Below are 228,820 nucleotides of genomic sequence, written 5' to 3'. Positions count from 1 at the left end.
AGGCGAAGACATGCGCGTTCTCCTGCTCTTCCTCACACTCCTACTGGCCGGCCCGTTGCAAGCCAACCCGTTCGATGTGAAACCAGACTTCCTGCCGGTTGACCAAGCCTTCGTGCTCACCCACGACCGCCAGGCCGACGGCCAGATGCGCCTGTACTTCCAGATCAAGCCGGGCTACTACCTGTACCAGAAGCGCCTGAAGTTCGATGGCCTGCCCACCGAGCAACACCCGCAACTGCCACCGGCACTCAACCATCACGACGAGTTCTTCGGCGACAGCGCGGTATACCGCGACCAGCTTGAACTGCTATTGCCTGCCAACGCCCAGGGTCAGTTGCGCCTGGGCTGGCAGGGCTGCGCCGACGCCGGCCTGTGCTACCCGCCGCAAACCACCTCGATCGACTTGGGCGGCACCGTAACGCCGGCCGCCGAGCAAGCCAGCGACCAGGCGCTGGCCAGCGGCCTTCAGCAAGGCCACCTGGCCTGGAGCCTGTTGGCGTTCTTCGGCCTTGGCCTGCTGCTGGCCTTCACCCCCTGCTCGTTGCCGATGCTGCCGATCCTTGCCGGGCTGGTGCTGGGCAATGGCGCCAGTGCCCGGCGCGGCTGGCTGCTGGCCGGGGTCTATGTGCTGAGCATGGCCCTGGTGTACGCCGGGCTGGGGGTGGTTGCTGCCCTGCTGGGTGCCAGCCTGCAGGCCTGGCTGCAGCAACCCTGGCTGCTGGGCAGCCTGGCGGGGCTGTTCGTGCTGCTGGCCCTGCCGATGTTCGGCGTCTTCGAACTGCAACTGCCTGCCGCCCTGCGCGACCGCCTGGACCGCGCCGGGCAAGGTACCCGTGGCGGCAACCTGTATGGTGCGGCATTGCTCGGGGCGTTGTCCGGCCTGTTACTCGGCCCGTGCATGACTGCGCCGTTGGCCGGTGCGCTGCTGTACATCGCGCAGAGCGGCGACGTGCTGCAAGGCGCGCTGGTGCTGTTCAGCCTCGGCCTGGGCATGGGCGTGCCGCTGCTGTTGCTCGTAACCCTGGGCAACCGTTATCTGCCGCGCCCGGGTGCGTGGATGAACCGGGTCAAGGGTGTGTTCGGTTTCGTGTTCCTGGCCATGGCGCTGTACACCGTGCGCAGCCTGCTGCCTGCGACCTTGCTGCTGGCACTGAGCGGCGCCTGGCTGATCGCCCTGGCCTGGGCCGCCTGGCCGGCCCTGCAACGGCTGCCGGCATTGCGTGCAGTGCCGTTGCTCGGCGCGCTGTGGGGTGGCTTGTTGCTGGTCGGTGCGGCAGCAGGCGGCGACGACCTCTGGCAGCCACTACGCCCGTTCGCCGGTGGCGTCGCCGCGACAGCCCCAAGCCAACACGCCGAAGACCGCTTCGTCACCGTCAGCCGCCCCGAAGACCTGCAACGTGAGCTGGATGCGGCCAAAGCCCGCGGCCAGTGGGTGATGCTCGACTACTATGCCGACTGGTGCGTGTCGTGCAAAGTCATGGAAAAACAGGTATTCGCACGCAGCGACGTACAGGCCGGCCTGGCCGGCGTACACCTGCTGCGCCTGGACGTGACGGCCGACAGCCCGGCCAGCAAAGCCCTGCTGCAGCGCTACCAGGTACCCGGCCCGCCCAGCATCATCTGGATCGGCCCGGAAGGTGAAGAACGCCGCGCGCGGCGCATCACCGGTGAGGTGGACGCAGCAGCGTTCCAGCAACACTGGGGCCAGACCAGGAGCCAAGGCTGATGCTGACCGTAACACTCGGGCCACTGACCATGGCCCTCAACCATCTGCTGATGCTCACCGCCCTGGTGATCGCCAGCGTGGTCGGCTGGTGGGTCGCCCGACGTGGCGGCGAGAGCCCGGAATCGGCGCTGTTCAACCTGTTCCTGATCGGCCTGCTGTGTGCCCGCGCCGGCTTCGTGCTGGCCTACTGGCCGATGTATCAGGACGACCCGCTGCAAATCATCGACATCCGTGACGGCGGCTTCCTGTTCTGGTCGGGCCTTGCCGGCATCGTGCTCGGAGCCCTCTGGCAGGGCTGGCGCCACCCCGGCCTGCGCCGCCCGCTAGGCTGGGCGCTGTTCAGCGGGGCACTGTTCTGGGGCCTGGCCAGCCTCGGCGGCCACCTGTACAGCAAAGGCACCGAGCTGCCCGAACTGAGCCTGAACAACGCCGGCGGCCAGGCCGTGGCATTGCACAGCTACCGCGGCAAGCCGCTGGTCATCAACATCTGGGCCACCTGGTGCCCACCGTGTCGGCGTGAGATGCCAGTGCTGCAACAGGCACAAAGCGATTACCCGCACGTGACCTTCCTGTTCGTGAACCAGGGCGAGACCCCGGAAAACGTCAGCACCTTCCTCGCCACCACCGGCCTGAGCCTGACCCACGTGCTGTTCGACGGCACCGGCCTGCTGGCCCAGCGCGTCGGCTCCATGGCCTTGCCCACCACCCTGTTCTACGACGCCAACGGGCGGCTGGTTGGCAGCCACCTGGGCGAACTGTCCCGGGCCAGCCTGCGCCACGCCCTGGAACCTTTCGACCGGGCCATTGCGCCCGCCCCTGCCGCACAAGGAAACTGACATGCGATTGACTGCACTGCTGCCCCTGTCCCTGACCCTGCTGGCCACCCCTGCCCTGCAAGCCGAAGAACTGCCCAAGGCGGTTCAGCAGCTGCAAGCCAAGGGCGCCGTGATCAAGGGCAGCTTCGATGCGCCCAACGGCCTGCGCGGTTATGCCGCCGAGTACCAGAACAACGCCCTGGCCCTGTACCTGACCCCCGACGGCAAGCACGTGCTGGTCGGCAGCCTGTTCGACGAACAGGGCAAGGACCTGAGCGCCGAGCCGCTGCAAAAGCTGGTATACGCGCCGATGAGCAAGGAAATCTGGGCGAAAATGGAAAAAACCGCGTGGATCGCCGACGGCAAGGCCGATGCGCCGCGCAAGGTGTACCTGTTCAGCGACCCGAACTGCCCGTACTGCAACATGTTCTGGGAACAGGCGCGGCCCTGGGTGGAGTCGGGCAAGGTGCAGTTGCGCCATATCATGGTCGGCATCATCCGCGAGGACAGCCCGGGCAAGTCGGCGGCGCTGCTGGCGGCGAAAGACCCGGTCAAGGCCCTGCAGCAGCATGAAAAGGCCGGCAAGGCCAGCACGCTGAAGGCACTCGAGCAGGTGCCAGAGGCTGTGCAACAGAAGCTGGCGGCGAACATGGCGTTGATGGAAGAGATGGGGTTGCAGGCGACTCCGGCCATTTTCTATCAGGATGAGCAAGGCAACCTGCAAAGCCAGCAAGGGGCACCACGGCCGGAGATGCTTGGGAAGATTCTGGGCAAGCGCTAGTGCATGTGGTGGGGCACAGATCGAGCGCCGTGAAGCAGGCGACGTGGGGCATGGCACCGGCTACGCCGGTGTTCGCGGGTGAACCCGCTCCTACGGGGCTCGCGCTAACGGCTGGGTTTTGCGCCAGGCCCGTGATCGCAAGGCCTGCGCGGTCGGCCGTAGGAGCGGGTTTACCCGCGAAAGGGCCGGACCTGCTGGCCAATTTCCACCAGCCGTTCACCGTTGCCGCCGCCACTGTATTCGCGGGTAAACCCGCTCCTACGCTGATCGGGGGTGGAGACACATTGGTGATTGGACGCAGGCCGTTCTTTCGCAAGCAGTAAATCTCCCGAAATCAATCTCACGACCCGGCAAATCTATCCCCACGCAGGTCTAACCCTGCAACTCAAAATATCTAGAAACAATTCTTCGGAGCATGCTGATGTCAAACATCAGCATGCTCGCGCCCCTTATTAAAACTTCACACCGCGCATAACAAAGAACACTCACACGCTCACCACAGAGCTTTCGCACGCCAGAATCAGAAGCTTCTTACATAAATATAAGAAGCACTGAAAACTAAAAACCATTATCAGATCAAAGTAAGACCCTTCTGAAGAACTTTCCCACGAAAACGGCTTTAAACCAAAAACTCCAATACCATTCCAAGCCACTTACCCTCCACCGAAAGATTGACGTTGAAGAATCTAACGCCTAAACCTCCTGATGCCCGCACATGTCGGGCCACAACAAAAACAAGGAGACACCTATGGAAAATCAATATGGTATTAGCGTCATGGAATTGGCTTCCGATACACATTGCGATATGGAAGCGGAGTTCTTCGGAGGGTCTGGCAGCGCCGGTGGTTGTGGTGGTAGTGGTGGTTGCGGAGGCGGAGGTGGCTGCAAGGGAGGCAGCGGCGGCTCTGGCGGCAGTGGTGGAAATAACGGCATTAACAACGACCCGGTAACCCTGTAACAAAAAGCGGGCGCACACGAGTTCTTGCGCGGGCGCCCGCACCTTTTCGAGGTGCCAAATGAAAACACTCAGAGTTTACAACTACGAAATACTGAATTTCGACAGTGATCCTATGGTTTTTTCATCCAGCGGCTTCACCAGGATCACCGAACCTAAAATAATAAGGGCATTACAACTTATTGAGGAGAGTCAATCCAAATATATTCAGCACCACGCGCTTGAAAAAATTCTACGAAAAGTTCATCTTCAGCCTTCCAGCGCTATGAACTTCTTAAAAAGTCTATCCATTATAGGAGAACCCACTGACCCACCGTTCTTCCAGCACACCCTCATCTACCACGACTTAGAAATTTCAGACGAAACAAAGAATCTTCTAGAAAGCAAACACAGCGGATCTTTAGAAATAAGGCAATATTCAGAATATACACCCCATACGACCCGTAAGCCAACGCTATTCGTATTCGCCTGCACTAAACTTAGCCCGCACTCACTAAAAGCCAATTATTTAAATCTATTGGTATCGAACCCTCACTGCGGAGCCACCGTTGGCTTTATCAGTGGCAATCACTTCCACTTAACGGAAATGCATATCCCCGCGATTGGAAACCCGTGTGCATTTTGCACACTTGACCGCATTACTCACTACGAAAAGCTGAGAGCAAGCCAGCACCACTGGTGCAAAATCTGGTCTTTTTGCTGCAGCAGCAAACTGGATTTACCCAAGATACACGTTGATGAGCTCCAAAAATCCTTGATTATAGGCACCATTGTTTCATTTATAAGCAAACTCACTAAAGCCCCAAAATCGAAAACCACTCAAGATCAAGTTCTATTATCCAGAACAATCAACCTGGAGACTGGAGTCACCACCGAGGACCCCAGCGTCCACTGGCCATTGTGTCAATGCAGAGGAGTTAAATAATGAACATAAGCCATGATGAGTACTTAAAATTTCTATCGCCTGAGGTCATGGATGAGACATTGGCTTTCCATGCCAAAGGCAACTATACGATACACAAAGCAACTCAACACTTGAGCGCCCTGCACCAAATACCACCAAAAGACCTCGAAAAACTTACCGGAAACGAACTAAAACTCAATACCATTGTAGCCCCAAGCAAAAACAAAGAACCGACTCTTACACCTCTGGCGAGCCCACACCCGCTACGAAGAAATAGTTCATGCGAACGATTTGAAGCACGCCCTCTTCACTTTGATATAGTCCAAGCATTGCTTGCACCGCTCTTAACTAAAAGCCCTACCACCTACAAAAGAGGCTACCCAAGCGGCGGAGCACTTTATCCAATAGAAGTATTTTGCATCAATCTCAACAACAAGATTGAGCAATGGCCAACTGAAAGTGACGCACTGCACTTACTTCCATCATCGAGATCACTGGAGGCTCACACCCCATCAATTGACATCCACCAGCTGACCGAGGCAATCATTCCAGAAAGTATTGATATAGGCTCACCGTCCCTGGCCCTTATATATTCAATATACTTACCCAAAGCACTGTTCAAATATCGATATCGAGGCTACCGCTTGAGCCTGATGGAGGCCGGCTCGATGTACATGATTACCGATTTACGATGCAAAGAACTCCAACTAAACAGCAGACCCTGGTCAGGCTATACCGACCACCAAGTAACAAAAAACTTGAACCTTAACCCGTCTCTATTCTTACCCGTGTGCATCCAGTTAATAGGTTGAGCTCATGAATTTTTATAACGAGATACATCACCCGACATTTACGGACTTTTTGCTACTTAGACCCAGCGCAGTAAATCATTTACCACACAGCGTTGAGTGCGGCAGCCGCTGGCGCACCTATGGTTCGAGTAGCGGCTGGTCGTCAGACATAACTGACAGCGCCCTAGGCGAACATTTTGAACGCAAGCATTTCTACTTGGACATCCCTGTGCATGACACGTGCAGACTAGGTGACGGGCTGACCACTGAAGAGTGCCAAGCATTCACCAAGGCATTTTCTCAAACTTTAATTTCAAGCGAGAAATCATCATTGCAATCACACTGCTTTGACCGAACCACTGTATACAGAGTCACAGATTTCACATCTTGCAAGGTACCCACCGCCTGCCTTTCCATTTCAGAGTGTAAAAACTCAACCGACAACGGTTTTTATCCTATTAGAGACACATGCGGTTGCAGCGCACACATTACGATCAACAATGCAGTACTAGGCGCAATCAGAGAAAATTTGGAACGACAGTTCCTACTTCGATTCTGGCTTACAAAAACCTGTACTGCAGAAATTGAATTCGATGATGCCTGCCTTACACTGACAGCGAGCGCAAGCCTAGCACTTTTCCAAGAACTGAAAAAATCTGGCGAACTTTGCATCCTTAATCTCACCGATCAACGTTTCCCAGGAAGTTGCATCCTTTTATGCTACGGCAGTCAAGACATTAACGCCAAAGTCAAATATTGTGCAGGAATGGCTTATGCCGCCACTTCAAGAATTGCATTAGAAAAGTCGATAGTTGAATTATGGCAAACATTGAGATTCATGCAATCAGTCGACAGCGAACACGAACTAAAAAACCCCCTCCAAGACCCCTACCTCAAGCACTTCCTGAGTTGCAACAGCTATGAAACTTTCAAAGAAATATCCAGCGAAGTCAAATTCACCCAACACAACCATGAGCTTACATTATCGAAAAAGCTAACAATTCAAAATTTATTAAAGACTCTAAGAGCGCTACAACTTAATGGGTACTTATACCTCTCCTCCACCCCTTACAAACAGTCAAATCTTTACCTCTGCAAATATTTCTCTCCCAATCTTTTTCTCCACATGAACAACGCAAGACACTTCAACCTCGAAAACACTTATTCCGCACCTTTCTACAACGAAATCATCAGCAGCCAGAATTCCAAAATGGTCCCATTCCCATGAATTTAACTTCAAACCACTTTATACGCAGCGCAAAAAAAATCACGACAATCACAAAAATCTTGACCACTGAGCACTTGAGGGAGCCCACATCGCTTCTTTGGTCAGCGCTGGCCCCTTGCATACTCTTCATCATCACCCAGCCAACGCATGCAGCCTCGACCTATACCGCTTCAGCCGCCTGGTTCTACTCATACATCTCTGCCACCCTCGCGTTCTTTGGATTCAGCTTCTACCTCATCGGCAGGAGGGAAAGTGGCTTCACGCGGTCCTTCATCTACCAACACAGCGCAATCAAGCTATTCCTGACTGCCCACACACTCAGTTATTTTTTATTGAGCTCGCTTTACGCCACACTATTCTACCTCTTGACCAAACCCTTACGAGGTCACTACTCACTTCCTGAATATCTCTATCTGATGGCATGCTTTTACACCAGCTACCTCATGTTCACCTGTATCGGCCTGGGAATCGCCGCGCTGCCGATAAAATTCAGCACAGCCAGCACACTTTTCTCACTCATGTCATTTCTCATGCTGGTCTCCGGATACACCGGCGCCACGCTGGGGCACGATGCTTCGCATGCGCTAACGCTGATCAACCCGCTCTTTCTAAGCGCGCAGATCTTCCATGGCGAAATGCCCCTTCTCAACAGTTTCCTGATTGCACTTTCGGCCTCTGCAGCCTCGACATACCTGACCGGAAGGTATTTCAGAATCCAACCCATATGGAGCCGATACTGATGGACATTTTAACTATAAACAACCTTCACTTCGGATACAGCGGAAACCCGCTGCTGAACGACATTGAACTCACTATAAAAGCGGGGGAACTGGTCGGCATTCTGGGCAACAACGGGGCCGGAAAGACAACCCTTTTCGACCTCATCTGCAAAATAAAAAAACCGGCAAAAGGTGCCATTTCCAATTTATCCAGGCGTCAGGCCTATTTGACCCAAATCCTTACACCGCCCCCGTTACTGCGTATGAACGAAGCGGGCAAGCTTATCACCAGCCTAACCCCCAACGCTTCCCCAGATCACACAGAGATTCTCTCGAAACTAGCCAAATGGTCCCCGTCACTGTCCAGGCGATATGCAGAAATCGCCAAGAAAAAAGCCGCCAATTGCAGCTACGGTGAAATTCGCAGCTACTTCACGCTGACCTTGTTGCTTTTAAACAGTGACTTGATCATTCTTGATGAGCCAACGGCTGGCGTAGACCCTGAATTTCGACATTATATATGGCTCGGTATAAAAAGCGCGTGCGCGGAAGGTGCGAGCGTGCTGATAGCTTCTCATTACACAGAGGAAATCACGAAAAACTGCCAGCGATTTTATATGCTCGCAAACAAGCGACTGGAAGCGTTTGACAGTGGTGGACAGTTCATGGAACGCCACCACGCCAAATCGCTGGATGAAGCCTTTATTAATGCATCGACCTAGGGGAAATCCTAAAAATTAAATCCTGGATTCAGCAAAGCACCCAGATTAAAACCGCGACGGAAGTGAAGTCAGCCAGAAACACAGGGCCGCTTCAGCCCCCTTCCACACAACCTGTTATTTTTATCAGTAGCGCATTTTAACGAACACTGTCAAAGTCGACCGCAAAGCCACGCCGAGAAAAACATCATGGTGCCTACTTACATGAATCCTATTGATGAGGCGAGCGAAATGTCGGCCGCTAACACATCCATTTACTCACCTTATGGGTATCACCCGAACTCATCGGGCCTGCTGGGTTTTAACGGTGAGCGACCGGACCCGATGACTGGTAATTTTTTGCTGGGTAACGGTTTACGGGCATTTAGCCCTGGGCTCATGCGTTTCAACTCGCCTGACAGTTTCAGCCCGTTCAAGCGCGGTGGTCTGAATGCATATGGTTATTGCCAGGGAGACCCAATAAACTGGCAGGATCCAAGTGGGCATTTCCGTTTTTGGCGAAGGTTATCTTCGGCATTCTCAGGTCGCGCCCCCATACCAGATTGGCATGGGGCGCTCTTAAAAGGGGAAGGTAAGTATCACCGTCTCGAGGTGCGGATGACAATGTTAGAACCGGTCCACGCGCCTGCACATACCTCAAACAATCTTCCGCCAGATTATGTATTTGCAGGATATCATGGTGGCATCAGGAGCTCTACGTGGTCTTTAGAGTCTGGCGTTCAGCCCCAGCGACATCAAATTGTTGATCATGGGCAGGGGTTTTATTTTACACGCAACTATGGCGTGGCCGAGCGCTATGCGAATGCAGCCGCCAAGCTTCACAAAGGTGAAGCTCGTGTATTTGGTGTGTACATCAAGGATTTCGATGTGCTTGTGGCTGCGGGCAAGATCAAAAAAATATGGGATGGGAAAAATGAGGCAACCAGGGAAAGTTATTTAATTGAAGAACATGCATTTACTAATATTCGAGTACGACGGCCAATTGTTGACCAGTGGGTTCTAAGGGAACCGTTTGGCGATTATTAGCCCTAGCTTTGAGGGCCTCTTCACGAAAATAGCCAGCAACGAGCGACTGCCTGATTGATCTGCAAATCCGGATGAACGACTCAGCCGCAGTGTGCGCAACCCGACCAATGAAAGGGGCGCCAAGCGCCCCTGCCCATCACAGCCCCTCCAGTTCCGCCATCAGGTCACTGAGCCGGTCGACCTTGTCATCATCCAGCGCACTGCCCTGCAGCCCCTGTACATACTCGGCCAACGCCTCCACCGTGCTGCACTCGAACATCGCCCGCAGCGGCACGTTCAGCTGTAGCTGCTTCTGCACCCGCGAAGCGATCTGCGTGGCCAGCAATGAATGCCCGCCCAGCTCGAAGAAGTTGTCGTGCACTCCCACCCGCTCGGCTTTGAGCACATCGGCCCAAATACCCGCCAACACGTCCTCCAATTCGTTGCGTGGCGCCAGATAGGCCTGACTGTACTGACCGCCGATGTCGATGGCTGGCAGGGCCTTGCGGTCGAGCTTGCCGTTGGCGTTGTGCGGCAAGCTGTCGAACCAGCCCCAGTGCAAGGGCACCATGTACTCCGGCAACTCGGCACGCAGTCGTTGCTTGACCTGCTCCAGCAACGCGGCATCGGCACTGACGCCCTGGTGCGCCACCAGGTAGCCAACCAGATGCTTGCCGTTCACTCCCTCCTGCACCGCCACAGCAGCATCGCGAATTTCCGCCTGCTCATGCAGCCGGGCCTCGATTTCGCCCAGCTCGATGCGATAGCCGCGAATCTTCACCTGATGGTCGATGCGCCCGACGTACTCCAGCACACCGTCCAGGCGCTGCCGTGCGAGGTCACCGGTACGGTACAGGCGCTCTCCCGGTGCCCCGTAAGGGTGAGGAATGAACGCCAGTGCCGTGCGCACCGGGTCACCGACGTAGCCACGGCCTACACCCGCACCCGCCACGCACAACTCGCCCACCGCCCCCAGCGGCACCAGCGCCTGGTCCTCGCCGAACAGGTACAGGCGGTTGTTATCGGTTGGCGTGCCGATTGGCAGGTAGCTGCCTTGGGTCGAGGCGGCATCGACGCGGAAGAACGCCACGTCATCCGAGCACTCCGCCGGGCCATAGGCATTGACCAGGCCGATCTGCGGGTAGCGCTGCAGCCACTGCGCCGCCAGCTCCGGTGGCATGACCTCGCCGGTCGGCAGCATCCAGCGCAGGCCGTCGAGGGCCTGGTGGTCGCTGGCCAGCATGCCCTGGATCAGGGACGGCACGCTCTCCAGCACGGTGATGCCGGTGGCCTGCACGTGCGCCAGCAGGCCCTGCGGGTCATGGGCGATGACATTAGGCACGATCTCTACCTTGGCGCCGAACAGCGGCGCAGCCAGGAACTGCCAGACCGAGATGTCGAAGCTTTGCGAGGCGGTCTGGGCAATCACGTCCTGCTCGCTGAGCGCCAGGTAAGGCACCTTGCTCAGCTGGTTGTTGAGCATGCCGCGCTGCTCGACCATCACCCCTTTCGGCAGGCCGGTCGAGCCTGAGGTGTAGATCACGTAGGCGAGGTTGTCCGGGCCACTGTGGATGCCCGGGTTGTGGCTTGCGATCGGGTTGGCCTGGACGTCTTCCCAGACCAGCAGTTGCGGCCGCAGCGAAGCCTCCAGCTCACCGAGCAACTGCCGCCCCTGCTCGGCGCAGGCCGCGCTGCACACCAGCACTGGCGTGCGGCTGAGCTGGATGATGCTTTGCAGGCGCGCCGCCGGCAGGCCCGGGTCCAGCGGCAGGTAGCCGGCGCCGGCCTTGAAGCTGCCGACGATCATGCCCAGCAGCGGCAACCCACGCTCGGCAAGCAGTGCCACTGGCTGGTCCACGCAGACGCCGGCAGCCACCAGCGCATGGCCCAGGCGGTTGGCCGCCAGGTTCAGCCCGGCGTAATCATAGGATGCCTCCAGGCAGCGGGCCACGGTACGCTGTGGATGCGCCACAACCTGCGCTTCGAACTGCGCGATGTAGCTCTGCTCCAGCGGATAAACCCGCTCGGTCCGGTTGCAGTCCTCCAGCAGGAAGCCTTGCTCCTGGGCGCTCAGCAGCGGTAGCTCGCTCACCTCCCCTTCAAAACCTTGTACCAGCGCCAGCAGCAGGCGCTTGAATTCGGCCAGCAGGCGCTCGACGGTCGGGTAGTCGAAGTAGCGCTGGTCGAACGACAGGTGCAGGCCCAGGTCATCACCCGGGTAACACACCGCCGTCAGCGGGAAGTTGGTGTGGGTACGGCCCGAGTCGGAGCTGGCGTTCAGGTGCTGGGCGTGATTGAGCACGGCGGTTTCAACCGGCGCATTCTCGAACACGAACAGGCTGTCGAACAGCGGCTGGCCCTTGGGCAGCTCGCTGCACGCCTGGATCGCCACCAGCGGCAGGTATTCGTACTCGCGCAGCTCCATGTTGCTTTGCAGCAGGCCTTGCAGCCACTGGCGCACACTGCAGCGCTCACTCGCCGCAGGCAACTGCACACGCAGGGCCACGCTGTTGATGAACAGGCCGACGGTGCGCTGCATCTGCGGCATGCTCACCGGGCGCCCGGCCACGGTTACGCCAAAGGCCACGTCGCGGTCGCCGCTGTAGCGCGACAGCACCAGGGCCCAGGCCGCCTGGGCGAAAGTGTTGACGGTGAGCTGATGGGCCTGGGCCAGTTCGCGCAGACGCACGCCATCATTCATCTCAAGGCGGGTATAACAATCGCCGACGACCATGCCGCTACCGGCGTGGTCATGGCGCAGCGGGCGGTCGCTCGGGATGGCTGTGGCACGTTCGAAGCCGGCCAGGTTGGCCTGCCACCAGGCACGTGCGTCGTCCAGGCCCTGGCGTTGCAGCCAACCGATGTAATCGCGGTAACGCGGTGGCACCGGCAGTTGGGCCTGACGGCCTTCGCCAAGGGCCTGGTAGACCTCGAAGAAATCGTTCATCAACAGCGAGCGGCACCAGGCATCGATAAGGATGTGGTGGTTGCTCATCATGAACCAGTAGCGTTCCTCGGCCACGCGCACCAGGCGCAGGTGGAACGGTGCCTCGCTGAGCAAGGCAAAGCCGGCCTCGCGCTCCTGCTTGTGCAGGGCCTGCAGGCGCTGCTCCTGGGCATCGTCGGCCAGGCCGCGCCAGTCCTGGTAGTCCACCGCCAGGTTGCCCGGCTTGTGGATGATCTGCAGCATCGCCTCGCCGCTGTTCCAGCTGAACGAGGCGCGCAACGCTTCGTGGCGCGCCACCACGGCCTGCCAGGCCTGGGCGAAACGCTCGGGGTCGAGCGCGCTGTTGATGCGGTAGCGGTCCTGCATGTAGTACAGGCCAGTGCCCGGCTCCAGCAGGGTGTGCAGCAGCATGCCTTCCTGCATCGGCGTCAGCGGGTAAACGTCCTCGATCTGCGCGGCCGGGACCGGCAATGCGTCGATCTGCTCCTGAGTCAGGTGCGCCAGCGGGAAGTCCGATGGGGTGAAGCTGCCATTGCCATCGGCCAGGCAATGCGCGACCAGCGCCAGCAGCTCCTGACGATAGCCCTCAGCCAGACGCGCGATGGTCTGCTGGTCGTAGCGCTCGGCGCTGAAGGTCCAGCGCAGTTGCAGAGCACCGCCATACACCTGGCCATCGACGCTCAACCAGTTGGGCAACGGCGCATCGAGGTCATGCGCCAACCCGGCCGAGGCCTCCAGGGGCTGGAACAAGGCCGCACTGTCGAACTGCTGGTCGAACTGGCCCAGGTAGTTGAAGGTGATGCGCGCCTGCGGCAAGGCCGCCATCTGCTCGCGCCCGGCGGCATCCGCCAGGTAGCGCAGTACGCCGTAGCCCAGGCCCTTGTGCGGTACATGGCGCAGTTGTTCCTTGATGCGCTTGATCGAACCGGCCCGCGCCGCGTCGTCTTCACCTGGCAGCGGACGCAGGCTCAGTGGGTAGGCATTGGTGAACCAGCCGACGCTGCGGGTCAGGTCCATGTCTTCGAACAGCCCGTCACGGCCATGGCCTTCGAGCTGCACCAGCACTTCTTCATCGCCGCTCCAGCGGCACAAGGCCCGCGCCAGAGCAGTCAACAGCAGGTCGTTGACCTGGGTGTGGTAAGCCGCCGGGGCCAGTTGCAACAGCTGCCGGGTTTGCTCCACGTCCAGGCCGATGGCCAGGGTTTGAGCGTGGCGATGCAAATTGCTGCCCTGCGGATGGTCGCACGGCAATTCGCGACGCACACCGCCCAGCTGGCCTTGCCACCAGGCCAGTTCGTCACGCAGCGAATCGCTGTCGGCGTAGCTGGCCAGGCGCGCAGCCCAGTCGCCGACGGCGTGGGTCTTGGCCGGCAGAGGCTGGCCACGGTACAGCGCCTGCAGGTCTTCCAGCAGCACCCGCCAGGACACGCCATCAACAACCAGGTGATGAATCGCCAGCAGCAACCGCTGGGTGCCCTGCCCGTCACGCACCAGCAAGGCGCGCAGCAGCGGCCCCTGTTGCAGGTCCAGGCTGCGCTGCACGTCGGTGTAGAGTGCCTGACAATCATTGAAATCGGCGACAGTGGCGCTCCACAGCAGTTGCTCGGCGCCAGGCTGCACGTACTGGGCCTGCCAGCGGCCCTGGGCGTCGCTGAAGCGCAGGCGCAGGCTGTCATGGTGTTGCACCAGCGCAGCCAATGCCTGTTCAAGGGTGGCCTCAACCAAGGGTTGGCGCACCTCCAGCAGCACGGTCTGGTTCCAGTGTTGCGGCTGTGGCACGTCACTGTCGAAGAACCAGTGCTGGATCGGCGTCAACCCGGCCTGGCCCTGGCGCAGACCCTGCTCCACCGTGCTCGCGGCTTCGCTGAGCTGAACCACAGTTGCCAGGGTCTGGATGGTCTGATGCTGGAACAGGTCGCGCGGGGTGAATTGCAAGCCGGCCTGGCGGGCGCGGCTGACCACCTGAATCGACAGGATCGAGTCGCCCCCCAGCTCGAAGAAGTTGTCCTGCACGCCGACCCGGGCAACGTTGAGCACATCGCGCCAGATCTGCGCCAGCTGTGCTTCCACCTCATTGCCAGGGGCCTGGTATTGCTGCCGCGCCTGCTCAAGGTCCGGCAGCGGCAGCGCATGGCGGTCGAGCTTGCCGTTGCCCATCAGCGGCAGGCTGTCGAGCAGCACCAGATGCGCAGGCACCATGTAGTCGGGCAGGTGCTGGCGGGCATCGGCTTTCACCGCTTCGCGCAGCAGTTGTTGCACGTCGTTACCGGCGGTGGCCTGCCTGCACACCAGATAGCCCACCAGCTGCTTGCCGCCCGGCAAGTCCAGCGCCAGCACGACGGCCTCGTCGACATCCTCGTGCGCTAGCAGGCGGCTCTCGATTTCGCCCAGTTCGATGCGGAAGCCGCGGATCTTCACCTGCTGGTCGGCACGGCCGACATACTCCACCAGGCCATCGGTACCCAGGCGTACCAGGTCGCCGGTACGGTACAGGCGCCCGCCTTCGGCACTGAACGGGTCGGCGACAAAGCGCTCGGCAGTGAGGCCTGGCCGGTCGTGGTAACCCTGGGCCAGGCCGGCACCGCCGACGTACAGTTCGCCAATACCGCCTTGCGGCAACAAGGCCAGATCCTCGTCGAGGATGTAGGCCGTACGGCTACCGATGACGCGGCCGATCGGTACGCTGCCAAGGTCTGCTGGCAAGGCCTCTGGGGCCAGGCACGCCAGCGGCATGACCACGGTTTCGGTCGGGCCGTAGGCATTGAAGCACTGCTGCGGCGCAAAGGCCTGGCGGATGCGCTGCAAGTGCTCGCCGGTCAGCGCCTCGCCACCGGTAATCACCAGGCGTACCGGCAATTGTTCGCCCCGCCCGCCCAGATACTGCGCCAGCTGGCTGCCGTAGCTGGGGGTGAAGCCCAGAATGCTCACCTGCTGCTCGCGCACCAACTGGCAGATGTCCTCGGCGCCCCACTGACCCTGGGCGCGCAGTACCACGCGCGCACCACACAACAGCGGCACCCACAGGCGCTCGCTGGCAGCGTCGAAATTGATCGAATAGAAATGCAGCTCGCAATCATCGCTGCGCATGCCGAATGCGGCGATCACCGCCTGGCAGTGCATGGCGAACTCGCCATGGCTGACCACCACGCCCTTGGGTTTGCCGGTGGAGCCTGAGGTGTAGATCAGGTAAGCCTGGTGCTGCGGCAGGCTGAGGTTGTCCAGCGGTGCATCGCTGTAGGCCGCCAGGCTGGCGGCATCGTCTTCCAGGCTCCAGCTGGCCACGCCTTCAGGCAGCTCGCCCAGGGTGTGCAGCAGCGCACGCTGGCTGAGCAGCAAGCCGATGCGGCTGTCTTCGATCATGTAGCGCAGGCGGTCGAGCGGGTACTCGGGGTCGAGCGGTACATAGGCGCCGCCGGCCTTGAGGATGGCCAGCAGGCCGACGACCATTTCCAGCGAGCGCTCCAGCGCCAGGCCCACGCGCACCTGCGGGCCGACACCCCGTTCGCGCAGGGCACGCGCCAGGCGGTTGGCCTGCTGGTCGAGCTCGGCGTAGGTCAAGTGCTGGCCGGCGAAGGTCAGCGCGCCAGCCTGTGGCGTGCGCGCGGCCTGGGCGGCGAACAGACCATGGAGGGTCTGGCCAAGGTCGAAATCGTGTTCGCCCTGCAACTGGCCTGTAAGCACTTGTTGCTCGGCACTGCTCAGCATTGGCAGTTCGCACAGGCGGTGTTGCGGGTTGTCGAGCAAACCGACCAGCAGTTGTTGCCAGTGCTCGGCCATGCGCGCGATGCGCGGCGCGTCGAACAGGTCGCGACTGTAGGTCAGGCAGCAGCCCAGCCGGCCGTCCAGGTCGGTCACCTCCAGGTACAGGTCGAACTTGGTGGCGCTGGCATCGTTGACCAGGTAGTCCACCTGCATGCCGGCCAGCGTGCGGCTTTGCTGGAAGGCCCAGCGCTGCACGTTGCACATCACCTGGAACAGCGGGTTGTAGGCACTGCTGCGTGGGGGCTGCAGGGCCTCTACCAGTTGGTCGAACGGCAGGTCCTGGTGCGACTGGCCTTCGATGGCAGCCTGGCGAACCTGCTCCAGCAGCGCGCTGGCGGTCATCTGGCCGTCCAGCTCGCAGCGCAGCACCTGGGTGTTGAGGAAAGCGCCGATCAGGCCTTCGCTTTCCGGGCGGATGCGGTTGGCCACCGGCGCGCCGATACGCAGGTCGCGCTGGCCACTGTAACGGTGCAGCAAGGCGGCCAGGGTGGCGGTCATGGTCATGAACAGGGTCAGGCCGCGCTGGCTATTGAAAGCATGCACACGGGCCACCAGTGCCGGATCGAGTTCGAAGCGGTACAGCTCGCCACGGTGGCTCTGGACTGCCGGACGCGGGCGGTCGGCAGGCAACGCCAGCACCGGGTGCTCGTCGCCCAGGCGGTGCTTCCAGTAGGCCAGTTGTCGAGCGCCCTCGCCGCTTTCCAGCCATTGCCGTTGCCACACGCTGTAGTCCAGGTACTGCACCGGCAGCGGCGCCAGTGGCGACTCGCGGTCATCGACAAAGGCTTCGTACAGCTCGCCCAGTTCGCGGGCGAAGATGTCCATGGCCCAGCCTTCGGTGACGATGTGATGCAGCGTCAGCACGAAGAAGTGCTCGCGCTCGTTGGCCTTGACCAGGCAGGCGCGCAGCAGCGGCCCCCGCTCCAGGTCGAAGGGCTGGTGCGCCTGGTCGTCGGCCAGTTGTTGCAAACGTTGCTGGCAGGCATCGTCTGACAAAGCGCTGAAGTCTTGCCAGTCCAGATGCAGGCCGCTGTCTTCGGCCACGCACTGGTACGGCACGCCGTCGATGCTGGGGAACGTGGTGCGCAAGGTTTCGTGGCGCACGATCAGCGCCTGCAGCGCACGCTCGAAGGCGTCCACGTGCAGGGTGCCGCGCAGGCGTGCCATGCCGCCGACGTTGTACGCCGGGCTGTCCGGCTCCATCTGCCAGAGGAACCACATTCGCTGCTGCGAGTACGACAGCGGCACTGCCTGACGGCGGTCGACACGGGTGATTGCACCTTGCAGGTTGCGCTCGCCGGCCGCGCGCAGGCGGGCGATCTCGGCACAGAAGGCGCCCAGCTCGCTGGCTTCGAACAGGGCCTTGAGCGGCAGCTCGACATCGCAGGCCTGGCGGGTGCGCGAAACGATCTGGGTAGCCAGCAACGAGTGACCACCGAGGGCGAAGAAGTCGTCCTGCAGGCCAATGCGCGGCAGATTCAACACGTCGCGCCAGATGGCCGCGACCTGTTGTTGCAGCTCGGTTCGTGGCTCGACATGCTCACGCTGCTGCCACACTGGGGCAGGCAGTGCCTTGCGGTCGACCTTGCCGCTGGGGCCCAATGGCATCTGTGCCAAAGGGATGAGTTGCGCCGGCACCATGTAGGCTGGCAATTGCTCAGCCAGTACGGCCAGCACCTCGGCAGGCTGGGCGCTGCCACTGTAATAGCCGACCAGTTGCGCGCCAATGGCGTCCTTGTGTATCAGCACCAGCGCCTGTTCCACACCCGCCTGTGCCAGCAGGCAGGCCTGCACTTCCTCGGGCTCGACGCGGAAACCGCGCACCTTGACCTGCTGGTCGAGGCGGCCAAGGTATTCCAGGGCCTCCAGCTGAACCTGCCAGCGGGCGCGATCGCCACTGCGGTACAGACGCTGACCATTGCCGTCGGCCTGGGGTACGAAGCGCTCGGCAGTGAGGCCGGGGCGGCCCAAGTAACCACGGGCCAGGCCCGCGCCACCGAGGTACAGTTCGCCCGGCACACCGGGGGCGCTCAGTTCCAGCTCATCGTCCAGCACGCGACACAGCACATTGCCCAGCGGGCGGCCGATGGGCGAGCGCTCGCCGTCCACCACCTGACAGTGCCAGTGGGTGACGTTGATGGCGGTTTCAGTCGGGCCATACCGGTTGTGCAGTTGCACCTGCGGCAGCACCTGCAGCACGCGGTCACGCAGCGTGGCGGACAACGCTTCGCCACCCGAGAACACCCAGCGCAAGCTACTGCAGGCACTTGCCTGCGGCTCCTGGACGAACACCTGCAACAGCGGCGGTACAAAGTGCAGCGTAGTCACCCCATAAGCCTGCACCAGGGCAGCGATACGCTGCGGGTCGCGATGTTCACCAGGGCCGGCGAGCACCAGCTTGCAGCCGGTGACCAGCGGCCAGAAGCATTCCCACACCGAGACGTCGAAACTGATCGGCGCTTTCTGCATCAGCACGTCGCTGTCATTCAGCGCATAGGTCGTCTGCATCCACTGCAGGCGCTCGGCCAACGCCGCATGGGTATTGCCTACGCCCTTGGGCTGCCCGGTGGAGCCGGAGGTATAGATAACGTAGGCCAGGTTATCGCCGTGCAGGTGCAGGCCGGGGGCATGGCTGGGCCAGCTGTCCAGGTGCAACTGGTCGAGGGCAATGGCGCTGACACCGTCGACCTGCGGCAGCTTGCCCAGCAGGCTGCTGTGGCTCAGTAGCAAACGGGCGTCGCAGTCGGCCAGCATGTAGGCCAGGCGTTCGGCAGGGTAATCGACATCCAGCGGCACGTAGGCACCGCCGGCCTTGAGAATGGCTAGCAGGCCGACCAGCAATTGCGGTGAGCGCTCGATGGCAATGGCCACACAGGTATCGGGGCCGACGCCTTTGTCACGCAGGTAGTGGGCCAGGCGGTTGGCTTGCTGGTGCAGCCCGGCGTAATCCAGGCTGCCCCCGTCCCAAACCAGGGCGGTGCGCTGCGGCGTCAGGCGTACCTGCTCATTGAGTTGTTCGACCAACAGGTGCTGCGCTGCGGCGGCCGGTGCCTGGCCCCAACCCAGCAGCTGCGCACGGCCGGGCTCATCCAGCAATTGCACGTCGCCCAGCGCCTGCTGCGGCGCGGCACACACCTGTTCCAGCAGCGCCAGCAGGTGATGGGCCAGACGTTCGACGGTGCTGGCTTCGAACAGCTCCGCGGCATAGTCGAAGGCCAGGCTCAGGCGGCCCAGATGGTCCTCCTCACTGTGCAACTGCAAGTCGAACTTGGCTTCGCGGCTGTGCCACGCCAGCTCTTCGGCCAACAGCCCTGGCAGGCGCCGCAGGGCTGACAGGTCGCGTTGCTGGTGGTTGAACATGACCTGGAACAGGCCCTGTTCGCGCGCATCGGGCAGGGCTTCGACAAGCTGTTCGAAGGGCAAGTCCTGATTAGCCTGGGCTTGCAAGGTGGCCTGACGTACCTGGGTCAGCAACTGGGTAAACGAGTGACGGCCATCGAATCGCGCGCGCAGCACCTGCGTATTGATGAAGAAACCGACCATGCCTTGGGTTTCCAGGCGCGGGCGGTTGGCGTTGGGCACGCCGACGCGGATATCGGCCTGGCCACTGTAGCGCTGCAGCAGCGCCTGCCAACCGGCCAGCAGGACCATGAACAGGCTGGCCTGCTGCTGGTGGGCAAGGCCCTTGAGCGCTTCGCCAAGCCTGACTGGCACCTTGAGGCTGAAGCGCGCGGCGCTGTGTTCGCGCTGGCTGGCGCGCGGGTGGTCAGTGCACAGGTCGAGCGCCGGCAGCTCACCACCAAGGTGTGCCTTCCAGTACTGCAACTGGCGCTCGGCTTCACCGTCAGCCAGCCATTGCCGCTGCCAGCTGCCGTAGTCGGCGTAACCCAGCGGCAGCGGCGCCAGGTTGGCCTCCAGGCCTTGGCAGCGAGCGGCATACAGCTTGGCGAATTCTTCGAGCAGGATGTTCAGCGACCAGCCGTCGGCAACGATGTGGTGCAGGGTCACCCACAGCTGATGCTCTTCGTCCCCCAGGCGCACCAGGGTTACCCGCAACAGCGGCCCCTGGGTGAGGTCGAACGGCTGGCGGGCCTCGGTTTCACGCTGCGCGGCAACCTGCTCGGGCGAGTGCCCTTCAAGGTCCAGGCGGTGCAGGCTGAGCGGCTGCTGCGGCAGGATACGCTGCAGCGCCTGGCCATTCTCTTCGCTGAACACGGTACGCAGCGATTCATGGCGCGCCACCAGTGCCTGGAAGGCCACGTGCAGAGCGTTGACATCCAGCTCGCCACGCAGGTGCAAGCCGGCAGGAATGTTGTAGGCCGCTGATTGCGGTTCCAGCTGCCACAGCAGCCACAAGCGGTTTTGCGCCAGCGACTGGGGCAACGCCTGGGCGCGCTCCAGCGTGGTGATGGCCGTGGTGGCTGCAGCGCCATCGGCGATGATCTGTGCCACAGCCTTGCTGTAGTCGGCCAGTACCGGCGCCTCGAACAGGGTACGCAGGCTCAGGTCGATACCCAACTCATCGGCCAGGCGCGCTGTGGCCTGGGTGGCGGCGATGGAGTTACCGCCCAGCAGCAGGAAGTGGTCGTCCGCGGCCACCGCCTCTACCTTGAGGATGTCGCGCCACACAGCGGCGATGCGTGCTTGCAGCTCGTCGCCAGCGGTTGCACGGATACCGGCTGCGCTCACCTCAGGGAAACGGGCATAGCAGTCCAGGCTGCCATCGTCCATGCGCAGCCGGCAGGCAGAGCGCTGCAACTTGCCGCTGGAGGTCTTTGGCAGCGCGCCGGGGTTCAGCAGCAGGACCACGGCCGGGGCCTGTCGGCAGGCGTCGGCGACGACCTGGCGCAGGGTCTTGATCAGGTCCTGGGGCTTGAGTGCCTTTTGCACGTTGCGGCTGATCTCCACCGCGACACCGATGCCCTCCTCGCCCTGGTGCTCGACGGCGAACACCGCCACACGGCCTTTGCGCAGCACCTGGACTTCACGCTCGAGGGCTTTTTCCAAGTCCTGCGGGTACAGGTTCTGTCCGCGCACGATCAGCATGTCTTTCAGGCGCCCGGTAACGAACACCTCGCCCTCACGAATGAAACCCAGGTCGCCGGTACGCAGCCAGGTCTGGCCGTCCATTTCGACGAAGGTTCGAGCGCTGGCTTCTGGGTTGCGCCAGTAGCCCCGGGCGATGCTCGGGCCGCCTGCCCAGATTTCCCCCACCTGGTTGTCGCCCAGCACTTGCAACTGTTGCGGCTCGACGATGCGTACCGCGTGCCCCGGCTGCGGGAAGCCGCAACTCATCAGCACGCTGCCAGTGCCGGGTTCGGCGCGGTTGGCGGCGAAGGCTTTGGCATCCAGCTCAAGCGCGGCGATACCCTGGCCACGACGGCTGCCGCTAACGAACAGGGTGGCTTCGGCCAGGCCATAACTGGCGAAGAAGCTCTGCGGGTCGAAGCCACAGGCCTGGAACTTGTCGGCAAAGGTGGCCAGGCTGTCCTGGCGGATAGGCTCGGAGCCGGAATAGGCCACGCGCCAGCGGCTCAGGTCGAGCCCGGCCAGCGAAGCCTCGCTGACCCGCTCGCTGCACAGGCGATAAGCGAAGTCGGGGCCACCGCTGATGGTGCCACCGTATTCGCTGATGGCCTGCAACCAGCGCAACGGCCGGGCCAGGAAGTACCTCGGCGACATCAGCACGCAAGGCACGCCACTGAAGATCGGCTGCAGCAGGCCGCCGATCAGGCCCATGTCATGGTACAGCGGTAGCCAGCTGACGATCACATCGTCGGGGTTGAGGTCGATGCCAAAGCCTTGGCGGATCAGTTGCTCGTTGGCCACCAGGTTGCCATGGCTGACCTGCACGCCCTTGGGCAGCGCGGTGGAACCGGAGGTGTACTGCAGGAAGGCGATGTCATCGCCCTTGAGCACGGGTTCACGCCAGTTCGCAGCCAGGGCCGGGTCCAAGCCATCCACTGCCAGCAGTTGGGGGGCGTTGTCCGCCGCCAGGGCTTCCAGGCCCTGCAGGCTGTCGCGCAGCGCCGCCACGGTCAGCAGCAGTCGCGGCTCGGCGTCATCGATGATCGACAGCAAACGCTCCTGGTGCTGCTGGCGCGCGGACTCCGGCGGGTAGGCCGGCACCGCGATCACGCCCGCATACAGGCAGCCGAAGAACGCCGCCACGTAATCTGGCCCGCTGGGGAACAACAGCACGGCACGGTCACCGAAGCTGGCGCGCCCCTGCAAGGCGGCGGCGATGGTGCGTGCACGCTGGTCGAGGTCCCGGTAGCTGAGCACGGCCTGCTCACCGGGTGTGTCGGCGAGAAAGCGCAGGGCAATCCTTTCCGGGGTCTGCGCGGCGCGTTGCGCCAGGGCCTGGACCAGCGAGAGCGGGAGTTCGAAGGCGTCCGTCATTGGGTGTTCCTGCCAGTGTCTGGTTAGGTCTGACAGCTGCTCCGCTAACGTGGGCGGGCAACGTAGGCGACCGGGGATGTACACAGGGGAACGGATGGGCAGGGGAAGAAATTAGCAGGCAGGTCAGGCTTTAAGGGTTGATAAGGCATACCCCCAAAGCCAGCCGCGCTTTAGAACTGAAACCCACAGATACTAATTACATTTCGCATTTGACAATTATTATCATCTTGCATAGTTTGTCGCACGTCGTAGGAAGCTTCCCAACCTTGGGCGCCTCCTCTCCCCTCTGTGACAAGGTGATTTCCATGGCGGAACAACTATCCACAAGTAAGTGCGATTCACCATTACTGCAGGCCTTCGTCGACAACCGCAGCATCCTGGTCAAGATCGCCGCCCGTATCACAGGCTGCCGTTCACGCGCTGAGGACGTGGTACAGGATGCCTTTTTCCGGCTCAGCACCGCCCCGCAGATCACCTCATCGTTCAAGGCCCAGCTGAGCTACCTGTTCCAGATCGTGCGCAACCTGGCGATCGACCACTATCGCAAGCAGGCGATGGAGCTGAAGTACTCCGGTAGTGAAGAGGAAGGCATGAACGTGGTGGTGCAGAACGCCTCGCCCGAAGCCACCCACATAAACCGCGCCGCGCTGAATGACATCGCGGAGGCCTTGAACGAACTGCCGCCGCGCACCCGCTATGCTTTCGAGATGTACCGCCTTAATGGCGTGCCGCAGAAGGACATTGCCAAGGAACTGGGCGTATCGCCGACCTTGGTCAACTTCATGATCCGCGATGCGCTGGTGCATTGCCGCAAGACGGCCAGTCGCCAGGCCTGAAGATGACTGCAAGCAAACGCCAGAGCGAACCTGGATCGCTCTCGCTTTTGCTTGCAGCGCTAGTATGGTGTTTTGCAAATACGGCCAATAACTCGCAGCGCAAAAAACGCCGCAAGTTATGGTCGTTATTTGTGAAACACCACACTAGCCCCTACGTCAGCTTGCAACGATCGAAAAACCGCTCCCGCCCCAGAATCATCAACGCCGCCCGCTTGTGTGGAAAGTCGAACTCCTTGTCGCAATGGAAACATTGGTCGTGCATGTAGCCAATCATCTTGCCATTGTCGGCGCGCGGCTCGGCCACCACCCGCTGGGTGCGCGGGTCATCCAGGAAAAGGTAGTGCACCAACGCCGATAGCCAGCTGGCCACCTTGTGCGGCCCTCGGTGGCTCTCCTCTCCCACCAGCATATGGATACCACGGTCGTAGTCATCGGCCGGGTAGAAGGGGGCAATGCGGTCCTCCTTGGCCCAGTACGCCTCGAAGTAGGCAAACGGCTCGTCATCGAAACAACCGATCAACGTCAACGTATGCGGGTCGGCTTCGAGCTTGGCCAAGTATTCGCGGTGCTGCGCCAGCGTGCCACCCTCCTGCCAGAACGCCTCCACGCGAGGGTTGTTCTGCCAGCGGTTGAAACGCTCCAGGTCATGCTCGATCTCCAGGGTACGCAGCGATACCCAACTGCCCAAGCGCGCATCGAAGCGCCGGTACACTTCGCCCCGCGGCTTGGGCGCCCGGCGCGGGTGGCGCTTGCCGTTGCTGATCTGCATCTGCTGCGGATATACCCCGGCAACCGACTCGCCCAGCCACGGCTGCGGCAGTTGCCAGAACAGTGCGCGCTCGCACAGGTACTGGCCAGGCTGTTCACCGGCCAGCAGCAGGCCACTGGCCAACGCCTGCGGCAACACTTCGGGCAGGTGCCAGGTCAGGCGCTGGCAGGCCGTATCGCGCGACAGCAACCAATAGCAGGCGGCCCACAAGGCTTGGTAGGGGCGCTCGGGGCAAAAGCGCTCAAGGTGAACGTGCAGAGAAGCGCCAGCCTCCAGTCGCAACTGGATCAGGGGGCGGCCTTCAAGGGCCAGGCTTAGCCAGCTGTCGCCCTCCTCGGCACTGAGGCTGCGCCAGCGTGGCGGTGACTGTGGCTGCGAAGCGGCATCGAACGGCATGGGCTTGACTCACGAAAATGAAGAAAAGGCACACTGCAGGGAACGTTGCCGCAACGCGGGAATTTAGTCTTGCGGTGCAGCCACTTTGATTCGGTACGGCTCGAAGATGCGCGCCAGTTCACCGCTGTCACGCAAGCCACGCAGCAGGGCAGCGAACGACTGCTCGCCGATAGGCGCCCCCGGGCGCAGCAAGGCGTAGTGGTGATAGACCTGGTCAATGCGTTGTGAAGGCACCAGCTGCGCCCTGCTCGCCGGGTTGCGTGCCAGGAAATCGCTGAGGTAGGAACGCGTGACCAGGGCAATATCGGCGCGGCCGGCCTGCACCATCAGCAGGTTGCTGTCGTGGGAGTAGGTCAGGGTTGCGTTGTATGTCTTGCGCAGGTAGTCCGGGTCAGCGTTGAAGCTGGCAAACGCGTAGTGGTAGCCGTTGAACAAGGCCAGGCGTTTGCCGCGCAGGTCATCGAAATAATGCGGATCATTGCCGTTTGCCTTGCGGGCGACGAACACTTCGGCATCTTCCAGGCCCATGTCCACGGCCTGATGGGCAATCTGCTCCCAGCCCCATTGTGGGTTCTCGAAAATCGCCATGTCGGTGCGGCCCTGCTGGAAATCACCGAAGCGCCGCTGGATAGACGTAGGCACCAGAACGAAGTGATAGTGCTGCTGCGCCCGGTTGAGTGCATCGACCAACTGCGGCAGCAAACCGGTATCGGCACCTTGCTCGGGGCGCACTGTGTAAGGCGGGAAATGGGCTGCGCCAATCTTCACTTCAACCGCCTCGCCAGCCCATACCGGTGCCGCCAACCAGAACACGGCCAGCAGCATCAGGGTGGACAAGGCCTTGAGGCCGGGCGCTGGAGTCAAGACGGACACTCATCACGGTTTATGCCTGTATGCGCTTAAGCTAGGCGTTTTCCAGGGGCGACACAACTACTGACGCCTGCTCTTTGTGCCAAAGCAGGCGGCAAAATGCCATAGGATGCCGTATGCCCGGACATTGGCTACGCTCTAGCAGGATCTGCAGGGGAGCCTGGTATGGGCCATTGGTTGGTGATCGACCTGGAAGCCACCACCGACGATGGTGGGTGGCCGGTTACAGAGATGGAAGTCATTGAAATCGGCGCAAGCCTGGTTACCCGCGAAGGCCGCGAGGTCGACCATTTCCAGCGTTTTGTAAAGCCACGGCGGCGGCCGCAGCTGACCCCGTTCTGCCGTGAGCTGACCCACATCAGCCAGGCCGACGTGGACAGCGCCGCGCCGTTTCGCGAGGTGTGGGCAAGCTTCGAGCGCTGGCTGGGGCACCACCGCGGGCAGCTTCAGGCCTGGGTCAGCTGGGGCGACTACGACCGCCAGCAACTGCACCAGGAGTGGCAGCAGTACAGCCTCGACAGCCTGCTGCGCACATTGCCGCACATCAACCTCAAGCAACGCTTTGCCAAGGCCCGCCACCTGCAGCGCCCCACCGGCCTGAACGGCGCCCTGCAACTGGCCGGCATGCACTTTTGCGGGCAACAGCACAGGGCCCTGGAAGATGCGCGCAACACGGCGCGACTATTACCGTTGACCCTGCCCGCCAACGGCCCCTGAAAGCAGATGACGACGCCTGTGGGCTTGGGCATACTGGCCAGCCCTTTTTCAGCACCTCTTTTCAGGAGTCGCCCATGTTCCAGGTCAACGAGTACTTCAACGGCACCGTCAAGTCGATCGCATTCTCGGGCGAAGAAGGCCCGGCCACTGTCGGCGTCATGGCTCCGGGCGAATACGAATTCGGCACTGCCAAGCGCGAGATCATGCATGTGGTATCGGGCGCGCTGACCGTGAAACTGCCAGGTAGCGACAACTGGGAAACCTTCAACGCCGGTGACAAGTTCAACGTGCCGGCTGACAGCAAGTTCCAGCTGCAGGTGAAGGTGGATACCGCTTACCTGTGCGAATACCGCGACTAAGCGCCGGCCTGTTCCGGCCTCTTCGCGGGTAAACCCGCTCCTACAGGGTGCTGAGCCGACCTTCGATGTTGTGCGGTCCTTGTAGGTGCGGGTTTACCCGCGAAGAATCCAGCACTAATCCTTCAGAAAATCAGCAACGCGTTCAGCCGCCGCCTGCAAATGCTGCTCATGGCTGAACCCCGAAGCCTTCAACGGCTTCAGGTCATGGTCCCCCGCCACTAGCCAGCTCACCTCGATCGCCGGCGACAACGCATACCCCGCCACCGCCTCGCGGTTACCCAGCGCATCCCGCTCGCCCTGCACGATCAACGTCGGTGTCTTCAACTCGGCCAGGTGCTCTACCCGTGGCTTCTCGGGCTTACCCACCGCGTAGAACGGATAGCCCAGGCACACCAGCGCATCCGCGCCCAGTTCGTCGGCCAGCAGGCTCGCCATGCGCCCGCCCATGGACTTGCCCCCCACGGCCAGCTTGCCCGCGACCAAAGGTCGCACTTGCCGGTACACCTCACGCCAGCATTCAAGCAACACCTTCTGCGGGTTCGGCGGCCGCTTGCCACCGGTAACCCTGCGCTCGGCCATGTACGGGAACTCGAAGCGCACTACCGCTACCCCAAGAGCCGCAAGCCTTTGCGCCATTTCGTCCATGAACCCGCTGTCCATCGGCGCGCCCGCGCCATGGGCCAGAATCAGGCACCCCTTGTAGTCATCCTGACCTGCAACCCGCGGAGGATCGCAGCGCAAGCCTGGGACATTTGCGACCTTCGCCCATTGATCCCCGTCAATACCGGCACTTTGCCCATTAATCATGCTTGCCTCGCTGTAAAGCCTGCCAAATAACCGTGGATGGGAACCCATACATGAACACAACCAGCAGTACCGCCTATAACTACAAGGTGGTCCGCCAATTCGCCATCATGACGGTGGTGTGGGGAATCGTCGGGATGGGGCTCGGCGTCTTCATCGCCGCCCAGCTCGCCTGGCCGTCCCTAAACTTCGACCTCCCCTGGACCAGCTTCGGCCGCCTGCGCCCCCTGCATACCAATGCGGTGATCTTCGCGTTCGGCGGCTGCGCACTGTTCGCCACCTCCTATTATTCGGTGCAACGCACCTGCCAGACCACCCTGTTTGCACCGGGCCTGGCCGCGTTCACGTTCTGGGGCTGGCAACTGGTTATCCTGCTGGCGGCCATCAGCCTGCCGCTGGGCTACACCAGCTCCAAGGAATACGCCGAACTGGAATGGCCGATCGACATTCTGATCACCATCGTCTGGGTGGGCTACGCCATCGTGTTCTTTGGCACGCTGATGAAGCGCAACACCAAACACATCTACGTCGGCAACTGGTTCTTCGGCGCCTTCATCCTGACCGTGGCACTGCTGCACATCGTCAACAACCTGGAGCTGCCGGTCAGCCTGACCAAATCCTATTCGGTCTACGCTGGCGCCACCGATGCCATGGTGCAATGGTGGTACGGCCATAACGCGGTGGGCTTCTTCCTGACCGCAGGCTTCCTGGGGATGATGTACTACTACGTGCCCAAGCAGGCCGAACGGCCGGTGTATTCGTATCGCTTGTCGATCGTGCACTTCTGGGCGCTGATCACCCTGTACATCTGGGCCGGCCCGCACCACTTGCACTACACCGCCCTGCCCGATTGGGCGCAGTCGCTGGGCATGGTGATGTCGCTGATCCTGCTGGCGCCAAGCTGGGGCGGCATGATCAACGGCATGATGACCCTGTCGGGCGCCTGGCACAAACTGCGCAGCGACCCGATCCTTCGCTTCCTGGTGGTGTCACTGGCGTTCTACGGCATGTCCACCTTCGAAGGCCCGATGATGGCCATCAAGACGGTCAACGCCCTGTCCCACTACACCGACTGGACCATCGGCCACGTCCACGCCGGCGCCCTCGGCTGGGTAGCGATGATCTCGATCGGCGCGCTGTACCACACCATCCCCAAAGTGTTCGGCAAAGAACGCATGTACAGCCTCGGCCTGATCAATGCGCACTTCTGGCTGGCCACCATCGGTACCGTGCTGTACATCGCCTCGATGTGGGTCAACGGCATCGCCCAGGGCCTGATGTGGCGCGCGGTCAACAGCGACGGCACGCTCACCTACTCGTTCGTGGAAACCTTGGTGGCCAGCCACCCAGGCTTCGTCGTGCGCTTCGTCGGCGGCGCGATCTTCCTCAGCGGCATGTTCCTGATGGCCTGGAACACCTGGCGCACCGTGCGTTCGCCAGCGCTTGACGTCGCCCCTGCGAACGCCCAGTTGGCTTGAGGAGAAACGCCTGATGAAACATGAAGTCATCGAGAAAAACGTCGGCCTGATGGCCCTGCTGATGGTATTTGCCGTCAGCATCGGCGGCCTGACCCAGATCGTCCCGCTGTTCTTCCAGGACGTCACCAACAAACCGGTCGAAGGCATGAAGCCCTACACCGCGCTGCAACTGGAAGGCCGCGATGTCTACATCCGCGAAGGTTGCGTGGGCTGTCACTCGCAGATGATCCGCCCGTTCCGCGCCGAAACCGAGCGTTACGGCCACTACTCGGTGGCCGGTGAAAGCGTGTGGGACCACCCGTTCCTGTGGGGCTCCAAGCGCACTGGGCCGGACCTGGCCCGAGTCGGTGGCCGCTACTCGGACGACTGGCACCGTGCGCACCTGTACAACCCGCGCAACGTGGTGCCGGAGTCGAAGATGCCGTCCTACCCGTGGCTGGTTGCCCAGCCGGTCGACAACAGCCACACCGACGTCAAGATGCGCACCCTGCGCACCCTGGGCGTGCCGTACACCGACGACGACATTGCCGGCGCCCGTGAAGCGGTCAAAGGCAAGACCGAGATGGATGCACTGGTCGCCTACCTGCAGGTGCTCGGCACCGCGATCAAGAACAAGAGGTGAGTGCGATGGAAATGGACATCGGCATGATCCGCGGGCTGGGCACCCTGGTGGTGATGATTGCCTTCATCGGCCTCACCCTGTGGGTCTTCAACCGCCGCCGCGACCGTGATTTCGCCGAAGCGCGCCTGCTGCCCTTCGTCGACGACCGCCTGCCCACTGCCGGGCAGGAGCCTGCTGCAAAAAGGAGTAACGGGCAATGACCACCTTCTGGAGTACGTACATCAGCGTACTGACCATCGGTAGCCTGATTGGCCTGACCTGGCTGCTGCTCGCCACGCGCAAGGGCCAGAGCAACAACACCACCGACGAGACCATGGGCCACAGCTTCGACGGCATAGAGGAGTACGACAACCCGCTGCCCAAGTGGTGGTTCTGGCTGTTCGTTGGCACCTTGGCGTTCTCGGTCGGCTACCTGATCCTCTACCCAGGCCTGGGCAACTGGAAAGGCATCCTGCCGGGCTATGAAAATGGCTGGACTGGCGCCAATGAATGGCAGAAGGAAATGGACAAGGCCGATGCCAGGTTCGGTCCGATCTTCGCCAAATACGCCGCCATGCCCGTAGAAGAAGTGGCGAAGGACCCGCAGGCGCTGAAAATGGGCAGCCGCCTGTTTGCCTCCAACTGCTCGGTGTGCCACGGTTCCGACGCCAAGGGCGCCTTCGGCTTCCCCAACCTCACCGACAATGACTGGCGCTGGGGCGGCGATCCGGAAACCATCAAGACCAGCATCATGAGCGGTCGCCATGGCGTGATGCCGGCCTGGGCCGAAGTGATCGGTGACCAGGGCGTGGCCGATGTGGCTGCGTTCGTGGTCAGCAAACTCGATGGCCGCACACTGCCTGAGGGCGCGAAGGCCGATGTGGAGAACGGGCAGAAGATCTTCGCAGCCAACTGCGTGGCCTGCCACGGGCCGGAAGGCAAAGGTACGCCCGCCATGGGCGCTCCGAACCTGACCCATCCGCAGGCGTTTATCTACGGTTCGAGCTTTGCCCAGCTGCAGCAGACCATTCGTTATGGTCGCCAGGGGCAAATGCCGGCGCAGGCCGAGATCCAGGGGAATGACAAGGTGCACCTGCTGGCGGCTTACGTGTATAGCCTGTCGCAGGATGGTTCGGCTGAGGCTGTGACGGCCAAGTGAGTTCGCCGAAAGGCATTTGCCGCCTGTGAGATCGAGCGCCGCCCGCGCGGCGCTCGATATCCGCCCCACCATAACCATCAAACCTTACACCCCCGCCCCACCATCCCCCTCAAACCATACCCCCACCGCCGCCCCCTTCCCTTGCACCCCCACCGAACACAACTAAGCTTGTTGCCTCAGTGGGCTTCGCTCCGAAAGGACCGATGCAGACGCGGCGCATGGCCTGTCGCCGCCCCAGAAAAAGCTTGACCGATCGATCAGAAAAAGATGAAAAACGGTACACATTACAAATATTTATTTGTGTACAATCGCCCAGACCCGATCCCTGCGGGACATCAGTGAACGGGTCTGGACACGGGTCGGCGTACCAAAGTTGCGTTGCGGTAACCTTGCTGGTTATCAATACTGGCGCCGATTTTTCGACCAACAAGAACATCAAAACCGTGGAACCTTAGAATGAGCACAGCAATCAGTCCGACTGCTTATAACTATAAGGTCGTCCGCCAGTTCGCCATCATGACGGTGGTCTGGGGGATCCTTGGCATGGGCCTCGGCGTCTTCATCGCCTCGCAGCTGGTGTGGCCGCAGCTGAACCTGGACCTTCCCTGGACCAGCTTCGGCCGCCTGCGCCCGCTGCACACCAACCTGGTGATCTTCGCCTTCGGGGGCTGTGCGCTGTTCGGCACCAGCTACTACGTGGTGCAGCGCACCTGCCAGACCCGGCTGATCTCCGACAGCATGGCCGCCTTCACCTTCTGGGGTTGGCAAGCCGTGATCGTCGGCGCGCTGATCACCCTGCCGATGGGCTACACCACCACCAAGGAATACGCCGAGCTGGAGTGGCCGCTGGCGATCCTGCTGGCCATCGTCTGGGTTACCTACGGGCTGGTGTTCTTCGGCACTATCGTCAAACGCAAGACCAAGCACATCTATGTCGGCAACTGGTTCTACGGTGCGTTCATCGTGGTCACCGCGATGCTGCACATCGTCAACCACATCTCGCTGCCGGTGAGCCTGTTCAAGTCGTACTCGGCCTACTCCGGCGCCACCGACGCGATGATCCAGTGGTGGTACGGCCACAACGCCGTGGGCTTCTTCCTCACCACCGGCTTCCTGGGGATGATGTACTACTTCGTGCCCAAGCAGGCCGAGCGGCCGATCTACTCGTATCGCTTGTCGATCGTGCACTTCTGGGCGCTGATCACCCTGTACATCTGGGCCGGCCCGCATCACCTGCACTACACCGCCCTGCCTGACTGGGCGCAGTCGCTGGGCATGGTAATGTCGATCATCCTGCTGGCGCCAAGCTGGGGCGGCATGATCAACGGCATGATGACCCTGTCGGGCGCCTGGCACAAACTGCGCACCGACCCGATCCTGCGCTTCCTGGTGGTGTCGCTGGCGTTCTACGGCATGTCCACCTTCGAAGGCCCGATGATGGCCATCAAGACCGTGAACTCACTGTCGCACTACACCGACTGGACCATCGGCCACGTCCACGCCGGCGCCCTCGGCTGGGTGGCAATGATTTCGATCGGCGCCGTGTACCACATGATCCCGAAACTCTACGGCCGCGAGCAGATGCACAGCATCGGCCTGATCAACGCGCACTTCTGGCTGGCCACCATCGGTACCGTACTGTACATCGCCTCGATGTGGGTCAACGGCATCACCCAGGGCCTGATGTGGCGCGCCATCAACGATGACGGCACCCTCACCTACTCCTTCGTCGAAGCCCTGCAGGCCAGCCACCCCGGCTACATCGTCCGCGCCCTGGGCGGAGCGTTCTTCGCCAGCGGCATGCTGCTGATGGCCTACAACGTGTTCCGTACCGTACGTGCCGCCAACCCGGCACAGGCTGAAGAGGCCGCCAAGATCGTCGTTGTGGGAGCGCACTGATGAAGCATGAAGCCGTCGAGAAGAACATAGGCCTGCTGGCCTTCTTCATGGTCATCGCCGTGAGCGTCGGTGGCCTGACCCAGATCGTCCCGCTGTTTTTCCAGGACGTCACCAACAAGCCGGTCGAGGGCATGAAGCCGCGCACCGCGCTGGAGGTGGAAGGCCGCGATATCTACATCCGCGAAGGCTGCGTGGGCTGCCACTCGCAGATGATCCGCCCGTTCCGTGCCGAAACCGAGCGTTACGGCCACTACTCGGTAGCCGGTGAAAGCGTGTGGGATCACCCGTTCCTGTGGGGCTCCAAGCGTACCGGCCCGGACCTGGCCCGCGTCGGCGGCCGCTACTCCGATGACTGGCACCGAGCGCACCTGTACAACCCGCGCAACGTGGTACCGGAATCGAAGATGCCTTCCTACCCGTGGCTGGTCGAGAACAAGCTCGACGGCAAGGACACCGCGAAGAAGATGGAAGTGCTGCGCACACTCGGCACCCCGTACACCGACGCCGACATTGCCGGCGCACGTGACGCGGTCAAGGGCAAGACCGAAATGGACGCCATCGTCGCGTACCTGCAAGGTCTTGGCACCATCATCAAGAGCAAACGGTGACGCTGATGGATATCGGGATGATTCGCGGCCTGGGCACCGTCGTGGTGATGGTGGCGTTCGTGGGCCTGGCGCTATGGGTGTTCAACCCACGGCGTAAAAAGGACTTCGACGAAGCGACCCAACTGCCCTTCGCGGATGACCCCGAGGCCACCCGGCACGTCGAGCAAGCAAAAGCTTCTGGGAGCAAACAACAATGACAACCTTCTGGAGTCTGTACGTTACCGTCCTGACCCTGGGCACCATCTTCTCGTTGACCTGGCTGCTGCTGTCGACCCGCAAGGGCCAGCGCGAAGAGGTTACCGACGAAACCGTCGGGCATGCCTTCGATGGCATCGAGGAATACGACAACCCGCTGCCGCAATGGTGGTTCTGGCTGTTCGTCGGCACCATCGTCTTCGCCCTCGGTTACCTGGTGCTGTACCCGGGCCTGGGCAACTGGAAAGGCGTCCTGCCGGGCTATTCGTACCTGGATAACGACAAGCAGACCGAGTTTTCCAACGGCCAGCCGGGCTGGACCGGCGTGCATGAATGGGAAAAGGAAATGGCCAAGGCCGACGCCCGCTTCGGGCCGATCTTCGCCAAGTTCGCGGCCATGCCGATCGAAGAAGTGGCCAAGGACCCGCAGGCATTGAAAATGGGTGCGCGGCTGTTCGCCTCCAACTGCTCGGTGTGCCACGGTTCCGACGCCAAGGGCGCCTTCGGCTTCCCCAACCTCACCGACAATGACTGGCGCTGGGGCGGCGAGCCGGAAACCATCAAGACCACCATCATGGCCGGTCGCCATGGCGTGATGCCGGCCTGGGCCGAAGTGATCGGTGACCAGGGCGTGGCCGATGTGGCTGCGTTCGTGGTCAGCAAACTCGATGGCCGCACACTGCCTGAGGGTGCGAAGGCCGATGTGGAGAACGGGCAGAAGATCTTCGCAGCCAACTGCGTGGCCTGCCACGGGCCGGAAGGCAAAGGTACGCCCGCCATGGGCGCTCCGAACCTGACCCACCCGCAGGCGTTCATCTACGGCTCGAGCTTTGCCCAGTTGCAGCAGACCATTCGTTATGGCCGCCAGGGGCAGATGCCGGCCCAGGAACAACTGCAGGGCAACGACAAGGTGCACTTGCTGGCGGCTTACGTCTACAGCCTGTCGCACCAGGCTGAGCCGGCCAAGGCTGAGTAAGGCAGGCCTGGCCTCTTCGCGGGTAAACCCGCTCCTACACAGGATCCTTGTAGGAGCGGGTTTACCCGCGAAGAGGCCGGTACTGGCACAGCATTTCTCGCAGGCAAGTGACCTGGATCAATTGACACCCGCCATAACACGTTTCATACCACGAACCCAACGCGACTAAAGGTCGCAGTGCGAACCCATACTGCCATCAGCGGCGTATCATGGGCCGCAGAGCGCTAGCAGATTGCGCGAGACTGCGGCCCGCACGCACAGGCCGCGGCGTTTCTCCACTGCCGTGGGACTTGATGATGAGCAAGCAAATTCCGGTACATGATGTGACCCCGCCTGCCAACAAAGGGAAGGATTCCGTCGACCTCTACGCTTCCCGGGAAAAGATCTACACCCGCGCCTTCACCGGCCTGTTCCGTCGCCTGCGCATGGTCGGCGGTGCAGTGCTGTTCCTGCTGTACTTCGGCACCGTGTGGCTGAACTGGGAGGGGCACCAGGCCGTGTGGTGGAACCTGCCCGAGCGCAAGTTCTACATCTTCGGCGCCACCATCTGGCCGCAGGACTTCATCCTGCTCTCGGGCATTCTCATCGTCGCCGCCTTCGGCCTGTTCTTCATCACGGTGTTCGCTGGCCGGGTGTGGTGCGGCTACACCTGCCCGCAAAGCGTGTGGACCTGGATTTTCATGTGGTGCGAAAAGATCACCGAGGGTGACCGCAACCAGCGCATGAAGCTCGACAAAGCCCCCATGAGCGGCAACAAGTTCCTGCGCAAATTCGCCAAGCACAGCCTGTGGCTGCTGATCGGCTTTGTCACCGGCATGACCTTTGTCGGCTACTTCTCGCCGATCCGTGAACTGGCGATCGAATTCTTCACGGGCCAGGCCGATGGCTGGGCCTACTTCTGGGTCGGCTTCTTCACCCTCGCCACTTACGGCAACGCCGGCTGGCTACGCGAACAGGTGTGCGTGTACATGTGCCCCTATGCCCGCTTCCAGAGCGTGATGTTCGACAAGGACACGCTGATCGTGTCCTACGACCCACGCCGTGGCGAAACCCGCGGCCCGCGCAAGAAAGATACCGACTACAAGGCCCAGGGCCTGGGTGACTGCATCGACTGCACCATGTGCGTGCAGGTCTGCCCGACCGGCATCGACATCCGTGACGGCCTGCAGATCGAGTGCATCGGCTGCGCCGCCTGCATCGATGCCTGCGACAGCATCATGGACAAGATGAACTACCCCAAAGGGCTGATCAGCTACACCACCGAGCACAACCTGTCCGGGCAGAAGACCCACATGCTGCGCCCCCGTCTGATCGGCTATGCCGTGGTACTGCTGGTGATGATGATCGGGTTGGCGACGGCCTTCGCCACCCGTTCGCTGGTCGGTTTCGACGTCAGCAAAGACCGCGTGTTGTACCGCGAAAACGCCCAGGGCCGGATCGAGAACGTGTACAGCCTGAAGGTAATGAACAAGGATCAGCGCGATCACCTCTACGTGCTGGACGCCGCCGGCCTGCCGGACCTCAAGCTCGAAGGCCAGCGCGAGATCCGCGTGGCCGCTGGTGACATCGTCAGCCTTCCCGTGCAGCTGTCGGTTGCCCCCGAGAAGCTGCCATCGACCACCAACGAAATCACCTTCATCCTCAAGAGCGCCGACGACAGCGACGCCCAGGTTGAAGCCAAGAGCCGTTTCATCGGCCCACAGATCCGCTAAGAGAGATAACGCACAATGCCTGCCGCCACCGCCGCCAGCCCCTGGTACAAGCACCTCTGGCCCTGGATCATCATCGGCATCCTCACCACCTCGGTGTGCCTGAGCCTGACCATGGTCAGCATCGCTGTGCACAACCCGGACAACCTGGTGAACGACAACTACTACGAGGCCGGCAAGGGCATCAACCGCTCGCTGGACCGCGAGCTGCTGGCGCAGCAGTTGGGCCTGAAAGCCAGCGTGCATCTGGACGAACTGACCGGCGAAGTGGACCTGCGCCTGACCGGTAGCAGTGGCCCGCAAAACCTGGAACTGAACCTGATTTCGCCGACCCAGCCAGAGAAGGACCGCAAGGTGCTGCTGAGCCGGGTCGAAGCAGGGCGCTATGTGGGGCAGCTGGAAGACAAGGTTGACGGGCGCCGTTTTGTCGAACTGCTGGGTAGCGAAGGGGGCCAGGTATGGCGCCTGTTCGAAGAGGAAAAAGTGGCGCATGGTGTGACCTTGCAGTTGGGTGACGAAGCCCTGCAAGGCGCCGAACACCAACAGTAGCAACACCGCAAATCCCTGTGGGAGCGGGCACGCCCGCGAATGCGATAGCTCAGGCAAAGGTATTTCCAGGTCTGACGCATTCGCGGGCGCGCCCGCTCCCACAGGGTTTCCTATCTGCCTGAGCAGTGTCTGCCCTATGACCCAACCGACCCCCTGCTACCACTGCGCCCTGCCCGTCCCCACCGGCAGCCGCTTCACCGCCGTGGTCCTCGGCCAGCCCCGGCAGTTCTGCTGCCCCGGCTGTCAGGCGGTGGCCGAGTCGATCGTCGCTGGAGGCCTGGAACATTACTACCAACACCGCAGCGACAACAGCGCCAACCCCGAAGCCCTGCCCAAACAACTACAGGACGAACTGGCCCTGTACGACCGCAGCGACGTGCAGCAAACCTTCGTCCGCCACCAGGGTGAGCTGGCCGAAACCACCTTGCTTGTCGAGGGCATCAGCTGCGCCGCCTGCGGCTGGCTGATCGAAAAGCACCTGCGCAACCTGCCCGGTGTCGCCGAAGCGCGCCTGAACCTGTCCAATCACCGCCTGCTGCTGAACTGGGATGACAAGCAGCTACCGCTGTCGCGCCTCCTCGCCGAACTTCGCCAGATCGGCTACGCCGCCCACCCCTACCAGCCTGACCAGGCCGCCGAGCAATTGGCCCGGGAAAACCGCAGCGCCCTACGCCGCCTGGGCGTGGCCGGGCTGCTGTGGTTCCAGGCGATGATGGCGACCATGGCCACTTGGCCGGAATTCAACATCGACCTGACACCCGAGTTGCATGCCATCCTGCGCTGGGTGGCGCTGTTCCTGACAATTCCCATCGTGTTCTACAGCTGCGCGCCCTTCTTCAAGGGCGCGGCGCGCGACTTGCGAACGCGCCACCTGACCATGGACGTTTCGGTGTCGCTGGCCATTGGCCTGGCGTTCGGTGCCGGCATCTGGACAGCCATCACTGGCAGCGGCGAGCTTTATTTCGACACGGTGGGCATGTTCGCCCTGTTCCTGCTGACCGGCCGCTACCTGGAGCGCCGCGCCCGCGAGCGCACAGCGGCGGCCACTGCACAGCTGGTCAACCTGCTGCCAGCCTCATGCCTGCGCCTGGACGCCATCGGGCGCAGCGAACGCATCCTGCTCAGCGAGTTACAGTGCGGCGACACCGTGCAGGTGCTGCCCGGCGCGGTCATCCCTGCCGACGGGCGCATCGTCGAGGGCCGCTCCAGCGTCGACGAATCGCTGCTGACCGGCGAGTATCTGCCGCAACCACGCCGGGTGGGTGAGCGGGTCACTGGCGGTACGCTGAACGTTGAAAGCGCGCTGAATGTGGAAGTGGAAGCCCTCGGCCATGACTCACGCTTGTCGGCCATCGTCCGCCTGCTGGAACGCGCCCAGACCGAAAAACCGCGCCTGGCGGAAATCGCCGACCGCGCCTCGCAGTGGTTCCTGCTGTTCTCGCTGCTGGCCGCCGTTGCCATCGGCCTGTGGTGGTGGCACCTGGACCCGACACGGGCGTTCTGGATCGTACTGGCCATGCTCGTGGCCACCTGCCCTTGTGCCCTGTCTTTGGCTACGCCAACCGCACTGACCGCCGCCACCGGAACCCTGCACAAGCTTGGCCTGCTGGTGACCCGCGGCCACGTGCTGGAAGGCCTGAACCAGATCGACACGGTGATCTTCGACAAGACCGGCACACTGACCGAGGGCCGCCTGACCTTGCGCAGCATCCGCCCGCTCGGCAGCCAGGCCGCCGACCGCTGCCTGGCCCTGGCCGCGGCGCTGGAAAACCGCTCTGAACACCCCATCGCTCGCGCCTTTGGTCGTACCGCCACACCTGCCGATGACGTACAGAGCGTACCCGGCCTGGGCCTGGAGGGGGTGGTCGACGGCCAGCGCCTGCGCATTGGTCAGGCTACCTTCGTCTGCGCCTTGAGTGGTGCGGAAATCCCCGCTGTACCCGAGCCGCGCGGCCAGTGGCTGCTGCTGGGCGACCGCCAGGGGCCACTGGCCTGGTTCGGCCTGGATGACCGCCTGCGCGACGATGCCCCGGCCCTGCTCGCTGCCTGCAAGGCGCGGGGCTGGCACACCCTGCTGCTGTCGGGCGACAGCTCGCCGATGGTTGCCGAAGTGGCCGCGCAGCTGGGTATCGACCAGGCCATTGGCGGCCTGCGCCCGGATGACAAACTGGACCGCCTGAAAGCCCTGCAGGCTGACGGGCGCAAGGTGCTGATGCTCGGCGACGGGGTCAACGATGTACCGGTACTGGCCGCCGCCGATATCAGCATCGCCATGGGCAGCGCCACCGACCTGGCCAAGACCAGTGCCGACGCCGTCTTGCTGTCCAACCGCCTGCAAGCGCTGGTGCAGGCGTTCGAGCTGGCCCGCCGCACCCGCCGCAACATCCTCGAGAACCTGCTGTGGGCGACCCTGTATAATGGCCTGATGTTGCCGTTCGCCGCGCTCGGCTGGATCACGCCGGTGTGGGCCGCCATCGGCATGTCGGTCAGCTCGCTGATCGTGGTGCTCAACGCCCTGCGCCTGACCCGAATGCCCGTGGCCTCGGGCCCGCTGCCCCACGAAGCCCCTTTACCCGGGAGGAAGTCGCCATGCCCGCCCTCTATGTCATGATCCCGGCAGCCCTGCTGCTGGTCGGCGTGGCCGTGTACATCTTCTTCTGGGCGGTAGACAGCGGTCAGTACGACGACCTTGAAGGCCCCGCCCACAGCATCCTGTTCGACGATCAGGACCCGCGCCACCAGGCGGCAGTGAAGCCTGACGATGCCGCAGCCGACACCGACAAGGAACCACCACCCCGTGCCTGACCTGCTTGCGCTGCTGGGCTCGGCACTGGTCCTTGGCCTGCTAGGGGGCGGTCACTGCCTGGGCATGTGCGGTGGCCTGATGGGCGCACTAACCTTGGCCATCCCCCCCGAACAACGCGGCAAGCGCCTGCGCCTGTTGCTGGCGTACAACCTGGGGCGCATTTTCAGCTATGCCTGCGCCGGCCTGTTGCTGGGCCTGGCCGGCTGGGCCGTGGCCAGCAGCCCGGCAGCGCTGGCGCTGCGGGTGGTCGCGGCACTGCTGCTGATTGCCATGGGCCTGTACCTGGCCGGCTGGTGGAGCGGGCTGACCCGTATCGAGGCACTGGGCCGCGGGCTGTGGCGGCATATCCAGCCGGTGGCGTCGCGATTGCTGCCAGTGTCCAGCCTCCCTCGGGCATTGCTGCTGGGCGCCCTCTGGGGCTGGCTGCCGTGCGGGCTGGTGTACAGCACCCTGCTGTGGGCGGCCAGCCAGGGCAATGCCGGCTACAGCGCCGGGTTGATGCTGGCGTTCGGGGTGGGCACCTGGCCGGTGTTGCTGGCAACCGGGCTGGCTGCCGAACGGATGAACGCCCTGTTGCGGCGACGCAGCGTGCGAGTGGCAGGCGGTGTGCTGGTGATGCTATTCGGTATCTGGACCCTGCCGGGCCCACACCAGCACTGGCTGATGGGCCATTGACGGGGGCTGCAAAGCAGCCCCAATGCCCTTGATACAAATCAACACAGTTTCCTACAGACGGCCATAGACTCCGGTGCACTGCTGCTCTTTCCGGGGACTACCCTCATGCTCGACGACCTCCGTTGGGATACCGACCTGATCCGCCGCTACGATCTCGCCGGGCCACGCTACACCTCTTACCCAACCGCCGTGCAACTGCACAGCGAGGTGGGTTCGTTCGACCTGCTCAACGCCCTGCGCGAGAGCCGACGGGCCGTGCGCCCGCTGTCGCTGTACGTGCATGTGCCGTTCTGCGCCAACATCTGCTACTACTGCGCCTGCAACAAGGTCATCACCAAAGACCGCGCCCGCGCTGCGCCCTACCTGCAGCGCCTGGAGCAGGAAATCCAGCTGGTCGCCTGCCACCTGGACCCTAAACAACGTGTTGAACAGTTGCATTTTGGCGGCGGCACACCGACCTTCCTCAGCCATGTGGAACTGCGCCAGCTGATGGCCACCCTGCGCCAGCACTTCCACCTGCTGGACGACGATTCCGGCGACTACGGCATCGAGATCGATCCTCGCGAAGCCGACTGGTCGACCATGGGCCTGCTTCGCGAACTGGGCTTCAACCGCGTCAGCCTGGGTGTACAGGACCTCGACCCGGCCGTGCAGCGCGCGATCAACCGCCTGCAGAGCCTGGAACAGACCCGTACCCTGATCGAGGCTGCGCGCACGCTGCAGTTTCGCTCGGTCAACCTCGACCTGATCTACGGCCTGCCCAAGCAAACCCCGGAAGGCTTTGCCCGCACCGTGGAAGAAGTGATCCGCCTGCAGCCCGACCGCCTGTCGGTGTTCAACTATGCCCACCTGCCCGAGCGCTTCATGCCGCAACGGCGCATCGACAGCAACGACCTGCCCAGCGCCGCCGCCAAGTTGGAGATGCTGCACGCCACCATCGACCAACTGACCGCCGCCGGTTACCGCTACATCGGCATGGACCACTTCGCCCTGCCCGACGACGAACTGGCCATTGCCCAGGAAGAAGGCACCTTGCAGCGCAACTTCCAGGGCTACACCACCCACGGGCACTGCGACCTGATTGGCCTGGGCGTGTCGGCGATCAGCCAGATCGGCGACCTGTACTGCCAGAACAGCAGTGACCTCAACACCTACCAGGACAGCCTGTCCAACGCCCAGCTGGCCACCCAGCGCGGCTTGCTGTGCAACCACGACGACCGCATACGCCGGGCAGTGATCCAGCAACTGATCTGCCATTTCGAGCTGGATTTCGAACCCATCGAACAGGCTTTCACCCTGGATTTTCGCGGTTACTTCAACGACCTCTGGCCCGAGCTGCTGACCTTGCAGCGCGACGGCCTGATCAGCCTGGACGACAAGGGCATTCGCATCCTGCCCGCCGGCCGGCTGCTGGCGCGCTCGGTATGCATGGTGTTCGACGCGTATCTGGCGATGCACAACCGCCAGCGTTTCTCGCGAGTGATCTGAAAAACAAGGCGTTCAACCGCATGGACAAGCTTCCTTGTCAGGCACACTATGAGCACACAAGGACTCCCGGCAGGCCACCTGCCGGGGTTTCGCCAGCGCGCACCATCATCGCGCACACTGGCCTACACCCTGTGTCGTGAGTTACCCTTACGACTTATGTGTGCTTTCCCACAAGGATCGATTCAAATGTCCGAGCCAGTCAAACTGCGCCCACACAACCAGGCCCATTGCAAGGACTGCAGCCTGGCCCCCCTGTGCCTGCCTCTTTCGCTGAACCTGGAAGACATGGACGCGCTGGATGAAATCGTCAAACGCGGGCGGCCGCTCAAGAAAGGCGAGTTCCTGTTCCGCCAGGGTGACAGTTTTGGCTCGGTCTACGCAGTACGGTCCGGGGCCCTGAAAACCTTCAGCCTCAGCGACAGCGGCGAAGAGCAGATCACGGGCTTCCACCTGCCCAGCGAACTGGTCGGCCTGTCGGGCATGGATACCGAGGCCTACCCGGTATCGGCCCAGGCTCAGGAAACCACTTCGGTGTGTGAAATCCCCTTCGAGCGGCTGGACGAGCTGTCGGTGCAACTGCCACAGCTACGCCGCCAGCTGATGCGGGTAATGAGCCGTGAAATCCGCGACGACCAGCAAATGATGCTGCTGCTGTCGAAAAAGACCGCCGACGAGCGCATTGCCACCTTCCTGGTCAACCTGTCGGCGCGCTTCCGCGCCCGCGGCTATTCGGCCAATCAGTTCCGCCTGAGCATGTCGCGCAACGAAATCGGCAATTACCTTGGCCTGGCGGTAGAAACCGTGTCGCGGGTGTTCACCCGCTTCCAGCAGAACGGCCTGCTGCGCGCCGAGGGCAAGGAAGTGCACATCCTCGACCCGATCCAGCTGTGCGCGCTGGCAGGTGGTGCAATCGAGGCCTGACGCTGGTCTTTAGCGGGTATACTTGGGCATTCGTTTTCCCAGGATACCCGCAACAATGCACAGCGACGCCTTCGACCTCAAAGCCCTGATCCGCCCGGTAGTGGACTTCCCCAAACCGGGCGTGATCTTCCGCGACATTACCCCGTTATTCCAGTCGCCACGCGGGCTGCGCTATGTGGCCGACCAGTTCATCGAGCGCTATGTCGAGGCGGAATTCAGCCACATCGGCGCCATGGACGCGCGGGGCTTCCTGATCGGCTCGATCATCGCCCACCAGCTGAACAAGCCGCTGATCCTGTTCCGCAAGCAGGGCAAGCTGCCAGCCGACGTGTTGAGCGAGGGTTACCAGACCGAGTACGGCGAGGCCTTCCTGGAAGTGCATGCCGACAGCCTGTGTGAAGGCGACTCGGTGCTGATCTTCGATGACCTGATTGCTACTGGCGGTACGCTTCTGGCGGCGGCCAACCTGGTGCGTCGTACCGGGGCGCAGGTGTTCGAGGCGGCGGCGATCATCGACCTGCCGGAACTGGACGGGTCGCGTCGGTTGCAAGCGGCCGGGGTGCCTACCTTCTGCCTGACCGAGTTTTCCCTCAGCGAGTATTGAGTGGGCTTTTGGGGCTGCTTTGCAGCCCATTCGCGGGTAAACCCGCTCCTACGAAAGCCGCGTATGTTTTGTAGGCGCGGGTTTACCCGCGAATGGGCCGCCAAGCGGCCCCAATGAATCAGAGCGAAATGGGCCGGCGCCCTGCAAAGGCATGGGCCAGGGTACCGCCGTCCACCATCTCCAGCTCGCCGCCCAGTGGCACACCATGGGCAATGCGAGACGCCACCAAGCCCTTCTCGCTCAGCAACTGGGCAATGTAATGCGCCGTCGCCTCCCCCTCCACTGTCGGGTTGGTCGCCAGGATCACCTCGGTAAAGGTGCCCTGCTCTTCGATCCGCGCCATCAGCTGCGGAATACCGATTGCCTCAGGCCCCAGGCCATCCAGCGGCGACAGGTGCCCCTTGAGCACGAAGTAACGGCCACGGTAGCCAGTCTGCTCCACCGCATACACATCGGTCGGCCCCTCGACCACGCACAGCTGTGTGTCGTCACGGCGCGGGTCGGCGCACTGCGGGCACAGCTCCTGCTCGGTGAGGGTGCGACACTGGCGGCAATGCCCTACCCCTTCCATGGCCTGGGTCAAGGCCTGAGCCAGGCGCAGCCCGCCACTGCGGTCGCGCTCGAGCAGTTGCAGGGCCATGCGCTGGGCGGTTTTCTGACCGACACCTGGCAAGATGCGCAGGCCGTCGATCAGTTGGCGGATGAGAGGGCTGAAGCTCATGGGAAAGGCCTGACAATTCAATAAGAGGCGGTTTATACCCAGCGGGGGCGGTGGCGTCAAATCACCTCGCCCAAAGCCTGCAAGGTCTGCTTTTTTGTGGGAGCGGCCTTGTGTCGCGAAAGGGCTGCGAAGCAGCCCCGGCACTCTGTGCTGCGAAGCTGAAATCCCGGGGCCGCTTCGCGCCCCTTTCGCGACACAAGGCCGCTCCCACAAAAAAGCAGACCGCAACTGGGTTGAAATCTCCGCAAAAAAAACCGCCACTGTTGTCAGCGGCGGTTTTGAGTATCGCAATGCCCTTAGAACGGCATCTTGAAGCCCGGCGGCAGCTGCATGCCGGCGGTCATGCCGCCCATCTTTTCCTGACTGCTCTGCTCGACCTTGCGCACTGCGTCGTTCAGCGCAGCGGCAATGAGGTCCTCCAGTACTTCCTTGTCGTCTTCATCAGTCGACATCAGGCTCTGGTCGATGCTGACGCGCTTGACGTCGTGACGACCGGTCATCACCACGCTCACCAGACCGCCACCCGACTGACCGGTGACTTCGGCGTTGGCCAGTTCTTCCTGCATCTTCTGCATTTTTTCCTGCATCTGCTGGGCCTGCTTCATCAGGCCGGCCATGCCACCTTTCATCATGGGGTATACCTCGATTGGGTCATGTGATGCGGCCCGGCACCGGGCCGGCCGCATGGTTATCCATTACTGGCCCTGACTAGCCAGGGCTTCTACAGGCTCAATAGTATCCTGCCGCACCTTGGCGCCGAACAACTTGATCATCTGCTGGATCAACGGATCCTGCTCGATCGACGCGACGGCGTCCTGCTGGCGCTCGGCTCGCTTGCGTGCCGCCGCCTGAGCCGGGGTTTCCTGCTCTGGCAGGATCAGCTCGATGCGCAGGTTCAGCGTGCGCCCCAGGTGCTGGTTGAGCGCTTCGTTCAGGCGCCGCTGCTGGGTGGCGTTGAACAGCGCCCCCTGGCCAGGGTCCAGGTGCAGCAACCAGTCGTCGCCATCGGCGGCAATCAGCGTACAGTTTGCCGCGATGTTGCCTGTCATCCCGGACACAGGCAACTGTGGGAATAATTCCAGCCATTGCAAGGCCAGGCCGGTGGCCGGTTTGGCTGCCGGCAACGGTTCGGCAGCCGGTTTGGACACGTCTTCCTGAACATGTTCGGCCAATTCGTCCAGGTAGCTGAAACCTGCCGGATCGCTTTCGCCACCGTAATAGTCTTCGTCAAGCGGCGGCTCATCGTCGCGCTCCATCCCCACGGCAGCGTAGGCAGACGGGTCGAAAGGCGGCTCGTCGTGTGCCGGGGCGGCCTGTGTGGGCGCCACCGGGGCAACAGGCTCGGGCGCAGGTGCCGGTTCAGGCGCAGGTTCAGCCGCTAACGGCGCGGGGGCAACGGCAGGCTCTTCCCACGGCAGGTCGACCACTTCGGCGACCGGCTCAGGTACGGAGATGGCCTCGGCTTCGGCCTTCAGCTCAACATCTGCCTCGGCCTCCGGCTCATGATCAGCCGTCGCGGGTGCTGGCACCTCCAGCTGCGGGGCTTGCGCAACAGGCTCCGCCGGCACAGCCGCGACAGGCGGTGAAAGCGCGACCGGCGCCGCAGCTGCCACCTGCCCTGCAGGATCAGCTGTGGCCTGGCTGATCCCCGTTGGCTTTAGCACCGGCTTCGGTGCGTCGTCCGTGTCTGCCGGGCGGAACGCCAGCATACGCAGCAGCACCATCTCGAAGCCACCGCGCGGGTCCGGCGCAAGGGGCAGATCACGGCGGCCAATCAGGCCCATCTGATAATAGAACTGCACATCCTCGGCCGGCAGCGCCGAAGCCAGCGCCAATACCCGCTCGCGATCACCCTGGCCGTTGTCTACCGCTTCGGGCAGCGCCTGGGCAATGGCTACACGGTGCAGCACATTGAGCATTTCGGCCAGAACGCCCGACCAGTCCGGCCCTTGCTCGGCCAGATTACGCACGGCCTCCAGCAAAGCCCTGGCATCGCCTTCGAGCAGTGCCTGCAAGACCCCATACACCTGGCCATGGTCGAGGCTACCCAACATGGCACGTACATCGGCGGCCAGTACCTTGCCTTCACCGAAGGCGATGGCCTGGTCGGTCAGGCTCATGGCATCACGCATGGAGCCGTCGGCCGCCCGCCCCAGCAGCCACAGGGCATCTTCCTCGAACGGCACGTTCTCGGCGGCAAGTACGTGGCTGAGGTGCTCCACCACCCGCTCCGGGCTCATGTTCTTCAACGAGAACTGCAGGCAGCGCGACAGGATGGTGGCCGGCAGCTTCTGCGGGTCGGTGGTGGCGAGGATGAACTTGACGTAGGGCGGCGGCTCTTCCAGCGTCTTGAGCAAGGCGTTGAATGAGTGGGTCGAGAGCATGTGCACTTCGTCGATCAGGTAGACCTTGAAGCGCCCACGGCTAGGGGCGTACTGCACGTTATCGAGCAGTTCGCGAGTGTCCTCTACCTTGGTACGGCTGGCGGCGTCGATCTCGATCAGGTCGACGAAACGGCCTTCGTCGATTTCCCGGCACACCGAACAGGTGCCACAGGGCGTGGAGGTGATGCCGGTTTCACAGTTCAGGCACTTGGCGATAATACGGGCGATGGTCGTCTTGCCCACCCCGCGGGTACCGGTGAACAGGTAGGCATGGTGCAGGCGCTGGTTGTCCAAGGCATTGATCAAGGCCTTGAGCACATGGGTCTGGCCGACCATTTCGCGGAACGAGCGCGGACGCCATTTTCGTGCAAGAACCTGATAACTCATCGAAAAACCATCGTAGCCTGATCGAGCGGAAGATCGCTAATGCTAGCGGAGCGGGGGCAAAATTGCACCCTGCGCAACTCGTCTAAGCTTGGAATGGCGCATTGTCCAGGGAGGATTGCCTTTGCGAAGACTGCTGGCCCTGTTACTGCTGTGGTCTACAAACAGCCTGGCTGACCAGCCGGTGCTGCGCTTCTCCGTAGCCGAGAGCTGGAGCATGCCCCTGGTACGCATCGAAGGCGATCAGCCAGTGGAGGGATTGCTTTACGACCTGATGCAAGCCGTTGCCAGGCAAGTGGGCGCTCGCCCCGAGTTCCACGTCATGGCCCGCCTGCGCCTGGAGGAGGCCATGAGCAGCGGCGATATTGATGTGCGTTGCTACGTCAGTACCCAGTGGCTCAACGACCGTCCAAGGGATTTTGTGTGGAGTATCCCGCTGATTCATCAGCGCGACGTACTGGTTGGCCGCCCCGGCGACAGCACCCCGATGCCCCCGGAGCAACTGCCACCCCAGGCGATCGGCACGGTGCTGGGCTACACCTATTCAACCCTGCAACCACTGCTGGACCACGGCCAGTTGCACCGTGAGGACAGCCGCAACCAGTTGCTGGTACTGCAAAAGCTGCAGGCCGGCCGGTATCGCCATGCGGTGAGCAACCAGTTGTCGTTGCAGTGGTTCAACCAAGGGTTGCCAGCGGAGCAGCAATTGCAAGCGCTGGCGGTGCTGGACGAACAGGATTTGGGGTGCATGGTGCGCAACGATCCGGCGATACCGACACAAGGGCTGTTGCGGGCGTTGGTAAGGATGAAGCAGTCGGGGGAGATAGAGCGGATTTTGCAGCGGTATGAAGCGACGGGCGACCCGGACAGTATGTCTGTGGCCCGGCCCGAAATACCCAGCAAAATGCCGGCACACAGCCAGCGCAACTAACGGCCCTGCTCATTTCGCGACCGCTTGCGCAACTGTCTTGCTCAATTTCTAAAAGCTGGCGCGATCCCTGTGGGAGCGGGCTTGCCCGCGAACACGGGCGAAGCCCGTGCCATCCACCGCGCTATATTCTTCGCGGGCATGCCCGCTCCCACAGCATTGTGCGGCACATTCACAATCTCTATCACAAACTCAACGTCACCGGCCTTTACGTTCAAACGCCACGCTGACAGCATCCGCCTGCCCCCAGGCAATCTGCATGGCCCGCAACCCATGCTCCAATAACTGCCTGGTTTCTTCGTCCTGAATACGCTCAAGCGCCCGCCGGCTATCGCTGTAGGCGAACATCAGGTAGTGGGAAACATTCATCAACGCGAACTCCATCGGGACGATGCCTTCGCTGATCGCGCGGGAAAGGGATTTGCCTTGGGGAAGATCGAAGACGTGGGGCGGATCGGGGACCAGTTTTTTCATGAGTTCACCATACCGGGCTGATAGCACCCTTTCGCTTCCACACTTAGGGTGACAGTTGTACGCGGGGTGGAAGACCAGGGGTATGGCAAACCCGGCAGGCCCGAAGGCCTCCCACGCACAACCGTCATATCGACAGCCGCCAAACCACCCAGGCTTCCACACCCGATCGCTGAACTGACAGCGACCGAAAAAGCCTAGTGGGCGAGGTTGACCGGGACAATCAGGCGGGAGTCGACGGAGATCGTAGGATAATTCGCTATACCTACCTGACATGTAGGAGCTTTCTTCGATTGATATCAGATCCGTCTAAAATTACTCCGACGTGACATACATGACGATCTTGATCGCAATTGGACTACAACACTCACTGGAAGACGGCGGTTTCGCGACCGAACCAAACCGCACACAATCAAGCCCGCCCCCCAGCACCTTCGCCGCAACAGAATAGACAGCCCGATGCATCAGGATGATCGTGAACATCTCGAACTTGAGAAGTTACAAAATGAAGGCCGCAAGTTAAGGGCCGAGGCACAGAAATTTGTAGCGGAAGCGCGTAAGCTCCGGCAGGAGGCGTTCTGGTACCCAATCGCAACGGGTTCAGCAGTTGTCACGACCATAGTTGGCGTAATGGCACTGGCCAGCAAGCTCTGAGCTTCGATTAATCCAGCCACAAGGAGTAACAAATGCACCGCGCCGCCCAGGATCACACCAGAACAGCACTGAATGAAGCAGAAGCGTTCGCCGAAGAAATGCGCAACCTTCGAGCGTCTTCGCCATGGACGGGTGTGCTCCTTTTTTACATCGGCGCAATCTCTACAGGGGTACTGCTGTTAGCAGGCATGCTGATTTTGCGCTCGCTCTGACCCAACTCCCTGCCGTCACACTAAAGCAAGTAAACCCGCACTCAAGAACAACCCCACACCAAACACAAAATGCGTGGCCAGGCTCTTCAGGCAGTTACGCGCAGGCGTCGGCGTCCTGGACGAAAAGAACCCTGCCCCCATCGCTGGCTGCATGAAGCACAGCGGCGCCACGGCTGTACCCACACCCACAACTACTGCAGGTAAAAGAGTAGGCGACCGCAACCAGCCCTCCCCTACGATCACAACCAGCAGCATCGCGAAAAGCACGCCGGTGGCGTAGTGAATCACCCATCCCCACGCCAACTCATTTTGCACCGGTTCCGCTTTGGCAATCGCCTGATGAGAAACACGCCCGCCTAGCAGGTGCCCCGCCCAACGTCCGACCATGGCGAAATTCAGCGTTGCGATACCTAACCGCCTCAGCAGCAACCCCCACAGGTCCATCACTACAGTGGCACCAATGCCAATCGGCAATGCAGCTAGAAACATCGCAGTAAACGTCATTTGAACAAGCCCTCGAAGGTTGACGGTCATTACCATGCCGCGCAGCATAGAAGTTGAAGTCAACTTCAAGTCAAGGGCCCGAAATGGACATTGCCGACGTCGCCAAACGCACTGGCGTACCTGCATCGACACTGCGTTACTACGAGAAGAAAGGCTTGCTCAAGTCCTTGGCCGGGCGCGGCCAGCGTCGACAGTTTGCAGCCGATGTGGCAGACCGGTTGGCGCTGATCGCCCTGGGGCAGGCTGCGGGGTTTTCGCTGGATGAAGTGGGGGCGATGCTGGTGGACCTGCAGGTCGACCGGCAGATGCTGATGGCCAAGGCGGACGAGCTGGATGCGCGGATCAAGCGGTTGCAGGCGATGAGCAAGGGGTTGCGGCATGCCGCGCAATGCCCTGAGAAAGATCATCTGGCATGCCCGAAATTCCAGCAGCTGATGAAGCTGTCGGCGGCGGGAGCATTGGGCGAAAAGCAGGCAAGAACGAAGGCGTTCGTTACAGATTGAGGTTTTCCGACCCCAGAAATGGAGGCGGCCCCACCAGCCACACCCCGGCACTCGATGTTCCCGCTATGGCTGCTCCCTTCCGGGCCTGACCAGGTAGCATGCAAGCATGCTCGATAATCAATGCGGGCCTTATGGGGCAAGGGTTTCAGGCTGATGAGGTAGCATGCCATCTACTCGTGCAGCTAGTCAGCACGGGCACTCAAGACTCGGGGTGTGACCAGAATTGTTCCACTCAATTGGTCCACTTTACTGGTCCACTCTGGTGTTCATTCATGGCCTACATCGTCCGCCGCCAGTCCGTTTACTACCTCAACCTTCGACTACCGAAGCATCTGTTCCCCAACCGCCATACCCTTCGGATTTCCCTGCGAGTACGAGAGCGGCAGGTTGCTCTGTTTCTCGCAACATCGTTAGTGGAGCAAGTGAGCAAGCACCTATGCGAACACCCCCTGACGCCCCCTGAGATGCTCCGTGAGCTCTGCATGCAGTTGCGTGACTCGTCCCCCATGCCAGTCATTCACACTGCTCTACAGCACGCTTCGGGCCCCACAGCGAAGCAAACAAGTAGCAGCCCTGCCCTGGCAACCCTTTCCAAGCTTTATATTGCAGAAGGCAAACGCGGTGGCACATGGCGGCAAGGCAGTATCGACGATGTAGAACGCGCCCTAGCTGACCTTTTCGAGCTGATGGGTGACATGCCAGCGGCAGCCTTTGATGCCCATCAAGCACGCTTATTGAAAGAGCGACTCAGCCGCTGCCCCCAGTACTTTGGCTTACGCCCAGAGTTCAAGGGCAAAACGCTGAGGCAGGTGGTCGAGTCGGGCAGCACCTACAAGACCATCACCGCCGTGACGGTGAACAACCGGCTACGCAAGCTCACTGCCTTCCTGAACTGGTGCAAGGCCAACGGGTATGTCGCTGAGAACCCTTTGGCTGGGATGAAGGTCATGACGGGCTCAGCAAAGGAAGCACGCCTGTCATTTGACCGCCATGATCTGACTGCACTGCTGAGCCATGAGGCGCTATGGAAGGAAGCACGCAAGCACCCGTGGCGTTACTGGTTGCCTCTAATGGGACGAGTTACTGGGGCGCGACTGGAAGAGCTGTGCCAATTGCGGGTTGATGATTTCACTGAGCAACAGGGGATTCAGTGCATCCGCATTGATGACAGCCGTGAAGGGCAGAACCTGAAAAACGCCAGCAGTCGTCGCTTGCTACCTCTGCACTCAGCCCTTTTAGACATGGGATTGCTTCAGTACGTTGAATCAGTCAAAGCTAGCGGCGCTGATCGAGTATTCCCTGAGTTGGAAGCCGTTCGAGGGAAGCTGGGCCATGCCCCATCGAAGTGGTTCGGTCGATATAAGACAAAGCTAGGTATCACCGATCCCCGCAAGACCTTTCACAGCTTCCGCCATACGCTCATTGACGACTTACGTGACGCCGGGGTGCAGGACTCCCTGATCAAGCGTATTGCTGGCCACGAGGATGCAGCCGTTACGTTCAGTGTCTATGGCAGCCGTACGCCTCTGAAGGCGATGCTGGAGGCGCTGCTTACAATACCGATGACAGCAACGGCTTGCAGACCTCGTTGGTAGTCGATACTACGACGTGAGGCCAAGCATCAAGCGATGACTGTTCTGGGCAACCTACAACGCAGGGTGTCCAGATACGTCGTTGGCCATGAGTAGCCCTGAGATTGCAGAGGTAGCTGGCAAGCTCCACACGAACGACATGCGGGACACTCCAAGATTGGTAGGGATATGAACGAAGGAGGCGACCGGCTGTAGTGCTCCACTGCGAGCCAGCGTCACCGACCGATAGCGCGACTGGAAGCGCAAGTCGCCAAACCGTTCAGGGGCGTGAATGACCCCTGCACCGCCTGGGCTTCAGCAACGAAATGATTGGCAGCCACGCAAATAGCATCACAGCCCCATAGCGAACTTACAACCAGGCTTACATAGCTTGCTTAGTTGCAGCATGATCCATGCTGCAATATACATCACGGTAGGCGCCCTAAACTTAGCCACCAACTTATCGCTTGACTTACCAAAACAAATCTGTATCATCCCCACCCTGTCAGAGCCACTGACATCCGCAACACCTCCCCTACTAGATCACTATCTCGCTTGTTCAAGCCAATAGGCCACTGAGCAGAGCGGGTTTCGTGCTGCCTGCTATTAGGCCAATCGTTTCCTATGCCGCCAGGAAGATCGGAGGTTTGCACCTGCACACAATTAAATCAAGGAAGAACCATGAGTACAATTAACACGACTCCAACAACTCCCGCCGAGCACCGAGTTATCGAACTTCGCAATGAAGGAATGGCTTACGACAAGATCAAAGATGAGACAGGCGTACCCGAGCGACGAATCAAGGCATTAACGAAGGGAATTGTGAAGCCTAAGAAGACATTGCAAAGAGCACCAAAGATACTCAAACCGTTTGATAGAACCTTCGAAAGAGTGTATCCGCTGGCTTGCCGCACCAACGGCATTAGGGACTACGAACTACGCGACATCCTACACCAGGAATACCGTAGCACGTGGGACTGCTCAAATGGCTACTACGAGAGCAATTACACTCAAGACACCATCAAACGCATTAAAGCGAAAGCACGAGAGCGGGCACTCGAGGAAGGCAGCAACGTAATCTTCATAGCAGACTGGATTGATGAATGCTCTCCCCGCGCAAGCTTTAACTTTATGGTCAGTGCCGCATCGGACCTTAATAGCCGGATTGAAGAGTATGTAGCCGAATACATGGCAGTTCATGGAAGCAGACAAGGGGATGACAGCGATGACGGAGTGGTAGCTCGCATCAAGCAACGTTACGCAACATTACGATTTCTCTGGAAGCTGGCGGTGCCTGATTACGGCAAGGAGCCCATCCAAAAGCTATTGAATAGATCAACAAAGTTAGTAGGTGAGCTTGAAGGCAACCCTGACGTGGAATTCTCGTGGCACGGTGAGATTGAGAAACCAGACTACTATCCTGAGCCGTCTGGACGTGATCACTTCCTTGACTTCGTTGAGGCCCAGGAATGGATCTAGTTTCTCCAACCCGAAGCTTCTAGAGTCGAGATCCATTCCTATTTGTCTGGAAGTCGTAAACCGCGCCTACCATACTATATGACACGGCAATTCCAGACACGACAGAATTTGACCATTAATAAATTACATCATGGCGTCTACGCCATGGCAGGACAGACCGTGCCTGAAGCACGATTAACACCTCTATGCAGCAGAGAAGGGGGGCAAGCAAGCCCCTTGCTCTTGATCTTGCTCTACTCCTTTAAAAGTTATTACTGCGTGACGGGCCGTCACCGTATATCTGCAAGGTTAAGATCAAAAGCTCCGGGGGCTTTCCGCCCTGCCCCCAGCTACAAACATGCCGTGAGGCGAGATATCAACTCTATCACCAGAAGGAGAGGAAGGGGCTGTGCTGCCCCTCTTCGCTTTAGCTCTTGATCCTAATTATGCCCAGCGGCATAGGTGTATTAGCACGTGACGGTGCGTCACAGGTTAATGAGAGAGCTGAACCAAAGGTATATTGGGCTGTTGCTCCCCTGCCCACTAAAGGAACCAAGCCTACAGGCGCAGGTTAACTCTTCAATCAGGGGTGGAGTGGAGCAGCACCACCCTGCTCTTCTTCTGGCTTTCACTCAAAGTAATCCGCCGTGACGGCTACGTCACTACATATAAAGCAGCAGTAATCCCATATAGCTTTGTGGGGCTTGTGCTCTGCCCCACTCCCTAGCAAACTACAGAGCTGAAGCACTCTCTAAGGCGCCACCTTGAAGGCCAAGATCACCTGCAAGCGAGTGAAGAGCATTAGAAGCCAGGGCTTCAGTAGTATAAGGGCCTACCCGGATATACTTAGAAGTCTCTGATGGCACTTCATAACCACTGCTTCGAACCTTATCAGTTATCTCTCTGCACTCCTTATTAGAAGCGAAGGGCAAGGTTACAAACCATTGCTCTTTACTAACAGTATTTGAATCCCCTTGAGCCAGAGGCTCTACCTCTGAACCACAATGCTTACACTTCTTGGCTTGGGCCTTGATCAGCTCCGCACAATAGGGGCAGTCTCTCTGGCCGCTGATAGTTACAACTGCCTGGCCTGTAGTCTGATCTGCTTCTACGTGTACTTCTTGCCAACCCCTGCGGAGGTAGGAGTTTACAATCATCTTGTTTATGGTTGCTGCATAAGCGATGGTTGCGATAGGTAGAGCAAAGACAATTCCATACCCTCCAGTTGCTAACGAGAAGCCTCCCACCACAAGCAGCCATAGGAAGAAGTGCCCCCAGAGGCCCTTAAATGCAAGGTAGATGGGACCAAGCAGTATTACCAGTCCAGCAGCTTCCCCGCTCACTTCTTCAACGTGTCCATTCGCAGGGTTGCGGAAGGTCCTTGCCATAACAATATCCTTTAGGTTCTGAAAGTGTTCACTGCCCGAGTGGGCATAGATGTATATCTCTGCTACGCATCCGCCCTACCCTTGCTTAAACAGAATTTGGTCTGAAGCTGGGCAGAGGGTACTGACGATAATCAGCCAGGTAACCAGCCGATGGAGTTGGTATGATCTGCCCTGGCTGCCATGCTTCAACATGAAGAACAGCCAAGACAGACCAACATAAGATGACCAGAGTTTACACGTATTACTCAGGCTTCTCTGTCGTTACGAGCTCCGGGCTTACCACACAAGTGAACAAACCACCTCGCTCAGGGCTAAGCTCTACAGAGCTAATCGCTCCTAACGCAGTAAGGTCAGCAATTGCTTTCCCGAGTTCCTTTAACGTGATCTTACAATGGTCTGCCAGTGCTGCCTGTGGGATCTGTACAATGCCATTACTGCCAACAACAGACATCAGAGTCAGCATGACCGACACATTTTGAGGATTTACTAGGCTTAGGTTGCCCAGTTCCGCAAAAGTGGTTTGGTTAACATACAGCTTGTCCTGATCACCATCAGAGGCGGCGCGGGTTGGAACGTGTTGGTCACTCATCAGTATTCTCCAGTGAGAGGTAGGTTTGGTCTGTGGCCTTACGTCTTACGGTCTTACTGGGTTTCTTACTGATTGACTTACCAGGGGACTTACAGCTCACGCCTCACGCGAGCTACAGGGCAAAGCTAACAACCAAGCCAGCTCGTGCCTACCTTGGCAGAGAGACATAGGTCTAGCCTTCACCCTTGACACCAATCCTCAGAGGCTGAGGTCGATCAGCATCTCGATGTCACGATTAGTGTGTGTCCGATTAGATCACATCTCTGGACCATTGGGGAATGCCTGCACCCCCTCCGTCTCCAGCGCTTCAGCACCAGTTCGGCACCCGAGTCAGGGAGCTGCGTGTGTCTATGGGCATGAGTCAGGAAGCATTTGCTGATCGGTGTGGCTTCGCCAGGACGTATATGTCTCGCATCGAGACAGGGGGCGCAAACCCCTCCATTAACGCGATCAAGGTGCTGGCCGATGCCCTGGGCGTCAGCATCTCTGCTCTCTTCGAAGGCATGTGAGCCCCCAAGCCACTACACGCCAACGCTTTATCTAATAGGTTGCTAATCGCCAACTAGCCCTATGCGTGCGTCTCTGACAGCTAGCCTTACCTCTACCCCCTATGAATGCTGGGATTGATACGAGCGGAGTCAAGCAAAAGGGCCTTCTGAAGCATTAACCTTATGATTGGCATGGAATTAGAGGCAGCTCAGCATTCCACTCACCCGGCGAAGAACCCTAGGGGCACTATTTATGCAGCCAGCAGCGCTACTGAGCTGCGGTAGTGATCGGAGAGCAGGGAGGCAAACGTCATGTCGGAACAAGAAGTGTGCATCACCACAGTGGTAACACGCCTCTGGGGTAATCAAATGGCCATGTGCGAGGCCCTTCATGCCCTGGCGCTGCTGCTTACGGAGACCGGGCACCCTGATCAGGCTTTACGGGTAATGCAGCTATCCAAGAGGCTTCTGGACTCCAGCTACGAGATCGAACCAGCAATCGGGGCTCTCACGGAGATCTCAGGTAGGAGGTTCCAGCCAGCCAATGATGGTGACGGGGCGAGCCCGCCAACAGGTCTATAGGCTTCGGGTTCAACTACTCAGCTCTCAGTACCGGAAATCGCTCATTAGGACTACGAGCGTCTGCATTCATCTTGGCACAGGCTTCAACCCCTTCTTGCCTAGTAGGGAACTGGTGCTTGAGCCTCACCTTCTCTTGGTTGTCATAGATATCAAAGCCCGCTGAAACCGTCTCAGCGTAGAACCTCGTACCTACACGGAATGAATTACTTTCGACAGGAACAGCCGGGACAAGAACAAATCTCGGTTGCATCTCTGATGCCTCCCCTGGCAGACACCCAAGTATTAGTCCTGAAGTGACTAACCATCAAGATCACTCATAGCACCTCTAGTCGGAAAGAGTCTCAACCGTCGTACAGGCTCACTCCCGCCATGTATTCATTGGCCTCTACCTAACCGACCACAGCTGGTTGTCGTTTTCAGAAGGCGACTGCACCAGTTCACTGGGCTGGCCGCCGTGTGTGCATAGAACTTCTGACCGGGAACGGTCAGAAGTTCTATGCACGAAGCGCCGCGAGAGATCGGAATTGCTCAGAACTCTTGTGCACGGCGCGACAAAGCCGGAACCGCCGAAAATTCCGGCGATCAACCGGCAAGCTGCTTGATGCGCTCGGCCAGGCGGCCGAAAGCCTCGTTCACGTATTCCAGCACCTTGGGTTCTGCGCCCTGCGTGCGCAGCGAGTCTTTGAAGGCTTCCAGGTCGGACAGCCATTGCCGATGCAGGCGGCCCAGCTCGTCGAGCTGAGGCCGGAAGTCTTGGAGACTGCCGCTCGCACGAAACGCCTGGTAGCCACGCTCAAGCGTGGCCGCCGTGGTCAGCAGTTGCGCGCCCATTTGCTTGTGCTGTTCGGAGAACTCGGCCATGCCGTCATAGGGCCGCGAAGCCTTGCGGCGCTCGGCTTCGGATGCCTCTTCCATGATGCGGGCGTAGCGGTAGAACCCTGGGAACTCGCGGGACAGCGCCATGAGCTGCTGATCGGATGTGCCGACCCAAATCCTGTGCAGGTCAGGCCCGTACCCCATCATGCGATTGATGATGGCATGGGCCTCGCTGACACCCTGGGCGGCAAGCTGCTGCATGTGTTGGTCGATCTTCGCGGCCAGTCGGCGGAATTCGTTCATGCTCATGTCCGTCACAAAAGGCGCGTTGATTGCCCTTGCGCCGTGAGAAGTGCCACCGCCTTCTTATCGAAGGAAACGAAGGTTTCCCCGCCAAGCCAGTTGCCTTCGTAGGCAATGACGCCATCGGCAAAGTCTCCGCCCGCGTCGAGCACCAGCAAGCCAGCCTCCACGGCAGGCCGGTTCACTTCCACATTCGCGGCGGCCAGTAGTGCCCGGATCGCGCTGGCCGCGTCGGCTTGCTGGAAGCCGTAGACACGCAGCAGCACCCAAACAAATTCGCATAGGCACGGCAGCGCGACCGCGATCAACTCGGCGTCGGTCAAGACTGCGGCGGCAACGTCCGCTTGTGCGGGATCGTCACGCACAACCGCACGCACAAGGACGTTGGTATCGACTGCGACCTTCATTGCTTACCTGCCCAGCCTTGCGCCGCCGCCTCGTTGATTTCTTCGATGGTGGCAACCTTCTGCGTCTTGCCCGCGAGCAGGCCGACAAAGCTGGCTATCGTCCCTGCGGGCCGTGCCGCCTTGAGCACGCCCCGACCGTCTGGCAACAAGTCCAGCTCGATCTTGTCGCCTGGCCTGATGCCGAGGTGTTGCAGTACGTCCTTCCGAAACGTCACTTGTCCCCGTGCGGTAACGGTCAATGTGGTCATGGTGGTTTGCCCTCGCAATCAAGGTTGATGCTTCACATAGTAATGCAAAAATGCCTTACCGTCAATGTCCGTCAAACGATCATTAGTCGGCCATGCCGGACACTGTCCAGCAAAGTTATTGCACAACGGGTTGTCGGACATTAAGATAGGCGGACGGAATGACGGACAAGAGAGGCGGCAAATGGCACTGATCGGCTATGCGCGGGTATCGACGGCGGAACAGGACACCGCCTTGCAGACGGATGCGCTACGCAAGGCAGGCTGCGAGCGCGTTTTCGAGGACACGGCTTCCGGGGCCAAGGCCGACCGCCCCGGCTTGGCTGATGCGCTGGCCTACCTGCGCGACGGCGACGTGCTGGCCGTCTGGCGGCTGGATCGGCTCGGGCGCTCTATGCCGCACCTAATCGAAACGATAGGCGCGCTGGAAGCGCGAGGCGTCGGCTTCCGTTCTCTGACGGAAGCCATCGACACCACCACGCCAGGCGGGCGGCTCATCTTCCACGTGTTCGGCGCGCTGGGCCAGTTCGAGCGCGACTTGATCCGCGAGCGCACCAAGGCCGGGTTGACTGCCGCCGCCGCTCGTGGGAGGAAGGGCGGGCGAAAGCCGGTTGTCACCGCCGACAAGTTGCAGCGAGCGCGGGAGCACATCGCCAACGGGCTTAATGTCCGAGAGGCCGCTACACGGCTCAAGGTGAGCAAGACGGCCCTGTACACCGCGCTGCAATCCACCAGTGCAGCCGACTCCTGATATTCCGTGCAGTCGTCTTCTGAAAATGACAGCCCCTCAGTCGCTGGATTTTAAGCACCACTCCCCACGGCCCCGCTGCATATTACGACCCTGGAATAGCGGGCGTCATTTGCAAAGGGCAGAGGTCAATTTTGAAAATCAAGAGAGGGGCGGCCGTGGCGAGAAGCTAGCATTCAGTGAACCGCGCCAGTACTACTGATGAACCAGACTGCGTTAAAGGCACTCAACGAGGAAGTCCGTATCTTTTACGACAGCGAGCCAGCGTGAACGCCTACCATAACGTGATGGCGGCGCTAGAACCGCTGAACTCTACCTCGGAAGCAATAGCTTCAGCAATAGAGCAGCTGCGCCCTAGCTAACGACCGCATCTGCCATATACTGAAACTAGCGACGACAGCGAATAGCCAAGGTTCTTAGCTCCGCCACCAGATGACGCATTACACTATAAAGAAGCCAGATACATCTGACGCTGAAGCTCTTCGATTGTAAGCGCTGGTACTGAGCGATGAAGCATCGCGTGACAATTAGGGCAAACCGGACGCAGATCCTGCTCTGGGTCCAAATTATACTCCCCACCTTGTTCCGATAAAGGCTTAAGGTGATGAACATGTATAAACCCTTTGCCTAGCTCCCCATAAACCTTCTCGAACTCGAAGCTACAAACAAAGCACTTCCGCCCCCAACGCTTTACACATTGCAATCGAGCTCCACGATCCCGCTCATACACCTTAACCAACTTCATTGAAGCAGCACCTTCAACGACGGTGATAGAGGCCGGATTCTCTTCCGTATCCTGCAAATCCCGAGAGCTAAAATCCCACACCACATTTAAAGGACTCTCATCAGTAGCGTCCGTCACTTGAAATGGCGTTGCGACTCCAGCAAACATAAATGGATCTCTATCACCCAGACGATAGAAGACAAAGACAATCCCTTCTTGACTAACCAGCTCGGAAACAAGCGAATGTCTCAACTTAGCGTCAGATCTAGCATACCAAACCAATCGACCGTCAATGAAGTGATTATTATAATCGTGACCAGTTCTACCCGCACCACCTATATTGCAAAACAAGAAGTGGTTGCCGGCATGATCAAAATGCCCGGTGTACCATTTACCACCATTGGGGCGTGGAATGCCGAGCAAAGCAAATACTCCCGCCCTGGTGTATTCTTGCCCAACATTAAATGACAAACTCTTGACACCAGAACCAAGACAGGATTTAGTCGAAACCTCAACATCTAAAGTTTCATCCATTACCCCTGAGAAAGCATCTGCACTCAACTCCGGCCGCACGACCGTGTAGCCAACCTTGATAAGCCGTTCTTCAGCAGATGAGATCAAGTGTTCGTCAAAGTACCTTGCCCATCGACTCTCTAGAATCACTGCCTCAACGGTCAGATCCAGCCTACGCTCCAGATAGAGCCTGGTAAATCCATCGGAGACCTTAGGCTTAGTGAGCAGTGATACGGCTGTCTTATAACCACCGATTGAGCCAAGCATCTTTAAAAACTCATTAGGCTTGTACTTAACAGCCCGCTGAGCTTCTGCTGCCTTCTCTCGCAAGAAGGCAGTAAACACGTCGTCTTCCGCAGGAGTCATTGACACAGGCCATTCCCTGCAATTATCCGCTTTACGAATTTCATCTCCACCCCCGCTCAGAGACCACACCACAGTAGAATTTAGCCGCAATTACAATAAACGATTACAAGCTTAGCGGCACTAACAATAATTCCTCAATAAGGAATCTGCTTAGCATCCTTGAGAACGGCCCTGACCACCAACGCTTTACGCCATCATCCCAACTACTTCACGACTTAGCTAGGATAACCTGGAAGAAACTGGTTATACGCTAACAAGATCAGCGCGCATCCCGTCGCCGCCTATTCCCAATGACATGTGTAACGTAAGGTGTCAGCTCATGCATGAGCAAGTCGGATAGCTTTTGAACATCCCGCTCAGTAAGAATGGCGCCCTCATCCACACCAAGGTTGCTGAATGCATACTGTACGGCCCTATCAATAGCTTGATCTCTTGCCTTAACGGCTGAGCGTTTAACCGCTTGACGCAATATAGAGTCAAACGCACGCTCAATGCTGCCATCTGGAATGCGATCGTAGTTGTATGAAGCCCGGATATCGACTCTATCTAGACCGAGGTCAAACTCTACATTTATTCTTTCGGAGCTTCTTGGATCAATGCAGTAGCTAGCGTGCACAGCCGCACCCGAGTAACTTTCAGCCAAACAGACAACCATGCGCCTGACGCCAAAGAACTCTATATACCCAAGTAACTGACCATCCGTGCCTTGGTTACTCACTGCCACAAAGTGAAGAGGAACTCCTTCCGGTCTATGCAGCATCAGATCACTTTCATACCAATACCCGAAGCATGCCTCTGCTCCGTCCTCCAGCAAGTACTGCCTGGCATTGGTACAATCTTTTGCTACTACGCCGTTAACCACAGCAAAGCAGAGTACAGACTTAACGAGCGAGCGCCCCGAGAGAGCACCACCAAACTCCATTGAGAAGCTCAGTGGACTCCTCGAATACCTTGACTGCACGCCAGCGCTGGCAATTGCCGACTCCAAATCAAAGTTAGAGTACTTGCGCTTAACGCCCTTAAGTATCTTACGCGCCTCTTCAACACTACGAGCAACGAGCTCAATCCTCATCGACCCATAACTTTCAGGAGTTTGACTAAAACTAGCTCTAGCCGGGCTCATGCTACCATCCGCATGCAGCAATAGTTGTTCACCATCGAGATTCTCAACTGCGAGAGAGGGCAATACTCCGCGCTCCCTCTTAACCCCAATCAACAGCCCCAGCGACTGAAGATCCTTGGCCAAAGCACTATCCCAAGTCTGTCCTGCACCATTGTTGCACTGCACACAAAGCACACCGGATACTTTATAACGCCCACCAATAGCGTTAATTACAATGTGCTCTTCGGAGTCATTAGCGTCCGAGAGAGGACTATCACAAAGCACACACTCTTTCACTAATCCCCCTCAATCAACAAATCACAGCAGAGCAGGCAGGACCACTAAGCAAATCCCTACCACTTCAGACACCACCTTAACCGTGTCTAGGCCGCCATAACCATCGACACGGATACGGCAAGCAAACTCACTCATACAAGGAGATAGTACTCTTCAACTGCTCTGCAAAGCCATATATCTCATCCAAGGAGGCGATTGGATGTCGAGTCTCATTCTTATCAGAGTCAAATAGCCCAATGTACTTCTGACTCCGATTAAAGTGCAAGCGGCAAATTGGCTTGCGGTTATTATCATCAAGCAAGACCCCAAAATAACTCTTAGTATCACGATGGACAATTCGTTTCGCATCAACAACCGCCCTAACGATTGCCTTGACGATATGAAACCCTTCCAACTCTTCAAGTGTCGTCTGGATCTGGTCTTCAGCATTATCTTCAGCAGACTCTGAAACCGGGCTACTTTCCACAGCCTCCATAGCATATGAAGGCTCAACTGCACCGCTCATGGCCGACTTCAGTCGGTCATTGATCTGATCCCCCAAGAACTGGATCGCAGCTTTACGGGTCAGGGTCGTGAACTGCTCCCTAACCTTCTGAGTAATGATCCCGTCGTAAACCCGAGTAGCGAAGAACTTCACGAACTCGTCACTAGGCTGACTGAACTGCGAAGCCATCTCTTTCTTGATCTGACCAACGTACTTCAGTTCTCCAGCAGCACTGATGATCGAGTCAACATCGAACGCAGACTTGGTTAGCTTCTGAAGCTCAGGGAGAGCGTGTTCATCTATATCTAGAAGATCCAGCTCCAAGAATGGCTTCTCATCCATCTTGTTAGGCGCATCAAGGTCGGTGAAGAACCGATATACCTGGCCGTTGGTAAGGATCGAGATACGAGCTGTGGTAACGTGAAAGTACCGGAAGAGTTGGCTCGCGTGATTGATATGCAGCGGCTCGCCGATCTTCTTGCACTCGATCAGGATCTGAATCTCGCCGTTCTTCATTATGGCGTAGTCGATCTTCTCGCCCTTCTTCGTCCCCACGTCGCAGACGTACTCTGGGGTCACCTCCGAGGGATCAAAGACGTCGTAGCCCAGAACGGAGTTGATGAAGGGCATGACAAAGGCAATTTTGGTTGCCTCTTCAGTTTGGATAGCAGGACCCTGCTGGCGGATTTTGGCTGATAACGCGTTCAGTCGCTCTACGAATTCCATCTCTAGCTCCTCGCTCAGATGCCACATCCTAGTAGCACAGCCACCGTACTGGCAATTGCAAATCACAGTGAGAGGCAGGGATAAACAGCCGCATGAGCGGATGACAGGATTGCGCCGGGATAGGCGTAACCAGAGAAGGGTATTGGAGAGGCAAGATGACGAAGCTAGAATGTTCAGCACGGTGCACCACTTAGGTGTACTACGGCACTGGTCCACTTCGAGATTTTTAGCGAGCAAAGCCCTTTAAAATTAAGGACTTGCGTAATGGAGGCGGCCCCACCAGCCACACCCCGGCACTCGATGTTCCCGCTATGGCTGCTCCCTTCCGGGCCTGACCAGGTTAACGGGTAATCAATGCGGGGGGACCGATGGGGCCACCACTACATGTCTCGCTGAGCAGCGAGTGGCGCCATTGTACCGGTCTTTGGAGCAGATACAACCACTGCGGCAGAAAAAGTCATCATTTCTCAATGACTTGTCAGGGTCGAGATGGCCTGGACGGGCCTCTTCGCGGGTAAACCCGCTCCTACGGGCGACCGCGCAGGCTTTTCAAGTTTTGAGAAGACAGTTGCCCCCCACAGGGGGGCACGGATGCCTAGACCGCTATGCCCTGTTCGGCCAGGAATGTGACAAAGGCATCTTCGTCCAGCACCTTCACACCCAACTCGGCCGCCTTGGCCAGCTTCGAGCCTGCCCCAGGCCCAGCCACCACGCAATGGGTCTTGCCAGACACCGAACCGGCAACCTTGGCCCCCAGGCTTTCCAGCTTGTCCTTGGCAATGTCGCGGCTCATGCGCTCCAGCGTACCGGTCAGCACCCAGGTCTGGCCGGCCAGCGGCAAGCCTTCGGCCACCTTCTTCTCGCTGCTCCAGTGCATGCCGAACGCCAGCAGCTGGGCTTCGATGTCCCGGGCCAGTTTCTGGTTCGCTTCATCCTTGAAGAACTCACGCACTGCGTCGGCCTGCTTGGCCGCCAGGGCCTGGCGCAGGTCAATGCCGTCGGCGGCGATGATCTTGTCCAGGCTGTCGAGCCTGGCCACCAACTTCTCGGCACCGGTCGGGCCGACGGAGGCAATGTCGAGCTTGGCGATCATCCCGGCCAAGGTGGTGCTGGCGGCAAATTCGGCAGCCAGCTCACCTTCGTCCTGCAACTGCATACCGCTGTCGAGCAGCTGCTGGATAACCTTCTGGTTGTGCTCGTCTTCAAAGAAATTGTGGATCTCGTAGGCCACTTCGAGACCGATGTCCGGCAAATAGGTCAGCACCTGCGGCAATGCCTGCTGCACGCGCGCCAGGCTGCCCAGCGAGCGGGCCAGCACCTTGGCGGTCTCCTCGCCGACATCCGGGATGCCCAGCGCGTAGATGAAGCGCGCCAGGCTCGGGCGCTTGCTGGCTTCAATGGCATCCAGCAGCTTCTGGGTAGACACCTCGGCGAAGCCTTCCAGGCCGACGACCTGCTCGAACTGCAGCTTGTACAAATCAGCCGGCGAGCCGATCAGGCCTTCATCCACCAACTGCTCGACGCTCTTCTCACCCAGACCGTCGATGTCCATGGCACGGCGCGACACATAATGAATGATCGCCTGCTTGAGCTGGGCGCCACAGGCCAGGCGGCCGACACAGCGGTACACCGCACCTTCGCTGGTGGTTTCCTTGCCCTTGCTGCGCTTTACCAGCCGGGTACGCTCGACCTGCGAGCCACAGACCGGGCATGCGCTTGGCACCTCTACCGGGCGGGCGCCTTGCGGACGACGCTCCAGCACCACCTGCATCACCTGCGGGATCACGTCGCCGGCCCTGCGAATGATCACCGTGTCGCCGATACGCAGGCCCAGGCGGGCGATTTCGTCCATGTTGTGCAGGGTGGCGTTGGACACCGTCACACCGGCCACCTTGACCGGCTTCAGCCGCGCCACAGGCGTTACTGCACCCGTACGGCCAACCTGGAACTCGACATCCAGCACCTCGGTCAGCTCTTCCATGGCCGGGAACTTGTGGGCAATCGCCCAGCGCGGCTCACGGGCGCGGAAGCCCAGCTCGCGCTGGGCGGCCAGGCTGTTGACCTTGAACACTACCCCGTCGATCTCATACGGCAGACTGTTACGCCGCTCGCCAATGTCGCGATAGTAGGCCAGGCACTCTTCGATGCCCGCCGCATGTTTGAGCTCGCGGCTGATCGGCAGGCCCCAGGCCTTGAGTTGTTCGAGGATGCCGATGTGGCTGTCGCCGATACTCTCGGACACCTGGCCAACGCCATAGCAGCAGAACTCCAGCGGGCGGCTGGCGGTAATTTTCGAATCCAGCTGGCGCAGGCTGCCAGCGGCAGCGTTGCGCGGGTTGGCGAAGGTCTTGCCACCGGCCTCGGCCTGGGCGGCATTGAGCCGGTCGAAGCCGGCCTTGCTCATGTACACCTCGCCGCGCACCTCCAGCACTGCCGGCCAGCCCTTACCCTGCAACTTGAGCGGGATGTTGCGCACGGTGCGTACGTTGGCGCTGATGTCTTCGCCAGTGGTGCCGTCGCCACGGGTGGCGCCCTGCACCAGCTGGCCGTCGCGGTACAGCAGGCTCACGGCCAGGCCATCGAGCTTGGGTTCGCAGCTGTAGTCGACCGCGCCCGGCTGATCGAGGCCTTCTACCACGCGACGGCCGAACTCACGCAGGTCGGCTTCTTCGAAGGCGTTGCCCAGGCTGAGCATGGGCACTTCGTGGCGTACCTGGCTGAACGCCGCCAAGGCAGCTCCACCCACACGCTGGGTGGGCGAGTCGGGGGTTACCAGGTGCGGGTGTTCAGCTTCCAGCGCCTTGAGCTCGTTGAACAGGCGGTCGTATTCGGCATCAGGCACGCTGGGCTCGTCGAGCACGTAGTAGCGATAATTGTGCTGATCGAGCTCGGCACGCAGTTCGAGGATACGGGTTTCGGCGGTCATGGGATTTGTCTTCTCTTGCAAAGCAAAAGAGCAGCTTGGGGTGGTGCGTGGGGTTCCAGGTGTCTGTTGACTGTGCCAGCCTCTTCGCGGGTAAACCCGCTCCCACAAGGGCGTCACATGCCCTAGGGCGGTGATGTACCTGTAGGAGCGGGTTTACCCGCGAAGAGGCCGGCACAGGCAACGACGATACCCGAACCGGCCAGCACGCCCTCAGGCTGCTCTTTCGTCTGGATCTGTCAGCGCTTCTGGGTTAGCGCACGGCGCTCGAACTCGACGATACGCTGGCGGTAGTGCTCGATGGTCTGGGCGGTCAGCACGCTGCGCTGGTCGTCCTTGAGCTCACCGTTCAGTTCGTGGGCCAGCTTGCGTGCCGCGGCAACCATCACGTCGAAAGCCTGCTTCGGATGACGTGGGCCCGGCAAGCCGAGGAAGAAGCTCACAGCGCGAGTGCTGAAGTGATCGATGTCGTCCAGGTCGAACACGCCAGGCTTGACTGCGTTGGCCATCGAGAACAGCACCTCGCCGTGACCAGCCATGCTCTCGTGGCGGTGGAAGATGTCCATTTCGCCGAAGCGCAAGCCGCTTTCCAGGATGTTCTGCAGCAGCGCCGGGCCCTTGAAGCCACCCTCGTCGCGCGAGATCACGCTGATGACCAGCACCTCTTCGGCAGGCGGCAACTCCTTGACGCTGTTGCTGGCAGGCGCTGCGCCGCTGCTACGGTTGTTGTCGGCGGCAAAGTCGTCATCGCTGTCGGAAAACAGGTCGGGCTCGCGCGGCTCGGCGCTCAGGTTCAGGTCACCCTGGTGCACATCGGCAGCCGCACTGGCACGCTTGCCGCGCTTGCTGGCCTTGACCGGCTTGGGCTCACGCTCGCGATCACGCGCAGACGCGCTGAGCGACGGCAGGTCGCTTTCGTCCAGCTCAGGCTCCTTGTGGGTATCGAGCACTCGCGACGGGCCGAGCACTTCGGCACTGCCACCCTCTTCGTCCGGCAGGTTGGAATAACTGCGATCCAGACGGAATTTCAACTTGCCTTTCCCGCCGCGCATGCGGCGCCAGCCGTCGAAAAGAATCCCGGCGATAACAATGATGCCGATGAGGATCAGCCACTCGCGCAGACCGATTTCCATGTAATCCCGTGCCTCTATAAAAATATGCTTGAAAACAAAGGGTTCAAAGCCCTTTAACACGTGGCGCCAACTCTATGTTCTGACAGGCGTTTTACCCACGCAAAAAACGAGTGACATTAAGCTAGCACGACCAAAGACAACTTTACACCGTCTGTCGCACACGGCGGGGCATTTCGCTGCAGAATGTGCCCCTATCGTCGTGCATCAAGCGTCGACCATGGCCATGGCCGCCTCCACATCAACCGCAACAAGGCGTGAACAACCTGGTTCATGCATGGTCACCCCCATCAATTGGTCCGCCATCTCCATGGCAATCTTGTTATGGGTGATGTAGATGAACTGCACGCTTTCACTCATTTCCTTGACCAGACGCGCGTAGCGCCCGACGTTGGCATCGTCCAGCGGCGCATCGACCTCGTCGAGCATGCAGAACGGTGCGGGGTTCAACTTGAAGATGGCAAACACCAGCGCCAAGGCGGTCAGTGCCTTCTCGCCGCCGGACAGCAAATGGATGGTGCTGTTCTTCTTGCCCGGTGGGCGCGCCATGATCGTCACCCCTGTATCGAGTAAATCTTCGCCCGTCAGTTCCAGATAAGCGCTGCCACCCCCGAAAACTTTTGGGAAAAGTGCCTGTAATCCGGCATTTATCTGATCAAAGGTATCCTTGAAGCGGTTGCGGGTTTCCTTGTCGATCTTGCGGATGACGTTTTCGAGGGTCTCCAGCGCTTCGACCAGGTCGGCGTCCTGGGCGTCCAGGTAACGTTTGCGCTCGGACTGCTGCTCGTATTCTTCGATGGCCGCCAGGTTGATCGCCCCCAGGCGCTGGATGCGCGCTTCAAGCTGTTCCAGCTCCTGCTCGGTGCCCTGCTCGCTGGCCTCGGCTTCCAGGGTGGCGAGCACGCCTTGCAGGTCATAGCCGTCGGCCAGCAACTGTTCCTGCAAGGTCTTGCGCCGCACATCCAGGCCTTGGCACTCCAGGCGCAGCTGCTCCAGTTGACCACGCAGCAGCTGGGCCTGCTGCTCGGCCTGGGTGCGGCGTTTTTCGGCATCGCGCAGTTCGCGGTCAGCTTCGTCCATGTGCAGGCGAGCCAGGCGCATTTCCTCGTCGACGCTCATGCGCCGCTCCAGCAGCTCCTCCAGCTTCAGACGCAGTTCTTCCTGCGGGGCTTCACCCTCCTCCAGGTTCAGGCTCAGTTGTTCCTGGCGTTCGGTCAGGCGCGCAGCTTGCTGCTCCAGACGCTCCAGCGCCTGGCGGGTAGAGTCGTGCTGGGCACGCAGCGACCCCAGACGCACCGCCAGCTGGTGAGCGTGGTCCTTGTGCTGGCGGGCTTCCTGACGCACCCGGTCAAGGCTTTCGCGCAAGGTATCGCGGCGGGCCATCAACTGTTCGCGCTGCTCGGTGTCCTGGGCCATGAGCTCCAAAGCCTCTTGCAGCAGCAGGCGCGCTTCGCCCAGTTGCTCGTGTTCCAGGGCGCGCTGTTCTTCCAGCTCGCTCAGCTCTTCCTGCAGGCGGCGGCGGCGCAGCTCGACCTGCTCGGCGCGCGCGCGGCTGGCCGAAAGACTGGCCTTCAGTTCGCCGTGCAGGCGGTTTTCATCCTGGGTGCGGCGGCGCAACTGTTCGCGCTGCTCCTCCAGGTCCAGTTGCTGCTCGCGCAGGGCCTGCAACTGTTGATCGAGTTGTTCCAGCGCCGCTTCCTGTTCCAGTTGTTCCTGGCCCAGGCGTTCGATTTCCTGGCCGCGCGCCAGCACGCCGCCTTCGGCCTCGCCACCCCGGCGTACCCGCAGGAAGTGCCGGCCGACCCAGTAGCCATCGCGACTGACCAGGCTCTGCCCTTCGCCGAGCGATCCGCGCTGCTCCAGTGCCTGAGCCAGGTCTTCCACAGGCCTGACCTGGCCCAGCCAGGGCGCCAGGTCGATACGGCCCTCGACCTTCTCCAGCAAGCTGCCGGGCAACGTCGCCCCCGCGCCGACGGCCAGCAGCAAGCGCAGCTCACCCTGTTCCAGGCCGGCAAAATCAAGGTCGTTGAAATCGTCCACCAGCACAGCCTGCAGATCGGCGCCAAGCACCGTCTCTACCGCCAGCTCCCAACCCGGCTCCACCCGCAAGCCTTCGGCCAGCCGCGGCTGTTGCTCCAGCCCTTGGCCGTGCAGCCATTGCGCAGCACCTGCGCCCGGCTCCAGGGCGGCCTGCTGCAAGGCTTCCAGCGAGGCCAGGCGCCCACCCAGGCGCTGCAGGTCGCCCTGTGCCTGCTGTTGCGCCTGGGTGGCCTGCTGCAGTTGCTCGCGCGCGCTTTCCAGGCGCTCGATCACCTGCTCTTCGCAGAGCTGCAGTTCTTCCAGCAGCATTTCGCTGCTGGCCAGTTGCTCGGCCAGTTCGAGCATGGCGGCATCCTGCGGGTCGCTGCCCAGTTGCTCGCGCTCCTCGACCAACTTGCGCTGGCGCTCGGCCTGGCGCTCAAGGCTGGTTTCCAGCTGCTGCAGGCGCGCCTGCTGCACTTCGGCCTGGCGGCGCGGTTCGGCGGAGCGGCTGTTGAAGCTGTCCCACTGTTCCTGCCAGCCGTGCATGCCCAGCTCGGCCTCTTCAAGCGCGGCAGCGGCTTCCTCGGCAGCAGCCAGGGTCATTTCCTGCTCGGGTTCGAGCATGGCCAGCTCTTCGCCCAAAGTCGCCAGCAGGGTGCGGTCGTGCCCCAGGTGCGATTCGGTTTCCAGGCGTGTGCGCTCGGCTTCCTTGAAGTCGTCCTGCAACTGCCGCAGGCGCTGCTGGCCGTGCTGAATGCTCTGCTCGACCCGGGCGATGTCACCGGCCACCGAGTAGAAACGGCCCTGCACCTGGTTGAAGCGTTCGGACAGTTCGTGATGACCGTCGCGCAGGCGTTCGATACTGGCATCGGCATTGCGCTGCTCGGCCACCAGTGCCTCGTGAGAAACGCCCTGATCGCCGATCACCGATTCGCGCTGGCGTACTTGTTCGTCCAGGTCTCGCCAGCGCAAGGCAGACAGGCGCGCTTTCAGCTGCCGCTCCTGAGCCTTGTACTCACGGTACTTTTCGGCTGCCTGGGCCTGGCGATGCAGACGCTCCAGCTGGCGCTCGAGCTCTTCGCGCAGGTCGGTCAGGCGCGCCAGGTTTTCCTGGGTGCGGCGGATGCGGTTCTCGGTTTCGCGGCGGCGCTCCTTGTATTTGGAAATGCCAGCCGCTTCCTCGATGAAGTTGCGCAGCTCCTCGGGCTTGGCCTCGATCAGCTTGGAGATCATGCCCTGCTCGATGATCGAGTAGCTGCGCGGCCCCAGACCCGTCCCAAGGAAAATATCCGTGATGTCACGCCGGCGGCACTTGGTGCCGTTGAGGTAATAGCTGTTCTGCCCGTCGCGGGTAACCTTGCGGCGGATCGAAATCTCGGCGTAGGCGGCATACTCGCCGACCAGGGTGGTTTCGCTGTTGTCGAACACCAGCTCGATACTGGCCTGGCTGACCGGCTTGCGGCCACTGGAGCCGTTGAAGATGACGTCGGTCATCGACTCGCCGCGCAGGTTCTTCGCCGAACTCTCGCCCATCACCCAACGCACCGCGTCGATGATATTGGACTTGCCGCAGCCGTTTGGGCCGACCACGGCAGCCATGTTGCTGGGGAAGTTGACCGTGGTCGGGTCGACGAACGACTTGAACCCGGCCAGGCGAATGCACTTCAGGCGCATCGGTCAGCCTCTGGCCAGTGCCGCCAGCACCAGTTCGCAGCTGCGCTGGCCATAGGCGGTGAGCACCTCGCGAATGCGCGGCAGGTCACGCGAGACCACGGCTTCGAGCAAGCGGGCGAACAGGTCGAGATAGTCGATCATGTTGGCCTGGCGCTGGTCCAGCGACAGGTAATAGGCACGGCTCATGGCCGGCTGCAGGTTTTCCACGGTTTCCTGCAGGAACGGGTTGTCGGCGAACGGATAGGCCGCACGCATGACCGCAAAACTGTCGGCGACGAAGGTCTTGATGTCGAGCTGGTCATGGGCACGCTGCAGCCGCTGCTGGATTTCCAGAAACGGGCGCAGGTCGGCTTCGGTGCGCCATTTTTGCGCAACCGCATTGCCCAGCAGGATGTAGAACTCGCCCATCAGCGAGCACAGGCTGCGAACACTGCGCTCGTCCAGCTGGGTCACATGGGCGCCCCGGCGCGGCAGGATCGCCACCAGATGACGGCGTTCGAGGATCAGCAGTGCTTCGCGCACCGAGCCGCGGCTGACGTTGAGCGCCTGGGTAACTTTCTGCTCCTGGATACGTTCGCCTGGCGCCAGCTCGCCGCGGATGATGCGTTCGGCCAGGTAATCGGCAATCTGCTCGGAGAGGCTGTCCGGGGCCTTGAACGTCATGGTTTTCCTTCAAAATCATTGAACTGGGCACAAGGGGCGAATTGTAGCGTACTTGGGCGGTAATCGCGCAGAGGGGCCAGGCGGTTTATTTGACCTTTCAGACAGCCACGCGCTCGGCGCGATCTATGCTTGTAATAGAGGCAGTGTGTGCGGCTGGGCATGGACATGTGCATTTTCTTGACCCTTGAGTCAGAAAAATATTGACCTGCTAGACAGGTCTTGCTTAGAGTCCGCCCAACAACAATAAAACCATTGCGAGGCCTTCCCCGTGATCCAGTTTCTCGTCAACCAGGAGCTGCGTAGTGAGCACGCCCTGGACCCTAACATGACGGTGCTGCAGTACCTGCGCGAGCACCTGGGCAAAACCGGCACCAAGGAGGGCTGCGCCAGTGGAGACTGCGGCGCTTGCACCGTGGTGGTCGGCGAACTGATCCAGGACGACCAGGGTAACGACAGCCTGCGCTACCGCAGCCTCAATTCGTGCCTGACCTTTGTGTCGTCGCTGCACGGCAAGCAACTGATCAGCGTCGAGGGGCTCAAACAACAGGGTCAACTGCACAGCGTTCAGCAAGCGATGGCGGACTGCCACGGATCGCAATGCGGCTTCTGCACGCCCGGCTTCGTCATGTCACTGTTTGCCCTGCAAAAGAACAGCAGCGGCCCCGACCTGCATCAGGCCCAGGAAGCCCTGGCTGGCAACCTGTGCCGCTGCACCGGTTACCGACCGATCCTCGACGCCGCCGAGCAGAGCTGCCGCCAGCCCTGCCGCGACCAGTTCGATACCCAGCAGGCGCAAACCATCAGCCGCCTCAAGGCCATTGCCCCGACCCAGACCGGCGAGCTGAACAGCGGCGACAAGCGCTGCCTGGTGCCGCTGACCGTGGCGGATCTGGCCGACCTGTACAGCTCGCACCCCGAAGCGCGACTGCTGGCCGGTGGTACCGACCTGGCGCTGGAAGTCACCCAGTTCCACAAGACCTTGCCGGTGATGATCTACGTTGGCCATGTGGCAGAACTCAAGCGCATCGAGAAAACCGCCAGCCACCTGGAGATCGGCGCCGCCACGCCACTGACTGACTGCTACGCCGCGCTGAACGAGGAGTACCCTGACTTCGGGGCACTGCTGCACCGCTTCGCCTCGCTGCAGATCCGCAACCAGGGCACCCTCGGCGGCAACATCGGCAACGCCTCGCCAATCGGCGACTCGCCACCCCTGCTGATCGCCCTGGACGCGCAGGTGGTGCTGCGCCAGGGTGAACGCCAACGGGTGATGCCGCTGGAAGACTACTTCATCGACTACCGCATCACGGCTCGCCAGGACAGCGAGTTCATCGAGAAGATCATCGTACCGCGCGCCTCCAATGACTGGGCGTTCCGCGCCTATAAAGTGTCCAAGCGCCTGGACGATGACATCTCCGCCGTGTGCGCAGCCTTCAACCTGAGCATCGAAGACGGTGTGGTCAGCGGTGTGCGTATCGCCTTCGGCGGCATGGCGGCGATTCCCAAGCGCGCCCGCGCCTGTGAGGCGGCGCTGCGCGGCAAGCCGTGGGACCAGGCTGCCATCGAGCGCGCCTGCCAGGCCCTGGCCGAGGACTTCACCCCGCTCAGCGACTTCCGCGCCAGCAAGGAATACCGCCTGCTGACCGCGCAGAACCTGCTGCGCAAGTATTTCATCGAACAGCAAACACCGTACATCGAAACCCGGGTGACCGCTTATGTCTAACCATCACGTAGCCAAGAGCCAGGCCGAGATGGCCGAACTGTTCAGCCAGGACCTGACCACCGGGGTCGGCCGCGGCGTCAAGCACGACAGCGCCGACAAGCATGTATCGGGGGAGGCGCTGTACATTGACGATCGCCTGGAATTCCCTAACCAGTTGCATGTGTATGCACGTACCGCCGACCGCGCCCATGCGCGCATCCTGCGCATCGACACCACGCCGTGCTATGCCTTCGAGGGTGTGCGTATCGCCATCACCCACGAAGACATCCCCGGCCTGAAGGACATCGGCCCGGTGGTGGCCGGCGACCCGCTGCTGGCCATCGACAAGGTCGAGTTCTTCGGCCAGCCGGTGCTCGCTGTCGCTGCCCGCGATCTTGAAACCGCACGCAAAGCGGCCATGGCCGCCATCGTCGAGTACGAAGACCTGGAACCGGTGCTGGACGTGGTCGAGGCGCTGCGCAAGAAGCACTTCGTGCTCGATAGCCACACCCATCAGCGCGGCGATTCGGCTGCCGCCCTGGCCAGCGCCCCGCATCGCATTCAGGGCACCCTGCACATCGGCGGCCAGGAGCACTTCTACCTGGAAACGCAGATTTCCTCGGTCATGCCTACCGAAGACGGCGGCATGATCGTCTACTGCTCCACACAGAACCCCACCGAAGTGCAGAAACTGGTCGCCGAAGTACTCGACGTGCCGATGAACAAGGTGGTGCTGGACATGCGCCGCATGGGCGGCGGTTTTGGCGGCAAGGAAACCCAGGCCGCCAGCCCGGCATGCTTGTGCGCGGTAATTGCGCGCCTGACCGGCCAGCCAACCAAGATGCGCCTGCCGCGGGTCGAAGACATGACCATGACCGGCAAGCGCCACCCGTTCTACGTCGAGTATGACGTGGGCTTCGACGACAACGGCCGGCTGCACGGTATCAATTTCGACCTGGCTGGCAACTGTGGCTATTCGCCCGACCTGTCCGGTTCGATCGTCGACCGTGCCATGTTCCACTCCGACAACGCTTACTACCTGGGCGATGCCACCGTCCACGGCCACCGCTGCAAGACCAACACCGCCTCCAACACTGCCTACCGCGGCTTTGGCGGCCCACAGGGCATGGTCGCCATCGAGCAGGTGATGGACCATATCGCCCGTCATCTGGGCCGCGACCCGCTGGCCGTGCGCAAGGCCAACTATTACGGCAAGACCGAACGCAACGTCACCCACTACTACCAGACCGTCGAGCACAACATGCTCGAAGAGATGACCGCCGAGCTGGAGGCCAGCAGCGACTACGCCGAGCGACGCGAGTCGATCCGCCGCTTCAACGCCAACAGCCCGATCCTGAAGAAAGGCCTGGCACTGACACCGGTCAAGTTCGGCATTTCGTTCACCGCCACCTTCCTCAACCAGGCCGGTGCACTGATCCATATCTACACCGACGGCAGCATTCACCTGAACCACGGCGGCACCGAAATGGGCCAGGGCCTGAACACCAAGGTGGCCCAGGTGGTGGCGCAGATCTTCCAGGTGGATTTCAGCCGCATCCAGATCACCGCTACCAACACCGACAAGGTGCCTAACACCTCGCCTACGGCTGCTTCCAGCGGCGCCGACCTGAACGGCAAGGCGGCGCAGAACGCCGCCGAAATCCTCAAGAAACGCCTGACCGAGTTTGCCGCACGGCACTATCAAGTGACCGAGGAAGACGTCGAATTTCGCAACGGCCATGTGCGGGTGCGCGACCAGATCGTCAGCTTCGAGCAACTGGTGCAGCAGGCCTACTTCGCCCAGGTGTCGCTGTCCAGCACCGGGTTCTACCGCACGCCGAAGATCTTCTACGACCGCAGCCAGGCCCGCGGCCGGCCGTTCTACTACTTCGCCTTTGGCGCTGCCTGCGTGGAAGTGATCGTCGATACGCTGACCGGCGAATACAAGATGTTGCGCGCCGACATCCTGCACGACGTGGGCGATTCGCTGAACCCTGCGATCGACATCGGCCAGGTGGAGGGTGGTTTCATCCAGGGCATGGGCTGGCTGACCACCGAAGAGCTGGTGTGGAACGCCAAAGGCAAGCTGATGACCAACGGCCCGGCCAGCTACAAGATCCCGGCCGTGGCCGACATGCCACTGGACTTGCGGGTGAAGCTGGTGGAGAACCGCAAGAACCCGGAAGACACCGTGTTCCACTCCAAGGCCGTGGGCGAGCCCCCGTTCATGCTCGGCATTGCTGCCTGGTGTGCAATCAAGGATGCCGTGGCCAGCCTGGCTGATTACCGCGTGCAGCCGCAGGTGGATGCGCCGGCAACGCCGGAGCGGGTGCTGTGGGGCTGCGAGCAGATGCGCAAGGCAGTGGCTGAAACACAGTCGCGCGAACGGGAACTGGAAACCATCACCCCCTGACAACGCAAGGCCCTTGTAGGAGCGGGTTTACCCGCGAATGCGATATCAGCTCCAACGCTACATTCGCGGGTAAACCCGCTCCTACCAGGGTCGGCAGCATGGCTTAGAGAGGTTGCATCATGCACCAATGGATCAACGCCCTCGCCGACCACCAGTCCCGTGGCGAAGCCTGCGTGCTGGTGACCATCATCGAAGAGCGCGGCTCTACCCCGCGCAACGCAGGCTCGAAGATGGTGGTCAGCGCCAGCGGCCTGTTCGACACCATCGGCGGCGGCCACCTGGAATACAAGGCGCTGCACATCGCCCGGCAAATGCTCGAAGAGCAGCGCACCACCCCGCACCTGGAGCGCTTCAGCCTCGGTGCCAGCCTGGGCCAGTGTTGCGGCGGCGCCACCGTACTGCTGTTCGAGCCGATGGCCGCGGTGCAGGCGCAGATCGCCGTGTTCGGCGCGGGCCATGTCGGCAGGGCTCTGGTACCCTTGCTCGCCGCGCTCCCCTGCCGGGTGCGCTGGATCGACTCGCGTGAACAGGAATTCCCCGAACTCATCCCCAATGGGGTGACCAAGGTCGTCAGTGAGGAACCGGTCGACGAAGTCGCTGACCTGCCGCCCGGCAGCTACTGCATCGTCATGACCCACAACCACCAGCTCGACCTGGAACTGACTGCCGCCATTCTCAAGCGCAACGATTTCACCTGGTTCGGCCTGATCGGCTCGAAGACCAAACGGGTCAAGTTCGAGCACCGCCTGCGCGAACGAGGCTTTGACGAGGCCGTGATGGCCCGCATGCGCTGCCCGATGGGCCTGGCCGAGGTCAAAGGCAAGCTGCCCATCGAGATCGCCGTGTCCATCGCCGGTGAAATCATTGCCACTTACAACGCCTGCTTCGGCCAGCACGACGCTGCCGCCAATGCCGGCCCCATTGCCCAGTTGCTGCCGCCCTCCCGGCGCAGCCAAGCCATTTGACGAGTGTGTTATGACCGTTACCCGCAAAGCCTACCGTGCCGCCATCCTGCACAGCATTGCCGACCCGGCCGAGGTGGGCCTGGAGGCTTCCCATGAATACTACGAAGACGGACTGCTGGTGGTCGACGATGGCCGCATCAGCGCCGTTGGGCACGCCAGTGAACTGCTGCCGACGCTGGATGCCGGCATCCCGGTCGAGCACTACCAGGACGCGCTGATCACCCCGGGCTTCATCGATACCCACATCCACTTCCCGCAGACCGGCATGATCGGTTCCTACGGCGAGCAGCTGCTGGATTGGCTCAATACCTACACCTTCCCCTGCGAAAAACAGTTCGCCGACAAAGGCCACGCCGACCAGGTGGCGAAGATCTTCCTCAAGGAACTGCTGCGCAACGGCACCACCACTGCGCTGGTATTCGGCAGCGTGCACCCAGAGTCGGTGAATGCCCTGTTCGAAGAGGCTGAACGCCTGGACCTGCGCCTGATCGCCGGCAAGGTAATGATGGATCGCAACGCGCCGGACTACCTGACCGACACCGCCGAATCGGGCTATGCCGAAAGCAAGGCACTGATCGAGCGCTGGCATGGCAAGGGCCGCCTGCACTATGCAGTCACCCCGCGCTTCGCCCCAACCAGCACACCGGAACAATTGACCCTGGCCGGCCAATTGCTCAAGGAACACCCCGGCGTGTACATGCACACGCACCTGTCGGAAAACCTCAAGGAAATCGACTGGGTCAAGTCGCTGTTCCCCGAGCAGAAGGGTTATCTGGACGTCTACGATCACTTCGAGCTGCTGGGCGAGCGCTCGGTGTTTGCCCACGGCGTACACCTGTGCGACGAAGAGTGCCAACGCCTGGCCGAAACCGGCTCGGCCGTGGCCTTCTGCCCCACCTCCAACCTGTTCCTCGGCAGCGGCCTGTTCAACCTGCCCCAGGCCGAGCGGTTCGGGGTCAACGTGGGCCTGGGTACCGACGTTGGCGCCGGCACCAGCTTCTCTCTGCTAAACACCCTGAACGAGGCATACAAGGTGATGCAGCTGCAAGGCGCGCGCCTGCATCCGTACAAATCGCTGTACCTGGCCACCCTCGGCGGCGCCCGCGCGCTACGCCTGGACGACCGTATCGGTAGCCTGCGCCCGGGCAACGATGCCGACTTCGTGGTGCTGGACTACAAGGCCACGCCACTGCTGGACTACCGCATCCAGCAGTCCAACAGCATCGAAGAAACCTTGTTCGTGCTCACCACCCTGGGCGATGACCGTACCGTACGTGAAACCTACGCCGCCGGGCGCTGCGTGCACCAGCGTTAAGGTTCTTTCGCCAGGCCCCGATACAGCGCGCCGCCGATAGCAGCACCGATCAGCGGCGCCACCCAGAACAGCCACAGCTGCTGCAGGGCCCAGCCACCGACGAACAGGGCCGGCCCCGTGCTACGCGCGGGGTTGACAGAGGTATTGGTCACCGGGATCGAGATCAGGTGGATCAGGGTCAGGGCCAGGCCGATGGCGATGGGTGCAAAACCTGCCGGTGCGCGGGCGTCGGTCGCCCCCATGATGACCACCAGGAACATCGCCGTCATCACCACTTCACTGACAAAGCCTGCACCCAGCGTATAGCCACCGGGCGAGTGGTCGGCGTAGCCGTTTGAAGCCAACCCCGCAGACAGCTCGAAACCGGCCTTGCCGCTGGCGATGAGGTAGATCACACCGGCCGCCAGGATGGCACCGATCACCTGGGCGATCACATAAGGCAGCAGCTCTTTTGCCGGGAAGCGCCCGCCCACCACCAGCCCGAACGACACGGCAGGGTTTAGATGGCAACCAGAAATATGGCCGATGGCGAAGGCCATGGTCAGTACGGTGAGGCCGAAGGCGAAGGCGACACCGAGCACACCGATGCCGAGAGGGGAACTGGCTGCGAGTACCGCACTGCCACAGCCACCAAGGACCAGCCAGAAGGTGCCGATCAGTTCGGCCCCCATGCGTTTACCCAGGGACATGCTCATGAATCCATTCCTCAAGAAGTTGAACGCAACGAATGCGCAAGCCCAACTGCTTGATGAAGGTTTGCTCACAAGAATTTAGCAGACCTTTGGGTTATGGCCAGTAGTGGCTGGAAGGGCTGCCTTGCAGCCCCTCGATCACGCAGGCAAACGATCAACCCTTGACGGAAACCTTGGGTTTTTTCAACAGATGCGAGAACACGGCATGCAAATCGTCCGAGGCGCTCTCCTCGTCCAGATTCAGCTTGCTGTCGATGTGGTCCATGTGATGCATCATCAGGCTCACCGCCTGCTCGGCATCGCGTGCCTCGATGGCATCGATGAGCTGCATGTGTTCATCGTAAGAGCAGTGGGAGCGGTTGCCGCTTTCGTACTGGGCAATGATCAGCGAAGTCTGCGAGACCAGGCTGCGCTGGAAACTCACCAGCGGCGCATTGCCCGCCGCTTCGGCCAGCTTGAGGTGGAACTCACCGGAAAGGCGGATACCGGCACCCCGGTCACCGCGCGAGAAGCTGTCGCGCTCTTCGCGCACCATCTGCCGCAGCTCGTTGAGCTGCTCGGGGGTGGCATGCTGCACCGCCAGCTCGGTGATGGCGCGTTCGACCATGCGCCGCGAGAAGAACACCTGGCGCGCCTCTTCGACGGTCGGGCTGGCCACCACCGCACCGCGGTTCGGTCGCAGCAGCACCACGCTTTCGTGGGCCAGGCGCGACAAGGCGCGGCGGATGATGGTGCGGCTGACGCCAAAGATCTCGCCCAGCGCTTCCTCGCTCAACTTGGTGCCCGGAGCCAGACGCTGCTCGAGGATCGCCTCGAAAATATGCGCGTAGACGATGTCGTCCTGGGTACCGCTGCGGCCGGCCTTGCCGACTCGTGCAGGTTTCTTCAGAGGTTGCAGCTGTTCGTTCATGGGCTCTCGAGGCACGAAGAGAAAGTATGGCGCCATTGTACACAGGCTGAGGCGATTCCGCAGGGGGCGTTTTACCTATATAGCCGTTGTATGACACATTGCGCACACAAAACATAAAACATTATTTGCTTTATTTGTACACAAAAGCATAATCCACCGAGCAACTTCTTGACCCATAAGTCAACAAACGGTCAGACGTCTGCCTTCCCGCGGAGCCGCCAAGTGCATCGCTCAGGAAACTGGCTCCATAACAACAAGAACGACTTGAGGAGTACTCGCTGTGGAAAGCCGCAAATCCGAAGCCCCTACGCTGGATCTTGCCCCACCGCTCGAAACGAGCTGGCTGGAGCGGATTTTCAAACTCAAGCAACACGGCAGCACCGTCAGAACCGAAATGATCGCTGGGGTGACCACCTTCATCACCATGGCCTACATCATCTTCGTCAACCCCAACATCATGGCCGACGCCGGCATCGACCATGGTGCCGCTTTTGTCGCCACCTGCATCGCCGCCGCGCTGGGCTGCCTGCTGATGGGCCTGTACGCCAACTGGCCGGTGGGCCTGGCGCCGGGCATGGGGCTCAATGCCTTCTTTACCTACACCGTGGTCGGCACCATGGGCTACAACTGGGAAACGGCGCTGGGGGCGGTATTCGTCTCGGGCGTGTTGTTCATGTTCCTGACCTTGTCGAAAGTGCGCGAATGGCTGCTCAACAGCATTCCGGTCAGCCTGCGCCATGCCATGGGGGCCGGCGTCGGATTGTTTCTCGGGCTGATCGGCCTGAAGACTGCAGGCATCATCGTCGACAGCCCCGCCACCCTGATCAAGCTGGGCTCGCTGCATGAGCCGGGGCCGCTGCTGGCGGCCGTGTGCTTCCTGCTGATCGCCATCCTCAGCTACAAGCGGGTATTCGGCGCGATCCTGATCAGCATCATGGGTGTCACCCTGGCCGGCTGGGGCCTGGGCCTGGTCAAGTTTGGCGGGGTGATGTCGATGCCGCCGAGCCTGGCGCCCACCTGGATGGCCATGGACGTGGCTGGCGTGTTCAACGTCAGCATGATCAGCGTGGTGCTGGCGTTCTTGTTCGTGCACATGTTCGACACTGCCGGCACCCTGATGGGCGTCGCGCAACGGGCCAACCTGGTGGCGCCGGACGGGCGGATCGAGAACCTGTCGAAGGCGTTGAAGGCTGACAGTGCCTCGAGTGTGTTCGGCGCGGTGGTCGGTGTACCGCCGGTGACCAGCTATGTGGAGAGTGCTGCGGGGGTTGCCGCAGGTGGCCGAACTGGCCTGACGGCTGTGGTGGTAGGCCTGCTGTTCATCGCCGCGATGTTCTTCGCGCCGCTGGCCGGGATGATTCCGGCCTATGCGACAGCAGGTGCACTGATCTACGTTGCGATGCTGATGATGGGCAGCATGGCGCACATCCATTGGGATGAGGCCACCGACAGCATTCCGGCGATCGTCACAGTGATCATGATGCCGCTGACGTTCTCGGTCGCCGATGGTATTGCCCTGGGCTTCATCAGCTATGTGGCATTGAAGGCGGGTACCGGCAAGTACAAGGAAATCTCGGCCAGCCTGTGGGTGCTGTGCGCGATCTTCATTGCCAAGTTCGTGTTCCTCTGACCGAGGGCGCTTCTACCCCGGGGGTGGACAGTTGGATACAGCCCGTCGTAGGAGCGGGTTCACCCGCGAAAGGGCCGGCCCTGCTGGCCAATCCCCACCCGCCGTTCACCGTTGCTGCCGCCACCGTATTCGCGGGTAAACCCGCTCCTACAACGGTGGTGGACAGTTGGATACAGCCCGCCGTAGGAGCGGGTTCACCCGCGAAGAGGCCGGCCCTGCTGGCCAATCCCTACCCGCCGTTCACCGTTGCCGCCACCACCGCATTCGCGGGTAAACCCGCTCCTACCACGGGGTGGACAGTTGGACACAGCCCGTCGTAGGAGCGGGTTCACCCGCGAAGAGGCCGGCACAGGCAACGCAAAAAACAGCAGACGAAAAAAAGCCCGCCAGTGTGAGAGCGGGCCAAAGGACCTACGAAGATTCTTCTAGCGACCAACTAGCTTCCACGATAGGTCGAATAGCTGTACGGCGAAATCAGCAGCGGCACGTGGTAGTGCTCCTGCGACTCGTCGATGCCAAAGCGCAGCACGACAACATCCAGAAACGCCTGGGCCGGCAATTGCACGCCACGGGCGCGGTAGTAATCCCCAGCGCTGAACTGCAACTGGTAAACGCCAGTGCGGTAATCGTCCCCCTGCAGCAGCGGCGCGTCGACACGGCCATCGCTGTTGGTCAGGGCGGTGTTCACCAGTTCCAGCTGCTGGCCTTCGACGCGGTACAGCTCGACCTTGATCGAGCTACCCGGGCAGCCATGCGCGGCATCCAGTACGTGTGTGGTCAAACGTCCCATTGCGTGTCGCCTCTTGTTCAATCTGTGGGCAAAAAATACTCAGCCATCGCACCAGCTTAGCGCCTGCGGCAGGCGGGAATGACGTTATTAAGACATTCCATCCAAGGATTGTACACAATTTTTTGATCCCTTCTGTCACACCCTCCATTTGCTGCCCATAAACGACCCATCGGTCGCAAATACACGCACCATAACGATGCCAACCTCATTAGCTGACCAAACAGGCAGGTTTCTTGCACTGTATTTCCAGGTCGCTGCGAGGCGACAAAAGGGAAGAAATGCGGAAAAACAGGCTTACAAAAGATTTCAGAAGTTGTATACAATCAGCCCATCCGGTGGTGCGACATACCGACGCGGCCCGCCCACCCCCCGCACTAACGCACAAGAAGGAAGACTGCAGTGAGCGCTGATTACCCTCGCGACCTGATCGGTTACGGCAACAACCCTCCTCACCCGCAATGGCCGGGCAACGCCCGCATCGCGCTGTCTTTCGTCCTCAATTACGAGGAAGGTGGCGAACGCAACATCCTGCACGGTGACAAGGAATCCGAAGCCTTCCTGTCCGAGATGGTCGCTGCCCAACCCCTGCAGGGCCAGCGCAACATGAGCATGGAGTCGCTGTATGAATACGGCAGCCGTGCCGGTGTATGGCGCCTGCTGAAGCTGTTCAAGGACAGCGGCGTGCCACTCACCATCTTCGCCGTGGCCATGGCCGCCCAGCGCCACCCCGACGTGATCCGCGCCATGGTCGAAGCCGGCCACGAGATCTGCAGCCATGGCTACCGCTGGATCGACTACCAGAACATGGACGAGGCCCAGGAGCGCGAGCACATGCTCGAAGCCATCCGTATCCTCACCGAACTCACCGGCGAGCGCCCGCTGGGCTGGTACACCGGCCGTACCGGCCCGAACACCCGCCGCCTGGTGATGGAGGAAGGTGGTTTCCTCTATGACAGCGACACCTACGACGACGACCTGCCCTACTGGGAGCCGAACAACCCCACCGGCAAGCCGCACCTGGTGATCCCCTACACCCTGGACACCAACGACATGCGCTTCACCCAGGTACAGGGCTTCAACTGCGGCGAGCAGTTCTTCCAGTACCTGAAAGACGCCTTTGATGTGCTGTACGCCGAAGGCGCCGACGCACCGAAAATGCTTTCCATCGGCCTGCACTGCCGCCTGGTCGGCCGCCCGGCACGCCTGGCTGCACTCAAGCGCTTCGTCGATTACGCAAAAAGTCATGACCAGGTCTGGTTCGCCCGTCGCGTGGATATCGCCCGCCACTGGCACGCCACCCACCCGTACAAGAATGAGAACGCCTGATGACCGCCTTCAATACCCTCAAACCATCCACCCTGGACCGTGACGCCTTCGTCAAGGCCTTCGCCGACATCTACGAGCACTCGCCGTGGGTTGCCGAAAAAGCCTACGACCTGGGCCAACTGGGCGAGCTGGACGAGATCGAGGCGCTGCACCAGCGCATGAGCGACATCCTGCTCAGCGCCAACCACGCCGACCAGCTGGCGCTGATCAACGCTCACCCGGACCTGGCCGGCAAGGCAGCCATCCAGGGCGAGCTGACCGAATCGAGCACCAACGAACAGGCCGGCGCCGGCATTCACCAGTGCACCGCCGAGGAGTTCGCCCGTTTCACCGAGCTGAACGATGCCTATAAAGCCAAGTTTCAGTTCCCGTTCATCATGGCGGTGAAGGGCAGCAACCGGCACCAGATTCTCGCCGCCTTTGAAAAGCGCATCCACAACGATGCCGATGCCGAGTTCAAGGAAGCCCTGGCACAGATCAACCTGATCGCCCTGTTCCGCTTGCTGCAGCTGTAAGCAACAGCCGAACCTTATTCAGAAAACGAACAATAGAAGAGATAACCGCATGCGCACCCTTATGATCGAGCCCTTGACCAAAGAAGCCTTCGCCCAGTTCGGAGACGTGATCGAAACCGACGGCAGCGACCACTTCATGATCAACAACGGCTCGACCATGCGCTTTCACAAGCTCGCCACGGTCGAAACCGCCGAGCCTGAAGACAAGGCGATCATCAGCATCTTCCGCGCCGACGCGCAGGACATGCCGCTGACCGTGCGCATGCTGGAACGCCATCCGCTGGGCAGCCAGGCTTTCATCCCGCTGCTCGGCAACCCCTTTCTGATCGTGGTCGCGCCCGTTGGCGATGCACCTGTATCAGGCTTGGTCCGAGCCTTCCGCAGTAATGGCAGGCAGGGCGTTAATTACCATCGCGGCGTCTGGCACCACCCGGTGCTGACGATCGAAAAGCGGGATGATTTCCTGGTGGTTGATCGCAGTGGTTCTGGCAACAACTGCGATGAGCATTACTTCACCGAGGAACAGATGCTGATCCTCAATCCCCACCAATAAGAAAAGGTCAGTCATCTTCTCGGTGACTGGCAGAGGTACATACTGTGGAAGCACACCTTCACGAATGGCTGAACCTGAGCATTCGCTGGGTTCACATGATCACCGGCGTCGCCTGGATCGGTGCATCGTTCTACTTCGTCTGGCTGGAGAACCACCTGAACCGAAGCAACCCGCGCGATGGGTTGTCAGGTGATCTCTGGGCGATTCACGGCGGTGGTATCTACCACCTGGAGAAATACAAGCTCGCCCCCCCGAAAATGCCCGAGAACCTGCACTGGTTCAAATGGGAAGCCTACTTCACCTGGATGTCCGGTATCGCCCTGCTGTGCGTGGTGTTCTACTGGAACCCGACCCTGTACCTGCTGGCACCTGGCAGCACCCTGAGCGGTGCCGAAGGCGTGGCCATCGGTATCGGTTCGCTGATCGCGGGATGGTTCATCTACGACTTCCTGTGCGACTCGCCCCTGGGCAAGAAGCCAGCGCTGCTCGGTGCTGTGCTGTTCGTGCTGATCATCGCTGCCTGCTGGGGCTTCAGCCTGGTGTTCAGCGGCCGTGGCGCCTACCTGCACACCGGCGCGATCATCGGCACCATCATGGTCGGTAACGTGTTCCGCATCATCATGCCGGCCCAACGCCAGCTGGTGGCGGCGATCGAGAACAACCAGACGCCCGACCCGGTCCTGCCGGCCAAGGGCCTGCTGCGCTCGCGTCACAACAACTACTTCACCCTGCCGGTGCTGTTCATCATGATCAGCAACCATTTCCCGAGCACCTACGGTAGCCAGTACAACTGGCTGATCCTGGCCGGTATCGCAGTAGCCGCGGTTCTGATCCGCCACTACTTCAACACCCGCCACGACAGCAACAAGTACGCCTGGACCCTGCCCGTCGGCGCTCTGGCGATGATCTGCCTGGCTTACGTTACCGGCCCGAAACCGATTGCCGTAAGCCCTGAGCAAGCCGCAGCGAAGATCGAGTACCAGCCGCTGCCGGCAACTGCGGTAGGCGGCAAGACGGCTGCCGAGCAGCGTGCCGAGGACGCCGCCAAGGCTGCCGAAGCACCCGCCGCACCTGCGCAAGCACCGGCCCAGGCCGCTGCCCAGGCCGCTGCCCAGGCCGGAGGTGGCGAATTCGACAAGATCCACAATGTCATCCAGGAACGCTGCACTGTGTGCCACTCGTCCAAGCCGACCAGCCCACTGTTCAGCACCGCCCCTGCCGGCGTGATGTTCGACACTCCACAGCAGATCCAGGCCCAGGCCGCGCGCATTCAGGCGCAAGCGGTTGCCAGCCAGATCATGCCGCTGGGCAACATCACCCAGATGACCACCGAAGAGCGCAAGCTCGTCGGCGACTGGATCGCCAAAGGCGCCCAGGTCAACTGACAGCACCTCGCCAGGCAACCCGCCCCCCAAGGGAATCACCTTCCCCTGCAGGAGCGGGCTTGCCCGCGAAGAGGCCGATAGCCCCAGCCTCAAGCTCCATGTGTTACGCAACAAGCAAGCATCGAGCGCGCAGGCATGAAGCCTGCCGCTTGGATCCGAGAATAAAAACAAAACTCGAGGTGCTGCATGTCCGAGTCACGCAAGGCGTATATCCCCATTGCGCCGCCGCGCGAACCCTTGCCCCTGTTCCAACTGATCCTGGTTGGCCTGCAACACGTTCTGCTGATGTACGGTGGCGCGATCGCCGTGCCGTTGATCATTGGCCAGGCCGCCGGGTTGTCCCGTGAAGAAGTCGCTTTCCTGATCAACGCCGACCTGCTTGTCGCTGGCGTCGCTACCATCATCCAGTCGTTCGGTATCGGCCCGGTGGGCATCCGCATGCCGGTGATGATGGGTGCCAGTTTCGCTGCCGTCGGCAGCATGGTGGCCATGGCCGGCATGCCCGGCGTGGGCCTGCAGGGGATCTTCGGCGCGACCATCGCTGCCGGGTTCTTCGGCATGCTGATCGCGCCGTTCATGTCCAAGGTTGTCCGCTTCTTCCCACCGCTGGTCACCGGTACGGTGATCACCTCGATTGGCCTGTCGCTGTTCCCGGTGGCTGTCAACTGGGCCGGTGGCGGCCATGAAGCAGAAACGTTCGGCTCGCCGATCTACCTGCTGGTGGCCGGCCTGGTACTGGCCGTGATCCTGCTGATCAACCGCTTCATGCGCGGTTTCTGGGTAAACGTGTCGGTACTGGTGGGCATGGGCCTTGGCTACATCCTGGCCGGTTCCATCGGTATGGTCGACCTGTCGGGCCTGAATGAAGCACCGTGGTTGCAGGTGGTCACCCCACTGCACTTCGGCATGCCGACCTTCAGCCTGGCGCCGATTCTGTCCATGTGCCTGGTAGTGGTGATCATCTTCGTCGAGTCCACCGGCATGTTCCTGGCCCTGGGCAAGGTGACTGATCGTGAAGTAACCCCTGGCATGCTGCGTCGCGGCCTGCTGTGCGATGCCGGTGCGTCGTTCATTGCGGGCTTCTTCAACACCTTCACCCACTCCTCGTTCGCCCAGAACATCGGCCTGGTGCAGATGACCGGGGTGCGCTGCCGCTATGTCACCATCGTGGCCGGTGCACTGCTGATCCTGCTCAGCCTGCTGCCCAAGGCGGCCTTCCTGATTGCCTCGATCCCGCCCGCAGTACTGGGCGGCGCGTCCATCGCCATGTTCGGCATGGTCACCGCCACCGGGATCAAGATTCTTCAGGAGGCGGACATCGGCGACCGCCGCAACCAGCTGTTGGTTGCCGTGAGCGTCGGCTTCGGGTTGATCCCCGTGGTGCGTCCGGAGTTCTTTGCCCAGATGCCACAGTGGATGGAGCCCATCACCCACAGCGGTATCGCCATGGCCACGGTCTGTGCCCTGGTGTTGAACGTACTGTTCAACATCCTTGGCGGTGCCGACCGCGCAATGCACAACGACGTCTGTCACCAGCATTGAGCCAAGGGGGGCGGTGCATGGCTGCCCCTCGTTCACCTCTGCAGTAACCGCTACGCCGTCGACCCGCCGGAATGGGTCGCCCGGGGCGCCTGCGCGCCAAAAAAACGCCAACAAAAACAATAAGTCCGGGAATCACAACATGAAGCGCATCACCACGTCCCTGTTGTTGGGCAGCAGCCTGCTGGCCACCCTACCCTCGCACGCAGGCGAATGGCTGCAATGGCACGGCGAAAGCCTGACCTACCTGTACGGCAAGGACTTCAAGGTCAACCCTGATATCCAGCAGACCATCACCTTCGAGCACGCCAACAAATGGAAGTACGGCGACACCTTCATGTTCGTCGACAAGATCTTCTACAACGGCAAGGCCGACCCCGGCAAAGGTGTGACCACCTACTACGGCGAGTTCAGCCCACGCCTGTCATTGGGCAAGATCTTCGACCGCAAGCTTGCCTTCGGTCCGATCAAGGACGTGCTGCTGGCCATGACCTACGAGCGCGGTGAAGGCGACAACGAGGCCTACCTGATCGGCCCCGGCTTCGACTTGAACATCCCCGGCTTCAACTATTTCACCCTCAATTTCTACGTGCGTAACACCGAAGGCAGCCGCCCCGGTGACAACGTCTGGCAGATTACCCCCGGCTGGTCGTACACCCTCCCTGTAGGCCGGTCAGACATTCTGATCGACGGTTACATGGACTGGGTTACCGACAACGACCAAACCCGCCGTGGCACCTATCACGCCAACCTGCACTTCAACCCGCAGGTCAAATACGACCTGGGCAAGGCGCTGAACCTGGGCGCCAAGCAGCTCTACGTCGGCTTTGAATACAGCTACTGGAAAGACAAGTACGGCATTGACAGCCGTGGCAACCTGGACAGCAACCAAAGCGTCGCCAGTGCGCTGATCAAGGTGCACTTCTAGGAAGTTGACCAAACGCACAAGTTTGAATCACCCCGCTCCAGGACGGAGCACTTGAGGCGCGGCGCGCAAGCCAGTAATCTGCGCGCCCCCTCGATCAGGGCAGAACGGATTCTGCCTGCGTTTACTGACCGCTCAGTCAATGAATTCGGGCGGTTGGCCAACGTGTTGCCAGCCTGAAATACCCTTTTCATCCGTTCAGAACGAAGTCGAGCAGGAAGGTTTTGCCAACCCGGAAAAGTTGGCCCAACCCTTGCCAAACAGCTGTGGCCTATCGAAAAAAGCTGACTCAAAAGACAAAAAAAGCGCCGACACCGAGCGCTGACAACAGATCAATCAAGGGAGCGACACTCGCAATGCGTACTATCAAGAGCCTGATCCTCGCCGGCGGCCTGCTGGCCTGCGGCACCACCTTCGGCGGCGACCTGCTGCAATGGCAGAACAACAGCCTGACCTACCTGTGGGGCAAGAACTTCAAGGTCAACCCGGCGATTCAGCAAACCGTCACCTTCGAGCACGCCGATGGCTGGAAGTATGGCGACAACTTCATTTTCGTCGACAAGATCTTCTACCAGGGCCAGAAAGACGCCGGCAACGGCCCGAACACCTACTACGGTGAGATCAGCCCACGCCTGTCGTTCGGCAAGATTTTCGACCAGAAGATCGAGTTTGGCCCGGTCAAGGACGTGCTGCTGGCAATGACCTACGAGTTTGGCGAGGGTGACACCGAGTCCTACCTGATCGGCCCGGGCTTCGACCTGGCCATCCCGGGCTTCGACTACTTCCAGCTGAACTTCTACAACCGCACCACCGACGGCAGCCGCGCCGGTGACAACGTGTGGCAGATCACCCCGGTGTGGTCGTACACCATTCCGGTCGGCGATTCCGACGTGCTGATCGACGGTTTCATGGACTGGGTGGTGGACAACGACGAGAACCGCCGCGGCACCTACCAGGCCAACCTGCACTTCAACCCGCAGATCAAGTACGACCTGGGCAAGGCATTGCACCTGGGTGAGAAACAGCTGTACGTGGGTGTGGAGTATGACTACTGGAAGAACAAGTACGGCATCAAGGACAGCGATGCCTTCACTACCGACCAGAACACCATGAGCTTCTTGGTCAAGGTTCACTTCTGACCTGAGTTAGCGGGGCCGCTTTGCGGCCCATTCGCGGGTAAACCCGCTCCTACAGGGGACGCGCCGGGTTCAAGGCAAACGCGGTACCTGGTAGGAGCGGGTTCACCCGCGAACCGGGGCAAAGCGCCTCAATTGGCCGGCCGAACCGCCCGCCACAATTTCCCCGCAACGCTTACCACCGCCAGCACCACAGCACCTGCGAGGACTCCGACCCCGCCGTTGAGCAACGCACTGGTCAGCGCCCCACCACGCCCTTCGCTGAACGCCTCGATGGCATGATGCAGCGGCTCGATGCCATGCACCAGGATCCCACCGCCAACCAGGAACATCGCCGCAGTACCAATCACCGACAGGCTTTTCATCATGTACGGCGCCGCCCGCAGGATGCCGTTACCCACTGCCTGAGTCAGCCTTGAGGTTTTGCGGGCCATCCACAGCCCAAGGTCGTCGAGCTTGACGATCCCGCCTACCAACCCATACACACCAATGGTCATCACCACCGCAATGCCGGAAAGCACGATGATCTGCTGGGTCAGCGGCGAGTCAGCCACGATACCCAAGGTAATGGCGATGATTTCTGCCGACAGGATGAAGTCGGTACGCACCGCCCCCTTGATCTTGGCTTTTTCAAAAGCCACCAGGTCAACACTGGCATCGGCAACGGCCTCCTTGCGCGCCTCGTGCTGTGCCTCATCCTCTTCCTTGCTGTGCAAGAACTTGTGCGCCAGCTTCTCGAAACCCTCGAAGCACAGGAACGCGCCACCCAGCATCAACAACGGCGTAACCGCCCAGGGTATGAACGCACTGATCAGCAGCGCGGCCGGTACCAGGATCGCCTTGTTGACGAACGACCCCTTGGCCACCGCCCAGACGACCGGAAGTTCGCGATCGGCACGCACGCCGGTGACCTGCTGGGCATTCAGCGCCAGGTCGTCACCCAGCACGCCTGCGGTTTTTTTTGCCGCCACCTTGGTCATCAGAGAGACGTCATCCAGCAGCGTGGCGATGTCGTCGATCAGTACCAGTAGACTGCTTCCTGCCATGTTTGCTTGTATCCAAATAAGTCAATGTGCCGGATTCTAGCCCAAAGCCGCTGCCTTGAGCGCCCGTCGAGGCCGGTGCTACCATGCCCGATCCCTCTTAGAGGTGGCCAGACACGAGGAAGATCCCTGACCATGAGCACCATTCGCGAGCGCAACAAGGAATTGATCCTGCGCGCGGCCAGCGAGGAATTCGCCGACAAGGGCTTCGCCGCCACCAAGACCAGCGATATCGCGGCCAAGGCCGGCCTGCCCAAGCCGAACGTGTATTACTACTTCAAGTCCAAGGACAATCTCTACCGCGAGGTCCTTGAAAGCATCATCGCGCCGATCATGCAGGCATCCACGCCGTTCAATGCAGACGGCGACCCGAAGGAAGTGCTGAGTGCGTACATTCGTTCGAAGATTCGCATTTCGCGTGATCTGCCCCATGCGTCCAAGGTGTTCGCCAGCGAGATCATGCATGGCGCGCCGCACCTGTCTCCGAACCAGGTCGAGCAGTTGAACGAACAGGCCCGACACAACATCGAGTGCATCCAGCGCTGGATCGACCGCGGGCAGATCGCCCATGTGGACGCGCATCACCTGATGTTCAGCATCTGGGCAGCGACCCAGACCTATGCCGACTTCGACTGGCAGATTTCTGCGGTGACCGGTAAGGCCAAGCTGGCCGACAGTGATTATGACGCGGCGGCCGAGACCATCATTCGTATGGTCTTGAAAGGTTGTGAGCCTGAGGCAGCCTGAACCATCTCGAAGGGCCATTCGCGGGCAAGCCCGCTCCCACAGGATCACCACATGCCTGAAGGTTGTGGAGTCCCTGTGGGAGCGGGCTTGCCCGCGAATGGGCCAGAACAGGCAATAGAGATTTAGGCCGCTACCCCGGCATCTGCCCGCAGCCCCACCTCCTCGATCGCACTGATCGCACACTGCTCGTCGATATCCGACGTATCGCCGCTGATCCCCACGGCACCCAGCACCTTGCCGTCCTGATCACGAATCAGCACCCCACCCGGCGCCGGCACCACCGGCCGCTCACCCATCCCGTTCAACGCGGCAAAAAAAGCCGGCCGCTGCTGCGCATCCAGCGCCAGCAAGCGCGAGCCCTTGCCCAGGGCAATCGCACCCCAGGCTTTGCCAGTGGCCACTTCAGGCCGAATCAGGCTAGCGCCATCCTCGCGCTGCAGCGCCAGCAGGTGCCCGCCGGCATCCAGCACCGCCACGGTCAGCGGCGCGGCATTGATCTTGCGGCCCGCCACCAGTGCGGCATTCACCAGGCTGACGGCGACTTTCAGGTTAAGAACGTTCATGGAAAGGTCCTCTTCTTGTTGTGAGAAGCCCTAAGGGCAGTTGAAAACCGATCGAACAAATAGAACACAACGAGCGATATTTTTGTATACAATATTTTGAAACGATCGTATGCGATGGCGCAAACCTCCGTTTTCACGGGCGCTCTGACGAAAGCCAGCTTAGCCGATGAAAACCCATTGACCTAAGCCGTCAGGCGTGAATACACTCTGTCGCAAAGCAAGTTGTATACAATTACAAAATCGATGAGGCACAAACCATGAGCAAAATGAGAGCAATCGATGCAGCCGTTCTGGTCATGCGCCGTGAAGGTGTAGATACCGCGTTCGGCATCCCGGGGGCTGCCATCAACCCGTTGTATTCGGCCCTGAAAAAAGTCGGTGGCATCGATCACGTCCTCGCTCGTCACGTCGAAGGTGCCTCGCACATGGCCGAGGGCTACACCCGCGCCAACCCGGGCAACATCGGTGTGTGCATCGGCACTTCCGGCCCTGCCGGCACCGACATGGTCACCGGCCTGTACAGTGCCTCGGCCGACTCCATCCCGATTCTGTGCATCACTGGCCAGGCGCCACGTGCCCGTCTGCACAAGGAAGACTTCCAGGCTGTCGACATCACCAACATCGTCAAGCCAGTGACCAAGTGGGCGACCACCGTTCTGGAGCCAGGCCAGGTGCCTTACGCCTTCCAGAAGGCCTTCTATGAAATGCGTACCGGCCGCCCAGGCCCGGTGCTGATCGACCTGCCGTTCGACGTGCAGATGGCCGAAATCGAATTCGACATCGACGCCTACGAACCGCTGCCCGTGCACAAACCGTCCGCCACACGCGTACAGGCCGAAAAAGCCCTGGCCCTGCTCAATGACGCCGAGCGCCCACTGCTGGTAGCCGGTGGCGGCATCATCAACGCCGACGCCAGTGACAAGCTGGTCGAATTCGCCGAACTGACCGGCGTACCCGTGATCCCGACCCTGATGGGCTGGGGCACCATCCCGGACGACCACGCACAGATGGTCGGCATGGTCGGCCTGCAGACCTCGCACCGCTATGGCAACGCAACCCTGCTGAAATCCGACCTGGTGTTCGGTATCGGTAACCGCTGGGCCAACCGCCACACCGGTTCCGTCGATGTCTACACCGAAGGCCGCAAGTTCGTGCACGTCGACATCGAACCGACCCAGATCGGCCGCGTGTTCACCCCGGACCTGGGCATCGTTTCCGATGCTGGTAAGGCACTGGACGTGTTCCTGGAAGTGGCCCGCGAGTGGAAAGCCGCCGGCAAGCTCAAATGCCGCAAGGCCTGGCTGGAAGAGTGCCAGGAGCGCAAGTCGAGCCTGCAGCGCAAGACCCACTTCGACAACGTGCCGGTCAAGCCGCAGCGCGTCTACGAAGAAATGAACCAAGTGTTCGGCAAGGACACCTGCTACGTCAGCACCATCGGCCTGTCGCAGATTGCCGGCGCGCAGTTCCTGCATGTGTACAAGCCTCGCCACTGGATCAACTGCGGCCAGGCCGGCCCGCTGGGCTGGACCATCCCTGCTGCGCTGGGCGTGGTCAAAGCCGATCCGAAGCGCAAGGTTGTGGCGCTGTCGGGTGACTACGACTTCCAGTTCATGATCGAAGAACTGGCGGTAGGCGCCCAGTTCAACCTGCCGTACGTCCACGTACTGGTGAACAACGCCTACCTGGGCCTGATCCGCCAGGCGCAGCGTGGCTTCGACATGGATTACTGTGTACAACTGGCGTTCGAGAACATCAACTCGACCGACGCTGCCACCTACGGTGTCGACCACGTCGCTGTGGTCGAAGGCCTGGGTTGCAAGGCCATCCGTGTGTTCGAGCCAGCAGAAATCGCCCCTGCCCTGATCAAGGCACAGAAGATGGCCGAAGAGTTCCGCGTGCCGGTGGTGGTTGAAGTGATTCTCGAGCGTGTGACCAACATTTCCATGGGCACCGAGATCAACGCGGTCAACGAATTCGAAGACCTGGCCCTGGTCGGCAACGACGCGCCAACCGCCATCTCGCTGCTGGACTGATCGCCTGACGCCCCCAGGCACGCCCTGGGGGCCTTCATCGCAAGGAGACAACTCATGCCTCGCTTCGCTGCCAACCTGTCCATGCTGTTCACCGAACAGGACTTCCTGGCCCGCTTCAAGGCTGCCGCCGATGCTGGTTTCAGCGGCGTCGAATACCTGTTCCCGTACGACTTCAGCGCTGCCGACATCAAGCAGCAGCTGGAGGCCAACGGCCTGACCCAGGTGCTGTTCAACCTGCCGGCCGGCGACTGGGCCAAAGGTGAGCGCGGTATCACCTGCCACCCCGACCGCATCGAAGAGTTCCGTGCCGGTGTCGACAAGGCCATCGAGTACGCCAAGGTGCTGGGCAATACTCAGGTCAACGCCCTGGCCGGCATCCGCCCACAAGGCCCGGACTGCGCCACCGTGCGTAAGACCTTCGTCGAGAACCTGCGCTACGCCGCTGACAAGCTCAAGGGCGCCGGGATCCGCCTGGTCATGGAAATGATCAACACCCGCGACATCCCCGGCTTCTACCTGAACACCACCCAGCAGGCCCTGGAAATCCAGGCCGAAGTGGGCAGCGACAACCTGTTCCTGCAATACGACATCTACCACATGCAGATCATGGAAGGTGACCTGGCTCGCACCATGGAAGCCAACCTGAAGCTGATCAACCACATCCAGCTGGCCGACAACCCAGGCCGCAATGAACCAGGCACCGGCGAGATCAACTACCGCTTCCTGTTCGAACACCTGGACCGCATTGGCTACCAGGGCTGGGTGGGCGCGGAGTACAAGCCGCTGACCACCACCGAAGCGGGCCTGGGCTGGCTGAAAACCCACAACGCAATCTGAGGAACAACTCGGGACCCTGTGGGAGCGGGCTCGCCCGCGAACACCGGCAAAGCCGGTGCCATCCACCGAGTTGTCTGCTTCGCGGGCGAGCCCGCTCCCACAGGGGGCCAAAGCTTGCTTGAGATATCACAATTACAAAGAGGTAATTTCTCATGGCTAAAATCGGTTTCATCGGCACCGGCATCATGGGCAAGCCCATGGCTCAGAACCTGCAAAAGGCAGGTCACAGCCTGTTCATTTCCACCCACCACGACGCCGCGCCAGCCGACCTGATCGCTGCCGGTGCCGTGGCCCTGGCCAACCCGAAAGAGGTTGCCCAGGAAGCCGAATTCATCATCGTCATGGTCCCCGACACCCCGCAGGTCGAAAGCGTCCTGTTCGGTGAAAACGGCGTGGCCGAGGGCGTTGGCCCGAACAAGGTGGTGATCGACATGAGCTCGATCTCGCCAACCGCCACCAAAGCCTTCGCCGAGAAGATCAAGGCTACCGGTGCCGCCTACCTGGACGCCCCGGTGTCCGGTGGTGAAGTCGGCGCCAAGGCGGCGACCCTGAGCATCATGGTTGGTGGCTGCCCGAACGCCTTCGAGCGCACCCTGCCGCTGTTCGAAGCCATGGGCAAGAACATCACCCGCGTCGGTGGCAACGGTGACGGCCAGACCGCCAAGGTCGCCAACCAGATCATTGTCGCCCTGAACATCCAGGCCGTGGCCGAAGCCCTGCTGTTCGCCGCCAAGAACGGCGCCGACCCTGCCAAGGTGCGCGAAGCACTGATGGGCGGCTTTGCTTCGTCGAAAATCCTCGAAGTGCACGCCGAGCGCATGATCAAGGGCACCTTCGACCCAGGCTTCCGCATCAACCTGCACCAGAAGGACCTGAACCTGGCCCTGCAAGGCGCCAAGGAACTGGGCATCAACCTGCCCAACACCTCCAATGCCCAGCAAGTGTTCAACACCTGCCAGGCCCTGGGCGGCGGCAACTGGGACCACTCGGCGCTGATCAAAGGCCTGGAGCACATGGCCAACTTCTCGATCCGCGACGACAAATAAATCGTTTTTAGCCTCACTGGCCTCTTCGCGGGTAAACCCGCTCCTACCAAAGACCGCACAATCGCTCAGAGCTGTGCATGTAGGAGCGGGCTTGCCCGCGAAGAAGCCAACGCCGTTGAACCTGCGACCACAGGCCCAATGGTGGCATCGAGCAACACCCGCCCCTGGTTCGGCCTGCACGGAGGCAGTTCCAGGGGCGTTTTTGATTCTGCAGAACAACAATAATTGGGAGCCTGCCATGTCGGTCGATCCGCAAAAACTTCTCCGCGAACTGTTCGACACAGCCATCGCCGCCGCCCACCCCCGTCAAGTCCTCGAACCCTACCTGCCCGCCGATCGCAGCGGCCGGGTTATCGTCATCGGCGCCGGCAAGGCCGCAGCTGCCATGGCCGAAGTGGTCGAGAAAAGCTGGCAGGGTGAAGTCTCCGGCCTGGTCGTGACCCGTTACGGCCACGGCGCCAACTGCCAGAAGATCGAGGTGGTCGAAGCCGCCCACCCGGTCCCGGACGCTGCCGGCCTGGCTGTGGCCAAGCGCGTGCTGGAACTGGTCAGCAACCTCAACGAAGAAGACCGCGTCATCTTCCTGCTGTCTGGCGGTGGCTCGGCGTTGCTGGCCCTGCCTGCCGAAGGCCTGACCCTGGCCGACAAGCAGCAGATCAACAAGGCGCTGCTGAAATCCGGCGCCACCATCGGCGAGATGAACTGCGTGCGCAAGCACCTCTCGGCGATCAAGGGCGGGCGCCTGGCCAAGGCCTGCTGGCCGGCCACGGTCTACACCTATGCCATTTCCGATGTACCGGGCGACCTCGCCACGGTAATCGCCTCCGGCCCCACCGTGGCCGACCCGAGCACCTCGGCCGACGCCCTGGCCATCCTCAAACGCTACAACATCGAAGCGCCCAAAGCGGTCATCGACTGGCTGAACAACCCGGCCTCGGAAACCGTCAAGGCCGATGACCCGGCCCTGGCCCGCAGCCACTTCCAGTTGATCGCCAAACCCCAGCAGTCGCTGGAGGCTGCCGCGGTCAAAGCCCGTCAGGCCGGTTTCAGCCCGCTGATTCTCGGCGACCTGGAAGGTGAATCGCGCGAAGTGGCCAAGGTGCATGCCGGTATCGCCCGGCAAATCGTTCAACACGGCCAGCCGCTCAAAGCGCCCTGCGTGATCCTGTCGGGTGGCGAAACCACCGTGACCGTGCGCGGCAATGGCCGTGGCGGGCGTAACGCCGAGTTCCTGCTCAGCCTCACCGAAAGCCTGAAAGGCCTGCCGGGCGTGTACGCCCTGGCCGGTGACACCGACGGCATCGATGGCTCGGAAGAAAACGCCGGTGCCTTCATGACCCCGGCCAGCTACGCCAGCGCCGAAGCCTTGGGCCTGTCGGCCAGCGACGAGCTGGACAACAACAACGGCTACGGCTACTTCGCCGCGCTGGATGCGCTGATCGTCACCGAACCGACCCGCACCAACGTCAACGACTTCCGCGCCATCCTGATCCTTGAGACTGCCCAATCATGACGCCTGATAAAAAAGTTAAGATCCTTGCCACCCTTGGCCCTGCGATCAACGGCATCGACGATATCCGCCAGCTGGTCGAAGCCGGGGTGAACATCTTCCGCCTCAACTTCAGCCACGGCGAACATGCCGACCACGCCCTGCGCTACCAGTGGATCCGCGAAGTCGAGCAACAGCTGAACTACCCGCTGGGCATCCTCATGGACCTGCAAGGGCCGAAGCTGCGCGTTGGCCGCTTCGCCGAAGGCAAGGTGCAGTTGCAACGCGGGCAGGCCCTGCGCCTGGATCTGGACAAGACCCCGGGCGACAGCCGCCGGGTCAACCTGCCGCACCCCGAAATCATCGCCGCCCTCGAACCCGGCATGGACCTGCTGCTGGACGACGGCAAGCTGCGCCTGCGCGTGACCGCCAAGCACAGCGACGCCATCGACACCGAGGTGCTGAATGGTGGCGAGCTTTCCGACCGCAAGGGCGTCAACGTACCGCAAGCGGTGCTCGACCTCTCCCCGCTCACCGAAAAAGACCGCCGCGACCTGGCCTTTGGCCTGGAGCTGGGTGTGGACTGGGTCGCCCTGTCGTTCGTGCAGCGCCCTGAGGACATCGTCGAAGCGCGCCAGCTGATTGGCGACCGCGCCTACCTGATGGCCAAAATCGAGAAACCATCGGCAGTCGAGCAACTGCAAGCCATCGCCGAGCTGGCAGACGCGATCATGGTGGCCCGTGGTGACCTGGGCGTGGAAGTACCGGCCGAGAGCGTGCCGCAGATCCAGAAGCGCATCATCGGCACCTGCCGCCAGCTAGGCAAACCCGTGGTGGTGGCCACGCAGATGCTCGAGTCGATGCGTTTCTCGCCAGCGCCAACCCGCGCCGAAGTCACGGACGTGGCCAACGCGGTGGCCGAAGGTGCCGATGCAGTGATGCTGTCGGCCGAAACCGCCTCGGGTGATTACCCGCTGGAAGCCGTGCAGATGATGAGCAAGATCATCCGCCAGGTTGAGAACGGCCCGGACTACCAGGCCCAGCTCGACGTCGGCCGGCCAAAGGCCGAAGCCACCGTGTCGGATGCCATCAGCTGCGCCATCCGCCGCATCAGCGGCATCCTGCCAGTGGCGGTGCTGGTCAACTACAGCGAGTCGGGTGCCTCGACCCTGCGCGCGGCACGTGAACGGCCACGGGCACCGATCCTCAACCTGACGCCGAACCTGAACACCGCGCGCCGCCTGAGCGTGGCTTGGGGTGTGCATTCGGTGGTCAACGACCGCCTGCGTCAGGTCGACGAGGTGGTTTCCACCGCCCTGGAGATTGCCCAGGCGCAAGGCATGGCCAGCCGTGGCGACACGCTGCTGATCACCGCTGGCGTGCCTTTCGGCAAGCCGGGTACGACTAACACGCTGCGGATCGAGACTTTGATCTGAGATTGCCGGGGGCGCGTTGCGCCCCTTTCGCGACACAAGGCCGCTCCCACAGGGCCACGCTGGCACAAGGGAATGCAGTCCCTGTGGGAGCGGCCTTGTGTCGCGATTGGAGGGCAAAGCCCTCCCTGAATACCGCTCTACCCGACCGCGGAAAACCGAGGCCCAAAGAGGCCCACCGCTCCCCCATCAACCTCCACTGACTGCCCCATGTACACCAAAAATTTCGTCAACCCGTGCCCCGACTGGGCCACGGCGTTACTCAACGGCTTCAGCCAGGTGCTGCTGCTGCGCAACCCCCTGTGCGGCCTGTGCTGCCTGCTGGCCATCCTGCTGACCGCACCCAACCTGGTCGGCGGCGCGCTGCTTGGCGCCCTGGCCGGCCTGCTCACCGCCCAGGCACGCGGCTATGACCGTGCCGACCGCCAGGCCGGGCTTTACTGCTACAACGGCGTACTGATCGGCATCCTGATCAGCGCCGTGCTGCCCTGGTCGGCCATATTGCCCCCCCTGATCATCGCCGCCGGCGGCTTGTCCAGCATCATCACGCACCAGTGGCGCAAGCGTGGCGGCAAGTTGCTGATTGCCTACACCTCCCCTTTCGTATTGCTGGGCTGGGCCACACTGCTGGTCGCCAGCCCCTCGCCCAGCGGGTTCGTCGAAGCCGACCCGCTGTATGCGTTGGCCCGCGGCGTGGGCCAGATTTTCCTGCTCGACCAGCCCTTGGCCGGGTTGCTGATCATCGTCGGCATGTTCATCGCCAATCCCTATGCGGCGATGTGGGCGGTGATCGGCTCGGCCATTGGTGGCGGCGTGGCGTTGCTCACCGATCAGGCGCAAGCCGCCTGGTTAGGCCTGTACGGCTTCAATGGCGCACTGGCGGCACTGGCCTTTAGCCGGCAAGGTGAAAAGCCCTGGGTGACGGTGCTGGCCATTGCCCTGGCGCTGTTGCTACAACCGCTGCTCAACTTGATGCCCATTGCAGGGCTGACAGCGCCGTTCGTACTGGCCTGCTGGCTGATGCATTCGGGCAACCACTTCTGGCAGCTTCTGCTGCGTCGGAATATATGGCGCCTACATAACTGAAGGCCAGAACACATCGGATGTGCAGGACTCTGTCAGCCACGCTGTGCCACTTACCCATGACCAAAGGATGCCAGCGCCTGGATATCCAATACCTGGCGTGCGCCCTGCTCCCTGATAAACGCCATGGAGTGCTCGATATCGGCAATCTGAGTGTTCTGGGCCCGCTGATGATTGGGAATCATCTGGTCCAGACTCATTGGCTGAGTGCCCGGCCTGTGTTCCCAGTGCCAATGGTTATGCCAAGACGCTCCAAGCTCATCGATAGTTGGCCCTTGTGACGGAACGCCTGCTACTGTCGCTACGGGACGTATCTTCACAGGCGCGCCACTGAAATCTTCGGTAGTGCCAGAGCCGCTAAAGTCAACGACTTCACTCGAAACAGTGCGCGCAAGCTGATACTTGCCGGGACCATTTTTGAAAACCGGTGAAACTCGATCATCTGTCGCTTTTACAGGACTGACCACGGCCACTCGCCTTGCCCGCCCCGGCAAACGTTTCAAAATGCCTGTTCCACCAGTCGGGTCCAAGCGATTGACCGGATCACCTTGGCAATAGGAATACGTGTTGACCCCACCCTTACCGAACGGACTCAACATGTCAGGGCTGAAAAAGCGCATAAGTGCAGGGCAATAGAATCGATACCCGTTGCCCAGAGCATAGCCTTGAAGCACCTCTTCCTTCCTCTCGCCATTGAACCCCAACGCAGCGCCCGGCCCCTTCTGCAAAAAGCCGTAAGCGTTATATGACAGTGTTCGCCGAGCCAAGCCCCGTCGTTCAGTTACCCTTTTCATGACTGTCTCACACACTTGCCCGTGCCTGACGCTATTCTGCGCCCACCACTCAGATACCTAAAACTGGCATTTTTGCCAGTTCAGCCTGTTGCAGGTCCGGACACTGACCTTTTAGGCTTGTTGCTTACGCACCCGGATCACAAGCCATGCAAACCCCGCAATCAATACGCGAGCGGCTCTTCGTCATCGTCTTCCAGACCGACACCGTAGCCGGTCGCCGCTTCGACAAGATCCTGTTGCTGATCATCCTGGCCAGCCTGGTCACGGTGATCCTCGACAGCATCGATGAGGTGCACCAGGGCTACGCCGGCCTGCTGGCCGGTATCGAGTGGGGCTTTACCGCGATCTTCCTGGCCGAATACATCACCCGCCTGTACTGTTCGCCCAAGCCGCTGCGCTATGCCTTCAGTTTCTACGGCCTGGTCGATTTACTGGCGATCGTGCCGGGGATCCTCGCGCTGTACTACAGCGACGCCCAGTACCTGCTCATCATCCGGGTCATCCGGATGCTGCGGATCTTCCGTGTACTCAAGCTCAGCCCGTACCTCAAGCAGGCCCATTACCTGATGGAGGCGCTGCGCGGCAGCAAGCAGAAGATCATCGTGTTCCTGGTGACGGTATCGACGCTGGTAACGGTGTTCGGCACGCTGATGTACGTGATCGAAGGGCCTGAGCATGGCTTTACCAGCATCCCCAAAGGCATCTACTGGGCCATCGTTACCCTGACCACCGTGGGCTTTGGCGACATCGTGCCCAAGACCCCGCTGGGGCAGGTGCTGTCGTCGCTGGTGATGATTACCGGTTACTCGATCATTGCCGTGCCGACCGGCATCTTTACCGCCGAGCTGGCCAATGCCATGCGTGGGGAGCAGCTGCAGCATGATTGCCCGACCTGCCACAAGAAGACCCACGAGCAGGGGGCGGCGTTCTGTTCTCGCTGTGGGAATGGGTTGTTTCCCAAAGCGTGATAGCGCCTGCGCCGGCCTCTTCGCGGGTAAATCCGCTCCTACAGGCGCGGACCGTGCGCGGTCCCCCGTAGGAGCGGGTTTACCCGCGAAGAGGCCGGCACAGGCAGAAGCATAACCAAAGCATTTTTTGTTCTTTAACCCGTATAAACCCACCCGTTATAGTCGCTGGCAATCTGCCCCAACACCCTTCAAGAACAAGGACGCAACGTGAAAAAACTCTTCACCGCCTCGCTGCTCGCCGCAGGCCTGGCCCTGGGCAACCTCGCCCAGGCCGCCCCTACCCTGCTCAACGTTTCCTACGACGTGATGCGCGACTTCTACAAGGACTACAACCCGGCCTTCCAGAAGCACTGGGAAGCCGAGCACAACGAGAAGGTCAACGTGCAGATGTCCTTCGGCGGCTCGAGCAAGCAGGCCCGTGCGGTGATCGATGGCCTGCCGGCCGATGTCATCACCATGAACATGGCCACCGACATCAACGCCCTGGCCGACAACGGCAAGCTGGTGCCCGACGACTGGGTAACCCGCCTGCCGAACAACAGCGCGCCGTTCACCTCGGCCACTGTGTTCATTGTGCGCAAGGGCAACCCGAAAGCCCTCAAAGACTGGCCCGACCTGCTCAAGGACGGTGTGCAGGTGATCGTGCCCAACCCGAAAACCTCGGGTAATGGCCGCTATACCTACCTGTCGGCCTGGGGCTACGTACTCAAGCAAGGCGGCGATGAAAGCAAAGCCCGCGACTTCGTCGGCAAGCTGTTCAAGCAGGCACCCGTACTGGACACCGGTGGCCGTGCCGCCACCACCACGTTCATGACCAACCAGATCGGTGACGTGCTGGTCACCTTCGAGAACGAAGCCGAGATGATCGCCCGCGAGTTTGGCCGCGACCAGTTCGAAGTCGTTTACCCAAGCGTATCGGCCGAAGCCGAGCCACCGGTGACGGTGGTCGACAAGGTAATGGCCCGGAAAGGCACCCAGGCCGTGGCCGAGGAATACCTGAAGTACCTGTGGTCACCCGCAGCCCAGGAGATCGCCGCCAACAACTACCTGCGCCCGCGTGATGCAACGGTACTGGCCAAGTACACCGACCGCTTCCCGAAAGTGGACTTCCTGTCGGTGGAGAAAACCTTCGGTGACTGGCGTACCGTGCAGAAGACCCACTTCAATGATGGTGGGGTGTTTGACCAGATCTATACCGGTCAGTAACGCACAAGCAACATCAACCCCGGCGGAACACCAAGGCCTTCAGCCCCCCCGCCGGGTCAACGTCCGGAAACTCTGGCGGGTTTTCCAGGCGCTCGACATAAGCCAACGAAGGCGCCTGCTCTGCCATGCCTTCGATCAGAAACTCAGGCCCGATCCCCGGGTCGTTGACACACGCCAGCACCGTCCCGCCTTCGCTCAACAACTCCGGCAAACGCCGCAGGATCTTTGCGTAATCCTGGGTCAGCACAAAGCTGCCACGCTGGAAGGTCGGCGGGTCGATGATGATCAGGTCATACGGCCCGTACTTGCGCACCTTGCCCCACGACTTGAACAGTTCATGCCCCAGGTACGCCACCCGTGATGCATCGTGGCCATTGAGGCGATGGTTGTCCCGGCCCCGCGACAGCGCCGACTTGGCCATGTCCAGGTTCACCACCTGCTCAGCGCCACCGGCAATCGCTGCCACAGAAAAGCCGCAGGTATAGGCGAACAGGTTCAGCACGCGCTTGCCCGCCGCCTGCTCGCGCACCCAGCGGCGGCCATAGCGCATGTCGAGGAACAGGCCATTGTTTTGCCGCACGCCCAAGTCCAGCAGGTAGGTCAGGCCGTCCTCGATCACTTCGCGTTGCTGGCAGGGCTCACCCAGCAGCCACTGGCCCGGGCTGTCGGGCAGGTAGCGGTGCTGGATGATGACTGCCTGACCCGTCCACTGCGGGCGCTCGGCCAAGCTGCGCAGCATGGCTTCCAGTTCGGCGAGCTGGCCTTCGGGCGGCTCACGGAACAAGGCGACCGACAGCACGCCCTGCAGCCAGTCGACGGTGACCTGCTCCAGGCCCTGCCAGCAGCGGCCGCGACCGTGGAACAGGCGGCGGGTTTCCTGTGGGGCAGGGTCGAGGGCGGCAAGCAGGTGTTGCTCAAGGGTGTCGATGGGCGAGGTCATGGCGGATCGCAGGCTGGCAAAAAGCGGCATTCTACCTTGCGGGCCTCTTCGCGGGTAAACCCGCGCCTACAGGATGCCGCGCCGAGCGGAACCACCACCCCTGCTGCATGCCCGCTGCCGCCAGCAGGATCAACCCCACCCCCAGCCACTGTAGCGGCGCCAGGCGGTGCCCGAACGCCACCCAGTCCACCAGAATTGCCGCAATCGGGTAAATGAACGACAGCGCACCGGTCAAGGCCGTGGGCAAACGCTGGATGGCGCTGTACAACAGTACATACATCAGGCCGGTGTGCACCATACCCAGTGTCAACAAGCTGGCCAACGCGGGCACTTCAACCGGCAACCCGCCAAGCGTGACCCATGGCGCCAGCAGCAACACACCCGTGGTTACCTGAATCAACGCAATCAGGTGCGGGGGCGTGCCACTCAGGCGCTTGATGATCAAGGCCGCGATCGCATACAGAAACGCCGCCCCCAGCGCCAGGGCAATCCCCAGCAGATAGTCCTCGCCATTACTTTGCCCAGCGCCATGGGCACTGACGATGGCCAGCATGCCGAGGAACGCCACACTCAGCCAGGTCACCTTGGCCAAGGTGATCTTTTCGCCCAGAAACAGCGCCGCCAGCCCCACCAGCATGAACGGCTGCACGTTGTACACCGCCGTGCCGATGGCAATCGACGCCCGGGCGTATGAAGCGAACAACAGCAGCCAGTTGCCGACAATGGCCACCCCGCTGGCTATCGCCAGCAAAAATGCCGTGCGGCTGATCACCCCCGGGCGCAGAAAGCCAAACGCGGCGCAAATCGCCAGCAAGGTCACGGCACCGAATACGCAGCGCCAGAACACCACATCCAGCACCGGCTGGCCGGACACCAGCACGAACCAGCCAATGGTCCCGGAAATCAGCATGGCAGCGACCATTTCCAGCGAGCCACGGCGCAATGAACTGTCCATCTCAAACCTCCCTTTGATAATGGCAACAGTATGCAAAGGCTGCAGGCTGGCCATCCAGCGGATAACCAAGGCATTTTCGCCAACCTACCTTTACTATCAAGGTAAATAACACGAATTACCTGATGAGGTGGGTATGACCGATGCCATCGACCAATTATTGATCAACGCACTGATGGAGGACTCGCGCCGCTCGCTCAAGGCGCTGGCGCAGGTCAGCGGGCTGTCCGCACCCAGCGTCAGCGAGCGCCTGCGCCGACTGGAAGAGCGTGGCGTGCTGCGCGGCTATACCGTGGAGGTCGACCCGCGCGCCTTTGGCTACCAGTTGCAGGCGATCGTGCGCATCCGTCCGCTACCGGGGAAGCTGCAGGAGGTGGAGCGCCAGATCATTGCCATCCCTGAGTTCACCGAATGCGACAAGGTCATTGGCGAAGACTGCTTCGTCGCCCGACTGCATGTGCGCTCGATGGAGCAGCTGGACACCCTGCTCGACCTCATGAATGTGCTGGCCGAGACCAATACCGCGATCATCAAGAAGACCCCGGTCAAGCGGCGGTTGCCGCCAATGGATTGATTGGCTCCTGTGCTGGCCTCTTCGCAGGCGTGCCCGCGAAGAGGCCAGTACAGGAAAAGCTGAGTATTTTTTGTACACAAAAACGTAACCATAGGTGCCATTTTTGTGTGCACTTTCTTCAGTGGCGCCCCAATTCGTTACACACTTTCCACCCTCTATTTTGACCAAATGATCAACTAATCAATCTTTCAAAAATTTAAACTTGTTCATACGGTCAACTTATATTCTCTATATTTCATTAACTTAGCTTTTAACAAGATAAGTTCGAAATCATCGCCTGTTGAAACCTGCTCTTCCCTTGGCATGGAACTCGCTTTTGTGTGTTCGTGTTTTGTATACAACTTAAACAAAACATAGATACACAAGAATCCGCGACGCCGACCCCAATGTCAGCCGCCGCGCCCACAACCCTGTGATGCCAACGCTGCACCGACGAGATGGCGAGCCCGTGCGCATGCCCGCTCATCGCAGTCCAAGTGCATCAGGAGCCCGCCGGAATGAGTAGCAGCCTCGACCTTGCCCCTGAACTATCCGTCGCCAGCACACACCCCGCGTCCACGCTTGCCGGCCACCAGCCGGACCTTGTTCTCAGCCCGCGCCTGCATAACCGCGACCTCGCGCCAACGCGTATGGAAGGCCGTCGCTGGGGCGGCTACAGCATCTTCGCGCTGTGGACAAACGATGTGCACAATATCGCCAACTATTCGTTCGCCATGGGCTTGTTCGCCCTCGGCCTGGGTGGCTGGCAAATTCTGCTGTCGCTGGCCATCGGCGCGGCACTGGTGTACTTCTTCATGAACCTGTCGGGTTACATGGGGCAGAAAACCGGGGTACCGTTCCCGGTCATCAGCCGCATTGCCTTCGGCATCCACGGCGCGCAGATCCCGGCGCTGATCCGTGCCGTCATCGCCATCGCCTGGTTCGGCATCCAGACCTACCTGGCATCGGTGGTGCTGCGGGTGCTGCTCACCGCCGTTTGGCCGCAAATAGCAGCCTACGACCACGACAGCATCCTCGGCCTGTCGAGCCTGGGCTGGGTGTGTTTCGTGTCGATCTGGCTGGTGCAGCTGGTGATCCTGGCCTACGGCATGGAGATGGTGCGCCGTTACGAGGCCTTTGCCGGGCCTGTGATCCTGCTGACCGTCGCCGCACTGGCGGTGTTCATGTACTTCAAGGCCGACGCGCGCATTGCCTGGTCGGTGGCTACGCCGCTGACCGGCTACGAGATGTGGCGCAACATCTTTGCCGGCGGCGCACTGTGGCTGGCGATCTACGGCACCCTGGTGCTGAACTTCTGTGACTTCGCCCGCTCCTCGCCTTGCCGCAAGACCATCCGCGTGGGCAACTTCTGGGGCCTGCCGGTAAACATCCTGGTATTCGCCGTGATCACCGTGGTGCTGTGCGGCGCGCAATTCCAGATCAACGGCCAGATCATCGACAGCCCGACGCAGATCGTTGCCGCCATACCCAGCACGCCATTCCTGGTGCTCGGCTGCCTGGCCTTCCTGATCGTCACCGTAGCGGTGAACATCATGGCCAACTTCGTCGCCCCGGCTTTCGTACTCAGCAACCTGGCGCCGCGCCACCTGAACTTCCGCCGTGCCGGGCTGATCAGCGCCACCCTGGCGGTGCTGATCCTGCCCTGGAACCTGTACAACAGCCCGCTGGTGATCGTGTACTTCCTGTCGGGCCTGGGCGCCCTGCTAGGCCCGCTGTACGGCGTGATCATGTCCGACTACTGGTTGCTGCGCAAAGGCTGCATCAACGTGCCGGAGCTGTATACCGAGCACCCGGCCGGCGCCTATCACTACAGCAAGGGCATCAACCTGCGCGCCGTGGCCGCCTTCGTGCCGGCCGCACTGCTGGCCATCGTGCTGGCCCTGGTGCCCAACTTCCAGGGCATCGCGCCGTTCTCCTGGCTGATTGGTGCCGGCATCGCCGCCGCCCTATACCTGCTTATCGCGCCACGTAACCGCCATTACCACGACGTCAGCGGCGAGTGCATCGCCGTCGACCACAGCGGCCATTGATCAAGGAGGACTGCCCATGCGTATTCTGATCGCCAACGTCAACACTACCGAAGCCATCACCCACGCCATTGCCGAACAGGCCCGTGCGGTGGCCGCACCCGGTACCGAAATCGTCGGCCTGACACCCTGGTTTGGCGCCGAATCGGTGGAGGGCAATTTCGAGAGCTACCTGGCGGCCATCGCGGTGATGGACCGGGTACTGGCCTTTGAAGGGCCTTACGATGCCGTGATCCAGGCCGGTTATGGCGAACATGGCCGCGAAGGCCTGCAGGAACTGCTCAACGTGCCTGTGGTGGACATTACCGACGCCGCCGCCAGCACGGCAATGTACCTAGGCCACGCCTATTCCGTAGTAACCACGCTTGACCGCACCGTGCCATTGATCGAGGACCGCCTGAAGCTCTCGGGCCTGTATGACCGCTGCGCCTCGGTGCGAGCCAGCGGGCTGGCGGTGCTGGAACTGGAAGCCGACCCGCTGCGGGCCGTGGAGGCGATTGTCGAGCAGGCCGAACGCGCCGTGCGCGACGACAAGGCCGAGGTGATCTGCCTGGGTTGTGGCGGCATGGCCGGGCTGGACGAGCAGATTCGCCAACGCACCGGCGTGCCGGTGGTGGATGGTGTGAGTGCAGCGGTGACCATTGCCGAATCGCTGGTGCGCATGGGTTTGAGCACGTCCAAAGTGCGCACCTATGCGACGCCACGGGCGAAGAAAGTGGTGGGCTGGCCGATGCGCTTCGGCCGCTAGAGATCCTTCGCCTGTACCGGCCTCTTCGCGGCTGATGCCGCTCCTACCGGACCAGCACAAGCCTGAATACCGTGGGGTCCTCGTAGGAGCGGCTTTAGCCGCGAAGAGGCCGGCCCGCTTAACGCATCATCCTGGCCAAACGCTGCGCACTGCCACAGGCCAAGGTGAACCCTAACGCCCCATGCCCCAGGTTCAGCCACAGGTTGCGGTACACTGTCCCACCTATGATCGGCACCCCGGTCGGTGTCGCTGGTCGCATCCCCGCCCATTCCACCGCCTGGCCATAATCCGCCGCCCTTGGCAGCGTCTCCAGCGCCAGCCGCCGCATGCTCTGCAAACGGCGCATGTCCACCGACTCGTCGAAGCCGACAATGTCCACCATCGCCGCTACCCGCAGCTGCTGCCCCAGGCGTGCATAGACGATTTTGCGCTCATAGTCAGTAAGGCTCACCTCCGGGGGCAGGTGCCCGGCGCTGATCGGTGCGGTCAGGCTGTAGCCCTTCAGCGGGTAAACCGGTATCTGCACCCCCGGTAATGCCAAGCCTGGGCCGCGATGCCCGGCACACAGCACCAACTGCTCCACGTCCAGCTGCTGATCGCCCAGTTGCAGTGCCACGACCTGGCCCTGGCGCTGAACCAATTGCGTCACCGGCCGGCCAAGCAGGAAACGGCACTGGCCCGACGCGCGCAACAGCGCCTCCAGCCGCAAGCAAAACACGTGGCAATCGCCAACCTCTTCGCCCGCCGTGAACACGCCCCCCACAAACGGTGCGCCATCCAGGGCAGGCTCCAGCCCGCGCAGCTCGGCAGCCGCCAGCACCTGCTGACTGGCCGGGTCCGTCAACTGTTCCCGGCCTTGGGCAAAGGCCCGTTCACTGCGAAAAGCCACCAGCTTGCCATTGCGCCGCCAGCCGAAATCTCCCAGGTTATGGTCTTCGCGCCATTGCGCCAGAACGGCCTGGCTGCACAGCGCCAGCTCAAGCAATTGCCCGGCATTACGGCGATTGACGCTACGCCTACAAGCCAGGGTGAATGCCAGCAGCCAGCGCCACTGGGCCGGGTCCATGCGCAAGCGCAAGCGCAATGGCGACTCGCCCCGCAACAGCCAGCCCAGCGCCTGCCACGGCACCCCGGCATCAGCCAGCGGCGCCACATAGCGATAGGACAATTGCCCGCCATTGGCGAAGCTGGTGGCCGACGCCAGGCTGTCGCGGGCCTCGATCAGGTCAACCGACCACCCTTCCCGAACCAGCGCGTAAGCCGTCGCCAGGCCCACCACTCCACCACCGATCACCGTTACCCGCTGCTTCATCGCTCATCCCTGTTCCGGCTTCCTTGCCAAACAGTACCAGCGGATCAGGTCGGGCAGCTATGCGCACCGTCATTCAGGCCCTGGCGCACATTGCGGCTCAGCAGGCTGGCTTTGCCATCGCGCCAGGTCAGGGTCAATACGTAGAGGGTGTCGAAGTCTTCGCCGCTCCAGTCCTCGGTGATCACCCGCTCCTCCCCCAGGGCCTTGCCGGCCACGGTGTTGATCAGTTCCGGCAGGTAGCCGTGGGACCAGGCCGTGTAGATGGTCGCATTGCGGTATTTGTCGCTCAGCAACTCATCGGCCAGTTCAGCGGTGTCGTTGGCGCCGTAGTCGATATTCACCGGCAAGCCGAGGCGGATGGCACTGGGGGTGATGGTCATCAATGGGCGGATGTAGCTGTAGCTTTCGTCCCGGCTGCCTTCCTCGACATGCCGCGTGGGGTTGGCGGCAAACACGTAGTCGGCCTTGCCAAAGCGCTCGGGCAGTACACTGGCCAGGTCCAGCGCACGGTTGAGACCTTGGCAGTTCAACTGCCCGAGCCCTTCGCCCGGCTTCTCGCCATGACGCAGAAACACCAGGGTCTGGGTGCCATCCACCGGTTGTGCCCGGCTTTCGACAGCCTCCAGCGCCAACGGCGCGGCGATGGCAGTGAGCACCAGGCTCAGCAGCAAGTGACGACGACGGCGAAAGAATGTTGGCAACTTCATCAAGGCAGGCTCGTGTGGCAGAGAATATCGGGTTTACCCGCCACATCGCCCGGCTAGTTGCAGGGCGCCCGTGCAGTGAATGCCATCCTTGGCAACGCGTGAGGGTCAGAGTGCCCCGAACCCGTTTGGTTCCTCCCTGGAGGTGAATGCCGTTCCCTAGGCAAGGCCTAGGTTAGGGGCTGGGTGTTGCGCAATTGTGTAAGGTGCAAGAACCTCGGGTTGCAACGTGAACACTCAATCATCCCGCGTGAGCACTTCCAGCAGTTCGATCTCGAAGGTCAGGTCCGAATTCGGCGGGATCGCCCCTACGCTGCGTTCGCCATACCCCAGGTGTGCCGGTACCTGCAGCTTGCGCTTGCCGCCAACGCGCATGCCCATCAGGCCTAGGTCCCAGCCTTTGATTACCCTGCCGGTACCGATCACGCACTGGAACGGCTTACCGCGCGACCAGGACGAGTCGAACTCGCTGCCATCGGCCAGCCAGCCGGTGTACTGGGTGGTGATCAGGGCACCTTTGACGGCAGCTTTGCCGTCTCCCTCGACCAGGTCGATGATCTGCAGTTCTTGGCTCACGGGTACACTCCAAACGCTGAAAAACAAAACCGCCCTTTTCTCAGGAATGCACCGGTTTGGCAAGTTCACGCAGAATTGTACGGAGGCATTCGCCGACGGAATGCCTCCGTACAGACATGACGTTGAATCAGCTGTTCTGCTCGAACACCTCTTGGCCGGACAGCTCCTTGGTCTGATTGGCGAAGCAGTACCACGCGGGTTTCTCTTCGACGAAGATCTGCAGGTCGAAATCCCAGGCTTGGTCGCCATCAAGCAGGCCGACCGGCACGGCATGGAAGTCGTTGGCCTTGAGCCGGTAGTACAGGTGCGTACCACAGCGGCCACAGAAAGCACGCTGGGCCCAGTCGGACGAATCATAGACGCTGGGCGCACGCCCTTCGATCAGCGGAGGCTTGCTGCAGTGCACCACCAGCAGCGGGCCGCCGGTCCACTTGCGGCACATGCTGCAATGACAAGCGCTGATATGGGTATTGTCGACGGTGACCGTCAGCCGCGTGTCGCCGCACAGGCAGGTGCCGTGTTTTTCCAGGGCCATGGGTGGCTCCTTGAACGGAAAGATGGGCCTGCAATTATAGAAGCCACCCAGGGCATCGCACGCCGTACTAGATGTACACATTGCCCCGCAGGTACAACGCCGCCCGCCCACTGATGATCACGCGGCCATTGCCCGGCACTTCGCACTGCAACTGCCCTTTGCGTGCCCCGCCCTGCTCGCAGCTCAGCACGTTCTTGCCCAGCCTTTGGGCCCATAACGGCGCCAGCGAGGTGTGTGCCGAACCGGTTACCGGGTCTTCATTCACACCAACCCGCGGGCCGAACCAGCGGGTGACGAAGTCAAAGCCACGCCCTGCCGCGGTCACGGCAATGCCACGGACGTCGAAGGCCGACAGCGCAACAAAGTCTGGTTTCAACGTTTCGAGCAGCATGGCGTCATCGATCACCACGACATAATCGTCGCTAAGGTACACCGCCTTCGCCTGGCTCAAGCCCAGCGCCTGCAAAAGGCCCGCTGGCATGTCGACCGCTACGGGTTGTTTGGCGGGGAAGTCCATGGCCAGCAGGCCATCAGCGCCACGGCTGACGCGCAACTCGCCACTGCGGGTATTGAAGCGAAGCACTTGCGCCTGCTCACCCAGTTGCTCGAACAGCACGTAAGCCGAGGCCAAGGTAGCATGGCCGCACAGGTCGACTTCCACGGTGGGGGTGAACCAACGCAGGTCGAACGTTTCGCCTTTGCGCACGAAGTAGGCTGTTTCTGACAGGTTGTTTTCTTCAGCGATGCGCTGCAGCACATCGTCCGGCAGCCAGCTGTCCAGCGGGATCACTGCGGCCGGGTTGCCACCGAACGGTTCAGTGGAAAAGGCATCGACCTGGAAGATTTCAAGTTGCATGCACACACTCCTTGTTGCCCGGGCGCTGCCAGGCAGATATCTGGAAAAAGGGTTAAGGGCGTACCGGGGTCAAAACTGGCTCACCGGCAAAGAACGCCTGCAGGTTGCGCAGCACCAAGTCCACCGTGTCGCGCGCGGCTTCTGGCGACTGGCCAGCCACGTGGGGTGTGAGCACGGTGTTGGGCAAGGCCTTGAGTGCATCGGGCACTGTCGGCTCGTCATCGAATACATCCAGCGCGGCGCCAGCCAGCTGGCCACGCTGCAATGCAGCAATCAGGGCCTGGGTGTCGACCACGCTGGCACGGGCGATGTTCACCAGATAGCCTTCAACCCCCAGGGCCTGAAGGACGTGGGCATCGACCAGATGCCGGGTGTTGGCGCCACCGGGGGTGGCCACCACCAGAATGTCGACGGCTTCAGCCAAGTGTCGGGGGCTGTCGTACCAGGCATAGGGCACATCCTGGCGTGCTGTGCGGCTGTGGTAGCTGACGTGCATGTCGAAGCCCAAGTGGGCCCGCTTGGCGATCGCCAGCCCCACTGCGCCGAGGCCGAGAATGCCCAGGCGCTTGCCACTCACCGAGGGGCTGATAACCCGGTTCCATTCACCGCGCCGCGTGCTGGCATCGGCGCGGGGGATGTCGCGCAGCAGCGCCAGCAGCAGGGCCAGGGTGTGGTCGGCGACGGCCGCGGCATTGGCCCCGGCGCCATTGGTGACGGTTATGCCGCGGGCAGCGGCGGCGGCCAGGTCGACCTGCTCGTAGCCGGCGCCAATCACGCAGATGATCTGCAATCTGGGTAATGCGTCAATTTCGGTGGCGGATAGCCCCAGCGGCCCACGGGTGAGTACCGCATCGATTTCTTCGGCGTGGCGATGAATGGCATCGGCGCGCAGTTGCGGCGAAGGGGCACGGATCAGGTGGTAACCGGCCTGCTCCAGCATGGGCAGGTAATCGTCGACGGTTTCCACCAGTACCAGGACTGTCTTGCTCATGCCACCTCCGGGTGAATTCGAGGCGTCATTATGCGGAGTCACCGGCCAGTACAGTCAATGGAAATAACAAGGCAAAACTGTACTGTGCTGTTGTTGCTGTTGCTGTTGCCGTTGCCGTTGCCGTTGCCGTTGATCTTGATCTTGATCTTGATCTTGATCTTGATCTTGATCTTGATCTTGATCTTCGCGACTTCAGGAGGCCGAACGCAGGCCTTGCGGAGGCAGGTGACGGGCATGGATGCCCGTCAAGCGCTGAGGCCCCAGGATGGGGCCTTCGGCGCGGTCCTGCCGGGAGCGAGGCCGGAGTGAGGGGACCCCGGAGCGCAGCGCAGGGGCCGGATGATGGGAGCGCAGCGTTTTTTGGTTACTTTTTGTCGCGTTTGACAAAAAGTGACTCGCCGTAAGGGCCATCCCTTTCAAGGTCTTCGGTAGAATTCGCTGAAATCCAGTCAGGAAGACCCGAGCGATGTGGGCTGATGTACTAGCGCGATTCGAGAAAAAAGCACCCGCCAGCGTAATGGCCAAACTTGCCTTGGAGCAGGCCATTGCGCCGGAGTGGGTCGATCAGGTTTTCGAGGAGCACCGCCAACGGCAGTATTCTCGCGAGCTGCTGTTCTCGACCATTATCAAGTTGATGTCGCTTGTTTCATTGGGCTTGAAGCCATCGCTGCATGCTGCGGCAAGACAACTGGACGACCTTCCCGTCAGCCTGGCAGCTCTGTACGACAAGATCAGTCGAACCGAACCTGCCCTGTTGCGTGCTCTGGTGACAGGCTGCGCGCAGCGCTTGGCGCCGACAATCCATGAGTTGGGCTGCTCAGCCATGCTTCCTGATTGGCAAGTTCGGGTGGTCGATGGCAGCCACTTGGCCTCTACCGAAAAGCGTCTTGGCGCGTTGCGCCAAGAGCGCGGAGCGGCTCGCCCCGGGTTTTCGGTGGTGGTTTACGACCCCGACCTGGATCAGGTAATTGACCTCCAGCCGTGCGAGGACGCCTACGCAAGCGAACGAGTTTGTGTTTTGCCGTTGCTGGCTGAAGCAAAGACCAATCAGGTTTGGATCGCTGACCGTCTCTACTGCACGCTGCCTGTAATGGAGGCGTGCGAACAGGTGAAGACATCATTTGTCATTCGCCAGCAGGCCAAGCATCCACGCTTGATCCAGGAAGGTGAGTGGCAAGCACCGATGCCCGTCGCCACAGGCACTGTGCGCGAGCAATCCATCGAAGTAAAAGGCGGGCACCGCTGGCGACGTGTCGAGTTAACGCTTCATTCACCAAACGACTCAGGTGATAACAGCTTGATGTTCTGGAGCAACCTGCCCGAGAGCATCAGTGCGCAACAGATCGCAGACTTCTATCGGCGCCGCTGGAGCATTGAAGGGATGTTCCAGCGGTTGGAAGCAATTCTGGAAAGTGAAATTGAAACCCTCGGCAGTCCGCGAGCCGCCTTGCTTGGATTCACCACTGCCGTGCTGGCATACAACGTTCTGGCCTTGCTCAAGCGAAGTGTTGAACAGGCTCACCGCGATGCCTTGCCCGAGAATTGGGAAGCCTCGATCTATCACTTGGCGGTGCAGATCAGAGGGGGTTACGAAGGCATGCAGATTGCCCTGCCATCCGAGTACATGCCCGTTGTTCCGATGGAAAACCTGGCTCAGCGCCTGCTGGAGCTGGCCAGAAACATCCAGCCCAGACAGGTTGCGAAAAGCCCACGAGGCCCCAAGGTGCTCAAAGCGAAGGCCTGGGTGCAAGGGACGGCTGTACATGCTCATGTTTCGACGGATCGGGTCATCAAAGCCGCCAAAACCAAAAGACCTTGAAAGGGATGGCCGTAAGGGCGAAAAGGTGAGTCAGCGTCGCCATCGCAAACGGACGGTTCGCTGAGTCAAAACAGACGAGTTCGCATCTTGCTTCTTGCTTCTTGCTTCTTGGATGTGGGCATTCACATCGCGTAGGTATTCATTCGCGCAGGGGGCGCATAGTCACCTTTCCGCCCTTACGGCGGGTCACTTTTTGTCAAACGCGACAAAAAGTAACCAAAAAACGCTGGCTCCTATCATCCGGCCCCTGCGCTACGCTCCGGGGTTCCCTCGCTACGGTCTTGCTCCCGGGAGTACGCGCTGCAGGCCCCATCCATGGGGCCTCAGCGCTTGACGGGCATCCATGCCCGTCACCTCCCTTCGCAAGCCCTGCGCTCGGCCTTCTGAAGTCGCAATCTGCGTCGCCTGAACTACCGCGCGCTTACAAGCAAAAGCAGAAGCAGAAGCAGAAGCAGCAGAAGCAGATACAGAAACAGTGTTACTGTGCGAACGCCCGCCCTAACCCACCTGGTACACCACTGCTGTCAGTTTCCTGCCAAGGCCCATTCGGGCTCAACGACCAGCTCCAGCCGTTATCAAACCGATAGTAGGTACGCTGCCGGTAGAAGGTATTGGGCTGCTTCTCCAATACATATACACCCAGCTTGGGATCCCAGTGGCTTGCCCCGCCAGGCGGTGGCGCAAAGCTGGCCGAGGTACGCGGCATGGGCTTGGGTATCGCCGCCGGCTTGCTCGGCGAAGTGGCAGGCTGCCTGCCCGGCAAGGGCTTGACCACCGGCCCCGACGGCGGCACACGCTCGATCGGTGGCGCGGGCTGCTCGTACGGCTCATGCACCGTACACGCAGACAAACCCAAGGCCAGGGTAATCAGGGTCAGGCGGACGGTGCTGTGCATGGCATTGCTCTCTTACTGGTCTGGAGTGTCGATGGTCAGGCGCTGGGTAGCCTGGGTGGCGCTAGACAACGGAGCACCCCGGCCAACCCACTCACCCTGGGTAGGCTGACCCGCGCGTGAAACACGTGCAACCAGTTGGACTTCGGCATACTGCGACAGTTTCATCTGCGGCATCATCGCATCAGCATCAGACAACTCCACCTCGATCGGCAACTGCGCCACGGTCACCCGCTTGGCCGCCAGCGGCATCGGCGGGCCATTGCTGGCGCGAGCGAAGATAAACACCGTGTCGTCCGGCTGAACCTTGTCCTTCAAGGCAGCCGCCAGTTCCACCCGCACTTTCAGGCGAGCCGCCACAGGTGCAGGCTCGGTCGCCTCTGCTGGCACCCCACCCAGGCGCTCGGCGGCGCGGTCGATACCACCCTGCAACGCCGCTCGCGATGCATCACCTTCTGGCAACTGCGCCAGCAAACGCTTCCAGTAGTCGATGGCTTCCTGATAACGCTCGCCTTCAAACGCAGTAATACCGCGCAGGCCCAGGCTGGTCACCTCGTTGGGGTCAGCCTTCAACGCTTCGTCAGTCAGCGCCTGCAATTGCGGGCTCCACTGCTTGTTGGCGGCAAAGTACTGGGCCTGGGCCCACTGCCCCAGCAGCTCGGGCTGGCGGCCAGCCAAGGCCACGGCCCGTTCGAACGTACGCGCGGCATCGGCCGGGCGCTGCTCGGCCATGTAGGCCCGGCCAAGGAAATACATGGCCTCGGCCGAATCCGGCTGGGCCTGCACCACGCGCTCAAGGCGCGTAGTCATTTCTTCCATCGACTTGGGTGCCTCGGCAAACTCCTGGGTCAGCGCCACCTGGTCCGCCGCACCAAAATGCAGGTACAGCCCCAGCGCCATCAGCGGCACCAGTACCGCAGCCAGCAGCGGCAGGGCCTTGCCCAAATGCCCCTGGCGCGGGGCCTCGGCGCCTTCGGTATCGGCCAGCAGCTCGCGGGCAGCCTCGTCCCGGCCCCTAGCCATCTGCGCCTCATCGAGCACACCGGCGGCTTGTTGGGCCCCCAGTTCGGCGACACGTTCCTGGTAAAGGGCCACGTTCAAGGCCGTGCGGTCTTCTTCCTGCTGGCGACGGCGGCCACGCAGGATCGGGAGCAGCAAAAAGCTGAGGGCAGCGAGCAGCAGAAGGCCCGCGCTAAGCCAGAATTCAATCATGGGTCTGTTCTTTTTCCAGCAGTTTGGCGAGACGCTCGCGTTCTTCGGCAGACAACTCATCGGCGCCCTGCACGGCCGTAGCACGGCGCCGGCGTACGATCACCGCCAGCACCACGAAGCCACCGGCCAGCAAGATCCCCGGGCCAAACCACAGCAGCCAGGTACGCCCGCTGAGCGCCGGCTTGTAGCGCACGAAGTCGCCATAGCGGTCGACCATGAAGTCGATGATCTGCTGGTTGCTCTGACCTTCGCCAAGCATGCGGAAGATTTCCCGGCGCAGGTCGGCAGCAATCGGCGCGTTGGAGTCGGCAATATCCTGGTTCTGGCACTTGGGGCAGCGCAGTTCCTTGGTCAACTGTTGGTAACGCTCGCGCTCGGCCTCGTCGCGAAACTGATAGGTGTCGATCGCCGCCTTGGCCACACCGGCCAGGCTCATGCCCAGCACTGCAGCTGCCAGCCAGCGCCTCATGGCTTGGCCTCGTCGATCAGGCCCTGATACAACGGCGCCAGCTGTTCACGCCAGACCGTGGCATCGACGATGCCTACGTGCTTGTAGCGGATGATGCCCTTGGCATCGATCAGGAAGGTTTCCGGCGCCCCATACACCCCAAGGTCCAGGCCCAGGCTGCCCTGCTCGTCACGAATATCCAGCTGATAGGGGTTGTGGAACTCGGCCAACCACTTCTGCGCGGCGGTGTTGTCATCCTTGTAGTTGACCCCATGGATCACCACACCCTGCTGTGCCAGCTGGTTCAGGTACGGGTGCTCGACCTTGCACGACGGGCACCAGGTGGCCCACACGTTGACCAGTGCCGGACGCCCCTGCAAGTCGGCCTGAGTCAGGGTGCGGTCCCCCTGTGTCGACGCCAGGGAAAACGCCGGGAACGGTTTGCCGATCATTGCCGAAGGCAGCTCGTCGGGCTTGAGGAAAAGCCCCTTGTAGAGGAACACCGCCACCAGCAGGAACACTGCAAGGGGCACTACCATGATCCAACGCTTCATGCAGCTGCTCCAGACACGCCCAGGACATCACGCACCCGGGTCTTGACCTTGACGCGGTAGCGCCGGTCGAGGGCCGCCAGCAACCCGCCCAGGCCGGTCAGCAGACCGCCCAGCCAGATCCAGCGGACGTAAGGCTTAATATGTACGCGCACAGCCCAGGCGCCATTCTCCAGTGGCTCGCCAAGCGCGACGTACAGGTCGCGGGTAAAGCCGGCGTCGATGCCCGCTTCGGTCATCATCGACTGTTGCACGGTGTACAGGCGCTTCTCTGGGTACAGTGTGGTCACTTCACGGCCCTCGCGGCTGACCACGATGGTGCCCTTGTCAGAGATGAAGTTCGGCCCCTCGAAGTGCTTGGCGCCCTGGAACAGGAAGTGGTAGCCACCCAGCTCCACGCTTTCGCCCGGCGCCATGCGCAGGTCGCGCTCGGCGCTGTTGTTGCTGGACAGCACCACGCCCAGCGCACACACCGCCAGGCCCAGGTGCGCCAGTTGCATGCCCCAGTAGCTGCGGCCCAGGCCCGGCAGGCCTTTGACCAGGCCCTTGTGGCGGGTCTTGTCGAAAATGTCACGCAGCCCGCCAAGCACTACCCAGGCGGCCAGGGCGAAGGCCGTCAGCGTCGGCCAGTCGAAGTCGTCGACGATAAAGCCGGCAACCGGTGCAAGGATGGCACTGCCGATCAATACCGGGGTCATCATGCTGACCAACCATTTGCCCGGGGTGTCCTTCCAGCGCACCACCACGCCCACGCTCAGCACCACCATCAGCAGCGCCATCAGTGGCAGGAACAAGGCGTCGAAATAGGGCGGGCCGACCGACAGCTTGGCCCCGGTCAGGGCATCGAGCACCAATGGGTACAGGGTACCGAGCAGAATCATCGAAGCCGCGACCACCAGCACCAGGTTGTTGGCCAGCAGCAGCGTTTCACGCGACCACAGGGCGAAACCGACCTGGCTCTTGACCACCGGTGCGCGCAGGGCGAACAGGGTGAGCGAGCCGCCGACCACGAACAGCAGGAAAAACAGGATGAAAATACCCCGCGACGGGTCGGCGGCAAACGCGTGCACCGAGGTCAGCACTCCGGAACGCACCAGGAAGGTACCCAGCAGGCTCAGGGAGAATGCGGCAATTGCCAGCAGCACGGTCCAGCTCTTGAACACCCCGCGTTTCTCGGTCACCGCCAGCGAGTGGATCAGTGCGGTGCCCACCAGCCAAGGCATGAACGAGGCGTTTTCCACCGGGTCCCAGAACCACCAGCCACCCCAGCCCAGTTCGTAGTAGGCCCACCACGACCCCAAGGTGATGCCAACACCCAGGAAAGCCCAGGCGACGATGGTCCACGGCCGCGACCAGCGCGCCCAGGCAGCGTCCAGCCGGCCGCCGAGCAAGGCGGCAATGGCGAACGCGAAAGCCACCGAGAAGCCCACATAGCCCATGTAGAGCATGGGTGGGTGAACGATCAGGCCAAAGTCCTGCAACAGCGGGTTGAGGTCACGGCCATCGGTCGGCACCTGCGGCAGCAGGCGCTGGAACGGGTTGGAAGTAATGATCAGGAAGCTCAGGAAGCCCACGCTGATCATGCCCATTACCGCCAGCACGCGGGCCAGCATCACCTGCGGCAACTGCCGGGAGAACACCGACACGGCAAAGGTCCAGCCGCCAAGGATCAGCGCCCAAAGCAGCAACGAACCCTCATGGGCGCCCCACACCGCACTGAACTTGTAGTACCAGGGCAAGGCGCTGTTGGAGTTGCTGGCCACATAGGCGACCGAGAAATTGTCTGTCATGAAGGCATGGGTCAGGCAGGCAAAGGCAAACGCCAGGAAGGCGAACTGCCCCCAGGCTGCCGGCCGCGCCAGGCTCATCCACAGGCTGTCGCCACGCCACGCGCCAAGCAACGGCACACTGGCCTGTACGACGGCAAAGCAGATGGCCAGAATCATCGCCAACTGGCCCAGTTCGGGGACTACCAGTGCTGCGTTCATGGCTTCGTCTCCCCGCCGGCAGCGGCCTGGCCGCTTTCCTTCAGGGCCTTGGTGACTTCGGGCGGCATGTATTTCTCGTCGTGCTTGGCCAGCACTTCATCGGCTACCACCACACCGTCGGCATTGAGCTTGCCAAGGGCGACGATGCCCTGCCCTTCGCGGAACAGGTCGGGGAGGATGCCGCGGTAGGTGATGGGTACCGACTTGTTGAAGTCGGTTACCACGAAACGCACGTCCAGCGAGTCGGCCGAACGCTGCACCGAGCCTTTCTCCACCATGCCGCCGGCGCGGATGCGCGTGTCCAGCGGGGCTTCGCCGTTGGCGATCTGGGTCGGTGTATAGAACAGGTTGATGTTCTGCTGCAATGCGCTCAAGGCAAAGCCGACGGCAACCCCGACGCCGACCAGCAGGCCGACGATGAGCAACAGGCGTTTCTTGCGCTGCGGATTCACTGGTTGTTCTCCCGGCGCAAACGGCGCGCCTCTTCTTGCAAATAGCGACGACGGGCCAGCAGTGGCGCACCGACATTCAGCGCCAGCACCGCCAGGCAGATGCCATAGGCCGACCACACGTACAGGCCATGGTGGCCCATGGCGAGAAAGTCACCGAAGGTGGCAAAGCTCATTGTGCGGCCCTCCGCCCCAGGCTGTTCAATACTTCGTCCCTGACCCAACTGGCGCGTGCTTCGCGCTTGAGCACTTCAAGGCGCATGCGCAGCAGCAGTACGGCGCCGAAGAAACAGTAGAAACCCAGCGCCGTGCACAACAGCGGCAGCCACATTTCGGCCGGCATCGCCGGCTTTTCGGTAAGGGTGAAGGTGGCCCCCTGGTGCAGGGTGTTCCACCACTCCACCGAATACTTGATGATCGGGATATTCACCACACCGACAATCGCAAGCACCGCACAGGCCTTGGCCGCACTATCACGATTACTGATCGCCTGGCCCAGCGCAATAATGCCGAAGTACAGGAACAGCAGGATGAGCATGGACGTAAGGCGGGCATCCCACACCCACCAGCTGCCCCAGGTCGGCTTGCCCCAGATGGCGCCGGTAACCAGCGCCACGGCGGTCATCCAGGCGCCAATGGGCGCGGCACACTGCAGGGCGACGTCGGCCAGTTTCATCTTCCACACCAGCCCCACCACCCCGGCCACCGCCAGCAGCACATAGCAGGACTGCGCCAGCATCGCCGCCGGCACATGGATATAGATGATGCGGAAGCTGTTGCCCTGCTGGTAGTCCTGGGGGGCGAAGGCCAGGCCCCAGGTGATGCCGACCAGCAGCAGGAGCACGGCAGCACCGGCCAGCCACGGCAGCATGCGGCCGCTGATGGCATAGAACCATTTCGGGGAGCCCAGCTTGTGGAACCACGTCCAGCTTATTTTCATCAGGGTACATCCAGGGTATTTGCCGGGCTTGAGAGCCCGGGACTCGTTATTCGCCGACGCTGATCTTCAGGCCGGCCGCTATCGCAAAGGGTGCCAGGGTAACGGCCAGGGCCGTCAGGCTGGCGAGCCAGAGCAGATGGCCGGTTGCCGGCATATTTTGCAACGCCGCTTGCAACGCACCACTGCCCAGGATCAATACAGGGATATACAACGGCAGAATCAGCAACGCCAGTAACAAACCTCCGCGTTTAAGGCCGACTGTCAGTGCCGCACCTACCGCGCCCAGCAAGCTCAATACCGGCGTACCCAGCAGCAGCGAACCGAGCAGCACCGGCAGGCAATGGCTTGGCAGCCCCAGCATCAGTGCCAGCAGTGGCGCCAACAATACCAGCGCCAGCCCGGAAAAGATCCAGTGCGCCAGCACCTTGGCCAGCACCAGCAGCGGCAGTGGGTGCGGCGACAGCACCCATTGCTCCAGCGAGCCGTCCTCGAAATCGCTGCGGAACAGGCCGTCCAGCGACAACAACACGGCCAGCAACGCTGCCACCCAGACCAGGCCCGGCGACAAGGTTTGCAACAATTGGCTTTCCGGGCCGACCGCCAGCGGGAACATGGCCACGACAATGGCGAAGAACACCAACGGGTTGGCCAGTTCGGCCGGGCGACGGAACAGCAGGCGCGCTTCGCGGCGCAGCAGCAAAATGAATACGCTCATGCAGCCCATTGCCCCAGGTTCAGTTCTCGATAACCGGAGGGCTTGCGTTCCAGTGTGTGGTGAGTCGTCAGCACCACCGTGCCGCCCTGCTCGCAGTGGGCTGCCAGGTGCGCTTCAAGCTGCGCCACGCCTTGCTTGTCGAGCGCGGTGAACGGCTCGTCGAGAATCCATAGCGGCGGACAAGCCAGGTGCAGCCGGGCCAGCGCCACACGGCGCTGCTGACCGGCCGACAGGGTATGGCAGGGGACGTCTTCGAAACCGCGCAGGCCGACAGCCTCCAGCGCCGCCCAGATCGCCTCGCGGCTGGCCGGCTGGTGCAGGGCGCACAGCCAGGTGAGATTCTCCTCGGCGGTGAGCAAGTCCTTGATGCCGGCGGCGTGGCCAATCCACAGCAGGGCGCTGGCCAAGGCATGACGCTGTTCTGCCAGGGGCTTGCCACCCAGCAGAATCTGCCCGGCCGTCGGCTGCATCAGCCCGGCCAGCAGGCGCAACAGGCTGGTCTTGCCGCTGCCGTTGGGGCCACTGATCTGCAGCATGTCGCCGGCGCCCAGCTCGAAATCGAGCTGTTCGAACAGCAGGCGCCAGTCGCGCTCGCAGGCCAGGCCCGCGGCTTGGAGGTGAAGGGTCACGGTTTCGCCTTATCTTCAGTAGGGCTTTGAAGCAGCCAACACCGCTCCAGAACCCTTGTGTCTCAAGTCGCCCCGCGCGCTGCCGTTATACTGGCAACCACAGGCGCGCGGCATTATTACACGCGCCGCCGCGCTGCCAAGAGGCCGGGCTCGACAGGTTGTATACAATCATGACTGAAATCAATAGTCTCGGCGCACAAACCGCGATCAACAGCCAAGCCATGAAGGCGGGCATGACCGGCGATCTGCTGCGCCTGATCCAGGCGCAGCCTGGGTTGCTAGCTCCTGGCGAAACCGCGCAAGCCGAGGTTTTATCGTTGCGTCAGACGGGCCAGGACTTTCAGCTGGTGCTACGGCTGATGCAGGCCAACGGCGTGCAGACCCAGCTTCAGGCCAACGCCAGCCAGCCGCTGCCCCAGGGCAGCCAGATCACCGTCAGCCAGACCGAAAGCAATCGCCTGGCGATCATGCTGCAACAGGCCAGCGCCAGCCAGGTCGCCACCCTCACCCAGCTGGACACCAGCAAGGTGCCGGTCGGCACCTTGCTGCAAGGCAAGGTCCTGACCAACCAGCTGCTGGCCCAGGCACCCGGCCAACCGGCCGTGTACCGGGCGCTGGTCAGCCTGCTCAACAGCAACCAGGCCGGTGCCACACTGAGCATCGACAGCCCGCGCCCGCTGGTCATTGGCAGCCTGCTCAGCGCCCTGGTGCAGGGTGATCAGTCATTGCGCTTCGTGCCGCTCAGCGGCAGGCAGGACCAACTCAGCATTGCCCAACAGCTGCTGACCCAGCAAAACCGCCAAGCCTCGCTACCCGGCCTGCTCAACGCCCTGCAACAGCTCACCCGCGACCCAGGCGTCGATGGCGACCTGCGCGCCAGCGCCGAACGCCTGCTGGCAAGCCTGCCGGACGCCCGACAACTGGGCGACGCCAAGGCAGTGGCCCAGGCCCTGAACAACAGCGGCAGCTTTCTCGAAGCGAAGCTGCTGAGTGGGTCCACCGCCAGCGTCGCCACCGACCTCAAGGCGCATTTGCTGCGGCTGATGGCCCAGGCCCCTGCCCTCCCGGCAAGCACTGCCAATCTCAACCCCGCCAGCCTGGCCGTGACTATGCCGGCTTTGGCGCGCAGCGCACTGGGCATGCTCGAGCGGGTCAGCCCCAAGCCGCAGCCGGGCGCGTTCCCATTACCGTCGCGCCTGCTCAAGGCCCTGGAAGAGGAAGGCGACCTGCAACAGCTGCTGCGCCTGGCTGCCGCTGCCGTTTCACGCTTGCAGAGCCACGCCATGAGCAGCCTGCAACAAACCGGCACGCTGGAAAACGGCAACCTGCAGACCACCTGGCAAACTGAAGTGCCGATCCGCCACGGCCAGGACTTCATCCCGCTGCAAGTCAAACTGCAGCGCGAAGAAACCCCACAACAACAGGCCGACCGCCAACATGAAGCCCAAGACCCTCGACAAGCCCTGTGGCGCATCGAGCTGGCCTTCGACCTGTCCCCGCTCGGCCCCCTGCAAGTGCAGGCACAACTGAGCGAGGGCCGCCTGAGCGGGCAGCTATGGGCGGAGCGCGAGCAGACCGCGCGGTTGATCGACACCCAGCTTGGCGCGCTGCGCGCGCGCCTGCTGGCCCGGGGCCTGGAAGTCGGCGACCTGGAGTGCCACCCGGGCATCCCGCCGCAGGGGCCACGCACACGGATGGAACAACGCTGGGTGGACGAAACCGCATGAACGATACGACACCACGCCAAGCCATAGCGCTGAATTACGACGGCCATCAGGCACCGACCCTCACCGCCAAGGGCGACGAGGACCTGGCCGAGGCCATCCTTGCGCTCGCCCGCGAACACGAAGTGCCGATCTACGAAAACGCCGAGCTGGTGCGGCTGCTGGCGCGGCTGGAGCTGGGCGAGCAAATACCCGAGGCGCTGTACCTGACCATTGCCGAGATCATCGCCTTCGCCTGGCACCTGCGCGGCAAGGTACCCGCCGGCTTCGATGATCCGGGCCCGGCAGAGCGCGATATCACCCCACCATTGCCCCCGCTGCCCGGCACTGGCCAGTAACTATCTACCACCCCCTCCGCCTCCATGCGCCCAACCTTGTCGGCCTCCCACGTACAAGGTGTACCGTCATGATCGACAGCAGAATCAACGCCAAAGGCGTGCAGTTCGTAGTAGACCATCTGGCCAACATCCCTCGCCCGGACCGCGAAGCCCATCGCTTGATCCGGCAGTGGCTTGCCGGGCAAGGTGTGCATATCGACCCCGATCGCGTCGATGTGGTCACCCTGCACTACCGGCCGGATGACCAAGGGTATGTGGCAGCGGTCCAGCAGACCCAGAGCATGACCCAGGCGCTGCTGGGCAACTGGCAAGGGGAGTCCGATAACAACCTCATCGGCGCACTGTTCGCCAACCCTTGGGCAGGCACCTTCCCCCAAGGGCCGTTGAAGCTGGTCGATCGCCTGCCAACGCTGGGCTTTGGCCATCAGGGCGCCGCCTTCGAGGTGTATAACGGCCTGTTCCAGCGATCGTCCCCCGCACGTTACGATGCCTCGACCCACATTCAGGTTCCGGCTGAAGCCTTCCAGCGGTTCATCGAAGCGCTGGACTTTCACCAGCCGTTCAAAGCCATGCTCGACGCTTACTGGCAGGAGCATCAGGACACTCACCGCCTGGCCAGCAAGCTCAATTTCATCGCCGCCTGCAACGCCCAGGTCAGCCAGGGGCGCCTGAGCAATGCTGCCAGGGAACTGGCATGGCAAGCCGCCGGCATGATGCCGCAGCGCTTCAAGATACGGGTCAGCACGCTGAGCATCTATGGCTATGCGGCCACCGACCTGCTGTACATCAACGCCCCCCACAGCGATCTGACCCTGCTGTACATGCCAGGTAACAGCTCGCCCTTGCTCGAATTCGCCAGCGAGAACCTGCTCAAGGACTGGGTGGGCGATCAGTGCAAGGACCCCGCCCGACGCGAAGCGCTAAAGCAACACTTCAGGCTCGCCGACCGTCCCCAGGGCCTGGATTTCAGTGGCCTGGACACCGCGCTCGAGGGCCTTGGCGACTATCCGGACCGGCACCGGCTGCCGCCTGAACACGGTTATTTCAACGATGATGGCGTCTGGCCCCCCAGAACCTACGTGAACTACAAACCTGGCAAATACAACCCCAAACTGACCGGGGATATGTTCGCAGCCCTGACCGAGCGCCAGCGCCAGCGCAGCTATGACGATGCCGATTTTGTCATCACCACCGACAGCCAGGTTACCAAAGCCAAATGGCGAGGCTACCTCACCAATACGCTCAACCTGCTAGCGCCACTGTGCCTGGTGGTGCCGGGGCTGGCGCCACTGCTGGCGCTCGGTGGCATTGCCCAGTTGGGCCTGGGCCTGGATCAGGTGATCAACGGCCACAGCCTGAAAGCCAAACAGGAGGGGGTGGGCGACATCGCCTGGGGGCTGTTCAACGCCGTACCGCTGGCAACGGAGGGCACAGCAGGCATCAAGGCCCTGTTCGAGTTCAAAAGCGACGGTTTTGTCATGCCGCGCGAGGTCAACGGGCAGCTCGGCTATCCGCTAAGCCCGACCAGTCCACCACGGCTTCCCGAGCCAGAAGGCGCGGAGTACTTCCACCACCACGAGCCGATTACACCGCTTGACGAAGGCGACCCGGCTGTTGCCGGCGCGGTGATACGCTTGCCACACTACGATGGCGAACTGGACGACCTGGAATGCAGCATCGAAACCTACAATGCACGCGTGGTCTATGACCTGGAGCACGACGCTTTCATCATCAAGGAAACCGTCAACGAGGTCGAGCCGCAAGCCTACATCGCAGTGCCTGGCAGCCGTGACCTTGTGGCGCTCGACAGGCAGCGCCCAGTCACCGACTCCATGCGCACCCGCACCTTGCGCGCGCTGGGTGTCGACCTGCCACTGCCAGTCACCATTCCGACACCGGCCCCGGACAGCGCCCCCATCCCCAAACTTATCTCCAGCCTCTGGGTCGGCGACAAAGTCATTAGCGAGCCATTGCTGGCCAACCTTGCCGCCAACGCCGCGCGCCTGAGCGACAGTGAATACAGCATGCGCCTGTTTCTGTCGAAGGCTTCGCCTACCGCTTACGAACAGAACGCAAGGCTATTGGCAGCCCGGGCCCCAGGGCTGCAGGTATTGCCGCTTGAAGAGCAAGGCTTCTTCCGGGCCTTCTGCCAGAGCCGCTATTACGCGCAGTACGAGGCAGCGCTGGATGGCAACGGTGGCATCGCCACCAATTACGCGTCTGCGACCGATGTGCTGCGCTACCGGATGCTGCACCATGAGGGTGGGCTGTACATGGACGTGGACGACTTCCTGCTGCCGGACGGCAAGGGCGAAACGATCGATCAGGTCGAGCTGCGCACCCCACCCGATGGGCTGCTGCTGCCACCGCCGATGTCCAACGAGAAAATGAGCATGAATTGCCTGTACAACACCAGCCTCATTGGTAGCCACCCAGGCAACCCACTGCTGGATGCGATCTCCGATGAAATGCTCGCACGTTTCCAGACCCATGCAGACTTCTACGAAAGCCGACCGAGCCTGGAACAGGACCCGAGCGGTTTCTACCGCTATGCCAACACGCTCAGCTACCTCACCGGGCCGGCACTGCTCACTGAAGTGGTCGATCGCCATCTACCCGGGTTGCGGACCCTGCGCCAGATCATCAACCTGCACACCATGCCACGCGTCAACACCTATCCATTCATCAACCCTTCGCAAGCCAATACAGCCCTGAAGCAACTGCTGCCCCTGAACCGGTTCGCCGGCGTGGGCGGCAATCACTCCTGGGTTCGCAATTGAAATGAACAGCGGGTACTGAACGAGCCTGGCGACACCTTTCAGATCGAGCGGAGCATGGGGCGCCGCTCGATTTCCCAGGCGACGAACCTGCTGCCGAGGGTACCCCGTCAAGGAGCCCGGTACACCTTGCTCATCAACTCCGCCTCGGCCTGGGTCAGGCCGCAGCTCTGGGTCAACTCATCGATACTCGCCCCCATCCCCACCAGCTTGGCCGCCTGGCTGAAAGTTACGTTGCTGGGGTCGCGCTGCTCGAGGCGTTCCAGCCGGTCCGGCAGGGTGGCCACCGCCGCACGCAGCTCATGGATGGCCTCACCCATGCGCACCGTGCCGTTCTGGTAGTCATCCAGACGCTTGGCCAAGTCCTTGATGCGCTGGTCACGCAGCGCATCGCCCTCGGCCTGCTGCGCAGCCAGCTCGCGCTGGCGCTTGCTGTAGTTGAGGAAAAACCACAGGCTCAGCGCCCAGCCCAGCGCCAGGAAGATGACAGCAACCTCTAGGATCAACTCAGATGTTCTCCAGCTCGGACCACTCTTCCTCGGTCATCATCTTGTCCAGTTCGACCAGGATCAGCAGTTCGCCATTCTTGTTGCACACGCCTTGAATGAACTTGGCCGACTCTTCGTTACCCACGTTCGGCGCGGTTTCGATTTCGGACTGGCGCAGGTAAACCACTTCGGCCACGCTGTCGACCAGAATGCCGACCACTTGCTTGTCGGCTTCGATGATGACGATACGGGTGTTGTCGGTCACTTCGGTCGGCATCAGGCCAAAACGCTGACGCGTGTCGATCACCGTCACCACGTTGCCGCGCAAGTTGATGATGCCCAGCACGTAGCTCGGCGCACCCGGTACCGGGGCAATCTCGGTGTAGCGCAGGACTTCCTGCACCTGCATCACATTGATGCCGTAGGACTCGTTGTCCAGACGGAAGGTAACCCACTGCAGGATCGGATCTTCGGAACCTTGTGCAGACGACTTTTTCATTCCCCTACCCTCAAAATCCGCCGTTGGCGGTATGTTCTGTGTCATTTCTGTTTGGCGTGCATCTGCTTGACCGCACCGCTGGCGATCAGCTCGGCCAGTGCGGCGACGTCGAGCAGTGCGCACATGTGTTCGATTACGGTGCCGGCCAGCCACGGGCGCTGGCCACGCTGGCTGCGCCACTTGATCTCCGACGGGTCCAGGCGCAGCGAGCGGCTGACCTGATGCACCGCCAGCCCCCATTCATAGCCCTGCACCGAAATCACGTATTGCAGGCCCTGGCGAAAATCATCGCGGTAGCGGTCGGGCATTACCCAACGCGCAGTGTCCAGCACCTTCAGGTTGCCGGCCTGGCAGGTCAGGATGCCGAGGAACCAGTCGGGCTGGCCGAACAGTGGCGTCAGCTCCTGGCCAGCCAGGGTGTAGATCGAGCCCAGGCACACCAACGGCACCGCCAGGGTCAGGCCGGCAACGTCGAACAGCAGGCATTCGAACGGCTCGGCCGCCCACACCGGACGACCATCGACAGTGGCCGGGGGTACGGGCAGGTTGGGTGCCGGCAGATGCACATCGACCAGCGGCACAGCCGGTTCCACGGTTTGTTCTTCGACCAGTACCGGGATGCTGGCTTCGGCCACGACCTCCTGCTCGACCACCGTCACCACCGGGGCTTCCACCGGCATCACGCTGGGCAGTACCGCCAGCCGGGGTTCGGCGAACGGCCGCGGGGCAAAGCTGGCGGCGGCGGCTTCGGCGGGCTCAGGCCGGGCTGGCTGTCGGGCATCGCGTGCCTGCTCCTCGCGCACCGCCTCGGCGAACTCGTCCGCCACTGCCGGCTGCTCGCTCAGGTCTTTGGCCTCGGTGGCCTCCTGCAGCAGGCCGTCCAGGTACGATTGCAGGGCCATCTGGGGCCGGGTGCTGGTTTGCCGGGTTTGAGTCATCAGGCTACCTGCACTGCGTTCTTGTAGGTGAGCAGGTGCTTGAGCAGCGCCCTGTAGGCGATCAACCCACGGCTCTTGCTGTCGAACTGCGAAGGCGTGACGCCCTTGCGACTGGCATCGCGCAGGCGCGTATCCACCGGAATGTAGCCCTGCCATACATGCTGCCCGTAGGTGTCACGCAGCAGCTTGAGGGTGCCCAGCGACGCCTGGGTACGACGGTCGAACAGGGTCGGTACGATCTGGTACGGCAGCGCCTGCTTGCGCGAACGGTTGACCATGGCCAAGGTGCCGACCATGCGTTCCAGGCCCTTCACCGCAAGGAATTCGGTTTGCACCGGGATCACCAGCTGCTGGCTGGCGGCCAGGGCATTGACCATCAGCACACCCAGCAAGGGTGGGCTGTCGATCAGGGCATAGTCGAAATCCTGCCACAGCTGCGCCAGACTCTTGGCGATTACCAGGCCCAGGCCATTCTGCCCTGGCGACTGGCGCTCCAGCACCGCCAGGGCGGTACTCGACGGCAACAGCGAAATGCGCTCATCGCTGGTGGGCAGCAGCAGTTGCCCGGGCAAGCCTTCGGGCACCGTGCCCTTGTGCAGGAACAGGTCGTAGCAGCTGTGCTCCAGGGCATCCGGGTTGTGCCCGAAGTAGCTGGTCATCGAGCCGTGCGGGTCGAGGTCGACGACGACCACGCGCTTGCCGGCCTCGGCCAGCAGGCCGGCCAGGGCAATGGTAGTGGTGGTCTTGCCGACACCACCTTTTTGATTGGCTACTGCCCAGACTCTCATCAAGCAAACTCTATCTATTGATTTGGCAGGGACACTGCCTTGCTCAAAATTCGAAAGCTCGCGCAATCAATGTAGGAGCGGGTTTACCCGCGAACACCGGTGCAACCGGTGCCATACACCGCGTCGCCCGGCTCGCGGGTAAACCCGCGCCTGCAGGGGACAGCGGCGACGGGGAATTGACGTATCACGGCCTCGCTACCGTTGCTTGTATTGCCGGTGCACTTTGTGTGCCAGCCCGGCGCAATGCGGCATCCGGTGTGGCATTGGCGCTGCCCGAGCCGGTCAGGCTGCGGCGCACTTCCAGGTTACGGGAAATCACCAGCACCACCCGGCGGTTGCGTGCGCGCCCTTCGGCGGTATCGTTGCTGGCCACCGGCTGGTACTCGCCATAGCCCACCGAAGCCATGCGTGCCGGGTTGACGCCCTCCATGGCCAGCAGCCGCACGATGCTGGCCGCGCGCGCCGAGGACAACTCCCAGTTGGTAGGGTACTGCGCGGTGCGGATTGGCAGGTTGTCAGTGAAGCCTTCGACGTGCACCGGGTTGGCGAACGGCTTGAGGATGCTGGCCACCTTCTCGATGATCGCAAACGCCTTGTCACTGGGCATCGCGTCACCACTGCCAAACAGCAGCGAAGAGTTGAGCTCGATCTCGATCCACAGCTCGTTGCCGCGCACGGTCATCTGGTCGCTGTTGATCAGGTCGCCGAAGGCATCGCGCACGTCATCGCTGATGGTTTTCAACGGGTCGACATTGGTCGCCGCCAGGCCCGCTTCGGTCTGCTCGCTGTCTTTGACCAGCGGTTCGGCCGGGCGCACGCTGAGCGGCTGCTCATCGCCAATCGGGATCGGCTTCATGCTGCGCTCGGGGTCGTTGAATACCCCTAGCAAAGCCTGGGAAATAACCTTGTACTTACCCTCGTTGATCGAGGAAATGGAATACATCACCACGAAGAAGGCGAACAGCAACGTGATGAAGTCGGCGTACGACACCAGCCAGCGCTCGTGGTTTTCGTGTTCCTCGGTATGACGACGGCGACGCATGGGTTACTCCATGAAGCCTTGCAGCTTCAGCTCGATCGAGCGCGGGTTTTCACCTTCGGCAATCGACAGCAGGCCTTCGAGCAGCATTTCGCGGTAGCGCGACTGGCGCATGACGATGGCCTTGAGCTTGCTGGCGACCGGCAATAGCACAAGGTTGGCACTGGCCACACCGTAAATGGTGGCGACAAAGGCCACGGCAATGCCATTGCCCAGTTGCGACGGGTCGGCCAGATTGCCCATCACATGGATAAGGCCCATGACCGCACCGATGATGCCGATGGTCGGCGCATAGCCGCCCATGCTTTCGAATACCTTGGCTGCCTGGATGTCACGGCCCTCCTGGGTAAGGAGGTCGACCTCAAGGATGCTGCGGATGGCTTCCGGCTCGGCGCCATCCACCAGCAGTTGCAGGCCCTTGCGCGCATAGGGGTCGGGCTCGCTGTCCGCTACCCCTTCCAGGCCCAGCAGGCCTTCTTTGCGAGCGGTCAGGCTCCAGTTCACCACGCGGTCGATGCCGCCCGCCAGGTCGACCCGCGGAGGAAACAGGATCCAGCGCAAAATCTGCAAGGCGCGCTTGAACGACGTTAGCGGCGACTGCAACAACGCCGCCGCCAGGGTGCCACCCAGCACGATCAGAGCCGCCGGGCCATTGACCAGAGCACCGACATGACCGCCTTCAAGGAAGTTGCCACCGACAATGGCAACGAAAGCCAGGATCAGACCGATCAGGCTGAGGACGTCCATCAGACGCACGCCTCCACCAGGTGCTTGCCGATTTCGTCGAGGCTGTACACGGCATCCGCCAGGTTCGCCTTGACGATGGCCATGGGCATGCCATAAATCACGCAGCTGGCTTCATCCTGGGCCCACACCGTGCTGCCCCCCTGCTTGAGCAGGCGCGCGCCCTCGCGGCCATCGGCGCCCATGCCGGTGAGCACCACCGACAACACCTTGTCACCGTACGACTTGGCCGCCGAACCGAAGGTGATGTCCACGCACGGCTTGTAGTTCAGGCGCTCGTCGCCGGGCAGGATCTTCACCGTGCCACGGCCATCGATCATCATCTGCTTGCCACCGGGGGCCAGCAGGGCCAGGCCCGGGCGCAGCATGTCGCCGTCTTCGGCTTCCTTGACGCTGATGCGGCACAGCTTGTCCAGGCGTTCGGCAAACGCTTTGGTGAAGGCCGCCGGCATGTGCTGGATCAACACGATCGGCGCCGGGAAATTGGCCGGCAGCTGCGTCAGTACCCGCTGCAGCGCCACCGGCCCCCCCGTGGAGGTACCGATGGCCACCAGTTTGTAGGGTTTGCGCTTGGGTGCCGGCGACTGCGAGGCCGCCGGCGTCGGGGCCGCTGCACGGGCAGGCGCTGCCGGGCGCGTCTGCGCCTGGCTGGTAAAGGTGCTGGCCGGCGCTGGCGCGGCGACCGGCGCCGTTCTGGCATAGCTGCCGATCCGGCGGTTGCTGCGCGAAATGGTGTGCACCTTCTCGCACAGCAACTGCTTGACCTTGTCAGGGTTGCGCGAGATGTCCTCGAAGTTTTTCGGCAGGTAGTCCACTGCGCCGGCATCCAGCGCGTCGAGGGTGACGCGGGCGCCTTCATGGGTCAGCGACGAGAACATCAACACGGGCGTCGGGCAGCGCTGCATGATGTGCCGCACGGCGGTAATGCCATCCATCATGGGCATTTCGTAGTCCATGGTGATCACATCGGGCTTGAGCGCCAGCGCCTGGTCGATTGCTTCCTTGCCGTTGGTCGCGGTACCCACTACCTGGATCGTTGGATCCGCCGAGAGGATTTCCGAGACACGGCGGCGGAAGAAACCAGAATCATCCACCACCAGGACCTTGACTGCCATAAACACTCCATTAGGCGGCGCAACCCGCCAGGGCGCGCCACCGAAATCAAATACGCCGCGCGGCGTAACGCTTGAGCATGCTCGGGACGTCGAGAATCAACGCGATGCGACCGTCGCCGGTAATGGTGGCCCCGGACATGCCCGGGGTGCCTTGCAGCATCTTGCCCAGCGGCTTGATGACCACTTCTTCCTGGCCCACCAGTTGGTCGACGACAAAACCGATGCGCTGGGTGCCGACCGACAGAATCACCACGTGGCCCTCGTGCTGCTCTTCGTGCACCTGGCCCTGGACCAGCCAGCGCTTGAGGTAGAACAGCGGCAGCGCCTTGTCGCGCACGATCACCACTTCCTGGCCGTCGACCACGTTGGTACGCGACAGGTCGAGGTGGAAGATCTCGTTGACGTTGACCAGCGGGAAGGCAAACGCCTGGTTGCCCAGCATCACCATAAGGGTGGGCATGATCGCCAGGGTCAGCGGCACCTTGATGACGATCTTGGAGCCTTGGCCCTTGGCCGAGAAAATGTTGATCGAGCCGTTGAGCTGGGAGATCTTGGTTTTCACCACGTCCATGCCCACGCCACGCCCGGACACATCGGAAATCTCGGTCTTGGTCGAGAAGCCAGGGGCGAAGATCAGGTTGTAGCAGTCCGACTCGCTCAGGCGCTCGGCGGCGTCCTTGTCCATCAGGCCCTTTTCCACGGCCTTGGCGCGCAGGATGTTCGGGTCCATGCCCTTGCCGTCGTCCGAGATCGACAGCAGGATGTGGTCGCCTTCCTGTTCGGCCGACAGCACTACGCGGCCGGTACGCGCCTTGCCAGACGCTTCACGCTCGTCGGGCATCTCGATACCGTGGTCGACCGCATTGCGCACCAAGTGCACCAGCGGGTCGGCCAAGGCTTCTACGAGGTTCTTGTCAAGGTCGGTCTCTTCGCCGACCAGTTCCAGATTGATCTCTTTCTTCAGCTGGCGCGCCAGGTCGCGAACCAGGCGCGGGAAGCGGCCGAAGACCTTCTTGATCGGCTGCATACGGGTTTTCATCACCGCGGTCTGCAGGTCGGCGGTGACCACGTCAAGGTTGGACACGGCCTTGGACATGGCCTCGTCGCCGCTGTTCAGGCCCAGGCGCACCAGGCGGTTACGCACCAGCACCAGTTCGCCGACCATGTTCATGATCTCGTCCAGGCGCGCGGTGTCGACGCGCACGGTGGTTTCCGCTTCGCTGGCGGCGTGCTTCTCGGCGGCCGGGGCCGGCGCGCGAGGCGCCGCGGCAGGTTTGCTGGCCGGCGAAGGCGCTGGCGCGGCAGCGGGCTTGGCCACCGGCTGGCTTTCGGCCTTGGCGGCAGCCGGCGCTTGCGCCTGGACAGCAGCCGGGGCTTCTACAGCGGCAACATCGCCACCGAACTTGCCCTTGCCGTGCAACTGGTCCAGCAGGGCTTCGAACTCGTGCTCGCTGATTTCATCGCTGGCTGCGCTGTTGTCTGGCGCGGCAGGTGCTGGTGCCTGGGCGGCTGGCAAGGCGCCAGCCTGGAAGGTGCCCTTGCCATGCAACTGGTCGAGCAGCGATTCGAATTCGGCGTCGGTGATCTCATCACTGACCACTTCGCTGCTGACGGCAACCGGTGGCGCGGCGACCTCGGCATTGAACTGGCCCTTGCCGTGCAACTGGTCGAGCAGCGATTCGAACTCGGCGTCGGTGATTTCATCACCCGCACCGCTGACAGTCTCGCCCTGCATCTGCTCGTCGGCCGCCGCTTGCGCCTTGATCGCATCGAGCGAATCGAGCAACTGCTCGAACTCACTGTCAGTGATGTCCTGGTGTTGCTCCTCGGCCTCGGCCGGCGCTGCAGCCACCACGTCGGCAACCGGTGCCGGTACGGGCGCTGCAACAGCTTCGGCTGCCCCAGGTTCGGCCAGGCGCGACAGCGCTGCCAGCAGCGCCGGGGTGGCCGGTGTCACTTCGGCACGCTCGCGCACCTGGCCGAACATGCTGTTGACCGTATCCAGTGCCTCGAGCACCACATCCATCAGTTCCGCATCGACCCGGCGCTCACCTTTGCGCAGGACGTCGAACACGTTCTCGGCGATATGGCAGCACTCCACCAGCTCGTTCAGCTGAAGGAAGCCGGCGCCCCCTTTTACAGTGTGGAAACCGCGAAAGATCGCATTGAGCAGGTCGGCATCGTCAGGTCGGCTTTCCAGCTCGACCAGTTGCTCGGACAATTGCTCAAGTATTTCGCCGGCCTCTACCAGGAAATCCTGGAGGATTTCTTCATCGGCGCCGAAGCTCATCAAACGTGCTCCTTAAAAACCAAGGCTGGACAGCAGATCATCGACATCGTCCTGACCGGACACGACGTCTTCACGCTTATCGGCATGAATCTGCGGACCTTCACCCCGAGTCGGATGTTTTTCTCGATCTTTTTCTGCACGCAATTGATCGTGGTCATGTTTTATACCGGCAAAGCGGTCGACCTGGCTGGCCATCAGCACCAGCTTGAGCAGGTTGCTTTCCACCTCGGTCACCAGTGTGGTGACGCGCTTGATCACCTGGCCGGTCAGGTCCTGATAGTCCTGGGCCAGCAAAATGTCGTTGAGGTGCCCGGAAACCTTGCGGTTACCCTCGGCGCTGTGCGTCAGGAAACTGTCGACTCGCTTGACCAGATCACGAAATTCCGGCGCAGCCACTTCGCGGCGCATGAAGCGCTGCCAGTCGGTGCTCAGGGCCTTGGCCTCGTTGGCCAGCTCATTGAGCACCGGTGTGCTTTCCTCGACCAGGTCCATGGTGCGGTTGGCCGCGCCCTCGGTGAGCTTGACCACATACGACAGGCGCTCGGTGGCGTCGGTAATCTGCGACACCTCTTCTGCCTGCGGCATGGTGGGGTCGATCTGGAAACTGACGATGGCACTGTGCAGCTCGCGAGTCAGCTTGCCGACTTCCTGGTACAGGCCGCGGTCGCGGGTCTGGTTCAGTTCGTGAATCAACTGCACCGCCTCGCCGAAACGGCCCCGCTCCAGGCTTTCGACCAACTCCTGGGCATGCTTCTTCAGGGTCGACTCGAACTCGCCCAAAGACGTTTGTGATGAATCCATGACGCGCCCCCCCTGACGTGACTCAGCCGTTGACGCGTTCGAAGATCTTCTCGATCTTCTCTTTGAGCACCTGAGCGGTGAACGGCTTGACCACATAACCATTGACGCCAGCCTGGGCCGCTTCAATGATCTGGTCGCGCTTGGCTTCAGCGGTCACCATCAAGACCGGCATGCTTTTCAGCTTGTCGCTGGCACGCACTTTACGCAGCAGGTCGATGCCGGACATGCCCGGCATGTTCCAGTCGGTCACCAGGAAGTCGTAGTGACCGTTTTCCAGCATCGGCAACGCCGTGGTGCCGTCATCGGCTTCGTCGGTGTTGGTGAAACCCAGGTCACGCAACAGGTTCTTGATGATCCGCCGCATCGTCGAAAAGTCGTCAACGATGAGGATTTTCATGTTCTTGTCCAATTAGACCTCCAAGCAGTCTCAAACGCGCTCGGCCTACCGAGCACGCACTCATTCAATTCGGTACAACGTGGAAAACGACTGCAACGACAGTGGGCTCAACGCGCCCGCCATTCCCCCAGGCGGCTGCGCAGGCGCGCGGCACATTGGCTGTGCAACTGGCTGACCCGCGACTCGCTGACACCCAGCACCTCACCGATTTCCTTGAGGTTCAGCTCTTCGTCGTAGTACAGCGCCAGCACCAGGCGCTCACGCTCCGGCAGGTTGGCGATGGCCTCGGTCAGGGCAGCCTGGAAGCGCTCCTCCTCCAGGCCGCGCGCAGGTTCGACCTGGCCACTGGCGCCATCCTCATGCAGTCCTTCGTGCTCGCCGTCCTGCAACAGGTCGTCAAAGCTGAACAGGCGGCTGCCCAGGGTATCGTTCAAGATCCCGTAGTAATCATCGAGACTCAATTGGAGTTCGGCAGCAACTTCATGATCTTTAGCGTCACGGCCTGTTCTGGCTTCAACCGCACGCATGGCATCACTGACCATACGGGTGTTGCGGTGTACCGAACGCGGCGCCCAGTCGCCTTTGCGCACTTCGTCCAGCATGGCCCCGCGAATGCGGATGCCGGCGTAGGTCTCAAAGCTGGCGCCCTTGCTGGCGTCGTATTTGTTGGCCACTTCCAGCAGGCCGATCATGCCGGCCTGGATCAGGTCCTCGACCTGCACGTTGGCCGGCAAGCGCGCCAACAGGTGGTAGGCGATGCGCTTGACCAGCGGGGCGTAGCGTTCGATCAGCTCGTACTGGGCGTCCTTCGCCGCCCGGCTGTACATCTTGAAGCCGCTGGCGTTCATAGTACGGGTCCCGCGCTGGTGGGTTGCACCAAGCGCTCGACAAAGAACTCCAGATGGCCGCGCGGATTGGCTGGCAGCGGCCAGCTGTCAACCTTCTGGGCAATCGCCTTGAAGGCCAGCGCGCACTTGGAGCGAGGGAAGGCTTCGTAGACGGCACGCTGCTTCTGCACCGCCTTGCGCACGCACTCGTCGTACGGCACGGCACCCACGTACTGCAGGGCAACGTCAAGGAAGCGGTCGGTGACCTTGGTCAGCTTGGCAAACAGGTTGCGCCCTTCCTGCGGGCTCTGCGCCATGTTGGCCAACACACGGAAACGGTTCATGCCATAGTCGCGATTGAGCAGCTTGATCAACGCGTAGGCGTCGGTAATCGAGGTAGGTTCATCACACACCACCAGCAGCACTTCCTGGGCGGCGCGAACGAAGCTGACCACAGAGTCACCGATACCCGCAGCGGTATCGATCACCAACACATCGAGGTTGTCGCCGATCTCGCTGAACGCCTGGATCAACCCGGCATGCTGGGCCGGGGCCAGATGCACCATGCTCTGGGTGCCCGAGGCTGCCGGCACGATACGCACACCGCCGGGGCCCTGCAGCATCACGTCACGCAGCTCGCAACGCCCTTCAATCACATCGGCGAGGGTACGTTTGGGGGTAAGGCCCAGCAACACGTCGACATTGGCCAGGCCCAGGTCGGCGTCCAGCAGCATGACCCTGCGGCCAAGCTCGGCCAGCGCCAGGGACAAGTTCACTGAAACGTTAGTCTTGCCGACGCCACCTTTGCCACCGGTCACGGCGATCACCTGTACGGGATGCATGCTACCCATGTCTGTTCTTTACCTTGTCTCGCTGGGACTCAGGCCACACGTAGGGCAATTCTGCGTGCCCCTTGGCATAGCGACTTTGCACACGCTTCATGGTCAACCCGCTCGCCGTGGGTTGTGATAGAGATCAGCGAACATGTCGGCCATGGCCTCTTCGCTGGGCTCGTCCTGCTGCTGCACATTCACCGCCCGCGTGACCAACTGGTGGCCCCGCGGCAGGTGCAGGTCGTCAGGAATGCGTGGGCCATCGGTAAGATAGGCCACTGGCAGTTCATGACTGATGGCAAGGCTCAACACATCGCCAAGGCTTGCCGTTTCATCGAGTTTGGTCAGGATGCAGCCGGCCAGGCCACAGCGCTTGTAGCTGTGGTAGGCGGCGGTCAGCACCTGCTTCTGGCTGGTGGTGGCCAGCACCAGGTAGTTCTTCGCGGCAATGCCACGCCCGGCCAAGGTTTCCAGTTGCATGCGCAGTGCAGGGTCGCTGGCTTGCAGGCCGGCAGTATCGATCAGCACCACGCGCTTGCGCAGCAGTGGTTCCAGCGCTGCTGCCAGCGACTGGCCCGGGTCGACGTAAGTCACCGGCACGTTGAGGATGCGGCCCAGGGTCTTGAGCTGTTCCTGAGCGCCGATACGGAAGCTGTCCATGCTCACCAGCGCCAGGTTCTGCGCGCCGTACTTGAGCACGTAGCGCGCGGCCAGCTTGGCCAGGGTGGTGGTCTTGCCCATGCCCGCCGGGCCGACCATGGCGATCACCCCACCCTCTTCGATCGGCTCGATTTCAGGCACTTCGATCATCCGTGCCAAGTGAGCCAGCAGCATGCGCCAGGCCTGGCGCGGCTCTTCGATCTCGGCGGTCAGGTCCAGCAGCTCGCGGGCGATCGGCCCGGACAGGCCGATGCGCTGCAGGCGGCGCCAAAGGTTGGCCTGCTGCGGCTTGCTGCCCTGCAGCTGATTCCAGGCCAGCGAACCGAGTTGCACTTCCAGCAGCTCGCGCAGGCCCGACAGCTCGGAGCGCATGGCATCGAACAGGCGTGGGTCAACCGGCGCAGCAGCCGGTACGGCGGCGGCCTCCGGGACCTCGACGTGCGGCTCGATCAACGGTTCGGCAGCGGTCAAAGATTGCCCGGCGAACAATTGGCGGTTGTTGTCACTGCTGTCCTGACGCTGGTCCAGCTCGGCCTGGGCAGTGGCAATGCGCGTGTGGGTCTTGCGCAGCTCTTCTTCCAGCTCGGCGTTGGGCACACGCGGGGCCAGGGCGGACAGCTTGTAGTCCAGCGCGGCCGTCAGCTCGACACCACCGGCAATGCGGCGGTTGCCAATGATTGCGGCATCGGCGCCCAGCTCGTCACGGACCAGTTTCATGGCCTGACGCATATCGGCGGCGAAAAATCGCTTAACTTGCATTATCCCCTACCTCAGCCGTTAGGGCCCACGGTGGCAACGATGGTGACTTGCTTGTTGTCAGGTATTTCCTGATACGCCAGAACATGCAAATTCGGTACAGCCAGGCGACCGAAACGCGACAACATGGCGCGGATCGGGCCGGCGACCAGCAGAATGGCCGGCTGACCCTGCATTTCCTGGCGCTGGGCCGCCTCGATCAGCGAACGTTGCAGCTTCTCGGCCATGCTAGGTTCCAGAAGAACACCGTCTTCCTGACCCTGCCCGGCCCTTTGCAGACTATTCAGCAAAATCTGTTCCAACCTTGGCTCCAGGGTAATCACTGGTAGCTCCGACTCAACGCCGACAATGCTTTGCACGATGGCGCGACACAATCCGACGCGCACCGCCGCCACCAGTGCGGCGGTATCTTGACTCTTGCCCGCGTTGTTCGCGATGGCCTCGGCAATACTGCGAATATCGCGCACTGGCACCTGTTCCGACAACAGGGCTTGCAGCACCTTGAGCAGCCCCGACAAGGAAATGACACCCGGCACCAGCTCTTCTGCAAGTTTAGGCGATGCCTTGGCCAGCACCTGCAGCAACTGCTGAACCTCTTCGTGGCCGATCAGCTCGTGGCAGTGTTTCTGCAGGATCTGGTTGAGGTGGGTGGCCACCACAGTGCTGGCATCGACCACGGTGTAACCCAGCGACTGCGCCTGTGAGCGCTGGCCGACGTCGATCCACACCGCTTCCAGGCCAAACGCCGGGTCGCGCGCGGCAATACCGTTGAGGGTGCCAAACACCTGCCCAGGGTTGATCGCCAGTTCGCGGTCCGGGTAGATCTCCGCCTCGGCCAGAATCACCCCCATCAGGGTCAGGCGGTACGCGCTGGGTTGCAGGTCGAGGTTGTCACGAATGTGCACGGTGGGCATCAGGAAACCCAGGTCCTGCGACAGCTTCTTGCGCACGCCCTTGATCCGCGCCAGCAGCTGGCCGCCCTGGTTGCGATCGACCAGTGGGATCAGCCGATAGCCGACTTCCAGGCCGATCATGTCGATGGGGGTGACGTCGTCCCAACCCAGCTCCTTGGTTTCCAGCGCGCGCTGTGGCGAGGGCAGCAGGTCCTGCTGACGCTGCGCCTCTTGCTGGGCTTTGACCTTGGCCTGCTGCTGCTTCTTCCACACCAGGTAGGCGCCGCCGGCCGCCATCAGGCCGAGGCTGAGGAAGGCAATGTGCGGCATGCCCGGCACCAGCCCCATGACGATCATCAACGCGCCAGACACCGCCAGGGCCTTGGGCGAATCGAACATCTGCCGATTGATCAGCTTGCCCATGTCTTCAGAGCCTGAAGCACGGGTGACCATGATCGCGGCGGCGGTGGACAGCAGCAGTGATGGCAATTGCGCCACCAAACCGTCACCGATGGTCAGCAGGGCATAGACCTTGCCGGCCTCGCTGAACGACATATTGTGCTGCAGCATGCCGATGAGCATGCCACCGATCAGGTTGATGAACAGGATCAGCAAGCCGGCGATGGCGTCGCCGCGCACGAACTTGCTGGCACCGTCCATCGAGCCGTAGAACTCGGCCTCCTGCGCCACCTCGGCACGGCGGTGCTTGGCCTGGGCCTGGTCGATCAGGCCGGCATTGAGGTCGGCGTCGATGGCCATCTGCTTGCCAGGCATGGCGTCGAGGGTGAAACGCGCACTCACTTCCGAGATACGCCCGGCACCCTTGGTCACCACCACGAAGTTGATGATCATGAGGATGGCGAACACCACGGCACCGACCACGTAGTTACCGCCGATCACCACCTCACCGAAGGCCTGGATCACTTTACCGGCAGCGCCATGGCCCTCCTGGCCATGCAGCATGACCACACGGGTGGACGCGACGTTCAGGGCCAGGCGCAACAACGTGGCCACCAGCAGGATGGTGGGGAACGCAGCGAAGTCGAGCGGGCGCAAGGCGTATACACAGACCAGCAGCACCACGATCGACAGGGCGATGTTGAACGTGAAGAACACGTCGAGCAGGAACGGCGGTATCGGCAACATCATCATTGCCAACATCACCAGCAGCAACAGCGGCACCCCCAGGTTGCCCCGGCCGAGCCCGGCCAGGTTGTTGCGGGCGTTGCTGATTAACTGAGTGCGATCCACCGCGAGTCCTCTTGATGCAAAACTTTGACGCCCAGGGGGCGCCTGGGCGTGGCTTTGCAAGAAGCTTTCCAACTTTGGCAGACACCCACACGAAAAGATGAACCGGGCGAGCACCACCGCGTTGACGGGTGGCTCATGAGCAAGCAATCACCAAGAAAAACGAGACCTCCCGCCCAATCGCCTCTACGGCAATGGCCAAAGGCTTAAGCTCTTGGAAAGCCACAGAGAGGGTGGCGCCACGACAAAAAAAATCTGAGCGACTTGATCATGCAAAAGCTCACGGTTTCTATGCGGATGTAGAGAGCCAATGACTACTCAAAGGCATGAACATCATGCCAACTGCTCGATGGTAGCTCTAGTGAGTCTGTGATACCTTCGCCAGCGCTTTTGACTACATCGCTAGACCCGGAGAACATGGTGGCGAACTCTCTCGATAGCTTTATCGTTCCTGACAAACATCGCCATAAAACCGCGATGGATTATGTGGTCGAGTCGCTACGCGAAGGCATACTTTCTGGCGCAATAGCCGAAGGTACGGCTTTGCGCCAAGAAGAGCTAGCCTCGAAATTCGGTTTGAGTCGTATGCCGGTAAGGGACGCCATAAGGCAGTTGGAGGCCGAAGGGCTTGTTACCTACGAAGTCCATAAGGGGGCCTCTGTAGCGATCATGACGATTGAAGACATTGTCGAGATCTATGATATGCGGATCATGGCAGAATGCACCGCCTTGGACTTTGGCTTTGACAACATCGTAGAAAATGATCTGGCGCAGATGTACGAACTCTTATCTACCATGGAGCATGCCACCGACCCGCACCACCTTAGCGAACTCAATGAAAAGTTTCATCACTTTCTTTATTCAAAAGCAAAGCGCCCCAGATTACTTGCATTGATTAAGTCCCTTCATGACTCGGTGGATCGCCATCTTCGTTTTTTGTTGACAAATCTCGACTATCACAAGAAATCGCAACAGGATCATAAAAGCATTTTGAGCGCTTGCGCCAAGGGTGATCGCGAAGCCGCCAAGCAATTTTTAGCCGAGCACCTTGCCGAGGGACGAGATGCAATCGTTACGTTTCTTGAGAAGCGGCGTCGGCAGGACGTGTCATAAACGTTCTTTAGATGCTGATGAGAGCCCATATTCGACTAGCGCTCCTACCAACTTCGGCGGAGGGTAACCGGAGCACTCAAACATCTTCGGGTACATACTGGCACTCGTAAATCCGGGTAAGGTATTGATCTCATTGAGAATAATTTCACCCTCTTCTGTCAAGAAAAAATCCACCCTGGCGTACCCCTTCAGTTCAAGGCATCTAAACGCCTGGACAGATAAAGCCTGGATGCGCGCGACAATGTCAGGTGGCAACAAGCTTGGCACACGAAGACCTGTCACACTGTTGGAATCGTATTTCGCCTGATAATCGTAATAGGCGTGCCCTTCCTTTTTGATTATTTCACCCACCACCGAGGCCATCAAACCCTCCTCAAGTTCGAGCACACCACACTCTATCTCTCTTCCACAGACAGCAGCCTCCACCAGCACCTTTGTGTCCTCTCGTGCTGCAATAGCAAATGCCGCAGCATATTCCAAGGCGTTGGAGACCCTAGACACACCAATCGATGAGCCCGAAGTAGCGGGCTTTACGAAGAGCGTGCTGCTACCCAGGCACTCAACCAGTTCCTCCCAAGGACGCATGGAGTTCATGGCCAGCCAAGGCACCACAACAAGCCCGGCAGACTGGACCATTCTCTTTGTGACATCTTTATCCATGGCCATTGCCGAACCTAGCACCCCGGAGCCCACACACGGCAAACCGCACATCGCTGCCAATCCTTGAATTGTTCCATCCTCCCCCCACCGACCATGCAGTGCCGGGAAAAGCAAATCGATCCCAATCTCCACCGTGCCGCTCTCTTGAGTTGTGTATGAGAGCGAGCGATGGCCTGGACGAATTGAAATCAACGGAGCCGACCGATCAACCGCACCAGGGAACTGGCACGGCTCTCCTTGATACCTCCAGTTGCCCTCACGATCTATCCCTACACAGTGCACCCTGTGACCGAGAGCCATCAGCGCCGCGTGGATTGTAGCGGCGGAGCGTAGCGCCACTGAATGCTCTGAGCTCCGCCCCCCAAAAACCAGTGCGATCACATTTTGTTTCATTTCGACAGGCCTCAGTCAGGAGATTTTGGCTACTGTATCCAATATCCAATAAAAATAACAACGGCATTTGCCGATATTCAGGAATGGAAGAGCATGCCTTTGCAAATCACTAAGGGGGCGACCCTGGGCGAGCGGTCGTCCGCCCCCAAAATCGTCACGCCTCATCTACAGATTCGAGCGATCGCGGTCTCTGCGCCGGAATGCATCAGCGGCCACAAATCAGGCAGGGCTTTGAACAGCACTGACCCTGTCAGCCTCTTTAACGCATGCCGCTATGCGGCAAGCCTCGCTAAACAAAGGAAAGGTGCTTGGGGAAACAGCAACTGGGGGCGACTCGACAAAAAGTTGAGAGAGCATTTTTTGCTCATGTACTCACTGGATGACATGCATCGCTATGAAAATTTAATACAAGCATCTCGACCCAACATTCTATTCATTGGCGCCATGACGCTCTGCATGCCTGGCGCAGTGGAATGTGCAAAAGTCGCTAGAAAAATGTTCGGCGATAGATTATCTCATCGTACTGGGTGGGCGGCACGTTAATGAAACGATATACCTTGCTGACGAAAGAAAGAGGCTACCCTCCCTCGTCAAACACCATAGAGCCTCGCCGGGGCGCCTTATCAGAGAGTGTGAAATCCCTCCACTATTTGACGTCATAATTTCCGGAGAGGCGGAAAAATTGATTGCAGAGATTGGCGAGCTGTTTAGTCGCTGCAATCAAAGCCCAGCGACGTTCATTGCAGAAAACCTGGATATGAAAACTGAAGGGCGATGGATCGCTGACTTCCCACGCATCGATAACACACTTGTAAGTGATGGCGTACCTCTGAAGCGCGACGAATTACCCTCAGTGGTCGGTACATTTGGGGTCACCGCTTCATTTGATGTTTTCGAGGGGCGCATGACCTCACATATATTCAGCGATACTGGGCCTGGGTGTATCTATGATTGTAATTTTTGCAGTGAACGCCGCAGCATTGCCGGAAACATCCAGGACATACAAGGCGCCCCACGACGACTCTACAATCAACTCAACGAGACAGTTAGCGCAGTAATGCAAGATCACCCCAGCAAGGGGGCAAGCGCATTCGTCGAAGATTCGATATTCCTTAGCGGTAGCCCAGTCGCAATCACACAGTTGTGTCAATTACTTGAGAAAGCCCCTTTAGAAGTCATTTTCGGAGGCCAATTCACGATCGATCAGATTCTTAGAAAAAAGGACCTTATTCAAAGGCTAGCCAAATGTGGCCTTAGGTATATATTCATCGGACTCGAAACGCTTGAACCACAAGAAATTGGGGGCATGAGCAAAGACGTTGACGGCAATAAACAAACGTGGAAAGACCGATTCTTACAAGCTCTGGACTTTATGGCTGCAAATCATATCGATTGCGGGTGCGCATTACTTTTTGGCTTGGGTGAAGCACATATCAGTCGCCGAAACTTGCTTAATGGACTCATAAAGCTTAAGCAGGAGACAGGACAGCCTATTACCTTAAGTGCAAACTGGGCGGTCCGGCACCCACTGCGGAGTAGCCGCGAAAGCGAGAATGAAAATTACCTGCGCTGGGGCACTCCCGAAGGTGAACTGCTGGAGTATTTCCATAGATTCGGTGAAGCCTCCCTCGAATATCCCTTACCCAATGTCTGTGCACCTCAGGTTGGCGAAGTTAAAGAAATAATCCTTCTTCTCAATGAGTTCGAGGCAAGCGATGCCTGAGATGACACGTAGTAAACTGGCCCAGGTTGGCCTCTTCCCCACAGGAGGAATCCAATCCACACAAACGCCAGCCATGGAGTGCACCAGCTATTTAGTCGACACCTTTGATCAGCTGCCACCCATCAATGAAGAAAGCCTAGCAGACATAGACAATGATCTTTTCAGTGGTCTGTACTATGGCGGCGTTGACACACCAACGACTCGACAACTTTCTCAGCGGGTAGCCGACCTCGAGAAGGGCAAGTTCGCAGTCTTAACACCTTCCGGGCAGTCCGCCTTCAACCTGTTGCTGACAACATTCGTGAAACCAGGTGATCACGTACTTGCTGGAGATACCATCGTTTACTCCACACGATGGCTGCTGAATCACTTTGAAAATATTGGTGTAAAAATTGAATACTTCACACCTAGCGAAGCCGCGACTCTAAAAAATAAACTAACTCTAAAGACAAAATTAATCATATTTGAAAACCCAGGCGCATTCACGTACGAGGTCATGGATATTAGTGCGATCGTCGAATCAAGACACGACCACCCAGCGCTGATTGTGGCCGACAACACATGGGCAGCATCACTATTTCACCACCCCTTATCACTCGGCGCGGACATCAGCTTGATTTCAATGAGCAAATACCACGGGGCTGTAGAGGGCATCTCTCTCGGAGCACTAATAACCAAGCGAAAAGATCTGTATGTAAACCTTAAAACCACCTCCGCATTAACGGGCAACCATGTGAGCTCACACGCCTGCTCAGCAGCAATTCGATCAATCAGCACGCTCGGCGCTCGCCTATCATTTCAAATGAGTACGACTCGCAAGGTACTTAGAAGCCTCAAGCCACTGCCTCTTTTAAAACAGGCAATACATCCCATTCTCCAAAACACTGAGCTCCACCTACAAAACTCGATGATCTATGGATTCAACAGCCTTTTCACCGCTGAATTTTCATGCTCTCGCAACGAACTGATATCTCGCCTGAACCGACTAAACCTAATAAAGATCGGCTATGGATGGGGCGGCACGACAAGCCTCGTCAATCTTATTGATACTCACGACATGCCCTCAGCAAAAAGACTAGGCATTAACAGTGAGTGCGCAAGGATATACCTCGGACTTGAAGACCCAGACGAATTAACTCGCGATCTTACCAATGCATTTACTCAATAACCCTCACCCCAAAACTACCCACAAGGATAAATTATGAAAAAAATAACAACACATGAAAGCTTTGCATTTACAGAAGCCGAGCTAAAAAGTCGCATTTTCAACTTCATGGATGCCGAACCCTTGAATGCCGCTCACATCATGGCCGGCCACTTCATGCTATTTTATGACAAACAGAGCGATCGACTGGCACCAGGAGTCTTTGAGGACATACAAGACCCTACATTAAAAGCACAAATCAAGGAGCGAGTGGGCATATTTCCCACCTATTCTTGGAAGTTAGCTATAGAATTCGCAGAGCACCATATAGTCAAGAATAACCAAAGCGGAAACCTACTCCTTTTGATCAACGATTGGCAATACGTCCCAAGCGACAAAATCACTCAAGACTATAGGGCCGAATTTTACAACCACTTCGAGCAACTTCCAACAAGCTACCTCACGCACCTTAACTCATCCTCAATCGTCACTACAAAAAATATCACACCCAGTCGCAAACATACACTTTGTTTCCCCGAGACATGGTTGAAAAATCGCTTTCAAAATGAGGCTTCTCGACTGGTGAAGCAAGGAAAACTCGAGAAACGATGTATTCCAGATCAACCAGAAATGTCCGAGATTTCATTCACTGACTCTTCGGGCACACCTTTACCACTGGTCAGTTGCGGCATGACCGGTTGCGCAGGTGAAATAACAGAAATGATTTCCGAAGCCTACAGAGCAGGCGCTCGGCTTTTGATTCTCCTCGCCCCAAATGAATGCCATGCTCCAATTAGAAAGGGAGTTGAGATCGCCCTCTCACTTTACGAGTTCGATCCTGTAAGCATATTGGTGGCAGATCTGGGAGGGAGCGGGGAGCTCACGACCGAAGAAATATACAGCAAAGGCATCCATATCGTCACCTATAGAACTTGAGAGGCCAGCAATGCAACCAGACTCGGTAATCTATCTAGATGCTGCAGCCACTACTCCGTGCGCTGATGACGTCATAAAGGAAATGGCGAAATATGACAACATCAACTACGGAAACCCCTCATCTGCGCACATTCTAGGCCGTCTTGCACGGAGTGCTGTCTTTGAAAGTGCTTCACATATTTCTGAGCTACTAGGCTGCACACCGGCTGAAATAGTTTTCACATCTGGCGCCACGGAAAGCAATAACATTGCGATTCTTGGAAGCGCCACCACCGCAAGAAGCAATATAATTATATGCCCTATCGACCACAAATCCAGTATTTTAGCCGCAGAAGAATTAGAAAAACGCAACATAGAGATTCGACGAATGAAAATCGATTCGGACGGACGAGTCAATCTAACGCATCTAAACAGCCTACTGGATGAAAACACATCACTGCTCTCTATTTCTTATGTGAATTCCGAAATAGGCACATTTCAAAACCTTCTAGAAATCAAAAAGGCATTAGAAAACTCAAATGCACTTTTCCATGTCGATGCCGCTCAAGCGTTGGGCAAGCTACCTATCAACGTCAAAGAACTTGGCGTAGATTGCGCTTCGATTTCAGCCCATAAAATCGAAGGGCCAAAGGGCATCAGCGCCCTCTATGTTTCTTCCTCCAGCTTTTCTCGGTTGCGTCCTCTCACATTTGGCGGCGGTCAATCTTCACTCCGTAGCGGCACACTTCCCACTCAACTGATCGCCGGATTCGGCGCTGCGGCACGTCGACTAAAGAACAAGGATTACCCTGCCTCATGGTCCGCTGCGAAACAACTGAGAAATGCAATCCTTGAAACACTAAACAAGCATGACATCGCGTTCCTAATTAATTCTCCAGACGCTGTTTCGACACCTCACATCTTGAATATTTCCATTCTTGGGATGCGCTCAGAAACCTTGATTAGTAGCTTGAGAAACGTCTGCATCTCTTCCGGATCAGCCTGCAACTCTAACAATCTTTCCCCCTCTTACGTCATCACCGGGATTGGGCACAGCGCAATGAGGGCCAACAGTGCGATCCGCTTATCCTTCACCAGCGACATGGACATTAAAACCGTTCGAGCAGGTGCAGAATCGCTTTCACAAAAGGTGCTTCAGCTTATCCACTTAAATCATAGGGGGCAAATGAAATGATTGAAAATATTGCAATTATAACGGGTGGAAACTCCTCGGAGCGGGAGGTCTCCCTTCAAACTTCCGAAGCTGTCTCACAATCGTTGAAAACCCTCCAAATCAGCCATGAGATTCTCACCATTTCGGACTATAGAGAACTGCTTAGTCTGGACCTCGCTAAATTCACCAGAGTCTTTTTGGCGCTTCATGGCGGTTTCGGTGAAAACGGGATGGCACAAGCATATTTAGAAGGACTAGGGATCCCATATAATGGCCCTTCTCCTCAGGCCAGCGCAATCTGCATGGACAAGCTTCTAACGAAGCATATTGCAAGAGGACTTGGAATAAATGTCGCAAACTATCTTTACTCGAAAAACGGTGATGACGTTTGTTTTGAAGAGATCAGTGAACGTCTAGGAACACCCTGCATCGTCAAACCTAACCGTGAAGGATGTAGCTTCGGTGTGTCCCTGGTCCGCGACCTCAAAGCTGACCTCCAGCCTGCTATAAACGCAGCAGCAAAATTTCACACTGGAATTCTAATAGAAGAATTTATAAGTGGGCCCGAGTTATCCGTATGCTATTTAAACAAATCCACGCTACCCATCTATACAGTTGAATTTGAGAGTGATTTCTTCTCTTATGATGCGAAATTCATATCCACCAAGACGAATGCCACCCTCACCATCCTAGACAGGAGCACCCATCAACTAGTCACCAACTACTGCTCTGCTATCGCTGAGGCACTTGAGCTTGATTACTTTAGAGCAGACTTCATCGTCCACAACACAGAGCCGTACCTTATTGAGCTTAACACCCTTCCCGGGCTTACAAGCCATAGTCTTTTTCCGAAAGCATGCCAGCAACATGGTATCGAATTTGACAAACTGGTACTTATCTTAAACAACTTGGATCCTAGCCAATACTGCTGACCGAACAACAAGTATAATTCGTACCATCAGGCTATTGGATGTCGTTGGTGTTTTTCGGATGGTAATTTATTGATCACCCAATTGAGATTAAGCGCCGCTCAAACGGCGCTCGATCTTGAGCAATCCCAGAAACGGTCAAGAAACTTTCAACTGTCACGCCGCAAATCCGGCGGAATCGGAAAGCAGGATGGTCGGGAACGCGGCAAAGTCGAGCGGGCGCAAGGCGTATACACAGACCAGCAGCACCACGATCGACAGGGCGATGTTGAAGGTGAAGAACACGTCGAGCAGGAACGGCGGTATCGGCAACATCATCATTGCCAACATCACCAGCAGTAACAGCGGCACACCCAGGTTGCCCCGGCCGAGCCCGGCCAGGTTGTTGCGGGCGTTGCTGATTAACTGAGTGCGATCCACCGCGAGTCCTCTTGATGCAAAACTTTGACGCCCAGGGGGCGCCTGCGGCTGGCATTGCTAGAAGCTTTCCAACTTTGTGATCTGCTGTGAATCGGGGTGTTCGCCGTGAGGTTTTTGTCGCCTGTGAGATCGAGCGCCGCCCGCGCGGCGCATCGCGAGCAAGCTCGCTCCTACATTTGTTTCGGGCCAGTTATTCCTGCGGGATTTACGCGCGACCGCCTTCGCGTACACCTCGATATTGCGCCGTACAAACAAGGCGGTCGCGCGCGCCGGGCACAGGAGGGACTGGCCCGAAACAAATGTAGGAGCGAGCTTGCTCGCGATGCGCCGCGCGGGCGGCGCTCGATCTCACAGGCAACGCAAACCTATCGCCGAACAGATCAACTGTCGCGGCGCAGGTCCGGCGGGATCGGCAGGTCGTCCTTCAGTGGCTCTGGGCGCTTGCCCTTGCCGGCGCGGTATTGGCGAATCTGGAACACATACGCCAGCACCTGCGCCACCGCCAGGTACAGCCCCGCCGGGATCTCCTGCTCAAGTTCGGTGGAGTAATAGATCGCCCGCGCCAGCGCCGGCGATTCGAGGATCTGGATGTTGTGCTCCACGCCAATTTCACGAATCTTCAACGCCATGAAATCGCTACCCTTGGCCAGCAGCAACGGCGCCGCACCGCCTTTCTCCGGGTCGTATTGCAAAGCCACCGCATAATGCGTCGGGTTGGTGATGATCACATCTGCATCCGGTACCGCCGCCATCATGCGCCGCTGCGACACCTCGCGCTGCAGTTGGCGAATACGTTGCTTGACTTCGGGCTTGCCCTCGCTGTCCTTGTACTCGTCGCGCACTTCCTGCTTGGTCATCTTCATTTTCTTGTGCGTCTGGTACAGCTGGAACGGCACATCTGCCGCGGCAATCAGCAACAGCCCGGCTGACATCCACAAGGCACTCCAGCCCACCACCTGCAAGCTATGGATGATCGCCTGCTCCAGCGGCTCATTGGCAATCGACAGCAAGGCCTGGCGGTCACCGGAGAGCACCACCACCGCCACCACCAGAATCACGAAGAACTTGGCCAGCGCCTTGAGCAATTCAGTCAGGGCCTGCATCGAGAACATGCGCTTGATCCCCGACAGCGGGTTCATGCGGCTGAATTTTGGCTGCAGCAAGCTGCCCGAGAACAGGAAGCCGCTAAGCGCGATGGGCGCCACGAAGGAAACCACGAACAGCAGGATCAGCACCGGCTGCACCGCCCATATGGCCATCTTGCCCGAGGCCAGCAGGAAGGCACCCATGGCCCGTTCATCGACGATGATGTCGCGGGTCAAACTGAAGTTCATGCGCATCAACGCAAGCAATGTCTCGGCCACGTGGCCGCCGAACGCCAGGAGGCCACCGGCACCCGCCAGGGTCACCGCCACCGTGTTCAGCTCCTTGGAGCGGGCGACCTCGCCCTTCTCGCGGGCGTCGCGCTTGCGCTTTTCGGTGGGGTCTTCTGTCTTGTCCTGACCGCTCTCGCTTTCTGCCATGCTCAGCGTACCCTCGCCAGCTCACGCAGCCATTGCAGCGTTTCGCTGGCCAATGCCTGATAGTGGGACAAGACATCGGCCAGGCCGACCCAGAAGATGAACATGCCCATGACCAAGGTCAGCGGGAAGCCGATGGAGAAAATGTTCAGCTGCGGCGCGGCGCGGGTCATTACGCCAAAGGCAATGTTCACCACCAGCAGCGCAGCGATCACCGGCAGAATCAACAGCAGGCCGGCACCGAACACCCAGCCCATGCGCCCGGCCAGCTCCCAGAAGTGGTTGACCACCAGCGCACTCCCCACCGGCAAGGTGGTAAAACTTTCGGTCAGTACCTCGAACACCACCAGGTGGCCGTTCATCAACAGGAACAACACACTCACCAGCATGGTCATGAACTGGCTGATTACCGTGACGTTGACCCCGTTGGCGGGGTCGACCATCGAGGCGAACGCCATACCCATCTGTACCGCGACGATTTGCCCGGCAACCACGAAAGCCTGAAACAGCAACTGCAAGGCCAGGCCAAACAGCGCACCGACGATGATCTGCTCGGCGCACAGCAGCATACCGCGCAGGCTCAACGGGTCGAACTCGGGCAGCGGCGGCAATGCCGGCACGATCACAACGGTCACCGCCACCGCTACGTACAGGCGAATCCGCGCTGGCAACATGCGGGTACCGAAAATCGGCATGGTCATCAGCACCGCGGTCACCCTGAACAACGGCAGGATGAAGGTGGCGACCCAGGTGCCGATCTGCGTGTCGGTCAGCTCCAGCATCGCCGCATCAACCTATGAGCTGCGGGATGTTGGTGTAGAGCGTGGTGATGTACTCCATGAACTTCTGCACCAGCCACGGCCCGGCGATGATCAGCGTGATCAGCATCACCAGCAGGCGCGGCAAAAAGCTCAGGGTCTGTTCGTTGATCTGCGTGGCCGCCTGGAACATCGCCACCACCAGGCCCACCAACAGGCTCGGCACCACCAGCACGGCGACCATGAGGGTGGTCAGCCACAGGGCATCACGGAACAGGTCGACAGCGACTTCAGGTGTCATCGGCGGCTCTCCTTGACGGCGTCAGACGCCGCCGAAACTGCTGGCCAGGGTGCCCATGATCAGCGCCCAGCCGTCGACCAGCACGAACAGCATGATCTTGAACGGCAGCGAGATGATCAGCGGCGACAGCATCATCATACCCATGGCCATCAGCACACTGGCCACGACCATGTCGATGATCAGGAACGGGATGAAGATCATGAAACCGATCTGGAACGCCGTCTTCAGCTCGGAAGTGACGAACGCCGGCACCAGGATCGTCAGCGGCACCTGGTCGGGGCCGGCGATGTCGGTGCGCTTGGACAGGCGCATGAACAGGTCAAGGTCGCTCTGCCGGGTTTGCGCCAGCATGAAGTCCTTGAGCGGCCCCTGGGCCTTGTCGATCGCCTGCTGGGCAGTCATCTGCTCCTTCAGGTACGGCTGCAGCGCGTCCTGGTTCACCCGATCGAACACCGGCGCCATGATGAACATGGTCAGAAACAGCGCCATGCCGGTCAGCAACTGGTTGGACGGCGTCTGCTGCAGGCCCAGCGCCTGGCGCAGGATCGAGAACACGATGATGATGCGGGTAAAGCTGGTCATCAGGATGACGAACGCCGGGATGAAGCTCAGCGCGGTCATGATCAGCAGGATTTGCAGGCTGACCGAATATTCCTGTTGCCCGTCCGGGGTGTTGGACAGGGTGATGGCCGGGATCGACAGCGGGTCGGCGGCCAGGGCCAGCGGCGCAGCCAGCAGCAGCGCCAGAGTCAACAACGTACGCAGCGCGCCGCTCATCACTTGTTGTCCTTAGGGTCCTTGCCCATCAGCTCCATCAGCCGCTGGGCAAACTCCGGCGTCGCCTGACGGGCGCTTGCCGGCACTTCCACGGGTTCGGCCAGTACGTGCAGGGCCTCGATGGTGCCGGGGGTATGGCCGATCAGGATCTGCTCCTTGCCCACCTGCACCAGCAGCAGGCGGTCACGCGGGCCGATGGCACGGCTGCCGACAATCTCGATCACCTGCCCACCCTTCACTGCGGTGCTCTGCAGGCGCCGCAGCAGCCAGGCCAGAAAGAAGATCAGGCCCACCACCAGCAGCAGGCCCAAGACCATCTGCGCCAGCTGCCCGCCAAGACTGCCAGGTTGAGCCGCCGGGGTGGCTGCTGGCGTGGCCGCAGCCAGGCAGGCGTGGCTGGCGAACAGCACCGCTGCCGCAGCGATGGCGCGCATCGTGCCCTTCACTCAGCGCAGCTTCTTGATACGTTCGCTGGGGCTGATCACGTCGGTCAGGCGGATGCCGAACTTTTCGTTGACCACGACCACTTCGCCATGGGCGATCAGCGTGCCGTTGACCAGCACGTCGAGCGGCTCGCCGGCCAGGCGGTCGAGCTCGATCACCGAGCCCTGGTTGAGCTGCAGCAGGTTGCGGATGTTGATCTCGGTGCTGCCCACTTCCATGGAAATGTTCACCGGGATGTCCAGGATCACGTCCAGGTTCGGGCCTTCGAGGCTGACATTTTCATTCGGCTTCGGCGAGCTGGCGAATTCTTCCATCGGCAGGCGGCCCGGGCCGCTGCTGCTGCCGGTGTCCCCGCCCAGCAGTGCATCGATGTCGGCCTGGCCGGCAGAACCGGTTTCTTCCAACGCTGCGGCCCACTCATCGGCCAGTGCCTGGTCCTCTGGGGAGGTGATCTCGTTTTCGTTAGCCATGATTTCCTCGACAGGCATTCAATTCGTTGTAAGCGACCGGCACACCGTCAGCGGCGTTCGATCGGGTCGATGATCTGCAGGGCCAGGTTGCCCTTGTGCGAGCCCAGCCGCGCCTTGAACGCTGGCACCCCGTTAGCGCGCAGCACCAGGTGCTCGGGCAGCTCCACCGGGATCACGTCACCCGGCTGCATGTGCAGGATGTCGCGCAGCTTCAGCTGGCGTCGGGCGACCGTGGCGGTCATTGGCACGGCCACGTCCAGCACGTCCTCGCGCAGGGCCTTGACCCAGCGCTCGTCCTGGTCGTCCAGGTCCGACTGGAAACCGGCATCGAGCATTTCTCGCACCGGCTCAATCATCGAGTACGGCATGGTCACGTGCAGATCGCCGCCGCCACCGTCCAGTTCGATGTGGAAGGTGGACACCACCACCGCTTCGCTGGGGCCGACAATGTTGGCCATGGCCGGGTTGACCTCGGAGTTCATGTACTCGAAGCTGACCGGCATGATCGCCTGCCAGGCTTCCTTGAGGTCGACGAAACACTGGTCCAGCACCATGCGCACCACACGCAGTTCGGTCGGGGTGAACTCACGCCCTTCGATCTTGGCGTGGCGGCCATCGCCGCCAAAGAAATTGTCCACCAGCTTGAACACCAGCTTGGCGTCGAGGATGAACAGCGAAGTGCCGCGCAGCGGCTTGATCTTGACCAGGTTGAGGCTGGTGGGCACGTACAGCGAGTGCACGTATTCGCCGAACTTCATGACCTGCACGCCACCCACGGCCACGTCAGCGGAGCGGCGCAGCAGGTTGAACATGCTGATACGGGTATAGCGGGCGAAGCGCTCGTTGATCATTTCCAGGGTCGGCATGCGACCCCGCACGATACGGTCCTGACTGGTCAGGTCGTAGCTTTTGATACTGCCAGGCTCGGATGCACTCTCGGTCTGCACCAGCCCGTCGTCGACGCCATGCAACAGGGCATCGATTTCATCCTGGGACAGCAGGTCCTGTACGGCCATTGCGGACTCCTACTGCAATACGAAATTGGTGAACAGCAACTGGTCGATGACCGGCTTGCCGACTTCCTTCTGCGCCACTTCCTGGACCACCGCGGTGGCCTTCTGGCGCAGCATCTCCTGCCCTACCGGGCTGCTGGCGAGGGTGTCGAACCCTTGCCCGGAGAACATCATCACCAGGTTGTTGCGGATCACCGGCATGTGCACCTTGAGGGCATCCAGGTCGGCCTGGTTACGCGCCTGTAGGGTGATACTCAGCTGCATGTAGCGCTGGCGGCCGTTCTGGTTGAAGTTGACCACGAAGGCCGGGGTCAGCGCCTCGTATATCGCCCCTGGCTTGACGTTGCTGGCCGTGGCCTCAGCGGCCGGAGCCGGCTCGCTCTTGTGCATGATGAACCAGGTAGCGCCCACCGAAAGGCCGATCGCCAGCAACAGGCCGACGACAGCCAGCAGGATCAGCTTGAGTTTGCCTTTAGTGGCGGGGTCTTTGACTGCTTCGCTCTTCGCCATGCCAATAATCCGTCGTCCATCGGGGGTTCAAAGGAGAATGGCTTGGCTTGAGCAAGTGTTATGCCAGATTTTGCAGGGGATGGATTCCAGCAGGTTTTGCGGTGCTGGCTTCTTCGCGGGCTCGCCCGCGAAGAAGCCAGCCCAGGCCAACAGTTATCAGGCGTAGTAATCGACCGCACTGTCGCCGACAACCACCTGCTGCTCCAAAGGCCGGGCGCTATCGACCGCTTCGGCCCCACCCTGCTCGGCCCGGCGCGCCGCCACCCCGGAAAGGTTGCTGCCCTGCGCCTGCCCCTGCTGTTGTTGCTGCCCGCGCGACTGGTCAGCCACGTTGACATCCGGCTGCGCCAACCCCTGCTGGGCAAACAGTTCGCGCAGGCGGTGCACCTGGCTGTCGAGGGCGTCACGTACGCCGGCGTGGCCGCTGATGAAGGTGACCTGGGTGGCCTGGTCCGCCGCAACATTGACGCGAATGTCGAGGCGACCGAGTTCTGCTGGCTCCAGTTGGATATCAGCCGACTTGAGGTTCTGGCTGGACAGGTACATGACCCGGTTGACCAGGCCCTCGGCCCAAGCGTTCTGGTTCATCGGCAATGGCTGATGCAGCGGGTTCGCAGTGGCCGGTACGGCGTTGGCGGTCTTGGCCGTGGCCGCCTGGGTCAGGCTGGCCAGGCGGTTGGCAAAATCATCGATGCGGGTGTCGCTGCTGGCGCTCTTGGTGTCTTTCAGGCCGTCTTCAAGCAAGGCACCAAAGGCCTTGCCACCGGATTCAGCGCTTTCGCCATCGGTATCCTCGACCAGATTCGCCAAGGTATTGACGGCCGCCTGCCCTTCCTCGCCCTGAGCCTGGGCAGCATCAAGGGCATGTGCCGAGGTGCCCCCCTTGGCCTGGGCACTGTGCTCCAGCGCCAGGCGCAGGGTCGGCAGGTTGGCCAGGGGGTCAGCATCCGGATCGAAGGCCTCCTCGGCGGACGGCTCTTCAGGCAGTGCTGCGGAAACCTGGGTTTGCGCCGTGGCCGCCTGCAGCACGGGCGCCACCGCCTCGGCCTGCGCCTGAATCAGTTGTGCGCCAGGCTGGGCATCAGTGACCTGACCGGCCACCAGGCTGGCATCACGCACACCCGTATCGGCCTGGGCCGAATCCTCTTCTGGCAACTTGTTGCCGTCATCGGCAACTGCAGCTTTGCCAGCCGGGTCTTTCTTGCCGCCAGCTGCCGCATCAGGTTTGTCCTTGGGCTTGGCCTGAGCGACCTTGTCGTCCTGCCCGGTAACCTTGTCGCGGCCCTGCCTGGCCATCACCTGGCCAAAGGCATCGCCCTTGTCACCCAGCGCCTGCAGCGGTTTGTCCGCCTGCACGGTGGCCGAACGCGAGGTTTTGGCAATGGCATTGGCTTGCAGCAAAGGGTTGGGTGCGACAGGCATCGAGCGGTCTCCGCGCCAGAAACAAAAAATCATTCAGGCAGAGACAGGCAAGACTCGCGCCAACTCGCGTATCAGCCTGCGGAAATACGTTGCTGCTCACCACGGTAAAAGTGCTGCACAACGACGAATTCCATGTCGATGCGGCTGATCAAGTCTTCAATACCGTACAACGGGGGCCGCCGCGCGCGCTCTTCGAGCTGCTGACACAGGCTGGCCAAGGCCACCGCGCCCATGTTGCTGCTGCTGCCCTTGAAACTGTGAGCTGCCGCGCCAAGCTCCTCGGCGCTTTTGGCCGCGTGCAACTGCCCAAGACGCCGCTCCGAGTCGTCCAGAAAAGTCTGCACCAACTGCAGGTAGCCATCTTCCATGACCTCACGCAGGTCACTGAGTACCTTGTGGTCAATATGCATGTCAGTCACTTGTTCACTCCTTGATCAAGCCAGATTATGCCCGAGCCAACCCGTGGCTCACCATACGAACTCCACATGCGCGCAACGCCCGCCCTCACTCCAGCGCGCGTCACTGGCCAACTGCCGCACCAGATTCAGACCGCGGCCGCTCAGCCCCTGGTCCGGCGAAGGCCGCGCAAGCACGCGCTGCACGTCGAAGCCGGCACCGCTGTCGCGCACCTCGATCATCAGACGCCCACCGCCGCCATGCGGTTCAACCTTGAAATCGATGCTTACAAAGCCTTCGGTCAGCGAACCCAGGCGCCGGGCACGCTCCTGGTAATAGTCGGTAAAGCCTTGCACATCGCGCTTGAGCTGCGAGTCCAGGCCCAGCACACCATGCTCCAGCGCATTGGAATACAACTCGCTAAGCACACTGTGCAGGTTGCCGGTACGTGCGCGCAGGCCATGAATTTCCTGCAACAACTGCACCAGGTACGGCACAGGGTTGAAGCGTTTCAGGCTTTCGCCACGCACCTCGAAGCTCAGCGACCAGTCCAGCGGGCTGGAGCGGCCACTATCAGAGTAGATCATCGGGGCCGCCACCCGCTCCTCGGCAGTGAACATGCGAATATCGCACAAGCTGATGTCATCGCGTGGCTGCCCACCAAAACGCTCCAGGGCCAGCATCAGCTCATCGAACAACTTCACCGGGTCGCGGTTGTCGGCCAGCACCGCTCGCAGGCGCTGTACGCCAAACAGGCATTCCTGGTCGTCGGCGGTATCGATCACACCGTCTGACAGCAGCAACAGGCGCTCGCCCGGTGCCAGCGGCAACACCTCCGTGCTGTCATCGAAACGCTCAGCGGCCAGAATGCCCAGCGGCAGGTGCCGCGAACTCAGTGCCGACAGCACTTGGCCATCCACCGACAGGCGATAGCCATCAGGCATACCGCCATTCCACACCTCCACCGAGCCGCGCTGCATGCTGAGATTGAGCAGCAGCGCACAGCAGAACATATCCACCGGCAGGATGCGCTTGAGCTTGGCATTCATCTCGCGCAGGATCTGCGCCATGCCGTAGCCCTTGGCGGTCATGCCGTAGAACACCTCAGCCATCGGCATGGCGCCGACCGCCGCCGGCAGGCCGTGACCGGTGAAATCGCCAAGCAGCACACGCATGTCGCCGGCCGGGGTAAATGCCGCCAGCATCAGGTCGCCATTGAACAGCGCGTAAGGCGATTGCAGGTAGCGAATGTTGGGCGCAGAAAGGCAACCAGAGTGGGCCACCTTGTCGAACACCGCCTTGGCGACCCGCTGCTCGTTAAGCAGGTGATGGTGATGCCGGGTGATCTGGTCACGCTGTTCCAGTACCGTTGCCTGCAAGCGACGCAGGCGGTCCATGGCGCGAATCTTGGCAGCCAGGATCACCGCGCTGTAGGGCTTGGCCATGAAATCATCGCCCCCCGCCTCCAGGCAACGCACCAGCCCCTCTTCTTCATTCAGCGACGTCAGGAAAATGATCGGCACCAGCGCTTCGCCAGCCAATGCCTTGATCTGCCGCGCCGCCTCGAAGCCATCCATGACCGGCATCAGGGCGTCCAGCAGCACCAGTTGCGGGCGCCGCTCGAGGTACAGCGCTACCGCCTGCTCGCCGTTTTCAGCGGTGAATACCTGATGCCCCTGGCGACGCACGATCTGCGCAAGCAGAAGGCGATCGACAGCACTGTCTTCGGCGACCAGCACGGTTAACGCCTGTTCGGCCGGCATGTCGGCGCTCAACTGATATCGAAGAGTTTTTCGAAATTGGAGATGGCGAGAATCTTGCGCACATCGGAGCTGGCATGCACTACCCGCACATCCGACTCGTCGCCGCCCGCGTGGTCGCGCAGCAACAGCAGCATGCCGAGCGCGGAGCTGTCGAGGTAGGTGGTGTCCTTCAGGTCGACGACCACCGAATCCGGCCGCCTGGGCTGGCGTTCGTAGGCGTCGCGAAACTCCTGATGCTTGCCGAAATCGAAGCGCCCCTTGATCTTGATGGTCAGCTTTTTCCCGTCCTGCGAAAAATCAGTCTCGACTGCCATGCTAGCGATTCCTTCGATGATGGCGGATGCAACTGCTTTAAGGTTTAGCAGGCGATGGTGGGGGAGGCAAGCGGATGCAGGCTCATGGCTTTGATGGCCTGTACCGGCCTCTTCGCGGGCAAGACCTCTCATTTGTTTCGGGCCAATTATTCCGCTGCAAGGCCTGCGGCGAACACCTATAGAGGGTTTTGCCGCGGCAGACGCTGCGACAGCTCATCCAGCAAGCGCTGCTCGCGCTTGTCTTCAGCGCGCCGGGCCTCGTCCTGGTAGCGCTGTACCAGCTTGCGCAAACCTTCCACCCGGGCATAGGCCTGCTGCCAGGTACCACGGGCGTTATTGAGGTTGTTCTGGTGCCAGACCAGGCTCTGGCGCTGCTGGGTCATGGCCGTTTCCAGCTGCCCCAGAAAGCGCTGGTAATTGACCAGCCAGCTGCCATTGACCCCTTGCCCGCCGCGGTTGATCCACTGCAACTGGTAATCCTCGCGAAAGCGCTCCAGCTCGGCCAGCTTGGCCTGGGCCGTGGCCACCTGCTGCTGGAAATGGCCAAGGCGCTGAGCCGCCTTGCGCTCGGCCTCTTCGGCCATGTCCACCACCGGCGCCAGGCGCGCGGCACGTCCGGGCAGCGCCATGGCTTATCAACCTGCCGGGGGCGTGAAAATCGCCCCCAGCTGTTCGCGGCTCTGCGCCATGCCCACGTTCTCGCGCAGGCCCTGGCGCAGAAACTCAACCAGCTTCGATTGCAAGGCAATGGCCAGGTCAGTCTCCGGATCACCGCCAGCTACATAGGCACCCACGCTGATCAGGTCGCGGCTTTGCGACAGGCGCGACCACAGTTGCTTGAACTTCTGCGCCTGGCGCAAGTGGTCGGCATCGACCACTTGGGGCATGACCCGGCTGATCGACGCTTCGATGTCGATGGCCGGGTAATGGCCTTCCTCAGCCAGCCGACGCGACAGTACAAAGTGGCCGTCAAGCACGCCCCGCGCCGAGTCGGCGATCGGGTCTTGCTGATCGTCGCCTTCAGACAGCACGGTATAGAACGCAGTGATCGAACCACCGCCAGGTTCGCCATTGCCTGCCCGCTCCACCAGCTTGGGCAGCTTGGCGAACACCGAGGGCGGGTAACCCCGGGTGGCTGGCGGCTCGCCGATGGCCAGGGCAATTTCCCGCTGGGCCTGGGCGAAACGGGTCAACGAGTCCATCAGCAACAGCACATTCTTGCCTTTGTCGCGGAAGTACTCGGCAATGCGTGTGCAATACATGGCGGCGCGCAGGCGCATCAGCGGCGCATCGTCGGCCGGCGAAGCCACCACCACCGAGCGCTTGAGGCCCTCTTCACCAAGGATGTGCTCGATGAATTCCTTCACCTCGCGCCCCCGCTCACCGATCAGGCCGACCACGATGATTTCGGCTTCGGTGAAACGGGTCATCATGCCCAGCAATACCGATTTACCCACACCGGTACCGGCGAACAGGCCTAACCGCTGGCCACGGCCGACGGTAAGCAGGCCGTTGATACTGCGAATGCCCACATCCAACGGCTTGCTGATAGGGTCGCGGTTGAGCGGGTTGATCACCGGGCCGTCCATCGGCACCCAGTCCTCGGCCTTCATCCCGCCCTTGCCATCCAGCGCACGGCCGGCGCCGTCGAGCACCCGGCCCAGCATGCTCATGCCCATGGGCAGACGGCCGCCGTCATCCAGCGGCACGACCCGGGCCCCCGGCGCGATGCCGACGATACTGCCCACCGGCATCAGAAACACCTTGGGCCCGGCAAAGCCCATGACTTCGGCCTCGACCTGCACCGGGTGATAACTGTCATCGTTGATCACCAGGCAGCGGCTGCCCACTGCTGCGCGCAGGCCTTCGGCTTCCAGGGTGAGGCCGACCATACGCAGCAAGCGGCCTTCGACGATGGGCTGGGCCGGCAGCTCGATGGCCTCAGCGTAAGTGCCCAGACGCTTGCCGAAGCTGGTGCGTTCAAGGCGCATCTGGGCTGTCCACGGCACGCTCGGCCGGCGCGTCCAGGTCTATCGACATGTCTGGCGCCGCCGGGTGCAGGGAATGATCGTGCAACTGGTCGAACAGCTGCGTCACCGCTTTTTCGATACGCGTTTCCATGGTGGCATCGATACGGCTGTGGGCCGTCTCGATGCGGCAACCACCCGGTAGCAGCGTGCTGTCTTCCAGCAGCCGCCAGTTCTCCTCATGGCGTTCGCGCAGGGCCTTGGCCAGCTCGAAATCCTGCGGGTTGAGGTGGATGCGGATATTGTCCGCGCCCATGGGCAGCAGCTTGAGCGCTTCGCGCAGCACCTGAGTGATCTGGCTGGAATCGTTGCGTAGCTCGCGGCCGATCACCTGGCGGCTCATGTGCGCGATCAGGTGCACCAGGCTTTTCTCGATCTGCGTGTCCTGCTCGGCAATCGGCTCCATCAGGTTGGCCATCAGCCGCTCGAGGCTGTCGAGTTTGGTTTTCAGGGCCTCTTCGGCCTCCTGGCGAACCTTGAGCTGGGTGCTGTGGAAGCCCTCGCGCTCACCGGTTGCGAAGCCCTCGTTGTAAGCCTCCTGACGGATGGCTTCGAGCTCTTCCAGGGTCAACGGCTGGACTTCTTCCAGCGGCACTTCCTCGACTTCCTCGATGACCTCGGGCTCAGGCTCAGGCTCCGGTTCGGGCTCCGGTTCCGGGTCGAAGCTTGGCAGCGTCCACACATCCACGCCCTCGAGGTCGCGGGCACGGATCAGGTCGCTGGGGTGGTGTTCTTTGGTGGGCATGCTGTCATGTTCTCAAACCATGTTCGGCCGACACGGTCCCTTGTAGGAGCGGGTTCACCCGCGAATGCGTCGGCAGCGACAACCTCGATTGCCAGGACCGACGCCTTCGCGGGTAAACCCGCTCCTACAAAAGGCGGCGTCGGCTATGGGATCGCGAATACCTTAGATCATTTCCTCGGCGCCCTTGCCGCCGAGCACGATCTCGCCGGCCTCGGCCATGCGCCGGGCAATGGTGAGGATTTCTTTCTGCGCGGTTTCCACGTCGCTGACCCGTACCGGCCCTTTGGCCTCCAGATCGTCACGCAGCAGTTCCGAAGCACGTTTGGACATGTTCTTGAAGATCTTGTCCTTGACCCGCTCGTCGGCGCCCTTGAGCGACACCACCAACACGTCGGAGGACACTTCGCGCAACAGCGCCTGGATGCCCCGGTCGTCGACGTCGGCCAGGTTGTTGAAGACAAACATCAGGTCTTCGATCTGCTCCGACAGGTCGCTGTCGATTTCACGGATCGCGTCCATCAGTGCGCCTTCCACCGAGCTGTCGAGGAAGTTCATGATGTCGGCAGCACGTTTGATACCACCCAGGGTGGTGCGCGCGGCGTTGGAGTTGCCCGAGAACTGCTTCTCGAGGATCTGGTTCAGCTCCTTCAGCGCCGCCGGCTGCACGGTGTTCAGCGATGACACGCGCAGGACGATGTCCAGGCGCACCTTGTGGTCGAAGTTGCTCAGCACTTCACCGGCCTGGTCGGGGTCGAGGTAGGCGACCACGATGGCCTGGATCTGCGGGTGCTCATAGCGGATCACGTCGGCCACGGCACGCGGCTCCATCCACTTGAGGCTGTCCAGGCCGCTGGTATTGCCGCCGAGCAGGATGCGGTCGACCAGGCCGTTGGCCTTGTCCTCGCCCAGGGCCTGGTTGAGCATCTTGCGGATGTACGCATCAGAACCGACGCCCAGGCTGGTCTGGTCGCCGACGATGTCGACGAACTCGCTCATCACCTGTTCGACCTGGTCACGGTGCACATTGCCCATCTGCGCCATGGCCACACCCACCCGCTGCACTTCCTTCGGGCCCATGTGCCGCAGCACCTGGGCCGCATCGGTCTCGCCCAGCGAGAGCAGGAGGATCGCCGCCTTGTCGACGCGGCTCAGCTTGGCGGTAACGGCTCGGTTATCACTCATCGGCGTTGATCCAGTCTTTCACGACCTGAGCCACACGGCCCGGGTCTTCGGCCACCAGGCCTTTGATTGCGTTGAGCTGTGCCTCGTAACCCTCGCTCGGGCTAGGCAGCAGAATGCTTGTCGGGCCACCCAGGCTGACGCGGTCGTTGGCCAGTTCGCCATCCAGACCCATCATGCCGCCCAGCTCCATGTCGCTGTCCGGGGCAGCCTGCTTGCCGCCCCCGGTAATGTTGTTCAGCACTGGCCGCAGCACGCCGAACACCAGCACCAGGATGAACACCACGCCCAGCACCTGTTTGACGATATCCCAGAACCACGGCTGCTGGTAGAAGGCGATGTCGGCGATTTCCTCGCCACGGTCGGCGGCGAACGGCACGTTGATCACCGTCACGCTGTCGCCACGGCTGGCATCGAAGCCGACTGCGTCCTGCACCAGGCGGGTAAAGCGCGCCAGGTCCTCGGCACCCCACGGTGCCCGCGTGGTATCGCCTGTGGCCGGGTCGATCTTGACCTGGTCGTCCACCACCACCGCTACCGACAGGCGGGCCATGCGCCCCTGCTGCTGGCGGGTGTGGCTGATGGAACGGTCCAGCTCGAAATTCTTGGTGCTTTGCTGACGTTTGTCTGACGGGTACGGCGCGAGCATCGGCTGACCGGTGGCCGGGTCCATGATCTGCTGGCCGTTGGCATCCACCAGCGGCTGGCCAGGCTGAATGGCAGCAGCCGGGGTAGCCGCGCCACCAGTGGTCTGCGGTGCCGAAGCGGCGCCTGGCGGCTGGTTGCTCAGCGCGCCAGGCACACCTTGCGGGCCTTGGCTGCTGGCACGTTGTTCGTCGACCGACTGCTCGCTGCGCAACGCCGGCTGGTCGGGGTTGAACTGTTCGGAGGTGGACTCGACCGCGCTGAAGTCGAGGTCGGCGGACACTTCGGCCTTGTAGCGGTCGTTGCCCAACACCGGCTGCAGAATGTTGTGCACACGCTGGGTGAGCATGCTTTCCACCCGGCGGCTGTAGTCGAACTGCTTGCCGGCCTGGGTCAGCGCGGAATCCTGAATCTGCTCGGACAGCAGGTTGCCCTTCTGGTCGACGACGGTGACCTGGGATTTGTCCAGTTCCGGCACGCTGGTGGCGACCAGGTTGACGATGGCCATCACCTGCCCGGCTTCCAGTGCACGGCCTGGGTACAGCTCGACCAGTACCGAGGCGCTGGGCTTGCGTTCATCACGCACGAACACCGAACTTTTCGGGATGGCCAGGTGCACGCGCGCGGCCTTGACGTTGTTGAGGCTGGAAACGGTACGTGCCAGTTCGCCTTCCAGGCTGCGGCGGTAGCGGGTGGCTTCCATGAACTGGCTGGTGCCCAGGCCCTGCTCCTTGTCGAGCAGTTCGAAGCCGACATTGCCGTCGCTCGGCGCCACGCCGGCGGCTGCCAGTTTCAGGCGCGCACGGGAGAGGTCGTCGGCCTTGACCAGCAGGGCCCCCGAGTTGGGCTCCACGTTATAGGGGATGTCAGCAGCGGCCAGGGTGTCCATGACCTGCTTGGTGTCCATGCCCGACAGGCTGCCGTACAACGGACGGTAATCGGGTTGTTGCGACCACAGCACCACGGCAAAGCCGATGGCCACGCTGGCCGCCAGGCCGACCAGGAGGCCGATCTGGCGCAGCATGGGCATCTGCGAGATGTTTTCCAGAAACGCCATGCCAAACAGCGGCGGCTTGGCCGCTGGCGAGCCAGCTTTGGCGGGGGCGTTTTCGACGACTGCTTCAGCCATGGGTTACATCCGTCCTCAAACCGGCATCTGCATGATGTCCTGGTACGCCTGGACCAGCTTGTTGCGTACCTGGGTCATGGCTTGCATCGACACGCTGGCCTTTTGCGAAGCGATCATCACGTCAGTCAGGTCGACGCCGCTCTTGCCGATTTCGAACGCGTTGGCCAGTTGGGTCGAGGCTTGCTGCGTCTCATGCACCTTGCCGATGGCCTGGCCGAGCATGTCGGCGAAGGTGCTTTGCCCTGGCGCCAGCTCGGGGGCGGCAGTTACCTTGGGCAGCGACATGGCATCGGCCTGCATGGCCCGCATGTCCAACATCAGACGATTGAATTCAACACCTTGGCTCATGACCCTTCTCTCTCCTGCGGCCGCATTTTTTTGACAGTCATGCGGCGAATGACCTACCTAAAGCAACAAAGGTGCCAGCCTTCGCAACTCATTTCCCAGAGATCACACAATTCCTGCGGGAGCGGCCTTGCGTCGCGATAGGGCCGCAGAGCGGCCCCGGCGATCTTTGCGGCGGAGCTGAAGACCTGGGGCCGCTTCGCGCCCCATTCGCGACACAAGGCCGTTCCCACAGAGGTCCGCGCCAGTTGCAGATGATTTGCCAGTCAGCCGAACAGGCTGGCCTCGACGTCAAACCCGGCATCGCGCATCTGCGCCAGCTTGTAGCGCAACGTCCGCGGACTGATCCCCAGGCGTTCGGCCGCCTCTTTGCGGCGGCCGCGCTCGGCGCGCAGGGTGTCGATGATCATCTGGTACTCGTGACGACGCATGTCATCCCCCAGGCCGCCGGCATCAGCAACCACCTCGAGAGATGGCTCGGTGCCAGCCGACAATGGAATGGCGCCTGCCAGACAAAAATCCGCCGCCTCGATCACGCCACCCTGCTGCAGAATCAACGCCCGCTGCAGGGCGTTGTCCAGTTCGCGCACGTTGCCCGGCCAGGCATATGCCTGCAGGCAGGCCCGAGCCGCTGGCGAGAGGCGCACCGAGGCATGCTTCATCTTGGCCACATGGCGCGCCAGCAGGCGCTCGGCCAACTGCAGGATATCGCCCGGCCGCTCACGCAGCGGGCGCCAGGCCAGCGGGAACACCGACAGGCGGTAGTACAGGTCTTCGCGGAAGCGCCCAGCCGCCACTTCGCCGGCCAGGTCGCGGTTGGTGGTGGCCAGCACCCTAATGTCCAGGCTGATCGGCTTGCGCCCGCCTACCCGCTCCACCTCGCGTTCCTGCAGCACACGCAGCAGCTTGGCCTGCAAGGCCATGGGCATTTCCGAGATTTCGTCGAGCAGCAAGGTGCCGCCTTCGGCCTGCTCGAACTTGCCAGCCTGAGCCGCGATAGCGCCGGTGAAGGCGCCCTTCTCGTGGCCGAACAGGGTGGCCTCGAGCATGTTGTCGGGGATCGCCGCGCAGTTGATCGCCACGAAGGGCTGCGCCGCACGCGGCGACTGCTGGTGAATGTAGCGCGCCAGCACTTCCTTGCCAGTACCGGACTCGCCGGAAATCAGTACGGTCGAGTCACTGCGCGCCACACGGGCCGCCAGCTCCAGCAACTGGCGACTGGCCGGCTCGCAGGCCACCGGCCCTTCTTCGCCGGTCACACGCCCGGCGGCATGCCGCTCCACGAGGTTGAGCAGCGCCTTGGGCTCGAACGGTTTGACCAGGTAGTCGGCGGCGCCTTGGCGCATGGCCTCGACCGCACGCTCGACGGCGGCATGCGCCGTCATCAACAGCACCGGCAACTGTGGCTGCTGGCGGCGCAACTGGCTCAGCAACTGGTGCCCATCCATACCGGGCATGTTGACGTCACTGACCACCAGGCTGAACGCGTCTTCGAGTACGGCCTCCAGCGCTTCTTCGGCACTGCCCACTGCCTGGTAGGCGAAACCGCCGATTTCCAGGGTATCGCCCAGCGCCTGGCGCAATACGCGGTCATCCTCGACCAGCAGCACCTTGATTGCCATTACACCCCCTCCGCCAATTGCCCGTCGATCAACGGCAGCTCTACCCGCACGCAGGTACCACGGCCGACTTTCGAGCGCAGGTTGATCGTGCCCTGATGCGCACGCACCACCGCCTTGACCACGGCCAGGCCCAGGCCGGTACCGGTGGCCTTGGTGGTAAGGAACGGTTCGCCCAAACGACCGAGCAAGCCTGCATCGATGCCACTGCCGGCATCGCTGACGCACAGGTGCAAGCTACGTTCGCGGCGGTACAGGTGCACCTTCAGCCGCGCCGGGCCATCGCTGGCCTGCAGGGCATTTTCAATCAGGTTGAGCAAGGCGCCGACCAGGGTGTCGCGGTTGCACAGCAGCTCACCCAGATGACTGTCGCACTGCCAGCGCACGGCGTGCCCCTGCACATGCGCCTGGGCCGCCTGTTGCAGGGCCTGGAACAGCGCTTTCGGGGTCACCCGGTCCCCCAGTGGCAACTCGCCACGGGCAAACACCAGCATGTCGCGCACCTGGTGTTCCAGTTCGTGCAGGCGCTCCTTCAAGGTCGCGGCGAAGCGCTGACGGGTTTGCGCGCTCAGCGCTTGCTCGTTGTCGGCCAGGTGGCCGGCATACAGCATGGCTGCCGACAGCGGCGTGCGGATCTGGTGGGCCAGCGAGGCAACCATGCGCCCCAACGACGACAGCCGCTCGTGGCGAGCCAGCTGGTCCTGGAGGCGACGGGTTTCAGTCAGGTCGTTGAGCAGCACCAATTGGCCAGGCTCGGCATCCAGTGAGCGGGTGGCGATCGACAGGCGGCGACCGTCGCGCAGCGAGACTTCGTGGCCGTCGTCCTTGCGCGGGGCAAAGCTACGGGCGATCACCTGGCGCCACAATTGGCCGATCAGAGGCTCACCGAGCAACTCGCAGGCGGCCGGGTTGGCTTCGCGCACCAGGCCCTGACCATCGATCACGATCACCCCGCCAGGCAGCAAGTCCAGCAGGTTCTGCAGGCGGTTGGCCAGGCGTTCCTTTTCACTCAGTTCGTCGATGCGCTGGGCGCTGACCACGGCCAGCTCACCTTTGAGCTCACTGACCCGGGCTTCAAGCAGGCTGTAGGACTGGCTCAGCTGGCTGGACACCTGATTGAACAGGGCAAAGGCTTGCGCGATACCCTGGCCGCTGTCCTGCGCGACCGGGGTTTGCCCCTGCTGATCGGGGGCTCGGGATACGTGGGCGGCCTGGGGCATCGTGCTCTCTCGCGTGGCTGACCGTCATAAAACGGTGTGTTGCCAGCGGTGTAGCAATAGCCGTGCCGGAGATGGGGGTTTGGGTTTGACGTAGGATTGCGTTAAGACCGAGAAGGGTTCGCCGTGAGTTTTGTTGTGCCGCGGAGATCGAGCGCCGCCCAAACAAAAACCTCAAGGCGAACACCCCGCCCAAACGCAACCCCCAAGGCGAACACCCAGCCCAAACATCAATCCTCCGCCTGGTCCTCACCGCCCTGGCGGCTCATGCCGTACTTGCGCATTTTCTCGACCAGGGTGGTACGGCGAATACGCAAACGTTCAGCCGCGCGCGCAACGATACCGTTGGCATCGTCCAGCGCCTGCTGGATCAGGCCCTGCTCCAGGCTACCCAGGTAGTCCTTGAGGTCCAGGCCTTCGGGCGGCAGCATGGCGTGGTTGCTGAAGTTTGGTGTGTGGCCATTGATCGCCACGCGCTCTTCCAGGTCGCTGCGCAGGCTGTCGACCATCTGCTCGTCTTCGTCATCGACATAGCGGAATTTCTTCGGCAGTTCCGACACGCCAATGACCCCGTACGGGTGCATGATCGCCATGCGCTCGACCAGGTTGGCCAGCTCGCGTACGTTGCCCGGCCAGCCGTGACGACACAGCGACATGATCGAGGCGGAATTGAAGCGAATGGAACCGCGCTTCTCGTGCTCCATGCGCGAAATCAGCTCGTTCATCAGCAACGGGATGTCTTCCACCCGCTCACGCAGCGGCGCCATTTCGATAGGGAACACGTTCAGGCGGTAGTACAGGTCTTCGCGGAAGGTGCCGTCCTCGATCATGGTTTCGAGGTTCTTGTGCGTCGCAGCGATGATGCGCACGTCGATGCTTTGGGTCTTGTTGCTACCCACGCGCTCGAAGGTACGCTCCTGCAGCACACGCAGCAGCTTGACCTGCATCGGCAACGGCATGTCGCCGATTTCGTCGAGGAACAGGGTACCGCCGTTGGCCAGTTCGAAACGCCCGGCACGGCTGGTGATGGCCCCGGTAAAGGCGCCCTTCTCGTGGCCGAACAGTTCGCTTTCCAGCAGCTCGGCCGGGATCGCGCCACAGTTGACCGGCACGAACGGCGCTTCGCGGCGCTTGGAATGGTAGTGCAGGTTGCGCGCTACCACTTCCTTGCCGGTGCCGGACTCACCCAGGATCAGCACGCTGGCGTCGGTATCCGCCACTTGCTGCATCATCTGCCGCACGTGCTGAATGGCACGACTGGTGCCAACCAGGCTGCGGAACAGATTGGGTTCGCGCTGGCGACCCCGCTCGCGCGCCTGGTCATACATTTCGCGGTAGACCTGGGCACGGTGCAGCGAGTCCAGCAATTGGCTGTAGCTTGGCGGCATTTCCAGGTTGGAAAGCACCCGGCGGCGAAGGTCTTCCGGCAGCTCGGCGGAAGAAATTTCACCTAAAAGCAAAACCGGAAGGAACTCATCCCAGGTAGCCACTGTCTTAAGCAGCCCAAGCAGATTGCCCGGAGCATTCACGGTGCCGATGAGCACGCACAGCACTTCGCGGCTCGAGGACAATGGCTCGACCGCCTGCTGCCAGTCATGGCTGGCACACGCGAGGTTTTCTTCGCCGAGGAAGTTCAGCACCACCGCAAGGTCGCGGCGGCGCGCGCTGTCGTCATCGATCAGCAGAATCTTGGTTTCACGCCACATGCAATAGCAACTTCCCTAGTCATATCGGCGCCCTGCAGGGGCGTGCTCGACATCATTCCGACTGAATGGTCAGTGTTCGGACGTCTGAAATTCGAAAACAGCCACTAGTAAAGTCAAAAACTTAAAGGCAGTCAAATTTATGGCGCCGAAGCGTTGCTCTCTGCCCAGCTTCAGCTGAACAGATGGTATACCTTTGTGGCGTGTTTCGCTTGGTTGATATTCGACATTCGTGCGACCAAGGATTGACGCTCGTCACTTGCAACGTCGATCAGCTGACGATAAACCGCCATCAGCGCTTCCAGATTGGCCCGGATTTCGGCCTCATCATCCTGATTCTCTCGCAGTAATTCATCCATCAGCGCACGACAGGCCAAGTCCAACTCACCAATGGCAGCCCAGTCGCGCACTTGCAGGGCCTCGCTCAGGGCAAGGCGGGTGTCTTCGATTTGCTGCAGCGCGCTCATGGGGGGCTCCTTACGGTATTATTGCTCGGCGGAGGCGATGGCATCCCAGCCGCTTTTGACAGTGATCATCAACTGCGCGACTTCGTCAATCATGGCCGGATCGCTATGCAGATTGGCCTGAGTCAGGCGGCGAGCCATGTAGTCGTACAGGCTGTCGAGGCGATCCAGTTCGTCTGGGTTATCGGTCTTTTCCTTATCCAGCCCCTCACGCAGACCACCTATAATGTCAATGGCCTTGCCCAGCATTACACCCTTCAGCGCCACATCACCGCGCGCAATCGCGCCCTTGGCCTGAGCCATGCGATCGAGCGAGCCCTCCATCAGCAACTGCACCAGGCGGTGCGGAGTGGCTTCAGAAATCTGGGCGTGGGAATTGACCTTCTGGTACTGGCGAAGGGCTCTCATCGGGTGCATGGGGGATCCTCTTTGAACGGGGCTACACAGGGGCTACATACCTAAGTGATCGGCTTAGCCCCAAAGATCTTGAATACGACCATCAGTCGTCGTTATTGGCCTTGTTCATCGCGTTCAGGGTCGTCATCACGCTCGAACTCGTGGCATTGAGCTTGGCGACGAGGGTATCCATCGCGTTGTATTTGGCTGTCAGCGTGGCCGTCAATGTCTCAATACGACGATCAAGCGCCTCTTGCTGCTTGGTGAGCTCAGTTAGGTTGTCGTTGAGGTTCTTTGTCCGCGTTGCCAAGATTCCGGTCGTGCCAGTGTAAGCATCCGTGGCCGCAGTCATGCGCTTGATCAGGCCCTTGTCACCGGTGAACACCGCCGCGATATCGGCTGCACCCTTGGCAACAGCCTTGTCCCACTTGGTATCGTCCAGCACCAACAGGCCCGTCTGCTGATCGGTATTGATCCCCATCTGCGAAAGCATGGAGATGCTCCCCGCCCCGGTGCTCTTCACCAGCTCGTTACGCACTGTCGAGACCAAAGCGCGCATCGTTGCATCCCCGGTCAACGCACCGGCGGTGGTAGTGCTGGCATCGCCAGTGGCCGTGACTTTGGTCTGCGTGTTGATTGCCGTGATCAGGGCGTTGTACGCACTGACAAAAGATTGCACAGAGGTTTTCAGCGTAGTGGTATTGGTCGCAACGCTGAGCCTTGACTTACCCTCAGCTAGTAACTCGAAGTTGACGCCACTGATGGCGCCAGTAACCGTATTACTCTTGGATTCAAGCTCCAGGCCGTCAATCGTGTATTTTGCATTTTGAGCCGGCGCGCCGGGCGTGGCATTCTGGACGAGGGAGGAGTCACCGCTCAAAGTAATATCGGAACCTTCTCCAGTCGTCGAAGAACTCATTACCAGCCGTGAACCCTTGGCATCCGTCAGGATGTTGGCATTGATGCCTTGTGAGCCCAGTTGTTTATTGATCAGGTCGCGAACCTGTTGCAAGGTCGCCCCATCCGGGATCGTGACATTGTAGTCCGCAGAGGACTTGGAAATGGTCAAGGTCTGGGGATCACCGCTATTGTTTACGACGGAAGAAACTCCTCCAGCAAAAACATCCGTGGTGATCTTCGAAGAAGTGGCGAGCTGAGTGACTTCCAACGCGTAGTTACCCGCAGAAGCGGACGCGGTCACGGTTGCCTTGGCGACTTTTTCATCCGAAGACGTACCCGCAAGCCCTGTGAAAGACGTGGATGTATTCAGCTTGGCAATCGCAGAGCGGAAGGTATCCAATGCATTCTTAATCATGCCCACAGCAGACACTTGTGTGGTCGTAGTCTTCTGTTGAGTAGTGATCTGCTGTTGCTTGGGCGCCTTTTCGGCATCGGCCAGAGCCTTGACAATCGACTGGGTATCGACGCCGGAGCCGATACCACTGACTGTTGTACTTGCCATTGCTTTATATCCCTGATCAGCGAATGCCAATTGCTTGACGATGAATGAGCGAGACACAATCCGAGTCAAGACTCATGCCAACATTACACATTGTCATCAAGTAAAAAACCATCACCCTCCGCCAGACTGCGAGCCAGGCTCAGGGCTGCCTCACTTGGAAGCTGTCGAATGACTTCGCCACTACCGGTGGCAATAACCTTGACCACCAGGGTCCCCGTGGAATCGTCCACGGAAAAATCCAACTGCCGCTGCGAAGCTTTTACGTATTCTTGTATGTCGCTGACCGCTTTCTCGAGTTCCGGCCGCTGGACTTCCTTGGTCGGCACGTCTGGTAGCTCAGCATTCGATCTGCTCGATGGCTGTGCACTCCTGGCTTCTTGAGTGGCGGGCGCAGAGAGAACAGAGTTCAGCTTGACACTCATATCCATGATGCTTGCCTCGTAGAATCAGAAAACGAAAGGGTACGTTGCCGCACCCTTTCGCGATTCATCACAGAATCGAATTAGCCGAGCAGCTTCAGTACCGAAGATGGCAGCTGGTTCGCCTGCGACAGGATAGCGGTGGAAGCTTGCTGCAGGGTTTGCTGCTTGCTCAGCTCCGCAGTTTCGGCAGCAAAGTCGGCATCCTGGATACGACTACGGGCTGCGGTGGAGTTTTCCGAGATCGACTGCAGGTTAGCGACAGTGCTATCGAAACGGTTCTGCACTGCACCCAGCTGGGAACGCTGGGAGTCCAGCGACTGCATGGCACCATCCAGAACCTGGATAGCCTGCTGAGCACTTTGCGCGTCCGTGATGTTCAGGTTGGAAACGGTAGATTCCATCTCGACGGCAGAGGTCTTGCCTGCAACAGCAGTCAGACCCAGCGCGGCCAGACCGGTACCATTGCTGCCATCAGCAACGGTGATGTCCTGGTCAGCGAACAGCGACAGAGTGCTGCTGCCGGCATTAACCACAACGCTGGCGTTGACACCGGTGCTGGCGGCGTTGATGGAGGCTGCGATGCTATCCATGTCATCACCTTTCTTGAACTTGACTTCTACGCCGTTCAGAGAGATGGAGGTATCAGCAACCAAACCAGCCTTGGTGGTGCCCGAGTTCAGACCTACGGCAGCCAGTGCCCCTTGCCCAGTCACGCCAGAACCATTGTCCAACTTGATGTCCTGGCCATTGGCCGAAGTCAGCACCAGGCGACCGTTATCATTTTTGGCAGTGACGCCAGTCAGGGCAGTACCCGAACCGACAGCACCTGCACCGTTGTTGTTGATGTTGTCAACGATCGCATCCAGGTCATCCCCTTGAGCGAAGTTGAAGGTAGTGCCATTGATGTCGATCGAAGCAGCCGACGCCAGACCGGTAGTCTGAGGCGCGATGGCAACAGAACCTGCAGTCAGACCCAGGCCAGTCAAGGTACCCGCAGTACCACCTACGTCGAAGCCGGCAGCCGAGTTCAGTTTCAGTTGCCCAGTGGCACTGTCAATGGAAGCCGTTACACCAGTCGTGCCGGTTTGAGCATTAACCTTGCCGACTACCGAAGATAGGGTGTCAGTCGCAACCAATGCAATGTTGGTAGAGCCGAGCGTCAGGTTACCGGCACCACCGGCCCCCAATACACCATCACGCAGGTTGGCAGTACCGGTTTTCGACAGCTGGGCACCACCGGCCTCGGCCAGACCCAAGGCAGTGCTCAAGACGTCATCAGTGCTGGCATCGATGGTGAATGCCTGGGTGCCGTCGAGCTTCAGTGCACCAGTGGCGCTGTCAATGCTAGCGGTAACACCGGTATTGCTAGTTTCCAGGTTGATATTGTCAACCACATCCTGCAGGGTGTCGCCTGCCGCAGCAGCGATGGTGGTGGTGGTGGTACCAACGTTCAGCACCAAGTTACCGGCAGCAGCACCGATGGTCGGCTTATCAAATACGCCCGCGCCTGCAGTACCCACAACCGAAGCAGAAGTGCTGCCAGCATTGTTGGTGCCGAACTTACCGGCTGCACCGGTGACGCTGGCTTGCAGGGTAGCAACACCGCCGGCAACGCTGGCTTCGTTGTAGTTGCCCTTCATCGAGGTAGCGCTGACATCTTTCATGCCAAACGAAATGCTTTCGTTGGAGTTCGCGCCAACCTGGAAGCTGCTGCCGGAGAAGGTGCCATCGAGCAGATTACGGCCACCGAAAGTGGTGGTGTTAGCAATACGGGTGAGCTCGCCCGACAGCGCGGTAAACTCCTGCTGCATGGAGGCGCGGTCGTCATCGCTGTTCGAGCCGTTCGCCGATTGCAGGGCCAGTTCACGCATACGCTGCATGATGTTGCCTGAAGTCGCCATGGCGCCTTCAGCAGTTTGCGCAATAGAGATACCATCGTTGGCGTTCTTGACCGCAACGCTCAGACCTTTGATTTGAGTGGTCAGACGGTTGGAGATCTGCAGGCCTGCGGCGTCGTCTTTGGCACTGTTGATTTTCAGGCCAGAGGACAGACGACCCATGGTGGTGCCCAAGGCGTCGGACGACTTGTTCAGGTTCTTCTGAACACTCATGGAGGTGATGTTGGTGTTAACGGTCAAAGCCATGACGAATTCCTCGTTGTATGGATACTGCGGCTTCCGGCCCTGGCGACAGCCGGGTGTGGCCTAGAGAACCTTCGTAATGGTTATCGTCGGGTGCGCGGGTTGCTTGAGGGTTTTTTCAAAAAAAAAATACTGGCATGGGGCCAGCCCTGAGAAATCAAGGGGTTAAGGGCGGTTTATTGGCGTCAAAAACTGTTTGAACTGGGCTGAATGCCTCATCCCGTCGGTGGAGCGGGTGAGGCTGCGAAGAAGGAGACGCGATGGGTGGCACCGGCTTTGCCGGTGTTCGCGGGTGAACCCGCTCCTACAATGGGCTGCGTTAGGCAGAAGCTTATTTTCGGCAGAAAAAAAAGCGCCGGGCGGTGGCCGCCGGGCGCTTTTAGGGGCTGACTGGGATCAGTCGCGGTACAGGATGGCCGAGCCCCACGACAGGCCCACGCCAAAGCCACTGATCGCCACGCGCTTCCAGCTGCCATCGAGCATGTGCTTCTGCAGCAGCAGCGGAACACTGGAGGACACCGTATTGCCGGTTTCCAGCATGTCCTTGACGAACTTCTCCGGGTGTTGCTCTTCAAAGCGTCGCGCCACGGCGTCGACAATCGCCGCACTGCCCTGGTGGATGCAGAAGGCGTCGATATCCGACGACTTCAGGCCGCTGGCATCCAGCAGCTCGTGCAGGTGCGCTGGCACCTTGATCAGGGCGAAGTTGAATACCTGGCGGCCGTTCATGAAGAACTTGCCGTCACTGACTTTCAGGTGCTCGGCACCGGAACCGTCAGTGCCGAAACGCGCCTGGCCCAGGTTCCAAACCGCGTTTTCACCCATCCAGGTTGCCGTGGCGGCGTCGCCGAACAGCATGGTGGTGTTGCGGTCTTCCGGGTCGACGATCTTCGAATACGGGTCGGCGGTGATCAGCAGGCCGTTCTTCAGGCCTGCCGCCTCCATGAAGCCTTTGATCGCATACAGGCCATACACATAGCCGGAGCAGCCAAGCGACACGTCGAACGCCGCCACGCGGGTAGACAGGCCAAGTTTGCTCTGGACGATGGCTGCGGTGTGCGGCAGACCTTCTTCGTCGCCGTTCTGGGTGACCACGATCAACGCATCGATCGATTGCGGATCAAGGTCGGGGTTGCTGGCGAACAGTGCCTGGGCGGCCTCTACGCACAAGTCGGAGGTTTCTTGCTCTTCGGCCTTGCGCGGCAGGAACGACGCACCGATCTTGCCGAACATGAACTCTTCGTCCTTGCCGAACTTCGCACCCTGAACGTAGTTGTCCAGGCCAGCGGTGGGCACGTAACTCGCAATGCTTTTGATGCCAATCATTCTGGCTTCCCAATGAAAACAGCCAAAGACCACCACTCGATGAATTGAGGGCGCCAAATACCGGAGCGGCCACCGCCAGGGGTTGTAGCCAGGGCTCGCCTGCGCACCGGTAACAAAATGCTGCAACAGCTGCTGCATAGAATACAGGGAAGATGAGCGTTTTGACTCATTGGTCACATTGAAATGCTACGAAAGCCGTGGCGAGGGTGTGGGGACTGGGGAATTTGCGGAATGACCGGGCGGGCACTGGACCCCGAATGATCAGCTTCGCAGCAGATATCGATGGGGCCGCATCGCGGCCCTTTCGCGACGCAAGGCCGCTCCCACGAATACGCCACCTCCAGGAGAGAGGACGACCTGTGGGGGCCTTGTGTCGCGATAGGGCTGCGCAGCAGCCCCAGGATCAGGCAGGCAGATTAGATCTTGTCGAACAGGCTTAGCTGAGAAATGCGCGCAAACGCCAGTTGCGAAGCTTCAAGCATGGCCTGCTGCAGGGTCAGCTGAATGGTGGCCGAGGCCATGTCAGTATCGCCAATGGCACTTTGTGTGCTTTGGTTGGCCAGCCCCAGGCTTTCGTTTTCCTGCGCCTGAATATCCAGCGAGTTGCCCCGCGCACCGATCGAACCACGGGTAATGTCGATACGATCCCGGGCACTGGCCAGGTTGGAAATCGCCGAGTCGGTGGCGGTTTTCAGTGCAGCCTGCGCCTCGGGCGTGTCCAGCGGCTTTTCCAGAGCGCTGCGTAGCTGACCCAAGGTATCCAGTACGTTCTGCGTGCGATGGGTATTGGCATTGACCGAGAACTGGTCGCCTTGCTTCGGCGCGCTGTCGAACTGGTAGGTAACGCCTGCCACCGTCACTGCGTTGCCCGCCCCTACTGTACCCGAGCCAATCGGCTTGCTGTCGGCACTGTACGGCTGCGCATACAGAGAATACTCGGTGTCGCTGGTGAAGCGGATCACCGCGCCGTTGCTTGGGAAGGTGCTACGGTAAGCTTCCGGGTCGGTAACGCTGGTGCCGGTCACCTGCGCCGTCGACGGGTTGCCCGCGCTACGCGTCGCAGTGAGGGTATCGGGCTTGGCTTCGAGGGTGAACACATGGCCGGCAACGACGGCGTCAGCATCGTCACCTTCCGCCAGGTTCAGGTTGATCTCGAAGTCGACACCGCGCAGCGAGATCATCTTGCCGCCTTCGGTATTGACGTCGAACTTGCCCTTGCCGGCGGTTTCATTGGTGATGTCATTGCCGGCGGCATCCCTCACGCTGTACTCGGTGGCACTGGTGAAGGTGACAGAATACGGCTGACCAGCGGCAAACTGATTGCCGTAGGTGGTGGCCGAGGTCAACAGGCCGCCAGACAGCAATACCTTGCCGTCATCCGGCGACGGTGCTACCAGGCTCGACTGGGTGCGGCTGTTGTTGGTGGCCTGGTCGAAAATGCTGTAGCCGGTGTCGTTGGTCGCCAGGCGCAAGGTGTCGGACACCTGCAGGCTCAGCTGGGTCTGGTCGCCCTGGTAGCTGTAGGTGCCGTCGGCGTTGCGCACATAGGGCGGGGTCGACGACTTGGAGCCGCCAAACATGTAGTCGCCGTTGGCATCGCGCGAGTTCAGCAGACCGAACACGTTGGCTTCGATTTCCTTGATCTCGCTGGCGATCGAGGTACGGTCGGCATCGCTCAGGCCCCCGTTACCCGCCTGGATCGCCAGCTCGCTGGCACGCTGCAGGGCATCGTTGATGGTCGATAGCACGCTCTCTTCCTGCAGCAGGGCGTTCTTGACCGTGGTCATGTTTCCGCTGTACTGCTCCAACAAGGCGCTCTGTTGCTGCAGCACCAGCAGGCGCGCAGCGCCGACCGGGTCGTCACCGGCCGATTGGATGCGCGATTTGGAGGTGACCTGTTCGGTAATCTTGGCCAAGTTGGAGTAGTTCTGGGAGTAGCTAGTGGCGCTGGTCTCATAGAACTGAGCAGTTGAAATACGCACGGTCCGCTACTCCTTACAGGGCGTTAATCAGGGTGGAGAAGGTTTCTTGCGCCGCCTTGATGATCTGCGACGACGCTGTGTAGTAGTGCTGGAACTTCACCAGGCTGGCCGCTTCGTCATCGAGGTTGACGCCCGACACTGCGCTGCGGCTTTCGGTCGCAGACTTGAGCACTGCCTGGGTCGCCGTGGTGTCAATGGTGGCCTGGCTGGCCTTGGCCCCTACCCGCTCGACCAGCGAGGCGTAGGCCGAGGTGAAGCTGGTACCGGTGCCGGAATTGGTGCCCACGGTCGACTTGGTCTGCAGGTCCAGCAGCGCGTTGGCATTGCGGTTGTCCGCCTTGCCGTCGGCATTGAACGACAGGGTAAAGCTGTCATTGGCCGCAGGGCTGCCACCGATTGTGGTCTCGACGGCAAAGGTACGCGGGTTACCGCTACCATCCAGAATCGGGTCGCCGGCCGCATCCAGCATCGGCACGGCGATGGACAAATTGTTGTCCTGCCCAGGCACCACGCTGCCGGTACCAATCTGGGTACCCTTGGCGTCGAACAGCTTGTAGCCCTGGGAGCCACCGCTGGCAGCGTCGAACACCACGCGTACCGGCATCGAATCGCGAATCGACTGCTGGATCAGTGCGGTGTCGGCACCGCCATAGATATCCAGCGATTCGCCCAGCGTAGGTTGGGTGATGGTGCCGGTACCGCTGTTGCCACTGCCTGCCGCAGCACTGATCGGCCCGGCGAAGGCCAGTTTGTTGGCATCGGTCAGGGTGGTGGTGATGCTGCCGGCTGCCGCACGGGTAGGGATCACCTTGAAGCTGTCGCCGGCCGCCAGGCCGCCGCCTTTCAACGCCAGGCTGAAACCGTCTATCACCGGTGCCGGGTCGGCATTCAGGTCGAAGCTGCCCATGTCGGTGCCGTCTGAGCGGCGCACACTGTACTGGCTGGCGCTGGTGAACTTCACCTCGTAGTCGTAGGTGGTCAGCGCACCGCTGTTGGCGATGGTGACATCCAGATTGCCGGAGCCTGCACTGTTGTTCGACGAGGCCAGGCTGCGCTGGGCAATGGCGGTGGCGCTGTTGATGCTGGAGAACAGCGAGCTGCCGAACTGGCCGTTGGCATCCAGGCCCTGCCCCAGCTGGCTATTGATGCTGTCGGCGACGACCAGGGCAACGCGACCAAGCTCGTTCATCGACGGCGTCAGCACGTCCTGGCGATAACGCAACAGGCCGCCAATGGCGCCACCGGACACCACCGAGGTCACGTCCGAGCTGAACGAGTCATAGTTGATGCGCAGGGCAACCTGGCTCTTGTCGGCCACACCCGGCTCCACCGACAAGGTGTTGGCCTTGGTTCCGGTGACCAGCGATTGGCCACTGCCCAGATACACGTCGTAGTTGCCATCACGCTCCTGCACCGTCACCCCTACCAGCTCGTTGAGCTGGCGCACGGCTTCGCTGCGCGCATCCAGCAGGCTGTTGGGGGTGTTGCCGGAGGCGCTGGCCGCGGTGATCTGCTTGTTGTACTCGGCAATGTTGGCTGTGAGCTTGTTCACCTGGCCGGCCATGGTGTCGAGCTGGGAGTTGATCGTGGCGTTCTGCTGGGTCAGCTGGGTGCTCACCGCGTTGAAACGGTTGCTCAGGGTTTGCGCCTGGGTCAGCAGCAGCTGGCGCGAGGCAACGTCACCCGGCTTCGCCGCCGCAGTCTGCAGCGCCGAGAAGAAGGCGGTAAGGACCGAGCTGATGCCGGTGTCACGGTCGGCCAGCAGTTTGTCGACGCTGGTGATCTGATCCTGGAACGTCACCGAGTCTGCCTGCAACGAGGTGGCCGTCTGCAGCTGGTTGTCCAGGTAGGAACTGTAGATGCGACGCACATCCGCCAGCGTGGTGCCGGTACCCAGGAAACCTGCGCCGATGTTGTGCGAAGGCCCCGCCGCCTGAACCGTCTGCTGGCGCGAGTAGCCACTGGTCGCGGCGTTGGCGATGTTGTTACTGGTTACCGACAAGGCCGCCTGGCTGGCACTCAGGCCACTCAGGCCGATGGAAATCAGGCTCGACATGATTTAGTCCTTTTATAAGTTCGTGGTTCTGCCAGCCATGGCGTATTGCGGGGTTGACTGCATTTGCTGGGCGATGCTGATGATCTTCTTCGCATAGCCCGGGTCGGTCGCATAACCTGCTTTTTGCAGCTCTCTTGCAAACTGCTCAGGGTTATCGGCCGCATCCAGCGCACCTTGATAGCGAGCATTGCTCTGCAGCAAGGTAACGAGATCGTGGAAGCTGTCCTGGTAGGAGTCGTAGCTGCGGAACGCCGCGGTTTCCTTGACGAACTGGCCATCGCGGAATTCGCTGGTGATCGCCCGCGCCTGCTCGCCTTGCCAGTTGCCGGTGGCTTTGATGCCGAACAGGTTGTGGCTGCTGCTGCCGTCGCTGTTGCGCATCACCGACTTGCCCCAACCGGTTTCCAGCGCGGCCTGGGCCACCAGGTAGCGCGGGTCGACACCAATGCGCCTGGCGGCCTGCTCGGCCATTGGCAGCATGGTGGCGACGAAGGCGTCGCTGTCGGTGAAAGCCTTGTTCGGCGCCAGCGGTGGCTGGGCCACGGCACGGCCGACAATGCGCAGGCCGTTGTCCGGCACGGCGAAGGCCTTGGCTACTGCCTGACCGTCACGGGCAGGCACGGCGGCGTTATTGGCAGTTTCCGCCGACGGCACGATACCGGCCAACAGGCGGTCGGTGAGTTTGCTTGGCAGGGCCAGGCGCCGCGCGTTGAGTGCAGCAACGTCGTTGCGCGTAGCGGACGAGGCCATGGCATGCGCTGGCTCCGCCACCTTGTTGCCCCACAATGCCGGGCCACCGCTATCGACGCGCGGGAACGGGCTGGTATTGATCGACGCACTGCGGCCCTTGGTCAGCTGGCGCACCAGCACGTCCTGCAAGCCGATGCCGCCACCTTCGCGGGACATGCTCACGGCCAACTGCTGGTCGTACATGTCGCGGTACTGCTTGACCGTTTCGGTGTTCATCGGGTTGTCGTCGGCCAGCACGTCACTGGCCTTGCGCGAGGCCTTGAGCATTTCGCTGATGAACAGCGACTCGAATTCCTGGGCCACCTTGCGCACATTGGCTTCGCTGTCGCGATCGCCGTGCTTGAGGGCACTCAGACGGTTGAGGTCGGTGTAGGCGCCGCTGTCGGCACTAACGGATACCTGGCTTTTGATATTCATCCGCGCCGTCCTCAGATCACGATCAGGTCGGCCTGCAAGGCGCCGGCCTGTTTCAAGGCTTCGAGGATCGCCATCAGGTCGCCGGGCGCTGCGCCCACCTGGTTCACCGCGCGGACGATTTCATCCAGCGTGGTGCCTGGGCCGAACTTGAACATCGGCTTGGCTTCCTGCTCGGCATTGACCCGCGAGCGTGGCACCACGGCAGTCTGGCCATTGGAGAAGGCCCCCGGCTGGCTGACGATCGGGTCTTCGGTGATGGTCACGGTCAGGCTGCCGTGGGTAACCGCCGCCGGCGACACCTTGACGTTCTGGCCGATGACGATAGTGCCGGTACGCGAGTTGATGATGACCTTGGCCACCGCCTGGCCCGGGTCGATTTCGAGGTTTTCGAGGATCGACAGATAATCCACGCGCTGGCTTGGGTCCATCGGCGCGCTGACCCTTACCGAACCACCATCAACGGCCTGGGCCACGCCAGGGCCGAGCAGGTCGTTGACCTTGTCCACGATGCGCTTGGCGGTCGTGAAGTCGGGGCGATTGAGGTTCAGGGTCAGGGTATTGCCCTGGTTGAAGCCGCTCGGTACCGCACGCTCGACACTGGCACCACCCGGGATACGGCCAGCCGACGGCACGTTGACAGTGATCTTCGAGCCGTCACGGCCCTCGGCGTCAAAGCCACCCACGACCAGGTTGCCCTGGGCAATGGCGTAAACGTTGCCGTCGATACCCTTGAGCGGGGTCATCAACAGGCTGCCGCCGCGCAGGCTCTTCGAGTTACCGATCGACGACACGGTGATGTCCACCACCTGGCCCGGCTTGGCGAACGGTGGCAGGTCGGCATGCACCGACACTGCGGCAACGTTCTTCAGCTGCACGTTGCCGGAACCGGCCGGCACCTTGATGCCGAATTGCGACAGCATGTTGTTGAAGGTTTGCAGGGTGAACGGCGTCTGGGTGGTCTGGTCACCCGTGCCATTGAGGCCCACCACCAGGCCGTAACCAATCAACTGGTTGGAACGTACGCCAGAGATGCTGGCAATGTCCTTCAGACGCTCGGCCTGGGCAGCGAAGGCGCAGGACAAAAGCAGGGTTGTGGCAATCAGCTGCCTCACGTTGAACATGGTCATCCGTACTCAGAAAGGCCAAAGCGGGCTGATGAAGAAGCGGTCCAGCCACCCGGGCTGGCTGGCATCGGCGAACGAACCGGTACCGGAGTAGGTGATGCGCGCGTCGGCCACACGGGTGGACGGCACGGTGTTGTCGGTGGCGATATCGTCAGCGCGAACCATGCCGGCAATGCGCACCAGCTCTTCGCCGGTGTTCAGGGTCAGCCACTTCTCGCCGCGCACGGCGATGATGCCGTTGGGCAGTACCTCGGCCACGGTGACGGTGATCGAACCGGTCAGCGTGTTGCCCTGGGTGGCCTTGCTGTCGCCCTTGGTCGCGCGATCGCCGCTATAACCGGCCTCCAGCGAAAGGTCACCGCCACCGAACGGATTATTGGTGTTGGGCGTGCTACCAAACAGCGAAGTCAGGCCGATGTCGGTCTTGCTGGTCTTGGCGATCTGCGAGCCCGCGTTCTTGCTGGCGGACGTGCGCTCATTGAGCGTGATGGTGATGATGTCACCCACCCGGAACGCCTTGCGGTCGCTGTACAGGTTCTGCTCGAAACCGGCCTGGTAGATCGAACCGTTGTTGGCCGCTGCCGGCAACGGGGTGCGCGGCAACACCGGCGCATAGTACGGGTCGTTGGGCTTGGGCGTCGGTGCGACGCAACCTGCCAGCAACACCGCCCCCCCCAGGGCGAAAACGGACAACAGACGATTCATGACACTTACCTCACGGGCGCAGCTGAGTGACAGGGCTTAGAGCTGTTGAGTAACGAACGACAGCATCTGGTCGGCCGTGGAAATGACTTTGGAGTTCATCTCGTAGGCACGCTGAGTGGTGATCATGTTCACCAGCTCTTCCACGGTACTGACGTTGGAGTTCTCCAGCGTCTGCTGCAAGGTGGTGCCAAAACCGTTCAGGCCTGGGGTGCCGACCTGAGGCGCGCCACTGGCGGCGGTCTCGAGGAACAGGTTGTCGCCGATCGCCTGCAGGCCGGCCGGGTTGATGAAGTCGGCGGTCTGGATGTTGCCGATCACCTGTGCAGCCGGGTTGCCGGCGGTGGTGATCGACACGGTGCCGTCCTGGCCAACGGTGAAGGTCTGCGCGTCGTTAGGCACGACAATGGCAGGCTCCAGGGCGTAGCCGTTGTCAGTGACGATCTGGCCGTCGGAGTTCAGGTGGAAGGTACCGTCACGGGTATACGACACGGTGCCGTCCGGCTGCAGGATCTGGAAGAAACCGCGGCCGTTGACTGCCATGTCCAGCGGGTTGTCGGTGGTTTGCAGGCTGCCGGCAACGAAGCTTTTCTGGGTGCCCACGATACGCACACCGGTACCGACCTGCAGGCCCGAGGGCAGCTCGCTGTCCTGGGTCGACTGGGCACCAGGCTGGCGCTTGATCTGGTAGAGCAGGTCTGCGAATTCGGCGCGATCACGCTTGAAGCCGGTGGTCGAGACGTTGGCCAGGTTGTTGGAAATGACCGTCAGGTTGGTGTCCTGAGCGGACAGGCCGGTTTTAGCGACCCAAAGAGCCGGAAGCATGTGAGTTCTCCTCGTGCGCCTGTTTTACGGCACCCGTTCAAAAGTGATTAGCCGATTTGCAAAACCCGAGCCATGGCTTCGTCGCCTTCCTTGGCCGTATTCATCATCTTGACGTGCAGTTCGAACTGGCGGGACAGCGCCAGCACCGAGGTCATTTCCTCGACAGCGTTGACATTGCTGCCTTCCAGGAAGCCAGCCACCACCCGCACGTTGACGTCGGCATCGGCCGGCTGGCCGGAAGTGGTATGGATCAGACCGTCCAGGCCCTTCGTCAGGCCTTTGGTGTCCGGGTTGACCAGTTTGATGCGGTCGACCTCGGCCATCACCCGCGGGTCTTCACCCATGGAGCGGATGCTGATGGTGCCGTCGGCACCCACTTCCACTTTCTGCTCCGGCGGGATGGCGATCGGGCCACCGTTGCCGATCACCGGCATGCCATTGCCGGCACGCAGCACACCGAGGGCATCGATGTTCAGGCTACCGGTACGCACATAGGCTTCGCTGCCGTCCGGCGCCTGCACGGCGATAAAGCCTTTGCCGGTCACCGCCACGTCAAGGTCGCGGCCAGTTTCGACCAACGGGCCTTCACTGAAGTCGGTGGCCGGGCGCTCGGTCATGGCGAATGCACGCGCCGGAAAGCTGTCACCGAACACCGGCATCGAGCGGGCCTGCTCCAGGTCGCGCTGAAAACCGTTGGTGGAAATGTTCGCCAGGTTGTTGGCGTGGGCCTTCTGCGCCAGCGCGTTCTGGCTGGCGCCGGTCATGGCCACATAAAGCAACTTGTCCACAGTTTCTCCTCTGCGCGTAGCTGCCGCGCTGTCACTGGGCAGGTTCCAAGCAATAATTGAACCAAGTCTGAAACACCCGGTTTACGGGGCTTTCAGCGCGGCAAGGGGCAATAACCGTCAGTTTGTCGGCGGATGTTTGCCGCCTGCGGCAAGGGCTTGCTCAATGGGCGCGGCAGGCGGCGTTGTTGTAGGGGCCAGAGTGGCGCACCCAGCCTTTGCCCGGGTTGTGGGCCGAACACAGGTAGCGGCCGGTGACCAGGCTTTGCCATTGATAGAACGGGGCGGGGGCAGCGGGGGCAGGCAGAACCAGCACCAGCAAGGGGAACAAGGCCAGTAACGACAGCCGCTTCATTCGCGTGAACCTTCACATTCTTGGGGCCGCTTTGCGGCCCCAATTACAAACACCAAAGCCAATACAATCATCAGGTCATCTGAATGATGGTCTGCATGATGGTGCTTTCAGTGGAAATGGTCTTGGCATTGGCCTGGTAGTTGCTCTGCGCCTTGATCAGGTTTACCAGCTCGCCGGTCAGGTCGACGTTGGAGTCCTCCAGGGCACCACCGGAAATCTGGCCGAGGGTACCGGTGTCCGGAGCGCCGATCACCGGCACGCCCGAGGCATAGGACTCTTTCCAGTTGGTACCGCCAATCGGCGTCAGGCCCTGCAGGTTGGCGAAGTTGGCAATCGCCACCTGGCCGATCACCTTGTCCTTGCCGTTGGTGAAGCTGGCAAACAGGTAGCCGTTCTGGTCGATGCTCAGCCCCGACAGCTCACCGGTGGCGAAGCCATCCTGGGTTTTGGCGATTTCTGCGGACGACGCGTTGTATTGGGTGGCACCCAGCATGTCCAGCTTCACACCGTCCGCGTTGGCGATGGCGCCATTGGCCGACCACTCTCCAGCGGCGTTTTTCTGCGCCGGGATCCAGTCGTTGAGCTGGAAGATCTTGTCTTCGCCAATGCTCAGGCCGCCCGCGACGTCACCCGCAGTCATTGCATCCTTGTCCAGCGTACCATCGGACTTGAACGGCACGGCGTTGACCAGCGGCGTGGTGGAGGCCGGATTGGCCGGGTTGCGGCCATCGATAGTGGTGTGCATGGACCAGGTATTGGTCGCGTCGTCCTTGATGAAGTACTGGTTCATCTGGTGTTCATTACCCTGGCTGTCGAACACCGGGGTATTGAACGTGAAGTTGTAGGAACTGGCATTGGTGGGATCGAAGGGCGTCACCGACGGGGAGGTCGCAGCCGAGTTCAGGTTGATCTTCTCGGTGATGAGGCTGGTCGGCTTCGGCGTCAGGTTGGAAGTATCGATCTGCAGGTCAGTCAGGATGCCCTGGATGATCTTGCCGTCCTCGCCGACCGCATAACCCTGCAGGTTGGCACCCGAAGCATTCACCACATAACCGGCCTTGTCGCTGTAGAAAGCGCCCGCACGGGTGTAGATCTTCGAGCCGTTGTCGTTCAGGGCAAAGAAGCCGTTGCCATCGATAGCCATGTCCAGCGCCTGGCCGGTGGCGTTGATATTGCCTGGCGTGAACAGCTGCGACACCGCGGCAGTCTTTACCCCGGTGCCGATCACGGTCTTGCCCGCGCTGGTGCCGCGAATGGAGTTGGAGTACTGGTCGGCGAACTCGGCACGCGACGACTTGAAGCCGGTGGTGGCAACGTTGGCAATGTTGTTGCCGGTAACGTTCAGGGCCTTGTTTGCTGCATAGAGGCCGCTAAGGCCGATATTGAAAGACATGTGTAACTCCTGTCGTTTTGCTCAGGCCCTAGATGCCGATGCTTTGGATTTTGGAAAGCGCAACACTGCCCAGCCCGGCCAGGTTGAGCGTCATCTCCGAACCGTTGCTACCCATGGTCACACTGGTAACCGAGGCCGGCAGGTTGGTGGTCATGGCCGTGGCCTTGCCATCGATCGAGGCGGTGGCCTTGAAGGTGTAGGTCCCGGCGGCCGCGACTTCACCGTCATCGTTCAGGCCATCCCAGGTAAAGTCGATGCTGCCAGACTTCTGGGTACCGAGTTCGATGGTGCGCACCAGCTTGTCGTCCTTGTCGTAGATCCCCACCGAGGTGGAGGTACTGGACGACGTCAGGTTGACCGAGCCCTTCATGTCCTTGCTGGTATCGACCACAGCCTTGTCGGTCTGGACAATGACATTGCGCCCGACCAGCGAGGAGGCCTGCAAGGCCTGGGAAGATTGCAGCCCGGCCGCGATGTAGGTCACAGCGTCGTTCAGCGACTGCATGCTTTCCAGGCTGCTGAACTGCGCCAACTGGGCCACGAACTCGCCGTTTTCCTGCGGGTCGAGCGGGTTCTGGTTCTGCATCTGGGTGACCAGCAACTGCAGGAACGCGTCCTTGCCCAGCGCGCTGCCGGCGGCGCCGGTAGAGCTGTCAGTCTTGGACGTCTGCTTCTGCAGCGAGGTCAGGTATGCGCTGCCGACGTCTGTAGTGGAATTGGTGGTGGTCATGTCGGCTTCCTATCACTGCCCCAGGGTCAGCACTTTCTGCATCATGTTCTTGGCCGTGTTCATCAGTTCAGCGTTGGTCTGAAACGCGCGGCTGGCGGAGATCATGTCAGCCATCTCCTCGACCACATTGACGTTCGGGTAGTAGACGTAGCCGTCCTTGTTCGCCGCCGGGTGGTTCGGCTCGTAGCGTGCTTCAAGGGTGCTCTGGTCTTCGACGATGCCTTTTACCTGCACGCCCTGCCCTGCCTCGCCCTGGTCTTCGAACAGCGACTGGCTGCTACCGGCCTGCGCATTCTGGAAGGTGGTGGCGAACACCGGGTGGCGGGCGCGGTACGTCTGGTCGATGCTCGAAGACACGGTCTCGGCGTTGGCGATGTTGGACGCCACGGTGTTCAGACGCGTGTTCTGTGCGCTCATGCCGCTACCGGCAATGTTGAAGACACTGGAAAGGGACATGGTCATTCTCCCCGCAGGGCGGAAACCAGCCCTTTGAATTTACTGTTGAGCAAGGTGAAGCTGGCCTGGAAGCCAATCGCGTTTTCCGTGTAGTTCGATTGTTCGATCTGCGCATCCACGGTGTTCTGGTCGATCGACGGCTGCAGCGGCGTGCGGTACTTGAGGGTTTCATCGGCCATGGCCAGGCCCTCAGCTTCGATGTGCCGGCTGTTGGTCCGGTCAAGGTTGAAGCGGCCGCCGCTCTGCTGCTTGTCGCTTTCGGCTGCGAGCACCGAGGCGAAGTCCATGTCACGGGCCTTGTAGTTGGGCGTGTCGGCGTTGGCGATGTTGTTGGCCAGCACTTCAGCGCGCTGGGCGCGGAAGCCCAGTGCTTTTTCGTGAATACCAAGCGCCTTGTCGAAGCTGATGCTCATGTCAGGGAAACCTTCAGAGGTTGACCGGAATTTCGTTGAGCAAGGCATAGCAAGGGCTGTGCCAACCACTGGAAAGCCCGTATTTATGGGGTTTTGCGGCGCGGTACTGTCAGATTGATGCCAGAAAAGCGGCAAAGGCCTTCCGCCTGAGGTGACAAAAGCGGCAATTGATGGGCGGCAAAAGCGGCAAAACAAAAAATTGACGTCAGTGTTTTCCTGGGCCGGCCTCTTCGCGGGTAAACCCGCTCCTACGGGGAGCTCGGCAGGAACAGCGGATAGGCATACAAAAAGGCCGGCATCTCTCGATACCGGCCTTCGTGCTTACTTGGCCTGGTAGATGATCCCCGGGCTGCACTGCACCATCTGGTAATGGTCCGGCAAGCCGTTCAGCGCTTCCGAGGCGCCGAGGAACAGGTAGCCACCGGGCTTGAGGGTACTGTGAATGCGCAGCAGGATGTCCTTCTTCACCTGCGCCGAGAAATAGATCAGCACATTGCGACAAAACACGATGTCGAACTTGCCCAGACTGGCATAGCTGTCGAGCAGGTTGAACGAGCGGAACTCGACACGGCTGCGAATCGCCGGCTTGACCGCCCAACGCCCCGGCCCCTTTGGATCGAAGTAGCGCTGCAGGCGTTCCTGGGACAGGCCGCGGGCAATCGCCAGGCTGTCGTATTCGCCGGTCTTGCAGTTGGTCAGCATGGTGCCGGAGAGATCGGTGGCGACGATCTGCGCCCCCATCTTCAACTGGCCGAGGTTGCTGCGCTCGAACTCGTCGATCGCCATTGAAATGGAATACGGCTCCTGCCCCGACGAACAGGCCGCCGACCACATGCGCAGGCGCTGGCCGGGGTTGTTGCGGATGAACTCGGGGATCACCTTGTTCTTCAACACCTCGAACGGGTAGGTGTCGCGAAACCACAGGGTCTCGTTGGTGGTCATGGCATCGACCACCTGCTCGCGCAAACCGCCGCGCGGCTGGGCCTGAATGCGCTGCACCAGCTCACCCAGGCTCTTGATGCCCTGTTGTTCCATCAGCTTGTTGAGACGGCTGGAAACCAGGTACTGCTTATTCTCGCCCAGCAGGATGCCACAGGCTTTCTCCAGGAAGACCCGGAACTGTTCGAAATCCAAATTACCCGTAGACACTACTGCCGCCTCTTTTCAATCACTGGTGCCGGAGGGCATGCCCCCGGCTGCTTCAATGCGCTGCCTTGATCCGGTCGACCACCCGCTGGGCCAGGTCATCCGGCTTGAACTTGGCCAGGAAGTCATCGGCACCGACCTTCTTGACCATTGCCTGGTTGAACACCCCGGAAAGCGAAGTATGCAGGCAGATGTGCAATTTTTGCATGCGCGGATCGCTGCGAATCTCTGCGGTTAGCGTATAACCGTCCATTTCCGGCATTTCAATGTCCGAGATCATCATCAGGAACTCTTCTTCCGGCTTTTTGCCCTCATCCACCAGCTGACGCAGGTAGTTCAGAGCCTGACGGCCATCATTGAGCGCCACCACCTCGACCCCTACGGTCTGCAGGCAACGGCTGACCTGCTTGCGCGCCACCGACGAGTCATCGACGGTCAGCACCCGCATCAACACCGCCTTGTCCTGCACTTCGGCATCGATCACACCGGCCGATACCGACTCGGACGACGGCGACACTTCGGCCAGCACCTTCTCCACGTCGATGATCTCGACCATGCGGTTGTCCACCCGGGTGACAGCGGTCAGGTAGTGATCACGGCCGGTACCCTTGGGTGGCGGATGGATCTCTTCCCAGTTCATGTTGACGATGCGCTCCACCGAATGCACCAGGAAGCCTTGGGTCTTGGTGTTGTACTCGGTGATGATCACGAAGCTGTTGCGTGTGTCTTCCTGCAACGGCCGCAACCCGGTGGCCATCGACAAGTCGAGGATCGGGATGGTCGCCCCGCGAATATTGGCAACGCCACGCACCACAGGGTGCGCCTTGGGCAGCAGGGTCAGCGCAGGGCATTGCAGTACTTCCCTGACCTTGAACACATTGATGCCGTAAAGCTGTTCGCCATTGAGGCGGAACAGCAGCAATTCCAGGCGATTCTGCCCCACCAGCTGCGTGCGCTGGTTGACCGAATCCATAACACCCGCCATGCCAGACTCCTTAACGTTTCAGCCTTTCGTTGCAACTCAGGTAGCGAGTCGGCACGGGCTTTGCTTTTTTGAGTGTCATGCACACGAAAACGACATTTTCCCGACGATTGACACGCCTGCTGACTGGCCCGCTGGCCACGCTGTGCCTGCTGATGCCCGGCGTTCGCACGGTGGCGAACGCGTTCACCTTGCCTGAACAGCTTATCGGTGTCACCCAAGGGTTTCTTGAATTCACCGTTGAAGATTATCTGTCCACCACCCAGACTGCCGGCCGCTATGAAATCCAGGTCAACCCGCTGGACCCACGCCTGCGCATGCCGTTGTGCAGCCAGCAGCTGGACGCCTCACTGGAAAGCCCGGCCCAGCCGCTGGGCCGTGTGACGGTACGGATACGCTGCAACGGCGCAGCACCGTGGACGGTATTCGTGCCGGCCACCGTGCGACTTTTCCGCGACGTGGTGGTGGTGACCCGCCCGCTCAAGCGCGACAACACGGTCGGCGAAGGTGACGTGGCCCTGCGCGAGCGCGATGTCGGCACCCTGGGCCAGGGCTTTCTGACCGAGCTGGACCAGGCGGTGGGCATGAAGATGCTGCGCCCCACGGTGATCGACCAGGTGCTCACCCCGCAACATCTGGAACAGGCCGAGGTGGTGCGCAAGGGTGACCAGGTGGTGATCATTGCCCGCAGTGGCAGCCTGAGTGTGCGCATGCCGGGCGAAGCCTTGAGCAAGGGCGGCCTGAGCGAGCAGATTCGGGTACGCAACCTCAATTCCAAACGCGTGGTCAAGGCCAGGGTGACCGGCCCGGGCCAGGTCGAGGTCAGTATGTAGGCTAGCCACCAGATTGCGCTGGCAGTGAGGAACCGCTTTTCCTAAACTGTGTCAGAACACGGGTTCGCGGGCTTGCCGACAGGCGGCAATGCATTTGTGCCTAAAGTTTATATCGGGTTGGCCGAAAACAAGGCAAGCGTCCAAATACCCAGAGGTTTCTGATCATGGTCATCGACTTCAGTCGTTTGAATAACTCTCCGTCCGTCACGGGCGGCGTGCGCGGCAACACCGCGTCCGGCAGCGCCGAAAAACCGGCAGCCAGCCAGGAAGCGGTGAAAGACACCAGCGCCAGCGGAGAGGCGGTACACCTCAGCCAAGAGGCACAGCAGTTGCAGAAGATCAGCGACAAGCTGCGCGACGAGCCCGTGGTCAACAGCGCCCGTGTGGCCCAGTTGAAGCAGGCGATCGCCGACGGCAGCTACCAGGTCGATGCCGGCCGGGTCGCCAGCAAACTGCTTGATTTCGAAGCCCAGCGCTGACCGTACGGCGCGCTGACTTCACGGACGCCAGAAAAGCCAAGAGTTAGCCATGCACGACACCACCTTGCTGCAACTGATCGAAGATGACATTGCCCCGATGCAGGAATTGCTCGACCTTCTGCACAAGGAAGCAATCGCCCTGCATGGCCGCGACATGCCGCTGCTGGAGCAAATCCTGGCGCGCAAGCAGTCGTTGATCATCTTGCTCGAGCAGCATGGCCAGCGCCGCAGCCAATTGCTCGGCAGCCTGGGCCTGAGTGCCGACCGCACCGGTGTGCAGGCTGTAGCTGCGCAGTCACCCCATGGTGATGTGATGCTGCAGCGGCTCGACATGTTGTCGCAACTGATGGACGACTGCCAGCAGGTCAACCAGACCAATGGCCGGATCATCCAGGTGCAGCAACACGTCACCAACAACCAGATCCGCATCCTTCAGGGCGGCGATTCGCCTTCGCTCTACGATAGCCGTGGCAGCACCTCGCCGCTGGCCAAGCCGCGCGCGCTCAGCCAAGTGTGATTTTTCTATCAAGGCACAGAACATAGTGGCAAAATGCCGTTACTTGCGTGTGTCGCTTTTGCCTGGAGAACAATAAGCTGTGTTCAATGAATCCGATGCCCCGCAACCACCCAAGGTGTTGAGCACCCCCTTGGAGATTGCGGCCAACTTGCGGCAGCTGCAGGAAAGCCACGACCCCCTGATCATCACCTTCCACGACCGCAGCCATCGCTTCCAGAGCTATGTGGTGCACGTGGACCGCGAAAGCAACACCCTGGCACTGGATGAGATGATCCCCCGTGACGGCGAGAAATTCATCGAGAACGGCGAGCACTTCCGTGTCGAAGGCTTCCACGATGGTGTACGCATCGCCTGGGAATGCGATCACGCGCTGAAAATCAGCGAAGTCGACGGCCACCGCTGCTACAGCGGCCCCCTGCCGCAAGAGGTGACCTACCACCAGCGCCGCAACGCCTTCCGCGCCGCGCTGAAGCTATCGCAGCTGGTCGACATCATCCTTGACGGTGCTCACCTCAAGGGCAACGGCGCCATGCGAGGCAAGCTGCTGGATATCTCGGCCACCGGCTGCAAACTGCGCTTCGAAGGCAATGTCGAAGACCGCTTGCAACTGGGCCAGGTGTATGAGCGCTTCAAGGCGGGCAACCCACTGGGCCTGGTGGACACCATGGTCGAGCTGCGTCATCTGCACTATGAAGAGCGCATCAACACCACCTTTGCCGGCGTGCGTTTCCACAACCTGAGCGGGCAGGCGCAGCGCAAGATCGAGAGTTTCGTGTACCAGCTGCAGCGTGAGGCGCGGCGGTTCGACAAGGACGATTATTGATCGTCGGTCGGTAAAACAGAAAACGCCACCTGCTGAGGTGGCGTTTTCATTTGTGTTTCTGCTGGGCTGGCCGCTTCGCGGGTAAACCCGCTCCTACACCGACTTGCTGACCTCTTCAGGCGCCTGTTGCTGCGCGCCCTTCTCTTCATCCTCGGTGTCTTCAGCCGCCACCGGCGCCTGCATCACGTCCTGCACCGTCTGCTCATCCACCCGCGGGTCCAGCGCCGCCGACAATGGCGAACCGGCCGCCGGCATCGCCACGTGGCCCAGCGGTGCATCCTGTACCTGATGCAGGCCGGTAACCGCTTTCGGCCGAATGCGCCAGACCAGCACCAGGGCAAAGAATACGAAGAAGGCATACAGCATCTGCGCGCCCAGCACTTTCATCAGAACGCCTGCCGCCAGCGGGCCGACGCATGCACCCACACCGTAGGTCACCAACAGCATCGCCGTCAGCGATACCCGGCGCTCGCTTTCCACGTGGTCATTGGAAAAGGCAACCGCCAGCGGGTACAAGCAGAACTGCAGCAACGAGATCAGGAAGCCGATACCGAACAGCAACTCCAGCGGCACACTGGGCAGTATTGCCAATGGCGCAGCCGCCAGCGCCAGCCCCACTGCCACACTCCGAATCAGCACCGCCCGGTCATAACGGTCAGACAACCAGCCCAGCGGCCACTGCACCAGCAGGCCGGCAAAAATGCAGCTACCCATGAACAGACCGATCTGCTCGGTACTCATCCCCTGGCTTGACGCATACAAAGGCGCCAGACCGTAGAACGAGCCGACAATCAGCCCCGAGCCCAACACCGTACTGAGCGACTGCGGCACGCGCTTGATGAAGAACTTCGGCTCCATCGGTGCCGGGCGCAAGGGCGCCGGGTGAATACGCCGGGTCATCGCCACGGGCACCAGGCACAGGGCAAAGCACATCGCCACCAACATCAGCAGCTCAGGGCCGAGCTGCGGGTGCACCACCAGAATCAACTGGCCAAGCACCAGCCCCAGGTACGAGGCAATCATGTAGCCGCTGAACACCGCGCCCCGGTGCTTCACATCGGCCTGCTCATTGAGCCAGCTCTCGATGACCATGTATTGGCACATCATCCCCAGGCCGACGATCACGCGCAGCCCGACCCAGGCCGGCAGCCAGCTGGTCAGGCCATGACCGAGCACCGCAGCGCCGACGATACCGGCACAGGTGGCATAGGCGCGTATGTGCCCTACCCGTCCGATCAGCCGGTGGCCAACCTTGCCGCCAACCGCCAGACCAAAGTAGTTGGCCGCCATCAACGCACCCACCCACAGGCTGTCGACATGGTCGGCAGCCAGGCGCAGGGCCAGGTAGGTGCTGAGCAGGCCCGAGCCGATCAACATCATCAGCGCGGCGAAATACAACGACTGAAACGGCTTCCATACATTTCGCATACGTCCCGTGGAGCTCCCTGGTCAGGTGGCAGTTTTGGGTGCTAGCAGCATAAAGGCAAAAACCGCCTGGCGCAGGCCCCCGACAGCTAATTGGCACTGCGGGGGCGTGCCCGGTGCAGGTTGTGTCGCGCTCAGGCCTGTGCCGCCAGGACCCGACGCTCCCACGGTGTGATCTCGTCGAAGAAATCGCTCAGCTCAAGGGTCTTGCTGGCAATGTAGCCTTCGATGAACTCGCTGCCGAACAGTTCCCGCGCCAGCGTGCTGCGCTTGAGCCTTTCAAGGGCCGCGTGCAGCGTGCACGGCAGGCTCAGGTGCTCGGGCACTTCGAATTCGCCCTGGATGGCCGGCGATGGCTGCAAGCGCTGCTCGATGCCATGCAGCCCGGCGGCCAGGCTGGCTGCAATGGCCAGGTAGGGGTTGGCATCGGCGCCAGGCAGGCGGTTTTCCACCCGTCGCGCGACCGGCGCACTGGCCGGAATGCGCAAGCCAGCGGCGCGATTGTCCTCGGACCAGCACGCATTGTTCGGCGAGGCATAGGGGTGGCACAGGCGCTGGTAGGAGTTGACGTTGGGTGCAAACAGGGCGGTGAAGTCGGCCATGCACGCCTGCAACCCGCCGATGAAATGGTGGAAGGTTTCTGTCGGCAGGCCTTGCTCGTCACTGAATACGTTACGGCCGCTGCCGGCCTCGACCAGGCTCTGGTGAATGTGCATGGAACTGCCGGGCGTACGCGCCAGCGGCTTGGCCATGCAGACCACGGTCAGCCCGTGCTTGAGCGCCACTTCCTTGAGCAGGTGCTTGAACAGGAAGGTCTGGTCGGCCAACAGCAGCGGGTCGCCGTGCAGCAGGTTGATCTCGAACTGGCTGACACCCATTTCGTGCATGAAGGTGTCACGTGGCAGGCCGAGCGCGGCCATGCAGTGGTACACCTCCTTGAAGAACGGGCGCAGGCCGTTGTTGGAACTGACACTGAACGCCGAATGGCCCAGCTCGCGGCGGCCATCGCTGCCTACAGGCGGCAGGAACGGTTGCTGCGGGTCGGTGTTGGGGGCAAAGACGAAGAACTCCAGCTCGGTTGCCACTACCGGCGCCAGGCCCAGTGCCGCATAGCGGGCTATCACGGCCTTCAGCTGGCCCCGTGTGGACAGTGCCGAGGGCCGGCCATCCAGCTCGTTGGCATCACAGATGGCCAAGGCGCGGCCGTCATCGCTCCAGGGCAGGCGGTGGACCTGACTGGGTTCGGCCACCAGTGCCAGGTCGCCGTCGTCACTGCCGTAGAATTTCGCTGGTGGATAACCGCCCATGATGCATTGCAGCAGCACGCCCCGGGCCATCTGCAGACGACGGCCTTCGAGGAAGCCTTCGGCGGTCATCACCTTGCCGCGCGGAACGCCGTTGAGGTCGGGGGTGACGCATTCGATTTCGTCGATGCCCTGGAGCTGAGCAGTGCTCATGACGCTTGTCCTTGTTGTTGTAGGCTGACAACAACATAGGCTGCGGGTGTTCAAAATATCAAGCAGCCTATTGGGTGGCTGTGCCGGCCTCTTCGCGGGTGAACCCGCGCCTACAGGTGGATGCGATCCTTGTGCCGGCGCCGCCCCCTACTCCCGCAAGGTCATGCCATTGGCCGGCAACGGCAACGCCGTCTTGTAGCGCACCTGCTTCAGGGCAAAACTCGAGCGAATATTGGCTACCCCTGGCAAGCGCGTCAGGTAATCGAGAAACCGCTCCAGCGCCTGGATGCTCGGCAGCAGCACCCGCAGCAGGTAATCCGGATCGCCGGTCATCAGGTAGCACTCCATCACCTCAGGCCGCTCGGCGATCTCTTCTTCAAAGCGATGCAACGACTGCTCCACCTGTTTTTCCAGGCTGACATGGATAAACACATTCACATCCAGCCCCAGCACCTCAGGCGACAGCAAGGTCACCTGCTGGCGAATCACCCCCAGCTCTTCCATGGCCCGCACCCGATTGAAACAAGGCGTGGGCGACAGGTTCACCGAGCGTGCCAGCTCGGCATTGGTGATGCGGGCGTTCTCTTGCAGGCTGTTGAGAATGCCGATATCAGTACGATCGAGTTTGCGCATAAGACAAAATCACCGGTTTTTTGTGTTTATGCGGAATGTTTATCTGCCCTGCTCAGCAAAGGCAATCAACTTGAGAGAAAAATTCTCCTGCCGTGCCACTAAGATGTAGGTGACGCTGACTTACCAGTCACAAGCCGGTACTCAGCGGCGGCCGCTTCAGAGCTCACAAAAACAAATACCCGAGCGAGCGTAAAAAGCATGAACGAGTACGCCCCCCTGCGTTTGCATGTGCCCGAGCCCACCGGCCGGCCAGGCTGCCAGACCGATTTTTCCTACCTGCGCCTCAACGATGCAGGTCAAGCCCGTAAACCCGCGATCGATGTCGATGCTGCCGACACTGCCGACCTGTCCTACAGCCTGGTCCGCGTGCTCGACGAGCAAGGCGATGCGCAAGGCCCCTGGGCCGAAGACATCGACCCGCAGATCCTCCGTCAAGGCATGCGCGCCATGCTCAAGACGCGGATCTTCGACAGCCGCATGGTGGTTGCCCAGCGCCAGAAGAAGATGTCCTTCTACATGCAAAGCCTGGGCGAAGAAGCCATCGGCAGCGGCCAGGCGCTGGCGCTGAACCGCACCGACATGTGCTTCCCGACCTACCGCCAGCAAAGCATCCTGATGGCCCGCGACGTGTCGCTGGTCGAGATGATCTGCCAACTGCTGTCCAACGAGCGCGACCCCCTCAAGGGCCGCCAGTTGCCGATCATGTATTCGGTGCGCGAAGCCGGCTTCTTCACCATCAGCGGCAACCTGGCGACCCAGTTCGTGCAGGCGGTCGGCTGGGCCATGGCATCGGCGATCAAGGGCGATACCAAGATCGCCTCGGCATGGATCGGTGACGGCGCTACTGCCGAGTCGGACTTCCACACCGCCCTTACCTTTGCCCACGTATACCGCGCCCCGGTCATCCTCAACGTGGTCAACAACCAATGGGCCATTTCCACCTTCCAGGCCATCGCCGGTGGCGAGTCGACCACCTTTGCCGGCCGTGGCGTGGGTTGCGGTATTGCTTCGCTGCGGGTTGACGGCAACGACTTCGTCGCCGTGTACGCTGCCTCGCGCTGGGCGGCCGAGCGCGCCCGCCGCGGCCTGGGCCCAAGCCTGATCGAGTGGGTCACCTACCGTGCCGGCCCGCACTCGACGTCGGACGACCCCTCCAAGTACCGCCCTGCCGACGACTGGAGCCACTTCCCGCTGGGTGACCCGATCGCCCGCCTGAAGCAGCACCTGATCAAGATCGGCCACTGGTCCGAGGAAGAACACCAGGCCGTCACGGCCGAGCTCGAAGCTGCGGTGATTGCCGCACAGAAAGAAGCCGAGCAGTACGGCACCCTGGCCAACGGGCACATCCCGAGCGCCGCCTCGATGTTCGAGGATGTGTACAAGGAAATGCCCGACCACCTGCGCCGTCAACGCCAGGAACTGGGGGTTTGAGATGAACGACCACAACAACAGCATCAACCCGGAAACCGCCATGGCCACCACTACCATGACCATGATCCAGGCCCTGCGCTCGGCCATGGATGTCATGCTTGAGCGCGACGACAATGTGGTGGTGTACGGCCAGGACGTCGGTTACTTCGGCGGCGTGTTCCGCTGCACCGAAGGCCTGCAGAACAAGTACGGCAAATCGCGCGTGTTCGACGCGCCCATCTCCGAGAGCGGCATCGTCGGTACCGCCGTGGGCATGGGTGCCTATGGCCTGCGCCCGGTGGTGGAGATCCAGTTCGCCGACTACTTCTACCCGGCCTCCGACCAGATCGTCTCCGAGCTGGCCCGCCTGCGTTACCGTTCGGCCGGCGAGTTCATTGCCCCGCTGACCCTGCGCATGCCTTGCGGCGGCGGCATCTATGGCGGCCAGACTCACAGCCAGAGCCCGGAAGCGATGTTCACCCAGGTGTGCGGCCTGCGCACCGTGATGCCGTCCAACCCTTATGACGCCAAAGGCCTGTTGATTGCCTCGATCGAATGCGACGACCCGGTAATCTTCCTGGAGCCCAAACGCCTGTACAACGGCCCGTTCGATGGCCACCACGACCGCCCTGTAACCCCGTGGTCGAAGCACCCGCACAGCGCCGTGCCCGACGGTTATTACACCGTACCGCTGGACAAGGCCGCCATTACCCGCCCTGGCAATGACGTGACCGTGCTGACCTACGGCACCACGGTGTACGTGGCCCAGGTGGCCGCCGAAGAAAGCGGCGTCGATGCCGAAGTGATCGACCTGCGCAGCCTGTGGCCGCTGGACCTGGACACTATCGTCGAGTCGGTGAAAAAGACCGGCCGTTGCGTGGTGGTGCACGAGGCCACCCGCACCTGCGGCTTCGGTGCCGAGCTGGTGTCGCTGGTGCAGGAGCACTGCTTCCACCACCTGGAGGCGCCGATCGAACGCGTCACCGGCTGGGACACCCCCTACCCTCACGCACAGGAATGGGCTTACTTCCCAGGCCCTTCGCGGGTAGGTGCGGCACTGAAAAAGGTCATGGAGGTCTGAATGGGCACGCACGTCATCAAGATGCCGGACATTGGCGAAGGCATCGCGCAGGTCGAGTTGGTGGAATGGTTCGTCAAGGTCGGCGACATCATCGCCGAGGACCAGGTGGTGGCCGACGTCATGACCGACAAGGCCACCGTGGAAATCCCCTCGCCGGTCAGCGGCAAGGTGTTGGCCCTGGGTGGCCAGCCCGGGGAAGTGATGGCGGTCGGTAGCGAACTGATCCGCATCGAAGTGGAAGGCAGCGGCAACCATGTGGATGTGCCTCAGCCAAAACCGGTAGAGGCCCCGGCTGCCCCCATTGCAGCCAAGCCGGAACCGCAGAAAGACGTAAAACCCGCCGTGTACCAGGCGCCCGCCAACCACGAAGCTGCGCCCATCGTGCCGCGCCAGCCGGGCGACAAGCCGCTGGCCTCGCCTGCCGTGCGCAAACGCGCCCTGGACGCCGGTATCGAACTGCGTTATGTGCATGGTAGCGGCCCGGCCGGGCGTATTCTGCACGAAGACCTCGATGCCTTCATGAGCAAGCCGCAAAGCAATGCCGGGCAAGCACCTGATGGTTATGCCAAGCGCACCGACAGCGAGCAGGTGCCAGTGATCGGCCTGCGCCGCAAGATTGCCCAGCGCATGCAGGACGCCAAACGCCGGGTCGCGCACTTCAGTTATGTCGAGGAAATCGACGTCACCGCCCTGGAGGCCCTGCGCCAGCAACTCAACAGCAAGCACGGCGACAGCCGGGGCAAGCTGACCTTGCTGCCATTCCTGGTACGCGCCCTGGTCGTGGCGCTGCGTGACTTCCCGCAGATCAACGCGACCTACGATGACGAAGCGCAGATCATCACCCGCCATGGCGCGGTGCATGTGGGCATTGCCACCCAAGGTGACAACGGCCTGATGGTGCCCGTGCTGCGCCACGCCGAAGCGGGCAGCCTGTGGGCCAATGCCGGCGAGATTTCGCGCCTGGCCAACGCTGCACGTAACAACAAGGCCAGCCGTGAAGAGCTGTCCGGCTCGACCATCACCCTGACCAGCCTTGGCGCCCTGGGTGGCATTGTCAGCACGCCGGTGGTCAACACCCCGGAAGTGGCAATCGTCGGGGTCAACCGCATGGTCGAACGGCCAGTGGTGATCGACGGCCAGATCGTCGTGCGCAAGATGATGAACCTGTCCAGCTCGTTCGACCACCGCGTGGTCGATGGCATGGATGCCGCCCTGTTCATCCAGGCCGTACGTGGCCTGCTCGAACAACCCGCCTGCCTGTTCGTGGAGTGAGCATGCAACAGATTATCCAGACTACCCTGTTGATCATCGGCGGCGGCCCTGGCGGCTATGTAGCAGCCATCCGCGCCGGGCAACTGGGCATTCCTACCGTACTGGTGGAAGGCCAGGCACTGGGCGGCACCTGCCTGAACATCGGCTGCATCCCGTCCAAGGCGCTGATCCACGTGGCCGAGCAGTTTCACCAGGCCTCGCGCTTTACCGAACCCTCGCCGCTGGGCATCAGCGTGGCTTCGCCGCGCCTGGACATCGGCCAGAGCGTCACCTGGAAGGACGGCATTGTCGACCGCCTGACCACAGGTGTTGCCGCCCTGCTGAAAAAGCACGGGGTGAAAGTGGTGCATGGTTGGGCCAAGGTACTGGACGGCAAGCAGGTCGAGGTCGATGGCCAGCGTATCCAGTGCGAGCATCTGTTGCTGGCGACCGGTTCCAGCAGTGTCGAACTGCCTATGCTGCCGCTGGGTGGCCCGGTGATTTCCTCGACCGAAGCCCTGGCGCCGAAAACCCTGCCGCAACACCTGGTGGTGGTCGGCGGTGGCTATATCGGCCTGGAGCTGGGCATTGCCTATCGCAAGCTGGGTGCACAGGTGAGTGTGGTGGAAGCGCGGGAGCGCATCCTGCCGACCTACGACAGCGAATTGACCGCCCCGGTGGCCGAGTCGCTGAAGAAACTGGGCATAGCGTTGCACCTGGGCCACAGCGTCGAGGGCTACGAAAATGGCTGCCTGCTGGCCAGCGACGGCAAGGGTGGGCAACTGCGCCTTGAGGCCGACCAGGTACTGGTGGCCGTGGGACGCCGGCCACGCACCAAGGGCTTCAACCTGGAATGCCTGGACCTGAAGATGAACGGCGCCGCCATTGCCATCGACGAGCGCTGTCACACCAGCATGCACAACGTCTGGGCCATCGGCGACGTCGCTGGCGAACCGATGCTGGCGCACCGGGCCATGGCCCAGGGCGAGATGGTCGCCGAAATCATCGCCGGCAAGGCCCGACGCTTTGAACCGACAGCGATTGCCGCCGTGTGCTTTACCGACCCGGAAGTGGTGGTGGTCGGCAAGACCCCGGAACAAGCCAGCCAGCAGGGCCTGGACTGCATCGTCGCGCAGTTCCCGTTTGCCGCCAATGGCCGGGCCATGAGCCTGGAATCGAAAAGCGGTTTCGTGCGGGTGGTGGCGCGCCGTGACAACCACCTGATCGTGGGTTGGCAGGCGGTTGGCGTGGCGGTCTCCGAGCTATCCACCGCGTTTGCCCAATCGCTGGAGATGGGCGCGTGCCTGGAAGATGTGGCCGGTACCATTCATGCCCACCCAACGCTCGGTGAAGCGGTACAGGAAGCCGCACTGCGCGCCCTGGGCCACGCCTTGCATATCTGACACTGAAGCGGCCGAGGCCGATTTGGCCCGCTGCGCCGAGAGGCGCTGCGGGTCTTTTTTCATTCAGGCCATCTAAGCCTCCAGAGAACCGCACACTCTTTGAGGGGCTAGCTACTCGGCAATTGCGTTCTTGCCTGTCCCCTTGGCCCTGTAGAGCGCCTTGTCGGCACGCGCCAGCAGCGCGTGCTGGTCCTCCCCTTCCCGCCATTGCACCACGCCATAGCTCATGGTCAGCCGGCAGTCACCCACCGGCTCCACCTGCTCCAGCACCTGACGCAAGCGCGCCGCCACATCCAGCGCCTCCCCCAGCGCGGTCTGCGGCAGCACGATGACGAACTCGTCACCGCCCCAGCGCGCCAGCAGGTCCAGTTCGCGCAAGCAGGTGCGCAGGCTTTCGGCCACCCGGACCAGCGCCGCATCGCCACGGGCGTGACCGTAGCGGTCGTTGATCGGCTTGAAATCATCCATGTCCATGGCAATCAGCGACAACGGCTGGCGGAAGCGCTGGGCGCGCTGGCACTCCAGCTGCAACGCGCTCTCCAGCCGGTAACGGTTGGCGACACGGGTCAACGCATCGCGTTCGGCCAATTCACGGTTCTCGTCCAGTTGCCGCTGCAACTGCTGGTTCACCCAGGACAACTCACGGGTGCGTTCGGCCACCTGAAACTCCAGCGACTGGTTCTTCTGTTCCAGTTGAGACACCAAACGCTTGCCAGCGTCGATATTGCGATGCGCACCCAGCATGCGTGCCACGGAACCGTCCTCGTTATGCGCGATGATGTAGCCGCTGTCTTCGATCCAGATGTAGCTGCCGTCCTGACAACGGCAACGGTATTCAATGCGGTAGCGCTCGTTGCGATGATTGATGTAGGCCTCGAAATGGGCCATTACCCGTGGATAGTCTTCGGGATGGATCACGCTTTCCCAGGTAAATACCGAGTTGGCCATGGAGTGGCTGGCATAACCCAGCATGCTGTACCAGCCCGGGTTGCGATAGACGTAACCCGTATTGGCATTCCAGTCCCAGATGCCATCGCTGATCAAATCGAACAAGGTGTGCAATTGCTGTTCACTGAAGCCGGCAGGTACCGGCCTGGTGTCTTGACTCATGGACGCTCTCCCTGATGCCCAGCAACTGCGCTCCGATCAAGGGGCTGCCGACAGTGGTGTTGATTGCCGCGAGCGGCAAGATGATGCCTATCACGGGCAAGCATATGCCCACCCACGTGCAACCGAAATAGTGCCAACGCCCTGATTTCGACCGGCACAGCGCTGGCATGGATTTTGCGCTTGGTACCTGCCAACGAGATTTCCAAGGAGGAAACATGATAATCGCCCCTAACGGCGTCAGCTGGCAGCCCACGCTCCACCAGCCTCGGTACACCAGCGATGAGCAGACAGTGGCCCAGATTGCACCGCTGCGCACGCCAATATCCACCGCCAACACGGCGAGCCAACATCAGAGCGGGGGCAGCACCGCTCAGCAAAACGCAGAGGATGCTCGTGCAGAAGCCTTTGCCAAGTTCAAGGTGATGCTGCAAAACCTAGGTTCTGCGACCACCGAGACGATCATCGGAGAACCCCTGCCGCCCAAGACTGCCCGGCAGGAATTTCACGACTTCATGTCCAAGTCGCCCGGCGAGATGATCAAGGAAAAACTGCTGCGTGAAATCGGCTTGACCGAAGAAGAGTACGACGCCCTGCCGCCCGAAATGAAAGCAAAGGTCGACGAGTTGATCGCCCAGCGCATGAAAGAAGACATCGAGCGCAAGATCGAGGAGAAAGCGCAAGAGCAGGTCGCCAAGGTGGACGGCGGCCTGGATGAAGAGCAACAAGCAGCACGCCCGGTATGAGGGTGTGGCAGCGGCCGGTAAGAATAGCGCCGCGGTTCGTCCAAGGCGCCCCAGCCTGATCGTCGTCCGGTGGCGTCGACGTTCAGGTGGTGCATGGCTTCGTCAACTGCAACGCTACCGGCGCCATCACCGGTCTCAGGAAAAATCGGCAGGATGTTGTGCAGAGAATTCGTTTGAGGTCCTTGGCCTTATTGTCCAGGGTGGCAGGCTGGTAGCTATTTGCCACGCGTGGACGCAGGCGCATGACGATGCCTGCGTAGGGGAACGATGTCGGATCCCCCCTAAAATAAGAGAGGACAAGGAAATGCAATCACACGGTTTGAAGCAAAGCCTCAAGCAGCGGCATATCACCATGATCGCGCTGGGTGGGGTGATCGGTGCAGGGCTGTTCATGGGCTCGGGCTCACTGATCGCATCGGCAGGGCCCGCGGCCATACTGTCGTATTTCATTGGTGGCCTGGTGGTCACCCTGGTCATGTTCATGCTGGGCGAAATGGCCTGCCGCAACCCGGATGCAGGGTCGTTCTCGACCTACGCCAACACCTACCTCGGCGACTGGGCTGGGTTTGCGGTCGGCTGGCTGTACTGGTTCAAGTCGATGATGACCATCACCCTGGAAGCGGTACTGCTGGGCGCCATCCTGCATGACTTCCTGCCCTGGCTACCGATCTGGGCAGGCGCCTTCCTGATGCTGGTGACACTCATGGCCAGCAACGCCTACTCGGTGCGTTCGTTTGCCGAAGTAGAGTATTGGCTGGCCGCGATGAAGGTCGCCACCATCCTTATCTTCATGCTGCTGGGCGTCTCGATCCTGCTCGGCCTGCACAGTGATATTCCCGCCCCAGGCCTGATCAACCTCACCGCCCATGACGGCTTCATGCCCAACGGCCTGTCACCGGTGATGGCCGGCGTTATCGTGGTGATTTTCTCCCTGGGCGGCAGCGAAATTGCCGCTGTGGCCGCGGGTGAATCAGAGAACCCCCGACAGAACGTGATCCGCGCGATCAAGAGCGTGATCCTGCGGGTGATGCTGTTCTATGTAGGTTCCGTGTCGATCCTGATCCTTTGCCTGCCCTGGACCGACAAGGCCAACCTGGCCTCGCCCTATGTTTCACTGTTCAGCCTGGCCGGGTTCGGTGGTGCGGCAGTGGCCATGAAACTGGTGCTGTTCGTCTCGTTCATGTCAGTGATGAACTCGTTCATGTTCTCCAACTCACGCATGCTGTTCTCGCTGAGCCAGCGCGGTCACGCACCCAAGCTGTTCTCACGCACCAGTGCCAAGGGCGTACCGATCAATGCACTGCTGCTGAGCCTGTCGATCTGCACGATGATCCTGACCGTGCACTTTGTCAGTGGCGGCGACCTGTTCATGACCTTGGCCAAGAGTACCGGCAGCCTGGTCATGGTCGTATGGATCTTCATCATCATCGCCCACGTGGCCATGCGCATCAAAACCCGCCACGAAGCGGTCGCCCCAAACGCCTTCCGTGCCTGGCTGTTCCCCTACACCAATATCATTGCGCTGTTCGCCTTGCTGGCAGTCATCGGCACCCAGGCGTTCGACCCGGCATCGCGTTTCCAATTCTGGTTCACGGTGCTGACGGTACTGCTGGTGGTGGCGGGGTACTTCCTGATGCGCCAGCGGCTGGCGTCAAGCGCGGTGTTAGCCCACGAACGTGATGCATGACAGCGCTGGCCACGCGCAGGTGCTGTCAACAGCAGCATGGCGGCAACGAAGACGACGGAGACAAGATGGGAATGACGAGAATGGCGTCCCAGGCAGGAATTGAACCTGCAACCTTCCCCTTAGGAGGGGGATGCTCTATCCAATTGAGCTACTGAGACGCTACGACCGGCAGCGAGCGCTGCACAGCGGGATGGCCAGCATGTTAACCAGCATGCTGGCGTTTGTCATGCCTGAACTGGGCTTTTTCGCGTAATCCTTTTCTGCGCTGCTATCCCCGCGGTAGTACGCCCTGATCGCGAAGCAGCGAAACGAATGCGGCGACCGCCGCCTCCAGTGTGGAAGAATTATCCAGCACATGCACCGACGGGTCGGCTGCAGCTTGCAAGCGTGCGCTGCGCGCCAGGCGCTGTTCCACTTCTTCTGCGCTTTCCCGCCCCCGGGCCAGCAAGCGCTGGCGCAGCACCTCAGGCTTGACCTCGACCAACACGGCCAACAAATCCGGATAGCGCTGACGGGCCTCTGGCAGATAAGCCCGCGAGCCATTCACCAGCACTGCCCTCCCCGCCGCCAACCACTGGTCCACCTGCCGGGGTATGCCATAGTCTAGGCCATTGGCCCGCCAGTGCATGGCAAACGCACCCTGCGCACGCAAGGTATCAAAATGCTCAGGCGTGACCCCTTGGGCAGCTTCGCCCTTGGCTTCGGCCGAACGGGTGATGACCCGGCGGGCAATTTCTACCCCGGCGGCGGCCAGTTGCTCACGCGACGCGTCGATCAGGGAATCTTTCCCGGAACCCGACGGCCCAACCAGAAATATCAACCGGCCCGTCCCTGATCGGCGGTCGCTTGCGTCATGTTGCATAGCCACTATGCTCTATAGAGGGAACCGGCGCATTCTAGGGCTTTTCTGGGCATTTTTCTGCGTTTTACCGATTGTTGACGGCAAAAGACTGACGGCCAGGCTAGCCAGAGCATGTAAAACTTTTCAAACCAGTGCTCATTTCTGATAATTGGTACTGGCATAAAGCCTTTATCCGGATCACTATTTGTCACATAATTGACGCCAAGCAAACGGCGACCATGAGGCAAGATGAGCATCCATTTTTCACTGGCGGTTGAACATTTTGTCGTCGCCACGGTCGTACTTCCATCCCGTGCGGCCAATTTGAGAACCGCTTCCCCTGAACCAAACTCTGGTCAATTTATATGCGCCCAATGAAACAGGCTATTTATTCGAGCCGCACTGCTGACAAGTTCGTCGTCCGCCTGCCTGACGGAATGCGTGAGCGCATTGCCGAGGTAGCACGCAACCACCACCGCAGCATGAACTCCGAGATCATTGCACGCCTGGAACAGAGCCTTATCCAGGAAGGTGCGCTGGGTGACGAACTGAGCATGCGCCTGGACAGCCCTGAACTGTCCCTGCATGAGCGCGAGTTGCTGCAGCGTTTCCGCCAACTGTCCCACCGCCAGCAGAACGCCTTGGTCGCCCTCATCGCTCACGATGTGGAAATGGCCGCAGACGCCTCCTGAGGGCTGCAGCGAACACGAAAAAGCCAGCGTAAGCTGGCTTTTTTGTGGGCGTCTGACTGGCAGCAAGGCCATTTCCCTGCGGGATTGTTCCCACAGGGAGGATTGGCTTACAACAGGAACAGCGTGGCCAGCCCAAGGAAGATGAAGAAACCACCGCTGTCGGTCACAGCAGTGATCATCACACTCGCCCCCATCGCAGGGTCGCGCCCCAAGCGGGCCAAGGTCATCGGGATCAGCACGCCCATCAGCGCCGCCAATAACAAGTTCAAGGTCATCGCTGCGGTCATCACCACCCCCAGCGACCAGCTGCCATACAGCCAGAAAGCCACTGCACCAATGACTCCGCCCCAAACCAGGCCGTTGATCAGCGACACCGCCAACTCCTTGCGCATCAAGCGGCTGGTATTGCCTGGCGACACTTGGTCCAGGGCCATGGCGCGGACGATCATGGTGATGGTCTGGTTACCAGAGTTGCCACCAATACCCGCAACGATCGGCATCAACGCAGCCAACGCCACCAGCTTTTCAATCGAACCTTCGAACAACCCGATCACTCGCGAAGCAACAAAGGCGGTAATCAGGTTGATTGCCAGCCACGCCCAACGGTTGCGGAACGAACGCCAGACCGAGGCGAAAATATCTTCCTCTTCACGCAGACCCGCCATGTTGAGGACTTCGCTCTCGCTTTCCTCACGGATCAGGTCAACCATTTCGTCGATGGTCAGACGGCCGATCAGGCGTTCGCTCTTGTCCACCACCGGGGCGGATACCAGGTCATAACGTTCGAAAGCCTGCGCTGCATCGTAGGCATCTTCCTCGGGCTGGAAGGAGACAGGGTCGGTCGCCATGACCTCCGCCACCTTCTTCTCCGGGTCGTTGACCAGCAGGCGCTTGATCGGCAATACCCCCTTGAGGATGCCGTCGTAATCGACCACGAACAATTTGTCGGTGTGGTTCGGCAGTTCTTTCAGGCGGCGCAGGTAGCGCAGCACCACTTCCAGGCTGACGTCTTCGCGGATGGTGACCATCTCGAAGTCCATCAGCGCACCGACCTGCTCCTCGTCGTAGCTCAGCGCCGAACGCACCCGCTCGCGTTGCTGGGCATCGAGGGTTTCCATCAGCTCGTGAACAACGTCACGCGGCAGCTCTGGGGCGAGGTCGGCCAGTTCGTCGGCGTCCATCTCCTTGGCGGCAGCCAGCAGCTCGTGATCGTCCATGTCGGCGATCAGCGATTGGCGAACCGAATCGGAAACTTCCAGCAGGATGTCGCCATCGCGCTCCGAGCGCACCAGTTGCCAGACCGTCAGGCGATCTTCCAGGGGCAAGGCTTCGAGGATGTAGGCGATGTCGGCGGGGTGCAGGTCATCGAGCTTGCGCTGCAGCTCGACGAGGTTCTGGCGGTGGACCAGGTTTTCCACCAGGTCGTTGTGCGCGCCTTCCTGGCGATGGGTCAGGTCTTCGACCATGCGCTGACGCTGCAGCAGTTCGACCACCTGGGCCAGGCGATCCTGCAGGCTTTCTTGCGCTTTTTTAACTTCTACTTCGGTCATAGGCGAACTCCACTCCCAGCAGCGGAGCACGCCGAGGGAATCAATCGGTCAGATCTTTCTGTATGAATCGTGTTAGCGAGTAACTACTGGGTAAGTCCATGGTGGTTTTCCACAAGCCCCGGCGGGGCTGACGGGCGCAATCATACACTGCTAAAGCTGTCAGATCGCTTAAATTTTTGGCCAGAACAATCGTTTGCGCGATAAAGCTGGGACAACGCGTGAAGCTATCAGTGCGACGATTGTTGTGGATGGGAAAGCACATTTGATTTTTGAGGCCGCTCAGCGGCTCCAAACTACACCGCAATCATTACAGAAGAGCGTAGATCGACAGGCTCAAGAATTCATTGGCGCACAAACAAAAAGCCCGCTCTATTGAGCGGGCTTTTTGATGGGGTATGGCGGACTCAGCAGGATTCGAACCTGCGACCGCTCGGTTCGTAGCCGAGTACTCTATCCAGCTGAGCTATGAGTCCGTGATGGTAGTTTTAGACCAGGTTACCACTGGCTTACTGAAATGGCTTTTCAAGCAGAACCACTTCAAGAAAGTGGCGGACTCAGCAGGATTCGAACCTGCGACCGCTCGGTTCGTAGCCGAGTACTCTATCCAGCTGAGCTATGAGTCCGCGATTGGCAGTTTTAAACCAGATTACCGCTGGTTGACTGAAATGGCTTTGCAAGCAGAACCACTTCAAGAAAGTGGCGGACTCAGCAGGATTCGAACCTGCGACCGCTCGGTTCGTAGCCGAGTACTCTATCCAGCTGAGCTATGAGTCCGCAATTGGCAGTTTTAGACCAGATACCGCTGGTTGATTGAAGCAGCCTTGCAAACAAAGCCACTTCAAAAGTGGCGGACTCAGCAGGATTCGAACCTGCGACCGCTCGGTTCGTAGCCGAGTACTCTATCCAGCTGAGCTATGAGTCCGTGTCTTGCCGCGCATTATAGGTCGCTGAAACATTTTTGCAAGAAGCTTTTCGTTATAAAACAACTACTTAGCGTTCCTACCGTTTACAGCGCCCTACGCAAATAATGGCGGTGAAGGGGGGATTCGAACCCCCGATACCCTTATGAGGTATACTCCCTTAGCAGGGGAGCGCCTTCGGCCACTCGGCCACCTCACCGCAACACGAGGCGAATATTAAAGAACCTCTTTCACCTTTGCAACCCTTTTTTTGAAAAAAACTTCAAAAAAATTAAAGGCTTGGCTCTTCATCCTTCTCCTTCTTGATCCGCAGGTAGATTTCCTCGCGGTGAACTGCCACTTCTTTCGGGGCGCTCACGCCAATACGCACCTGGTTGCCTTTGACGCCAAGCACCGTCACGGTGATCTCGCCGTCTCCAATGATCAGGCTCTCGGCGCACCGACGAGTCAGAATCAACATAGCTTTCTCCTTACGCAAAACATTCAGGGGTAACAGTCTTGGATATCGGGCCCGGGTCGCGGACGACGACCATGGCCCCGGTTACTCGCCGCACAAGGCAGGACAGGACCTGCGCGGCGAGCAGAAACGCGAAGGGCGCGGCAAGCCGCGCCCTTCCAGGCAGCGCCTTACTCGCCCTGTCGGGCAGGAGCATCCAGATCGAACGCGGTATGCAGCGCGCGTACGGCCAGCTCCAGGTACTTCTCTTCGAGCACCACCGAAACCTTGATCTCGGAAGTGGAGATCATCTGGATGTTGATGCTCTCCTTGGCCAGGGCTTCGAACATGCAGCTGGCAACACCGGCGTGCGAACGCATGCCGACGCCGACGATCGAGACCTTGGCGATCTTGGTGTCGCCGATCACTTCACGGGCACCGATTTCGCGCGCGGTGTTTTCCAGCACGCTCTGCGCCTTCTCGTACTCATTGCGGTGCACGGTGAAGGTGAAGTCGGTGGTGTTATCGTGCGCAACGTTCTGCACGATCATGTCGACTTCGATGTTCGAAGCGCTGATCGGGCCGAGGATCTTGAAGGCCACGCCCGGGGTATCCGGCACGCCGCGAATGGTCAGCTTTGCTTCATCACGGTTGAAGGCGATACCGGAAATGATCGGCTGTTCCATGGATTCCTCTTCATCAATGGTAATGAGGGTACCCGGACCCTCCTTGAAGCTGTGCAGCACGCGCAGCGGAACGTTGTACTTGCCGGCGAACTCCACCGAACGGATCTGCAGCACCTTGGAACCAAGGCTGGCCATTTCCAGCATCTCTTCGAAGGTGATCTTCTCCAGGCGACGGGCCTGTGGCACGACGCGCGGGTCGGTGGTGTAGACGCCATCAACATCAGTGTAGATCTGGCACTCATCAGCCTTCAGCGCCGCCGCCAGGGCCACGCCGGTGGTATCAGAGCCACCACGACCCAGGGTAGTGATGCTGCCGTGCTCGTCGACGCCCTGGAAGCCTGCAACCACGACCACGCGGCCTTCCTTGAGGTCGGCACGAATCTTCTGGTCGTCGATTTGCAGAATGCGCGCCTTGTTGTGCGAGCTGTCGGTGAGAATACGCACCTGGTTGCCGGTGTAGGACACCGCTGGCACACCACGCTTGATCAAGGCCATGGTCAGCAGGGCAATGGTGACCTGCTCACCCGTCGACACGATCACGTCCAGTTCACGAGGAACCGGCTGATCGGTGATCTGCTTGGCCAGGTCGATCAGGCGATTGGTTTCACCGCTCATGGCCGACAGCACAACCACCAGGTCGTCGCCCGCTTCACGGTGTTTCTTGACCTTTTCGGCTACCTGCTCGATCCGCTCGATGGAACCGACAGAGGTGCCGCCAAATTTCTGTACGATCAACGCCATTTCAATGGTGCCTCAGCCCATACAGGGCCCCAAAAAACAATCCAACATGAAGGGGTGGACGGGAGTGGCCTGTGTGGCCACTAGACCCTCCACCCCCTCATCTCAAAGTCCCTGCTCTGCGAATGGCACGGCCAGCGCCAGGGCCTGGTCCAGGGCAGCGACGTCGACGCCACCACCCTGGGCCATGTCCGGACGGCCGCCGCCCTTGCCACCCACCGCCGCAGCGGCTTGTTTCATCAGATCGCCAGCCTTGAGTTGGCTGGAGAGGTCCTTGGTCACGCCGGCCACCAGCACAACCTTGCCCTCATGCTCGCTGCCCAGCAGGATCACTGCGTGGCCGAGCTTGTTCTTCAGCTGATCGACCAGGGCCAGCAGGGCCTTGCCATCCTGCCCATCCAGGCGGGCGGCGAGGACCTTGGCACCCTTGACCTCAACGGCCGCGTTGGAGAGATCGTCCCCGGCGGCGCTGGCGGCCTTGGCCTGCAGCTGTTCCAGCTGCTTCTCCAGCTGGCGGTTGCGCTCAAGCACAGCCGACAGCTTGTCGATCAGGTTGTCGCGGTTACCCTTGACCAGTTGTGCGGCTTCCTTGACCTGCTCTTCGGCAGCGTTCAGGTAAGCCAGCGCAGCGGCACCGGTTACGGCTTCGATACGGCGCACGCCAGAGGCTACGCCGCCTTCGCTGATGATCTTGAACAGGCTGATGTCACCGGTGCGCTTGGCGTGGATACCGCCGCACAATTCCACCGAAAAATCACCGCCCATGCTCAGCACACGCACGGTGTCGCCGTATTTCTCGCCGAACAGCGCCATTGCGCCTTTGGCCTTGGCAGTTTCGATGTCGGTCAGTTCGGTTTCAACCGGGGTATTCTTGCGAATCTCGCGGTTGACGATGTCTTCCAGCTGCTTGATCTGCTCCGGCTTCACCGCTTCGAAGTGGCTGAAGTCGAAACGCAGGCGCTGGCTGTCGACCAGCGAGCCCTTCTGCTGTACATGCTCGCCCAGTACCTGGCGCAATGCTTCGTGCAGCAGGTGGGTAGCGGAGTGATTCAACGAGGTGGCGTGCTGTACGTCGGCATCGACCTTGGCCTCGACGGGCGAACCGATCACCAGCGCACCGCTGGTCACCACGCCGTGGTGCAGGAAGGCACCGCCGGTCTTGGTGGTGTCGCGCACGTCAAAGCGTGCAGCGCCAGCCTGCAAGAAGCCGGTATCACCCACCTGACCACCGGACTCGGCGTAGAACGGCGTGCGGTCGAGCACCACAACGCCCTCCTCGCCTTCACCCAGCTGGTCAACGGATTGGCCGTCCTTGTACAGGGCGATGATCTTGCCCTGGCCCTCGGTGGCGTCGTAACCGAGGAACTCGGTGGCGCTGTCGACCTTGACCAGGCTGTTGTAATCCATGCCGAAGGCGCTGGCGGAGCGGGCGCGCTCACGCTGGGCGTCCATTTCACGCTCGAAGCCGGCTTCGTCGATGGTCAGCTCACGCTCACGAGCGATGTCGGCAGTCAGGTCCATCGGGAAGCCATAGGTGTCGTACAGCTTGAACACCACGTCGCCCGGTACCACGTCGCCTTTCAGCTGGGCCAGGTCTTGCTCGAGGATGCGCAGGCCCTGCTCCAGGGTCTTGGCGAACTGCTCTTCTTCGGCCTTGAGCACGCGCTCGATGTGCGCTTGCTGGCTCTTCAGCTCCGGGAAGGCTTCGCCCATTTCAGCGGCCAGTGCGGCAACGATCTGGTAGAAGAAGCTGCCCTTGGCGCCCAGCTTGTTGCCGTGACGGCAAGCGCGGCGAATGATGCGGCGCAGCACGTAGCCACGGCCTTCGTTGGACGGCAGCACGCCGTCGGCAATCAGGAAGCCGCACGAACGGATGTGGTCGGCGACCACTTTCAGCGAAGCCTGGCCGTCATTGCTGCAACCGATGGCCTTGGCTGCGGCAGCCAGCAGGTTCTGGAACAGGTCGATCTCGTAGTTCGAATGCACGTGCTGCAGCACGGCGCTGACACGCTCCAGGCCCATGCCGGTGTCCACCGACGGCGCTGGCAGCGGGTGCAACACACCGTCGGCAGTGCGGTTGAACTGCATGAAGACGTTGTTCCAGATCTCGATGTAGCGGTCACCGTCTTCTTCTGGCGAGCCGGGTGGACCACCCCAGATATCCGGGCCGTGATCGTAGAAAATCTCGGTGCACGGGCCGCACGGGCCGGTATCGCCCATGGTCCAGAAGTTGTCGGAGGCGTACGGGGCGCCCTTGTTATCGCCGATGCGCACCATGCGCTCGGCCGGCACGCCGACTTCCTTGGTCCAGATGTCGTAGGCTTCGTCGTCGGTGGCGTAGACGGTGACCCAGAGCTTTTCCTTGGGCAGGTTCAGCCACTGCTCAGACGTCAGGAAGGTCCAGGCAAAGGTAATGGCGTCGCGCTTGAAATAGTCGCCGAAGCTGAAGTTGCCCAGCATTTCGAAGAAGGTGTGGTGACGCGCGGTGTAACCGACGTTTTCCAGGTCGTTGTGCTTGCCACCGGCACGCACGCACTTCTGGCTGCTGACAGCACGCGTGTAGGCGCGCTTCTCCGCACCGAGGAAGCAGTCCTTGAACTGGTTCATGCCTGCGTTGGTGAACAGCAGGGTCGGGTCGTTGTTCGGGATCAGCGAACTGGAGGCGACTCGGGTATGTCCCTGCTCTTCGAAGAAGCGAAGGAAGGCTTCACGGATTTCTGCGCTTTTCATAGGTTCTTCCACGGAAACGGCGGCCCTGTTGGGCAAACGCGTCGACGAAACGACGGCAAAGGGCCGCATTATATCGGTCCTGCAGTCTCGATGCAGTGTGTTTATACGATAGAAGCCATCGTTTGGACGGTTTTTCGGGCTATGCAAACGAAAACGACATGACCGGATGCTAAATCCTGTGTTTCGCCACTGGCAAGCCAATTACCGCTCAAGGGAGGGGAAAATGGAACAGGCGGTGAATTAAAGGGTTTTCATCAAGGATAGGATCCGAAACTGTGTCGCCTGTTTCGCGGGTAAACCCGCTCCTACGGGCACGGCACCACATTGAGACCTTGCACATATCTCGTAGGAGCGGGGTCACCCACGAAACAGGCGACACCGCTCTCACCCCAGGCGCTGCCCCGAATCCGGCACGATCAGAATGCCGGCGCGCAAGCCGTTCTTGACCTTGGGGTTGGGGAAGATGATGCGCGCACCCTCCTCCTCGACCACCCAGCGCATCTCGGCCAGGTCTTCAGCCAGCAGGTAACCCTTGCTCAGCTCGGAGAAGTTTTCGATGTCCGCCGGCAGGTGCAGGTGGAAGCTGTCGCTGTGCTTGATGATTTCGCGGGAAACACTGAACAGCTGCAGGCCATCCAGCGAACTTTCGTCCTCTGGCTCGGTAGCCTCGATGATGCGGATCAGCCGCTCTTCGAGCTTGTCGAGGTTGACCTGCTCGTTCTGGCCGAACGGACGGGCCTTGCCCAACTCCAGGGTGAAAGCTTCAGCCTCAAGTTGCTCGTAGGTGAAAGCGCTGAAGGTGATGGACGACTTGCTTTGCAGCAACACCGCCTCCATACCTGCCGCCGCCAGGCGCGCCAGTTCGCGACGGGAGTGCTTGCGCCCCTCTTTATAAGGGTACAAGGCGAATTGCTCGATCTTCGAACCGCGGATGGCAGTATGCAAGTCGTAATGCAGGCGGTTGCGCCCCGGTTTGCTGAAGAACACCCGGGCGAACTGTTCCAGCTCGGCAGCACGCAATGCTTCGAAACCGCTGGACAGCTCATGGCGGCCATTGAACAGGCGGTTGATGTCCTGTTCGATAAAGCGCTCGCCCTTGCGGATCGCCGCCGGGTTGCCGAACAGGAACAGCACCCGCGCCCTGGGCCTGATCTTGCCGTTGGCCACGCCGTGCAGCAGCCGCTCGAGCAATTCGATCGGCGCTGTTTCATTGCCATGAATGCCGGCGGACAACAGCAAGTCCAGCCCGCAATCGTCGCTTTCGGCCGGGCGCACTTCGAGCGCGCCCTCCCCCAGCCATCGCAAACGCGCGCCCTTGGGTGTCACTTGGGTCTTCTCGGCCGGTTCGTGATCGGTGAGGGTCAGCTCAAGCAATTTGCCAAGGGCGAGCATAGGTGCTTCCTTAGTGGTGGTGACCGCAGTCAGGGCCATGAACGTGATCGTCGTCTTCGCCAAGTTCTGCCGGTTCCATTTCCAGCTGCAGGCTGACCAGATTGGTGGCCATCGGGCGCAGCAGCAAGTTGGCATACTCGGTGTCGTCTTCCTCGACATCCACGCCGATCAGCAACTGGCCACGGCCATCCTGCTGAATCCACACTTCCTTGCCTTGCCAGACCACAGCAAAGCGGGTGCAGGAGGTTTCCAGCTGGGTGCCGTCTTCATCTTCGAGGATCAGGCGCAAGGCGTCGGTCATTACAGAGTCTCTCTTCAAGGTTGGCGTTGGAACGGATACACCGAGCCCAACTTCAGGATCTGGGTCAATTCGTCCAGTGCCGTACGGCATTCCACCAGCAGTTGCGGGTCAGCCAGGTCTGCTTCGCCAAGGCGATCGCGGTAGTGCCTGTCGACCCACTGCAGCAGCGTGTCATACAGCGTGGCCGTCATGATAACGCCTTGGTTGACCGCCGCCAGCTCCGCTTCCTTCAAAGCCACGCGCAAACGCAGGCAGGCCGGGCCGCCGCCGTTCTGCATGCTTTGCTTGAGGTCGAACACCTTGACCTCCTTCACCGGGCCTCCCTGGCTGGTCAGCTGGCCCAGATAGGCCCAGACCCGCTCGTTGTTGCGGCACTCTTCCGGCACGACCAACAGCATCGAACCATCTTCGCGGCTGAGCAGCTGGCTGTTGAACAGGTAGGAACGCACCGCGTCCTCCACCGCCACCGCTGCCCTGGGCACGCAGATGGCCTGGAAGTTGCCACCCTTGCTGGCCAGTTTAGCTCGCAGCTGCCCAAGTACCGCGTCGGTCTCGAGAAACGCGTCCTCGTGGTAGAACAGCACCTCGCCGTTACCTACCGAAATCACATCATTGTGGAACACACCCTGGTCGATCACCGCCGGGTTCTGTTGAGCGTAGACCACACCGTCATCGCTCAGGCCGTGCAGCCGGGCCACAGCTTGCGAGGCCTCCAGGGTTTGTCGGGCCGGGTACTTCTGTGGCGCCGGGTAACGGCTGTCAAAGGCACTGCGGCCGTAGACAAAGAACTCCACGCCAGCCTCGCCATAGGCGCGGCAGAAGCGCGTGTGGTTGGCCGCGCCCTCGTCACCGAACTGTGCCACGGCAGGCAGCGCGGCGTGGTGGGCAAAGTATTTCTCGTCATTGAACATGGCGCCCAGCACGCGGCTGGTGGTCGGGTGCTCGATGCTGCGGTGATATTTGCAGTTGAGGTTGGCGGCGGTGAAGTGCACGCGACCGTCAGCAGTGTCGGCACTCGGGCTGACTGTTGCGGCGTTGGCCACCCACATGCTCGAGGCCGAGCAACTGGCCACCAGCAACGGCATGGCCTCGCGGGCGGCGCGCTGGATAACTTCGGCATCGCTGCCACTGAACCCCAGGCGGCGCAGCGCCGCCACGTCCGGGCGCTCTTGTGGCGCCAGAACACCCTGCTTGAAGCCCATGTCGGCCAGCGCTTTCATCTTCGCCAGGCCCTGGCGCGCGGCCTCACGCGGGTTGGACGCCTGCTGGCTATTGCTCTGCGAAGCCACGTTACCGTAAGACAGGCCGCCATAGTTGTGGGTAGGCCCCACCAGGCCATCAAAATTCACTTCATAGGATTTCATCGGCTAGGCTCCGTGACCTGTTGTTATAGGGTGACGCCCGGCGTCAGGGTCGCCGGCAAGGCAAGGCTGGCGGTCTCCAGCGAAGCCACGGGGTAAGCGCAGTAGTCGGCTGCGTAATAGGCACTGGCGCGATGGTTGCCACTGGCTCCCACGCCACCGAACGGCGCGCTGCTGGCAGCCCCTGTCAGCTGTTTGTTCCAGTTGACGATGCCTGCGCGACTGCGCAGCCAGAAGTACTGGTAGCGGGCTCGCGAATCAGACAATAAGCCGGCGGCCAGGCCATACTGGGTGTTATTGGCTTCATCGATGGCGGCATCGAAGTCGGCGTAGCGGATCACCTGCAACAGCGGGCCGAAAAACTCTTCGTCCGGGCGGTCAGCCACGGCAGTGACATCGACAATGCCCGGGGTCAGCAGTGCAGCATCGGCCTGCGGCTGAGTCATTTCCAGCAGTTTCACGCCACCTTTGGCGGCCAGTTCAACCTGGGCGGCTAGCAGCGCCCGAGCCGCCTGCAGCGAAATCACCGAGCCCATGAAAGGCGCCGGCTGTTCATCGAACGCCCCCACCGTGATGGTTTTGCACACCTCGACCAGGCGCGCGATCAGTGCATCGCCCCAGGCGCCTTGCGGCACCAGCAGGCGCCGCGCGCAAGTGCAGCGTTGGCCGGCGGAAATGAACGCCGACTGGATAATGGTATACACCGCCGCGTCGAGGTCCTTGACCTCGTCCACCACGAGCGGGTTGTTACCCCCCATTTCCAGGGCCAGAATCTTGTCTGGGCGGCCTGCGAACTGTTGATGCAACAGGTTGCCGGTGCGGCTGGAGCCGGTGAAGAACAGGCCATCGATACCTGGGTTGGCGGCCAGCGCCACACCGGTTTCGCGTGCGCCCTGCACCAGGTTCAGCACACCCGCCGGCAGGCCGGCAGCAATCCAGCAGTTGACGGTAAGCTCAGCGACCTTGGGGGTCAGCTCGCTGGGCTTGAACACCACGCAGTTGCCTGCCAGCAGCGCCGGCACGATATGGCCATTGGGCAGGTGCCCGGGGAAGTTGTAAGGGCCGAACACCGCCACGACGCCGTGAGGCTTGTGCCGCAGAACAGCCGTGGCATCGGCCAGAGGACCACTCTTTTCGCCGGTGCGCTCGCGGTAGCTCTGTACCGAAATCGCCACCTTGTTGATCATGCTGGTGACTTCAGTCGCAGATTCCCACAGCGGCTTCCCGGTTTCCTCGCCAATGCACTGGGCCATGGCCTCGGCATGCACTTTCAGCTGCGCGGCAAACTTCTCCAGCACATCGATACGTGCCTCCAGGCTCAATTGCGCCCAGGCCGGAAAGGCCTGCCGCGCGGCCTGCACGGCGGCGTCGACCTGGCTGGCGTCAGCGCCCTGCCCTTGCCAGATCACGGCCTGGGTCACCGGGTTGAGCGACTGCAGGGTTTCGCCCTGGCCGGCCTGCCAATTGCCTGCGATGTAATGCGTGGTCATTTAATGGGCCTCCCGGCTGGCCGACAGCGGCACCGCGCGGACATTGTCGCCAACGCCCATGCGCAGGCGTTTGGCGGTCAACGGGTCGACCACCAGGGTGCCGGCGGCCAACCGTGCAGGTGCGGCAGTGATGCGACAGTCGTCGCGCTTGCGGTTGTGGATGATGAAAGGGGTCGCGTCATCGCCTGGCGTACCTACCGCCAGCACCAGGGTCTGGCTCTCGCGTACGGCGCGGATCTTGGCAGTGTCACACTCGATGGCCGGGCCGGCATCGAAGATGTCGACGTAGCCCTGGTAGTTGAAGCCTTCCTGCTTGAGCATGGCCAGCGCCGGCTCGGTGTCTTTGTGCACACGGCCGATCACACTGCGCGCCGCTTCGGACAGGAAGCAGGTGTACAGCGGGAACTTGGGCATCAGTTCGGCGATGAACGACTTGTTGCCCACGCCGGTGAGGTAGTCGGCCTGGCTGAACTCCATCTTGAAGAAATGCCGGCCCAGGCTTTCCCAGAACGGCGAACGGCCCTGCTCGTCAGACATGCCGCGCATTTCGGCAATGATCTTCTTGCCGAACAGCTCGGGGAACTCGGCAATGAACAGCATGCGCGCGCGCGACAGCAGGCGGCCATTGAGGCCCGAGCGGTAGTCGCTGCGCAGGAACAGCGAGCACAGCTCTGAGTTGCCGGTCAGGTCGTTGGCCAGGAACAGCGTCGGGATTTCGCGGTAGATCTTCAGCTCCTGCGAGGCGCTGACAGTCAGGCCGACCCGGTAGTTGTACCAGGGCTCACGCAGGCCGACGGCGCCGGCGATGGCACTGATGCCCACCACCAGGCCTTCGTCGTTTTCCAGCACGAACAGGTAATCGGTGTCGCCACGCTCGGCTTCGCCACGAAAGCTTTTTTCCGCCCAACCAACGCGATGCCCCAGGCGCTCTTCGTTGGCCGGCAGCGTGGTCAGCCCGGTGGTGCCGGTGCTGCGTGCCAATTCGATCAACGCAGGCAAATCGCTGCTGCGTACAGGACGAACGATCATGCTATCTCCTTGTGCGACGGCATCGGCCGGCGCGAAACTCTGCTAACGCATCAAGCCCGAAACGTCTGTTGCCAGACCTCAAACCGCGACCAGGCGCACGCTGGCGCCCTCACCCACGCCCAGCGCGTCGGCTGCTGCCACGCTCAGGCTGACCGGCTTGCCAGGCACCCAGTCCAGGTCCAGCAACACCGCGCGGTAGTCCTGCAACAGGCCGTTGCACACCAGGTACGGGCGCCCGCCTTTGACCGGGGCCTCTTCGATCTTCACCGGCACCACCCGGCTCTGGGCGATCGAGCGGATGCCAGAGGTGCGCGCATGCAGGGTCGGGCCGCCGTCGAAGATGTCGATGTAGTGCTCGGTCTCGAAGCCTTCGCGCATGAGTATGTCGAAGGTGATCTGCGCCCGCGGATGTACCTGGCCCATGGCTTCCTGCGCCAGGTCTGGCAACAACGGCACGTAGATCGGGTAATGCGGCATCAGCTCGGCGAGAAAGGTACGGCTCTTCAGGCCGCACAGGCGCTCGGCGTCGGCATAGTTGAGGTCGAAGAAGTTGCGGCCGATGGCATCCCAGAACGGCGATTCACCCTGCTCGTCGCTGAAGCCGACGATCTCGGTCACCACCGAATCGGCAAAGCGCTCCGGGTGCGCAGCCATGAACAGCAGCCGGCCGCGCGAGTTGAGCTCGGCCCAGCCACTGTTCACCAGCTCCGGCGCCACATAGAAACTGGTCAGCAGGCTGTTGCCGGTCAGATCGTGACACAGCGACAGCACATGGATCTTGTTGTGTATCTTCAGCTCGCGTGAGGCGTGCACGAATGTTTCGTTACGAAAACTGTAGAACGGCTCGGAGTAGCCGGCCGAAGCGACAATGGCCGAGCAGCCGGCCAACTTGCCTGTTTCACTGTCTTCGAGCACGAAAAAGTAACTCTCTTCACCGTTGAAGCTGACCTCGGCGGCGAAGGATGTCTCAGAGGCGGCAATCTTGTCGCCCAGACGAGCAGTGTCGTCCGGCAGCGAGGTGACACCAATGGGGCTGTCTGCAGCCATGCGCTGCACGTCGTTCAGATCAGCCATTTGCGCGGGGCGCATCACCAGCATGGTGTCACTCCTTTGGAATACGGGCCATTCACGTCGGCACGGAAAAACGGCAGGCACCCAGGCACCTGCACTGGAATCGGGTATCGCCGACCCGGATCAGCCTCGGGCTGAGGCTGCGCCAGGGCCGGCGAAAGGACCGCTGGCGGATCAGCCTTTGGTCAGTGTGGCCACAGCGCGTTCGAAGCGGTCCAGGCCTTCGTCGATGTCGGCGTCTTCAACCACCAGGCTTGGCGCGAAGCGGACCACGTCCGGGCCGGCCTGCAGCACCATCACGCCTTCTTTCTCGGCAGCATTGAGCACGTCCTTGGCCTTGCCTTTCCAGGCCTCGGTCAAGACACAGCCCAGCAGCAAGCCGACACCACGCACCTGGCTGAACAGGTTGTACTGCTGGCCGATCTGTTCCAGGCGGGTTTTGAAGCGCTCGTGCTTAGCCTTGATACCGGCCAGGGTTTCCGGGGTGTTGACCACGTCCAGCACCGCGCAGGCAACGGCGCAACCCAGCGGGTTGCCGCCATAGGTGGTGCCGTGGGTGCCAACGGCCAGGTGCTTGGCCAGCTCGGTGGTGGTCAGCATGGCGCCAATCGGGAAACCGCCGCCCAGGCTCTTGGCACTGGTCAGAATGTCCGGGATCACGCCGTAGTGCTGGTAGGCATACAGCGAGCCGGTACGGCCCACGCCCGTCTGCACTTCGTCGAAGATCAGCAGAGCGTTGTGCTCGTCACACAGCTTGCGCGCGCCTTCCAGGTAGGCCTTGTCGGCCGGCACCACGCCGCTCTCGCCCTGGATCGGCTCGATCACCACGGCACAGGTCTTGTCGGAAATCTGTGCCTTCAACGCTTCCAGGTCGTTGTACGGCACATGGCTGATACCGGTGATCTTCGGGCCAAAGCCATCGGAGTACTTCGGCTGGCCACCCACGCTGACGGTAAACAGGGTGCGACCGTGGAAGCTGTTCACGGTGGCGATGATTTCGTGCTTTTGCGGACCGAAGCGGTCATGCGCCACACGACGGGCCAGCTTGAAAGCGGCCTCGTTGGACTCGGCGCCGGAGTTGCAGAAAAACGCGCGGTCGGCAAAGGTGGCGTCCACCAGCTTGTGGGCCAGGCGCAGGGCCGGCTCGTTGGTGAACACGTTGGAGACGTGCCAGAGGGTGTTGGCCTGTTCAGTCAGGGCCTTGACCAGTGCCGGGTGGCAATGGCCCAGGGCATTGACCGCGATGCCGCCGGCAAAGTCGATCAGCTCGCGACCCGACTGGTCCCAGACACGGGAACCCTCGCCTCGCACAGGAATGAAGGCCGCCGGAGAATAGTTGGGGACCATCACCTGGTCGAAATCGGCACGTTGCACCGGGGCTTGCTCAACGGACATCTGAGTCTCCTGAAGAGGAACGCTGGCCTGGAAGTGGCGAGCGATGGGGGGATTGTAAGGACTGATCCGCGCCTGTCCTTGCGGCCAAGCGACAACTTGTTACAGCGCAAAACCCAGTTTTGACAAGGCTTTCGGCAATGCGACAAACACTGTCGCAATCGCGCAGTGTACGGGAGAGAGGGGGCTGGGTGAACGGGTGCTCACACAGGATTGTGAGGGGGCAGGATGTACGGCGATGTTGATGTGTTGACGGGGAGATCGAGCGCCGCGTGGGCGGCGCTCGATTTGCGCCCCAACACCAACCCCAAGGCATACACCCCGAACCCACCCGAAATCTCAGCCCTTTTCAGCCGGCGCCGAGCTCAATTCAAACGGGCTGCTGCTGCGACGCTGATTGCGGTCTTCCCGCGGCGTTGCACCAAAGAAATTACGGTAGGCACTGGAAAAATGCGGCCCCGAGGAGAAGCCACAGGACAGCCCGATCTGGATGATCGACTTGCTGGTCTGCATCAGCATCTGCCGCGCCTTGTTCAACCGCAACTCCAGGTAGTACTGGCTGGGCACGCGGTTCAGGTACTGCTTGAAGATACGCTCCAACTGCCGACGCGACACACACACATGCTGGGCGATTTCGTCGGTGGTCAGCGGCTCTTCGATGTTGGCTTCCATCAGCAACACGGCCTGAGTCAGCTTGGGGTGACTCGAGCCCAGGCGGTTCTGCAGCGGAATACGCTGGCGCTCGCCACCCTCGCGGATGCGCTCTACCACCAGCTCTTCCGACACTGCCCCGGCCAGCTCCGCCCCGTGATCGCGCGCCAGCACCGCCAGCAGCAGGTCGGTCACGGCCATACCGCCGCAGGCGGTCAGTCGGTCGCGATCCCAGTCGAACAGGTGGCTGGTGGCAATCACCTTGGGGAAGCGTTCGGCAAAGTCATCCTGCCAGCGCCAGTGCACGGCTGCCCGGTACCCATCGAGCAGGCCCAGCATTGCCAGCGGATACACCCCGGCCGACAGGCCACCGATCAGGCAACCACTGCGCGCCAGTTGCTTGAGCGCCGCTGAAAAGGCAGCCCCCATCGCCGCAGGCGGCTCGTCGGCCAGCAGAAAGAGCTTGTGGCAGCCCTCCAGGCGGCCGGTCCACGGCTCGCCCGGCAGCCGCCAGGCGCCTTCCTGCGCAGGCTCGGCCTGCAGGAAGACCAACTCGTAGACCACATCCGGATGCACACGCTGCGCCACCAGCAACACTTCCTCGGCCAACGCCAGGGTCAAAGGCCTGGTGCTGGGCCAGATGAGAAAACCGATTCGCTGGGTGGTCATAGGGTACGGTCCGAAACCTGAGGTCGTTCGAGTCTGTGCGCCGGGTCAGGCTGCGCTCGCCGCGCAGCATGCCCTATTCTGGTGCAAAAATGCAGCTTTTACTTCAGGCTGCCGGAGAGGAACTGCTGCAGGCGCTCCGACTGCGGGTTGGCCAGCACTTCACGTGGGCAGCCGGTTTCTTCCACCAGGCCTTTGTGCAGGAACACCAACTGGTTGGACACCTCGCGGGCAAAGCCCATTTCGTGGGTCACCACTACCATGGTCCGACCTTCCTGGGCCAGCGCCTGCATCACCTTCAGCACATCACCCACCAGCTCAGGGTCAAGTGCCGAGGTCGGCTCGTCGAACAGCATGACCTCCGGTTCCATGGCCAGCGCCCGGGCAATTGCCACACGCTGTTGCTCACCCCCCGACATATGCCCGGGGAAGGCATCCTTGCGATGGGCAACACCCACCTTGGCCAGGTAGTGCTCGGCCTTTTCCAGGGCTTCCTTCTTGTTCACGCCCAGCACGTGCACGGGCGCTTCGATGATGTTCTCAAGCGCAGTCATGTGCGACCACAGGTTGAAGTGCTGGAACACCATCGACAGGCGCGAACGCATGCGTTGCAATTGACGCGGGTCGGCGGCCTTCAACGCACCATCCTTGCCGGGGACCAGCTTCAGTTCTTCGTTGTTGAGCAGGATCTTGCCAGCGTGCGGCTGCTCCAGCAGGTTGATGCAGCGCAGGAAGGTCGACTTGCCCGAACCGCTGGAGCCGATGATGCTGATGACGTCGCCGGCCTTGGCCGCCAGCGACACGCCCTTGAGCACTTCGTGGCTGCCGTAGCGCTTGTGCAGGTCTTGGACTTCGAGTTTGTACATGCTGTCGATTCTCACAAAGCGGTCAGTGCTTGCGCGGCGCCAGGTAGCCGAGCCAGCGGCGTTCGGCCATCTTGAACAGGCGCACCAGGATGAAGGTCAGGCACAGGTAGAACACGCCCGCCGTGATATAGGCCTCGAAAGGCAGGTAGTACTGGGCATTGACCGTGCGCGCAGCACCGGTGATGTCGATCAGGGTGACGATCGACGCCAGGCTGGTGGTCTGCAGCATCATGATCACTTCATTGCTGTACTGCGGCAGTGCCCGACGCAGTGCCGAAGGCAGCAGGATGCGGCGGTACATTTTCATGCGCGACATTCCCATGGCCTTGGCAGCTTCGATCTCGCCATGCGGCGTCGCCTTGAGGCTGCCGGCAATGATTTCGGCGGTGTAGGCACTGGTATTGATGCCGAACGCCAGGCAGGCGCAGAAGGTAGCGCTGGACAGCAGCGGCCAGAAGATACTCTCGCGCACTGCCTCGAACTGGGCCAGGCCGTAGTAGATCAGGAACAGCTGCACCAGCATCGGCGTGCCACGGATGACGTAGGTGTACAGCCATGCAGCAAGGTTGACCACCGGCTGCCTGGATACCCGCATCAGGCCCAGCGGAATGGCTGCCAACAGGCCGAAGAAAAGCGAAATCGCCAGCAGTTTCAGGGTGGTCAGCAGGCCGCCGAAGTACATCGGCAGCGCTTCCCACACGACGTTGTAGTCGAAGATCATAGTTCAGCCACCTTGACGCCCACCGAGTAGCGGCGCTCCAGATACTTCAGGGCCAACAGCGAAACACTGGTCAGCACCAGGTACAGCGCCGCCACTGCCAGGAAGAAGGTGAAGGGTTCGCGGGTGGCGTCAGCCGCCTGCTTGGCCTTGAACATCATGTCCTGCAGACCGACGACCGAAATCAGCGCAGTAGCCTTGGTCAGCACCAGCCAGTTGTTGGTGAAGCCCGGAATGGCCAGGCGAATCATTTGCGGCACCTGGATACGGAAGAACACCTGGCGAGGGCTCATGCCATACGCCACGCCCGCCTCGGCCTGGCCCTTGGGAATGCCCAGGAAGGCCCCGCGGAAGGTTTCCGAGAGGTAGGCGCCAAAGATGAAGCCCAGGGTACCGATACCCGCAATCAGCGGATTCAGATCGATATAGTCTTCATAGCCGAGCAGCGGCGCCACCCGGTTGATGATGTCTTGCCCGCCGTAGAAGATCAGCAGGATCAGGACCAGGTCCGGAATACCACGGATCACCGTGGAATACAGATCGCCCAGCCAGGCCAACCAGCGCACTGGCGACAAACGCAGCGCCACACCGATCAGGCCGAGCACGATGGCCAGGGCCATCGACGACAGGGCGAGCTGTAGCGTCAGCCACGCCCCGTCGAGGATGACTGCCCCGTAGCCTTTCAACATGATGAGGTCCTCGACCTAGAGAATGAAAAATGGTGCAAACCTCAGAGCCTCTGCTGTTTGCACCATTGCACAGGTGAAACCCGACGTCTTACTTCGAGTCTGGACCGTAGATGTCGAAATTGAAGTACTTGCTTTCGATTTCTTTGTACTTGCCGTTGGCACGAATGGCGTCGATCGCCGCGTTGATGCGGTCGACATTGGCCTTGTCACCCTTGCGTACGGCAATACCGATACCGTCACCGAAGTACTTGGCGTCGGTGAAGGCCGGGCCTACGAACGCGAAGCCCTTGCCGGCGTCAGTCTTGAGGAAGCCATCTTCCAGCAGGGTGGCGTCAGCCACAGTGCCGTCGAGGCGGCCAGCTGCAACGTCCAGGTAGATTTCGTTCTGGGTGCCGTAAGGCACCACGGTGGCACCCTTGGCGCCCAGCACTTCCTTGGCGAAGCGGTCGTGAATGGAGCCGCGCTGCACGCCGATCTTCTTGCCTTTCAGTTCGTCCAGGCTGTCGCTGACGGTGGTGCCGTCCTTCATGACCAGGCGCGCCGGAGTCAGGTAGTAGCGCTTGGTGAAGTCGACCGACTTCTTGCGGTCATCGGTGATCGACATGGACGACAGGATGGCGTCGATCTTGCGCACTTTCAGCGCCGGGATCAGGCCGTCGAACTCCTGCTCGACCCAGGTACACTTGGTTTTCATCTCTTCGCACAGCGCGTTGCCGATATCGTAGTCAAAGCCGGCAATGCTGCCGTCAGGTTGCTTGAAGGCGAAGGGTGGGTAGGCAGCTTCGATGCCGATTTTCAGCGGTTTTTCAGCAGCCTGCGACACCAGGGAAAACACAGACAGCGCCAGGGCGCCAAGCAGTGCGAGCTTCTTCATCAGGTAACTCCATCGGTACGGGGCAATACAAGGCAGGTAACAGCTGCCCGATATGCGAATGAGTACAACGCGAGCCGCGCAGGGTTCGACCAAGGCCGCATACCACGAGCGAGTGAGTGGCATTTTAACGACAGCCCGGTAGTCGATATTTCTTCAAAGCGACAACTACTTATAGAAGCGCCTGAAACCGCCGCGGGCGATGTTGACAGCCAGTGCAGAATATGCAATGGCGCAAGAAATAGAACCTATAGACCTAGCAATTCCTGGGCCTATTATTGGCAAAGCCTTGTACGACGGCAAGTGCAGCGTGCCTTGATGCACAAAATGCTGACTCCGATGCACCGAAACGGGCCGGAATTGTTTCCTGGCGCCCCGAACCTGTGCGGGGCCGGTGACAGAACAGTAACCGATGATTGTCGGGTAACAATGCAAAAGCGGGCTTGCCCGCGAATGCGTGAGGTCAGGGGACAGCTTAGCCTGAACTGACGCATTCGCGGGCAAGCCCGCTCCTGCAGGGGGTATTGCCGGGAAGGGTTTACGCCGAAGCCAGGTTCATCGCCTTGTGGGTATCGATCAGGTGCTGTACCACACCCGGGTCAGCCAAGGTCGAGATATCGCCCAGGGCGTCGTACTCACCGGTGGCGATCTTGCGCAGGATGCGGCGCATGATCTTGCCCGAGCGGGTCTTCGGCAGCCCCGGCGCCCACTGGATCACATCCGGCGAAGCAATCGGGCCGATCTCCTTGCGCACCCAGTTCTTCAGCTCCAGGCGCAATTGCTCGCTGGCCTCGATGCCGGCATTGAGGGTGACATACACATAAATGCCCTGCCCTTTGATGTCATGCGGCACGCCAACCACTGCAGCCTCGGCAACCTTCGAGTGCGCGACCATGGCGCTTTCGATTTCGGCAGTGCCCATGCGGTGGCCGGACACGTTGAGCACGTCATCCACACGGCCGGTGATCCAGTAGTAACCGTCCTCGTCGCGGCGCGCACCGTCGCCAGTGAAGTACATGCCACGGAAGGTCTTGAAGTAGGTGTCGACGAAGCGGTCATGGTCGCCGTACAGCGAACGCGACTGACCCGGCCAGGAGTCGAGGATTACCAGGTTGCCTTCGGCAGCACCGTCGATCAGGTTGCCCAGGTTATCGACCAGGGCAGGCACCACACCGAAGAACGGGCGGGTTGCCGAACCCGGCTTGAGGCCGGTGGCACCAGGCAGCGGGCTGATCAGAATGCCGCCGGTCTCGGTCTGCCACCAGGTGTCGACGATCGGGCAACGCTCCTTGCCGACGGTCTTGTAGTACCAGTTCCAGGCCTCAGGGTTGATCGGCTCACCCACCGACCCCAGCAGACGCAGGCTGGAACCGTCGGCGCCTTCAACAGCTGCCTGCCCTTCGGCCATCATGGCGCGAATGGCAGTTGGCGCTGTGTAGAGGATGTTGACCTTGTGCTTGTCGACGATCTTCGATACGCGGGTAATGTCCGGGTAGTTGGGCACGCCTTCGAACAGCAAGGTGGTGGCGCCGTTGGCCAGCGGGCCGTAGACGATATAGCTGTGGCCTGTGACCCAACCGACGTCGGCGGTGCACCAGTACACCTCGCCCGGACGGTAATCGAACACCCGTTCATGGGTCAGCGCGGCGTAAACCAGGTAACCGCCTGTGGTGTGCAGCACGCCCTTCGGCTTGCCGGTGGAGCCGGAGGTATAAAGGATGAACAGCGCCTCTTCAGCACCCATTTCTTTGGGGGCGCAGTGGCTGGAGGCCACTTTCATCAGGTCTTCGTACCAGATGTCGCGGTGCTGGTGCCAGGCAATGTCGCCACCGGTGCGCTTGCACACGATGATTTTCTGCACGCTGCTGGTTTCAGGGTTGGTCAGCGCCAGGTCGACGTTGGCCTTGAGCGGGGTACGGCGGCCACCACGCACGCCTTCGTCGGCAGTGATCACCACCTTGGATTTGCAGTCGATGATACGGCCAGCCAGCGCCTCGGGCGAGAAGCCACCGAACACCACCGAGTGAATCGCACCAATGCGTGCACAGGCCAGCATGGCGACCACCGCTTCGGGGATCATCGGCATATAGATGGTGACCACGTCACCGCGGTGCACATCCTGGCCACGCAGGGCGTTGGCGAACTTGCAGACCTGCTCGTGCAACTCGCGGTAAGTGATGTTGCGGTGCTCGGAAGGGTCGTCACCTTCCCAGATGATGGCCAACTGGTCACCGCGCTCTTCAAGGTGGCGGTCCAGGCAGTTGGAGGAAACGTTCAGAGTGCCGTCGGCGAACCATTTGATATCGACATGGTGGTCGTCGAAGGAGGTCTGCTTGACCTTGGTGAACGGCTTGATCCAGTCGATACGCTGGGCCTGCTCGCGCCAGAAGCCGTCCGGGTTGATCACCGATTGCTGGTACATGGCCTTGTAGGTGGCCTCGTCGGTCAGGGTAGTGGCCGCAACCTCGGGACGAACGGGATACAGTGGAGCCGCACTCATCTGTGTTACCTCGGTGTAATAGTTGTTTTTGTATGGAACCGTTTGTAACTGTACCAGAGCGACAAAAGCCATTCGACGT

Annotated in this window: 208 protein-coding genes, 6 tRNA genes, 1 other RNA gene and 3 pseudogenes; 83 read left to right on the top strand and 135 right to left on the bottom strand. The window is 61.0% G+C overall.

All coding sequences use genetic code 11. From position 1 onward, the window contains the following. Positions 1-10: 10 nt before the first annotated feature. The 10 genes and pseudogenes from dsbD to LU682_RS29955 all read left to right on the top strand — a co-directional run. The gene (dsbD, locus tag LU682_RS08920; RefSeq protein WP_010954988.1) at positions 11-1,726 is read left to right on the top strand and encodes a protein-disulfide reductase DsbD; all 1,716 of its coding nucleotides are present in this window, start codon (positions 11-13) and stop codon (positions 1,724-1,726) included. Continuing rightward, positions 1,726-2,562 carry a TlpA disulfide reductase family protein gene (locus tag LU682_RS08915; RefSeq protein WP_010954989.1) on the top strand — a complete coding sequence of 279 codons (837 nt, stop codon included), beginning with the start codon at positions 1,726-1,728 and terminating at the stop codon, positions 2,560-2,562. Before dsbD ends, LU682_RS08915 begins: the two co-directional genes overlap by 1 nt. 1 nt (position 2,563) lies before the next feature. Beyond that, entirely contained in the window at positions 2,564-3,322 is a 759-nt protein-coding gene (gene dsbG, locus LU682_RS08910; RefSeq protein WP_010954990.1) for a thiol:disulfide interchange protein DsbG, read from the top strand. A gap of 748 nt (positions 3,323-4,070) precedes the next feature. Further along, on the top strand, positions 4,071-4,280 hold the full coding sequence (locus LU682_RS08905) for a hypothetical protein (protein WP_126404336.1): 210 nt from the start codon (positions 4,071-4,073) through the stop codon (positions 4,278-4,280). A 58-nt stretch (positions 4,281-4,338) separates the two neighbouring features. Further along, positions 4,339-5,202, top strand: coding sequence for an McbB family protein (locus LU682_RS08900; protein WP_061405691.1), 864 nt, complete (start codon positions 4,339-4,341; stop codon positions 5,200-5,202). Beyond that, the gene (locus LU682_RS08895; RefSeq protein WP_061405692.1) at positions 5,202-5,993 is read left to right on the top strand and encodes a SagB/ThcOx family dehydrogenase; all 792 of its coding nucleotides are present in this window, start codon (positions 5,202-5,204) and stop codon (positions 5,991-5,993) included. Before LU682_RS08900 ends, LU682_RS08895 begins: the two co-directional genes overlap by 1 nt. A 4-nt stretch (positions 5,994-5,997) precedes the next feature. Beyond that, the gene (locus LU682_RS08890; RefSeq protein WP_010954993.1) at positions 5,998-7,200 is read left to right on the top strand and encodes a YcaO-like family protein; all 1,203 of its coding nucleotides are present in this window, start codon (positions 5,998-6,000) and stop codon (positions 7,198-7,200) included. Next, complete coding sequence (locus LU682_RS08885; RefSeq protein ID WP_049588204.1) at positions 7,197-7,940, top strand: hypothetical protein; 744 nt, start codon at positions 7,197-7,199, stop codon at positions 7,938-7,940. The genes LU682_RS08890 and LU682_RS08885 overlap by 4 nt, the downstream gene beginning before the upstream one ends. Continuing rightward, positions 7,940-8,641 (top strand): ATP-binding cassette domain-containing protein, encoded by a 702-nt coding sequence (locus LU682_RS08880; RefSeq protein WP_049588202.1) that lies wholly within the window; start codon positions 7,940-7,942, stop codon positions 8,639-8,641. The genes LU682_RS08885 and LU682_RS08880 overlap by 1 nt, the downstream gene beginning before the upstream one ends. A gap of 249 nt (positions 8,642-8,890) precedes the next feature. After that, a pseudogene (locus LU682_RS29955) lies at positions 8,891-9,124 on the top strand (RHS repeat-associated core domain-containing protein); the annotation flags it as partial. Positions 9,125-9,800: 676 nt separating this feature from the next. Here the strand turns inward: LU682_RS29955 and LU682_RS08870 are convergent. Then, positions 9,801-22,754, bottom strand: coding sequence for a non-ribosomal peptide synthetase (locus LU682_RS08870; RefSeq protein WP_232857595.1), 12,954 nt, complete (start codon positions 22,752-22,754; stop codon positions 9,801-9,803). A 305-nt stretch (positions 22,755-23,059) separates the two neighbouring features. On the opposite strand from LU682_RS08870, the gene LU682_RS08865 reads away from it, so the two are divergent. Further along, positions 23,060-23,590 (top strand): RNA polymerase factor sigma-70, encoded by a 531-nt coding sequence (locus tag LU682_RS08865; RefSeq protein WP_010954997.1) that lies wholly within the window; start codon positions 23,060-23,062, stop codon positions 23,588-23,590. 151 nt (positions 23,591-23,741) lie between these two features. Here LU682_RS08865 and LU682_RS08860 read toward each other — a convergent pair whose 3' ends face one another. Together LU682_RS08860 and LU682_RS08855 are read right to left on the bottom strand one after the other, a co-directional pair. Continuing rightward, positions 23,742-24,755 carry a GNAT family N-acetyltransferase gene (locus LU682_RS08860; RefSeq protein WP_014590234.1) on the bottom strand — a complete coding sequence of 338 codons (1,014 nt, stop codon included), beginning with the start codon at positions 24,753-24,755 and terminating at the stop codon, positions 23,742-23,744. Between the two features lie 63 nt (positions 24,756-24,818). Next, the gene (locus tag LU682_RS08855) at positions 24,819-25,619 is read right to left on the bottom strand and encodes a substrate-binding periplasmic protein (RefSeq protein WP_010954999.1); all 801 of its coding nucleotides are present in this window, start codon (positions 25,617-25,619) and stop codon (positions 24,819-24,821) included. A 171-nt stretch (positions 25,620-25,790) separates the two neighbouring features. Between LU682_RS08855 and LU682_RS08850 the strand changes: the two genes are divergently transcribed. Both LU682_RS08850 and ppnP read left to right on the top strand, forming a co-directional pair. Continuing rightward, complete coding sequence (locus LU682_RS08850; RefSeq protein WP_010955000.1) at positions 25,791-26,342, top strand: 3'-5' exonuclease; 552 nt, start codon at positions 25,791-25,793, stop codon at positions 26,340-26,342. A 74-nt stretch (positions 26,343-26,416) separates the two neighbouring features. Continuing rightward, complete coding sequence (gene ppnP, locus LU682_RS08845) at positions 26,417-26,701, top strand: pyrimidine/purine nucleoside phosphorylase (protein WP_003254278.1); 285 nt, start codon at positions 26,417-26,419, stop codon at positions 26,699-26,701. A gap of 114 nt (positions 26,702-26,815) precedes the next feature. Here the strand turns inward: ppnP and LU682_RS08840 are convergent, their stop codons facing one another. Then, positions 26,816-27,508, bottom strand: a complete 693-nt coding sequence (locus LU682_RS08840; protein ID WP_010955001.1) for an alpha/beta family hydrolase — start codon at positions 27,506-27,508, stop codon at positions 26,816-26,818. 50 nt (positions 27,509-27,558) lie between these two features. Here LU682_RS08840 and ccoN (LU682_RS08835) point away from each other — a divergent pair, with 50 nt between their 5' ends. The 16 genes from ccoN (LU682_RS08835) (at position 27,559) to LU682_RS08760 (ending at position 43,173) form a co-directional block, all read left to right on the top strand. Beyond that, a complete protein-coding gene (ccoN, locus tag LU682_RS08835) occupies positions 27,559-28,983 on the top strand; it encodes a cytochrome-c oxidase, cbb3-type subunit I (protein WP_003254280.1) in 1,425 nt (474 codons plus the stop codon). 13 nt (positions 28,984-28,996) lie between these two features. After that, on the top strand, positions 28,997-29,605 hold the full coding sequence (gene ccoO, locus LU682_RS08830; protein WP_010955002.1) for a cytochrome-c oxidase, cbb3-type subunit II: 609 nt from the start codon (positions 28,997-28,999) through the stop codon (positions 29,603-29,605). A gap of 5 nt (positions 29,606-29,610) precedes the next feature. After that, entirely contained in the window at positions 29,611-29,805 is a 195-nt protein-coding gene (locus tag LU682_RS08825) for a cbb3-type cytochrome oxidase subunit 3 (RefSeq protein WP_010955003.1), read from the top strand. Continuing rightward, positions 29,802-30,743: a cytochrome-c oxidase, cbb3-type subunit III gene (gene ccoP / locus LU682_RS08820; protein ID WP_010955004.1), complete on the top strand. Its 942-nt coding sequence runs from the start codon at positions 29,802-29,804 to the stop codon at positions 30,741-30,743. The genes LU682_RS08825 and ccoP (LU682_RS08820) overlap by 4 nt, the downstream gene beginning before the upstream one ends. Before the next feature lie 456 nt (positions 30,744-31,199). After that, complete coding sequence (ccoN, locus tag LU682_RS08815; RefSeq protein WP_003254284.1) at positions 31,200-32,642, top strand: cytochrome-c oxidase, cbb3-type subunit I; 1,443 nt, start codon at positions 31,200-31,202, stop codon at positions 32,640-32,642. After that, complete coding sequence (ccoO, locus tag LU682_RS08810) at positions 32,642-33,250, top strand: cytochrome-c oxidase, cbb3-type subunit II (RefSeq protein WP_010955006.1); 609 nt, start codon at positions 32,642-32,644, stop codon at positions 33,248-33,250. The genes ccoN (LU682_RS08815) and ccoO (LU682_RS08810) overlap by 1 nt, the downstream gene beginning before the upstream one ends. A gap of 5 nt (positions 33,251-33,255) precedes the next feature. Beyond that, positions 33,256-33,447, top strand: coding sequence for a CcoQ/FixQ family Cbb3-type cytochrome c oxidase assembly chaperone (locus tag LU682_RS08805; protein WP_003254287.1), 192 nt, complete (start codon positions 33,256-33,258; stop codon positions 33,445-33,447). Further along, positions 33,444-34,421, top strand: a complete 978-nt coding sequence (ccoP, locus tag LU682_RS08800; RefSeq protein WP_010955007.1) for a cytochrome-c oxidase, cbb3-type subunit III — start codon at positions 33,444-33,446, stop codon at positions 34,419-34,421. Before LU682_RS08805 ends, ccoP (LU682_RS08800) begins: the two co-directional genes overlap by 4 nt. A 296-nt stretch (positions 34,422-34,717) precedes the next feature. Continuing rightward, entirely contained in the window at positions 34,718-36,133 is a 1,416-nt protein-coding gene (ccoG, locus tag LU682_RS08795; protein WP_010955008.1) for a cytochrome c oxidase accessory protein CcoG, read from the top strand. A gap of 15 nt (positions 36,134-36,148) precedes the next feature. Next, positions 36,149-36,679: a FixH family protein gene (locus tag LU682_RS08790; RefSeq protein ID WP_010955009.1), complete on the top strand. Its 531-nt coding sequence runs from the start codon at positions 36,149-36,151 to the stop codon at positions 36,677-36,679. 136 nt (positions 36,680-36,815) lie between these two features. After that, positions 36,816-39,290: a heavy metal translocating P-type ATPase gene (locus tag LU682_RS08785; protein WP_049588199.1), complete on the top strand. Its 2,475-nt coding sequence runs from the start codon at positions 36,816-36,818 to the stop codon at positions 39,288-39,290. Beyond that, entirely contained in the window at positions 39,269-39,484 is a 216-nt protein-coding gene (gene ccoS / locus LU682_RS08780) for a cbb3-type cytochrome oxidase assembly protein CcoS (protein ID WP_010955011.1), read from the top strand. Before LU682_RS08785 ends, ccoS begins: the two co-directional genes overlap by 22 nt. Beyond that, positions 39,441-40,160, top strand: a complete 720-nt coding sequence (locus LU682_RS08775) for a sulfite exporter TauE/SafE family protein (RefSeq protein ID WP_246745721.1) — start codon at positions 39,441-39,443, stop codon at positions 40,158-40,160. The genes ccoS and LU682_RS08775 overlap by 44 nt, the downstream gene beginning before the upstream one ends. Positions 40,161-40,265: 105 nt before the next feature. Continuing rightward, positions 40,266-41,648 carry an oxygen-independent coproporphyrinogen III oxidase gene (gene hemN, locus LU682_RS08770; protein WP_010955013.1) on the top strand — a complete coding sequence of 461 codons (1,383 nt, stop codon included), beginning with the start codon at positions 40,266-40,268 and terminating at the stop codon, positions 41,646-41,648. Between the two features lie 186 nt (positions 41,649-41,834). Then, positions 41,835-42,569, top strand: coding sequence for a Crp/Fnr family transcriptional regulator FnrA (gene fnrA / locus LU682_RS08765; protein ID WP_003254301.1), 735 nt, complete (start codon positions 41,835-41,837; stop codon positions 42,567-42,569). A 55-nt stretch (positions 42,570-42,624) separates the two neighbouring features. Continuing rightward, positions 42,625-43,173: an adenine phosphoribosyltransferase gene (locus LU682_RS08760; protein WP_009683910.1), complete on the top strand. Its 549-nt coding sequence runs from the start codon at positions 42,625-42,627 to the stop codon at positions 43,171-43,173. Positions 43,174-43,291: 118 nt separating this feature from the next. On the opposite strand, the gene recR is transcribed toward LU682_RS08760, so the two are convergent. From recR to dnaX, 3 genes are all read right to left on the bottom strand, one after another. Further along, positions 43,292-43,894 (bottom strand): recombination mediator RecR, encoded by a 603-nt coding sequence (recR, locus tag LU682_RS08755; RefSeq protein ID WP_003254304.1) that lies wholly within the window; start codon positions 43,892-43,894, stop codon positions 43,292-43,294. 296 nt (positions 43,895-44,190) lie between these two features. After that, positions 44,191-44,526 (bottom strand): YbaB/EbfC family nucleoid-associated protein, encoded by a 336-nt coding sequence (locus LU682_RS08750; protein ID WP_003254305.1) that lies wholly within the window; start codon positions 44,524-44,526, stop codon positions 44,191-44,193. A gap of 63 nt (positions 44,527-44,589) precedes the next feature. After that, the gene (gene dnaX / locus LU682_RS08745) at positions 44,590-46,665 is read right to left on the bottom strand and encodes a DNA polymerase III subunit gamma/tau (RefSeq protein ID WP_010955014.1); all 2,076 of its coding nucleotides are present in this window, start codon (positions 46,663-46,665) and stop codon (positions 44,590-44,592) included. A gap of 121 nt (positions 46,666-46,786) precedes the next feature. Between dnaX and LU682_RS08740 the strand changes: the two genes are divergently transcribed. Beyond that, positions 46,787-47,593 carry a substrate-binding periplasmic protein gene (locus tag LU682_RS08740; RefSeq protein WP_010955015.1) on the top strand — a complete coding sequence of 269 codons (807 nt, stop codon included), beginning with the start codon at positions 46,787-46,789 and terminating at the stop codon, positions 47,591-47,593. Between the two features lie 195 nt (positions 47,594-47,788). Here the strand turns inward: LU682_RS08740 and LU682_RS08735 are convergent, their stop codons facing one another. Beyond that, on the bottom strand, positions 47,789-48,064 hold the full coding sequence (locus LU682_RS08735; RefSeq protein WP_049588194.1) for a hypothetical protein: 276 nt from the start codon (positions 48,062-48,064) through the stop codon (positions 47,789-47,791). A 456-nt stretch (positions 48,065-48,520) separates the two neighbouring features. Here LU682_RS08735 and LU682_RS08730 point away from each other — a divergent pair, with 456 nt between their 5' ends. Further along, positions 48,521-48,715, top strand: a complete 195-nt coding sequence (locus LU682_RS08730) for a hypothetical protein (RefSeq protein WP_020193510.1) — start codon at positions 48,521-48,523, stop codon at positions 48,713-48,715. Between the two features lie 32 nt (positions 48,716-48,747). Then, on the top strand, positions 48,748-48,927 hold the full coding sequence (locus tag LU682_RS08725) for a hypothetical protein (RefSeq protein WP_010955016.1): 180 nt from the start codon (positions 48,748-48,750) through the stop codon (positions 48,925-48,927). 15 nt (positions 48,928-48,942) lie between these two features. Here the strand turns inward: LU682_RS08725 and LU682_RS08720 are convergent, their stop codons facing one another. Further along, entirely contained in the window at positions 48,943-49,431 is a 489-nt protein-coding gene (locus tag LU682_RS08720) for a DUF2938 domain-containing protein (RefSeq protein ID WP_049588270.1), read from the bottom strand. Positions 49,432-49,514: 83 nt separating this feature from the next. Between LU682_RS08720 and LU682_RS08715 the strand changes: the two genes are divergently transcribed. The 3 genes from LU682_RS08715 (at position 49,515) to LU682_RS08705 (ending at position 52,984) form a co-directional block, all read left to right on the top strand. Continuing rightward, a complete protein-coding gene (locus tag LU682_RS08715) occupies positions 49,515-49,934 on the top strand; it encodes a helix-turn-helix domain-containing protein (RefSeq protein ID WP_010955018.1) in 420 nt (139 codons plus the stop codon). A 272-nt stretch (positions 49,935-50,206) separates the two neighbouring features. After that, positions 50,207-51,529 (top strand): site-specific integrase, encoded by a 1,323-nt coding sequence (locus LU682_RS08710; RefSeq protein ID WP_060489393.1) that lies wholly within the window; start codon positions 50,207-50,209, stop codon positions 51,527-51,529. Positions 51,530-52,186: 657 nt separating this feature from the next. Further along, entirely contained in the window at positions 52,187-52,984 is a 798-nt protein-coding gene (locus LU682_RS08705) for a hypothetical protein (RefSeq protein WP_054881966.1), read from the top strand. A gap of 710 nt (positions 52,985-53,694) precedes the next feature. Here the strand turns inward: LU682_RS08705 and LU682_RS08700 are convergent. Together LU682_RS08700 and LU682_RS08695 are read right to left on the bottom strand one after the other, a co-directional pair. Beyond that, positions 53,695-54,351: a zinc ribbon domain-containing protein gene (locus LU682_RS08700; protein WP_060489392.1), complete on the bottom strand. Its 657-nt coding sequence runs from the start codon at positions 54,349-54,351 to the stop codon at positions 53,695-53,697. A gap of 241 nt (positions 54,352-54,592) precedes the next feature. After that, positions 54,593-54,940, bottom strand: coding sequence for a hypothetical protein (locus LU682_RS08695; protein ID WP_060489390.1), 348 nt, complete (start codon positions 54,938-54,940; stop codon positions 54,593-54,595). A gap of 278 nt (positions 54,941-55,218) precedes the next feature. Here LU682_RS08695 and LU682_RS08690 point away from each other — a divergent pair, with 278 nt between their 5' ends. Beyond that, complete coding sequence (locus tag LU682_RS08690) at positions 55,219-55,449, top strand: helix-turn-helix domain-containing protein (protein ID WP_054881425.1); 231 nt, start codon at positions 55,219-55,221, stop codon at positions 55,447-55,449. Between the two features lie 574 nt (positions 55,450-56,023). Here LU682_RS08690 and LU682_RS08685 read toward each other — a convergent pair. From LU682_RS08685 to LU682_RS08670, 4 genes are all read right to left on the bottom strand, one after another. Beyond that, positions 56,024-56,260 carry a hypothetical protein gene (locus LU682_RS08685; RefSeq protein ID WP_082423974.1) on the bottom strand — a complete coding sequence of 79 codons (237 nt, stop codon included), beginning with the start codon at positions 56,258-56,260 and terminating at the stop codon, positions 56,024-56,026. Positions 56,261-56,592: 332 nt separating this feature from the next. Next, positions 56,593-57,129: a hypothetical protein gene (locus LU682_RS08680; RefSeq protein WP_003159187.1), complete on the bottom strand. Its 537-nt coding sequence runs from the start codon at positions 57,127-57,129 to the stop codon at positions 56,593-56,595. Between the two features lie 11 nt (positions 57,130-57,140). Next, complete coding sequence (locus tag LU682_RS08675) at positions 57,141-57,536, bottom strand: type II toxin-antitoxin system VapC family toxin (protein ID WP_003159186.1); 396 nt, start codon at positions 57,534-57,536, stop codon at positions 57,141-57,143. Beyond that, entirely contained in the window at positions 57,533-57,784 is a 252-nt protein-coding gene (locus LU682_RS08670) for an AbrB/MazE/SpoVT family DNA-binding domain-containing protein (protein ID WP_003108276.1), read from the bottom strand. Before LU682_RS08670 ends, LU682_RS08675 begins: the two co-directional genes overlap by 4 nt. A gap of 181 nt (positions 57,785-57,965) precedes the next feature. Here LU682_RS08670 and LU682_RS08665 point away from each other — a divergent pair, with 181 nt between their 5' ends. Further along, positions 57,966-58,532: a recombinase family protein gene (locus LU682_RS08665; RefSeq protein ID WP_003159185.1), complete on the top strand. Its 567-nt coding sequence runs from the start codon at positions 57,966-57,968 to the stop codon at positions 58,530-58,532. Between the two features lie 442 nt (positions 58,533-58,974). On the opposite strand, the gene LU682_RS08660 is transcribed toward LU682_RS08665, so the two are convergent. From LU682_RS08660 to LU682_RS08625, 9 genes and pseudogenes are all read right to left on the bottom strand, one after another. Next, complete coding sequence (locus LU682_RS08660) at positions 58,975-60,132, bottom strand: HNH endonuclease (protein ID WP_232857531.1); 1,158 nt, start codon at positions 60,130-60,132, stop codon at positions 58,975-58,977. A gap of 259 nt (positions 60,133-60,391) precedes the next feature. Next, complete coding sequence (locus LU682_RS08655; RefSeq protein WP_060489382.1) at positions 60,392-61,378, bottom strand: hypothetical protein; 987 nt, start codon at positions 61,376-61,378, stop codon at positions 60,392-60,394. Between the two features lie 45 nt (positions 61,379-61,423). After that, positions 61,424-61,519, bottom strand: a pseudogene (locus LU682_RS29950) (hypothetical protein); the annotation flags it as partial. Positions 61,520-61,658: 139 nt separating this feature from the next. Then, positions 61,659-62,741 (bottom strand): type I restriction endonuclease, encoded by a 1,083-nt coding sequence (locus tag LU682_RS08650; protein WP_060489380.1) that lies wholly within the window; start codon positions 62,739-62,741, stop codon positions 61,659-61,661. Between the two features lie 274 nt (positions 62,742-63,015). Next, an RNA gene (ffs, locus tag LU682_RS08645) (signal recognition particle sRNA small type) lies at positions 63,016-63,112 on the bottom strand. A gap of 224 nt (positions 63,113-63,336) precedes the next feature. Next, the gene (ligA, locus tag LU682_RS08640; RefSeq protein ID WP_010955019.1) at positions 63,337-65,667 is read right to left on the bottom strand and encodes an NAD-dependent DNA ligase LigA; all 2,331 of its coding nucleotides are present in this window, start codon (positions 65,665-65,667) and stop codon (positions 63,337-63,339) included. Between the two features lie 236 nt (positions 65,668-65,903). Continuing rightward, on the bottom strand, positions 65,904-66,797 hold the full coding sequence (gene zipA, locus LU682_RS08635; RefSeq protein ID WP_049588192.1) for a cell division protein ZipA: 894 nt from the start codon (positions 66,795-66,797) through the stop codon (positions 65,904-65,906). Between the two features lie 204 nt (positions 66,798-67,001). Next, entirely contained in the window at positions 67,002-70,490 is a 3,489-nt protein-coding gene (gene smc / locus LU682_RS08630; protein WP_010955021.1) for a chromosome segregation protein SMC, read from the bottom strand. A gap of 3 nt (positions 70,491-70,493) precedes the next feature. Beyond that, complete coding sequence (locus LU682_RS08625) at positions 70,494-71,153, bottom strand: GntR family transcriptional regulator (RefSeq protein WP_010955022.1); 660 nt, start codon at positions 71,151-71,153, stop codon at positions 70,494-70,496. Between the two features lie 268 nt (positions 71,154-71,421). On the opposite strand from LU682_RS08625, the gene xdhA reads away from it, so the two are divergent. The 4 genes from xdhA (at position 71,422) to guaD (ending at position 77,548) form a co-directional block, all read left to right on the top strand. Further along, complete coding sequence (gene xdhA / locus LU682_RS08620; RefSeq protein WP_010955023.1) at positions 71,422-72,876, top strand: xanthine dehydrogenase small subunit; 1,455 nt, start codon at positions 71,422-71,424, stop codon at positions 72,874-72,876. Further along, the gene (gene xdhB / locus LU682_RS08615; RefSeq protein WP_010955024.1) at positions 72,869-75,268 is read left to right on the top strand and encodes a xanthine dehydrogenase molybdopterin binding subunit; all 2,400 of its coding nucleotides are present in this window, start codon (positions 72,869-72,871) and stop codon (positions 75,266-75,268) included. The genes xdhA and xdhB overlap by 8 nt, the downstream gene beginning before the upstream one ends. A 119-nt stretch (positions 75,269-75,387) precedes the next feature. After that, positions 75,388-76,233, top strand: coding sequence for a xanthine dehydrogenase accessory protein XdhC (gene xdhC / locus LU682_RS08610; protein ID WP_010955025.1), 846 nt, complete (start codon positions 75,388-75,390; stop codon positions 76,231-76,233). Between the two features lie 10 nt (positions 76,234-76,243). Then, the gene (gene guaD, locus LU682_RS08605) at positions 76,244-77,548 is read left to right on the top strand and encodes a guanine deaminase (protein WP_010955026.1); all 1,305 of its coding nucleotides are present in this window, start codon (positions 76,244-76,246) and stop codon (positions 77,546-77,548) included. On the opposite strand, the gene aqpZ is transcribed toward guaD, so the two are convergent. Continuing rightward, a complete protein-coding gene (gene aqpZ, locus LU682_RS08600; protein ID WP_014590205.1) occupies positions 77,545-78,243 on the bottom strand; it encodes an aquaporin Z in 699 nt (232 codons plus the stop codon). The two genes, guaD and aqpZ, sit on opposite strands and share 4 nt — an antisense overlap. A 151-nt stretch (positions 78,244-78,394) precedes the next feature. Next, on the bottom strand, positions 78,395-79,150 hold the full coding sequence (locus LU682_RS08595; RefSeq protein ID WP_014590204.1) for a GntR family transcriptional regulator: 756 nt from the start codon (positions 79,148-79,150) through the stop codon (positions 78,395-78,397). A gap of 280 nt (positions 79,151-79,430) precedes the next feature. Here LU682_RS08595 and LU682_RS08590 point away from each other — a divergent pair, with 280 nt between their 5' ends. Beyond that, positions 79,431-80,780, top strand: a complete 1,350-nt coding sequence (locus LU682_RS08590; RefSeq protein WP_010955029.1) for an NCS2 family permease — start codon at positions 79,431-79,433, stop codon at positions 80,778-80,780. Positions 80,781-81,216: 436 nt separating this feature from the next. Here LU682_RS08590 and uraH read toward each other — a convergent pair whose 3' ends face one another. After that, positions 81,217-81,570 carry a hydroxyisourate hydrolase gene (uraH, locus tag LU682_RS08585; RefSeq protein WP_003254328.1) on the bottom strand — a complete coding sequence of 118 codons (354 nt, stop codon included), beginning with the start codon at positions 81,568-81,570 and terminating at the stop codon, positions 81,217-81,219. Positions 81,571-81,969: 399 nt separating this feature from the next. Here uraH and puuE point away from each other — a divergent pair, with 399 nt between their 5' ends. The 7 genes from puuE (at position 81,970) to LU682_RS08550 (ending at position 88,952) form a co-directional block, all read left to right on the top strand. Then, positions 81,970-82,896: an allantoinase PuuE gene (gene puuE / locus LU682_RS08580; protein ID WP_010955030.1), complete on the top strand. Its 927-nt coding sequence runs from the start codon at positions 81,970-81,972 to the stop codon at positions 82,894-82,896. After that, positions 82,896-83,411 (top strand): 2-oxo-4-hydroxy-4-carboxy-5-ureidoimidazoline decarboxylase, encoded by a 516-nt coding sequence (gene uraD, locus LU682_RS08575; RefSeq protein WP_010955031.1) that lies wholly within the window; start codon positions 82,896-82,898, stop codon positions 83,409-83,411. Before puuE ends, uraD begins: the two co-directional genes overlap by 1 nt. Before the next feature lie 49 nt (positions 83,412-83,460). Further along, the gene (locus LU682_RS08570) at positions 83,461-83,964 is read left to right on the top strand and encodes an ureidoglycolate lyase (protein WP_003254333.1); all 504 of its coding nucleotides are present in this window, start codon (positions 83,461-83,463) and stop codon (positions 83,962-83,964) included. A gap of 44 nt (positions 83,965-84,008) precedes the next feature. Beyond that, positions 84,009-85,349 carry a urate hydroxylase PuuD gene (locus LU682_RS08565; RefSeq protein WP_010955032.1) on the top strand — a complete coding sequence of 447 codons (1,341 nt, stop codon included), beginning with the start codon at positions 84,009-84,011 and terminating at the stop codon, positions 85,347-85,349. A gap of 186 nt (positions 85,350-85,535) precedes the next feature. Then, positions 85,536-86,891 (top strand): nucleobase:cation symporter-2 family protein, encoded by a 1,356-nt coding sequence (locus tag LU682_RS08560; RefSeq protein WP_010955033.1) that lies wholly within the window; start codon positions 85,536-85,538, stop codon positions 86,889-86,891. Between the two features lie 139 nt (positions 86,892-87,030). Next, positions 87,031-87,816, top strand: coding sequence for an outer membrane protein OmpK (locus LU682_RS08555; protein WP_003254337.1), 786 nt, complete (start codon positions 87,031-87,033; stop codon positions 87,814-87,816). A 353-nt stretch (positions 87,817-88,169) separates the two neighbouring features. After that, positions 88,170-88,952 (top strand): outer membrane protein OmpK, encoded by a 783-nt coding sequence (locus LU682_RS08550; RefSeq protein WP_003254339.1) that lies wholly within the window; start codon positions 88,170-88,172, stop codon positions 88,950-88,952. A 128-nt stretch (positions 88,953-89,080) separates the two neighbouring features. On the opposite strand, the gene LU682_RS08545 is transcribed toward LU682_RS08550, so the two are convergent. Then, positions 89,081-89,995 carry a DUF808 domain-containing protein gene (locus LU682_RS08545; protein ID WP_060489376.1) on the bottom strand — a complete coding sequence of 305 codons (915 nt, stop codon included), beginning with the start codon at positions 89,993-89,995 and terminating at the stop codon, positions 89,081-89,083. 132 nt (positions 89,996-90,127) lie between these two features. On the opposite strand from LU682_RS08545, the gene LU682_RS08540 reads away from it, so the two are divergent. Beyond that, positions 90,128-90,739 carry a TetR/AcrR family transcriptional regulator gene (locus LU682_RS08540; protein ID WP_010955036.1) on the top strand — a complete coding sequence of 204 codons (612 nt, stop codon included), beginning with the start codon at positions 90,128-90,130 and terminating at the stop codon, positions 90,737-90,739. A 122-nt stretch (positions 90,740-90,861) separates the two neighbouring features. Here LU682_RS08540 and LU682_RS08535 read toward each other — a convergent pair whose 3' ends face one another. Next, on the bottom strand, positions 90,862-91,302 hold the full coding sequence (locus LU682_RS08535; RefSeq protein ID WP_010955037.1) for a GlcG/HbpS family heme-binding protein: 441 nt from the start codon (positions 91,300-91,302) through the stop codon (positions 90,862-90,864). A gap of 257 nt (positions 91,303-91,559) precedes the next feature. Here LU682_RS08535 and gcl point away from each other — a divergent pair, with 257 nt between their 5' ends. The 6 genes from gcl to LU682_RS08505 all read left to right on the top strand — a co-directional run bounded on the left by gcl (position 91,560) and on the right by LU682_RS08505 (position 99,226). Continuing rightward, on the top strand, positions 91,560-93,335 hold the full coding sequence (gene gcl, locus LU682_RS08530) for a glyoxylate carboligase (RefSeq protein WP_010955038.1): 1,776 nt from the start codon (positions 91,560-91,562) through the stop codon (positions 93,333-93,335). A 54-nt stretch (positions 93,336-93,389) separates the two neighbouring features. Beyond that, the gene (gene hyi / locus LU682_RS08525; RefSeq protein ID WP_010955039.1) at positions 93,390-94,172 is read left to right on the top strand and encodes a hydroxypyruvate isomerase; all 783 of its coding nucleotides are present in this window, start codon (positions 93,390-93,392) and stop codon (positions 94,170-94,172) included. A gap of 152 nt (positions 94,173-94,324) precedes the next feature. Next, a complete protein-coding gene (locus LU682_RS08520; RefSeq protein ID WP_010955040.1) occupies positions 94,325-95,218 on the top strand; it encodes a 2-hydroxy-3-oxopropionate reductase in 894 nt (297 codons plus the stop codon). Between the two features lie 238 nt (positions 95,219-95,456). Next, positions 95,457-96,731: a glycerate kinase type-2 family protein gene (locus tag LU682_RS08515; RefSeq protein WP_003254348.1), complete on the top strand. Its 1,275-nt coding sequence runs from the start codon at positions 95,457-95,459 to the stop codon at positions 96,729-96,731. Continuing rightward, positions 96,728-98,143, top strand: coding sequence for a pyruvate kinase (gene pyk, locus LU682_RS08510; RefSeq protein ID WP_003254349.1), 1,416 nt, complete (start codon positions 96,728-96,730; stop codon positions 98,141-98,143). Before LU682_RS08515 ends, pyk begins: the two co-directional genes overlap by 4 nt. A gap of 207 nt (positions 98,144-98,350) precedes the next feature. Further along, positions 98,351-99,226, top strand: a complete 876-nt coding sequence (locus LU682_RS08505; protein WP_060489374.1) for an urea transporter — start codon at positions 98,351-98,353, stop codon at positions 99,224-99,226. A gap of 50 nt (positions 99,227-99,276) precedes the next feature. On the opposite strand, the gene LU682_RS08500 is transcribed toward LU682_RS08505, so the two are convergent. Beyond that, positions 99,277-100,017: an RHS repeat-associated core domain-containing protein gene (locus tag LU682_RS08500; protein WP_010955042.1), complete on the bottom strand. Its 741-nt coding sequence runs from the start codon at positions 100,015-100,017 to the stop codon at positions 99,277-99,279. A 146-nt stretch (positions 100,018-100,163) separates the two neighbouring features. On the opposite strand from LU682_RS08500, the gene LU682_RS08495 reads away from it, so the two are divergent. Further along, positions 100,164-100,985, top strand: a complete 822-nt coding sequence (locus LU682_RS08495; RefSeq protein ID WP_010955043.1) for an ion transporter — start codon at positions 100,164-100,166, stop codon at positions 100,983-100,985. A 207-nt stretch (positions 100,986-101,192) separates the two neighbouring features. Beyond that, entirely contained in the window at positions 101,193-102,191 is a 999-nt protein-coding gene (locus LU682_RS08490; RefSeq protein WP_060489372.1) for a sulfate ABC transporter substrate-binding protein, read from the top strand. A 13-nt stretch (positions 102,192-102,204) separates the two neighbouring features. On the opposite strand, the gene LU682_RS08485 is transcribed toward LU682_RS08490, so the two are convergent. Next, a complete protein-coding gene (locus tag LU682_RS08485; RefSeq protein ID WP_370688785.1) occupies positions 102,205-103,131 on the bottom strand; it encodes a class I SAM-dependent methyltransferase in 927 nt (308 codons plus the stop codon). A 31-nt stretch (positions 103,132-103,162) separates the two neighbouring features. Continuing rightward, positions 103,163-104,086 (bottom strand): DMT family transporter, encoded by a 924-nt coding sequence (locus tag LU682_RS08480; protein WP_010955046.1) that lies wholly within the window; start codon positions 104,084-104,086, stop codon positions 103,163-103,165. 133 nt (positions 104,087-104,219) lie between these two features. Here LU682_RS08480 and LU682_RS08475 point away from each other — a divergent pair, with 133 nt between their 5' ends. The 3 genes from LU682_RS08475 (at position 104,220) to LU682_RS08465 (ending at position 107,432) form a co-directional block, all read left to right on the top strand. Beyond that, positions 104,220-104,657, top strand: a complete 438-nt coding sequence (locus LU682_RS08475; protein WP_003254357.1) for an Lrp/AsnC family transcriptional regulator — start codon at positions 104,220-104,222, stop codon at positions 104,655-104,657. Between the two features lie 497 nt (positions 104,658-105,154). Continuing rightward, on the top strand, positions 105,155-106,687 hold the full coding sequence (locus tag LU682_RS08470) for an NCS1 family nucleobase:cation symporter-1 (RefSeq protein ID WP_010955047.1): 1,533 nt from the start codon (positions 105,155-105,157) through the stop codon (positions 106,685-106,687). A 16-nt stretch (positions 106,688-106,703) separates the two neighbouring features. Further along, positions 106,704-107,432, top strand: coding sequence for an aspartate/glutamate racemase family protein (locus LU682_RS08465; protein ID WP_010955048.1), 729 nt, complete (start codon positions 106,704-106,706; stop codon positions 107,430-107,432). A 118-nt stretch (positions 107,433-107,550) separates the two neighbouring features. Here LU682_RS08465 and LU682_RS08460 read toward each other — a convergent pair whose 3' ends face one another. From LU682_RS08460 to LU682_RS08430, 7 genes are all read right to left on the bottom strand, one after another. Next, entirely contained in the window at positions 107,551-108,744 is a 1,194-nt protein-coding gene (locus tag LU682_RS08460; protein ID WP_010955049.1) for a D-amino acid dehydrogenase, read from the bottom strand. 44 nt (positions 108,745-108,788) lie between these two features. Beyond that, entirely contained in the window at positions 108,789-109,451 is a 663-nt protein-coding gene (locus LU682_RS08455) for a histidine phosphatase family protein (RefSeq protein WP_010955050.1), read from the bottom strand. A 234-nt stretch (positions 109,452-109,685) separates the two neighbouring features. Continuing rightward, positions 109,686-110,024, bottom strand: coding sequence for an FKBP-type peptidyl-prolyl cis-trans isomerase (locus tag LU682_RS08450; RefSeq protein ID WP_010955051.1), 339 nt, complete (start codon positions 110,022-110,024; stop codon positions 109,686-109,688). Between the two features lie 127 nt (positions 110,025-110,151). Further along, the gene (locus LU682_RS08445; RefSeq protein ID WP_004577113.1) at positions 110,152-110,559 is read right to left on the bottom strand and encodes a GFA family protein; all 408 of its coding nucleotides are present in this window, start codon (positions 110,557-110,559) and stop codon (positions 110,152-110,154) included. Positions 110,560-110,626: 67 nt separating this feature from the next. Further along, on the bottom strand, positions 110,627-111,415 hold the full coding sequence (locus LU682_RS08440) for a PhzF family phenazine biosynthesis protein (protein WP_010955053.1): 789 nt from the start codon (positions 111,413-111,415) through the stop codon (positions 110,627-110,629). Positions 111,416-111,467: 52 nt separating this feature from the next. Beyond that, positions 111,468-112,406 (bottom strand): 2-hydroxyacid dehydrogenase, encoded by a 939-nt coding sequence (locus LU682_RS08435; RefSeq protein ID WP_010955054.1) that lies wholly within the window; start codon positions 112,404-112,406, stop codon positions 111,468-111,470. A 38-nt stretch (positions 112,407-112,444) separates the two neighbouring features. Then, positions 112,445-112,642 (bottom strand): hypothetical protein, encoded by a 198-nt coding sequence (locus LU682_RS08430; protein WP_232857530.1) that lies wholly within the window; start codon positions 112,640-112,642, stop codon positions 112,445-112,447. Positions 112,643-112,923: 281 nt separating this feature from the next. On the opposite strand from LU682_RS08430, the gene LU682_RS08425 reads away from it, so the two are divergent. Continuing rightward, positions 112,924-114,225: an IS4-like element ISPpu8 family transposase gene (locus LU682_RS08425; protein ID WP_010952894.1), complete on the top strand. Its 1,302-nt coding sequence runs from the start codon at positions 112,924-112,926 to the stop codon at positions 114,223-114,225. Between the two features lie 478 nt (positions 114,226-114,703). Here the strand turns inward: LU682_RS08425 and LU682_RS08420 are convergent, their stop codons facing one another. The 10 genes from LU682_RS08420 to ccmA are packed head-to-tail and all read right to left on the bottom strand — an operon-like array spanning position 114,704 to position 122,049. After that, positions 114,704-115,120, bottom strand: a complete 417-nt coding sequence (locus LU682_RS08420; RefSeq protein WP_003254373.1) for a hypothetical protein — start codon at positions 115,118-115,120, stop codon at positions 114,704-114,706. 12 nt (positions 115,121-115,132) lie between these two features. Further along, a complete protein-coding gene (gene ccmI, locus LU682_RS08415; RefSeq protein ID WP_232857612.1) occupies positions 115,133-116,329 on the bottom strand; it encodes a c-type cytochrome biogenesis protein CcmI in 1,197 nt (398 codons plus the stop codon). Beyond that, positions 116,322-116,798, bottom strand: coding sequence for a cytochrome c-type biogenesis protein (locus LU682_RS08410; protein ID WP_003254376.1), 477 nt, complete (start codon positions 116,796-116,798; stop codon positions 116,322-116,324). Before LU682_RS08410 ends, ccmI begins: the two co-directional genes overlap by 8 nt. After that, positions 116,795-117,331, bottom strand: a complete 537-nt coding sequence (locus LU682_RS08405; protein ID WP_010955056.1) for a DsbE family thiol:disulfide interchange protein — start codon at positions 117,329-117,331, stop codon at positions 116,795-116,797. The genes LU682_RS08410 and LU682_RS08405 overlap by 4 nt, the downstream gene beginning before the upstream one ends. Then, complete coding sequence (locus LU682_RS08400; RefSeq protein ID WP_010955057.1) at positions 117,328-119,316, bottom strand: heme lyase CcmF/NrfE family subunit; 1,989 nt, start codon at positions 119,314-119,316, stop codon at positions 117,328-117,330. Before LU682_RS08400 ends, LU682_RS08405 begins: the two co-directional genes overlap by 4 nt. Beyond that, positions 119,313-119,768, bottom strand: coding sequence for a cytochrome c maturation protein CcmE (gene ccmE / locus LU682_RS08395; protein WP_003254379.1), 456 nt, complete (start codon positions 119,766-119,768; stop codon positions 119,313-119,315). The genes LU682_RS08400 and ccmE overlap by 4 nt, the downstream gene beginning before the upstream one ends. After that, complete coding sequence (ccmD, locus tag LU682_RS08390; protein ID WP_003254380.1) at positions 119,765-119,941, bottom strand: heme exporter protein CcmD; 177 nt, start codon at positions 119,939-119,941, stop codon at positions 119,765-119,767. Before ccmD ends, ccmE begins: the two co-directional genes overlap by 4 nt. Further along, entirely contained in the window at positions 119,938-120,705 is a 768-nt protein-coding gene (locus LU682_RS08385) for a heme ABC transporter permease (RefSeq protein WP_010955058.1), read from the bottom strand. Before LU682_RS08385 ends, ccmD begins: the two co-directional genes overlap by 4 nt. 46 nt (positions 120,706-120,751) lie before the next feature. Next, positions 120,752-121,420 (bottom strand): heme exporter protein CcmB, encoded by a 669-nt coding sequence (ccmB, locus tag LU682_RS08380; protein WP_003254382.1) that lies wholly within the window; start codon positions 121,418-121,420, stop codon positions 120,752-120,754. Further along, entirely contained in the window at positions 121,417-122,049 is a 633-nt protein-coding gene (ccmA, locus tag LU682_RS08375; RefSeq protein WP_003254385.1) for a cytochrome c biogenesis heme-transporting ATPase CcmA, read from the bottom strand. Before ccmA ends, ccmB begins: the two co-directional genes overlap by 4 nt. A gap of 170 nt (positions 122,050-122,219) precedes the next feature. Between ccmA and fliK the strand changes: the two genes are divergently transcribed. From fliK to LU682_RS08360, 3 genes are all read left to right on the top strand, one after another. After that, positions 122,220-123,776: a flagellar hook-length control protein FliK gene (fliK, locus tag LU682_RS08370; RefSeq protein WP_010955059.1), complete on the top strand. Its 1,557-nt coding sequence runs from the start codon at positions 122,220-122,222 to the stop codon at positions 123,774-123,776. Then, on the top strand, positions 123,773-124,111 hold the full coding sequence (locus LU682_RS08365; RefSeq protein WP_010955060.1) for an EscU/YscU/HrcU family type III secretion system export apparatus switch protein: 339 nt from the start codon (positions 123,773-123,775) through the stop codon (positions 124,109-124,111). Before fliK ends, LU682_RS08365 begins: the two co-directional genes overlap by 4 nt. 68 nt (positions 124,112-124,179) lie before the next feature. Further along, a complete protein-coding gene (locus LU682_RS08360) occupies positions 124,180-126,891 on the top strand; it encodes a dermonecrotic toxin domain-containing protein (protein ID WP_049586780.1) in 2,712 nt (903 codons plus the stop codon). Between the two features lie 107 nt (positions 126,892-126,998). Here the strand turns inward: LU682_RS08360 and LU682_RS08355 are convergent, their stop codons facing one another. The 14 genes from LU682_RS08355 to flhA form a co-directional block, all read right to left on the bottom strand. After that, a complete protein-coding gene (locus LU682_RS08355; RefSeq protein WP_060489812.1) occupies positions 126,999-127,394 on the bottom strand; it encodes a DUF2802 domain-containing protein in 396 nt (131 codons plus the stop codon). A 1-nt stretch (position 127,395) separates the two neighbouring features. Then, entirely contained in the window at positions 127,396-127,875 is a 480-nt protein-coding gene (locus LU682_RS08350) for a chemotaxis protein CheW (protein ID WP_003254393.1), read from the bottom strand. Between the two features lie 41 nt (positions 127,876-127,916). Then, positions 127,917-128,813: a CheW domain-containing protein gene (locus LU682_RS08345; protein WP_010955063.1), complete on the bottom strand. Its 897-nt coding sequence runs from the start codon at positions 128,811-128,813 to the stop codon at positions 127,917-127,919. Then, positions 128,813-129,601, bottom strand: a complete 789-nt coding sequence (locus LU682_RS08340; protein WP_010955064.1) for a ParA family protein — start codon at positions 129,599-129,601, stop codon at positions 128,813-128,815. The genes LU682_RS08345 and LU682_RS08340 overlap by 1 nt, the downstream gene beginning before the upstream one ends. Positions 129,602-129,785: 184 nt before the next feature. After that, positions 129,786-130,643: a flagellar motor protein MotD gene (motD, locus tag LU682_RS08335; RefSeq protein ID WP_010955065.1), complete on the bottom strand. Its 858-nt coding sequence runs from the start codon at positions 130,641-130,643 to the stop codon at positions 129,786-129,788. Between the two features lie 3 nt (positions 130,644-130,646). Further along, positions 130,647-131,387 (bottom strand): flagellar motor protein, encoded by a 741-nt coding sequence (locus tag LU682_RS08330; RefSeq protein WP_010955066.1) that lies wholly within the window; start codon positions 131,385-131,387, stop codon positions 130,647-130,649. Next, positions 131,387-132,499 (bottom strand): protein-glutamate methylesterase/protein-glutamine glutaminase, encoded by a 1,113-nt coding sequence (locus LU682_RS08325; protein ID WP_010955067.1) that lies wholly within the window; start codon positions 132,497-132,499, stop codon positions 131,387-131,389. Before LU682_RS08325 ends, LU682_RS08330 begins: the two co-directional genes overlap by 1 nt. 46 nt (positions 132,500-132,545) lie before the next feature. Then, positions 132,546-134,789, bottom strand: a complete 2,244-nt coding sequence (locus LU682_RS08320; RefSeq protein ID WP_010955068.1) for a chemotaxis protein CheA — start codon at positions 134,787-134,789, stop codon at positions 132,546-132,548. Positions 134,790-134,801: 12 nt separating this feature from the next. Further along, on the bottom strand, positions 134,802-135,590 hold the full coding sequence (locus tag LU682_RS08315) for a protein phosphatase CheZ (protein ID WP_010955069.1): 789 nt from the start codon (positions 135,588-135,590) through the stop codon (positions 134,802-134,804). A gap of 22 nt (positions 135,591-135,612) precedes the next feature. Next, positions 135,613-135,987: a chemotaxis response regulator CheY gene (locus LU682_RS08310; RefSeq protein ID WP_010955070.1), complete on the bottom strand. Its 375-nt coding sequence runs from the start codon at positions 135,985-135,987 to the stop codon at positions 135,613-135,615. Between the two features lie 107 nt (positions 135,988-136,094). Beyond that, positions 136,095-136,835 (bottom strand): RNA polymerase sigma factor FliA, encoded by a 741-nt coding sequence (gene fliA, locus LU682_RS08305; protein WP_003254406.1) that lies wholly within the window; start codon positions 136,833-136,835, stop codon positions 136,095-136,097. Further along, a complete protein-coding gene (gene fleN, locus LU682_RS08300) occupies positions 136,832-137,665 on the bottom strand; it encodes a flagellar synthesis regulator FleN (protein ID WP_003254408.1) in 834 nt (277 codons plus the stop codon). The genes fliA and fleN overlap by 4 nt, the downstream gene beginning before the upstream one ends. A 93-nt stretch (positions 137,666-137,758) precedes the next feature. Then, complete coding sequence (gene flhF, locus LU682_RS08295) at positions 137,759-139,066, bottom strand: flagellar biosynthesis GTPase FlhF (protein WP_010955071.1); 1,308 nt, start codon at positions 139,064-139,066, stop codon at positions 137,759-137,761. An 11-nt stretch (positions 139,067-139,077) separates the two neighbouring features. Next, complete coding sequence (gene flhA / locus LU682_RS08290; protein ID WP_010955072.1) at positions 139,078-141,207, bottom strand: flagellar biosynthesis protein FlhA; 2,130 nt, start codon at positions 141,205-141,207, stop codon at positions 139,078-139,080. Between the two features lie 414 nt (positions 141,208-141,621). On the opposite strand from flhA, the gene LU682_RS08285 reads away from it, so the two are divergent. Next, positions 141,622-142,317, top strand: a complete 696-nt coding sequence (locus LU682_RS08285) for a GntR family transcriptional regulator (RefSeq protein ID WP_049586776.1) — start codon at positions 141,622-141,624, stop codon at positions 142,315-142,317. On the opposite strand, the gene LU682_RS08280 is transcribed toward LU682_RS08285, so the two are convergent. Next, positions 142,312-143,370: a D-alanine--D-alanine ligase family protein gene (locus LU682_RS08280; RefSeq protein WP_010955074.1), complete on the bottom strand. Its 1,059-nt coding sequence runs from the start codon at positions 143,368-143,370 to the stop codon at positions 142,312-142,314. The genes LU682_RS08285 and LU682_RS08280 overlap by 6 nt on opposite strands. 93 nt (positions 143,371-143,463) lie before the next feature. On the opposite strand from LU682_RS08280, the gene LU682_RS08275 reads away from it, so the two are divergent. The 6 genes from LU682_RS08275 to LU682_RS08250 are packed head-to-tail and all read left to right on the top strand — an operon-like array spanning position 143,464 to position 149,258. Then, on the top strand, positions 143,464-143,913 hold the full coding sequence (locus tag LU682_RS08275) for a hypothetical protein (RefSeq protein WP_232014167.1): 450 nt from the start codon (positions 143,464-143,466) through the stop codon (positions 143,911-143,913). Next, a complete protein-coding gene (locus LU682_RS08270) occupies positions 143,846-145,093 on the top strand; it encodes a B12-binding domain/radical SAM domain-containing protein (protein ID WP_232857079.1) in 1,248 nt (415 codons plus the stop codon). The genes LU682_RS08275 and LU682_RS08270 overlap by 68 nt, the downstream gene beginning before the upstream one ends. A 1-nt stretch (position 145,094) precedes the next feature. Then, on the top strand, positions 145,095-146,261 hold the full coding sequence (locus LU682_RS08265; protein ID WP_049586791.1) for a PLP-dependent transferase: 1,167 nt from the start codon (positions 145,095-145,097) through the stop codon (positions 146,259-146,261). Positions 146,262-146,294: 33 nt separating this feature from the next. After that, positions 146,295-147,173 (top strand): LPD16 domain-containing protein, encoded by an 879-nt coding sequence (locus LU682_RS08260; RefSeq protein WP_010955077.1) that lies wholly within the window; start codon positions 146,295-146,297, stop codon positions 147,171-147,173. A 10-nt stretch (positions 147,174-147,183) separates the two neighbouring features. Then, positions 147,184-148,347, top strand: coding sequence for a cysteine desulfurase family protein (locus LU682_RS08255; RefSeq protein WP_082412204.1), 1,164 nt, complete (start codon positions 147,184-147,186; stop codon positions 148,345-148,347). Continuing rightward, positions 148,344-149,258, top strand: a complete 915-nt coding sequence (locus tag LU682_RS08250) for a D-alanine--D-alanine ligase family protein (RefSeq protein WP_049586774.1) — start codon at positions 148,344-148,346, stop codon at positions 149,256-149,258. The genes LU682_RS08255 and LU682_RS08250 overlap by 4 nt, the downstream gene beginning before the upstream one ends. Before the next feature lie 180 nt (positions 149,259-149,438). On the opposite strand, the pseudogene LU682_RS08245 reads toward LU682_RS08250, so the two are convergent. From LU682_RS08245 to LU682_RS08040, 42 genes and pseudogenes are all read right to left on the bottom strand, one after another. Then, positions 149,439-149,675: pseudogene (locus tag LU682_RS08245) on the bottom strand (FHIPEP family type III secretion protein); the annotation flags it as partial. A gap of 380 nt (positions 149,676-150,055) precedes the next feature. Further along, positions 150,056-151,198 (bottom strand): flagellar biosynthesis protein FlhB, encoded by a 1,143-nt coding sequence (gene flhB / locus LU682_RS08240; RefSeq protein WP_010955079.1) that lies wholly within the window; start codon positions 151,196-151,198, stop codon positions 150,056-150,058. 2 nt (positions 151,199-151,200) lie between these two features. Continuing rightward, positions 151,201-151,977 carry a flagellar biosynthetic protein FliR gene (fliR, locus tag LU682_RS08235; protein ID WP_010955080.1) on the bottom strand — a complete coding sequence of 259 codons (777 nt, stop codon included), beginning with the start codon at positions 151,975-151,977 and terminating at the stop codon, positions 151,201-151,203. Positions 151,978-151,984: 7 nt separating this feature from the next. Next, a complete protein-coding gene (gene fliQ, locus LU682_RS08230) occupies positions 151,985-152,254 on the bottom strand; it encodes a flagellar biosynthesis protein FliQ (RefSeq protein ID WP_003254414.1) in 270 nt (89 codons plus the stop codon). Between the two features lie 21 nt (positions 152,255-152,275). Continuing rightward, a complete protein-coding gene (fliP, locus tag LU682_RS08225; RefSeq protein WP_003254415.1) occupies positions 152,276-153,031 on the bottom strand; it encodes a flagellar type III secretion system pore protein FliP in 756 nt (251 codons plus the stop codon). Next, positions 153,031-153,465 carry a flagellar biosynthetic protein FliO gene (gene fliO, locus LU682_RS08220; protein ID WP_010955081.1) on the bottom strand — a complete coding sequence of 145 codons (435 nt, stop codon included), beginning with the start codon at positions 153,463-153,465 and terminating at the stop codon, positions 153,031-153,033. Before fliO ends, fliP begins: the two co-directional genes overlap by 1 nt. A gap of 12 nt (positions 153,466-153,477) precedes the next feature. Beyond that, entirely contained in the window at positions 153,478-153,945 is a 468-nt protein-coding gene (gene fliN, locus LU682_RS08215) for a flagellar motor switch protein FliN (RefSeq protein ID WP_029615633.1), read from the bottom strand. Positions 153,946-153,992: 47 nt separating this feature from the next. Continuing rightward, a complete protein-coding gene (gene fliM, locus LU682_RS08210; RefSeq protein WP_003254418.1) occupies positions 153,993-154,961 on the bottom strand; it encodes a flagellar motor switch protein FliM in 969 nt (322 codons plus the stop codon). 9 nt (positions 154,962-154,970) lie between these two features. Further along, positions 154,971-155,468: a flagellar basal body-associated protein FliL gene (gene fliL / locus LU682_RS08205; protein WP_010955083.1), complete on the bottom strand. Its 498-nt coding sequence runs from the start codon at positions 155,466-155,468 to the stop codon at positions 154,971-154,973. A 156-nt stretch (positions 155,469-155,624) separates the two neighbouring features. Further along, positions 155,625-156,890, bottom strand: coding sequence for a flagellar hook-length control protein FliK (locus LU682_RS08200; protein WP_010955085.1), 1,266 nt, complete (start codon positions 156,888-156,890; stop codon positions 155,625-155,627). Positions 156,891-156,961: 71 nt separating this feature from the next. Beyond that, positions 156,962-157,309, bottom strand: coding sequence for an Hpt domain-containing protein (locus LU682_RS08195; protein ID WP_004577674.1), 348 nt, complete (start codon positions 157,307-157,309; stop codon positions 156,962-156,964). 48 nt (positions 157,310-157,357) lie between these two features. Then, complete coding sequence (locus tag LU682_RS08190; protein WP_010955086.1) at positions 157,358-159,049, bottom strand: fused response regulator/phosphatase; 1,692 nt, start codon at positions 159,047-159,049, stop codon at positions 157,358-157,360. 8 nt (positions 159,050-159,057) lie between these two features. Continuing rightward, on the bottom strand, positions 159,058-159,363 hold the full coding sequence (locus LU682_RS08185) for an STAS domain-containing protein (protein WP_003254426.1): 306 nt from the start codon (positions 159,361-159,363) through the stop codon (positions 159,058-159,060). 176 nt (positions 159,364-159,539) lie between these two features. Further along, entirely contained in the window at positions 159,540-159,992 is a 453-nt protein-coding gene (gene fliJ / locus LU682_RS08180) for a flagellar export protein FliJ (RefSeq protein WP_060489125.1), read from the bottom strand. 6 nt (positions 159,993-159,998) lie between these two features. Beyond that, positions 159,999-161,354 (bottom strand): flagellar protein export ATPase FliI, encoded by a 1,356-nt coding sequence (gene fliI / locus LU682_RS08175; RefSeq protein ID WP_010955088.1) that lies wholly within the window; start codon positions 161,352-161,354, stop codon positions 159,999-160,001. After that, positions 161,344-162,135 (bottom strand): flagellar assembly protein FliH, encoded by a 792-nt coding sequence (fliH, locus tag LU682_RS08170; protein WP_010955089.1) that lies wholly within the window; start codon positions 162,133-162,135, stop codon positions 161,344-161,346. Before fliH ends, fliI begins: the two co-directional genes overlap by 11 nt. A 162-nt stretch (positions 162,136-162,297) precedes the next feature. Continuing rightward, positions 162,298-163,317: a flagellar motor switch protein FliG gene (gene fliG, locus LU682_RS08165; RefSeq protein WP_003254434.1), complete on the bottom strand. Its 1,020-nt coding sequence runs from the start codon at positions 163,315-163,317 to the stop codon at positions 162,298-162,300. Beyond that, positions 163,310-165,088, bottom strand: a complete 1,779-nt coding sequence (gene fliF, locus LU682_RS08160) for a flagellar basal-body MS-ring/collar protein FliF (protein WP_010955090.1) — start codon at positions 165,086-165,088, stop codon at positions 163,310-163,312. The genes fliG and fliF overlap by 8 nt, the downstream gene beginning before the upstream one ends. Before the next feature lie 15 nt (positions 165,089-165,103). Beyond that, the gene (fliE, locus tag LU682_RS08155; RefSeq protein WP_003254438.1) at positions 165,104-165,436 is read right to left on the bottom strand and encodes a flagellar hook-basal body complex protein FliE; all 333 of its coding nucleotides are present in this window, start codon (positions 165,434-165,436) and stop codon (positions 165,104-165,106) included. Positions 165,437-165,699: 263 nt separating this feature from the next. Then, positions 165,700-167,055: a sigma-54-dependent transcriptional regulator gene (locus tag LU682_RS08150; RefSeq protein ID WP_010955091.1), complete on the bottom strand. Its 1,356-nt coding sequence runs from the start codon at positions 167,053-167,055 to the stop codon at positions 165,700-165,702. Beyond that, positions 167,055-168,272 carry a sensor histidine kinase gene (locus LU682_RS08145; protein ID WP_010955092.1) on the bottom strand — a complete coding sequence of 406 codons (1,218 nt, stop codon included), beginning with the start codon at positions 168,270-168,272 and terminating at the stop codon, positions 167,055-167,057. The genes LU682_RS08150 and LU682_RS08145 overlap by 1 nt, the downstream gene beginning before the upstream one ends. 227 nt (positions 168,273-168,499) lie before the next feature. After that, entirely contained in the window at positions 168,500-169,975 is a 1,476-nt protein-coding gene (fleQ, locus tag LU682_RS08140; RefSeq protein ID WP_010955093.1) for a transcriptional regulator FleQ, read from the bottom strand. Between the two features lie 170 nt (positions 169,976-170,145). Continuing rightward, complete coding sequence (fliT, locus tag LU682_RS08135; RefSeq protein ID WP_010955094.1) at positions 170,146-170,439, bottom strand: flagellar protein FliT; 294 nt, start codon at positions 170,437-170,439, stop codon at positions 170,146-170,148. A gap of 18 nt (positions 170,440-170,457) precedes the next feature. Continuing rightward, on the bottom strand, positions 170,458-170,853 hold the full coding sequence (gene fliS, locus LU682_RS08130; protein WP_003254447.1) for a flagellar export chaperone FliS: 396 nt from the start codon (positions 170,851-170,853) through the stop codon (positions 170,458-170,460). Between the two features lie 82 nt (positions 170,854-170,935). Then, positions 170,936-172,294, bottom strand: a complete 1,359-nt coding sequence (gene fliD, locus LU682_RS08125) for a flagellar filament capping protein FliD (RefSeq protein ID WP_232885740.1) — start codon at positions 172,292-172,294, stop codon at positions 170,936-170,938. A gap of 83 nt (positions 172,295-172,377) precedes the next feature. Beyond that, positions 172,378-172,722: a flagellar protein FlaG gene (locus tag LU682_RS08120; protein ID WP_010955096.1), complete on the bottom strand. Its 345-nt coding sequence runs from the start codon at positions 172,720-172,722 to the stop codon at positions 172,378-172,380. 74 nt (positions 172,723-172,796) lie between these two features. Then, entirely contained in the window at positions 172,797-174,860 is a 2,064-nt protein-coding gene (locus tag LU682_RS08115; protein ID WP_010955097.1) for a flagellin N-terminal helical domain-containing protein, read from the bottom strand. A 393-nt stretch (positions 174,861-175,253) separates the two neighbouring features. After that, positions 175,254-176,183 (bottom strand): ketoacyl-ACP synthase III, encoded by a 930-nt coding sequence (locus tag LU682_RS08110; protein WP_003254453.1) that lies wholly within the window; start codon positions 176,181-176,183, stop codon positions 175,254-175,256. 416 nt (positions 176,184-176,599) lie between these two features. Then, positions 176,600-178,165, bottom strand: a complete 1,566-nt coding sequence (locus tag LU682_RS08105; RefSeq protein ID WP_003254454.1) for a flagellar hook-associated protein 3 — start codon at positions 178,163-178,165, stop codon at positions 176,600-176,602. A 13-nt stretch (positions 178,166-178,178) separates the two neighbouring features. Further along, positions 178,179-180,221, bottom strand: coding sequence for a flagellar hook-associated protein FlgK (flgK, locus tag LU682_RS08100; RefSeq protein ID WP_232885739.1), 2,043 nt, complete (start codon positions 180,219-180,221; stop codon positions 178,179-178,181). 12 nt (positions 180,222-180,233) lie between these two features. Further along, complete coding sequence (flgJ, locus tag LU682_RS08095; RefSeq protein WP_060489123.1) at positions 180,234-181,388, bottom strand: flagellar assembly peptidoglycan hydrolase FlgJ; 1,155 nt, start codon at positions 181,386-181,388, stop codon at positions 180,234-180,236. Between the two features lie 11 nt (positions 181,389-181,399). Beyond that, positions 181,400-182,509: a flagellar basal body P-ring protein FlgI gene (locus LU682_RS08090; protein WP_004575771.1), complete on the bottom strand. Its 1,110-nt coding sequence runs from the start codon at positions 182,507-182,509 to the stop codon at positions 181,400-181,402. 12 nt (positions 182,510-182,521) lie between these two features. Further along, positions 182,522-183,217, bottom strand: coding sequence for a flagellar basal body L-ring protein FlgH (flgH, locus tag LU682_RS08085; protein ID WP_003254461.1), 696 nt, complete (start codon positions 183,215-183,217; stop codon positions 182,522-182,524). Positions 183,218-183,253: 36 nt separating this feature from the next. Further along, positions 183,254-184,039, bottom strand: coding sequence for a flagellar basal-body rod protein FlgG (flgG, locus tag LU682_RS08080; RefSeq protein WP_010955100.1), 786 nt, complete (start codon positions 184,037-184,039; stop codon positions 183,254-183,256). Between the two features lie 47 nt (positions 184,040-184,086). Next, the gene (flgF, locus tag LU682_RS08075) at positions 184,087-184,827 is read right to left on the bottom strand and encodes a flagellar basal-body rod protein FlgF (RefSeq protein ID WP_010955101.1); all 741 of its coding nucleotides are present in this window, start codon (positions 184,825-184,827) and stop codon (positions 184,087-184,089) included. 160 nt (positions 184,828-184,987) lie between these two features. After that, positions 184,988-185,179, bottom strand: coding sequence for a hypothetical protein (locus LU682_RS08070; protein WP_003254464.1), 192 nt, complete (start codon positions 185,177-185,179; stop codon positions 184,988-184,990). A 70-nt stretch (positions 185,180-185,249) separates the two neighbouring features. Continuing rightward, positions 185,250-186,572, bottom strand: coding sequence for a flagellar hook protein FlgE (gene flgE, locus LU682_RS08065; protein ID WP_010955102.1), 1,323 nt, complete (start codon positions 186,570-186,572; stop codon positions 185,250-185,252). A gap of 28 nt (positions 186,573-186,600) precedes the next feature. Then, positions 186,601-187,302 (bottom strand): flagellar hook assembly protein FlgD, encoded by a 702-nt coding sequence (gene flgD, locus LU682_RS08060; protein WP_003254468.1) that lies wholly within the window; start codon positions 187,300-187,302, stop codon positions 186,601-186,603. 12 nt (positions 187,303-187,314) lie between these two features. After that, positions 187,315-187,758 (bottom strand): flagellar basal body rod protein FlgC, encoded by a 444-nt coding sequence (flgC, locus tag LU682_RS08055; RefSeq protein ID WP_003254469.1) that lies wholly within the window; start codon positions 187,756-187,758, stop codon positions 187,315-187,317. A gap of 2 nt (positions 187,759-187,760) precedes the next feature. Beyond that, complete coding sequence (flgB, locus tag LU682_RS08050; protein WP_010955103.1) at positions 187,761-188,171, bottom strand: flagellar basal body rod protein FlgB; 411 nt, start codon at positions 188,169-188,171, stop codon at positions 187,761-187,763. Positions 188,172-188,492: 321 nt separating this feature from the next. Further along, on the bottom strand, positions 188,493-189,320 hold the full coding sequence (gene cheR, locus LU682_RS08045) for a protein-glutamate O-methyltransferase CheR (protein WP_004575768.1): 828 nt from the start codon (positions 189,318-189,320) through the stop codon (positions 188,493-188,495). A gap of 52 nt (positions 189,321-189,372) precedes the next feature. Continuing rightward, positions 189,373-190,302 carry a chemotaxis protein CheV gene (locus tag LU682_RS08040; RefSeq protein ID WP_010955104.1) on the bottom strand — a complete coding sequence of 310 codons (930 nt, stop codon included), beginning with the start codon at positions 190,300-190,302 and terminating at the stop codon, positions 189,373-189,375. A gap of 77 nt (positions 190,303-190,379) precedes the next feature. On the opposite strand from LU682_RS08040, the gene flgA reads away from it, so the two are divergent. The 4 genes from flgA to LU682_RS08020 all read left to right on the top strand — a co-directional run bounded on the left by flgA (position 190,380) and on the right by LU682_RS08020 (position 192,951). After that, on the top strand, positions 190,380-191,132 hold the full coding sequence (flgA, locus tag LU682_RS08035) for a flagellar basal body P-ring formation chaperone FlgA (protein ID WP_012051593.1): 753 nt from the start codon (positions 190,380-190,382) through the stop codon (positions 191,130-191,132). A gap of 164 nt (positions 191,133-191,296) precedes the next feature. After that, complete coding sequence (gene flgM, locus LU682_RS08030; protein ID WP_003254479.1) at positions 191,297-191,611, top strand: flagellar biosynthesis anti-sigma factor FlgM; 315 nt, start codon at positions 191,297-191,299, stop codon at positions 191,609-191,611. A 49-nt stretch (positions 191,612-191,660) separates the two neighbouring features. Then, complete coding sequence (locus LU682_RS08025) at positions 191,661-192,128, top strand: flagella synthesis protein FlgN (protein WP_010955106.1); 468 nt, start codon at positions 191,661-191,663, stop codon at positions 192,126-192,128. A 79-nt stretch (positions 192,129-192,207) separates the two neighbouring features. Beyond that, a complete protein-coding gene (locus LU682_RS08020; RefSeq protein WP_010955107.1) occupies positions 192,208-192,951 on the top strand; it encodes a flagellar brake protein in 744 nt (247 codons plus the stop codon). Positions 192,952-193,044: 93 nt separating this feature from the next. Here LU682_RS08020 and LU682_RS08015 read toward each other — a convergent pair whose 3' ends face one another. From LU682_RS08015 to bkdR, 3 genes are all read right to left on the bottom strand, one after another. Further along, complete coding sequence (locus tag LU682_RS08015; RefSeq protein ID WP_010955108.1) at positions 193,045-194,379, bottom strand: MFS transporter; 1,335 nt, start codon at positions 194,377-194,379, stop codon at positions 193,045-193,047. A 131-nt stretch (positions 194,380-194,510) separates the two neighbouring features. Beyond that, positions 194,511-195,752 carry a glutamine synthetase family protein gene (locus tag LU682_RS08010; RefSeq protein ID WP_010955109.1) on the bottom strand — a complete coding sequence of 414 codons (1,242 nt, stop codon included), beginning with the start codon at positions 195,750-195,752 and terminating at the stop codon, positions 194,511-194,513. A gap of 228 nt (positions 195,753-195,980) precedes the next feature. After that, positions 195,981-196,466, bottom strand: coding sequence for a Bkd operon transcriptional regulator BkdR (bkdR, locus tag LU682_RS08005; RefSeq protein WP_003254485.1), 486 nt, complete (start codon positions 196,464-196,466; stop codon positions 195,981-195,983). Between the two features lie 198 nt (positions 196,467-196,664). On the opposite strand from bkdR, the gene LU682_RS08000 reads away from it, so the two are divergent. From LU682_RS08000 to lpdA, 4 genes are read left to right on the top strand one after another with little or no spacing between them, the layout of a single operon-like run. Next, positions 196,665-197,897 carry a 3-methyl-2-oxobutanoate dehydrogenase (2-methylpropanoyl-transferring) subunit alpha gene (locus LU682_RS08000; RefSeq protein WP_010955110.1) on the top strand — a complete coding sequence of 411 codons (1,233 nt, stop codon included), beginning with the start codon at positions 196,665-196,667 and terminating at the stop codon, positions 197,895-197,897. Position 197,898: 1 nt separating this feature from the next. After that, the gene (locus tag LU682_RS07995) at positions 197,899-198,957 is read left to right on the top strand and encodes an alpha-ketoacid dehydrogenase subunit beta (RefSeq protein WP_012051588.1); all 1,059 of its coding nucleotides are present in this window, start codon (positions 197,899-197,901) and stop codon (positions 198,955-198,957) included. Beyond that, positions 198,958-200,229, top strand: coding sequence for a dihydrolipoamide acetyltransferase family protein (locus tag LU682_RS07990; protein WP_010955112.1), 1,272 nt, complete (start codon positions 198,958-198,960; stop codon positions 200,227-200,229). It abuts the gene before it with no gap. Between the two features lie 2 nt (positions 200,230-200,231). Further along, positions 200,232-201,611 carry a dihydrolipoyl dehydrogenase gene (gene lpdA, locus LU682_RS07985; protein ID WP_010955113.1) on the top strand — a complete coding sequence of 460 codons (1,380 nt, stop codon included), beginning with the start codon at positions 200,232-200,234 and terminating at the stop codon, positions 201,609-201,611. Positions 201,612-201,722: 111 nt separating this feature from the next. Here lpdA and LU682_RS07980 read toward each other — a convergent pair whose 3' ends face one another. Beyond that, the gene (locus LU682_RS07980) at positions 201,723-202,721 is read right to left on the bottom strand and encodes a sensor domain-containing diguanylate cyclase (RefSeq protein WP_010955114.1); all 999 of its coding nucleotides are present in this window, start codon (positions 202,719-202,721) and stop codon (positions 201,723-201,725) included. 215 nt (positions 202,722-202,936) lie between these two features. Between LU682_RS07980 and LU682_RS07975 the strand changes: the two genes are divergently transcribed. Together LU682_RS07975 and LU682_RS07970 are read left to right on the top strand one after the other, a co-directional pair. After that, positions 202,937-203,464, top strand: a complete 528-nt coding sequence (locus tag LU682_RS07975) for a hypothetical protein (RefSeq protein WP_010955115.1) — start codon at positions 202,937-202,939, stop codon at positions 203,462-203,464. A gap of 304 nt (positions 203,465-203,768) precedes the next feature. Continuing rightward, the gene (locus LU682_RS07970) at positions 203,769-205,151 is read left to right on the top strand and encodes an amino acid permease (RefSeq protein ID WP_010955116.1); all 1,383 of its coding nucleotides are present in this window, start codon (positions 203,769-203,771) and stop codon (positions 205,149-205,151) included. An 81-nt stretch (positions 205,152-205,232) separates the two neighbouring features. On the opposite strand, the gene LU682_RS07965 is transcribed toward LU682_RS07970, so the two are convergent. The 3 genes from LU682_RS07965 to LU682_RS07955 form a co-directional block, all read right to left on the bottom strand. Beyond that, a tRNA-Arg gene (locus tag LU682_RS07965) sits at positions 205,233-205,309 on the bottom strand. 110 nt (positions 205,310-205,419) lie between these two features. Further along, the gene (phnN, locus tag LU682_RS07960) at positions 205,420-206,013 is read right to left on the bottom strand and encodes a phosphonate metabolism protein/1,5-bisphosphokinase (PRPP-forming) PhnN (RefSeq protein ID WP_049587030.1); all 594 of its coding nucleotides are present in this window, start codon (positions 206,011-206,013) and stop codon (positions 205,420-205,422) included. Positions 206,014-206,018: 5 nt separating this feature from the next. Beyond that, positions 206,019-206,288, bottom strand: coding sequence for a hypothetical protein (locus LU682_RS07955; protein WP_061405701.1), 270 nt, complete (start codon positions 206,286-206,288; stop codon positions 206,019-206,021). Between the two features lie 69 nt (positions 206,289-206,357). Between LU682_RS07955 and LU682_RS07950 the strand changes: the two genes are divergently transcribed. Beyond that, complete coding sequence (locus tag LU682_RS07950; protein ID WP_003254499.1) at positions 206,358-206,684, top strand: Arc family DNA-binding protein; 327 nt, start codon at positions 206,358-206,360, stop codon at positions 206,682-206,684. A 107-nt stretch (positions 206,685-206,791) separates the two neighbouring features. On the opposite strand, the gene mgtE is transcribed toward LU682_RS07950, so the two are convergent. From mgtE to acs, 22 genes are all read right to left on the bottom strand, one after another. Further along, positions 206,792-208,234 carry a magnesium transporter gene (gene mgtE / locus LU682_RS07945; protein WP_003254500.1) on the bottom strand — a complete coding sequence of 481 codons (1,443 nt, stop codon included), beginning with the start codon at positions 208,232-208,234 and terminating at the stop codon, positions 206,792-206,794. A gap of 396 nt (positions 208,235-208,630) precedes the next feature. After that, positions 208,631-208,707 (bottom strand) — tRNA-Arg (locus tag LU682_RS07940). A 73-nt stretch (positions 208,708-208,780) separates the two neighbouring features. Continuing rightward, positions 208,781-208,857: transfer RNA gene (locus tag LU682_RS07935), tRNA-Arg, on the bottom strand. Positions 208,858-208,931: 74 nt separating this feature from the next. Next, positions 208,932-209,008, bottom strand: a tRNA-Arg gene (locus LU682_RS07930). A 71-nt stretch (positions 209,009-209,079) separates the two neighbouring features. Beyond that, positions 209,080-209,156 (bottom strand) — tRNA-Arg (locus LU682_RS07925). Between the two features lie 106 nt (positions 209,157-209,262). Beyond that, positions 209,263-209,353: transfer RNA gene (locus tag LU682_RS07920), tRNA-Ser, on the bottom strand. Positions 209,354-209,425: 72 nt separating this feature from the next. After that, positions 209,426-209,614 (bottom strand): carbon storage regulator CsrA, encoded by a 189-nt coding sequence (csrA, locus tag LU682_RS07915; protein ID WP_003254503.1) that lies wholly within the window; start codon positions 209,612-209,614, stop codon positions 209,426-209,428. 167 nt (positions 209,615-209,781) lie between these two features. Next, positions 209,782-211,017, bottom strand: a complete 1,236-nt coding sequence (locus tag LU682_RS07910) for an aspartate kinase (protein WP_003254504.1) — start codon at positions 211,015-211,017, stop codon at positions 209,782-209,784. A gap of 102 nt (positions 211,018-211,119) precedes the next feature. After that, positions 211,120-213,744 carry an alanine--tRNA ligase gene (gene alaS, locus LU682_RS07905; RefSeq protein ID WP_010955172.1) on the bottom strand — a complete coding sequence of 875 codons (2,625 nt, stop codon included), beginning with the start codon at positions 213,742-213,744 and terminating at the stop codon, positions 211,120-211,122. 384 nt (positions 213,745-214,128) lie between these two features. Beyond that, positions 214,129-215,136: a succinylglutamate desuccinylase gene (gene astE / locus LU682_RS07900; RefSeq protein ID WP_010955173.1), complete on the bottom strand. Its 1,008-nt coding sequence runs from the start codon at positions 215,134-215,136 to the stop codon at positions 214,129-214,131. Between the two features lie 10 nt (positions 215,137-215,146). Continuing rightward, a complete protein-coding gene (locus LU682_RS07895) occupies positions 215,147-215,437 on the bottom strand; it encodes a topoisomerase II (protein ID WP_003254508.1) in 291 nt (96 codons plus the stop codon). A gap of 14 nt (positions 215,438-215,451) precedes the next feature. Further along, complete coding sequence (astB, locus tag LU682_RS07890) at positions 215,452-216,801, bottom strand: N-succinylarginine dihydrolase (protein ID WP_010955174.1); 1,350 nt, start codon at positions 216,799-216,801, stop codon at positions 215,452-215,454. 23 nt (positions 216,802-216,824) lie between these two features. Continuing rightward, complete coding sequence (gene astD, locus LU682_RS07885; RefSeq protein ID WP_010955175.1) at positions 216,825-218,288, bottom strand: succinylglutamate-semialdehyde dehydrogenase; 1,464 nt, start codon at positions 218,286-218,288, stop codon at positions 216,825-216,827. After that, positions 218,289-219,317, bottom strand: coding sequence for an arginine N-succinyltransferase (gene astA / locus LU682_RS07880; protein ID WP_010955176.1), 1,029 nt, complete (start codon positions 219,315-219,317; stop codon positions 218,289-218,291). Between the two features lie 78 nt (positions 219,318-219,395). Beyond that, on the bottom strand, positions 219,396-220,415 hold the full coding sequence (aruF, locus tag LU682_RS07875) for an arginine/ornithine succinyltransferase subunit alpha (RefSeq protein WP_010955177.1): 1,020 nt from the start codon (positions 220,413-220,415) through the stop codon (positions 219,396-219,398). A 147-nt stretch (positions 220,416-220,562) separates the two neighbouring features. Continuing rightward, the gene (locus LU682_RS07870; protein WP_010955178.1) at positions 220,563-221,783 is read right to left on the bottom strand and encodes an aspartate aminotransferase family protein; all 1,221 of its coding nucleotides are present in this window, start codon (positions 221,781-221,783) and stop codon (positions 220,563-220,565) included. A gap of 336 nt (positions 221,784-222,119) precedes the next feature. Beyond that, entirely contained in the window at positions 222,120-223,100 is a 981-nt protein-coding gene (argR, locus tag LU682_RS07865) for a transcriptional regulator ArgR (protein WP_004576734.1), read from the bottom strand. Between the two features lie 98 nt (positions 223,101-223,198). After that, the gene (locus tag LU682_RS07860; protein WP_010955179.1) at positions 223,199-223,963 is read right to left on the bottom strand and encodes an ABC transporter ATP-binding protein; all 765 of its coding nucleotides are present in this window, start codon (positions 223,961-223,963) and stop codon (positions 223,199-223,201) included. Between the two features lie 22 nt (positions 223,964-223,985). Continuing rightward, positions 223,986-224,684 (bottom strand): ABC transporter permease, encoded by a 699-nt coding sequence (locus LU682_RS07855; RefSeq protein WP_003254520.1) that lies wholly within the window; start codon positions 224,682-224,684, stop codon positions 223,986-223,988. Continuing rightward, complete coding sequence (locus LU682_RS07850; protein WP_003254523.1) at positions 224,681-225,370, bottom strand: ABC transporter permease; 690 nt, start codon at positions 225,368-225,370, stop codon at positions 224,681-224,683. Before LU682_RS07850 ends, LU682_RS07855 begins: the two co-directional genes overlap by 4 nt. Before the next feature lie 88 nt (positions 225,371-225,458). Further along, positions 225,459-226,244, bottom strand: coding sequence for an ABC transporter substrate-binding protein (locus tag LU682_RS07845; RefSeq protein ID WP_003254524.1), 786 nt, complete (start codon positions 226,242-226,244; stop codon positions 225,459-225,461). Positions 226,245-226,779: 535 nt separating this feature from the next. Then, positions 226,780-228,741, bottom strand: a complete 1,962-nt coding sequence (acs, locus tag LU682_RS07840; protein ID WP_003254525.1) for an acetate--CoA ligase — start codon at positions 228,739-228,741, stop codon at positions 226,780-226,782. Between the last annotated feature and the right edge of the window lie 79 nt (positions 228,742-228,820).

Source organism: Pseudomonas alloputida (genome assembly GCF_021283545.2).
Lineage (GTDB): Bacteria > Pseudomonadota > Gammaproteobacteria > Pseudomonadales > Pseudomonadaceae > Aquipseudomonas > Aquipseudomonas alloputida.
This window is presented reverse-complemented; position numbering and strand designations above follow the sequence as displayed.

What these genes read in the sequence shown, in the direction of transcription:
- LU682_RS07980 (WP_010955114.1), bottom strand. Translation starts at nt 202,721, where the DNA reads ATGAGTCAAGACACCAGGCCGGTACCTGCCGGCTTCAGTGAACAGCAA.
- flgC (WP_003254469.1), bottom strand. Translation starts at nt 187,758, where the DNA reads ATGTCCCTTTCCAGTGTCTTCAACATTGCCGGTAGCGGCATGAGCGCA.
- flgG (WP_010955100.1), bottom strand. Translation starts at nt 184,039, where the DNA reads ATGCTTCCGGCTCTTTGGGTCGCTAAAACCGGCCTGTCCGCTCAGGAC.
- ccmI (WP_232857612.1), bottom strand. Translation starts at nt 116,329, where the DNA reads ATGATTGAATTCTGGCTTAGCGCGGGCCTTCTGCTGCTCGCTGCCCTC.
- mgtE (WP_003254500.1), bottom strand. Translation starts at nt 208,234, where the DNA reads ATGACCGAAGTAGAAGTTAAAAAAGCGCAAGAAAGCCTGCAGGATCGC.
- flgE (WP_010955102.1), bottom strand. Translation starts at nt 186,572, where the DNA reads ATGTCTTTCAATATCGGCCTTAGCGGCCTCTATGCAGCAAACAAGGCC.
- hyi (WP_010955039.1), top strand. Translation starts at nt 93,390, where the DNA reads ATGCCTCGCTTCGCTGCCAACCTGTCCATGCTGTTCACCGAACAGGAC.
- LU682_RS08445 (WP_004577113.1), bottom strand. Translation starts at nt 110,559, where the DNA reads ATGGCCCTGGAAAAACACGGCACCTGCCTGTGCGGCGACACGCGGCTG.
- LU682_RS07995 (WP_012051588.1), top strand. Translation starts at nt 197,899, where the DNA reads ATGAACGACCACAACAACAGCATCAACCCGGAAACCGCCATGGCCACC.
- alaS (WP_010955172.1), bottom strand. Translation starts at nt 213,744, where the DNA reads ATGAAAAGCGCAGAAATCCGTGAAGCCTTCCTTCGCTTCTTCGAAGAG.
- LU682_RS08440 (WP_010955053.1), bottom strand. Translation starts at nt 111,415, where the DNA reads ATGCAACTTGAAATCTTCCAGGTCGATGCCTTTTCCACTGAACCGTTC.
- flhF (WP_010955071.1), bottom strand. Translation starts at nt 139,066, where the DNA reads ATGCAAGTTAAGCGATTTTTCGCCGCCGATATGCGTCAGGCCATGAAA.
- LU682_RS07845 (WP_003254524.1), bottom strand. Translation starts at nt 226,244, where the DNA reads ATGAAGAAGCTCGCACTGCTTGGCGCCCTGGCGCTGTCTGTGTTTTCC.
- ccoP (WP_010955007.1), top strand. Translation starts at nt 33,444, where the DNA reads ATGACAACCTTCTGGAGTCTGTACGTTACCGTCCTGACCCTGGGCACC.
- csrA (WP_003254503.1), bottom strand. Translation starts at nt 209,614, where the DNA reads ATGTTGATTCTGACTCGTCGGTGCGCCGAGAGCCTGATCATTGGAGAC.
- LU682_RS08900 (WP_061405691.1), top strand. Translation starts at nt 4,339, where the DNA reads ATGAAAACACTCAGAGTTTACAACTACGAAATACTGAATTTCGACAGT.
- LU682_RS08500 (WP_010955042.1), bottom strand. Translation starts at nt 100,017, where the DNA reads ATGAAAAGGGTAACTGAACGACGGGGCTTGGCTCGGCGAACACTGTCA.
- LU682_RS08325 (WP_010955067.1), bottom strand. Translation starts at nt 132,499, where the DNA reads ATGGCAGTCAAGGTCCTGGTGGTGGATGATTCTGGTTTCTTCCGCCGC.
- LU682_RS08680 (WP_003159187.1), bottom strand. Translation starts at nt 57,129, where the DNA reads ATGAACGAATTCCGCCGACTGGCCGCGAAGATCGACCAACACATGCAG.
- LU682_RS08880 (WP_049588202.1), top strand. Translation starts at nt 7,940, where the DNA reads ATGGACATTTTAACTATAAACAACCTTCACTTCGGATACAGCGGAAAC.
- fliF (WP_010955090.1), bottom strand. Translation starts at nt 165,088, where the DNA reads ATGGCTGAAGCAGTCGTCGAAAACGCCCCCGCCAAAGCTGGCTCGCCA.
- ccoN (WP_003254284.1), top strand. Translation starts at nt 31,200, where the DNA reads ATGAGCACAGCAATCAGTCCGACTGCTTATAACTATAAGGTCGTCCGC.
- LU682_RS07850 (WP_003254523.1), bottom strand. Translation starts at nt 225,370, where the DNA reads ATGTTGAAAGGCTACGGGGCAGTCATCCTCGACGGGGCGTGGCTGACG.
- LU682_RS08715 (WP_010955018.1), top strand. Translation starts at nt 49,515, where the DNA reads ATGGACATTGCCGACGTCGCCAAACGCACTGGCGTACCTGCATCGACA.
- LU682_RS08515 (WP_003254348.1), top strand. Translation starts at nt 95,457, where the DNA reads ATGTCGGTCGATCCGCAAAAACTTCTCCGCGAACTGTTCGACACAGCC.
- fliI (WP_010955088.1), bottom strand. Translation starts at nt 161,354, where the DNA reads ATGCGCCTTGAACGCACCAGCTTCGGCAAGCGTCTGGGCACTTACGCT.
- fliR (WP_010955080.1), bottom strand. Translation starts at nt 151,977, where the DNA reads ATGCTGGAGCTGACCGACACGCAGATCGGCACCTGGGTCGCCACCTTC.
- flgK (WP_232885739.1), bottom strand. Translation starts at nt 180,221, where the DNA reads ATGTCGAGCCTGATTTCCATCGGCCTGAGTGGCCTGAGTGCCAGCCAG.
- astA (WP_010955176.1), bottom strand. Translation starts at nt 219,317, where the DNA reads ATGATCGTTCGTCCTGTACGCAGCAGCGATTTGCCTGCGTTGATCGAA.
- fliA (WP_003254406.1), bottom strand. Translation starts at nt 136,835, where the DNA reads ATGAACGCCAGCGGCTTCAAGATGTACAGCCGGGCGGCGAAGGACGCC.
- LU682_RS08675 (WP_003159186.1), bottom strand. Translation starts at nt 57,536, where the DNA reads ATGAAGGTCGCAGTCGATACCAACGTCCTTGTGCGTGCGGTTGTGCGT.
- LU682_RS08010 (WP_010955109.1), bottom strand. Translation starts at nt 195,752, where the DNA reads ATGACCGCCGAAGGCTTCCTCGAAGGCCGTCGTCTGCAGATGGCCCGG.
- LU682_RS08685 (WP_082423974.1), bottom strand. Translation starts at nt 56,260, where the DNA reads ATGCAACCGAGATTTGTTCTTGTCCCGGCTGTTCCTGTCGAAAGTAAT.
- LU682_RS08720 (WP_049588270.1), bottom strand. Translation starts at nt 49,431, where the DNA reads ATGACGTTTACTGCGATGTTTCTAGCTGCATTGCCGATTGGCATTGGT.
- LU682_RS08470 (WP_010955047.1), top strand. Translation starts at nt 105,155, where the DNA reads ATGAGTAGCAGCCTCGACCTTGCCCCTGAACTATCCGTCGCCAGCACA.
- LU682_RS08425 (WP_010952894.1), top strand. Translation starts at nt 112,924, where the DNA reads ATGGCCAAACTTGCCTTGGAGCAGGCCATTGCGCCGGAGTGGGTCGAT.
- dsbG (WP_010954990.1), top strand. Translation starts at nt 2,564, where the DNA reads ATGCGATTGACTGCACTGCTGCCCCTGTCCCTGACCCTGCTGGCCACC.
- LU682_RS08840 (WP_010955001.1), bottom strand. Translation starts at nt 27,508, where the DNA reads ATGATTAATGGGCAAAGTGCCGGTATTGACGGGGATCAATGGGCGAAG.
- LU682_RS08670 (WP_003108276.1), bottom strand. Translation starts at nt 57,784, where the DNA reads ATGACCACATTGACCGTTACCGCACGGGGACAAGTGACGTTTCGGAAG.
- acs (WP_003254525.1), bottom strand. Translation starts at nt 228,741, where the DNA reads ATGAGTGCGGCTCCACTGTATCCCGTTCGTCCCGAGGTTGCGGCCACT.
- LU682_RS08070 (WP_003254464.1), bottom strand. Translation starts at nt 185,179, where the DNA reads ATGAAGCGGCTGTCGTTACTGGCCTTGTTCCCCTTGCTGGTGCTGGTT.
- LU682_RS08200 (WP_010955085.1), bottom strand. Translation starts at nt 156,890, where the DNA reads ATGCCTGTCGCACCCAACCCTTTGCTGCAAGCCAATGCCATTGCCAAA.
- ligA (WP_010955019.1), bottom strand. Translation starts at nt 65,667, where the DNA reads ATGACCGCCGAAACCCGTATCCTCGAACTGCGTGCCGAGCTCGATCAG.
- ppnP (WP_003254278.1), top strand. Translation starts at nt 26,417, where the DNA reads ATGTTCCAGGTCAACGAGTACTTCAACGGCACCGTCAAGTCGATCGCA.
- flgB (WP_010955103.1), bottom strand. Translation starts at nt 188,171, where the DNA reads ATGAGCATCAGCTTCGACAAGGCGCTTGGTATTCACGAAAAAGCACTG.
- LU682_RS08870 (WP_232857595.1), bottom strand. Translation starts at nt 22,754, where the DNA reads ATGACGGACGCCTTCGAACTCCCGCTCTCGCTGGTCCAGGCCCTGGCG.
- LU682_RS08420 (WP_003254373.1), bottom strand. Translation starts at nt 115,120, where the DNA reads ATGCACAGCACCGTCCGCCTGACCCTGATTACCCTGGCCTTGGGTTTG.
- LU682_RS08825 (WP_010955003.1), top strand. Translation starts at nt 29,611, where the DNA reads ATGGAAATGGACATCGGCATGATCCGCGGGCTGGGCACCCTGGTGGTG.
- LU682_RS08350 (WP_003254393.1), bottom strand. Translation starts at nt 127,875, where the DNA reads ATGAAAAAGTCGTCTGCACAAGGTTCCGAAGATCCGATCCTGCAGTGG.
- fliD (WP_232885740.1), bottom strand. Translation starts at nt 172,294, where the DNA reads ATGGCAAGTACAACAGTCAGTGGTATCGGCTCCGGCGTCGATACCCAG.
- LU682_RS08785 (WP_049588199.1), top strand. Translation starts at nt 36,816, where the DNA reads ATGACCCAACCGACCCCCTGCTACCACTGCGCCCTGCCCGTCCCCACC.
- LU682_RS08285 (WP_049586776.1), top strand. Translation starts at nt 141,622, where the DNA reads ATGGTGGCGAACTCTCTCGATAGCTTTATCGTTCCTGACAAACATCGC.
- LU682_RS08465 (WP_010955048.1), top strand. Translation starts at nt 106,704, where the DNA reads ATGCGTATTCTGATCGCCAACGTCAACACTACCGAAGCCATCACCCAC.
- recR (WP_003254304.1), bottom strand. Translation starts at nt 43,894, where the DNA reads ATGAGCTTCAGCCCTCTCATCCGCCAACTGATCGACGGCCTGCGCATC.
- LU682_RS07975 (WP_010955115.1), top strand. Translation starts at nt 202,937, where the DNA reads ATGATAATCGCCCCTAACGGCGTCAGCTGGCAGCCCACGCTCCACCAG.
- fliQ (WP_003254414.1), bottom strand. Translation starts at nt 152,254, where the DNA reads ATGACACCTGAAGTCGCTGTCGACCTGTTCCGTGATGCCCTGTGGCTG.
- flgA (WP_012051593.1), top strand. Translation starts at nt 190,380, where the DNA reads ATGCACACGAAAACGACATTTTCCCGACGATTGACACGCCTGCTGACT.
- flgH (WP_003254461.1), bottom strand. Translation starts at nt 183,217, where the DNA reads ATGAATCGTCTGTTGTCCGTTTTCGCCCTGGGGGGGGCGGTGTTGCTG.
- LU682_RS08905 (WP_126404336.1), top strand. Translation starts at nt 4,071, where the DNA reads ATGGAAAATCAATATGGTATTAGCGTCATGGAATTGGCTTCCGATACA.
- bkdR (WP_003254485.1), bottom strand. Translation starts at nt 196,466, where the DNA reads ATGCGCAAACTCGATCGTACTGATATCGGCATTCTCAACAGCCTGCAA.
- astB (WP_010955174.1), bottom strand. Translation starts at nt 216,801, where the DNA reads ATGAAATCCTATGAAGTGAATTTTGATGGCCTGGTGGGGCCTACCCAC.
- LU682_RS08750 (WP_003254305.1), bottom strand. Translation starts at nt 44,526, where the DNA reads ATGATGAAAGGTGGCATGGCCGGCCTGATGAAGCAGGCCCAGCAGATG.
- LU682_RS08265 (WP_049586791.1), top strand. Translation starts at nt 145,095, where the DNA reads ATGACACGTAGTAAACTGGCCCAGGTTGGCCTCTTCCCCACAGGAGGA.
- LU682_RS08860 (WP_014590234.1), bottom strand. Translation starts at nt 24,755, where the DNA reads ATGCCGTTCGATGCCGCTTCGCAGCCACAGTCACCGCCACGCTGGCGC.
- LU682_RS08650 (WP_060489380.1), bottom strand. Translation starts at nt 62,741, where the DNA reads ATGGAATTCGTAGAGCGACTGAACGCGTTATCAGCCAAAATCCGCCAG.
- flgJ (WP_060489123.1), bottom strand. Translation starts at nt 181,388, where the DNA reads ATGAATATCAAAAGCCAGGTATCCGTTAGTGCCGACAGCGGCGCCTAC.
- smc (WP_010955021.1), bottom strand. Translation starts at nt 70,490, where the DNA reads ATGCGCCTGAAGTGCATTCGCCTGGCCGGGTTCAAGTCGTTCGTCGAC.
- ccoN (WP_003254280.1), top strand. Translation starts at nt 27,559, where the DNA reads ATGAACACAACCAGCAGTACCGCCTATAACTACAAGGTGGTCCGCCAA.
- flhB (WP_010955079.1), bottom strand. Translation starts at nt 151,198, where the DNA reads ATGGCAGAAAGCGAGAGCGGTCAGGACAAGACAGAAGACCCCACCGAA.
- LU682_RS08340 (WP_010955064.1), bottom strand. Translation starts at nt 129,601, where the DNA reads ATGAGAGTCTGGGCAGTAGCCAATCAAAAAGGTGGTGTCGGCAAGACC.
- LU682_RS08520 (WP_010955040.1), top strand. Translation starts at nt 94,325, where the DNA reads ATGGCTAAAATCGGTTTCATCGGCACCGGCATCATGGGCAAGCCCATG.
- aruF (WP_010955177.1), bottom strand. Translation starts at nt 220,415, where the DNA reads ATGCTGGTGATGCGCCCCGCGCAAATGGCTGATCTGAACGACGTGCAG.
- fliP (WP_003254415.1), bottom strand. Translation starts at nt 153,031, where the DNA reads ATGAGCGGCGCGCTGCGTACGTTGTTGACTCTGGCGCTGCTGCTGGCT.
- LU682_RS07895 (WP_003254508.1), bottom strand. Translation starts at nt 215,437, where the DNA reads ATGACCGACGCCTTGCGCCTGATCCTCGAAGATGAAGACGGCACCCAG.
- ccmB (WP_003254382.1), bottom strand. Translation starts at nt 121,420, where the DNA reads ATGAGCGTATTCATTTTGCTGCTGCGCCGCGAAGCGCGCCTGCTGTTC.
- ccoG (WP_010955008.1), top strand. Translation starts at nt 34,718, where the DNA reads ATGAGCAAGCAAATTCCGGTACATGATGTGACCCCGCCTGCCAACAAA.
- LU682_RS07860 (WP_010955179.1), bottom strand. Translation starts at nt 223,963, where the DNA reads ATGTACAAACTCGAAGTCCAAGACCTGCACAAGCGCTACGGCAGCCAC.
- fleQ (WP_010955093.1), bottom strand. Translation starts at nt 169,975, where the DNA reads ATGTGGCGTGAAACCAAGATTCTGCTGATCGATGACGACAGCGCGCGC.
- LU682_RS08365 (WP_010955060.1), top strand. Translation starts at nt 123,773, where the DNA reads ATGAACGATACGACACCACGCCAAGCCATAGCGCTGAATTACGACGGC.
- fliG (WP_003254434.1), bottom strand. Translation starts at nt 163,317, where the DNA reads ATGAGTGATAACCGAGCCGTTACCGCCAAGCTGAGCCGCGTCGACAAG.
- LU682_RS08735 (WP_049588194.1), bottom strand. Translation starts at nt 48,064, where the DNA reads ATGAAAAAACTGGTCCCCGATCCGCCCCACGTCTTCGATCTTCCCCAA.
- LU682_RS08665 (WP_003159185.1), top strand. Translation starts at nt 57,966, where the DNA reads ATGGCACTGATCGGCTATGCGCGGGTATCGACGGCGGAACAGGACACC.
- LU682_RS08015 (WP_010955108.1), bottom strand. Translation starts at nt 194,379, where the DNA reads ATGCGAAATGTATGGAAGCCGTTTCAGTCGTTGTATTTCGCCGCGCTG.
- LU682_RS08895 (WP_061405692.1), top strand. Translation starts at nt 5,202, where the DNA reads ATGAACATAAGCCATGATGAGTACTTAAAATTTCTATCGCCTGAGGTC.
- LU682_RS08485 (WP_370688785.1), bottom strand. Translation starts at nt 103,131, where the DNA reads ATGACCTCGCCCATCGACACCCTTGAGCAACACCTGCTTGCCGCCCTC.
- fliJ (WP_060489125.1), bottom strand. Translation starts at nt 159,992, where the DNA reads ATGGCGCTGCCCGGACGTGCCGCGCGCCTGGCGCCGGTGGTGGACATG.
- LU682_RS08560 (WP_010955033.1), top strand. Translation starts at nt 85,536, where the DNA reads ATGTCCGAGTCACGCAAGGCGTATATCCCCATTGCGCCGCCGCGCGAA.
- LU682_RS07855 (WP_003254520.1), bottom strand. Translation starts at nt 224,684, where the DNA reads ATGATCTTCGACTACAACGTCGTGTGGGAAGCGCTGCCGATGTACTTC.
- LU682_RS08385 (WP_010955058.1), bottom strand. Translation starts at nt 120,705, where the DNA reads ATGAAAATAAGCTGGACGTGGTTCCACAAGCTGGGCTCCCCGAAATGG.
- zipA (WP_049588192.1), bottom strand. Translation starts at nt 66,797, where the DNA reads ATGGAAATCGGTCTGCGCGAGTGGCTGATCCTCATCGGCATCATTGTT.
- LU682_RS08695 (WP_060489390.1), bottom strand. Translation starts at nt 54,940, where the DNA reads ATGAGTGACCAACACGTTCCAACCCGCGCCGCCTCTGATGGTGATCAG.
- xdhB (WP_010955024.1), top strand. Translation starts at nt 72,869, where the DNA reads ATGTCTAACCATCACGTAGCCAAGAGCCAGGCCGAGATGGCCGAACTG.
- LU682_RS08535 (WP_010955037.1), bottom strand. Translation starts at nt 91,302, where the DNA reads ATGAACGTTCTTAACCTGAAAGTCGCCGTCAGCCTGGTGAATGCCGCA.
- fliN (WP_029615633.1), bottom strand. Translation starts at nt 153,945, where the DNA reads ATGGCTAACGAAAACGAGATCACCTCCCCAGAGGACCAGGCACTGGCC.
- xdhC (WP_010955025.1), top strand. Translation starts at nt 75,388, where the DNA reads ATGCACCAATGGATCAACGCCCTCGCCGACCACCAGTCCCGTGGCGAA.
- dsbD (WP_010954988.1), top strand. Translation starts at nt 11, where the DNA reads ATGCGCGTTCTCCTGCTCTTCCTCACACTCCTACTGGCCGGCCCGTTG.
- fleN (WP_003254408.1), bottom strand. Translation starts at nt 137,665, where the DNA reads ATGGGTAGCATGCATCCCGTACAGGTGATCGCCGTGACCGGTGGCAAA.
- fliK (WP_010955059.1), top strand. Translation starts at nt 122,220, where the DNA reads ATGACTGAAATCAATAGTCTCGGCGCACAAACCGCGATCAACAGCCAA.
- LU682_RS08405 (WP_010955056.1), bottom strand. Translation starts at nt 117,331, where the DNA reads ATGAAGCGTTGGATCATGGTAGTGCCCCTTGCAGTGTTCCTGCTGGTG.
- LU682_RS08545 (WP_060489376.1), bottom strand. Translation starts at nt 89,995, where the DNA reads ATGGCAGGAAGCAGTCTACTGGTACTGATCGACGACATCGCCACGCTG.
- uraH (WP_003254328.1), bottom strand. Translation starts at nt 81,570, where the DNA reads ATGGGACGTTTGACCACACACGTACTGGATGCCGCGCATGGCTGCCCG.
- LU682_RS08150 (WP_010955091.1), bottom strand. Translation starts at nt 167,055, where the DNA reads ATGGCAATCAAGGTGCTGCTGGTCGAGGATGACCGCGTATTGCGCCAG.
- LU682_RS07870 (WP_010955178.1), bottom strand. Translation starts at nt 221,783, where the DNA reads ATGTCCGTTGAGCAAGCCCCGGTGCAACGTGCCGATTTCGACCAGGTG.
- fliS (WP_003254447.1), bottom strand. Translation starts at nt 170,853, where the DNA reads ATGCACCCGATGAGAGCCCTTCGCCAGTACCAGAAGGTCAATTCCCAC.
- phnN (WP_049587030.1), bottom strand. Translation starts at nt 206,013, where the DNA reads ATGCAACATGACGCAAGCGACCGCCGATCAGGGACGGGCCGGTTGATA.
- LU682_RS08410 (WP_003254376.1), bottom strand. Translation starts at nt 116,798, where the DNA reads ATGAGGCGCTGGCTGGCAGCTGCAGTGCTGGGCATGAGCCTGGCCGGT.
- LU682_RS08455 (WP_010955050.1), bottom strand. Translation starts at nt 109,451, where the DNA reads ATGAAGTTGCCAACATTCTTTCGCCGTCGTCGTCACTTGCTGCTGAGC.
- LU682_RS08710 (WP_060489393.1), top strand. Translation starts at nt 50,207, where the DNA reads ATGGCCTACATCGTCCGCCGCCAGTCCGTTTACTACCTCAACCTTCGA.
- ccoS (WP_010955011.1), top strand. Translation starts at nt 39,269, where the DNA reads ATGCCCGCCCTCTATGTCATGATCCCGGCAGCCCTGCTGCTGGTCGGC.
- hemN (WP_010955013.1), top strand. Translation starts at nt 40,266, where the DNA reads ATGCTCGACGACCTCCGTTGGGATACCGACCTGATCCGCCGCTACGAT.
- LU682_RS08460 (WP_010955049.1), bottom strand. Translation starts at nt 108,744, where the DNA reads ATGAAGCAGCGGGTAACGGTGATCGGTGGTGGAGTGGTGGGCCTGGCG.
- LU682_RS07990 (WP_010955112.1), top strand. Translation starts at nt 198,958, where the DNA reads ATGGGCACGCACGTCATCAAGATGCCGGACATTGGCGAAGGCATCGCG.
- fliO (WP_010955081.1), bottom strand. Translation starts at nt 153,465, where the DNA reads ATGCGCGCCATCGCTGCGGCAGCGGTGCTGTTCGCCAGCCACGCCTGC.
- LU682_RS08040 (WP_010955104.1), bottom strand. Translation starts at nt 190,302, where the DNA reads ATGGCGGGTGTTATGGATTCGGTCAACCAGCGCACGCAGCTGGTGGGG.
- LU682_RS08275 (WP_232014167.1), top strand. Translation starts at nt 143,464, where the DNA reads ATGCCTTTGCAAATCACTAAGGGGGCGACCCTGGGCGAGCGGTCGTCC.
- LU682_RS08705 (WP_054881966.1), top strand. Translation starts at nt 52,187, where the DNA reads ATGAGTACAATTAACACGACTCCAACAACTCCCGCCGAGCACCGAGTT.
- LU682_RS08435 (WP_010955054.1), bottom strand. Translation starts at nt 112,406, where the DNA reads ATGAGCAAGACAGTCCTGGTACTGGTGGAAACCGTCGACGATTACCTG.
- LU682_RS08320 (WP_010955068.1), bottom strand. Translation starts at nt 134,789, where the DNA reads ATGAGCTTCGGCGCCGATGAAGAAATCCTCCAGGATTTCCTGGTAGAG.
- LU682_RS08660 (WP_232857531.1), bottom strand. Translation starts at nt 60,132, where the DNA reads ATGACTCCTGCGGAAGACGACGTGTTTACTGCCTTCTTGCGAGAGAAG.
- LU682_RS08000 (WP_010955110.1), top strand. Translation starts at nt 196,665, where the DNA reads ATGAACGAGTACGCCCCCCTGCGTTTGCATGTGCCCGAGCCCACCGGC.
- LU682_RS08540 (WP_010955036.1), top strand. Translation starts at nt 90,128, where the DNA reads ATGAGCACCATTCGCGAGCGCAACAAGGAATTGATCCTGCGCGCGGCC.
- LU682_RS08190 (WP_010955086.1), bottom strand. Translation starts at nt 159,049, where the DNA reads ATGCCGGCCGAACAGGCGTTAACCGTGCTGGTCGCCGAAGACAGTGCT.
- LU682_RS08775 (WP_246745721.1), top strand. Translation starts at nt 39,441, where the DNA reads ATGCCGCAGCCGACACCGACAAGGAACCACCACCCCGTGCCTGACCTG.
- LU682_RS08850 (WP_010955000.1), top strand. Translation starts at nt 25,791, where the DNA reads ATGGGCCATTGGTTGGTGATCGACCTGGAAGCCACCACCGACGATGGT.
- LU682_RS08310 (WP_010955070.1), bottom strand. Translation starts at nt 135,987, where the DNA reads ATGAAAATCCTCATCGTTGACGACTTTTCGACGATGCGGCGGATCATC.
- LU682_RS08280 (WP_010955074.1), bottom strand. Translation starts at nt 143,370, where the DNA reads ATGAAACAAAATGTGATCGCACTGGTTTTTGGGGGGCGGAGCTCAGAG.
- lpdA (WP_010955113.1), top strand. Translation starts at nt 200,232, where the DNA reads ATGCAACAGATTATCCAGACTACCCTGTTGATCATCGGCGGCGGCCCT.
- fliE (WP_003254438.1), bottom strand. Translation starts at nt 165,436, where the DNA reads ATGAGCCAAGGTGTTGAATTCAATCGTCTGATGTTGGACATGCGGGCC.
- LU682_RS08250 (WP_049586774.1), top strand. Translation starts at nt 148,344, where the DNA reads ATGATTGAAAATATTGCAATTATAACGGGTGGAAACTCCTCGGAGCGG.
- ccmD (WP_003254380.1), bottom strand. Translation starts at nt 119,941, where the DNA reads ATGAGCTTTGCCACCTTCGGTGACTTTCTCGCCATGGGCCACCATGGC.
- fliM (WP_003254418.1), bottom strand. Translation starts at nt 154,961, where the DNA reads ATGGCCGTACAGGACCTGCTGTCCCAGGATGAAATCGATGCCCTGTTG.
- astD (WP_010955175.1), bottom strand. Translation starts at nt 218,288, where the DNA reads ATGACCACGCATTACATCGCAGGCAATTGGCAGGCCGGCCAGGGCGAA.
- LU682_RS08570 (WP_003254333.1), top strand. Translation starts at nt 83,461, where the DNA reads ATGCGCACCCTTATGATCGAGCCCTTGACCAAAGAAGCCTTCGCCCAG.
- LU682_RS08090 (WP_004575771.1), bottom strand. Translation starts at nt 182,509, where the DNA reads ATGTTCAACGTGAGGCAGCTGATTGCCACAACCCTGCTTTTGTCCTGC.
- LU682_RS08145 (WP_010955092.1), bottom strand. Translation starts at nt 168,272, where the DNA reads ATGCCCCAGGCCGCCCACGTATCCCGAGCCCCCGATCAGCAGGGGCAA.
- LU682_RS08890 (WP_010954993.1), top strand. Translation starts at nt 5,998, where the DNA reads ATGAATTTTTATAACGAGATACATCACCCGACATTTACGGACTTTTTG.
- LU682_RS08690 (WP_054881425.1), top strand. Translation starts at nt 55,219, where the DNA reads ATGCCTGCACCCCCTCCGTCTCCAGCGCTTCAGCACCAGTTCGGCACC.
- LU682_RS08315 (WP_010955069.1), bottom strand. Translation starts at nt 135,590, where the DNA reads ATGGATTCATCACAAACGTCTTTGGGCGAGTTCGAGTCGACCCTGAAG.
- flgM (WP_003254479.1), top strand. Translation starts at nt 191,297, where the DNA reads ATGGTCATCGACTTCAGTCGTTTGAATAACTCTCCGTCCGTCACGGGC.
- fliH (WP_010955089.1), bottom strand. Translation starts at nt 162,135, where the DNA reads ATGCCCACCAAAGAACACCACCCCAGCGACCTGATCCGTGCCCGCGAC.
- motD (WP_010955065.1), bottom strand. Translation starts at nt 130,643, where the DNA reads ATGCGTCGCCGTCGTCATACCGAGGAACACGAAAACCACGAGCGCTGG.
- LU682_RS08595 (WP_014590204.1), bottom strand. Translation starts at nt 79,150, where the DNA reads ATGAACGAACAGCTGCAACCTCTGAAGAAACCTGCACGAGTCGGCAAG.
- ccoP (WP_010955004.1), top strand. Translation starts at nt 29,802, where the DNA reads ATGACCACCTTCTGGAGTACGTACATCAGCGTACTGACCATCGGTAGC.
- LU682_RS08260 (WP_010955077.1), top strand. Translation starts at nt 146,295, where the DNA reads ATGAAAAAAATAACAACACATGAAAGCTTTGCATTTACAGAAGCCGAG.
- fliT (WP_010955094.1), bottom strand. Translation starts at nt 170,439, where the DNA reads ATGAGCGCGCTGCAGCAAATCGAAGACACCCGCCTTGCCCTGAGCGAG.
- ccoO (WP_010955006.1), top strand. Translation starts at nt 32,642, where the DNA reads ATGAAGCATGAAGCCGTCGAGAAGAACATAGGCCTGCTGGCCTTCTTC.
- LU682_RS08025 (WP_010955106.1), top strand. Translation starts at nt 191,661, where the DNA reads ATGCACGACACCACCTTGCTGCAACTGATCGAAGATGACATTGCCCCG.
- LU682_RS08110 (WP_003254453.1), bottom strand. Translation starts at nt 176,183, where the DNA reads ATGATTGGCATCAAAAGCATTGCGAGTTACGTGCCCACCGCTGGCCTG.
- guaD (WP_010955026.1), top strand. Translation starts at nt 76,244, where the DNA reads ATGACCGTTACCCGCAAAGCCTACCGTGCCGCCATCCTGCACAGCATT.
- LU682_RS08255 (WP_082412204.1), top strand. Translation starts at nt 147,184, where the DNA reads ATGCAACCAGACTCGGTAATCTATCTAGATGCTGCAGCCACTACTCCG.
- LU682_RS08475 (WP_003254357.1), top strand. Translation starts at nt 104,220, where the DNA reads ATGACCGATGCCATCGACCAATTATTGATCAACGCACTGATGGAGGAC.
- LU682_RS08805 (WP_003254287.1), top strand. Translation starts at nt 33,256, where the DNA reads ATGGATATCGGGATGATTCGCGGCCTGGGCACCGTCGTGGTGATGGTG.
- astE (WP_010955173.1), bottom strand. Translation starts at nt 215,136, where the DNA reads ATGCTCGCCCTTGGCAAATTGCTTGAGCTGACCCTCACCGATCACGAA.
- LU682_RS08700 (WP_060489392.1), bottom strand. Translation starts at nt 54,351, where the DNA reads ATGGCAAGGACCTTCCGCAACCCTGCGAATGGACACGTTGAAGAAGTG.
- fnrA (WP_003254301.1), top strand. Translation starts at nt 41,835, where the DNA reads ATGTCCGAGCCAGTCAAACTGCGCCCACACAACCAGGCCCATTGCAAG.
- LU682_RS08730 (WP_020193510.1), top strand. Translation starts at nt 48,521, where the DNA reads ATGCATCAGGATGATCGTGAACATCTCGAACTTGAGAAGTTACAAAAT.
- LU682_RS08885 (WP_049588204.1), top strand. Translation starts at nt 7,197, where the DNA reads ATGAATTTAACTTCAAACCACTTTATACGCAGCGCAAAAAAAATCACG.
- LU682_RS08115 (WP_010955097.1), bottom strand. Translation starts at nt 174,860, where the DNA reads ATGGCTTTGACCGTTAACACCAACATCACCTCCATGAGTGTTCAGAAG.
- LU682_RS08480 (WP_010955046.1), bottom strand. Translation starts at nt 104,086, where the DNA reads ATGGACAGTTCATTGCGCCGTGGCTCGCTGGAAATGGTCGCTGCCATG.
- LU682_RS08550 (WP_003254339.1), top strand. Translation starts at nt 88,170, where the DNA reads ATGCGTACTATCAAGAGCCTGATCCTCGCCGGCGGCCTGCTGGCCTGC.
- LU682_RS08625 (WP_010955022.1), bottom strand. Translation starts at nt 71,153, where the DNA reads ATGACGTTCAAGGCCCCGGACAGCCTCTCCGAGCAGATTGCCGATTAC.
- LU682_RS08865 (WP_010954997.1), top strand. Translation starts at nt 23,060, where the DNA reads ATGGCGGAACAACTATCCACAAGTAAGTGCGATTCACCATTACTGCAG.
- LU682_RS08400 (WP_010955057.1), bottom strand. Translation starts at nt 119,316, where the DNA reads ATGAACGCAGCACTGGTAGTCCCCGAACTGGGCCAGTTGGCGATGATT.
- LU682_RS08505 (WP_060489374.1), top strand. Translation starts at nt 98,351, where the DNA reads ATGTACACCAAAAATTTCGTCAACCCGTGCCCCGACTGGGCCACGGCG.
- LU682_RS07910 (WP_003254504.1), bottom strand. Translation starts at nt 211,017, where the DNA reads ATGGCGTTGATCGTACAGAAATTTGGCGGCACCTCTGTCGGTTCCATC.
- LU682_RS08360 (WP_049586780.1), top strand. Translation starts at nt 124,180, where the DNA reads ATGATCGACAGCAGAATCAACGCCAAAGGCGTGCAGTTCGTAGTAGAC.
- fliL (WP_010955083.1), bottom strand. Translation starts at nt 155,468, where the DNA reads ATGGCGAAGAGCGAAGCAGTCAAAGACCCCGCCACTAAAGGCAAACTC.
- LU682_RS08790 (WP_010955009.1), top strand. Translation starts at nt 36,149, where the DNA reads ATGCCTGCCGCCACCGCCGCCAGCCCCTGGTACAAGCACCTCTGGCCC.
- LU682_RS08185 (WP_003254426.1), bottom strand. Translation starts at nt 159,363, where the DNA reads ATGGCAGTCGAGACTGATTTTTCGCAGGACGGGAAAAAGCTGACCATC.
- LU682_RS08915 (WP_010954989.1), top strand. Translation starts at nt 1,726, where the DNA reads ATGCTGACCGTAACACTCGGGCCACTGACCATGGCCCTCAACCATCTG.
- LU682_RS07970 (WP_010955116.1), top strand. Translation starts at nt 203,769, where the DNA reads ATGCAATCACACGGTTTGAAGCAAAGCCTCAAGCAGCGGCATATCACC.
- LU682_RS08725 (WP_010955016.1), top strand. Translation starts at nt 48,748, where the DNA reads ATGCACCGCGCCGCCCAGGATCACACCAGAACAGCACTGAATGAAGCA.
- LU682_RS07950 (WP_003254499.1), top strand. Translation starts at nt 206,358, where the DNA reads ATGCGCCCAATGAAACAGGCTATTTATTCGAGCCGCACTGCTGACAAG.
- LU682_RS08495 (WP_010955043.1), top strand. Translation starts at nt 100,164, where the DNA reads ATGCAAACCCCGCAATCAATACGCGAGCGGCTCTTCGTCATCGTCTTC.
- uraD (WP_010955031.1), top strand. Translation starts at nt 82,896, where the DNA reads ATGACCGCCTTCAATACCCTCAAACCATCCACCCTGGACCGTGACGCC.
- LU682_RS08345 (WP_010955063.1), bottom strand. Translation starts at nt 128,813, where the DNA reads ATGACTCAAACCCGGCAAACCAGCACCCGGCCCCAGATGGCCCTGCAA.
- dnaX (WP_010955014.1), bottom strand. Translation starts at nt 46,665, where the DNA reads ATGAGTTATCAGGTTCTTGCACGAAAATGGCGTCCGCGCTCGTTCCGC.
- gcl (WP_010955038.1), top strand. Translation starts at nt 91,560, where the DNA reads ATGAGCAAAATGAGAGCAATCGATGCAGCCGTTCTGGTCATGCGCCGT.
- pyk (WP_003254349.1), top strand. Translation starts at nt 96,728, where the DNA reads ATGACGCCTGATAAAAAAGTTAAGATCCTTGCCACCCTTGGCCCTGCG.
- ccoO (WP_010955002.1), top strand. Translation starts at nt 28,997, where the DNA reads ATGAAACATGAAGTCATCGAGAAAAACGTCGGCCTGATGGCCCTGCTG.
- LU682_RS08430 (WP_232857530.1), bottom strand. Translation starts at nt 112,642, where the DNA reads ATGCCCGTCACCTGCCTCCGCAAGGCCTGCGTTCGGCCTCCTGAAGTC.
- LU682_RS08555 (WP_003254337.1), top strand. Translation starts at nt 87,031, where the DNA reads ATGAAGCGCATCACCACGTCCCTGTTGTTGGGCAGCAGCCTGCTGGCC.
- argR (WP_004576734.1), bottom strand. Translation starts at nt 223,100, where the DNA reads ATGACCACCCAGCGAATCGGTTTTCTCATCTGGCCCAGCACCAGGCCT.
- flgD (WP_003254468.1), bottom strand. Translation starts at nt 187,302, where the DNA reads ATGACCACCACCAATTCCACTACAGACGTCGGCAGCGCATACCTGACC.
- LU682_RS08760 (WP_009683910.1), top strand. Translation starts at nt 42,625, where the DNA reads ATGCACAGCGACGCCTTCGACCTCAAAGCCCTGATCCGCCCGGTAGTG.
- LU682_RS08120 (WP_010955096.1), bottom strand. Translation starts at nt 172,722, where the DNA reads ATGGATATGAGTGTCAAGCTGAACTCTGTTCTCTCTGCGCCCGCCACT.
- LU682_RS08330 (WP_010955066.1), bottom strand. Translation starts at nt 131,387, where the DNA reads ATGGACGTCCTCAGCCTGATCGGTCTGATCCTGGCTTTCGTTGCCATT.
- aqpZ (WP_014590205.1), bottom strand. Translation starts at nt 78,243, where the DNA reads ATGAGCATGTCCCTGGGTAAACGCATGGGGGCCGAACTGATCGGCACC.